Consider the following 230,686-nt stretch of genomic DNA (forward strand, 5'->3'; position numbering starts at 1 on the left):
CTGCCCAGGAACGGAGATGTAGCCGCGGGCGTGTCGCCCGCGTAGCGACGGACGGGATATCAGGCTGAGAGGCATAGGGGAGCGGCCGACACGGCCGCTGCTACACTCGGACGACGGCACAACCCGCATTCACACCACCACCACGGGTGGGCGGGGGAGGGAGGCGATGCGCGCCATGATGCGTTCGCTGGCGACTTGGTAACGTTCCTTGCCGGCCGCTTGGTCATCAAATTCGGCGAGAGGCATGAGCTGCCCAAAAACGATATCAACGGGCACGCCGGGGTGCATGCGTTTGCCGCGGCCCCACGCTTGGTGCGAGTTGAAGATGCGCACGGGCACGACGGGCACGCGGGCTTTGCAGGCGATCATGCCTACGCCGGATTTGGGCGTCTGCAACTCGCCGTCGGGGGAGCGGGTGCCTTCGGGGAAGAGGATGAGCGGGCGACCTTCCTTGAGGGTCTTCAACACGCGTTTGATGGCCGAGACATCGGAGCCGCCATCGCGGTCGACGGGGATGGCGTTGGCTTGATCCATCCACCAGCTGGCCATGCCGCCTTTCCAGAGAGTCTTGCGGGCAAAGAAGGCGATCTGGCGCGGCACCTGACTGCCGATGCCGGGCGGATCGAGGTGGCTGGCGTGGTTGGCGGCGAAGAGGAAACCGCCGGTGGCGGGGATGTTTTCCAAACCCGCGACCTCGCCGCGAAACATGATGCTGTAGAGCGTCTTGAAGGCGTAGTGGGAAATCCCATACACCGGCGACATGTTGACCTGGGGAAAGGCCTGGCTCATGCGACCGGGCCCAGGCGGGCGGAGAGGTGTTCGGAGAGCAGATCGACGACCTCGGGCAGGGTGAGGTGGGTGCTGTCGATATCGGTTGCGCCGTCGGGGCAGGCGAGCGGGGCGGTCTTGCGCGAGGCGTCGAGGCGATCGCGCTCGGTGATGGAATCGGTCTGGCCCTCGGCGGCGCGGCGGCGGGCGCGCTCGACCGGATCGGCGTGGAGGAAGAAGCGGAAATCGGCGTCGGGAAAGATGACCGAACCGATGTCGCGGCCTTCCATGACGAGTCCGCGGAAGCCGTGGTCGCGGGCGACCTGGGCCTGACCGCGTTGGTAGTCGAGCAGGGCCTGGCGCAGCTGCGGCACGGCGGCGAAGTGGGAGACGTTGGCGTTGACCTCGGGGGTGCGGATCTCGGCGTCGGGCACGACGCGGCCATTGATCTTCATCTGCGCGCGGCGGCCTTCCACGCTGGTCTCCAGCGGCAGGGCCTGGGCGGCGATGGCGATGCCGGCTTCGTCGCCGGCAGCGAGACCGGTGCGGAGTAACTCGGCGGTCATCGTGCGATAGAAGGAACCGGTATCGACGTGCAGCAGGTTGAAGCGCTCGCTGAGGGCGCGGGACGTCGAGGATTTGCCGGAAGCGGCGCCGCCATCGATGGCGACAATGATGAACGAGTCGTCGGTCACTTGGAGGAGGATTTTTCGCGCACGGATGCCAGCAACTCAAAAAAGTGCGGGAAGGTTTTGGCGCAGACGCCGGGTTGGGCGATGGAGAGCCAGGGGCGGCCGTCGCCGTGCAGGTCGTGGCAGCCGAGGATGGCAAAACTCATGGCGAAACGATGGTCGCCGTAGGTCTCGATGGTTTGGCCGGCTTTGAGCGGGCGCGGGGTGATGGTGAGGCTGTCTTCTTCCTCGATGACGTCCTGCCCGAGGCGGCGCAGTTCGGTGGCCATGCCGGCGACCCGATCGGTTTCCTGGTGACGGGTGTGGGCGAGGCCGGTGAGGCGGGTGGGGCCGTTGAGCAGCGGCGTGATGGCGGCGAGGCTGAGAAAGGTGTCGGAGATCTCGCGGAAGTCTTCGTCGAGCAAGGTGCCGGCGGGGCGGGCGATAACGCGTTGCAATACCTCGGCGTAAGCGGCGTCGCCCTGCAGGCCGGAGCCGGGCGGACGCAGGCCGGGAAGGGCGAGTTCACCGCCGACGACGAAGGGCAGGGTTTGCCAGTAGGAGGCGGCGGTGGCGTCGGGTTCGATGGCGTGTTCGGCGGGCGGAGCGTAGGCGGTCGGCGATACGGTGAAGTGACCGTCGACCGCGGGCGCGAGCTCGACGCCAAACTCGGCCATGAGGCGGCGGGTCATCTCAACAAAGGTCCAGCGGACCTGGCCGATGAGTTGGATGTCGATCGGGGCGGACGCGGTGGGTGCGACCATGAGCAGCGCGGAGAGGAGTTGGCTGCTGGCGGAGGCGTCGAGCTCGATGGCTCCACCGGAGAGGCCGCGGGCGTGGATCTCGAGCGGGAAGAAACCCTCCTCGCCCGGGCAACGCACGTCGGCGCCGAGGGTGCGGAGCGCATCGATGAGGCCGGCCATGGGGCGTTTGCGCATCTGCTCGACGCCATCGAGGCGGTAGATGCCGCGGGGCGCGGCGGCACAGAGGGCGGTGAGGAAGCGGGCGGCGGTGCCGGCGAGGCCGACGAAGAGGTCGACGGGGGCGGTCGATTGAAAGAGTTGGTCCTGATTGGAGACGCGCAGGGTGCAGGCGGCTTCGTCGGCTTCTACGGCGCAACCGAGGGCGCGCAGGGCGGCGGCCATGAGCCGGGTGTCTTCACTGAAGAGGGCGCCGCTGAGGGTGAGCGGAGTGCGGCCGAGGGCGGCGAGCAGCAGGGCGCGGTTGGTGAGGCTTTTGGAGCCGGGCAGGAGCACCTCACCGCGGGCCGGGGCGGTGAAGGGCGTGATCGGCAGCAGGTCGGGCAGCACCAAGGACGAGGTCGCGGGGGAGTTTGTCACGTAATACGTTACAAGTTGGGTTGGGTCAGGAGAGGGAGTCGCGCCAGGTTTTGCCGCGTTCGAGGCGGGCGCGGAGGTCGGTCCAGTCGCGGTTGGCGAGGGCGGCTTTGAAGTGATGCAACTCGTCTTCGCAGGCGGAGAGGGCGCGGAGGATCTCGTCGCGGTTCTGTTGGAGAATATCGATCCACATGGTGGCGTCGGAGGCGGCGATGCGGGTCGTGTCGCGCAGGCCGTTGCCCGCGAGGTGGGACCAGTTGGCGGGCTTGGAGCCGAGCACGTTGCCGAGGCTGGTGGCGACGACTTGGGGGAGGTGGCTGATGTGGGCGACGATCTCGTCGTGTTGGTCGGGGGCGACGGTGACGACTTCGCTGCCGAGGTCGCGCCAGAAGCGCACGAGGGCGGTGAGCCGGGCCTCGTCGGGGGCGTCGTGCGGGGTGACAAAACAGGTGCGGCCGGCGAAGAGTTCCGGGTCGCCGTTTTGCCAGCCGGTAAGGGCGCCGCCAGCCATGGGATGGGAGCCGATGAAGGTGGCGCCGGTGGCGCTGGCGGCGAGGGTGGTGGTGCCGTGGCGGCAGATCTCGGCTTTGACGCTGCCGACATCGGTGAGGGTGGCGGAGGCGGCAAGGTGCGGCGCGATGCGTTCGACGAGCTCGGCGATGCGGGTGACGGGCGGGGCGAGGACGACGAGGTCGGCGTCGGCCACGGCGGCCTCGGGCGTATCGGCGACGGCGTCGCACCACGGTTGTTCGGCGAGGGCGAGACGCACTTCGGGGCGACGGGCCCAGATCACGATGCGCTGAGCGGCACCGCGGGCCCGCGCCGCTTGGGCGACGGAACCGCCGAGGAGGCCGGGAGCGAGAATGGCGAGCGTGTTGACCACAAGAGGGGTGAAACGGACCGGGGGAGGGTTTGTCGAGCCCCCTTGCCGGGAGGGACAAATCGGGGCGGGTGGTCATTGATTTTTGGCATGGGCTTGGCTTGGGTCGGCGGCTCATGCCCTACGTGCAGCGAAAACGGATCCGCTACCGGGTGAAGGAGCGTCTTGGTCGACCCTTGGCGGTGCTGGCGGGCGGGCTGGTGCTGGCGGCGTTTTGGCTGTGGCTCAGCTCGCTGGGGCCACACATGCAGACGGATCAACCGAAGCCGTCGCGCTCGGAAAAGGCGATGATGGCGGCGCAGGAAAAATCGGTGGCGCAGGTGCTGGCGCGGGCGGCGGACTTGGCGGGGGATGGAGCGGTGCAAGCTTTGATGGAAGCCAAGGCGCTGCAGGAAGAAATTGTGGCGGGGCCGGCGACCACGCAGGCGGCGGTGCGACGACTGGCGGAGATTGAGAGGGAATTGGCCGAAGCCCAGGCGCAGGTCTGGGAAACCGCGGTGCTTCGAGCCGTGGCGGACGCGGAGGCGGCGGAGGAGGCGGGGCGCACGGCCGAGGCGGAGGAACGCTGGCAGGAAGCCCTGGCGGCGCAGGAGGAAATCAACCGGTCGGCGGCGAGTGCGGGGGCGAAGGATTTCGGCCGGGCTTCGCGGCTGGCCAAACGATTGGCGGAGCTCAAGGCGGGGCCCCTCGCCGCCGAAGTGACGGCGGCGATCGCGGCGGCGCGGCAGGCGGTCGCGGCAGAGGATTGGGCGCTCGCCTTGGCGGGCTACACTGCGGCGCGGGCGGGGCAGGCGCGGCTGAATGAGGAGTATTCAACCACACGATACGCCGACACTCTGCAGCTCGGTCGCATTGAGAAGGAAATAGCTTCGTTGGACGCGGCGGGAGTGGCGGCGGATGCGGAAGCGCTGGCGAGCGAGGGGGATGCCGCGATGGAGGCGGGTGACTACGTGGCGGCGGCGGCGGCTTACGCGCAGGCTCGGGCGGTGCAGGTGCGGTTGAACGAAGAGTTTGGGCGAAGCCGTTTTGTGTCCGCCGAGCGGGTGGAGCAGTTGGAGGTGCGGCGGCAAACAGCGGCCTCGATTCCGCGGGTAGCGCAGCTGCACGCATGGGAAGCGCAGATCGCGGCGAACCTGGCGCGGCGCGAAGTGGGCGCGGCCCGGGCGCTGATCGCCATGGCGGCGGTGGAGGTGGGACACCTGTTTGATGAGCTGTCGCGCAGTGAACGACTGGATCCGGAGTTGCGGTTGCGGCTCTCTTATTTGGAGGCGCAGCAGGAGCGATTGAGCGAAGTGCAGGATGCGGTGATGGAGCGGTTTCGGCCCTTGCCGGGGGTGGGGGAGTTGTGGTTGCTGCAGACGGAGGTGCCGCAGTCGCTCTACCTGCAGGTGATGCGCACCAATCCGAGCCGGCAGATGGGGCGCGAGTATGCGGTCGATTCGGTGAATTGGTTTGAGGCGCAGCAGTTTTGTCAGCGGCTCGGCTGGCTGCTTGGGCGGCGGGTGCGGCTGCCGACGGAGGATGAGTTTCGCATCGCGGTGGGGGGCGGGACCCAGGCGGCGGCACTGGCGGCGGCGTTGGAGTTCTCGGCGGACGCGAAGGGGAGTCGACCGATGGCAGCAGGGGAGCCAAACGCAGGTGGGTTTTTCGATCTGGTAGGCAATCTGGCCGAATGGATCGAGGCCCCGGAGGACGCGGGTGACGCGGAGCAGGGGGCGCTGATCGGCGGCAGTTACCTGGACCTGCCGGAGTCGTTGGCGCGATTGTCGAAAACGACGGTGCCCCGCTCGGAGCGAGCGAGGCACATCGGTTTCAGAGTGGTGGTGGAGATGACGGAGCGCGAGGAGCGCGGCGCGCCGGATCTGCGCTGAGAGGTTTCTAGACGCCGCCGAGTTTCAGGATGCGGTCGAATTCGGTTTTGCGCAGGGGCATGACTGAGAGGCGGCTCTGTTTGATGAGGGCGATCTCGGCGAGGCGGGAATCGTTTTTGATCTGCTCGAGGGTCACGGGTTGGGGCAGGGTGGTCTGCGCTTCCAATTCGACGGCCACCCAACGTTCGTCGTCGGTGGTGGGGTCGGGATAGGCTTCGCGGGAAACGGTGGCGATACCTTGGACTTCCTTGAGGCTCACGCTGGCGTAGAAGAGCACTTTGTCGCCGGCGCGCATGGTTTTGAGATTGTTGCGCGCTTGGTAGTTGCGCACGCCATCCCAGTCGGTGCGACGGTCCTTGAGAAGGTCCTGCCACGAATACTTTTCGGGTTCCTGTTTAACGAGCCAGTATTGGGTTGTCATGAGAAAGTGGGGACAGTGTTCTGAACCGCCCAGTAGGCACGGTTGGCCCGCTCAGGTCAAACTTGGGCGAGTGTTGGAGAATCCGCGCCAATTGGTTTCGCTCCTGACAACATGCATCGCACCCTACTGCCGATTCGGATCGTGTTTATCTCGCTGTGTGCCGCAGCGGGATGGCTGGTGTGTTACTCGGTGCGGGAATGGGATGAGTATCGGATCATCGGCATCTTCATCGGTATGCTCATCGGCGTGCTGGTGGTGTTGGTGGACCTGATGCTGAAGGGGTTTTCGCTGCGCGGTTTGTCGGCGTTGACCTTCGGTTTGGCGGTGGGATCGGTGATCTCATATCTGATCGGCACCTCACCGTTGTTTGTGCGGGGGGACGAACAGATCATCTACCTGTCGCGGCTGACGTTGTTTCTGGTCGTTACCTATGTGTGCACGGTGATCGCGCTGCGCGGTAAGGATGAGTTCAACCTGGTGATCCCGTATGTGCGGTTTGTGCCGCATGAAGTGGATGTCCCGCTGATCGTGGTGGACACCAGTGCGCTGATCGATGGCCGCATTGGTCGCATCTGCGAAACCGGTTTTTTGGGCGGTGGTCTGGTGATCCCGCGCTTCGTGCTGGAGGAGCTGCAGCGGGTGGCCGACTCGAGTGATCCGGGACGGCAGGCTCGCGGACGCCGCGGCTTGGAGGTGTTGGGCGCGCTGCGTCGGATCAAACAGCTCGACCTACGCATTCATGAGAGTGAGGCGCGCACCGAGGAGGTGGAGGCCAAGCTCGTGTTTTTGGCCCAGTCGATGAAAGCCAAGCTGCTCACGACTGACTACAACCTGGCCAAGATGGCGGAGTTTCACGGGGTGCCGTGGCTGAACCTCAACGCGCTGGCGAAGTCCATCCGCCGGGAGCTGCTGGTCGGCGAGACCGTTGAAATCGATTTGGTGAAAGGCGGCCGGGAGGAGCACCAAGGCGTCGGTTACATCGAGGACGGCTCGATGGTGGTGGTGGAGGAAGCGCGATCCCTGGTGGGCACGCGAGTGCTGGCGCGGGTCACGAGTATTTTGCCCTCGGCAGGCGGGAAATTGATTTTCGCTCGGCTGACGGGTCCGAGCGAAGGTTGAGATCCAGCGGCGGAGGGAAGGGCGACCGAATCCAGCGGCGCTCAGTGGTGACCGATCAGGCGAGAGAGTTCGCTGGCGGCCCCCATGACCTTGGCAGCGATTTCTGGAATGCGGTCGCTGCTGAAGCGCAGGGTGGCGGCGGTGATGCCCATGGCGGCCACGACTTCGCCTTGGGGACCGACGACCGGCGCCGCCAGGCAACGGACGCCGTGGTTAAACTCTTCGTCGTCGAGACCGAAGCCACGCATGGCAGTCTCGTCTGCCGCGGCTTCGAGTTCGGCCAGAGTGGTCAGCGATTTTGAGGTGCGCGGTTTGGGGGGGAAGCGGTTGATGATGTCGCCGATGCGATCGCGATGCAGGAACGCGAGGAAGACCTTGCCGGTGGCGGAGGCGTAGAGGTCGGTGAGGGTGCCCGGACTGGAAGCGGCGCGCAGGGGGTGGGGGCTGTCGCAGACGGCGGCAATGAGGGAGCGGTCGTCGCAGGGGAGGGCGAGGTGGGCGGTTTCGGCGGTGGTATGGCTGAGTTTCTCCAGCACGGGAAAAGCGAGATCGCGCAGTTCGGTGTCGGCAAGCGTGCGGCTACCGAGGTGGATCAGCACGGGGCCCAGAAAATAGAGGCCGTTCTCCCGGCGGAGCAGTCCCTCGGCTTGGAGGGTCGTGGTGATGCGCAGGGCCGTGGTGGACGGGATCCCGAGGGGCTTGGCGAGCTCGGTGATTTTGTAGCCGCGATTCTCTTGCCCTATAAGTTTTAAAACGCGACAAGCGTTCCGGAGATTAGGAATGATGTATTTATCGTCCACTATTGAACTTGAGATGCGAAAAAGAAGCTCGTTGTTCAAGTATGAACAGGATTCTCATTTTTGAATAAATCACGTTTGTCTCGGGGGACGGGTAAGTTCAAATATAGACAAAGTGTTCACGGGTGAAATTTCATGGCCTGCACTTTTCCTGTCCAGGTCGCTTTGAACGGTCCTAACAGGGGGCAAATCTGTCCCATTTGCGATGGGAACGAAGGTGTAGGCTGCGGACATTCCCTCGTATTCCCCTGACGATTCTGACCCCTTTCCATCATGCGACATCTCCACGACGTTCATCCTGACGACTTCAATTGCCTGAGCACGGACAAGCTGCGCGAGCGCTTCCTTCTCCAAGGCCTGTTTGTGCCTGGCGAACAGCACCTGAGCTATTGGGATGTGGATCGCACGGTGGTGGGGGGCATTACGCCGCTGGATGCGGTGATTACCTTGGAAACGCCGGCAAACCTGGCGGCAGGCAGCTTCTGCGAGCGGCGTGAATTGGGTATCATCAATCTGGGTGGAGCCGGCGCCGTGAGGGTGGGGGAGACGTCCTATGAACTGGCGGCAAAGGACGGGCTTTATCTCGGTCGTGGCTCGGCCACCCCGGAGTTTTCCTCGAGTGATGCTGCCCAGCCGGCGCGTTTTTATCTCCTGAGTTATCCGGCGCACGCGACTCACCCGTCGAAGGTCGTGCGCCACGCGGAGATCGAAGGTCTGCGTCTGGGTGATCAAAGCACCGGCAACGCGCGCACGCTCTACAAATACATCGTGCCCGGGAAAGTGGACAGCTGCCAATTGGTCATGGGTCTCACCACGTTGAGTGTGGGTAGTGTCTGGAACACGATGCCGCCGCACACGCACATGCGTCGCTCTGAAGTGTATTGCTACTGCGAATTGGATTCAGAGTCGGTGGTGATGCACTTCATGGGACCGCCCTCGGGCACCCGAAATCTTGTGCTGCGCGATGGCGAGGTGGTGTTGTCACCGTCATGGTCGATTCACGCTGGAGCCGGCACTGGCGCCTACTCGTTTGTCTGGGGGATGGGGGGCGAAAACCAGGATTTTGACGACATGGACAAGGCCCCGATGACAGCGCTCGCCTGAGGAACTCGCCACCGGCCCGCGGGCACGATCACCGGAGTGACTCGCGCGCTCACGTCGGAGCGTTGTTCAAATGTGAAATGGGTGTTCAAAAACGAAGACACTGGGGTTGACGACGATTCCGAGGCGTTCATTTGTTGGGCAACCTTCAAGCGAGAAGGTTCGTTGCCCCTGCTATTTGGCAGCCCCGGTAGCACCTATACCCTAACCCCTAGTCCCAACCTCCCATGTCGAACTACTCGTGTATGCGAGTGCGGTCCGCAGTGTCCGCCTGCATCTTCGGCTCGCGCGCTGTCTTTATGGCGCTTCTCACCCTCCTGGTGTTTATGCCTGCTTTGCAGGCGCAAGACGGCACGGCTGCCGTGAGCGGCCGTGTCAGCAATGCTGTGACAGGCAGCTATCTCAACAACGCCCGCGTAACCGCGGTGGGCACCGGCAAGACGGTGTTCACCAACTCCTACGGTGAATACCGTATTTCCGGCCTGCCGGCCGGCGAAGTCACCCTTGAGGTGTTTTACACCGGCTTGGATACCAAGACGATCACCGTGCAGGTCAGTTCCGGTCAACCGACGACCCAAAACGTCGCGCTGACGGATTCCGCCCTCACCGGCGACGTCGATGGCGATACGGTCGTGCTCGATGAGTTTATCGTGCAGGCGACCGAACAGGCCGCCGATGCCATCGCGATCAACGAGCAACGTTTCTCCACCAACCTGAAGAACGTCGTCTCGGCCGACGCTTTCGGTGATGTCACCGAAGGCAACCCTGGCGAGTTCCTCAAATACCTTCCTGGTGTTTCGGTGGATTACGTCGCCGCTGACGTGCGCTCTGTCTCCGTGCGCGGTTTCGGTTCGTCGTTCACCTCGGTGAACGTCGACGGCAACCGCATGGCCAGCGCCGCGTCCTCCGGCGCCAGCCGCTCCTTCGAACTCGAGCAGGTGTCGATGAATAACGTCGCCCGTCTCGAAGTCGTGAAGGTGCCGACGCCCTCCATGCCGGCCGATTCCCTCGGCGGTTCGGTGAACCTCGTTTCGAAGAACGCCTTCGAACGCGACAACGCCGAGTTCAAGTATCGCGTTTACACCAGCATCAGCGACGAGGACTTCACCCTCAGCAGCACGCCTGGTCCTTCCGTCGAACGTTCCCGCAAGATCCGTCCCGGTTTCGATTTCTCCTACTCGAACCCGCTCACGTCGACCTTCGGTTTCATCCTCAACGGTCTGCACTCCGACCAGTTCAATGAGCAGCATCGTTCCCGCACCACCTGGCAGACCAGTGGTGGCGGCGCCAGCGTCGAGACGCCCTACATGCGCACTTACACGGTGCAGGATGGTCCCAAGGAAACCCGTCGCGACTCCATCGGTGTCAACGCCGACTGGAAGGTCTCCGACCGCAGCGTGCTCAGCTTCGGGTATCAGTGGAACGACTACGATTCCTTCTTCGGCAATCGTAACTACAACGTCAACGCGGGCTCGAACGTTCCGACCGGCAGCTTCAGCGACACCTACACCCAAGGCCGTTCCGGCGCAGGTGAAGTCACTGGTGGCATGTCCTTCCGCAACAAGTTCGGCACCACCAACCACGCCAACCTGAACTGGAAGTTCTATGGCGACGATCTCGAGGTGAATGCCGGGGCCTACTACTCCTACGCCACCAACAAGTATCGCGACATCGAGAACGGTCACTTCTCCGGCGTGAACACCCGCGTGCGTTCCCTCACGGTGCGCCACGACAACATCAACGGCACCGACGCGCCCGACATGACGATCGTCGATAGCAGCGGTGCGGCGGTCGACTGGACCGACCTGTCCAACTACAAACTGCGATCGGTGCGTTCGCAGGAATTCGACTCCTGGGACGAGTTCACCGGCTTCAACCTCGACGTGACCAAGCGCATCGATCTGGCCGTGCCGTTCGAGCTCAAGGCCGGTCTCAACCTGCGCGAGCAGGAGCGCGACATCATCCGTCGTCAGGACGACTACAACTACGTCGGTCCCGACGGCAGTGCCGAGTCCAACGACGACTGGGCCGCGCCCTTCATGGACGAGATCTATGTGAATCAGGACCCGCACTGGGGCCTGCCCGCGCCGCAATACGTTGATCCCTACAAGGTCTATCAGCACTTCCTCGCGCACCCGGATTACTTCGTGGCCAACGTCAACAACTGGCAGAACCGCGCCCAGAATGACTACAACCTGACCGAGAAGATTTCCGCGGCTTACCTCCAGGGCGACTGGTCGCTGATGGATGGCAAGATGAAGTTCCTCACCGGCTTCCGTTACGAGAAGACCGAGATCGATGGCATCGGCTTCCTCTACAATCCGGACGGTCACCTCGATGCCAACGGCAACCCGCTGAGCAACGACGTCGCCACCCAGCGCCGCCTGCAGTATCAGCGTCGTGCCGCCTCGGTCTCCCGGTCCTACGACGGCGTCTACCCGAGCGCTCACCTGGTCTACAACATCAAGCAGAACCTCATCCTGCGTCTGGCCTTCGCCAAGACCATCGGCCGTCCCGACTTCGCCCAAATCCTCCCGGGCACGGTGATCGATCCGTATGACAACCCGATCGCGGGCGAGCCCGGCGGCCAAATCACGGTCCGCAACACCGGTCTGAAGCCCTACACCGGCGACAACTTCGACCTCTCGCTGGAGTATTACTTCGAGCCGGCCGGCGTGCTCTCCGTCGGCGTGTTCCAGAAGAACATCACCGACTTCTTCGGTGGCATCGCGAAGTTCGTCGATCAGCAGGACCTGAACGACTACAACCTCGATCCTGAATACCTCGGCTGGGACCTCACCACCACGGTCAACTCGGGTGATGCCAAGATCGCGGGTTGGGAGTTCAACTACTCCCAGCAGCTCACCATGCTGCCGAGCTTCTGGAAGAACTTCTCCGTCTTCGCCAACGGCACCTTCCTGGATCTCTCCGGTAACAACACGGCCGACTTCTCCGGCTTCATCGAGAAGACCGGCAACTGGGGCGTGTCCTACGGTGGCAAGCGTTTCAACGCCAAGATCAAGTGGAACCATCGCGGCGAGCAGTTCCGCTCCTTCCGCTCGGGCCTCGGCACCGACGGCGCGGAGTATTACGACTCCCGCACCTACCTGGATGTGAACTTTGATTACAAGATCACCGATCGCATCACCGCGTTCCTCAACGCCCGCAACATCCTCAACGAGCAACAGCTGCTGCAGCGCTACGGCGACGAACTGCCCAACTACGCTCGCGACTACCAAGCCGAGGAGTTCGGCGTGCAATACGCCATCGGCATCAAGGGCAAATTCTAAGCCCCTGACGTTCGACGGCTGTTCATTCCTTCATCACCCTTAACCCTCCGGCCCCGGTGCGCGTTTTAGCCGCCGGGGCCGGTTCCCCCTTTCTCTTTTCTTTCCTCCTTTCGCCATGCACCACCTGCACGACTCCCACCCGGCCGACTTGGATCGGCTGACCTCAGCCCAGCTGAGGGAGCGCTTCCTCTTGCCGCGCCTATTCCGCGCCGGGGAACAGCAGCTTCACTATTGGGATGTCGACCGCACGGTGGTGGGTGGGGTCGTTCCCACCGCGAGCGCCATCACGCTGGAGACGCCCGCGAATCTTGCCGCGGGCAGTTTCTGCGAACGACGTGAACTGGGCATCATCAACCTCGGCGGCGCCGGCTCCGTGACGGTGGGTGACACCACCCACGACCTCGCGCCCTCCGATGGTCTCTACCTCGGCCGTGGTTCGCCCACCCCCGTATTCGCCTCGGCCGACGCCGCCCATCCTGCGCAGTTTTACCTGCTCAGCTATCCGGCGCACGCCAGCCATCCGAGTCAGGTGGTGCGTTTTGCCGAGATCGCCGGCAACGCCCTCGGCAGTTCCGCCACCGCCAACGAGCGCACGATCTACAAATACTTCGCGCCGGGCCTCGTGACCACCTGCCAACTGGTGATGGGCCTCACCATCATCGCCCCCGGCAGTGTCTGGAACACCATGCCCCCGCACACCCACCTGCGCCGCTCCGAGGTGTATTGCTACTGCCGACTCGCGCCCGATGCGGTGGTCATGCACTTTATGGGCGCTCCCACCGCCACCCGCCACCTCGTCATGCGCGACGGCGACGCCGTGATCTCGCCTTCGTGGTCCATCCACGCCGGCGCAGGCACCGGCGCCTACGCCTTTGTCTGGGGCATGGGTGGCGAGAATCAGGAATTCAGTGACATGGACGCCGTCGCGATGAGCGACCTGACCTGAGTTCCGACCGACTCACCTCCCAGGAAAATGAACGGACTCGAAAGCTTTAGCCTCCAAAACCAAATTGCGGTTGTGACCGGCGCCTCCCGCGGCATCGGCGCGGCCCTCGCCCAAGGCCTCGCCGCCGCCGGTGCCGACGTTGCTCTGCTCGCCCGCGGCGACTGCAGCGAAGCCGCCGCCGCCATCCAGGCCGCCGGTCGCCGGGCCCTCGTGGTGCCGGCCGATCTCGGCACGGCCGGGGAGGGCGCCAAGGCCCTGCAACAGGTAGAGGCCGAGCTGGGAGCTCCGACCATCCTCATCAACAACGCCGGCATCATCCGCCGCGCCGACTTCCCGGAATACTCCAAGCAGGACTGGGACGAGGTCATGGCCGTCAACCTCGACGCTGTCTTCGAGCTCAGCCAGGCCTTTGCCCAGTCGTGCCTCGCCGGCAAACGCGGCGGGCGCATCATCAACATCGCTTCCATGTTGTCCTTCCAGGGCGGCATCCGGGTGGTCGCCTACACCGCCTCCAAAAGCGCCGTGCTTGGCATCACCCGCGCGCTCGCCAACGAACTCGCCTCGCAGGGCATCAACGTGAACGCCATCGCGCCCGGTTACATCGCCACCGACAACACCGCTGCGCTCCGCGCCGACACGGCCCGCAACCAAGCCATCCTCGAGCGCATCCCGGCCGGTCGTTGGGGCGACCCGTCCGACCTGGTGGGCGCCGCCGTATTTCTCTCCTCTCCCGCCGCTGCCTATGTGCACGGCACCGTGCTGGCCGTCGATGGCGGTTGGCTCGCTCGCTAACCCTCCAACTCTCGCCCCTCGCTCTGGTTCGCCGCTTTCGCCGCTCCGAGTGGCGGGGGCGGCGAACCGAAGCGAAGGGCGACCAAAGCCCGTTGCTTCCCATGTTCCGATTCCGCCCCCTGGCGCTGCTGCTGGCGGCCTTCCTCGCCGTTCCGCTGTCCGCCGAACATTTCCGCGTCACCGTTTCGCGTGACGACTCCGCCGCCCGGCCCGACGCGATCATCTCCGTGCCCTTCGCCGCCGTGCGCGAACGTCTGCCCGACGTGCGCTTCGATCACGTGCAGGTGCGCCGCGCCGATACCGGTGCGCTGCTGCCGTTTCAAATCACCAACTTCACACCCAACATCCGCCCGGCCCGTTACGACGATCTGTTGTGGCATTACGATTTTGCCGCCGGCGAAACGAGCGCGACCTTCCTCATCGAGACGACCGACGCCGTCGTGCCGCCGTTTCCGTCCCGCGTTTTTGCCCGTCATGTGCCGGAACGCCTCGACGACTTCGCTTGGGAAAACGACCGCATGGGTCATCGCGCCTACGGTCCGCGTCTCAACACCCCCGAAGCCGGCAAGAGCCAGTTGCGCAGTGCCGGTCTCGATTATTGGGCCAAACGTGTGCCTTACCTCATTGTTGACCGCTGGTATTTGAAAGGTCACGACGCCTACCACGTCGATAGCGGTGAAGGCCTCGACATGTATTCCGTCGGCACCAACGCCGGCGTCGGCGGCACCGCCGCGTGGCTCGAGGGCGCCGCCCACAGCGCCGGCAACTGGCAGGCCGCCCGCGTGCTGGCCAACGGCCCGCTGCGCGCTGTCTTTGAACTCGATTACGCGCCGATCGAACTAGGGGAGGGCGCCACCCTCACCGAAACCAAACGTTTCATCGTCGATGCCGGTCGCAACCTCGACCGCATTGAAAGCCGCTTCACTCTGACCGGGGCCGACAGCGCGGTGGTGGCCTTCGGCCTCACGCGCCGCGACGAGATGAACCCGGAAGTCCAGTCCGTCGCCGACGCGGCCGGTTTCATCAGCAACTGGTCGGTGTATCCCGACGATCATGGCGCGCTCGGCACCGCCGTCGTTCTCGCTCCCGGCACGACCGTCGCCGGCTCCGCTCGCGACGACGCCAATGACTACCTGCTCGTCACGGTGGCCGACGGCAGCGTGGTGACCTACTACGCCGGTGGTGGATGGTCGCTCTCCGGCCACTTTCCTTCGCACGACGCCTGGAAGGTTTATCTGACCCAATTCTTCAGCCGGCTCACGTCGCCGCTCACACTCACCTTCGACCCCGCTCAATGATCATGCAGCGCTCTGTTTCGCTCCTATCTCTCCTCGCTCTTTTGGTCAGCCCCCTGCTCGCGCAGGTGACGCAATTTGGTGGTGCCACTCCGCTCGAGTGGTCGCAACGCCTGGCCGAATCCGAACGCGCCCGTTACGGCGAGCGGCTCTACTTCGAGGGCGCGCCGCGGGCACGTTGGGATTACACCTCCGGGTTGCTGTCGCTCTTCATGCTCGATCTCGCCGAGACCATCGGTGACGACGATCTGCGCGACTACGCCGCCGGCATCGTGGGCAGTTTCGTGGCGCCCGACGGCACGATCCGCACCTACAAGATGTCGGACTACAACATCGACATGGTCACGCCCGGCAAGGTGACCCTGCGCCTCTACGAACGCACCGGCGACGAACGCTTCAAGATCGCTTCCGACACCGTGCGCGAGCAGCTCCGCCAGCATCCGCGCACCAGCGAGGGCGGCTTCTGGCACAAACAGCGTTATCCGCACCAGATGTGGCTCGACGGCCTCTACATGGCCGCGCCGTTTTACGCCGCGTATGGCAAGATGTTCGACGAGCCGGCCGCCTACGACGACGTCGCCAAACAGCTCATCATGATCGACCGGCACACCTACGTGCCCGAGGTCGGTCTGCATCGTCACGGTTGGGACGAAGCCCGCGCCCAGTCCTGGGCCGATCCCGAAACCGGCCTGTCGCCCAACTTCTGGGGGCGCGCCGAGGGATGGTATGCCATGGCGCTGGTTGACTCCCTCGATTTTATTCCGGGCATCCACCATGACGTGGAGTCCATCGTCGAAATCCTGCGACGCGTCGCCGCTGGCCTCGAGCGTCACCAGGATCCGGATACGGGCGTGTGGTGGCAGGTGCTCGATCAGCCGCACCGCGAGGGCAACTACCTCGAAGCCACCGCTTCCTCGCAGTTTGTCTACGCCCTGGCCAAGGCCGTCAACAAGGGCTACCTGCCGCGCGACCGCTATGAGCCGGTCATCCGCAAAGCCTACGCCGGTATCATCAAAGAGTTTGTCCGCGTGAATGACGAGGGCCTCACCGATCTCACCCGCTGCTGCGCGGTGGCCGGTCTGGGTTACACCAACAGCGCCGGGCGCGCCCGCGATGGTTCCTTCGACTACTACATCAGCGAGCCGATCATCAACAACGACCCCAAGGGCACCGGCCCGTTCATCGGCGCCGGCATGCAGGTGCAGCAACTGCTCACCACGCCCGCCTCCGCCACGCCGTTGCGCGTCACCGGTTGGGCCGACTACGAGCGGGTGCTCGCGCGCATCTCGGCGCCGACGTTCCCGGATCGCGATTTCCCCATCACCGATTTCGGCGCGCAGGAAGGTGCCACCGTCAAAGCGACCCAGGCCATCGCCGATGCCATTGCCGCCGCGCACGCCGCCGGGGGCGGGCGGGTGGTGGTGCCGCCGGGCGAATGGCTCACCGGCGCGGTCCACCTCAAGAGCAACGTCAACCTGCACATCAGCGCCGGTGCCGTGCTCAAGTTCTCCACCGATCCCGCCGACTACCCGCTGGTTTACACCCGTTGGGAAGGCATGGAGTGCATGAACTACTCGCCGTTCATCTACGCCTGGGAGCAGCAGAACATTGCCGTGACGGGCGAGGGCACCCTCGATGGTCAAGCCGACTGGGACAATTGGTGGGGCTGGAACAATAAGAGCGTGAAGAGCGCCGAGCGCCTGCAGGTGCCCGATCGCAACAAACTCTTCGCCATGGCCGAAGCCGGAGTGCCGGTGGAGGAGCGCGTTTTTGGTCCGGGCACCCACCTGCGGCCCAACTTCATCCAGCCTTACCGCTGCGAAAACATCCTCATCGAGGGCGTTACCATCCTGCGTTCGCCCATGTGGGAAGTGCACCCGGTGCTCTCGCGCAACATCACCGTGCGCGGCCTCACCATCACGACGCACGGGCCCAACAACGACGGTTGTAATCCCGAGTCGTCCCAGGACGTGCTCATCGAGGACTGCCTCTTCGACACCGGTGATGACTGCATCGCGATCAAGTCCGGCCGTAACAACGACGGCCGCCGCATCGATGTGCCGTCGCAGAACATCATCGTGCGCAATTCCATCATGAAGGACGGCCACGGCGGCGTTGTGCTCGGCAGCGAATGCTCGGGTCACATCCGCAACGTGTTTGTCGAAAACTGCGAGATGGACAGCCCCAATCTCGACCGCGCCCTGCGCTTCAAAAACAACGCCGTGCGCGGCGGCATTCTGGAGAACGTGTTCATGCGCAATGTCACAATCGGCACCGTCGCCGAGGCCGTGCTCACGATCGACCTGCTCTACGAGGAGGGCGCCAACGGCGACCACATGCCCATCGTGCGCAACGTCGAGATCGACAACGTCACCAGCACGGCCAGCCCGCGCGTGATGTTTGTGCAAGGCTTCGAGGGGGCGGTCATCGAAAACATCCGCATCAAGAACAGCACCTTCTCCGGTGTCACCTCCACGGAAGTGCTCTCGCACGCCGGCAAAGTCACCTTCGAGAACGTCACGATCACGCCGGAAGGCGGCGCTAAAGGGCGCAACTCCGTGCCGCCGCCGACCACCCGCCACGGGGTGGGGCACTGATGCCAAGCAGTGGCACGGCGCTGCGGATTTTGACAATCACCATGCGGATTAGCGCCTCCGGCGCTAAGCGGCATTGCGCTACGCTCTGACCGCACTTTTTCTCCCGTGCCATGCGCCCGTTTTTCGACGGTCGCATGGCACCCGGGTGACGCTTGCCGGTCATCCTTATCCCGTTCGTAACCCCCTCTTCCCCTTTCATGCGCAAGGAAACCTCCTTTCTCGCTGTCGGCCTCGTGCTCGGTGCCCTCGTCACCGCCACGTGCTTCGTCTTCATCCAGCGCTCCGCCAAGACCGATGGCGGCGCCGCCCGGGTCCTGAAACTGGGCCACGCGCTCGACCAGTCCCATCCGGTGCACGCCGGCATGGAATTTATGGCGCAGCGCCTCGCCGAGATTTCCGGCGGGCAGATGGAGATCCAGATTTTCCCCAACGGCCAGCTCGGCTCGGAACCGGAGACGGTGGAGCAGCTGCAACGCGGCGCCCTCGCCATGGTGAAGACCTCCGCCGCGGCCATGGAGGGCTTTGTGCCGGAGATGGCGGTCTTCGGCCTGCCGTATCTCTTCCGCGACGACGAGCACTACTGGACCGTGCTCAACGGCCCGATCGGCAAGGAACTGCTCGAGGCCGGTGCCCCGGTTGGCATTCACGGCCTGTGTTATTACGATTCCGGCAGCCGGAGCTTCTATACTATCGACGGGCCCATCCTTGATCCAGAGGCAGTGAAAGGACAGAAGATCCGCACCCTGCAGAGCCGCATGGCCATGGACCTCATCTCGACCATGGACGGCGCGCCCACGCCGATTCCGTGGGGCGAACTCTACACCGCTCTGCAGCAACGCATGGTGGACGGTGCGGAGAACAACCCGCCCAGTTTCCTCACCAGCCGCCACTACGAGGTGGCCAAATACTACTCGCTCGATGAGCACACCCGCATCCCCGACATGGTCATCTTCAGCCAGAAGATCTGGGACACCCTCAGCCCGCAGCAGCAGGCCTGGGTGGAACAGGCCGCGATGGAGTCGGTGGATTTCCAGCGCGCGCTCTGGACCGAGAAGACCGAGGAGGCGTTGGAGCAGGTCGAGGCCGCCGGCGTGACGGTTTACCGTCCCGACAAGACGCCCTTTGTCGAGGCGACCGCGCCGTTGTATGAACAATTTAAGGACACGCCCATCGGCCGCCTGGCCGCCCGCATCCGGGAGGTGCAGTGATGAGGCGGCAGAAGCGTCTTTTGGAAAGTGGCTACGAGCGTGAGCGAGTGGCTGCACCGTCCATCGTCTCCACTCGCTCACGCTCGTGGCTACAACCTGACGGCGAGGAGGTCCTCCAATGAGTTACCGTCTCGGCAACGAACCGACCCCGAGCAACCGGCTCTGGGCGACCGTGGTGGTCGGCCTGCAATGGCTCACCATCGTGCTCTTCGCGCTGCTCACGCTCGATGTGTTGTGGGGCGTGCTTTCGCGCTACGTGCTCGGCTCCCAGAGTCGCTGGACGGAGGAGTTTGCCATCTACGCCATCGTGTGGGTGTCACTGCTCGGAGCGGCGCTCATGTTCCGCGAGCGCGGGCATCTGGGCGTCGACTATTTTGTGGGTAAACTCGATCCGAGCGCGCGTCGTTTCACCGCCATCGTGGCGGAGCTCGCGGTCATGGCCTTTGCGGGCTTCGTGCTCATTTACGGCGGTTTCATGCTGGTGAGTGAGACCCTGCGCTCCGGTCAGGTGACACCGGCCATGGGCTGGAAGGTGGGTTACCTCTACAGCGTCGTGCCGCTCAGCGGCCTCTTCATTCTCGCCTTCTCCATTGAACACCTCGTCACCGGCCGCACCACGGCCTCGGCTGATCTGATCGGAAAGGAGATCGACTGACCATGAGCATCGAAGTCCTCATCCTGCTCGTCATCTTTGTCGGCCTGCTCGTGCTCAACGTGCCGGTGGCCGTCTGTATTGGTCTCGCCGCTACGGCGACGATTCTGAGTCTGGGCGACGGCTCGGCCGGCTACGTCATGGCGCAGCGCACCTCGGCCGGCATCGCGAGTTTCCCCTTGTTGGCCATTCCCTTCTTCGTGCTCGCCGGCGTCCTGATGGGCGAGGGTGGCATGTCGCGGCGATTAACCAACTTCGCGGCCGCCATGGTGGGCCGCCTGCCGGGTGGTCTCGCCTACGTGAACACGCTCACCTGCATGATGTTTGGCGCGGTGTCGGGATCGGCGGCCGCGGCGGTGTCGTCGATCGGTGGTTCGCTCATCCCCGAGATGGAGCGCAAGGGCTACAAGCGGGAGTTTGCCGTGGCGCTCACCGCGACCTCGGCCACGACCGGTCTGCTCATCCCGCCGAGCAACATCATGATCGTTTTTGCGGTGGTGGCCGGCAACGTCTCGGTCGCCGCGCTCTTCATGGCGGGTGTGATTCCGGGCATTGTGACCGGTCTGCTCATCATGGCGGTAAGCCTCATGCTCAGTATGCGCTCCGGCGCCTTGCAGGCTGATGCGGGTGAAATCGAGCTGCCGCCCTTCGGTCGCTCGCTCGGCGGGGCGCTGCCCAGCCTGTTGCTCATCATCATCGTGCTCGGCGGTATCCTGGGCGGCGTGTTTTCCGCCACCGAAGCCTCCGCCATTGCGGTGGCTTACGCCTTCATCCTCGGCGTGGTGATCTACCGGGAGATTCCGCTGTCGCACCTGCCGGAGATCCTGCTGCGCGCCGCCAAAACCACCGCGGTGGTCATGCTGCTGGTGGGCGCGAGTCAGGCCATGAGTTGGGTGCTCGCTTACGAGCGCGTGCCGGATCTGGTGAGCTCGGCGATGATCGGTTTGTCGGACAATCCCATCGTCATTCTGCTGCTCATCAACGTGCTGCTGCTGATCGTCGGCACCTTCATGGACATGACGCCGGCGGTGCTGATTTTTACGCCGATCTTCCTGCCCGTGGTAATGAAGCTCGGGATGGATCCGGTGCAGTTTGGCATCGTGCTCATCGCCAACCTCTGCATCGGCCTCTGCACGCCGCCGGTGGGCGCCTGCATGTTTGTGAGCTGTAGCGTGGGACGCACCAGCATCTCGCGGGTGATCGCGCCCATGATTCCGTTCTTTTTCGCAATGCTCGCCGCGTTGCTGCTCGTCACCTACTGGCCCGCTCTGTCCACCGCGCTGCCGCGTTGGCTGGGCCTGATGTAACCCCCCCCCAACGTCTCCCATTAACCATGCGGGCTTCTCTGACCGCGATCTTCGCCTGCGTTGCCTTGGCCTCCCTGAGCGCTGCGCCGTCGTGGCGCAGCATCCTCAAACAACCCGCCGACTGGTATGGCAGCGCGGAGGCCCTGGCCGTCGGTCAAGCCGTGATCGCCTACCAGAATGAGACGGGCGGTTGGCCTAAAAACACCGACATGACGGCACCGCCGTCGGCGGAGTTTTTGGCGCGGTCGGCGAAAGAGAAGGCCCCGACGATCGACAATGGTGGCACCACCACGCAGATCCGGCTGCTCGCGCGGATCGCCCAGGCCACCGGTGATGAGCACCTGACGGTGGCGGTGCGGCGTGGCCTGCGTTACCTGCTTGATGCCCAATACGACAATGGCGGCTGGCCCCAGTTTTATCCGCTGCGCAAGGGTTACTACAGCCACATCACCTACAACGACAACGCGATGGTGAATGTGCTGGAGATCCTGCGCGACGCTGCGGCCGGGGAAGAGGTTTGGGCCGGCCTCGTCGACGAGGCGATGCGCGCCGAGATGCGGCAGGCGGTGGAACGTGGGCTGGCCTGCATCCTCGCCACCCAAGTGCGGGTCGACGGTCGGTTGACGGTGTGGTGTGCCCAGCACGACGAGAACACGCTCGAGCCCGCCCCCGCGCGGAAGTTCGAACCCGCCTCGCTCTCGGGCGCCGAGTCGGTGGGTATCGTGCGATTTCTCATGAGCGTGGAGCAACCGAGCCCACAACTTGTGACTGCGGTGAAGGCGGCGGTGGCGTGGTTCGAGGCGACCGCGCTTCCCGGCAAACGCGCCGAACGCTCCAAGGAGGACCAGGTGTTGCTCGACGATCCCAAATCCGACACCTGGGCGCGGTTTTACGAGCTCGGCACTGATCGCCCCATCTTTCTGGGCCGCGACGCGGTGGTGCATTATGACCTGACGGAGGTCGAGCACGAGCGCCGCACCGGTTACGGTTACTACGGTTCCTGGGCGCAGGATCTGATCGGCAAGGAGTATCTGGCCTGGCTGCGGCAGCTCGCGCGTCAGTCCGAACATCCGGTGCTCTTCATCGCGGGCGATTCGACCGCCGCCGACAAACCGCGTCTCACCGATCCGGAACGTGGCTGGGGCCAGGCGCTGCGTGAGATCGTCAAACCCGGTTGGCATGTCGACAACCGCGCGCTCAACGGTCGCAGCACCAAGTCCTTCATCGACGAAGGCCGTTGGGACGAACTTTTGGCCGACCTGCGCGCCGGCGACTGGGTCATCATCCAGTTTGGCCACAACGATGAGAAGGTGAATTCGCCCGACCGCTACACCGATCCGGCCCCGGGGGGGACCTACCGCGCGAACCTCACCCGATTTGTGCATGAAGTGCGGGCGCGCGGGGCGCATCCCGTGCTCGCGCCCTCGGTGGCCCGTCGCAAATGGAACGACGCCGGCACCGATCTGGTGCCCACCCATGGCGACTACCCGGACGCGGTGCGCGCCGTGGCCGCGGCCGAAGGCGTGCCGCTGCTGGAGATGGAGGAGCGCACCACGGCGCTGGAGCGCAGCCTCGGGCTCGAGGACAGCAAAGCCCTGCATCTCTGGTATGACGAAGGCGCCTTGCCCACTCGACCAGCAGGCGTGCAGGACGACACGCACTATTCACCGATGGGCGCCCGCCGGGTCGCGATACTCGTGGCCGAAGAACTGCGTCGGTTGGAGCTGCCGATCGCAGAGATGGTGGATTGGACCGCGATAAGCGAAGCCCCGACACCCTGACTGCTCCGTCTCGCTCTCTGTTCGACCTCAAGACCTCTGCCCCCATTTCACCATGTTGCGATCCCTGCTCCTCTGTCTCCTCGGCTCGGCCGCGTCGCTGTTTGCCCTGCAACCCGATGCCATCGTCGCGCTGGACGGCAGCGGTGACTACATCTCGATCGAAAAGGCCATCTACGGTGCCGACCAGAAGCGCGCGGAACCGGGTGGCGGTGAGCGTTGGGTGATTTTGGTGAAACCGGGCACCTATCGCGAGCGGGTCATCGTCCAACGCGAACGCGGCAACATCGCGCTCATCGGCGAAGATCCGGAGACGACGATTCTGGTCGAGGGTATCCACGCCAACATGACAGGTCCGGACGGCAAGAAGATCGGCACCTTCCGCACCCCGACCCTGCAGGTCGACGGCGACGGGTTTGTGGTCGAGAACCTGACGATTGCCAACGACGCCGGTCCGGTCGGGCAAGCGCTCGCCCTCCGCGTTGACGGCGATCGGGTGGTGTTTCGCAACTGCCGCTTCCTCGGCTGGCAGGATACGATTCTGGTGAATCGCGGCCGCCACTACTTCGCCGACAGTTACATTGAGGGACACGTCGATTTCATCTTCGGCGGAGCCAACGCCGTCTTTGAGCGCACGCACATCCATTGTGTGGGCAAGGGTTACATCACCGCCGCGTCGACGCCGTGGGATCAGGCGCACGGGCTGACGTTCCTCGACTGCTCCATCACCGGCGTCGAAGACGTTGAAACCTTCCTCGGCCGCCCGTGGCGCGCCCACGCCCAGACTGCGTTTGTGCGCACTGAAATGAGCGCGGTGGTGAAGGCGGCAGGCTGGCACAACTGGGGCCAACCGGAGCGCGAGCTCACCTCCCGTTATGTCGAAATCGCCAGCCGCGGTGAGGGCGCGAACAACGCGGCTCGTGTCGGTTGGGCCAAAACCATCAGCGAGGCCGTGGGCGACTGGACGGCCGCGACGATCCTGGCCGGCGACGACAACTGGCAAATTCCGTTGCCGGTTTCGCGTTAAATGTCCCGTTTGGGGAGCGTGAAAACCCTGTTCGCTCTCCTCGGTGTCCTGAGTCTTTGCACGGCGGTGCTGGCCGATACGGCCGACCGGCTGAAGCTCTGGTATGACGAACCCGCTTCCAAGTGGGTGGAAGCGCTGCCGATCGGCAACGGTCGCCTCGGCGGCATGGTGTTTGGCGGGGTGGAGATGGAGCGTATCCAGCTCAACGAAGACACCCTGTGGGGCGGTGGACCGTTTCAGCCCACCCGCGAAGGCGCGCTGGAGGCGTTGCCCGAGATTCGCCGCCTGATTGCGGCGGGGGACTACGCCGCCGCCCAAGCCATGGCGCAGGCGCGGTTCATGGCCGATCCGATGACGGAGATGCCGTATCAGACTGTCGGCGACCTGCTCATCACCATGCCCAACAGCGAGAAGGTGCGTGGCTATCGGCGGGAACTCGACCTGAGCACGGCCATCGCGCACACCGAGTTTGGTTTCAACGGCGCGAGTTTCACCCGCGACATCTACGTGAGCCCGGTCGATCAGGTCATGGTCATCGAACTCACCGGCGCCAATCCGGACCACCCGGAGTGGGGCGGACAACTCAACGCCAGCCTCGCCTTTCAGTCGCCGCAGGTGACGACGGTGACGGTGGCCGACAACGGCGACCTCGTTTTGGCCGGGCGCAACACCGACTACGCCAGCATCAAAGGTGCGCTCACCTTCGAAGCGCGTCTGCGCGTCGTCGAGGCGGACGGCGAGATCGTGGCCGAGGGCGGGCAAATCCATTTTCGCGGCGCGACCCACGCGCGCCTGTTGTTGGCGGCGGCGACCAGTTACGTGAGCTACGACGACGTGTCCGGCGACCCGACTGCCCGCAATCTCGCGGTGCTCGACGCGGCGGCGGCGAAGTCGGCCACGGCGCTGCGCGAGGCGCACGTGGCGGAGCATCAGCGGCTCTTCGATCGCGTGTCCCTCGACCTCGGCACCTCGCCGGCGGCGGACCTGCCGACCGACGAGCGGGTGTTGCAATCGCGCGATCACGCCGATCCCGATCTGGCGGCTTTGTATTTTCAATACGGGCGTTACCTCCTCATCAGCAGCTCCCGTCCGGGCACGCAGCCGGCCAACCTTCAGGGCATCTGGAACGCCAGTCTCACGCCGCCGTGGAACGGCAACTACACGCTGAACATCAACGCGCAGATGAACTACTGGCCGGCCGAGACGACCAACCTCGCCGAGTGTGTCGAACCGCTCACCACCATGGTGCAGGAGCTCGCCCAGACCGGCCAGGTGATGGCGCGTGCGCACTACGACGCCGACGGTTGGGTGGCGCATCACAACACTGACCTGTGGCGCTCCACCGGGGCGGTCGACGGCGCGCTGTGGGGCATGTGGCCGACCGGCGGCGCTTGGCTCTGCACCCACCTCTGGGAGCACTACCTGTTCTCGGGCGATGAGGCTTACCTGGCGGAGGTTTACCCGGCCCTGAAGGGCTCGGCCCAATTCTTCCTCGATGCCATGGTGGAGCTGGAGCACGACGGTCAAACCTACCTCGTGACCAGTCCGTCGATGTCGCCGGAAAACTCGCACCACGACGGTGTGTCGATCGTGGCCGGACCGGCCATGGACAACCAGATCCTCCGGGACCTCTTCGCGGCGGTGATCGAATCGGCGAAGGTGTTGGGCACGGATGCAGACTTTGCCGCCAAGGTGGCCGCGGCGCGCGATCGCCTGCCGCCGGACCAGATCGGCAAGGGTGGTCAGTTGCAGGAGTGGATTGAAGACTGGGACCTCGAAGCGCCGGAGCGTCATCACCGTCACGTGTCGCATTTGTATGCGGTCTATCCCAGCAACCAAATCACGCCGCGCGGCACGCCGGAACTGGCGGCGGCGGTGCGACGTTCGCTGGAGTTGCGCGGTGACTTTGCGACCGGCTGGGGCATCGGCTGGCGCATGAATTTGGCGGCGCGTTTGGGCGACGGTGATTGGGCGCATTCCATCCTCGAGCTGTTGCTGAGCAGTGACCGCACGTATCCAAATCTCTTTGACGCGCACCCGCCGTTCCAGATCGACGGCAACTTCGGCGGCACCGCCGGCATCGCCGAAATGCTACTGCAATCGCACACCGGCGAGATCGTGTTGCTGCCCGCGCTGCCCAGTGCCTGGCCGAACGGCTCGGTGACGGGTCTGCGTGCGCGGGGCGGATTCGAAGTCGATCTGCAGTGGGCCGAGAGTCAGGTCGTGGAAGTCACCCTGCGCTCAGAGCAAGGCGGCACCGCCAAGCTGCGGGTGGGCGACGATGTGACGACGGTCGTAGTGCCAGCCGGCGGTGAAGTGGCGGTGCGACCGCCAACGGTGGAATGAACCGTGCCAACGGGCTGTAGCCGGCCTCGGTGAGGCCGGACCGGGGTCACCGACCCCGGCTACAACCTCGAGCCTCGAGATGCGCCTCACTCCACATGGCGTTCCAGCCAGCGGAAGGGGCGCTCGTCTCCCACCAGCGCGCTCTCGCTCAGGAAGGTGCCGCCGCCGTCGATGACGTAGAGGCCTTCGTGACCGGCCGAGAGACTTACCCGGAGTCGGTAAGGCGTTTGGGCATTCGGGACGGGCAAGCTGAGCTCGCCCCAGAGTGCATGGTGCGCCGGAGCCTGCACGAAGATCACGATCATGTAGTCGTCTACTGCGGCGAAGCCCGTGTCGTTGGCGCGCTCGGTTTGCCAAGTCGTTTCGATGGCGCGGGCGGTGCTCGGGCTTTCGATGGCGGCGGCCAAGCGGGCCTTCGGCACCAAGGCGTAGGTGACTTCGGCTGCAGGTGCGGCGGCCAGACCGCAGAGCGGCAGGAGCACGAGGAACAGGAGTTTGGTTTTCATCGGGCGAAGGCGGATTAGTGGGCGAAGGAGGCGTGGCGGTTGAGCGGGTTGTCCAAGTTGGGCGCTTGGGAGCCAAAGGCCACCGCGCAGCCGACGCCGAGCCCGATGAGGTGGGCGAGGGGCACGGGGGCGAAGGTGAGGCTGTCGGAGAAAACGGTTTCGGCGGTGAGCAGCTCGAAGCCGGTTTTCAGGACGAAGCCAATGAGCGCGAGGGCGGCGATGCTGATTGTGAAGTCGTGGCGTTCACGCCAGCCGTCGACGAGGAGACGGGCGGTGATCAGGCCGTAGAGCGCGGAGTCGAGTCCGGAGAGGCCGCGGTAGGTGTCGAAGTGCGGTTGGAAGAGCAGCACGCCGAGGCCGATGGCGGGCGCGGCCAGCAGTAGGGTGAGCGCGGTGGCGCGGCGGTCGGTGCGTTCGGCGAGGGTGCCGAGGAGCAGCAGCGCGAGCACATCCCAACGCAGGTGATCGGCCTCAAAATGGGTGAGGTGCGCGGTGAAGAGTCGGGACCATTGCACGCTGCCAAGCGCGGCGGAGCGGTCGAATTGGAAGAGTTCAGTGGCGCCGGGAATCAGCGCGATCGCGACCGCGAGGGCAGCGAGGCCGCAGGTGAGGAAAGGGAAGCGTTTCATGGCAGTGGAGGAGGAAGCGGGCCGAGGGGCAGGAGGGAGCGGCCGACACGGCCGCTGCTACATCAGGAGGGAAATGTAGCCGCGGGCGTGTCGCCCGCGTTCGGTTGGATGGAGGATTAGGTGGCTACGAGCGTGAGCGAGTGGCGGCCTTGGCGTTGGGGCGGCGCTTCGACGGCGCCGCCCCAACGCGGCTTGGTGTCACGGCCTCAACCCTGGCGCGGACGCGGTTTACGCTTCATCGCATCGCGGCTGACTTTGGTGCCCCAGAGCAGCAGGGCGATGAAGGTGAGCATGATCACGTCGTCGCGTTCGAGGGCGCCGCCGCCTCCACCACCGCTGCGGCTGATGTGCGGGGCCGGTTGGCTGTAGGTCGGCTGCTGGGCGTCGACGCGATAGCTTTTCACCGGCGCGGCGGCGCGGGCGCTCTGCGCGGCGTGTTCGAGCGCGGTGCGCTGCTGGTTGCGGCGTTCGATGCCGCGGCGGGCAAAGGTGTCGTCGTCGAGCACGACCATGGAGGTCTGATCGGTGACGAGCTGATACTGCACGCCGAGGTGTTCGATGGCGTCGTCGCTTTCGCTGGGCGGGAGTTCGCCGATGGAGGCTTTGACCTCGAGCTGGTCGATCAGGGCCATGGCCCAGAGGCGCTCGATTTCGGGGTTGTCGGTGTCGACCTCGGGGAAGTCGAAGGTCGTGGTGTAGACCTTGTCCTCGCCGGTGAGGCGGGCGTGGAGTTCGACGGTGGCGCGGCCGGCCTTTTCGTAGCGGCCGAAGATGACCTGCTGCTGGCCGCGATAGATCTTTTTCGGATGATCGCCGGTGGTGTCGAAGACCCGCGTGCCCTTGAACTTGAAGGACGCGTCGTGCATGGCCTCGAAGGTCACTTTTGATTTAGCCAGAAGGATCTGGCCGACGATGTCGTCGGCGTTGCTGACGCCGGCGTAGAAGCCACCGGTCGCGTCGGCGATGGTGCGCATGAGCGGCCAGTTGGCGCTGTTGCCCAGGAGGAATCCGAAGATGCGGATGTCGTATTGGCCGACCAGGCGGTGGAACTTGGCGGGGTCGACAATGCCTTGATTGGTAACACCGTCTGTAACGAGGACGACAGATGTTGCACGATCGGCGTCAAGATCTCGGAGGCCAAGTTCAAGCCCGTCGTATAGATTTGTGCCTCCAGAGGATTGGAGGGTTTTAACTCGCTCAACAGCTTGTCGGACAGCCTCGGGAGTAGCTGCGCTCCAGCCGACGATCTCGCGGGCGTGATTGTTGAACGTGATGATGCGAAATCGATCCTGGGCCGACATCTGGCCCAGTGCTTGGGAGACGCCCTCGGCGAGGGTGTGGAGTTTGCCCTGCATGGAGCCCGAGGTATCGAGCACGAAGGCGTAGTCGGCGCCCTGGTTGAGCGGCTGCAGGTCGACGCCCGGCGTGACCACCATCATGAAGCTGCCGGGTTGGTCGGCGGCGGCGCGGTAGGGGATGACTTCGACGCGGCCGGGCAGGTTGTCGGCGAGGCGGTAGTAGAAGACAAAGTCGCGGTTGAGGCGGGCGCCCGTCTGGGAGAGCGAGACCTGATAGTGGCCCGTATCCAGTTGTTGGATATTGGCGGCGTTTTCGAAACCGGGGATGCGCACGGCGTCGACCGGCACGGCGGACTTGAGCTCCACGTTGAAGAGCAACTCACCTTCGACGACGTCGTTGGCGGTCCAGAAACTCTGCGCGACCTCGTCGGTGCCGCCGTCTTCCTGCGGGTAGACGTAGCGGCCCATGCCGGTGTCGATGTCGAGCGGTTGGTAGTAGACAAAACGCAGGCGGGTTTCGGCGCCGGCGCGCACCGGGCTCACGCGGAACTCGTAGGTTTGGTAACCGTTCTTGGAGCCGAGACCGGCGTCGTTTCCGGCGGCCTTTTCCTCCTCGTAGACCTGCTCGGCCTGGGCCTTGGGCAGGACCTCGCCCTGGAGGGTCTTTTCACCGTTGTTGATGGTGATCTCGGAGAGGCTGGCGCCGCGCGGCACCGGGAAGGCATAGACGGCCTCGAGGTCGGCCGCATTGGGATTATAGAAGGTCTGCAACACCTCGGTTTGGGCGAAGCCGTTGTTGAGGGTCACGTTGACCTGATGGCTGCGGATCTGGATCGGCGCGTGGGCCGACCCGACCGGGGTGAGGGTGCCGCCGGCCTGAACCGGAGTGGCGGTGAACACGGCGGCCAAAGCGGCCAACGCGGAGCTGAACAGGATCGTTTTCAGTTTCATGACATGTTGGGGGTTGAAGGTTGCCAACAGGTCCTGCTCTTTGCTAAGCCGATGCCAAAGGGAGGGCGCGTAACGCTAAGGCGTTGAAAACGAGCTGGATAAAAAATTATCGGTTCTGAAAACGGATATTTAAAACTGCATAAAACGTATTTAAAAATACGGATAACGTATGAAAAAGGTCTTCAGCACGGCGGATCAGGCTCTGGCCGAGGCGATTGCCCGGCTCAACGGCACCAACCCCTTCCTGCCGGCGCGGGTGGACTGCGAGCGGGCGGCGCTTGGGGCGGAGTTTGTGGAGGCGGGGTGCGACTGGAACACGCGGCCGCCGTCCATCGAGATGCATCCCAATCACCGGCGTTTGGTGGAGCGTTGTGAAGCCGCGATCGCGCGGGCGCGGGCGGCGTGGCCGGAACGCGGCAAGGTGCCGACGGAGACAGTGCAGCTCTACGTCGAGTTGGTGGGGTTCTGGCTTTACCAGACCTACTCACTGCGCTTCGACGACGTGATCCGGCGGGCGCAGGCGGGGGAGCGAGATGCGCTGCGGCCGGGATTTTACCGGGTGTTTTGTGACGACGTCGCCCGCTACATGGAGGTGCCCGGGATCGCCGGGCGGCCGGGCTCGGAGGCGACGCACTTGTTTGCCTGCGCGTTTCAGATCCGCCGCGCCTTCCACCACGTGTTTCATTCGCTGGTCGGCGGTTCCAAACCCATGGCGCGGCTGCGCGCGGAGATTTGGCAATCGATCTTCACCCACGACCTCGGTCGCTACCGGCGTGTGCTCTTCGATCGGATGGGCGACTTCGCCACGCTCATCACCGGGCCGTCCGGCACCGGTAAGGAACTGGTGGCGCGGGCGATCTCGTTTTCGCGTTATGTGCCCTACGATCCGCGCGGCGGCGGATTCTCGGACAGTTTTGCGGAAGGCTTCTTTCCGCTGAATCTTTCCGCGCTGTCGCCGACGCTAATCGAGTCGGAGTTGTTTGGGCATCGGCGTGGCGCGTTCACCGGTGCGGTGGCTGATCGGGCAGGGTGGATGGAGCAATGTCCGGCAACCGGCAGCGTGTTTCTGGACGAAATTGGTGACGTGGACGCGGGCATTCAGGTGAAGCTGTTGCGGGTGCTGCAGTCGCGCACCTTTCAGCGGCTGGGCGACACCGATACGCGGCATTTTCGGGGCAAGGTCATCGCCGCAACCAACCGCGATTTGGCGACGGCGATGCGACAGGGGGCGTTCCGCGAGGACTTTTATTATCGGCTGTGTTCGGACCTGATCGAGACGCCGAGTCTGCGGGCGCAGCTGGATGATCGGCCGGAGGATTTGGCGGTGATGGTGGACTCCATCGCCCAGCGCTGGGTGGACGACGCCGAGGCCCCGGCGTTCGCGCGGGAGGCGCGCCGGTGGATCGAGCAAAACCTGGGTCCGCACTACCCGTGGCCGGGCAACTTCCGCGAGTTGGAGCAGTGCGTGCGCAACGTGCTCATCCGTGGCGAATACCGTCCGACCGCCGCAGTGGCCGGCGCGGCGGCCGAGGCGGATTGGCTGACGCAGGCGGCGGCGGGAGAGATGACCGCGGAAGCGCTGCTCACCGCCTACACCCAGCAGATTTTTGGGCAATGCGGCACCCTGGACGCGGCGGCGCTGAAGCTCGGCGTCGACCGCCGCACCGTGCGGGCGCGCCTGCCGGCAAAGCCGCTGAAACGCGGGCGGAGGTAAGCGCGGTTTTTTTTAACCACGGATGGACACGGATGGGCTCCACTACCGTTTCGCCAAGGCAGCCTGAGTTACGGACTCCAAAGCGGAGCCGGTAGGCGGAGCCATCCGTGTCCATCCGTGGTTCAAGCCCTTCGTTGGAGTGGAAAGGGCTGCGGAAAATGACAACCGACATGCGGAATAGTGCGTGACGAGTTGGGGGTGGGCTGCGCTATGGTTTCGGCCCGTTTTCGCCGCGAGCTTGGGCTCGTGGCAGACGATGTCCGTTGGACCCGTAACCCTACGTTTTCTCCATGCCCCGCGTTCTCATTACCACCACGTCCTTTCAAGACACCCCCGGCAAGCACCACGAGTTGTTGGCGCAGACCGGCTGGGAAATCATCACCGCCCGCGGTCCGCTCAATGAAGCCGACACGCTGGCGCTCATGGGCGACATCGACGCCTACATTTGCGGCGACGATTTGATCACCGAGGCCGTGCTCGACAAGGCCCTGCCGCGCCTGAAGGTGATCTCCAAATACGGCATCGGCGTCGACAAGATCGACGTGAAGGCCTGCACCGCGAAGGGCATTCCGCTGCTCTTCACTCCGGGGGTGAATCACACCACCGTCGCCGAGCACACTTTCCTGCTCCTGCTCTCGCTCGAGAAGAGCCTGCTGTTCCACTGCGACTCGACCCGCAACGGCGGTTGGAAACGCAAGACCGGCCATGAGCTGTTTGAGAAGACCATCGGCATCATCGGTCTCGGCCGCATCGGCAAGGAGGTCGCGATCCGCGCCCGTGCCTTCGGGATGAAGGTCGTCGCTTACGATCTGTATTGGGATGCTGAATTCGCCGCCACCCACGAGGTGACGCGCGTCGATTCGGTGGACGATATTTACGCGGTGGCGGACTACATTTCGCTGCACACCAACCTCACGCCGGAGACGCGCGACATGATCTGCGCCGAGTCCATTGCGAAGATGAAGCCGGGCGTGCTCCTGCTCAACTGCGCCCGCGGTGAGATCGTGCACACCGACGACCTCGTCGCCGCGCTGCAGGATGGTCGCGTTGGCGGCTACGGCACCGACGTGCTCGACGAAGAGCCGCCGCGCGCCGATCACCCGCTACTCAAGCTGCCCAACGTGGTCTGCACCCCGCACATCGGTTCGCGCACTCATGAGAGCGTGCAGCGTCAGGCCACCAAGGCCGTGCAGAACCTCATCAACGTGGCGAAGGGCGAAAAGCCCTTGGCCCAAGTCAACCCCGACGTCCCCTACACCAACGGCAAGTTGGACTGAGGGTTGGCCCACGGATCACACGGACGACACGGAACCACTCCGCCGCGGGTTTTTAACCACGAAACACACGAAATACACGAAAGCCTCCGCCACTTCGTTTTGCGCTGATGGCTGAGAGCTGAACGCCGATCACTTATCCCTTATGTCTGAGACTTTTTACGTTGTTGCTGAAGCCGACCATAATGCCCTCGTTGAGGCGGCTTACCGTCATCGCGGGTTTAATGCCGAGGAGGCTGCGGCTGGCGCCAAGCTGTGCGCCGAGGCTTCGCGCCATGGCATTCGCACCCACAACGCGCTGAAGGCGCTGCACCTCGATCACCTCTTCGGCACCGGCTCCAAGGGCTGCGTGGCCAACGTCGAGATCGAGGAGAAGCCCACCCGCTTTGCCGCCGCCAAGGTCTGGAACGCCAACCGCAAGCTCGGTCAGGCCACCGCTTACGCCGCGCTCGAAGAGGCCATCCGCCTCGCCGACGAATATGGCGTCGGCATGGTCTCGGTCGACAACGCCTTCCACTACCTGTGGGGCGGCGGTTATGTGATGGAAGCCGCCAAGCGCGGTTACGTCGCTTACACCAACTGCACCGCGGCGCTGGCCGAGGTCGTGCCCTTTGGCGGCAAGTATCCGACGCTCGGCACCAACCCGCACTCCTGGGGCCTGCCGACGACCGACGCGCTCGGTTACCCGATCGTGATCGACTGGGCGACCTCCGTCGTCGCGATGGGTCGCGTGCAACAGCTCGCCCGCGAGGGCAAATCGCTGCCGCCCAACGCGGCCGTCGACGAGAACGGTGAGATCACCACCGATCCCGCCAAGGTGAAGGCCCTCGTGCCCTTCGGTGCCCACAAGGGTTACGGCCTGTCGCTCATCAACGAATTGATCGGCGGTTTCATCGGCGGTTCGCTGCCGACCAACCGCAACCGTTGGGAGCAGGTCGGCGAAGGCGAGAAGGGCACCTGCTGCTTCTTCTTCCAAGTTTGGCACCCCGATGCCATGGCCGGCGACTTTGCCCTCGGCCGCACCCAGTCCGAAAACGTGAAGGCCGTTCTCGACGACCTGCTCGGTCACGGCAACGAGAACTGCATCCTGCCGGGGCAGTTTGAGGCGCAGGCCGCGCAGCGCAGCGCCGAAGCCGGTGGTCTGCTCTTCAGCGCCGCCGAAGTGAAGGCCTTCAACGAACTCGCCACCGAAATCGGAGCGTCCGCCTGGTCGCTCGATTCCCTCAAGCAGGTGGAGGTGTAACCTCCGCCCGCCGCTCTCAGCTTGCAGCGATCAGCTGTCAGCTTCCGAACCCTCTGTAACTGAAATTTTCCAACTCACTACCAGCTACTGGCTGATCGCTGATAGCTGACCGCTCCGTCCCCCTCTGTTATGTCGCTCCAACTCCGTCCCGCCTCTGAATGCCAATTTGATCAAGTCTCGCTCGGCGAGGTGATGCTTCGCCTCGATCCGGGTGAGGGCCGTATCCGCACCGCCCGTTCCTTCAAAGCCTGGGAGGGTGGTGGCGAATACAACACGTCCCGCGGTCTGCGGAAGTGCTTCGGTTACAAGACCGCCGTGGTCACCGCCTTCGTCGACAACGAGGTCGGTCACCTCGTTGAAGACTTCATCATGCAGGGTGGCGTCGCGACCGACTTCATCCAATGGCGCGCCGATGACGGCATCGGCCGCAGCGTGCGCAACGGGCTCAACTTCACCGAGCGTGGCTTCGGCATCCGCGGCGCGGTGGGCGTGCCCGATCGCGGCAATACCGCCGCTTCGCAACTCAAGGCCGGCGACATCGATTGGGAGCACATTTTTGGTGAACTCGGCGCGCGCTGGTTCCACACCGGTGGCATTTACGCCGCGCTCTCCGAGACGACGCCCGAAGTGGTGCTCGAGGCCGTGCAGGTCGCCCAGAAATACGGCACGATCGTGTCCTACGATCTCAACTACCGCCCGTCCCTCTGGAAGAGCATCGGCGGCCAGGCCAAAGCCCAGGAGGTTAACAAGGAGATCGCCAAGTATGTCGACGTGATGATTGGCAACGAAGAGGACTTCACCGCCTCGCTCGGCTTCGAGGTGGAGGGCGTCGATGAGAACATCAGCGAGATCGAAACCGACGCCTTCAAGCGCATGATCGAGACCGCGGTGAAGGCGTATCCAAATTTCAAAGCCGCCGCTACCACGCTGCGCCGCGTGATCACCGCGACCAAGAACGACTGGAGCGCGATCCTGTGGCACGACGGTGAGTTCTACGAGAGCCGCAAGTATCCTGAGCTCGAGATCATGGACCGCGTCGGCGGTGGTGACTCCTTCGCGTCGGGCGTGCAGTTCGGCTTCATGGAGTTCAATGATCCGCTGAAGGCGGTCGAGTATGGCGCCGCCCACGGCGCGCTCGCCTCGACCACTCCGGGCGACACATCGATGGCCACCCGCAAGGAAGTCGAAAAACAAATCTCCGGCGGTGGCGCCCGCGTCGTTCGCTGAGGACGACCTGTCCAACGCAGTTTTTTAACCACGGATGGACACGGATGGGCTTCACTACCGTTCCGCCTCAATCCCGATCAGGTGAAGAGGAAATCTGACAGTGCGTAGCCGTTAGGCGAAGCTATCCGTGTCCATCCGTGGTTTAACCCCTTTCATTATGTTCGCTGAAGAGACTCGCACTCGTTTGTCCGCTGCCGGGGTTGTCCCGGTGGTGGTGATCAATGATCCGACCAAGGCTGTGCCCTTGGCCAAGGCCCTGCTCGCCGGTGGGGTGGGCGTGATTGAACTCACGCTGCGCACCGCGGCCGGGCTCGAAGCCATCAAGGCCATCGCGTCCGAGGTGCCAGACATGTTGGTCGGTGCCGGCACGGTCCTGTCGACCGAGCAGGTGCGCGAGGTGAAAGCCGCGGGCGCCGCGTTTGCGGTCGCGCCGGGCACGTCACGCACGACGCTCGCCGCGGCGGCCGAAGTCGGCCTGCCGTTTGCGCCCGGCGTGATGACGCCGTCGGACATCGAAACGGCCCTCTCCATGGGCTGCCGCATGCTCAAGTTTTTCCCGGCCGAGAGCGCCGGTGGGGTGAAGCACCTCGCCGCGATGTCGGCGCCCTATGCGCACCTCGGTGTGAAGTTCATGCCGACGGGCGGCATCAAGGAAGCCCAGCTCGGCGATTACCTCGCGGTCAAAACGGTCGCGGCGGTGGGCGGCTCCTGGCTGGCGACGGCCAAGCAGATCGACGCCGGTGACTGGGACGCCATCACGGCGCAGTCGGCGGCGGCCATGGCGATCGTGAACGCCGCGCGCGGTTGAGGCGCGCAGTGTAGCGCAGCGTAAACACCCTTTTGGTTTCAGGTATGCAGCGGACCGGTGAGCTTCGGCTCCCGGTCCGTTTTTTTGTGGAGGGCAGGGGGGGGCGTAAGGGAACCGTGGATACGCTGTCGGGCGTAAAGCCCGACCCACAAACAGAGGGGGCGTTGAAGGTGGACGCGGACGTCCTCGGCCGCGTGGCGTTGGCTGGCTCGGTGGCCGAGAGGCAGCGTTAGCGCGAGCAAGCTCGCGGCCTACGGGTTGGGTCCGAGCACGGCACTGTAGGCCGCGAGTTTACTCGCGCTGCGTTGGATTTGCCGATTGGGCGGGGCCGAGAGGCAGGGGTAGCGTGAGCGAACTCGCGGGGACGGACGGCTGGGCCGAAGCTCTCCGATCAACGGAAATAGTCGGCCAGGTGGACAATGACGGTGCCGGCGACGGGTTGGCCTTCGGCGAGGGCGGGCAGGTAGGTGAGTTGGCCGAAAATCTCGCGCATGGACTCGGGCAGGATCTGGCCGTCGAGCGCGTGAATGGCGGTGGGTTCACCGCGTTCGTTGACCTCGACCTTCGCGGCGAAGTTGACCGAAGCAGCGTCGTTCGCGGCCCGCAGCGCGGCGGGCGCGAGCGACCAGGCGGCGCTCGGGGGCAGCGTGGCGTCGCGGTGCTGGGCGAGGTAGTCGAGCATCACATACTGCCGGGCTTCGGCGGCGGTGAGCGGCATGAGGCGCTCGGACTGGGTGGTGGCGAGCTCTTCGCCGTGGTTGAAGAGATGGATCTCGGCGTCGACGAATTCGAAGCCGGGCGGCAGACCGTCGAGTGTCAGCAGGATGGAGCGTTCGGAACGGTCAAGCGCGCCCAGATCACGTTGAAAACTGAAGTCCTTGTAGCCCTCATCGGGGGTTCGAACGCGCACGCGGGCGAGGGCGTGGGCGTCGGCGATGGGTTCGGGCGAGCGGACGTTGAAGCGCAGGTTGATCGCGTCGAACGGGACGGATTCGTCGCCTTCTTCGAGCGGGTCAAAATTGTCGGTGATGCTGGGGCTGTCGTTGAAGGCTTGGAGGCTCGACTGGACCTGTTGGTAGTCCGAGATCGCCTTGTTCATGGTGCTCTCGGCCGTGACGCTGGCTCCGGGCAGCGGCCCTCCATTGCCTTCCTCGACGCGTGAGATCATGTGGGCGGCGTTCATGCCGGCATTGAGCACGCGGGTGGCGTTGGTGGTCTGGTCGTCGTAGTGGCCGGAGAGGGCCATCTGACGGGACATCCATTGGCCCTTGGGATCGGTCCACGCGGAATACGTCTCCTCGCCGCGGATACGGTCGATCTTGATCACGATGGGGCTGACCTTGGGCGTCATCTTGAAGCGAAAACTGTGGTCGCGCTCGACGACGACCTCTTCGCCGGTCTCGGTTTCCAGCACGGACTCGGCGCCTTCGAAGCGGCGCACGGCGAGGAGTTCGCGTTCGTGCGGCAGGAAGGATTCCACGCCAACAAAGAGGTGATGGTCGCGCACGGGAGCGGCGGCGGAGGACACGACCCGCACGGGTTTGGCGGCGTGGAGGGGAGCGGGAGCCACCAAGCCGGTCAGCACAGTGAGCGTGGCTCCGATGGCGAGAAGTCGTGGGCGGGGCATAAGCGGCAGCATCGCGAACAGGTGTCCGCACGCTAACCGGCAATGCCTGTCGCGCAAGGGCGGGAGCGCAATGCGCTTGCTGACCGATTACAAACCGCCCGGGGACGTCAGCCGCTCGCTCAGGGAGCGGAGGGTGTTTTCGGTGACCAGGAGACGCCAGTCGCCTGCGCTTTGACGGCGCGCGGTGAGTTTCACGAGACGCACCTCAGGAGGACCGGCGGGCTGCGGCTCGGCGGCGGGGTTCAGTTGCACAATCAGCAGGTGGTCATTCTCGGCTTGGGGAAACTCGGCCATCAGTTTGGCGGAGCCCAAGGGGACGGCGCCCGTAGCCAGCAGCGTGGTAAGGGCAGTTGCGTCAGCATGGGAAAGGCGGATGTCGGGCGGGAGTCTCTGCCAAAGCTCTTCAGCGGCGGCCTGCGCTGCGGGGGTAAACTCCAGGAGCTCGGTCATGCGGGCAACGTCTCCGCCGGCGCCTGCCCACAACGCGGTCTCGACAAGTGCCTGTGGCGAGGTGGTGCCGGCATCGCGCCACTCCTCCGCGGGGATTGGGGCTTCGGTCAGAGATTTACGAGACTTGGGAGCAGCGAGTGCCGCGTTTTGGAGCTGCACCTGCCGTTCTCGCTGGGCCACACGTTGCCGCAGGGTGGCGAGCTCGCGCTGCAAGCGTTCGAAGGCGACGTTTTCGGCGATCGGAGCGGTGCGGGTTGGCGCGCTCGACGAGGAGGCATCCGGGAGCGTCGTGGGTAGGGGGACGACAGCTTCGGGAGGACGGGACGACAAAGCGGCGGCAGGTCTCCACAAGACAACCGTGAATCCGGCGGCGAGGGACAGCGGGACTGTCCAAGCGAACAGGCGCAGTTTAGAACCAGTCATGGAGCGGGGGGGAGTTGGGCGATAGGCTGAAGACGACGGGGACCTGCAGGCGGCTGTTGACGGGAGCACCGGCGACGCGACCGGGCTCGAATTGCCACTGGGACACCGCGGCGAGCGCGGCCTCGGCAAAGGGCTCGGCGGTGGTGCTGACGGTTTCCAGGTCGCGCACCGCGCCGTGGGCGTCGATCACCATGGAGATGACGGCACGGCCTTCGGTGCCCTGCTTGCGGAGCGCCGCGGGGTAATCGGGTGTCGCTTGGCGGGTGGGTCGGGGCGTGATGTCCAACTCGTCCACGTTGAAGATTTTTCCGGTCAGCGGGGGCTGTTGGAGGCGTGTAACGGCCGCGCGATCGAGCGTGGCGAGGCGGGCTTGCAGCGAGGTGACCTCTTCTTCCAAGGCGGCATAATCGGCGTCGGTCGGCTGGGGAGAGGGGGCCGCGTGGCGGGGCGATGGGGTGGAGGCTGACGGCTCGGAAGAGCGGGTGGGGGGGCGGTCAGTCCCGGTTGGTGCGGGCGTGGTAACGGAGCGTGGTTGATGCTGGTGGACGACCAACAGCGAACCGGTAGCGGCGACGATGGCCGTGGCGATGAGTGGGGCTTTGAGCATGGCGAAAAGGGAAGCCGAAGTGAGGGCGGAGGAGGCGGCGGTGGTGGCCACGGTGACGAGCGCGGCGGCGGAGGCGGTGGTGGCCAGGCCGGCCGGGGCGGCGCTGACGGCGTGGGCGCCGAGGAGGGTGCCGAGGGCCGCGGCGGTGGACGAGATGCCGCGCTGGGTGAGCAGGGTGTTGAGTTTGGTGAGCGCGCGGTCGACGCGCATGCGGGCGGCGTTGGCGCTGAGTTTGAGTTGAGCGCCGATGGTGGCGTAGTCGGCCTGTTCGAAGTAGCGCAGGATGATGGCGTCGCGCTCGGTGCGGGGCAGGGCGGCGAGGGCGTCGTCGATTTCAGGGCGGAGTTGGGACCAGTCCGGGCCCGGGGTAGGATTGAGGGTCGGATCCATGACGGCGGTCGTTTCGCGGCGGCGCCGGCGTTGTTCGGCCCGCACGTGTTTGGCGGCGGTATAGCGGGTGTGGGTGAAGAGCCAGCCGGCGACGGACGGATGGCGGGCCAGTTGAGCGGCGCGGGTGGCCGCGGTGGTGAATACGCGTTGAGCGACCTCCTCGGCCGGATGCCGGTCGCCATTCAGGCAGCGCAGGGCGACGGAGTAGACCAGGTCGACATGGAGTGCCACCCATTGACGAAAGGCGTCGGCATCGCCGTTTTCTGCGAAACGGGTGAGGAGTCCGGTTTCGGGTGTCATCAATTATTGGAGTCCCCGCGGAGCGTTGAAACCGCACAAAGGGGTGGGATTTAGGGTGAGGTGGTTTCTCCAGTTTGCGGATGGATTGAGACGTTTCGCAACATATGCGGCGGGGGCTGCATCTGCGATTTGACGGGGTTGTTTTCCCGCGCAGAAGATAGAGCCCTGTTCACGCAGCCCACCCCGATGCTTTTTCACCTATTTCAACCCCTCTGCCGGGGCTTCTGCCGGCCCGGTTTACGATGCCTGTTGTCGGCGCGTGGGTGGGTGGCCGCGGGCGCGTTGATGTGGCTCGGCGCAATCGGACTGCGGGCGCAGCCGCAGCCACAGCCGGAGCTGGCCGTGCCGGCGGGGCCGGTGGAGACGGCGTTGCGGGAGCTGACCGAGGCCACGGGGGTGCAGTTGATTTATCAGGTGGAGGATTTGCAGGCCTTGACCTCGCCGGGGGTGCGGGGCGCATTGACGACGGCGGATGCGCTGGCGGTGTTGCTGCAGGGAACCGGCTTGGAGGCGGTCCAAGACAGGCAGAGCGGCGCGTTTGTGATCCGGCGGCGGGTCGCCCGGGAAAGAGACGTTGCGCGATCGAAGCAAGCGCGGCGGGCGGCGGTGGACCGGGAGGCGGCGGGGGCGCGGACGGCGGGGCTGGAGGTCTTTGAACTGTCGCCGTTTGAGGTGCGCGATCGCAGCGATGTGGGTTACCGGGTGTCCAATACCATCTCGGCCACGCGCATGGCGGTGGCAGGCGAGGCGCTGCCGATGGCGGTGAACCTCTACAACGAGGAGTTTATCGCCGACCAGCACCCCTACGATTTGTATGACGTGGTGCGGTGGGCACCGGGGGTGCATCAGGACAACGTCTCGCCGCAGGGCTGGGCGCGTTACAACATGCGCGGTTACACGCGGGCGGCGGTGCAGCGCAATGGCTTCGTGGCCTATCGATTTATTGATACCAGCAACGTCGAACGCGTGGAGGTCGTGAAAGGCCCGGCGTCTTTGCTCTACGGGCAGATCAATCCGGGCGGCGTGATCAATTACATCACGAAACGGCCGGACGTCGTCGCCGCGGCGAGTCTCGATCTGTCGATCGGCTCCGATCATTTTTCGCGGGCGGTGTTGGATTTAACCCAACCGTTGTCCGAGGGAATCGGTCCGATGTATGGGCGGGTGGTGTTGATGACGGAGGACGTTCCCCGTTTCCAAGTGCTGTCTAGTGGCCGCAAATACCTCGTCGCACCGTCACTGACTTGGCAATGGGGTAATCGCGGGCATCTGACCTTGAGTTATGAGCACTTTGAGCGGGCGGACGACATGCCCACGAGCGGCGTGGTGATGCGTTATGAAAACCGCATCCCGACCGTGCCGTATGGGCCGCTGCCGCGGGACTTCAGTTATGCGGGCGAGGGGGACTATCAGGACTTCATTTCAGATGCGCTCATGGCGGAGCTGGAGTGGCGGCTGACAGATCAGGTGAGTGTGCAGGCAGCGTATTTGGATTCGTCGTGGGACATGGAATGGCGGGCTTCGGGGCAGGGCGGCACGGGGTTGTTGTATCAGTCAGTGATCGATGCTTTCTACCCGCCGGAAGTGGGGCTCACAGCGGCCGATGCGATGTATCGTCGCAACCGTTGGGAGCATCAGTGGGGCGGGGAGCGCTCGGGGCGAATCGATCTGGCGGGTGACTTCACGCTCGGGTCGGTGGATGTGCGGCTCTTGCTTGGCACCAAGCGCACCTTCAGCACGCACTACCGCGGGCAACAGGCCAACAATCCGACCGATCCGACCAGTCCGCTCTATCTGAAACCTTGGGACTTGAGGGATCCGAGCACCTGGGATCGCGAGGTGCCGTTCGGCGTCGAGGCGCTCAACCTGGTGGCCGATACCCGCAATGGCGGCAGCGGGGCGTCGTGGCACATGATGGGACTGGCGACCTTTAATCAGGACCGCACCCGCGTGCTGGGGGGCCTCTCGCGGCATGAACTGGAAAATAACCCGTCCTACAATCTGATCAACGGCTCGGTCTCGGCGGGATCCGTGCGGGCGGCCAATGTGCCGCAGATCGGGGTGACGCACGAACTGACCGAAGGCATCACGGCCTTTGCCTCCGCCAGCAAGTCCTTCCTGGCAAATGGCAGCTTGTTGCTGGTCGAAAACGTGCCCTCGATTCCGGCGCGAGCGTCGGTCGGGCGGGGCAGCGAAGCCGGCGTGAAGCTCGACCTGTGGGGCGGGCGCCTGAGTGGAACCGTATCGGTTTACCGGATACGAGCCAATCCCACCGATGTGGTGCGGGTGAACACTGGCACGGCGGAAGACGGCACGACTTTGTTTTCCGATCTGCAGGGAGGCTCGCAACGCAGCCAGGGAGCGGAGATCGACTTGCTGTATTCCCCGGTGGAAGGCTGGCAGCTGATGTTTTCGGCCAGCTGGTGTGATGCGATTTATGAGGAGCATCCGCGGAACCCGGCGTTTAACGGAGCGACCTTGGTGGCGACGCCGGATCAGACCCTAAGTCTGTGGACCAAATACGAACCGCGGCAAGGCCCGCTGCGCAACTGGCTGCTGGCCGGCGGCGTGAATCACGTGGGCAGCTACTCGCACGTGGCGCTGAATCCCTTTGAGCGCATGCCGGCGTATACGACGGCGGATCTAACGGTCGGGCGAAAGCTGAAGGTGTGGGGTCGCCCGATCGCCGCGTCGCTGGCGGTGAAAAATGTGACCAACGAGCGTTATTACGCGTCGGCTTCGAGTTGGGGCTTCCCAAGGCAATGGATATTTTCCCTGCGGACGGAGTTTTGAGGCGAAGGGGAGAGTGTGCCGACGGGGAGGGGGTGTAGGTAGGGCCGGACCGCCGGGCCGGCCGTTCGTGGAGCGAGGAGGAGGCGGAGAGGCAGGCGATGACGCCGCCCGGAGGTCGGCGTCCACCTTGGCGTGGATGCGGACTGTTGGGGAGGCCGTGAGGCAGGGTTAGCGCGAGCGAGCTCGAGGCCTACGGAGGGGAGGCGGGCGTCTTAGTGTAGGCTGCGAGTTTACTCGCGCTGCGGTGGATTGGGTCGATCACTCCCGGTCGGTGCGGAAGGGGGCGGCGGGGAGGTCGGCGGAGTTGCCGAGGTTGGCGAAATCGGGGTTGTCGGCCCAGGCGTAGCGCACGTAACGCGGCTCGGGGACTTCCTCGCTCGAGACCGTTACGGTATCCGGATCGGTGATACGCGCGTCGGCCCAGACCCACTGCTTGTCCTCTCCGGCGATGGCGAAGTGGGCGAGGGGTTCACCGTTGGTGATCTTGAGGCCGTCGCCCACGTGGTCGAAGTGCAGTTCGATCGCGCCGTCGGCGATCGTTTGCTCGCGGAAGATGGGGCCGGAGGAGATTTCGTCGGTCACGCCGTAGGCGAGCGGCAGGGCCTGGAGGGCGAGGCGTTCGCCGACGGTCTTTTTGCCGCCGGGGTGGATGTCGTTCCACTCGCCGAGCTCGATGTTGACGCCGATGCCGACGGTGGGATCGGCGAGGGCGGTGTCCATCTGCACCTCACGCATGAGCGCCCAGTTGCTCTGTTCGACCGGCAGGTAATCGACGTCCATGAAGTTGGGCAGTTGGGCAATGATGAAGGGCAGGTCGCCCATGCCCCAATGAGCGCGCCAATCGGCGATGAGGTTGGGCTGGAGCTCGCGGTAGGCGGTCGGGTTGCCGGCGTTGCTTTCGCCCTGATACCAGAGCATGCCGCGCACGGCGTAATTCGTGAACGGGGCGATCATGCCGTTATAGAGCGAGGCGGGCTGGGACTGGGCGTTGATGCCCTGCTTGTAGCTGCGGCTGGGCGGGCGACGGACGTCGCCGACCTTGTAGTGCCAATAACCGGTGAGGTCGATGGTCTGGCCGCGGGCGGAGAGGTGGTAGGGTTTGTCGGGGATGAAGCCGCCCTTGCCGCCGCCGTTTTCGACGCGCACGACGAGCAGGTTCTTGCCGGCGCGGAGCAGGCCGGCGGGCACGGTGTATTCACGCTGGGGATACTCGTAGCCGGTGCGGCCGATTTCCTGGCCGTTGAGGTAAACGGTGTCGGCGTTGCGGATGCGGCCGAGCTTCAGGTCGGCCTGGGCACCGGCGAGAGCGGCAGGCACGTCGATCTCGCGACGATACCAGACGACGCCGTCGAGGTTGCGCACGCCTTGGTCCTCCCAGTAGCCGGGGACGGCGATGCGTTTCCAGTTGAGCGGCTTGTAGGCGGGGTCGAACCAGGTGAGCTCGCCGATGAGGCCGCGGTCGGTTTCGGCACGGGGGCCGTCGGCGGCGCGATCGGCGGCGGCGGCGGCGTTGACCGATTCGACCCAAGCGGTGTCTTGGTTGCGGGTGATCGTTTCGAGCTGCTCGGGGAAGGTTTTGAAGCCTTCGGCGCTGGTCCAGGCCTCGATGCGGGTGCCGCCCACGGCGCTGAAGAGGATGCCCTGGGGGACGTCGAAGCGGTCGTGGAGTTGTTTGGCGAAGAAGTAGCCGATGACGGTGAACTCGAGGATGTTTTCCGGCGTGGCGGTCTTCCATTGGAGGCCGGGGAAGTCGTCCTGCGGTCCCTCGAGCACGGCGCGGGTGGGGACCTTAAACTGGCGGATGGTGGTGAAGTTGGCGGCGGCAATTTCGTCGGCGTAGGCCTCCTGCCAGCGGCCGAGGAAGTGGGTCATGTTGGACTGGCCGGAAGCGAGCCAGACGTCGCCGACGAGGATGTCGCGCAGGACGATTTCGTTGTCGCCCTTGATCTCCATGGTGTCGGGGCCGCCGGGAGTGAGCGGGGCGAGGTGCACGCTCCACTGGCCGTTGGCATCGGCGGTGGTGGCGAGTTGTTGTTTGCGGAAGGCGACGGAGACGGCTTCGCCGGGATCGGCCCAGCCCCAGACTTTGAGCTCCACGTCGCGCTGCAGGACCATGCCATCACTCACGATGGAGGGCAGGCGCACGTCGGCGGAGAGCGAAGCGCAGAGGAGGAGGTAGCCGAGAAGGCTGCGGAGCAAGGGGCGGCGGGGGAGCATGACGGAGGGGTTATTCGTGAAGATCGAGATAGGGGCCAGTGGCGGGAAGGGGGACGTTGACCGTGGTGCCGGAAGGCCAGCGGATCTGCAGGTGTGCATCGGCGGGGAGGTCGATGGGCAGCGCAAAAAACACGGTCGAGGTGGACTGAGAAATCTGGCCGCTGCCCGCGTGAATTTCGAAGCGTTGTTGGGTCTGACCTTTGACCACGAGGGAAACGGCGGCGCCGATGGCGTGAGGATTGCCGCCGCGACCGTGCAGGCGGACGGCGAGGGGGCGGGAATTGGCTGGGGAGGTGGCGCGAAAGGCGAGCGTGGTGGCGTCGTTGCGGGTCACGACGGCATCGGCAAACCCATCGCGGTTGAAGTCGGTGAGCGCGAGGGCGCGGGCGGCGCCGGGGATGCTGATGCCGCTGTCGAAAGATGGCATGAAGGTGAAGCCGCCTTGGCCGTCGCCGCGCAGCAGGCCGCCGAGGCTGCTGTCGAAACTGCCGACGGCGGGGATGGGGGCGTAGTCGTTGGCGGCGAAGAGCAGGTCGGTGTGGCCGTCGTGGTCGAAGTCGCCGGTGGCCATACCCTGGAGCGGGGCGAGTTGGGCGAGGGGCGGGAGCGGGGTGAAGGTGTAGCGACCGTCCGGCTGGCTGAGGAGCACGCCGCTGCGCAGTTCGGTGGCGCGGTAAACGGTGGCGGCGGCGAGGGCGTCGGCGCCGAGGATCTCGGTGAGGGAGGCGGCGGCGTAACGATCGTTGGAGGGGAAGCGGCGGCGCACCTCGGTGATGGCGCGGGCGAGTTCGTTGCGACTGAGCACGGGGACGAGTCGGTCCTGGTCCCAGATGGCGAGCACGAGTTGCGGGTCGCCGCGGCGGGCGAAGCGGCCGGAGAAGAGGTGCAGTGGTTGGGCGGGGCTGGCGCGCAGCAGGCTGTTGCGGCCGTGGTTGCCGAGCACGTAGTCGGGGCGGCCGTCGGCGTTGAAGTCGGCGCTGGCGAGGGAGGACCAGAGGCCGGTGCCGGCGCGGTCGAAACCCAATTCGCGGGTGGCATCGACAAGGCGTTGACCTTGCTCGTTACGGAAGCAGCGCACCTCGCCCCACTCGAGCGCGACGATGAGGTCGATCCAGCCATCGGCATCGATGTCGCTGGCGAGCGCGCTGGTGACGAGGCCGGGGGCGCGGAGGTCGGGCGCGAAGGTATCGGTTACGTCGGCGAGACGGTCATCGCGTTGGAGGAGCAGGGCGCTGGTGGGGGCTTCGGGGTAGTAACCGGGGAAGAGGCGGGCGCCGAGGAAGAGGTCGAGGCGGCCGTCGCGGTCGAAATCGGCGGCGACGGCGGCACCAACGCTCAGCGGCAGCGAAGGCAGGAAGCCGGCGGGGGCGGGATCGAGGCCGCCGTTGCCGCGGTTGAGCCAGAGTTGCGGTTCGTATTCCGGTTCTTCGGCGGGCAGAGCGGCACCGCCGGCGGTGAGGAGCAGGTCGTCGGCGCCGTCGCCGTTGGCATCGAAGACGAGCACCGGGCCGGCGTTGATGGGCGGGGGCGTGCCGAGGGGGCCGAGGTCGGGATATTGGTAGCGCTCGCCGGTGAGCCACGCGAGACGGAGGCCACGTTGGGTGGTGGCGCCGAAGAAGAGTTCGTCGGTGCCGTCGCCGTTGATATCGCCGACTGCGAGGGCGGGGCCGCGGCGGTTGAAGCGGAAGGGCAGCAGGGGTTGGTCGACGGTGCCCTCGCGGGACTCTTCGGGTTGGGTGATGGCTAGGTTGAGGCGGGCAGACGTCGTGGTGAAAAGAGGCTGGGGAGGGCCGACGGGGACGTCGGCGGTCCCAGGGGTGGTAGTCCCGGTGACGGTGTAGCGGTGGTTGGCCGAGAGGTCGTGGAACTCGTCCGGAGCGTTGGCTTGCCAGTAGACGCGGAGGGTTTCGATGCGCTCGTCGGCTCCGAGGCCGAAATGGAGGGCGGGTTCACTGGTGGAGAGGTAACCGCGGGCGGAGGTGAGTTGGCGGACTTGGGTGCCGGAGGCGGTGACGAGTTCGACGCGAACACCGAGGCCGTAGCGGTTTTGTCCGCCGCCGCGGAGGTCGATGATGACGGCGTTGCCGGTGGGGGCGTCGTTGCGCAGGACGGTGGGCGGCCCTTGGAAATTGACGTAGACGAGGTCGAGGTCGCCGTCGTTGTCGAAGTCGGCGAGGGCGGAGCCGAAGCTGACGCCGAGGTGATCGAGGCCCCACGCGGCGCCGACGTCTTCGAACTGCAGGTCGCCGTGGTTGGCGTAGACGAGATTGCGTTGGCGGAGGACGGGGCTGGCCTTGGTGAGGCGGATGCGGTCGTAGAGGTTGGCGGTGGTGAGCTTCCGCTCGATGAGATCGAGGTTGTTCTGCTCGCGGTCCATGCCGTTGGTGATGAACAGGTCGAGGTCACCGTCGTTATCGAGGTCGGCGAAGCGGGGGGACCAGGTCCAGTCGGTGCCTTCGAGGCCGGCGAGATGGGCGGCTTCCAAGACGCGGCGGCTGCCGGTGCCGAGGTAGAGCACGTTGCTGAGTTGTTGGGCAGCGGTGCTGCGGTCCTCGTTCTGGGCCGGGTCTTGTTGGGAACGGGTGTCGGCGAGACCGCGTTGGGTGAACTCGTAGGTGGTGCCGGCCATGTCGGCGACGAAGAGGTCGATGTGGCCGTCGTTGTTCACGTCACCGAGATCGGAGCCCATGGAGGAAAACGGGGTGTGCGGCACGGACTCGTCGATGACGTCGGTGAAGGTGCCGTCACCATTGTTTCGATACAGGTGGTCGGGCGGGGAAAAGTCGTTGGCGACGTAGAGGTCTAGGAAACCGTCCTCGTCGTAGTCCCACCACGTGGCGGAATGGCCTTGGGAGGGAGCGGTGCTGAGACCGGCGGCGGCAGTGACCTCGGTGAAGGTGCCGTCGCCGCGGTTGCGGAAGAGGCGGTCGGGCTGGCCGGCGATGCTCGTGCGGGCGTCGTAGAGGTTGGTCTGGAGGTAGAAGTCGATCCAGCCGTCGCGATCGTAGTCGGCGAAGTTGGCCATGCCGGAGGCGTCGACGACGGCGACGCCGCGGGCGGCGGCTTCCTCGCGGAAGGTGCCGTCGCGCTGGTTGATGAAGAGCTGGTTGGGCGCGCCGAAACGGCAGACGTAAAGGTCGAGCCAACCATCGTTGTCGACGTCGACAAAGGCCGCGCCCTGTTTCCACTCGCCGCTGTCGTCGCCGACGCCGGCGGCGGTGGTGACGTCCTCGAAGCGGAAGTCGCCGAGGTTGCGGTAGAGGCGACCGGATTCGAGTTTGCTGTTGATGAAGAGATCGGGGCGGCCGTCGTGGTCGAAGTCGCCCACGGCGATGCCGCTGCCCATGGCGCCGATGGCGTATTCGGTGTGGCGCTCGGCCCACATGCGCGGGTCGTCGTAGGCGTTGGTTTGGGCGATGCCGGTGTGCTCGGGGGGCAGGGCGGTGAAGGTGGGCGCGGAGGCGTCGCCGGAGCGTGGGGCGAAGGGTTGGGCGTGGGGCAGGGCGGCGTGCAGGCAGGCGCCACTCAAGATGCCGAGCAGCAGGCTGATGGGAGAGAAAATGGAGGGGCGGGGAGGGCGCTTCATGCTCGCGTGATTCCGAACGAACGGGGTAGTCGTAGGACGTCGTTTTTCGTCCGGGAAAGACGACTGAACCGCTGGCTTTTGACTGGGTCAAGGATGGCGGTTTTGCCCCGTGCCCAACCCCTGTTTTTGCCTGATGCCCGCTTCGGTTTCTCCTGCCTCAACTCCTGCCTCAATTGTCCGCCGCCATGCGTGGTGGATCGCGCTGATCGGGGCGCTGTTGGTGCAGTGGATGGGCACGCTGCGCGGTATTGCGCGGGTGGAGGCGTTGTCGGCGATGCCCACGTGGTCGGTGGATGCACCGGCGGTGGTGGAGGACTCGCCGACGGGTTATACGAAGGGGCAGCGACGGTTGATCGTGCCGGGGCATCATAATCCGAGTTTTTGGTGGATCACCGAAGCGCAGCAGGCGGCGGCTGAGGGCGTGTGGCGGCTGCGGTCGGTGGACTACGATGCGGCCCCGGACGGGCGCACGATTCAGCGCACCTCGCCGTATCGGTGGTGGCTGATCGTGGTCGGCTGGGGACGGAGTGTAGTGACGGGTGAACCGCTGGGCGCAGCGATCGAAGGCGGGGCTTTGGTGGCGGATCCCTTACTGCTGAGTCTGCTGTTGGTGGGTGGCGTGATTTATACGGTGCGGCGGGTGGGCAGCGTGGCGGGCGCGATGGTGGCGGTGGGCGGCGTGGCTCTGTTTCCGCTCGCGGCGGGATTTCAGGCCGGCGCGCCGGATGCCCATGCCTTGGGCTGGGTGTTGGCGGTGGGCAGCGTGTGGCCGTTGGTGCTCGGGCGTGGGCGGATGGATTTTGCGGTGGCGGGGGTGCTGGGCGGCATCGGGTTCTGGAATAACGCGGGCGTGCAGGCGCCGTTGCTGGTGGCGCTGGCGGTGGGGGCGTTGCTGCGGAGCTGGCTGCGGCCGGAGGACGTTGCGGCGAGTGCGTGGCGGAGCTGGGCGGCGAGTGGTGCGGTGGTGACGCTGGCGGCGAGTGTGTGCGAGTTTGGTTTAGGCGCTGAGGGCGGGAGCCTGGCGGCGGTGCATCCGGTGCATGCCGTGGCGTGGTGGGGGCTGGGCGAAGTGTTGGTGGGGTTGCAGGCCTGGCGGCGGGATGGTCGGGCGGCAGTCGGTGGACTGGGAGCGATGGTATTGGGCGGCGGCGTGGTGGCGGTGTTGGCGTGGCCGATCGTGGGCTGGTGGCTGGGCTCGGGGGGGCTGTGGGCAGGGGATTTTTATGCGCGGGAGTTGGCGAATCATCCGGCGGGTGGCGTAGCGCCGAGTCTGGGGGCGTGGTTGCAGCAGGCGGGTGGTGGCGCGGCGAAGGCGGCGACCTTGGTGCCGCTGGGTTTGGTGATTGCGGCGGTCGTGTTGGGATGGCGACGGGTGGAAGACGGCACGCGGGGACGTTTGTTGTTGGTGGGTGGGGCGACGGTGGTGGTGGCGGTGCTGGCGAGCATGCAGCTGCGGTGGTGGAATCTGCTCGACGGGCTGGCGCTGGTGAGTCTGGCGGTGTGGTTTGCCGGGGAGGGCGCCAAACGCTGGGTGATGCCGACGATGGTGGTGGTATTGTTGGTGCCAGGTTTGGTGGTGGGTTGGCCGCAGGGCGTGGGGCGTGATGGAGAAGTGGATACAACGCCCCGGGAGGCGGCGGCGTTGGTCGAACGGGATTTGGCGTATTGGTTGCGCGAGCGCGGCGGCGAGGAGGTGCCGGTGGTGTTCTCGACGCCGATTGTTTCCGGGGCTTTGGCTTATTATGGCGGCATGCGGGCGATCACGTCTGCCGATGAAAGCAATGAGGATGGTTTGCTCACGGCGGTGCGCTTGGCGGCGGCGAACACGGAGCAGGAGATTCAGCTGCTGATCGAGTCGCGTGGAGTGACCGACATCGTGCTGCCGTTGTGGGATCCGGCGCTGGATCAGTTGGTGCGACGGGGCTACGGCGTGCCGGAAGGAGACCCGCTGCCGCGGGATGCCTTTGCGGCGGCGCTGTTGGATTGGGATGTGCCGCTGTGGCTGCGGCCGTGGGATTATGTGATTCCGCGGGAGGCGCCGTATTTGGAGTTGGGGCTCACGGCGTTTGCGGTGGGCGAGCCGCAGGCGGAGGAGCTGGCGCTGAGTCGGTTGGCCGATTTTTTTGTGCAGCGCGGTCAGTTGGTCGAGGCGCAGGGCGTGCGTGGAGTCTTGGCCAATTATCCGCGTAGTGCCGTGGCCATGACAGCGATGGCGCGGGTGGATGTGGCGGTGCGGGACGTGGCGCGGCTGAATGAGGTGCTGACGAATCTGGTGCCGATGTTGTCGCGGCGTTCGGCGCGGGACTTGCCGCCGGATCGGCGGGTGAGTCTGGCCACGGTGTTTGCGCGCGTGCAGCGGATGGATTTGGCGCGACCGCAGATTGAGGCGGCGTTGGCGGAGCTGGACGCGGCGACTCTGCGGACGTGGAATCCCGGCGCGGTGGTGGATTTGTTGACGGTGAGCGAAGGGCTTGGGGTGGAGTGGCCCGATGCGGAAGTGAGAGACGTGGCGGTGAAGTTGTTGCCGGTGGGGGTGAGGTGAGGCGGCGGGGTGCGGGGTGCGGAATTCGGGATTCGAGATACGGGATTCGGGATGCGGGATGCGGGATGGGGGAGGGCGAGGAGGTTGAACTGCGAAAGGCGCGAAGAGGTGGAGTGGGGGGGGCCCACGGAACACACGGAAAGACACGGATGGAGGGGGTTGTTCGTTGGGGGGCTTGTCGGCTTTGCGACCTTGGCGGTCTTTGCTGCGGTAGCTTCGGAGCTCGGGGGTGACGATGTCGGGCGTGAAGCCCGACCCACAGGTGGGGGGGCGGAGGGGCAGGGGCTGACGCCGCCCGGAGGTCGGCGTCCACCTTGGGCATCTATGTGATGGCGTGGCGGTGGATCGGGCTGCGGCGGAGAGGTAGGGTTAGCGCAAGCAAGCTTGCGGCCTACGGGGGGGGATTGAGCGTCTCGCTGCCGTGCGGGGCAAAAAAATCGCCGCCCCGGAGTGGGGCGGCGATGCGTTGTTCGATTTCGTTAGGTGACCTGAACCGTTACCTTAGAACGAGAAGGTGTTGGTGAGGAACCAATCCTGCGACGGGGCGATACGCACACCGGCAATCGTGGAATTGTCCGGTTGGATCGAGACGGGGATCAGCTCCTTGCCGGCAAACGCGTTGCGAACGTTGAGCTGGATCTTCCAGTCGATCTTTTCGGTGAGCTTGCGGGAGTAGCTGGCCCACAGGTCGATGGCGTCCTCGGACGGGCCCATGATCGGGTTGTCGAGGTCGAAGCCGTAGGTGGCGGCGTCGATCGGCACCAGCGGATAGCCGATGGCGACCTCGTCCTGCCAACGGTAGCTGCCGCCGACGCTGACGTCCTTCAGGAAGCCTTCCTTGAAGGTGTAGTTGGTGACGAAGCGGAAGCTCCATTCACGCAGCTCGGGGACGGCGGTGCCTTCCTGGAGCTTCATGCGGACGTATTCCGCGCGCCACGGCGCGTAGATGCTCGGGCCGATGGCGCCACCGAGGCCACCCCAACGCGGCAGGTTGCCGGCCGGGCTGTAACCGTTGGAGGCGGTGGAATCGAGGAGCATGGAGTCCATGTATTCGACCCATTCGTTGATGGTCTCACCACCGACGTTGTTGCGGTAGGCTTTGGTCTGAGAAGCGTTGAACGCGACGCGCCAGTTGGGCGTGGGGTTCGCGGTGAGCTCAAACTCGTAACCCTTGGTGAGGGTGTCGGCGGTGACGGCGAAGTTGGCCGGAGCCGACGGGGAGTAGGTGGTCACACGGCTGGTGTCCGACGGAGTGTGGGCCGCGGGATCCGCTTCGTAGATGGAACGGAGGGTGAGGTCGGAGAGGGCGACCGGCTCGAAGTTCCAGGCCTCGAAGAAGCCCTTGGAGTCGAGCCAAGCTTGGATCTCATTCCAGCGACCGATCATCTGGTCTTCCAGTGCGAGCTCCTCGGGGGAGTATTCCTCCACGTGATACGGGAGGCTCGGATCGCCATCGATGGGGAAGGCGTTGGAAGCGTGGTTACGATAGCTGTATTGGTCGCGGGTGCTCCAGTCGTAGGCGCTCAGGTCGTAGAGGAAGATGTTCCGCCACATGAGGCCGTTGGAGACGGTGGAACCGATGTTCCACGAGCTGAGGTCGGTGCGATCCAGCTTCACGGAGGACTCATACTTCACAGCGCGGAGGCTGAAGCGGCCGTCCTTGGTGGAGAGGAGGATACCGTAGTCCTTGGTCTCGCCGCTCGGGTTATCGATCGGGTTGCCGTAGATGTCATTGCGCACGTTACCCACTTCGAAGTTGGAGGACTTGTTGTAGGTGAGGCTGACATTGAGGGGCAGAGGATCGCGGTCACCGAAGAGGCGGTTGACGTGGAGCACGATGCCACCGCTGATGGACTCATCCTCGAGGATGCGGTCCGGAGCGTAGTCGGTCGGCAGGCCGTAGTCGCTGCCCTGACCGGGGGTCAGGTTGAGGGTGGCACGGTAGCCGGAGGCGCGAGCGGTGTCGTCGCGGCTCTTCACTTCATCCGAGCGCCAGCCGAGGGTGGTGACGATGGCGTCGTTCCAGAGAAAGCCCTGCCAGGAGATGGCGGTGGACTCGGTCTCACGTTGGCCAAGACGGGCGGAGGTGACGAGGCGCGGGTCAGCACCGTTGTCGTAGCTCCACATGTAGAGGCCCTGTTGACGCCAGCCGACGTAGTTGGCCGGGTTGGAGTTCTGGTAGTAACTCGGTTGATCGGCCGGGAAGTCATCGCTGAACATCGGGTCGAGGTTGGCGGGGACGGTCCAAGGGCTGTCGAAGGCGACGTTGGAGTTCCAGGTGGTGTCGAAGACAAGCACGTTGCTGCTGTTCAGGTCGATGTTGCCGTTGATGCCGCCGATGTTGGCGGCGGAGGCCGAACCGACGTTGAGCAGGGAGTCGCCGATGTAGATGATGCCGGCCGGGACGCGGTCGGTGAAGGGCTGGGTGGAACCGTCGCCACCGTGGGCGAAGGCGGCCCAGGCCTGGTCATTGGCCTTGCGATTCCAGCTGCGGGACTCGGTCACAAAATCCTCGGAGCTGAACACGGCATTTACGCGGTGTTTGCCGAAGAGCTTGGCGAGGAAGCTGTCGCGCTCGAGGAAGTCGGAGCCGCGGAGTTCACCGAAGACCGAGGCGCGGTAGTATTCACGCTCGCTGGTGTATTTGGAGCCCGTCCCACCGGCGCCGGAGGTCACGAACGGACGACCGACGTTGGGGTTGGGAGAGAGGTCATCCCATGATTCCAACACGTCGACGGAGATGGTCGGGTTGTAGCCGAGGAAGGACTCACCACCGCGGGAGTATTCCTGCTTGTCGTAGCTGAGCTGGATACCGACGCGGTCGTTGAGGGCGGTCTGCGAGAGGTCGAGGTTGTAGGCGTCCCACTCCTGCCACTCACGCTTGTTATCGCCATCGATAAGGACGTTGTAGAAGTCGAAGAGGCCGGGGTCCTTGATATACTCCGCGCGATACTGACCATAGGAAGCGAGCGGGAGGTTCAGATTGTTGGCGGCGCCGTTGAGGGTGCCGACCGACACGAACGGAGCCGGGTAGAGGCGACCGATGATACCGTCGGCGCGACCGCGGGTGGTGCCATCGGCGTTACGAGCGCCGTTGTTGATGAAGCCGGAGCGAGCGTCGAGGACGGTGCCGCTGTCGCCATCAATCAGCCAGAAGGGCTGCTGGGCGTTGAGGTTGGCTCCACTGAACCACGGATTGTAGTAGTCGCCGCCGGAGTTGGAGTATTCGGCGAAGGAGGTGAAGGGATCCGGGACCGTGACCTTATCCATACCACCGAAGGGATTGGCGTCGGAAACGGTGGAGGAGCGGAACCACGGAGAGACCGAGTCCTGCGGGGTGACCACGCGGGGGCGGTTGGCCGTGATCTCACCATTCTCATACTTGAACTTGATGCTGGTATGAGCGGAGTCGCCGAAGAGCTTCGGGTCGAAACGCAGGGCCACGTAACCGCGTTCGTCGTCCTCGAAGGCCGGCTTTTGGCGGTATTTTTGGCTGTCCCAGACGCCGGCCACGCGAACGGCAAAGACGTCGTCGATGACCTCTTTGTTGACGTTGAAGCTGGCGCGGATGGAGGCGTTGGAGCCGACGCGGAAGTCGACTTGGCCGGCATCGCGGAAGCTGGCGTTGGCGAGCGAAGCGTTGATGATACCGGCGGGCTTACCGAGACCGAAGAGGATCGAGTTCGGACCGCGCTGGATGTCGACGCGATCGGTGTTGTAGGAATCCCAGGGGATGTCCGACACGAAGTAGTCGCGGGTGTTTTCGGCCGCACTCAGACCACGCACACGGTTGACCGTGTTGGGGGCGAGCAGGCGGCTGGTCTCGTTGAGGACGGCGCCGTTACCGAGACCGGTGTAGGTGCCGAGGGTGCCCGAGACCTCGGTATTGGTGGTGTATTGCAGCAGGGAGGCGTTGTCGGTGGCACCGACGTCCTGCAGGAATTCTTTGGTGACGACGGAAATGGCGGAGCCAACGTCGCGCAGGTCAGTGCGGATGCGGGTGCCAGCGAGAGTCTCGGTGGCGACGTAACCATTTTCATCGGAAGCGGTGACTTCGAACGGGGAGAGCACGATGGTCTCATCCATATCGAGTTCATCCGACGCAGCTGGCGCGGTTTGCGCCGATAGCGAGCAGGCCCCGGCAAGAGCCAGGGCGGCTAACAGGGTGTTGGATTTAGTAGGTTTCATTCCAGGTTAGGAAGCGAAACCCGACCGAAGCGGGGTAGGTGTAAGCGCAACAAGGCCACACGGAGCCGGTGGGGTAGGGTTTCATGGGGGTTAGGGGTGGGGCGGGCGCAGATGGACCCGCCCTACTAGCCGTTGAGACGGACTGCTGGATGAGTTCCGCCAAAAAAAACTTCGCCGATTGGGCGAAGTTTTTGGCGTGACGGGGGGCGAGTCGGGAGGGCTGCGCGTGGGGGCCGCTCCGGGTGGGCTCAGCGGCGGCTGAGCACGAGCGTGTCGCCTTCGTTGCGGGCTTGGATGTCGAAACCGAGATCCAGCAGGCGCACGAAAGCCTCGACGTTGTCGGCGCGGAAGGTGCCGCCGATCACCATGTTGCCGGTGGCGGCGTCGGCGAGGACGAGTTGCCGACGGTTGTAGCGGTTAAATTCGGCGATGACCTCGCGCAGCGGGGTGCCGGTGAATTCGAGACGCAGGGAATGCCAGGCCAGCCGGGCTTCCATTTCGGCGGGGGAGAGTTCGGCCACCTCGAAACCGGCCGGCAGCGTGGGCGAAAGGCGGGCTTCCTGGCCGACGCGCAGCGAAGGCACGAGGGGGGCGGTGGCCAGAGAGGCGGTTGTTTCCTTGAGCTGCACTTCGCCCTCGGTGACGAGCACGGACACGTCCTCGGGAGCGAGGGCGATGTTGAAGGCGGTGCCGACGGCGCGCACGCGGTAGTCGCCGACTTGGACGACGAAGGGACGGTGGGGGTTCTTGGCTACGATGAAGTGGGCTTCGCCTTGCACGAGACGCACGGCGCGGACGGACGGCGTGAAGTCGACTTCCACCCGGGCGGAGGTGTTCAGCTCGATGAGGGAACCGTCCTCGAGAGTGAGGCGGCGGGGCGCCGGGTGCATGATGACGCCGGATTCGTCGGAGACGGGGGCGGGGTCACGTAGGGAGAGCAGGCTGAGCACGACGGCCAGGGTGGCCGCGAGGGCGGAGCCAAAAACGATGCGCCGGCGCCAGCGGGAACGGCGGTGGCGCGGGAGGAGCAGGTCGGCGTTGGGTTTGGTGCTGTGGTTGGGGCTCCACTGGTGGAGGGCTTCCAATCGATCCCAAGCCCGGGAGAGGCGGGCGATCTCGGCTCCGTGGGTCGGGTCTTCACTGAGCCATTGCAAGTAGGCGTCCTGTTCCGCCGGGGTGAAACCACGATCGCGCGCGGCCATCCATCTGGCGGCGGCGGCTTCGGCCGAAGAGGAGTTGGACTCGGAGTCGGACATCGGGTCTAGGCGAGGCCCTCGTGAGCGAGGTATTTGGCGATGCGTCGCATGCCGTTGCCGATCTGCGATTCGACGGTGTTTTCCGAGATGCCGAGGTGCGCAGCGATCTCCTTTTGGGAGAGGCCGTAGATCTTGCGCAGGGTGAGAACCTGGCGGCACTTGTCGGGCAGCGATTGAATGGCGGCGGTGAGGAGTTCGAGTTCTTGATTGCGGGCGGCGGCTTCGGAAGGTGAAGGCTCCGTATCAAAGACGGGCAAGTCGGCGATTTCCGCCATATATTCCATCGGGGCAATGCGATGGCGGCGCAATTGGTCGATGGCGAGGTTGCGGGCAGTGGTGTAGAGCATCGCCTGAGGCGAGGTGACATGGCCAAACACGCGCTCGCGCCAGACACGGGTGATCGTCTCCTGCACGATGTTGTCCGCATCGATGATCGAGGGGTAGCGTCCTTGCAGCCAGCGACGCAGCGGCTCGGTGTGAGCCACCAGTTCTTCGCGAAACCAGCGGTCTTTATCGGGAGCAGAGGGCATGTGAAAGCTGCTTCGATGAGACGCGGGTGGACTGGGACCGTCGAGGGGATTCCCCGGGTGAAGCGCGGGGAATCAGTCAATCAATCGACCAGTGTTCTATCAGCGGGTGGAAGGCACGGTGGCTGCGACCAATGGCGGTATCGCGCTGGGGGCGGTCACGCGGCGCTGGCGCACCATGATGATGAACTCCTGCGGGGTATCGGCCTGGATGCGAACCGCCACGGTGTGATGGTGATCATCGTCGCGGCGGAAGGTGATGTTTTCGAAAAACCACGTGTTGCCGGTGTGAGCGAGCAGACGATGGCGTTCATAACCGTCGCGCGGTTCGACGCCGTGAAATTCCGGCGTGAAGTGTTTTACCCGATATTCGAGGGTGCCGTCGATTTCGACGAAGGTATTGGCTTCGCTGAAGAGGAATCCGCCGCTCGGAGTCCAGCCGCGGGCGAACCCCGGGAGTTGGCCGGCGGCGGCGGGAAAAACGTAGGCCTCCTGATGGTTGTCGTCCAAAGCCCCCTGCCAGGCGCCGACCAGCCAAGCGAGATCGGCGAGAGTGGCTGGAGGCGGGATCGCCGGGGCGTCGGCGGCGCGCAGCACTTCGGGGGATTCAAAGGCGCCGGCGTCGTGCGCGACGGGGTCGTCGGCGCGCACGCTAGCGACGGCGACCAGGAGGATTAACGGGAGGTGTTGAGTGAGGAGGCGGGTAAGTTTCATCGCCGCCATTTTAGGGGTGGAAACGGCACGGGTCGTCCGAGCCGTTCGGACCGAACGTCCGGCCCGGCCTATTGGGACTCAACATCCTGTCCGCGTCGCGAACGCGTCTCGGTCGCGATGGTTTCCCGAAACTCCGCCATGAAGCGATCGGCACAATCGGGGCAGATCCCGTGGGAGAACTCGGCCTCAGAGTGTTCGCTGATGTAGGCCTCCAGTTGAGTCCAATAACCTCCGTCGTCGCGGATTTTTTTACACGAGGCGCAGATGGGCAAAAAGCCGCTCAACGTTTTTACCTGGTTGAGGGCATCGCGCAGCTCCTCGAGGAGTTGGTCGCGCTCCGCTTCGACCAGTTTGCGATCGGTGATGTCCAGAATCACTCCGCTCCAGATTTCCTGGCCCTCAAGGAAGCGGGTGCCGGGTCGGGAGGTGAGTTGCATCCACTTGGTGCGGCCAGAGGGGAGAACTATTCTGATCTCGGATTGAAAGCCCCGGCCGGATCTGCGAGCGGCGAAATCCTCCGACTGCAGGCGGTTCAGGTCGTCTTCATGCACCAATGCCCACAGCCGTCGACTGTCGGCCATGATGCTCTCGGCGGAGAGTTCAAACATGTCGGCACATTGCGGGCTGATGTAGGTGAAACAACTGCGTCCATCGGGCCAAAGCACGTAGTCGTAGACTGCGCAGGGCAGGGTGCTGATCAGCTGCTCGTGGTGTCGGGTGTGTTCAGGCAGGGGAGAAAAAACAGGAGGCGAAACAGACATCACAATACTATGCGGAATAAGGGGCCCGACGGGGTCAGTCGGTTTGACGTCGGTAGGCGCTGGGAGTTTGGCCGGTATGGCGCTTGAACGCGGTATTGAAGGTGGATTTAGCGTTGAAACCGACGGCGAGAGCGATCTCCAGCACCGTGGTGTTGGGCTCTTCGCGGAGACGTTGGCGGGCGTCTTCGATACGGCGTAGATTGATCAGATCGTAGAACGTGGAGCCGAGTGCCTGGTTGATGGTTTGGGAAACATAGTGGGGCTTCTCACCGATGATACGACTGAGGGTGCGGAGGTTGAGCTGGCAGTCGTGATGGAGCCGTTGATCGGCGAAGGCGGAGTCGAGTTTGCGGCGAATGCGATCAACGTGGGCCGATTCCAGGGCAGATTTGGCGTATTTGCACGGCAGCGCAGTTGCTTCCGTCGGTGCCGTGGAGACGTCCGCGAGCGGGTGAAACTCGCGGCGGACGATCAGGTAGAGCGCCCCGACCGTCACGCTCACGTCGACCAACGCAAAAAGAGCCACCCACTCGACGGGAGCGTGGGTGGCGCATTGGGCGGTGCGGAGAATGGCCAGGCCCCAGGTGGTGGCGACGATGATCACGGGCAAATGCAGCCAGGCGCGGCCCGGGCTGGGCGTGGCGCGGCGGAGCAGCTCGCGGGTGCGGCGCAGGTAATACGGGGCCTGGAGGGTGAACAGACCGATGCAGATGAGCATGGCCTCGTGCAGGTAGGCATAGTGCCACGGGCGTGACGGGCTGGCGGGGTTGGCCCAAGTGGTGCCGGCGTGCGCATTGGCGATCACCGGCAGCGCGCACAGGACTCCGACCGCGATGACAGCGAAATGGGGCCACGCGAGGTCGCGCAGCCGCGGGGTTTCGCCGGTGACGGTCTCGCGCAGGGCCAACCATAGCAACGGGGCGGTGAGCAGCGATGTGACGAGCAGCAGGCCGAGCCAAAGTGATTTGTAAGGCGTGGCGGGATGAGCGGTGAGCAGCTCCAAGGCGAAGCCCAAGGCCTCAAAACCGAGGTAGAGGGTGAAGATCCGTAACGGTCGGCCGGTGCGCGTCAGGCGTTGGCTCAACAGGCCGGAGCAGAAAACGCAGAGGGCCAGCGCGATGGAATACAGCGAGGGTTGCAGGCCAGCCATGGCGCGAAGCGTGCGCTTCAATCGGGACTTGGCAATGCCACGGTGGCGAGTGCTGACAGGGCGGTCGCGGGTAGCGGGTGCTCGATGGTGAGGAACAAAAGCGCGGCGGGGGAGGGCGGCAGTGAAGGCGCAGGTGGGGGTTGGAGCTGGCGCCGAGTGGCAGTGGCGGAATGTGTCGCCATGCACGGTCGGTGCGGATGAGATGAGTCCCATGGCTTGGCGTATTCTGATCGTGGTGCTGGTGCTCTACGGCGTGTTGCTGGTGGGGGTGGCGATGGGGCAGCGATCGCTGCTGTATTACCCCACACATTACGACATCGAAGGTCCGTTGGGACCGTGGCGGGTGGGAGGGGAGGCAATCGGATTCGCCCGCGAAGTTGCCGCCCCGCGAGAGGTGTGGCTGATGTTGCACGGGAACGGCGGACAGGCGGCGCAGCGGGGTTACGTGCTGGAGCATGTGGCCGAGGAGGCAGCGGTGTTTGTGTTGGAGTATCCAGGTTATGGCGACCGAGCAGGAAAACCATCGCGCGAAAGCATCAATGCCGCAGCGCAGGCGGCGTGGTTGACCTTGCGGAAACGATTTCCGGGTGTGCCCATGGGCGTGATCGGCGAGTCCATCGGCACGGGGCCGGCCTGTGAATTGGCCGGCGTGGCGGAGCCGCCGGACAAAATCGTGTTGTGGACGCCGTATGACCGCTTGGTCGACGTGGCCAAGGAGCGCTTTCGCTGGTTGCCGGTAGGTCTGCTGTTGCGGGACAAGTGGGACAATGGCGCGGCGCTGCAGGCTTACGGCGGGGCGGTGGAAATTTACGCGGCGAAGCAGGATGAAGTGATACCGATCCAACACGCGCGGCGCCTGCATGAGCGGGTGCCGGCGGCACGCTGGATTGAAATGGAGGGCGGGCACAACTCCTGGCGGTGGGAAGGTGTCCTGAGGGTGGATGACTGAGCGCAAAAGGGTTGCGGGCGGCGACCGCATGGCCGTTTTAGGGGCGAGCGACCATGAACGAATCCCTGCACCTCGACCCTGATCAACTGGAAGCCGGCCTACCCAAAGTGGAAGCGGCGCCCTTGGATGGGGGCTTGCTGGAAATGATCGTGCGCCGGCCGGCGACCGATGAACGCGAGGTGCTGACGGAGGCGACGTTGAGTCCGGCGGTCGGGCTGGAGGGCGACAACTGGTCGTTGGGAAAGGCGAATCCCGAATGTCAGCTCACTTTGATGAACGCTCGGGCAGCACAACTGGTCGCGCGTTCGCGGGAGCGTTGGCCGTTGGCGGGGGATCAGCTCTACGTGGATCTCAATATCGGTGACGTGAATCTGCCGCCCGGCACGCGCCTTGCCATCGGGGCCGAGGCGGTCGTGGAGGTGACAGCCGAGCCGCACACGGGTTGTTCGAAGTTTGTGGCTCGTTTCGGCCTGCCCGCGATGGAGTTTGTCAATTCGCCGGAAGGGCGGGCGCTCAACCTGCGCGGGATCAACGCCAAGGTCATCACCGGTGGTGTGGTGCGCGTCGGCGATGTCGTGACGAAGATCAGTGCCACGTGATGGTGAGCTGGCCAATCATCACACCCAGCTCGCGGCGGTCGTGGGAATTCGGATCAAAGGTCGGACTGCGCAATTCGAGTGAAGCGACGTGATCGGCGATCGGGGCGGACGGCAGGGAGAGTTCCAGCTGGTCGGGCGCGTGATCGAGTTGGAACGTCTGGAGGCGATGACCCTCCCACCAGATTTCAAGCTCGGTGCCGTCGCGTGGCACGCCTGCTATCGGCACGGTGAGTTGGCGCGGAATCGCGTTCGGCGGAAGCTCGATTTCGAAGTGACCAAAACCATTGGTCCATCGTGCCGGCTCACCGTGAATCGGTTCGATGGGATGCAGGCCATAGCTTTTCACGTAAGGATTCCGACCGAACCCGAAGACCATGCGCGCCTGTGCGCCCGGCGGACGGAAGCTGAAAACGATTCCGCCCAATCGCACGCCGAGCTCCCGGTGATCCGTGGATTCCGGCGCGAAATCAGAGGGACGAAAGGTGCTGCTGTGCACGCTGATTTCGTGGTGCGACCGGGTCCAATCCACGTCGGTGAGGTCCAGCGGCAATACCCCGCCTTCGGCGGGGATCGCAGCCTCGAAAGCCGTGTGCTCGTCGATCGTGACCTTCACCGCAGCACCGTCGGGCGAAGTTGCCATGATATCGAGAAACGCCCGCTGCGGAGGTGAGGGGAAGGCCCACGGCACGTCCAGGCGGGCGGTGGGGCCGGTGGTCCAGCGGAAGGGGATCTCGTCCACGTATTCCTGGCCGGCGAACCCTGATTCAGGCACCCCGTAGATGGGATTGGCGCCAAGCCGCACTTCGGCGGCGTGGGGGTCGATGCCGACGCCGCCGGGGCCGAGCACGGAGAGGAAGGCGGTGCGTCGGCGGAGCTTAAGTTCGCGCGGCGGTGGCTCCGTGGTGCGCAGCAGGTTGGGATGCACCAGCTCGAAACGACGGGCATCGCGGAGTGGGTTCGCCACCATCGGCGTGGGACTCAGGAGCATTACCGTGCGACCGCGGCTTTGCTCCAAATTGATGAGTTGTTTCAGGCGCTCGGCTTGCACCGGGTCCTCCGGACGAGCACGCAGGGTTTGCACCTGTTCCACCAATTGGATCGGTCCCAAAATGGGTTTGCGCACCGTGGCCACGACGAGGGCGTGGCGCGGGATCTCGCGCTTGATCGATTGAATGAAGGCGACCGCCTCGCCGTTGAGCCGGGCAAAGCCGAGTGGATACATCGACCAGCCGACCCAGGCGAAGATCGCCACCCCGGCGAGGCTCGCGAGAATCGGGCGCCAACGCGGGCGCGGCACGGCAGCGACAGTGCCCTGCAGGCCGAGCGTGGCCAGCAACACCATGCCGGGAAGGATCACCGGCACGAAGCGGCGGATCTTCCAAATGTGGTCGGTGCTGATGTAGGGATTATACAAATACAACAGAGTGCAGGCGGCCCAGAGCGCGAGGAATGGGGCCCAGTTCCACTCCCGGTCCACAAAGGTCCGGCGCAGGGCGAGGCACAGGCCGACCAGCATGAACGCGATCGCCGGCGGCGAGAGGTAGGCGGCGAGATCGCGCAAGCTGTTCTCGCGGTAGTCCCGTCCCTCCCAACCGATGCTCTCAGCAAACTGGGCAAAGGGTTCGATGTGCGGGCGGATCCACCACGCGTAGAGGGCGAGCAACACCAGCACCGCGGAGAGGGCGGTGATGAGGCGGGGCGCGCGCAGCAGCGCATCCAGCGATTCGCGGAGTCGGCGCGGCAGGGGCAGCCAGGCAACGACGGTGAAAGCGGTCGCAATGCCGAGCATGGCAGCCAGACGGCCACTGAAGTCGTGGTAGTAGCCGGGCGAGGTGAGGAAACCGTAACCGAAAGCGAGGGCCCCGAGCACCACGCCGATCGTCGCGCCGGCGCGGGCGAGCTGGCGGCAGGTGGTGGCGCTGTGATCGCTGCGGGGTTGTTGCGCCGACCAGGCGTCGAAGGCGCAGAGACCGAGCAGCACCAGGTAAGCGTCGATGCGCACAAAGGTGCAGGTGGCGATGAGCGCGTGCGCGAGCACGCCGAGACCCACCTGACGACGAGTGAACGCCTGGTGCAGCAGGATGAGTCCGCCGAGCAGCCAGGTTTGCGTTATCACCTCACTGAGCGTGATGCGGGCGATCCAGATTTGCGCGAGATTCAGGCTGAAGAGCGCGGTGGCAAACCAGGCCCACCGGGACGCGAACAGGCGGCGCGCGAACTCGTAAAACAGGAGCGTATTGAGGGCGGCGAGCAGCGGATTGAAGAGGAACATTCCCAGAAAGCCGCCCCCGCCGAAGGCCTGGGCCAGCGTGATCGCAAAGGTGGGTGGGAATTGAAAGTAGATGTTCTCCTGCGTGGCATCGAAGAAGTAACCACCGGCCTGCGCCCCGGAGATCAACATGCTGTTTTCCGGGACGAACAGATCGGCATAGGGCGGCGCGGCGCGGAGGTCTCCTGTGCGGGCGATATGGGCGGCGTGGTTGGAGTAAACGCCCTGATCGCGTCCGCTGAAGATGCTCTCGTTGCGGTAGAGACCGTGCCAGGCGAAGATCAGCGCGGCGACGAGCAACAGGACGGTGTCGGTCCGGGCCCATACCGGACGTAGCTCGCGGTAAAGCCGCGGGAGGCAGGCAGCGGTGAGGGTCCAGCCCGCCACACCGAATAGCACCGGTTTGAAGGCGCCCACCCAGGCAGCAACGAAGAGCAGGGGCCAGGTGAGCACCAGCCCGACGGTAAATCCGAGCGTGGCGAGGACGATGACCGGCAGCGTGGTGGCGGTATCCAGTTTGGCACGACGCAGGAGCAGGAGGCCGAGCACGGCGATGCCAGGAAAATAACCAAAACCGAGTGAATGCTGGATGAGCGAACCCATGAACGAAGAAGACGGATGAAGCGAAAGGCAGATCACGACGTATGAGGCGGGAAGCGTCGAGCGGGCTTTTCGCGCAGGAGGCTTATTGCCATGCGCGTTGACGATGGTTTGGTGGCGCTTGTGAAGCTCATCATCCAGATCCCCTGCTACAATGAAGCGGAGTCGCTGCCGGCTACGCTGGCGGACCTGCCGCGCGAGGTTGAGGGAGTCGACGAGGTCGAGTGGTTGGTGATCGATGACGGCAGCAGCGATGACACGGCGGCGGTCGCGGCGTTGGAGGGCGTGGACCACGTGGTGAAGTTGCCGCGCAACATGGGATTGGCGCGGGCGTTTTCGGCCGGGCTGGCGGCGTGCGTGGAGCGCGGAGCCGACTTCATCGTGAACACGGATGCCGATAACCAATACAGCGCGGTCGATATCCCGAAGCTGGTGGCGCCGCTGCTGCGCGGTGAGGCCGACATCGTGATCGGGGCGCGCCCCATCGGCACGATCGAGCATTTTTCGCCGGTCAAGAAAGCCTTGCAGAAGTTCGGCAGCCAGGTGGCGCGCTCGCTCAGTCGCACGGAGGTGGCGGATGCGCCGAGCGGGTTCCGCGGTTTCACGCGGGAGTCGGCGCAGCGTCTCAACGTATTCAGCAGCTACACCTACACGCTGGAGACCATCATTCAGGCCGGGCAGAACGACATGGTGGTGTTGTCGGTGCCGGTGGGGGTGAATGGCAAGCAACGGCCCTCGCGGTTGGTAAAGAGCATTTTCTCCTACGTGAAGCGCTCGATGGTGACCATGGTGCGCATCTTTATGATCTACCGGCCGGTGACCTTCTTTTTCACCATCGGCGCGGTCGTAGGCGGCGCGGGTCTGATCGGTGGGCTGCGCTTTCTTTATTTTTTTGCGATCGGGCAGGGCAACGGCCACGTGCAGTCGGTCGTGCTGTCGGCGGTGCTGGTGGGCTCCGGGCTTTCGATGTGGGTGCTCGGGCTGTTGGCTGATTTGATTTCGGTGAACCGGCGTTTGTTGGAGAAGGCCAACTGGCGCATCGCGCGCCTGGAGGATCGATTGGCGGCCCGGGACGCGGCGGCCGCGGCGGAAGTGGCGAAATCCGAGGACTCGTGAGATGAACACTCCGGCGGCGCAGAGCTCGCGGGCGGAGGTGGGATGGCGCTGGGCCAAGCGTTTGGGTTCGGTCGTGGCGCTCGCCAGTGGGGGCTGGGTTTTGTGGCAGGGTGCGCAGGGACTGCGTTCTCAGGACGTGGTGCTGGACTGGGCGCGGTTGCTGCCGGTGGTGGTGATCGGAGTCGGCCTGTGGGTGGCTCTTAATGCGCTGCTTGGCGCGGCGTGGGCGGGCATGGTTCGCCTGCTGGGCGGCGAGGTGCGCACGGCCGATTCGGTGCGGCTCGCGTGGCGGGTGCAGGTGGCAAAATACCTGCCGGGAAATGTGTTTCACTATGCGGGTCGGGTGGCGCTGGCCGGGGAGGTGGGGGTGCGCAAGACCGTGGCGGTGGTCGCGACGGCGGCGGAGCCGGTGCTGCAGTTGGCGGTGGCCTGCGCGGCGGTGGCGGTTGTGGTGCCGGTGGGCCTGCGCGGTGATCTGCCATGGCCGGTCCTGGGGGTGGCGCTGGTGGGGTGTTTGGGCGTGGTGGCGCTGGCGGCGGTGATCCTGCGACGCCGCTTGGCGAAGGCCGGCGTGCAACCGCGCTGGCGGGTCGGATCGGCGTTGGCGGTGGTCGGCTCACACCTGGGGGTGATGGTGATCCAGACCCTGATGTTTCAACTGGTGGTGAGCCGAGTCGGCGGTGGTTGGGAGGCGGATGGGCTCACCTTGTTTGGCGTGGTGGTGGTCTCCTGGACGGCCGGGCTGGTGGTGATCGGGGCGCCGGGAGGCATCGGGGTGCGCGAGCTCACGCTGGCGGTGCTGGCCGAGCGTCTGGGCGCGCCGGGCGAGGTGGTGGCGGTGGCGGCGGTGCTCACGCGACTGGCGGCGGTGGCGGGCGACGTGAGCAGTGCGGCCCTGGCGCGGTGGTGGCCGAGTAAAGAATAGAGGATTGACCCCTTATTCCGGGGGGCGGATGGGGAGCTCGAGGGTGAAGGTGGCGCCGTGGCCGGGACCGTCGCTGGTGGCGGTGAGGCTGCCGCCCATTTCATTGGCAAAGTTTGCTCCGCTGTGCAGGCCGAAGCCGTGACCCTTGGCCCGGGTGGTGAAACCATGGGAGAAGATGCGGGTGAGGTTTTCCGGCGGGATGCCGACGCCGTTGTCGATGACCGAGATGCGCACGGTGTCGGGGTCGGGTTGCTCGACCCGGGCGATGATTTTACGGTCGCCGGCTTCGATTTCGGTGAGCGCATAACGCGCGTTTTGGAAGAGGTTGACCAGGATCTGCAGGACCTTGTGTTTGTCGACGACGACGATGGGGTCGGTGTGGAAGTCCCGAATGAGTTCGATCTGGTGGCGCTCGAAGGCGGCGGTGTGGATCTGCAGGGAGTCTTTGATGATCTCGGAAAGCTGCACCTGCTGGAGGAAGCCCGACACCTTGGCGTAGTTCTGCTGGGTGGCAACGATGTCGCGGATGTGTTCGATGTTGCGGGTGAGTTGCTCGTGTTCGTTGAGCACAAATTCGCGCTCGTTGGCGAGGTTGGCGGCGATTTGGATGATGAACTCCGGCAGGTGTTTGCCGCGGGGGTCGTTGGAGACGAAGTGTTCGAAGTCGTTTTGGTGTTCCTTGAGCAGGTCGGCGAGGCGGACGAGGGAGCGCAGTTTGGACTCACGCACCCGGTCGTTGACGAGCGAGGAGGAGACGTTGACGGAGTTGAGCACGTTGCCGACGTTGTGGAGCACGCCGGTGGCGATTTCGGCCATGCCGGCCTGGCGGGAGGCGTTGATGAGCTGCTGTTGGGCGGCAACGAGTTCCTGGGTGCGCTCGGTGACGCGTTGTTCGAGGGTGTTGTTGGCTTCGAGCAAGGCGTCCTGCGCGTGCTGGCGGGCGATGGTGGCACCCAGCATGTCGGCGGCGGAACGCAGGCTGTTTTGTTCGGCGACCTCCCACCTGCGGGCGACGCGGCAGTCATCGAGGTTCAGGGTGCCCCACACTTCGCCGCTCACCATGATGGGTAACAGAATCGTGGCTTTGACGTGAGTGGCCGTGAAGACGGCCCGTTTGTCTTCCGACACGTCTTCGGCCCGGGCGGCGATGCCTTCGCCGGTGAGCAGCGAGTCCATCCAGTCACCGAAGGGGGTCTCGCGCGGGTGGTAGACCGGGTGTTCGGGGTGGGCGGCATCGGATTCGGGGGGGATGTCGTCCCGCTGCCAGTGGTATTGGCGAACGGAGCGTTCGGCGCCGGGAGTGAGGTCAGTGAAGACGAAGACGGAGGCCCGGTCGACGCCGGTGGCTTCGGCAAGTTCGTGCAGCACGGCGGGAATGGTGCCTTCCCAGCTGTCGGCGCGCAGGAAGAGCTCGGCCGAACGGCGCACGCTGCCGACGATGCGGTCGCGCCGTTCGAGTGATGCGGTCATGTCATTGACCGAGCCAGAGAGGGAGCCGATTTCGTCGCTGCGGTGGATGGTGGCGCGGACGCGGAGTTCGCCATGGGCAACTCGGTCGACGACCTTGCGCAGGGCGAGAATGGGCTGCACGAGTCGCTTGGCATAGATGACCGAAGCGATGAGGCTGAGCACCAGACAGACCAAGGTGACGATAGCGGTGGTCTGGTAGAGGTTGTTGACGTTGCTTTTGTAGGTATCGAGTGAGAGGCCGACGTGGATCCAGCCCCACTCGATGGCGGAATAATCGAAGGGCTGGGAGTAGTGGTAAATGCGCTCGGGGGAGAGGGACACCTCACCGATATTACCGGAGGGCACGCGTCGTTCCGGGTGCCATTCCGGGCCGGAATCCATCTCGGCGCGCCAGCCCTCGCGATCGCTGATGAGGGAGAAGCCGTCGTTGCGGGTGATGACGATGTAAACGAGGGCGGGGTCGCCGCGAAGCATCTCCATGCTGTGGTCGACGACGCTGCTGTAGTCCTCGTTGATGGCGGCGCCGGCGGCGACATCGCGCAGGGAAACGGCGACACCATGGGCCTTGGATTCGAGGCTCTCCACAAAGGTGCGCTGCTGTTGCGGCACGATGAAGACGATGAAGACGCCCAAGGTCATGACAGTGACCAGCCAGGACAGCAGCGCGGTGCGCTGCATGATGCCGATGCTGGAGCGGGGGGCCGACGGTGAATTCATGACGAACGTTGGGCTTGGACCGCCTGCCAGCGCGCGAGCAGTTCGCGGCAGGTGTCGAGTTCTTCCGGATTGTAGGGCATGATTTTACGCACCTTGAAGAGCGTAAGAATCTGACGACCATCGCTGTCCTCGTCGAGGTGAAGCAGGGCGTCGAGGATGTCCTTTTTGAAGTCTTCGTTGGGCCAGTCGCTCTCGCGGGTGCAGATCACGGCGTCGGCCAAACGCTGCGACCAGACGAGCACCTGTAGTTGACTGGCGACCTGGGGGTTGAGTTCGCCCATGAGTTTGAAGCTTGGCTCGTCGATGACACAGGCGTCCTTGGTCCCAAAAAAGACCGGTAGCACGACGGTGCTGGGTTTGTCCCCGGTGGAGATGGAGGCGAAAAAGTCCGCGGCGGGTGGCAGGTTGGCTTCGCCGAGGCGAGTCTCGACCCAGTCGCTAATCACGCCGGTATCGGCCAGTTCCCACCAGATGAGTGATTTGCCCTGCAGGTCTTCGAGGCGAGACCAGCTGCGGTCGCGGCGGGCAAGAATGACGAAGTGGCGTCCAGGCAGGTCTTCTTCGGCGATGGTGAACGTGGGTCGCATGGCCTCCAGCGGCGGCATCTGCAGGTAGGACCAGTTCATGATGATGCCGAGGTGGATGGGATTGGAGCGGCGGTTGAGTGCCGTGGCGTAGCTTTGGCGGTCGGGGAAGACTTCGGTTTCGACCCGGATTTTGTAGCCTTGGCGCTCGGCGATGTTGGCGAGAAAGTGACGGTAGGCGGCGATAGCGTCGTTGATGTTGGTATCGCGGAAAGCGTTTTGGCTCAGGCCGACGCGCAGCACGATGGGCTCCGCGGACTGAGCCGAGGCGAACCAAGCGCTGCAAGCGAAGGCGAAGAGGAGTCCGCCGCGCCGCATCCAGCTATGAAGGCGATGACTGGAGGTTTTCATGGCGTGGAGCGCGGGCGATCGATCGCGGCGTGGCGGTCGAGCAGAGCGAGGGTTTCGGCCAAATCTTCCGGGGTCCCCTGGAAGAGCTCTTCTTGTTGGAAGAGGGTGAGAATCTGGCTTTTGCCGGGATTCTCGTTGGTGCTGGTGAACTCATCGATGATGAGTTGGCGAGAGGGCGAAACAAAGTTTCCGCGGAAGAAGAAAAACGAGGAGACAACCGGAGGTGACTCGAGCAGGACTTCGAGTTGTTTGCCAACCTGCGGGTTGAGCTCCTGCATAAGTTCGAAGCCCTGCCGGGTAACGATGCAGGCATCGCTTTGGCCGAAGAAGACGTTGAGCACGTTGCGCGAGAGTTTGGCTTCCTGACGGACGTCGCCGAAGTGGTCGGCCGGAGCCGGTAGGTCGGCGTCATACAGCTCGAGGTCGAGCCACTCCGGCATGATGCAGGAGCGGGCGGAGAGCAGCATGACGAGTTTCTTGCCGCGCAGTTGGGTAAGGCTGCTGATCTGATCGGCTTTTCGCACCAGCAGCACGTAGTGGTCAAACGCTTCGCCGTTGGTGCGGGAGAGGAGCAGCGGGCCGACGGAGACCCGGTCGCGCAATTCCCAATACTCGCCGGCGGTGAGGGTGATGGCTTCCAAGCGGCTTTCGTTGAGCGCTTTCACCACGTCGTCGACGCGGTCAAAGGAGACGATCTCCGGCGAAACCGGCAGGCCGCGGGTGGCGGCGACTTCCTGAGTCCATACGCGCATGGCGGCGCGGGCATCGTTGAGGTTGATGCCTTCGAACATGCGCGCGGTGAAGCCGAAGTGCATGAGCTCGTCGGTCGGGCTGGAGGGCGCTTGCGCTGCCGCCATGGAGGCGGACAGCGCAGAAGCCAGAGCTAGCATAACACGACGGGCCAGAAGCATGGGCTGAGAGCGACAGCGTCGCGGGCTGAGCTCAGCGGAGGGCTTGGAAGCGGCTGCTGAGTTCGGAGCCGACGACAAACTGGAGTTGGGACTGGAGGGCGATATGATCGTAGAGCGCTTTGTAGTGTTGGGCGATCATGATGGCCTCGGTGAGCTGAGCGCGAATCACTTTGTCGGTTTCCACGAGTTCGGCCTGGTAGGCGCGCACGTTGAGGTCGCGATTTTCGGTGGCGGACTCCATGGCGACGCGGGAGGACTCACGGGCTTTCTCGGCGGCGGTGATGCTCAGCACGATGTCGCGCACGCGCAGGCCGATGCCTTCCTGGAGGAGGAACTTCTGTTCTTTGAGTTGGCCGAGTTGGGCGCGGGCTTCGGCGACGCGACCGCGGGTGAGGAAACCGTCGAAGAGGGGCACTTCTAGGCCGACGCCAACGCCCCAGCCTTTCTTGTTGTTGTCGGAGGCGAGGCCCACGGTCTGGTCGTTCCAGAAGCGATGGAGGCGGCCGGTGAGGGCGACCTTGGGGTGGTAACCACTGCGGGCGGTGCGCACGCCACCCTCGGCGGCGCGCAGGGCGGCTTCAAGGCGGGACCAGTCAGGGCTGAATTCGTAGGCGGCGGAGACGAGGTTGTTCAGGTCGGGCGTGATGGGCAGCCAGGGCAGTTCCTTGTCGGCCGGGGTGACGGAGTCGCGCCAGCTGCGGCCCATGGTGAAGGCGAGGGCGGCACCGGCCATGGCTTCGTTTTTCTCCAGCTGGGCGACGAGGCCGCGGATGGTTTCGACCATGATCTTGTTGTCGAGGAAGTCGGTCTTTTTGACCGTGCCGGAGCCTTCCTGGTAGAGCGATTCGGTGAGGCTGAGGGTGGCCTCCATGCGGGCGAGGGTGTCGTTGCCAATCTCGTGGAGACGGCGGGCGAGGACGGCGCCGTAGTAGAGGCGCTTGACGCTGTCGACGATTTGCAGGTCGGTGCGGCGGGCTTCCTGCAGCATGATGTCGCGGTAGGCGCCGGCCTGCTCGCGGTAGCCGCGACGCATGCCGCCGTCGTAGACGAGCCAGGTGAGGTCGACGGAGGCGGCGAGGTAGTCGCGGTCCATCAGGGAAATTTCCTGTTCGGGCACGCCGAAGAGGCTGCCGTCGGTGGTGATGGTCTGCGCCGGGGTGCTGACCGGGAGCTGGACTGGGTTGGGGCCGAAGACGCCGGCGGGGACGTTGATGAGGGCGGTGCCGGCCGGGACCTGCACGGTCTGCGGCGGGATATACATCTGCGAGGCCGGGAAGATGTAGTTGGGGTTCTCGTCGAGGCGCTCGTAGCCGGCGGAGAGTTTCACCTGCGGCCAGTAACCGGCCATGGCCTGCTGGTGGCGGGCCTCGGCCATCGCCACGGCGAACTGGGAGGCGGGGCGCTCGTGGTTGTTGGCGAGGGCGGCTTCGACGCATTCGTCCAAGGTCATCACCGGGCCGGAATCGGCCGCCGCAGTGGGCAGCGCGGCAAGACAGAGACCGCCGAGAAATGCGGAGGAGAGGAGCGGTCGGAGCGACGGAAGATAGGAGCGGGACATGATAAGTTTCAAACGGCGGAAGTGGGGGCGCACTTTAGAACCAAAAGCACTGGAAAGGATAAGGATAGGTGGGGTCGGGTATTTCCTTCAAGCCGCCGCTGCTTCGGAACTTACGTAGAATTATTGCGCAGTTTCCGGGTGAATGGCGGTTGGAATCCGCGTTGTCCGAGCGAGCTAAACGCAAAAAGCTCCCGCCGACCGAGGTCAGAGGGAGCTGCGAATGGAGCGGAAAACGGGGTCAGGCGGGGGCGGCGGTGACGGCGGGTTTGAGCACGGCAGCGCCGAGGGTGAGGTGCGGGCGGGTGAGGCGCCACGTGCACCGGGCATTGAGTGGGCCGGCATCCAGCGCGAGCTCCTCTGTCCACTGGCGGCTCACTGCCGGCGATTGCACGCGCAGGTCAGGCGCGACGCTGTCGGTCAGCAACGGCGCGAAGGTGAGCATGACCTCCACCTTGCGCTCCGCGATGCCGTTGATGGCGATGAGCCGCGAGTAGCAGGGGATGCCGTCTTCACTCTGCTCAAAAACCAGCCAGGTCTCTTCACCGAGGTCTGCCGGGGGCAGGTCGGCTGGCAGCCACGCTTCGGGCGCAATGCGCCAAGGCACGTTGGCTTCGACGGGGTGTTGCCGGAACCAGAGGGCGACGAGACCGTGGGGGCCGGACAGGCGCACGGGCGTGCCGTGGGTGAGGGTCCAGCCGTTGGGGGTGGTCGGGTGGGCGCGGTAGGCTTTAAATCCCATAATTATCCTCCTTCGAGAGCAGTGGTGTGGCGGGCGAGGGTGAGCAGCTCGTCGGGCCGCAGGGCCCGCTGGAGTTTGCGGGCGGCGGTGCGGATGGCGGGCAAAAGTTGGCGGGCGGTGTCGGGCGAAACCTCGGTGCCGTGGTCGGCGAGCACGGCGCGCACGGAGCTGGAGCCGGATTTGGCCCCGACGGTGAAGGCGTCGCGCTGGCGGCCGAGGAGCGACGGGGCGAAGGGTTCGTAGCTGCGCTCGTCGCGCAGGAGGCCGGCGCAGTGCAGGCCGGTCTCATGGCGAAAGGCGGCGGCGCCCACGATGGGGGCGGCGGGCGGCACGTCGCGGGTCGAGGCCTGGGCGACGAGTTCGGAGAGGGCGGGCAAGTGGGCGGGGTTGACGCCACAGTCGTGATGGTGGGCGATGCGCAGGGCCATCACGACCTGTTCGAGGGCGGCGTTGCCGGTGCGCTCGCCGAGGCCGTTGACCGTGACGCTCGCGGCGGTGGCTCCGGCGGTGAGGGCGGCGAGGGTATTGGCGGTGGCGAGACCGAGATCGTTGTGGGCGTGGATCTCAATCTCCAACCCCGGAGCGGCAGTGGTGAGTCTCCGCACCAACTGCGCCGTCCGCTCCGGGTGGAGAATGCCTACCGTATCGGCGATACGAATACGCTGGGCGCCGGCGGTGGCGGCCGCGGCGGCAAACGTATCCAAAAACTCGGGATTGGCCCGCGAGGCGTCCTGGGCGCCGACGGTGACGCGGGCAAAATGTTGGCGGGCGCGGGCGACGAGGCTGGCGACGTTTTCCAACACCCAGGCCTCGTCGCGCCGCCAAACGCCGAGGTGAATGGCCGAAACCGGGAAGGAAAGGTGCACGGCGGTGGCGCGGCAGGTGCGGGCGGCGTCGAGGTCGAGGCGGTCGGCCCGGCACCAGGCGAGGACGCGGGCGGCGCCGACGGTATCGATGATGGCGCGCAGATCGTCCTGCGCGTCGCAGCCCATGATGGGGATGCCGGCCTCGAGCTCGGGCACGCCGGCGGCGACGAGGGCGCGGGCGATGGCGAGTTTATCGGCGCGACTGAAGAGCACTCCGGCGGCCTGTTCGCCGTCACGCAGGGTGGTGTCGACAATGCGGCAGGAGAGGGAGGACATGAGCGGACGCGGCCGGCGGCGATGGCAGGCGGGTTCAGGGTTGGGCGGCGATGGCGGCGGTGGCGCACTGGTCGGCGCAGATGCCGCAGTCCATGCACTCGTCGGCCTCGATGGTGAACACCATGCCGGCGGGTTTGATGGCGCCCTGGGGGCAGGCGTCGGCGCAGGACCCGCAGGCCATGCATGCTTCGGCGTTGATTTGGTAGGCCATGGTGAATCAGGCGGGGATGAGGTGAGCGGTGGCGACGCCGTCACCTTCTTCGATGGCGTCGAGGATTTCATCGGCGACGTCTTCGGTGACGCCGCGATACCAGTGACCGGAGGGATAATCGATGACGACGGGACCGTTGACGCAGCAGTTGAGGCAGCCGGTCATGGAGACGACGACGCCTTCGAGGCCGCGGTCGTCGACCTCCCCCTGGAGGTATTGCACGAGGGCGAGGGATTCCTTCTTGGCGCAGGCCCCGGCGGGGCTGCCATTGGCGCGGAAACTACCGCAGACGAAGAGATGATGGGCGGGCGTTTGCATGATGATGAATTGGGTGAGCGGGGAGGCGCGGCGGCGTTACTTCGCTTGGTCGCCGAGGACTTCGCGGACGACGTGGCGGTCGAGGTTGAAGAGGCCGCCGGCGCAGTTGGCCTGGCGGGTCTTGTCGAGGAGCTTGTCGGTCCAGGCTTCCTCTTCGACCTGTTCGAGCAGGAAGGGGTGGAGGAAGGCTTGCGCGGCGTAGTCCTTCTCGGCGAGGGCGAGTTCGTAGAGCGCGTGGATGGCCGCGGTGTTGGCGCGCTCCAGGTCAAAGGCCGCTTTGGCGACGGCGATGAGATCGGAGAACTTGCTGGTGGGGGCGGGCACGGAGCCGACCTCGGGCGAGACGTCACGATCGACGAGGAAGTGGAAGAACTGGTGGGCGTGTTCCTGCTCCTCTGAGGTCTGGACGGTGAAGAGTTTGGCGAAGCCGCTCCAGTTGCGGGCTTCGCACCAGCAGGCCATGGCGAAGTAGGCTTTGGCGGTGGCAAACTCGCGGTTGCCCTGGGTTTCGAAGGCGGCTTGGAGAGTCGGTGAAATAGCCATCGTGTGCAGATTGTGGATACGTTGAAGAGAAGGACGGGAGGCGGAGGGGCGGCGGTTCAGCCGCAGCCGGTGCCGGTGCCTTTGCAGCCGGTGCCACAGGCGGTGAAGCGGCGTTTGAGGGCGGCGGGCACGGGCTGGTCGGTGAAGACGGCGCGCAGGCCCTCTTCGATGAGGCCCTCCATTTCGAGGACCTCGATGCCGCGCTGTTCGAGGATGCGCTTGGGCTTGGGACCGGCGGCGGAGACGAGGATGGCGCGGCAGTCGTGGAGGATGTCGGCCATGTCGCCCCAGCGGCCGTCGGCCGAACCTGGTTCTGGCATGCGGCGCACCTCGTGGAATTTGTAGCCGGAGGGGGTCTCGGTGTCTTGGCGGAAGAGGATGACGCGGGCGGCTTCGCCGAGGTGCTGGTTGACGAGGGCGCCCTCTTCGCTGGCGACCGCGATGTAGGGGCGTTTGCGCCCGGCCATCACCTTGGCGTTGGCGAAGCGGTTGAGACGGGTCATGTCCTCGTTGTCGATGCTCTCGTGAATGAGGCCCACGGCATCGGCGCGGCAGCGGGCGCAGTGGGTCATCTGCGGCAGGTGTTTCTCGCACTGCAGGCGGGTGCGGATGACATCGAGGTTGGCCGGGGCGGGCAGGTCCTCGAACGCGGCGCCTTTCACCGGAATGAAGGACATGCAGTTCATGAGATCGGCGCCGAGGTCGGAGACGGTGCGGGCGATGTCGAGGAAGTGGTGGTCGTTGATGCCCGGCATGATGATCGAATTGATCTTCACGATGATGCCGTGCGCCTTGAGCCGCTGGATGGCATCGAGCTGGCGATCGAGCAGGAGCTTGGCGGCATCGAGTCCGCGCATGGGGCGGCGGCCGTCGCGGATCCAGGCGTAGATGCGGGCGCCGATCTCGGGATCGACGGCGTTGAGGGTGATGGTGACGTGGCTGACCTCGAGGGCGGCGAGGTTGTCGATGTGGGGGCCGATGCCGAGGCCGTTGCTGGCGAGGCAGAGGATCATGTCGGAGTAACGTTTCCGCACGGCGACGAGGGTGGCCATGGTCTCGACCGGATTGGCAAACGGGTCGCCGGGACCGGCGATGCCCACGACGGTGAGGTTCTCGTGTTTGGCACGGATCTCCTCGAGGTAGGGCACGGCCTGATCGGGCGGGAGCACGGCGCTGGTGACGCCGGGGCGGCTCTCGTTCATGCAGTCGAACTTCCGGTTACAGAAGTTGCACTGGAGGTTGCAGCGCGGGGCGACCGGCAGGTGGACGCGGGCGTGCTGATGGTGGGACTTTTTGTTAAAACAGGGGTGGCGGGAGAGGTCGACCTTGGGGCCGAGGGAGGCGGGGGCGTCGCAGGTGGTGGTGGCGGGCGTGTCCATGTTTAAAAATTCCTGGGTCAGAGATAGCTGTATCCGATTTCTGAATGCGCCTGCTTGGCTTCGAGCAGGGCGTTGACGATACGGTCGAAGAGTTGCTGGGTGCCGGCGTAGCCGAGCAGTTGGATGCGCTGGGCGCCGAGGCGGTCGTGGACCGGGAAGCCGCAGCGCACGAGCGGCACATCGAGCGCGCGGGCGAGTTTGTAGCCCTTGCTGCTGCCGATGAGCAGGTCGGGCTTAAGCGCGGTGATGCGTTCCTCGATGTCGGCGAAGTCGCTGCCCTCGCGCACCTCGATCCGGTTGGCGAGTTCGGGGGCGTTGGTGAGGATGGCCTTTTCGAGTCGACCGCTGCGACCGCCGGCGGCGCAGAGCACGGGCACGATGCCGATCTCGGCGAGGAAGATGGCGAGGGAGGCGACGAGATCCTCCTCGCCGTAGACGATGGCCTTGCGGCCGGAGAGGTATTTGTGGGCGTCGACGTAGGCGTCGACCAAGCGGGCGCGTTCGTGGGCGAGGCGCAGGGGCGTGGGGCGGCCGGTGAGGTCGGCGAAAACGTCGCTGAGCGCGTCGGTTTGGCGCAGGCCGATGGGCAGGCCGAGGCGGTGCAGGGGCACCTCGCAGCGGCGGGCCAGATGGGTGCCGGCGGTGGCTTTGGCCCCGGCGAGAACGAGACCGCATTCAATGGCGACGGCGGCGCGACCAAGGGCGCGGAGATCGGTCACGGTGGTGCCGCCGGTGGGCATGCGTTCGTAGTCGGACCAGGTGCCGCCGTCGAGGGTCTCGCTGTAGTCGGGCACGAGGGTGACCGGGGATTGCCACGCGGCGGCGAAGTCGCGCAGGTGACGCAGGTCGGCGGGGGAAACCATGCCGGGTAAGAGGGCCGGGGGCGTGGGGGCGTTCAGGCCGGCGCGGGGCGGCAGGGCGAGGGACTCGACGAGGGCGCGCACGGTGTCGTTAAAACCCTCGGCGTGGGTGCCCTTGTAGCTCGGGGTGGAGACGTGAACGGTGGGTGGACGGGCGAGGCCGTCGGCGGCGCTTTCGCGGTGATATTCACCGAGCAGCATGGGCATGTTTTCGCCCATGGTTTCAGAGAGGCAGGTGGTGGCGACGCCGACGAGGTCGGGGTGGTATTGGCGGCCCACGTTGTCGAGCGCGTGGTGGAGATTGCGGCGGCCACCGAAGACGGCGGAGTCTTCGGAAAAGTTGGAGGAGGCGATGTCGACCGGCTCGCGGAAGTGGGAGATGAGGTAGCGGCGGATGTAGGTCGCGCAGCCCTGGGAGCCGTGGAGGAGCGGCACGGTGCCGGCGATGCCCTTGAAGGCGAGGCAGGCGCCGAGGGGCGTGCAGAGTTTGCAGGGGTTGGTCGAGGCGGAGGGAAACTCGGGAGTGCCGCCGCGGGGAGTAGGGTGAGCGTGGTCGGGCGGCAGGGCTTTCATGACCGGGCCTCCTCCAGTTCGAGGTGAGCGGCGCCGGCGCGCCGGGGGACGTAGTTCCAAACCGGACTGGTGACGGTGGCGTGCACCTCGCGGGCGAAGTTGAGCATGCCGACGAAGCCGGCGAGGCACTCCTTGCGCTCGTGGTTGTGGTCACAGAAACCGATGCCGAGTTTGTAGGCGATGGGGCGTTCCTTCACGCCGCCGATGAAAAGGTCGACGTCCTGCGCGAGGCAGAACTTGGCGAGCTCGAGCGGGTTGGAGTCGTCGACGATGATGGTGCCGGGATCGCACATCTCGCGGAGCTGGTCGTAGTCCTCGGCGTCGCCGGTCTGGGTGCCCACCACGGCGGTGGTCATGCCGATGGTGCGCAGGGCGCGGACGAGGGAGAAGGCCTTGAAGGCGCCACCGACGTAGACGGCGGCCTTGCGGCCGTTGAGGTCGGCGCGCCAGGCGGAAAGTTGTGGCATGATCTTGGCGACCTCCTCGGCGACGAGGGCGCGGGCCTTGTCGAGGAGCTCGGGCGAGTCGAAGAAGCGGGCGGTCTCGTAGAGGGCGGCGGCCATGTCCTCGATGCCGAAGAAGGAGACGCGTTTGAAGGGCACGCCGTAGTCCTGCTCCATCGACTTGGCGAGGTGGGTCATGGAACCGGAGCATTGCACGAGGTTGAGCTTGGCCCCGTGGCAGCGGCGGATGGCGTCGACGCGGCCGTCGCCGGTAATTGTCGCCACAACCTGGATACCGATGCGTTCGAAGTAGTCGCGGATGACCCAGCTTTCTCCGGCGATGTTGAAGTCGCCCATGAGGTTGATGCTGTGCGGGCCGATGTCGGAGGTGTCGCCGGTGCCAACGAGGTGTTGCACGGCTTCGCAGGCGGCGCGGTAACCGTCCTTCTTGGTGCCCTTGAAGCCCTCGCTGGCGACGGAGAGCACGGGAATGTTCGTGGCGGCGGCGACGCGTTTGCAGATGGCTTTCACGTCGTCGCCGATGAGACCGACGATGCAGGTGGAGTAAACGAAGGCGGCTTTCGGGCCGTGCTGGGCGATGAGGTCGAGCAGGGCGTGCTCGAGTTTTTGTTCTCCGCCGTAGATAACATCCAGTTCCTGGAGGTCGGTGGAGAAGGCATTGCGGAAGAGCTGGGGACCAGAGGACTGGGCGCCGCGGATGTCCCAGGTGTAGGCGGCACAACCGATGGGGCCGTGCACGATATGGAGCGCGTCGGTGATGGGGTAGAGGACGACGCGGGAGCCACAAAAAACGCAGGCCCGCTGGCTCACCGATCCGGCGACACTGCCCTTGCCACACTTCACCGGACCGCCGGCCGAGCCGGCCTCAACGATGGAGGCGGCGCGGTCGGGCAGGATGGCGATGTCGGTGGACGCAGGCATGACGGGAGCGGATACGGTGAACCGGCGGGCGGATGGACGACCTCAGACGAAGGGATTACTGGACGAGCTCATACCAGGCCTCGGGGCAGTCCCGGTCCTTGCGGTCCAGGATGACATTGAGGATCTGGTTGATGAGATTGATGGCACCGGCGTAGCCCAGGGTCGGGTAGTAGCGGTGGGCGGCGCGATCGAGGATGGGGAAGCCGAAGCGGACGAAGGGCACGTCCTCGGTGCGGGCGATGTGTTTGCCGTAGGTGTTGGTGATGAGCAGATCGACCGGCTCGTTCTTCATCCACTGGTGGAGTTCGAAGAGGTCGGCGTTCTGCTTGATCTTGGCTTCCGGCACCGGGCCATCGAGCAGCTCATGCATGCGCTTTTCGAACTGGTTGCCTGTGGAGCCGGTGATGGCGTAGACGGGCTTCATCTCGAGCTCGAGCAGGAGCTGGGTGAGAGCGATGACGTGATCCGGATCACCCGAAACGGCGACGCGCTTGCCGTGGAAGTATTGGTGCAGGTCGCTCATGAGATCGACCAGGCGGCCGCGCTCGTTTTCGACCGCCTCGGGGACCTCAACATCGGCGTAGCTGCGGAGCGCGTCGACGAAGCGGTCGGTGGCGGTCACGCCGATGGGCAACTCGAGGAAGGCGGCGGGCACGTTGCACTTGGACTCGAGGGTGGCGGCGGCGATGTGGGAGGCGAAGTGACCGAGGCCGAGGGTGGCGATGTTGTCGCCGGAGGACTTGATCTGCTCCACCGTGGCGCCGCCGCGGGGGAAGAGTTCGTATTCGCCGGTGAGCGGACCGTCGAGAACGCCGGAGGTGTCGGGGAACATGACGATGTCGACCCCCACGGCGGCGGCGAGGCGCTTGAGTTCGCGCATGTCGGCCGGTTCGACGTAGCCCGGGAGCACGTTGATCTGGTTCTTGGTTTCGCCGGTCGACTCGCTGAGGTAGTTGACCATGGCGCTGACCATGTTGGCGAAGCCGGTGACGTGGGAGCCGACGAACGAAGGCGTGTTGGCGTGGATGACGATCTTGCCCTCGGGCACGGCGCCGGACTCGCGGGCCTTGGCGACGATGGAAGGGATGTCGTCGCCGATGACCTCGGAGAGGCAGGTGGTGTGCACGGCGACGATGTCGGGGTTGTAGATGGTGAAGATGTTCTTCAGGGCCTGGTTGAGGTTGGCCATGCCGCCGAACACCGAGGCGCCCTCGGTGAACGAACTGGTGGTGGCCATGACCGGTTCCTTGAAGTGGCGGGTGAGGTGACTGCGGTGGTAGGCGCAGCAGCCTTGGGAGCCGTGACTGTGCGGCATGCAACCTTGGATGCCGAGTGAGGCATACATGGCGCCGATGGGCTGACAGGTCTTGGCGGGATTGATGCGCAGGGCCGAGCGGTTGGCGACTTCGGCAGTGGTTCCGTCCAACATGATAATTTATCCTCCGATGAGTGGTGCGAGGTGAAGGGGGAGAGAGGCGGGTGAAGCGGGGCTTACTCGCCGCAAGGCGCGTCGGCAGCCGGAGCGGCCTTGGCGGGCTTTTTGACTTTGGCCTGGCCGGCGATGAGTTCGCGGATGGCTTTGTTGGCAGGGTTGTCGATGCCGCGACCGAAGGTGTGGGCCGGATCGGCGGGCTTCTTCCACGACGGGGTGACGAGTTGCCACACCTTCGTGTTAATCATGCGGTCGACTTCCTTGTAGAAGTTGGCCGCGCCGGTGAAGGCGGCGTAGGGGCCGCCGTAGTCGTAGCTGTGGAGCTGCTTGCAGGGGACGCCGAACTTCTCGATGACGAACTTGTCCTTGATGCCCGAGCCGATGATGTCGGGTTTGTAGAGTTCGATGAGTTTCTCGATCTCGTGGTGGGAGATGTCGTCGATGATGAGGGTCTCCTTGCGCATCTCACGCATCATGCCCTCGTAGTCCTTGAAGCTGAATCCGCCGGCTTCGAGCGCGGCGAGTTGCTCGGGGGTCTTGCGGGCCTGGAACTTCTCGGGATCGGCCTCGACTTCGAGCTCCTCAATGTTGCGCGAGTCGGCGTCGATCTTGATGGAGGGGAGCACGTCGCGGCCCTCGTAGTCGTCGCGGTGAGCGAACTCGTAGCCGGCGGCGACGGTGAGCATGCCGATGTCCTTGAAGAGGTGCTGGTAGTGGTGGGCGCGGGAGCCACCCACGAACATGGCGGCGGTCTTGCCCTCGCAGCGGGTCTTGACGTCGGCGATGACGGGGCGGAGTTCGGCCATCTCCTGGGCGATGACTTCCTCGACGCGATCGGTGAGCTGCTTGTCCTGGAAGTAGGCGGCGATCTTGCGCAGGGACTTGGCGGACTGCTCGGCGCCGATGAAGTTCACCTTGATCCACGGCACGCCGTATTTGGTCTCCATCATCTCGGCCATGTAGTTGATCGAGCGGTGGCACATGACGACGTTGAGGTCGGCGGTGTGGCACTTGCAGATCTGGTCGTAGGTGACGTCGCCGGAGAGCGTAGCGGTAACGTGGATACCGCACTTCTTCAGCAGGGTGTCGATGGCCCAGGCGTCGCCGCCGATGTTGTATTCACCGAGGACGTTGATGCGGAAGGGCTCGGGGTCGGGCTCGTCGAGCAGGCCGACCATGTGCTTAAACACGCCGTTGTTGGCGATGTGGTGACCGGCGGATTGGGAGACGCCCTTGTAGCCCTCGCAGGAGAAGCCGAAGACATTGATGCCGAGCTCCTTCTTGGCTTCGCGGCAAACGGAGTGAATGTCGTCGCCGATGAGTCCGACCGGGCAGGTGGCGTAGACCGCAATGGCCTTGGGTTTGAAGATCTCGTAGGCCTCGCGGATGGCGGCGGCCAGTTTCTTCTCTCCGCCGAAGATGATCTCACTCTCCATCATGTCGGTGGACATGGCGTATTGGAGGAAGTTGATCGGCTGGTCGGGGCGCTGCTGGGCGAGGTTGCGGCGGGTGAGCCAGGAGTAGTAGCCGCAGCCGATGGGGCCGTGGGTGATGTGGAGGATGTCGTGGATGGGGCCGATGACCACGCCGCGGCAGCCGGCGTAGGTGCAGCCGCGTTGGGTGATGATGCCCGGCACGGTGCGGGTGTTGGCGCCGATCTCGGGCGGCGCGCTGGGGTCGTTGACCAGCATCTGCTTGGAGCGCTTTTTGAGGGTCTTCGACGGATAGATTTTGAGCATCTCTTCGCGCACCGCCGCCGGATCGGGCAGGGTGGCGGTGGGGACGGGAAAACCGTCGGAGTCGCTGCCCGGAACGGGCTCTTCGTTGAAATCAGACATGGTGCAGTCCGTTGGTGTGGAGGTGTGGAAAGGGAGCACGCCCGGCGGGGGCGCGGAGGGAAGGATGCGGGAGCGAGGTGTCGCTCAGACGCCGAGGAGACCGTATTCCATCAGCAGGTTCTCGAGCTGCGGAATCGACATGGGCTTCGGGATGACGAAGTTTTTGTTCTCATCGATGGCCCGGGCGAGGGTGCGGTATTCGTCGGCCTGCGGGCACTGGGCGTTCCATTCGATGACGGTCTTGCGCTGAATCTCGGCGCGTTGGACATCGTTTTCGCGCGGGACGAAGTGGATCATCTGAGTGCCGAGTTGGGCGGCGAAGGCCTCGATCATCTGGCGTTCGTTGTCGACCTTGCGGCTGTTGCAGATGAGACCGCCGAGGCGCACGGCGCCGGTCTGGGCGTATTTCTGGATGCCCTTGCAGATGTTGTTGGCGGCATACATGGCCATCATCTCGCCGGAGCAGACGATGTAGATTTCCTCGGCCTTGCCCTCGCGGATCGGCATGGCGAAACCGCCGCAGACCACGTCGCCGAGGACGTCGTAGAACACGTAGTCGAGGTTCTCCTCCTCATCATACGCGCCGAGCTGCTCGAGCATATTGATCGAGGTGATGATGCCGCGGCCGGCGCAGCCGACGCCCGGCTCGGGGCCGCCGGATTCAACGCAGAGGCTGGAGCAGAAACCGGGGGAGCGGATGTCGGCGAGTTCAACGTCTTCACCCTCTTCTCGGAGGGTATCGAGCACGCTGCGTTGGGCGAGGCCGCCGAGCAGCAGGCGCGTGGAATCAGCCTTGGGGTCACAGCCAACGACCATGACCTTTTTGCCCATCTCCACCAAACCCGCCACTGTGTTTTGAGTGGTCGTCGACTTGCCGATGCCACCCTTGCCGTAGATTGCGATCTTTCTCATGGGAATGCCTTATTGGAAGCTGCGGTGCGGGTTCGGAAGTGACTCGCACTCGTGCTTTCTCTTTTAGCTTCGCCGGTGCCAGAGCGTTTTACGGCCGGGCGGGAGAGGTGTAAGTGGCGTGGGGGTAGTGGGATAAAAATTAGGATTTTGAAAAGGGGCTGATTTCGCGGCTGCGCGTTTCCTACATTTTGGTAGGAAACGGGTGGTAGGACCTACGTGAGGGTAGGATCGGGCGGGGAGTGCGGGTGGGGGAGTCGAGTGTATCCAGTAAATGGGCACGGGTAGGTCCGGAATGCATGGAATTGATGACGAAGCGGCGTGCCTTGTCCAAGGGGCGGCAGATGTTGGCATCGGCTTGCGCTGCGGTGTCGTGCGGACCTAGGCGGTGGGTGGTTTTTCCCACCGGTCCTCAACCCTCACCTGATATGACACCACACATTCACGGCCACGAAGTGATGCAGATGATGCTGGAAAATTCGCGCTCGTATACGCGGCAGACCTTGGAGGCGGCGATCATCGAACGCTTCGGCGTCGAGACGCGCTACCATACCTGCTCGGCGGAAAACATGACTGCGGCTGAGTTGGTGGATTTCCTCGAGAGCCGCGGGAAGTTTGTTGCTCAGGACGACGGGTTCACGACCAGTGCGGACAAGATCTGTCAGCACTAAGGGGCGAAGTTTTTAGCCACGGACAACACGGATGGGCACGGATAAGGCGGCGCGCGAGCGCCGGCCCAATGGGTTGGTCGGGCGCAACGCGGTTAGGGGGCGGAGAGGCAACGGAGCGCGAGCAAGCTCGCAGCCTACAATGATGGTGTCGGATGTCGCAGGTAGGCCGCGAGCTTGCTCCCGCTCACGTTGGAGAGCGGCGCGGCGCGAGCGCCGGTCCTACGCTTCGGCGGTGCGGAAGCGGCGGCTGTCGATCGCGTATTTTTTGAGGCGCAGGCCGAGGACGCGTTCGGTGAGGCCGAGGTGTCGGGCGGCTTGGGCGACGATGCCACGGTGGTTCTTCAGCGCCTCGACGATGAGCTCGCGCTCGAGGGCGTCGACGGCCTCCGCGAGAGTGGAGGCCGAAGCGGTGTTCGACGCTTCGCCGGTCTGGAGCGTGGGCGGCAGGTGGTAACTGTGAATGACGCCATCGGTGGAGAGCAGCACGGCGCGCTCGATGATGTTTTCGAGTTCCCGCACGTTGCCCGGCCAGTGGTATGCCATGAGCATGTCGATGGCGGGGGTGGAGATGCGGAGCACGGCCTTGCCGTTTTGGCGGGCGTATTTTTCGAGGAAGAAGTCGGCCAGCTCGAGGATGTCGCTGCGGCGCTCGCGCAGGGGCGGCACGTAGATGGGGAAGACGTTGATGCGGTAGTAGAGATCGAGGCGGAAGGATCCGTCCTCTATCATCTTTTCGAGGTTGCGGTTGGTGGCGGCGATGACGCGCACGTCGACGTGCAAGGTCTCGGTGCCACCGACACGTTCGTAGGTGCCTTCCTGGAGGACGCGCAAGAGTTTGGCCTGGGTGGCGGCGGAGATCTCGCCGATCTCGTCGAGGAAGATGGTGCCGCCCTGGGCGAGTTCGAAGCGGCCTTTGCGCAGAGAGAGCGCGCCGGTGAAGGCGCCCTTCTCGTGACCGAAGAGTTCACTCTCAATGATGCTCTCGGGGAGGGCGGCGCAGTTGACGCGCACGTAGGGGCGACGCTTGCGGCTGGAGGCTTCCCAGATGGTGGTGGCGACGCGCTCTTTGCCGGCGCCGGTTTCGCCGCGGATGAGCACGGTGGTTTTGGAAGACGCGACCTGGTCGACGTGAAAATAGACCATGCGCATGGCCGAGGAGCGGCCGATGAGGCCCTCGGGGATGAAGCTCTTTTGGATCTGCTCCATGAGCCGCACGTTCTCTTCCTTCAGGGCGTCGAATCGTTCCTTGGCGATCTGGCGGAAGCGCACGGCGAGACCGACCTGACCGGCGACGACCATGAGGAAACGTTCGTCGGCTTCGAGGTGGGCCTGGCCGGCGGGCGGGCGGGTGAAACTGAGGGTGCCGAGGATTTCCTGGGCGTGGCGAATCGGCACCATGATGAGGGACTCGCCGGCGTCGATGGCGGCGCGCAGGAGGTCGCGCTCGGCCGGCAGCCAGTCGGAGGTGACGGTGGCGCTGAGTTGCGGGATCACGGCGGGTTCACCGCTGGCAGCGACGGCGCCAAAGTAGCCGGACTCGAGTTGACCGAGGTGGAGCGATTTGGCGGGCACGCTGTCGTCTTCGAGTTCCTCGACCACGAGGTCGCCGGATTCGCGGGAGAGCACGGTGAGTATGCCGCGGCGCAAGCCGGACGCCTCGGTGACTTTGCGAAACATGGGGAGAATCGCTTCACGCAACTCGAAGCCCTGGGAGAGGGCCGTCGAGATGTCATGCAGCACGGTGAACTCCCGCATGAGGCGGCAACCGCCAAAGAGCGCGGGTGTCGGCGGCTTCTTGGCGCTGGCACAGCGATCACATTCTTCCATCTCGATACTGCAAACGAGCAACCGCGGTGCCAAGGAGGCGCCGGGTCAGCGTCCGCGAGGGAAATGGCTAGAGATGCGCGGTCGCATTCAAAGGGATTCATACTTTCCCTCTGAGCGCACCGGTTTGCGGCGGACGAAAAAATCAGCCGTGCGCGGTGTATTCCGGATCCACGTCGAGGCCGAAGTAGTTCACGGCATTACCAAAACAAATGTTTTTCACCATCGCGCCGATGAGCTCGAAGTCGGTCGGGAGTTCGCCGTTGGTGATCTCGTTGCCGAGCAGGTTGCAGAGGGTGCGGCGGAAATACTCGTGGCGCGGAAAGGACATGAAGCTGCGCGAATCGGTGAGCATGCCGACGAAACGCGAGAGCAGGCCGAGGTTGGAGAGGGCGTTGAGCTGCCACTCCATCGCTTCCTTTTGATCGAGGAACCACCAACCGGAGCCGAACTGAATCTTGCCCGGGATGGAGCCGTCCTGGAAGTTGCCGATCATGGTGCCGACCATGTAATTGTCGGCCGGGTTAAGGTTGTAGATGACGACCTTGGGCAACTCGTTGGTGTCGTCGAGCGAGGCGAGGTAGCGCGAGAGGTTGGAGGCTTGGGAGTAGTCGCCGATGGAGTCGAAGCCTGTGTCGGGTCCGAGGTTGCGCAGCATGCGGGGGTTGTTGTTCCGCATGGCGCCGAGGTGGAGCTGCTTGGTCCAGCCGCGTTTGGCGTCCCAGCGGCCAAACTCGAGCATGAGCAACGAACCGAAGCCGAGTTGTTCGTCGGCGGTGGGCACCGAACCGTCGCGCACCTTTTGGAAGATGGCGCGGGCCTCGGCGAGGGAGCAAGGCGAGGCGAGGGCGGTCTCGAGGCCGTGGTCGGAGATGCGACCGCCGACGGCGTGGAAGTCGGCGTGGCGTTTCTCGAGCGCGGTGAGCAGGTCGTCGAAGGACGTGATCTCCACGCCGGCGGCGGCGCCGAGTTTTTCGCAATAGGCGTTGAAGGCGGCCGGGTTGCCTAGGGCGTAGGCCTTGTCCGGGCGGAAGGTCGGATAGACGCGCGTGGTGTGACCGGAGGCGGCGATCTGCTCGTGGATGGCGAGGGAATCGGCGGGATCGTCGGTCGTGCAGGCGACGGCGACCTTTTGGTCACGCAGGATTTGTTGGACGGGTTGCTCGGGCAGCTGCGCGTGGGCGATGTCCCAGACGTAGCGGGCGTTGTCGGCGTCGAGCAGGGTTTCGAGGCCGAAGTAACGTTTCAGCTCGAGGTGCGTCCAGTGATAGAGCGGGTTGCGCAGGGTGTGCGGCACGGTGGCGGCCCAGGCCTCGAACTTTTCGTAGGGCTCCGCATCGCCGGTGCAGAAGCGCTCCGCCACGCCGTTGGAACGCATGGCGCGCCACTTGTAGTGATCGCCACCGAGCCAGATCTCGGCGAGGTCGGCGAAGGTGTGATTGTCGGCGATGGCCTGCGGCGGCAGGTGATTGTGATAATCGAAGAGCGGGCAGTTGGCGGCGTAGTCGTGGTAGAGGTGACTGGCCGCCTCGCTGTGCAGCAGGAAATCGTCGTGGATGAAGGGTCGCATGGGGCAGGGGGGGGCGAAGTAAGAAGTAGGAAGTAAGAAGGATGAAGTGGGGCCGTGAGCGGTGACGGCGTTCTTTATTCTTTCTCTTTATCTTTCTCGTTCTCCCCGATGGGCGGATGGGGGGCGGCCGGTGGGGATAAAGAGAAAGATAAAGAAGAAAGAGAAAGATGCGGTGGCTTTAGGCGGTCGGGGCGATGTCGGCGAGGAGGGCGGCGTAGGTGGGGAGGGTCTCGAGGCGCGCGTTGACGTTGGCGCAGGTTTCGGCGCTGGCCAGGCCGGTGGTCTCGGCGAGGAAGATCAGATACGCGGCGACGCGACGGGCGTAGGCGAGACGGGCTTCGTCGCTGATGGCGTAGAAGCGGGCACGCTGACGGTAGCCGGCGGGGGAGTGGTCGCCGAGGGCGTCCTTGGTGGCTTTGCCTTCGGCGGCGAGCACGTAGAGGAAGTTGTATTCAAAAAACAATACACGCTCCGGGCTCGGCGAAAGGGCGGCGACGGCGGTGCGGCAGGCTTCCGGGGAGGCGAAGAGCGCGTCGGCGGCGGGCGTCGACTCGTCGAAGCTGGCGAGAATGAAGCTGCGGGCGGCGTCGCGCTCGGTGGCGTCGTCGCTGAAGGCGCCGGCGATGGCGAGGTCGACGGTGAAGGCATACCAGTCCTTCCACAGCGCCTGGTCGGCGGCGTTGGTCGAGGCGTGCAGGGCGCGGCCCATTTCGTAGGTGTAGCGACCGCTGGTTTTGATCTCGAGGTGGCTGCCGGTGAGTTCACCCATGAGGCGGTAGTTCTCCGCGGATTTGCCGGAACCGGAGTGGAAGCCGATGCTCACGCCGAACTTTTGGCAGACCTGCCACTGGGCGGTGATGAGTTCGCGCAGGCGGTCCTGATCCGGGTAGGGAATGTTCTTTTGGAAACCAAAGGCCGGCGCGACGAAGTTGACCGGCATGTCCATGGCTTCGCAGAGCGCGAGCATGATGCCGGTGGTCTCCGGAGTGGTGAGGCCGGGCAGTTCGTCGATGGAGAGTTCGCGCAGGTAGGTGCGGCCCTCGGTGGTGGTGAAGGCGGCGGCGCGGGCGGCGGCGTAGAGGTCGTCGCGGCGCTTCATTTTCTGCATGGGCGTCCACACGGTCGCGAGCAGCTCGTTGAAGGCGGCGTCATCGACGCTGAGGCCGACCTCGGCCATGCGGGCTTTGACGCGGGCCTGTAGGTCGGCGTCGATGGTGGCGACGTCGGCCGGCTCCTTCTTCGCGAGTTCGGGCGAGAGGTCGAAGGTGATGTAGCTGGCGAGCAACGAGCCGCGCACGAGCGCTTCTTCGCGGGCGTCGAACTTGCCGCCGATGGGTTGGTGGTCGGCGTTGAAGGACCAAGCGATGCGGCGCTGGTGGAAGCCGTGTTTGAGTTTGGCGAGGACGGAGCCGTGGCTCATGCCCTCGACCGACTGACCCTGGTGACCCTCGGGCACGGAAGCGCCGATGAAGGGGAAGGGCACGGTGTCGAGGCGGTCGGCGAGCATCTCATCAACGTCGTAAACGAGTTCGCGCGGGATGGAGTTTTGGTTGGCGGTGAGGCCGATGCCGAGGTGGGCCATGGACCAATCGACGGCGGGCCAGTGCAGCGCAGTGAAGCGGGCGCCGACGCCGAGCGTGGAGGAGCCGAGTTTGGCTCCGGCGGTGGGGAAAACGGTGGCGTCGGGATCGTGCTCGAGGATGAGGTTCTTGAGCGTGAGCAGGTTGGCCCAGCTGGCCGGGAAGGCGACGGAGCCGGAGGGCAGGACGACGCCGTCGGCGAGGACGTTGGCGACGTCGGGCGTGCCGGCGGACGGGGTTAGCACCCAGGCGCAATCGCCGGTGCAGGTGTCCTCGCGAAGCTTCCAGCTACCGGCGGCGGTATCGAAGCCGCTTTGCGGCCAGATGTGCAGCGCCTCACCGGCGGAGAGCTTGGCGCTGAGGTTCGACCAATCGAGGCAGAAATCCGGCGAGACGCAGGGGTTGGTGGCGATGCGGAGATTGTTCTCCAGCAGGAAGGTGTTGATTGGGGACATGGTGGGAGCGGGAAAAGACAGGCAGGGTTTTTTTAACCACGGATGAACACGGATGGCTTCGGCTACCGCCTACGCACCGCAGCGTGGTGGAATGACGGAACGTTTAGATGGTCATGGCGTGGAAGCCGCCATCGACTTCGATTTCGGCGCCGGTGACGAAGGAGGAGGCGGCGTTGCTGGCGAGGAAAAGGGTGGCACCGATCAGTTCCTTGGCTTCGCCGAAACGCTTCATCGGGGTGTGGCCCATGATGGTTTCGACGCGGTCGGGGGTGAGCACCTTGCGGTTCTGTTCGGCGGGGAAGAAGCCCGGCACGAGCAGGTTCACGCGCACGCCCTTGGTGGCCCATTCGCGGGCGATGTTTTTGGTGAGATTGTGCACCGCGGCCTTGGAGGCGGAGTAGGTGAAAACGCGGGAAAGGGGGATGCGGGCGGAGGCGGAACCGATGTTGATGATGGAGCCGCCGTCGGTGGCCTGGAGCATGGTTTCGCCGAAGATCTGGCAGGCCATCAGCACGCCTTTGACGTTGGCGTTGATGATGCGGTCGAACTCCTCCTCGGGAATGTCCATGAGCGGGGTGGGCGAGTTGACGCCGGCGCCGTTGACGAGGACGTCGATGCGGCCGGTGCGTTCGAGGACGGCGTCGCGCAGGGCGACGAGTGATTCGCGGCTGGTGGCGTCGGCGGGATGGAACCAAGCCTTGCCGCCGGCGGCGGCGATTTTGGCGAGGCGGGCCTCGGCTTTTTGCTCGTTGCGGCCAACGAGCACGACCTCGGCTCCGGCCCCGGCCAGGCCCTCGGCCATGGCGCCACAGAGTTCGCCGGTGCCGCCAATGACGACGGCCACGCGACCGGAAAGAGAGAAGAGGGAATCGAGGTAAGGGTTGCTCATAAGGGGGGCTGAAAGCGTAGCAGTGGGCCGAAAAACGCCGCAGGCATTAAACCGCAAAAGGGTTTACAAAATGCGCAAGGTCGTTTGCCTCGGCGCATGGCTGAACTGCGGCGCAAACGAGTCGGAATCATGCTCTCGATCGAGACGGAGCATTGGCACGGCGTGCTGCAGGGTTTGGCGGAGGGATTCCGGGTGGAGCCGACGGTGCAGGTGGTGAAAATCGCGCGACCGGAACGGTTTGAAGCGGCGCGGTTGCGGCGGCTGCGGCTCGATGGTTTGATCACGCGGGTGAGTTCCAAGGCCGATGAGGCCGCACTGCTGGCGGCGGATTTTCCGGTGATCAATGTGTCGGGTCGGCGGCTGGGCACTAAGCTGGACAACGTGATCAATGACGACCGCCGGGTGGGGGAACTGGCGGCGCGGTTTTTCGCGCGGCGAGGGTATCGAAACTTCGGATACTGCGGGGCGGCGAAGCACCGGTCGTCGACGTTGCGGCAAGAGGGGTTTATGGCCGCGGCGCAGGCAGCGGGGGACGAGGCGCTGGCGCTGGTGTTGCCCGAGATGACGGAAGGCGACGCGCCATCACCGCAGGCGGTGGATCGCATCGCGGCGTGGTTGGCGAAACTGCCGCGACCGGCGGGCGTGTTCTGTTTTAATGATGCGGTGGCGCGAGCGGTGGCGGAGGCCTGTGTGGATATCGGCGCGTCCATTCCGAACGACGTGGCGGTGCTGGGGGTCGACAATGACGATATCCAGCTGGGCTTCGCGGCGGTGGCGCTTTCGAGTATCGAGCTGAATCGGCGTCGCATCGGCTACCTGGCGGCGCAGCGCATGCTGGAACTGATCACGACCAAGGAACCCGTGCCGGAGACCGTGTATGTGCCGCCGCTGAAGATCGTGGCACGCGGGTCGACCGACAAACTGGCGGTGAACGACGAAGTGGTGGCTGAGGCGATCGACTACGTGGCCGATCACTTGGGCAATACGATCTACGTGGAGGAGATCGCGCGCACGGTGGGCGTGTCGCGACGGTCGCTGGAAATGCGGTTCAAGGCGGCGCTGGGCACGACGGTTTACGCGGAGGTGCAGCGGCAGCAATTGGAGCGAGCGGAGGTGCTGCTGATGGAGAATCCGAAGATGACGATCGCCGAAGTGGCGTATGCGTGTGGCTTCCAGGATGCGCGGCACCTGAGTGTGGTGTGTCGGCGCAAGTTGAACTGCACCCCGGGCTCATTGCGGACGCCGCCGCGCGCGGCGGCGCCAGTGGATTGAGTGGGCGAGGAGGCGAGCCACTCGCTCACGCTCGTAGCCACGTGGTGGCGGGCGACTTACTTTGTTGAATGGGCGTGCCTGAAGCTGTAGCCGGGGGCATTGACCCCGGGGACCATGGCGGAGAGGCAAGGACCGGGCTCGCCGAGCCCGGCTACAGCTCGGGGTTTTTCAGTCGAGTTGGAAGGGCTCGAGGCGGTAGCGGTAGTGATATTCGGTTGAGCGGGGCTGGTAGGGGGCGTGAGCGATGGAGCCCCAGCTGTCGTCGCCCCCGACGCCGAGTTGGGTGAGGTCGACGTTGAGGTAGGTGGTGTGGCGAGGACCGAGTTGCCAAGAGTAGTCGACGTTCTCCAACTCATGGTCGGCGTAGGGGCGAATGCCGCAACTGAGCGGCGTATCGAGCGAGAGGATACGCAGGCCGACGCCGGTGGATGGGATGCTGAGCTCGAGCCAACGCACGTCGACTTTGTTGCCGTTTTCCTGCGGGCGGGAGTAGTCGACCCAGTTGCCCATGACGGTGTTGGCGTAGATGCCGAGCGGGGCGAAGGCGCGGTCGGCGTAGGTGGGCTCGGGGCCGCGGCCATACCAGCGCAGGTCGCTGAAGGCGGCGGGCAATTCCCATGCCATGCCGACGCGCGGGATGATGGGCAGGTCGTCCTGCTGGGCGGCGTAGGCGTAGTCGACGTCAACGGAGCCATCGGCATGCACGTCGTAGGTGAGCACGAGCTCGGCGGCGCCTTCGAGCACGGTGGTCGTGAAGCGGACCTGCGCGGAGGTGTCGGTGCTGCTGGTGGCGACGTCGGTGACGACGCGTTGGCGGGCGGCGTTTTGCCAGGTGCGGCTGGCGGTGAGTTTGAGCTCGCGGGAGGTGCGGCGTGGACCGAGGCCGGCGCCGCGATCGTTGTCGGTGGTGGCACGCCAGAAGTCGGGAGCGGCGCCGGTGGCGAGGGTGGTGCCAGCGTGTTGCCAATCGGTCAGCGCGCCGGTGCGGCGGTTGAAGGTGAGCGACCAGGAGGAATCGGCGGCGGTGACGGTGAGGTGGTCGTCGGATTCGGTGAGTTGCGGGGCGGCGGCGGTGCTGGCGGCGGCTGAGTTCGGGGCAATCCATTCACCGACGAGGGGGAATTGATCCCAGCCGAGCTCGTAGCCGGGTTTCCAGTAGGCGGAGCCGGTGGCGGTGCGGTAGGAGAGTTGGAGCAGGATTTCGCCGTCGAGTTGGAGCCAGTCCGGCGAAGGGTTGATGGTGACAACGGAGGTGCGGCGGGCGGGCACGGAGGCGAGAGCGGTGGTGCCGGAGTCGACCGGGGTGCCGTTTTGGAGGATCGTCCAATGCAAGGTGACGGCGTCGCTGAGATCGGTGAAATCGAGGCGATTGGTGAGGCGGACTTGCATGCCGTCGGTTGAGGCCGTGAGAAGCTCGGCGGAGGCGGGTTGGATGATGTGTTTGAGCGCGATGAGGCCGGGGTGGGGGTGGCCGTTGGCGTCGATGAGCCCGTTCATGCAGAAGTTGTTGTCGTTGCGCACGCGGGCGCGGTCTTCCCACCAGCCGCCGTAAGCGAAGAAGTCGGAGCGGCCCCACGGGTCGAGGCGACCGAAGGGGATGGGTTGACGGAGGCCTTGGTCCATCCAGTCCCAGACGAAAGCGCCGGCGATGCGGTCGTCGGCGAAGATGCGGTCCCAGTAGGCGTCGAGGTTGCCGTTACTGTTGCCCATGGCGTGGGTGTATTCGCAGAGCACGAGGGGCTTGCCGGCGAAACGCTCGAGTTCGGAGGCCATCTCGTCGGCCGGCAGATACATGTGGGACGTGATGTCGGTGCTGGAGCCATCGAAGCCCTCGACCTGGAGGTTGGAGTTCTCGTAGTGGAGGGGGCGGGACGGGTCGGCTTGGTTGGCCCAGACGCGGCAGGCGAGGAGGTTGGGACCCTCGCCGGATTCGTTGCCGGTGGACCACATGATGACGCTGGGGTGGTTGTAGTCGCGGGCGACGACGCGTTGGAGGCGATCGAGGATGGGCGCGGCCCAGGCCGGGTCGTTGGCGATGCGGTTGTGCAGGGTGTGGCGGCCGAAGCCGTGGGTCTCGAGGTTGGCCTCGTCGATCACGTAGATGCCGGCTTGATCGCAGAGGCGATACCACTCGGGCACGTTGGGGTAGTGGGAGGTGCGGACGGCGTTGAGGTTGTGGCGCTTCATGAGCGCGATGTCGCGCAGCATGCCTTCGCGGGTGACGGTGTGGCCGAGATCGGGGTCGTGTTCGTGACGGTTGACGCCCTTGAGTTTGACGGCGACGCCGTTGACGAGGAGTTGGCTGTCGCGGATCTCAACGCGACGGAAACCGACCTCGAAGGGAACGACTTCGAGGACGTCGCCGGAGGCGCGGTCACGCAGGGTGACCAGGACCGGGTAGAGGTGAGGGGCTTCGGCGCTCCACGGTGCCACGGCGAGTTGGGCGTGTTGAGCCTGCCAGGCGTTGTCGGCGGAGAGTTGCAGCGACTGCAGGGGTGCGCCGGAAGGTTGGAGGAGTTCAACGTCGGCGACGACAGCGGCTTCATCGCCGGTGAGGTCGAGGTTTACCTGCAGGGAGCCGGTGCGGGAGATCGGATCGAAGTCGGCGAGGAGTTTGACGTCGCGCACGTGGGTGGGGCCGGCCTGCCAAAGGTAAACGTCGCGGAAGATGCCGCTGAGGCGCCAGAAATCCTGGTCCTCGAGGATGGCGCCGTCGGACCAGCGGTAGACCTGCACGGCGAGGAGGTTTTCGCCGGCTTGGAGGTGTGGGGTGACATCAAACTCGGCGGGGGTGCGGCTACCCTCGTTGTAGCCGATGAGTTCGCCGTTCAGCCACACGTAGTAGGCGGAGTCGACGCCCTCGAAATGGAGGAAGACCTTTTCGCCAGCGTCGGGAGCGTAGTCCCAGGTGGCGGGCAGGGTGAAGGTGCGGCGGTAGGAGCCGACCGGGTTCCAGTCGTGAGGCGGGCGGGCCTCAGTGATGGGGAAAGGGTAAGTGGCGTTGGCGTAGATCGGGAGACCGTGGCCCTGGAGCTGCCAGTTGCCGGGCACGGTAATGGACGACCACGTGGAGGCGTCGAAATCGGGCTGCTGGAAGGTGGTGGGGCGGCTGGTGGGATTGGGCGACCAGTGGAATTGCCAATCGCCGGACAAGGACTGGTAGCGCGGCGTGGCTTTGGGGGCGCGGCGGTGGTCGAACGCGAGTTGTCGGGAGGGGAAGGCGAGGAAGGTGGTGCGGGGCTGCTCATGGCCCCAGCGAATGACCGCGGGGTTGTCCCACTCGGGACGTCCGTCGTCAATGGACGCGGGGGTGGTGGCAAACGAGGAGGACGTGCAGCCGAGCAGGGCGGCGAGGAGGGGGAGGAGGCGGGGTTTCATGGGAGGACGGGCCGAGGCAAGAGCTTAGGCGGGAGCCGGGGCTCTGCCACGGGATTGTGGCCAACAGTAGTCAGGCGAGGGTTGCGAAAGGGGAAGTCACTCTTCGCCGCTCGCTCGCGGAACACAGGCTTCGACCCGATTTGACAGTCCTCCTACGGGAGGCGAGCCCTCCTTCGCTCAGAGAGCTTCGGCGGGCAGCCTTCGCTTCCGCATCTGGCTGGCCTCGCCAGCCGAAGCTGCAGCGAAGGCTGGTGCCCGGGGTGGGACTCGAACCCACACGCCTTTAAAGGGCGGCGGATTTTGAGTCCGCTGCGTCTACCAATTCCGCCACCCGGGCGCTGGGAGGAGGGAGGCCACGGAACGTAGGCTTAGGTGGCGGCCTGTAAATCCAAATCTGTGGTGGTGAACGTTTGGCTCTATCAGTCCAGCTATCCGGCCTTGTAGGAGCTTTGCTGATAGGAAGTAAAACGTGGATTTGGAAGGTAGACCCAGAGGCCTTTTCCCTATTGATCGCGCCTCACAGACGTGCCAACAGTGTCTTTTACGGACCGATGTCATTACCCGAATCACCAGAAAAGCGCAGTCGAGCGGTCGTTTCTCAGCTCAAGGAGTCCAAGATTTTCAAGGACTACCAAGATGCATTTCGTGAAACGACGGGATTGCCGCTGAACTTGCGCCCGGTGGCGGGGTTTGACCTGCCTCACCATAAGGATCCGAACGAGAATCCGTTCTGTGCGCTGATGGCGAAATCCAACCATACCTGTGCGGCGTGTCTGCAGTTGCAGGAGAAGTTGGAAAAGGAAGCCTGCATGGAGCCCAAGACGCTGAAGTGTTTCGCGGGTTTGTGCGACGCGGCCGTGCCGGTGCGCGTGGGCGAAAACTTGGTGGCGTTTCTGCAAACGGGTCAGGTGCTCACGCATTCGCCTACCAAAAAGCAATTTACGACCGTTTCCCGTCAGATCCTGAAGTATGGCACCGAGGTGGATTTGAAGAAGCTGGAGGAGTCGTGGTTTCAGTCCCGTGTGGTCAACAAGCGGCAGTATGAGTCCATCATCCGCCTGCTCGCGATTTTTGCCCAGCACCTCTCCGCGCTCAGCAACCAGTTGATCGTGCGCGAGGAGACGGCAGAGTCCCCGGCCATCAGCCGGGCGCGCCAATATATCGCCGAGCATCATTCCGATGAGATGTCGTTGGAGGAGGTCGCGAAGGCGGTGAACATGAGCGCCTTCTACTTCTGCAAGATGTTCAAGAAGGCGACCGGGATGACCTTCACCGATTACCTCGCCCGCGTGCGGGTGGAGAAGGTGAAAAACCTGCTGCTTAATCCGCACAAGCGCATCAGCGAGGCGGCGTTCGAGGCCGGTTTTCAGTCCCTGTCGCAGTTCAATCGCGTCTTCCGCAAGATCGCGGGCGAAGCTCCGACGGCCTACCGTGAGCGCATCGAAGGCACCACGCCGGGCGTGCGTCGGGCCGGTTGATCGGCATTCTTGCGCTCCTGCACGGCGTCGGAGCAGCTGGTCCGACGTCGAGGGGCCGGCGTTTCAGCGGGCGGTCTTGAGAACCGCGGCCGTGTGTTCCTGCTCATGCCGCACGCGGCTCTGGCAGACGGCGCAAAAGGAATCGATTTCGCGACGGGCGACCGCGTGGAGCGCCGCCTTCAACTCATCGAGACTGGTGCTGCGATCTTCGCTCGAGACTTGGCGGAGGTCCGTGTCGTCGAGTAGGAGCGTTTCCACCACGGCCTGCTCGGCGGTGGAGAAATAGGTGAGCAGGGGGTTCTTACCGCACACGCAGCCCAACCCCGCGCTGCGGGGGGCACCGTGCTCGGAGTGGCGCCGGAAATGGGGCTGGCGCAATTCGTCGAGGAGACGATCGAGCGTCCAATCCATCAAATGCACCAGCGTATCGGGGTGAGCCATCGGGGAACTCACGCGCTCGGCACGCAGCAAAGCCTCCCAACGCTGACGCAGGTCGGGGCGTTGCGTCTGGAGCGCTCGCAGAAAGCCATCGTGCATGAAAGCATTAATGCCAGAAGTTAGCCGAATCAGCTCCGCGTGTGTTGCTCATGGGTGGGCACAAATTGACTGCGCAGATGATGCAGATTTTGCGGGAAAGTGCGGCCGCTCAGAGGGGAGGGGAGCATTTGGGGGTGTCACCACTTGTTCACTACGGACCAAGAAATGCGCAACGCTGCACAACCCCCGCGGAGTCGAATTCACAGCGTCCCGCTAGTATGCGTTCGAATCATAGGTCTTTTGTTTTCCGGATCCTGCCGCGTCCCAGTCCCAAACCTCACGGCAGAACGGAGTGAACAAAGGTCTCTACCCCTGTAACCACGCCTGACCAACCTGCCATGTCCGTCATTCCGCTTACACTCACGATCAGCCTCTGTCTGGTCTTTACCTTCGTGCTGTTTTTTCTGCGCGAACACAGTCGTCAGCGGTTCAGTTCGGCCGAAAGCGACGCCTTGTTGCCGCTGGCTGACGAGACGCCGCGCCCCGTGGGCGTGGCTCGTGACAAGGCAGGTCGCGATCAAGACACCACCGCCGCACAGCGGAACCGCCGGAGCGGTCAGTCTGGCGCGAACGGCACCTCCTCCTCCTGAGGCCCCGGTGGATCCCCTTTTGTTTGCTACCTCAACTGCTTCATAAGCCATGCCAGCCCGCAACCTAACGATCGAATACAACGATAAGATTGTCCGCCAGTTCATGATCGCGTCCGTCATTTGGGGCGCCGTCGGAATGTTGGTGGGCGTGCTTATCGCCTCTCAGCTGAACTTCTTTCAGCTCAACTTCAGCACGTCTTTCCTGACGTTTGGCCGCCTGCGCCCGCTGCACACCAACGCGGTGATCTTCGCGCTGGTGGGCAACATGATGTTCGCCGGCATCTACTACTCGACCCAGCGTCTGGTGAAGGCGCGGCTGGCGAGTGACTTCCTCTCCCGACTGCACTTCTGGGGCTGGCAGGCCATCATTGCGAGTGCGGCGGTGACGCTGCCCCTGGGTCTCACCCGCGGCAAGGAATACGCCGAGCTGATCTGGCCGATCAACATCGCCGTCGCCCTCATCTGGGTCGTCTTTGCGATCAACTTCTTCTGGACGCTGGCTCGACGCAATGAGCCCAGCCTCTACGTCGCGATCTGGTTCTACATCGCGACGATCATCACGGTCGCGATGCTCTACATCGTGAACCACTTGTCCTGGCCGACGAGCTGGACGCACAGCTACGGCGTCTTCGCCGGCGTGCAGGACGGTCTGGTGCAATGGTGGTATGGTCACAACGCGGTGGCGTTCTTCCTCACCACGCCGATTCTCGGTATCATGTATTACTTCCTGCCGAAAGCGGCGGGACGACCGGTCTACTCCTACCGTCTGTCGGTCATTCACTTCTGGTCGCTGGTCTTTGTCTACATCTGGGCCGGACCTCACCATCTCCTCAACACCGCGCTGCCCAACTGGCTGCAGATGCTCGGCATGACCTTCTCGCTGATGCTGTGGGCGCCGTCCTGGGGTGGCATGCTCAACGGCCTGTTCACGCTGCGTGGCGCGTGGAACAAGCTGCGCACCGATCCGGTGATCAAGTTCTTCGCCGCCGGTGTCACCTTCTACGGTATGTCGACCTTTGAGGGCCCGTTGCTCTCGATCAAGTCGGTCAACGCGCTCGGTCACTACTCCGACTGGATCATCGGTCACGTGCACGCCGGAGCGCTGGGCTGGAACGGCTTCATGGCCGCGGGTATGTTCTACTTCCTCGCGCCGAAACTCTGGAGCAAGAAGCTCCACTCCGAATCCCTCGCCAACCTCCACTTCTGGTTGGGTCTCACGGGCATTCTGCTCTACGTCGCCGCGATGTGGACCTCGGGCATCACCCAGGGTCTCATGCTCAACTCGACCACCGAGGGAGGCACGCTGCTCACGTATCCGAACTTCCTCGACACGCTCAACACCATCCGCCCTCTGATGCTCCTGCGTGTGGTCGGTGGCTTCCTCTACCTCACCGGTTGGTTCATCATGGCCTACAACCTGTGGCGCACGATTGCCGGTTCGCAGGCGGTCAACGGCACGGTCAACGTGGTGGTGGAAGACGACGCGCATGCGCACGAAGCCCGTCCGCTGGGTGCGGTTGTCACCTTCCTCAACCCGCCGGTGATCTTCTCCGGTCTCGGCACCGTCTTCGCCTGCGTGTGGATGTTTGGTGGTCCGGTGCTCCAGATTGTGGGCATCTTCGGCACCGCCGCTTCCGTCATCATGGCTTGGATACACTTCGAGTCGAAGGGCAAGCGCTGGGCCGTGTGGTATGATCGCCTGCTGGTGAGCGCCGCGCCGTTCACCGTGCTCACCCTCATCGCGGTGGCCATCGGTGGTCTGGTGCAGATCATCCCCGGCATCGTCGCCCACCAGGCGGCCAACGTCGAAGACCGTCTCCAAAAGGTCTATACGCCGCTCGAGCTGGCGGGTCGCGACATCTACGTCTCGGAAGGCTGCTACAACTGCCACTCCCAGATGATCCGCACCCTCGTGCCGGACGTCCTGCGCTACGGCGACTACAGCCGCCTCGGTGAATCGATTTACGACCGTCCCTACCAGTGGGGTTCCCGCCGCACCGGTCCGGATCTCGCTCGCGTCGGCAGCAAGTATCCCAACTCCTGGCACTACCGCCACATGGAGGATCCGCGCCAGATCTCCGCCGGCTCCAACATGCCGCCGTATCCGTGGTTGCTGGAGAACGACATCGATGTGGCGGCGCTGCCGTCGAAGATCGCCGTCCAGCGCAAGCTCGGCGTGCCCTTCGAGGAAATGACCGATGCAGAGATTCAGGCCAAGGTGGACGCCCAAGCGGCCGAGATCGTGGAGAACCTCAAGGGTGAGGGCATCTACGTCGCACCGGAGAAGCAGATCGTGGCCTTGATCTCCTACCTGCAAAAGCTGGGTGACTACCAAGAGGTCACCCCGCATACCGCGAGCCGCTGAACGGCGTCGAACGATCGTTAACCCTTAACCTGATGTTCTCATGTTCCGACGCCTCTTAATCGAAGACTGGACCGCGATCTTCACGATCATCGCGTTCATCACGGCCCTCTCGGTCTACGCGACAATCTTCTACCGCACGGTGCGCATGCGCCGTTCCCGGGCCGACGAGTTGGCCCACCTTCCCTTCGAAGACGAAACCACTGCTACCCCTTCCAGCCATGAGTGATTCCGAGAAATACATTCCGCCCGAAGAGGGCAGCATCCGCGAGCACGTCTACGACGGCATCGAGGAGTTCAACAAACGGCTGCCCAACTGGTGGCTGTTCACCCTCTACATCGCCATCGTGTTTTGGGTCGGTTATTGGTTCTACTACGCTCAGTCGGGCATTCCGATGAGCGATGGAGACAAGATCGATGCCGAGATCGCCCGCATCCAGGCGGCCAAGCTCTCGACGGATCTCACGATCGATGATCCGAGCCTGTGGGCCATGAGCCAGAACCCGACCTTCATCGCCAACGGCAAGGCAACCTACGACTCGCTCTGCGTGGCCTGCCACTTGCCGAGCCTCCGTGGCAAAGGTGAGAATCCCGCCGCCATCGGACCGGACCTCACCGATGATGAGTGGATTCACGGCAGTGCGCCGACCAACCTCTTCCACACGGTGGAGAACGGTGTCGCCACGGCCGGCATGCCCGCCTGGGGCCCGGTGCTGGGCACCGAAAAAACCGCCGAAGTGGTGGCTTACGTGCTGAGCCACCATCAGGCTCCCTGACCGTTTCCGAGTTAAAACCGCGGGCCGACCCAGCCCGCGGTTTTCTCCTTTTTTCCTTCCTCCCCGGACCATTTTACCCATGTCCACTGCACCCAAACCCAACATCGATTCGGTTACCACGATCCGTGACGACGGCTCGCGGTTCTTTTTGCATCCCGCGGATGTGAAAGGCTTCTTCACCCGCCACCGACGCTGGACGGGCTTGGTGCTCATCGCCATCTACCTGTCGCTGCCGTGGATCAACATCGGCGGACACCCGGCGGTGTTCCTCGATATCGCGGGGCGGCGCTTCCATCTCTTCGGCCTTGTTTTGGCCTTCCAAGATGCGTGGTTGCTTTTCTTTGCAATTACTGGACTGGGCTTCTCGCTCTTCTTCATCACCGCGCTGTTTGGGCGTTTGTGGTGTGGCTGGGCTTGTCCGCAGACGGTGTTCCTGGAGCACGTCTACCGCCGCATTGAGCGTTGGATCGAGGGCGACGCCGTGCAGCGCCGCAAGTTGGATGCCGCGCCGTGGGACAGCGCCAAGGCGACCAAACGCATCGGCAAGCAGGTCGCGTTCATCGTCGTTTCGTTGATCATCTCCCACCTCTTCCTCGCCTACTACGTGTCGATTCCGGAGCTGTGGAGCATGATGCACCAATCGCCGTGGGAGCATTGGAGCGCGTTCCTCTTCGTCTTCATTTTCTCCGGGATCATCTACTTCAACTTCGCGTGGTTCCGGGAGCAGCTCTGCATCGTGATCTGCCCCTACGGTCGCCTGCAGTCGGCCCTTACTGACGACAACACGATGGTGATCGGCTACGACGCCAAGCGCGGTGAACCGCGTGGCAAACCCGCCCAGTCCGGGGTGGGGGATTGTATCGATTGCAATCGCTGCGTGCAGGTCTGCCCGACGGGCATCGACATCCGCCAAGGCTTGCAGCTCGAGTGCATCGGCTGTGCGGCCTGTATCGACGCCTGTGACTCGGTGATGACCAAACTCAAGCGTCCCACCGGCCTCGTGCGTTACGACTCACTGGAGGGCTTGGAGGGCCGCAAGACCAAGTGGCTGCGTCCGCGCACGATTCTCTATTCGCTGCTCCTGCTGGCGGGCGCGAGTGTCGCCACCTACGCGATCTCGACGGTGCGTCCGGCCAGCTTCCTGGTCACCCGCATGACGGGCGCTCCCTACATCGTGAGCGACGAAGCGGTGCGCAACCAGTTCCTCGTGCGCGTGGTCAACAAGCAGGACGTATCGCAGACCTTCCGCATCGCGCTGCCGGATCTGCCGGAGACGGTGGACCGCTCGGGTTTCACCGGCTCTCTCGAACTGGGTCCGCTGGGCGAGCAAGTGGTGCCGCTGGTGCTGCAAGTGCCGCGCGACGAGTATAATGGGCGTTTCCACATCCAGGTCATCCTGTATGGCAACGGTGACGCCTACGAGTTGGAGCGACAGATTGAGTTTGTGGGCCCGGATCCGCGTCTTTTGAAAGACGACGCGCAATGAGTGCTACCTCTCCAGAAAAAGACTCCGGTTCAGCCAAATCGCTCTGGATCGGCGTGGGCCTGCTCTTCGGCCTCCTGGCGGTGGCGTGGGTGACGCTGTTCACCCTCGCTTCCAAAAATCCGGTCGAAACCGTCCCGTTGGAGAATCGCTCCGCACCCTGAGTTTTACCCGCTCCCGTCATGGATCTTGCCGCCATCAACACTCCGACCGCCGCGCTGCTGGCCGGGCTCGTCACCAGCCTGCACTGTGCCGGCATGTGTGGCCCGCTCGCCTGCATGCTGGGCCCGGCGCGGGGTGAGCGGGTGGACGCCACCACGGTGAACACGATCTATCACGTGTCACGACTCGCCGGATACACTACGCTCGGCATCGTGGCCGGCGGCATCGGCATGGTGCCGCGCGCCTTCTTCAACGAAGAGGTGGTGCGGTGGCTGCCGTGGCTGTTGGTGGTGTTTTTCCTCTTGGTGGCGCTGCGACTGGATCATCGCCTGCCGCGCCTGGTGTGGCTGTCACGCTGGTCGCTGAAGATTCAGGCCAAGCTGCGCACCAAACCGCGCACGCAGGTCGCGGCCGCGATGGGGTTGCTCACGCCGCTGCTGCCCTGCGGTCCCTTGTATTTCCTCGTCACGCTGGCGGCCATCTCCGGATCGGCGCTGCGCGGGGCGGAGTTCATGTTGGCCTTTGGCATCGGCACGGTGCCGATGCTCTGGCTCGCCCAAACCCAATTCAGCTGGCTGCGGCGCAAACTCTCTCCGGTCGCGTTGGCGCGTTTCCAGACGGTCCTCGCGATGGTCGCGGCGGCAGTCATCAGCTGGCGGCTGCGCACCACGCTCGGTTTCGACGGACCGTCGGTGGATAATTTCCTATGTCACTAAACGGCGAGGGTTCGGCGTCGCCGACCTCCCGACCCGTGGCTCGCAAAGCGGGCGCGGCGGAGGCGGCCTGCAAACACTGTGGTTCGCCTTCGCCGGCGGGCAGTGAGTTCTGCTGCTCGGGTTGCGCTTACGTGTATCGCATGATCCACGAGCAGGGGCTCGATGCGTATTACCAGATCAAGGACGACGTCACCGTCCCGGCCGATGCCGCGCTGGGGCAGTCGCGCGACTACAGCTGGCTCTCCAGTCTGCAGGCCGAAGCCGAGGCTCAGGTCGCGGAGAGTGGCCGCATGCCGCGGCTGCAGTTGTCGGTCCAGGGTCTTTCCTGCGCGGGCTGCGTGTGGTTGATCGAACGCGTCTTCAGCAAGCAGGCGGGCGCGGGGCGCATCGAGATCAACGCCCAGACCGGGCAGGTGCGGCTGAGTTGGCGCACCGACACGAATCCGGCTTTTGACGCGGCGGATTTCGCGGCGACCTTGCAGCGTTTTAACTACCTGCTCGGCCCGGCCGGCACCGATGGCGCGTCGAGCGGCGAGAGTCGGGATCTGGCCAAGCGCATCGGGTTGTGCGGCGCGTTCGCGATGAACGTGATGCTGTTCACCCTGCCGGCCTACTTCGGTATGGAGGCGAGCTTCACCTATGCCGGCCTGTTCAACACGCTTTCGCTCGGCTTCGGCACGCTCAGTCTATTGGCGGGGGGCGGTTACTTCCTCACCCGCGCGGTGCGGGCTTTGCGCGAGGGTGTGATGCACATCGATCTGCCCATCGCGGTGGGTATCTTGGGGGCGTATCTGGGCTCGTTCTACGGTTGGGTGACCGGGCAGGAAGCCTACACCTATTTCGACTTTGTGGCGGGGTTCATCCTGCTGATGTTGGTCGGCCGCTGGGCCCAGGTGGCGGCGGTGGAGCGTAATCAGCGCCGGCTGCTGCAACAGCAACCCACGCCGCCGCGGTTGCGGGTTTACGGCGATGATGGCGCGGTGAAGGAGCTGCGACCGGACGAACTGAAAACGGGCCAGACCTTTGGCGTCGGCATGGGGCAAACCGTGCCCGTCGAAGCCAAACTCGCGACGGCCGAAGCCGACCTCAATCTGGCCTGGATCAACGGCGAAGCCGAGCCGCGGGTCTTCCGGGCGGGGCAGACCGTGCCAGCCGGGGCGCAGAACGTTGGTCGCGGCGAAGTGCGCCTCACGGCCACGCAGGATTGGGCGCAGTCGATGCTGTCCGAGCTGCTGGAGCCGGTGGAGCGCAAGAACGAAGGCGAGCGCCTCATCGAGCGCGTGATCCAGGGTTACCTCATCGCGATCTTCGTCATCGCCACCCTTGCCGGCTTGGGCTGGTGGTGGGCGACCGGCGACGGTCTGCATGCCGGCGCCATCGTGACGGCGGTGCTGGTGGTGTCGTGTCCGTGCGCGCTGGGCTTGGCGTTCCCTTTGGCCGACGAGATGGCGACGGTCGCGCTGCGCAAACGCGGGATGTTTGTGCGCGCGGGTGACCTGTGGGGACGCCTGCAATACGTGCGCAAAGTGGTTTTCGACAAGACGGGCACGCTAACCCTAGAGAATCCGGTGCTGGTGGAGCGGGAGGCGCTGGATCGGCTCTCGCGGAATGCGCGGGCGGCCCTGCATGCGCTGGTGCGGGACAATCCGCACCCGGTGAGCCGTGCGCTCATGGAAGCGCTGGTGGCGGGCGATTTGCCGCCGGCGATGGAAGGACAAATCACCGAGACGGTGGGGCAGGGCGTGAGCCTCGGAGAGTGGTCGCTCGGTCGCGCGGGTTGGCGCGATAGCGGAGCGGCCGACGGCGCGACAGTGCTCACGCGCAACGGTGAGGTGATGGCGCGGCTGCATTTTCGGGACGAAGCGCGGCGCGACGCGACGGTGGAGATTCAGCGTCTGCGTGAGCGTGGTTTGGACACCTTTATTTTGTCGGGTGACGAGACGTCCAAGGTCGCAGCAATGGCACGTGAGTTGGGCCTGCCGCCCGACAACGCCTACGGCAACCAGAGCCCGCAGGCCAAGGCCGCCTGGTTGCTTGAACATGGCGCGCAGGACGCGCTCATGTTGGGCGACGGAGCCAACGATAGCCTCGCTTTTGACGCGGCGCGTTGCCGCGGCACACCGGTGATTCACCGCGGTGTGTTGGCCGAGAAGGCCGACTTTTATTATCTCGGTCAGGGACTCGGCGGTTTGCGTGCTTTGTTTGAAGTCAATGACGTGCGCCGCCGCACTCACTGGGTGCTGCTGGTCTTCATGATCGCCTACAACGTCACGGCGGTCGGCCTGGCGGTGACGGGGCACATGAACCCGCTGTTTGCGGCCGTGCTGATGCCACTCAGTTCGCTGGCTACGTTGGTGATCGTCGGCATCGGAATGCGGCGAGCGTGGCATTGAGGTCGTCTTCGACGTCGACACCGCCGCGTCGGTGCGGCAAACTCGGGGCACCCCCGAAGACGTCATGGAAACCCTCTACTCCGGCTGTGAAATATCATCGGCTTTTGCCGGCACGCGTTGGCTCGCGGTGATCGCCTGCGCGGTCTTGGCCGAGGAGGTCAAACAGCTCCTGGCCGAGCGACCGGAACACCTCACCGACCTCGTTGTATTGCCTCAACGACTACACGAGGAGCCTCGGCGTTTGCGGCGCGAACTGCAGGCGGCGATCGATCAGGTGGAGCGAAAACCGGCCACCAAAGTCATCGCGCTGGTCTATGGGTTGTGCAGCCGGGGCGTGGAGGATTTGCGGCATGAGCGGTGTCCGCTGGTGCTGGCCCGGGCGCATGATTGCGTGACGCTTTTTCTTGGCAGCAAGGAGCGCTACGCCCGCGAACAGAGCGATCAGCCGGGCACCTATTGGTATACGCCCGGCTGGATCGAAAGCGGGGCGCCGCCCGGGCCGGGGCGCACTGCACGGCTGCGGGCAGAGTATGCGGAGAAGTTTGATCCGGAGACGGTCGAAGACCTCATGGAAATGGAGGCGGCCGGCATGGCGCACTACGCGCGCGCCGCCTACGTCGATCTCGGCTTGCAGCCGGAGGCCACGGCGTGGGGCCCGGCCTATACCAAAAGTTGTGCCGCGTGTTTGGGCTGGAGTTTTGAGCGGTTGGAAGGGGATCCACAGCTGCTGCGTGACTTGTTGCACGGAGGGTGGGACGAAGAACGTTTTTTAATCGTGCCGCCGGGCTACAGCGTGCGCCTGTCGCCGGACGAGCGGGTGGTGCGGGCCGAACCGGCGACGGACGGAAAGGGTGGGGCGTGAGTTTCCAACCGGATCCGGGCGCTGCGACGGCCGTGTCGTTGTGGACGGGGTTGTTGCCGCCGGAGGAATGGCGACCGCTGTTGCGACGTTATCGCGCGGAAACCGGCTACGCGCTCGTCGCGGTCGCGGCGGATGGCACGCCTTGCCTCGGGGAGATGCAGGCGCCGGCCTGCGCCCGGCAACCGTCCTGCCGGGACTATCGTGTGCAGGCGGTGCAGGAGGCGTTGCGGTGGGGGGAACCCACGGTGTTGTGCTGTGGCTGCGGGCGACTGATGTGGGCGGTGCCGGTGATGGTGAATCAGCAAGTGCGAGGCGGTCTGCTGGTGGCCGGCGTGCCCCTGCGGGAACCCACGCGCGCCGGGGCGCTGGATCGGCGCGTGCGGGAGGCCGGACAACGTCTGTTGGACATGGCGGAGGAGGCCGGATTGACCAACGCCGCGTTGCTGGCGCAGCGGCGGGCCGACGCAAGACGCGAACGGGAGAAGGCAGAAGCGCTGCATGTGTTGAAGGACCGCCTTTACGACGACATTCGCAGCATCTACCTGCGCGAGGAACCGGCGTTGTTGGCGGCGATTCGCCGCGGTGAACGACGGGAGGCGCGCCACGTGATCAACCGGGTGCTCACGGTGATTTACAGCGTCGGTGGTTCGCAGGTCGAGTTGCTCAAGAGCATGGCCATGGAGCTGGTCGTGATGATGACCCGGGCCGCGGTGCAGGCGGGCGGCGATCCGACGCACATTCTCGGGATCAACTACCAGTCACTCACGGGTCTCGCCAAGGTGGCCGACAGCGAGGAACTGGCCACGTGGTTGTGCGCCATGTTGGAGCAGGTGATCGATGGCATCGAGGCGAGCGACCGCCATCCCAACGCGGTGCAACTGGCCCGCGCGCTCGATTACATGGAGGCGCATCTCGCGGAAGCGTTGCCGCGCGACGAAGTGGCGCGGGCGGCGGGGCTTTCACCAAGTCGTTTCTCGCACCTCATGCGCGCGAAGCTCGGCATGCCCTTCACCGAGCTGCTCACGCGCCTGCGTGTGGACCGGGCGTGCCACCTGCTCGCGCACTCCCAGCGGGAGCTCGCGCAGGTTGCCTTGGAATGTGGGTTTGGCGACCAGAGCTACTTCAGCCGGGTGTTTCGCAAGCAGACGGGTTGCTCGCCGAGCGACTACCGGCAGGGGCGACACCAAAGTCCCAAAGATTAGCACCGAAGTCCAAGCCGGGGGATGAAGGGGATTGCTAGAATAACGCCTGCAAACCCCACCATGACCTTACTCCAAAGCATTGCGGCCAGCGTGGCTGCCGGCCGGCGCAAGGACGCCGGCAAACTCACGTCCGAAGCCCTCGAAGCCGGTATCGCGCCGGCTGCGATTGTCGACGAAGCCCTTCTCCCGGCGATGGCCGCGGTTGGCGAAAAATTCCGGCGGGACGAGATCTTCATTCCCGAGATGCTGGTCGCATCGCTGGCGATGAAGGAAGCCATGCGGCTGCTCACGCCGCACCTGGTGGAAGCCGGCGTGGAGCCCAAATACACCGCGGTCATCGGCACGGTGCAGGGGGACCTGCATGACATCGGTAAAAACCTCGTGGCGGTGATGTGGCGCGGGGCCAATTTTAAGGTCATCGACCTCGGGACGAACGTGCCGCCGCAGGCCTTCGTCGATGCGATCAAGGAACACCGTCCACAAGTGGTGGGTTTGTCGGCGCTACTCACCACCACGATGCCCGCCATGGTGACGACCGTGAAGGCGATCCGCACAAGCGACGCGCCGCCGGTCAAGATCCTCGTCGGCGGTGCGCCGATCACGTCGCAGTTCGCTGATGAGATCGGAGCCGATGCCTACGCCAGCGACGCCGCCACGGCCGCCGATTTGGCGCAATCACTTGCCGCCGTTTGAGGGCGATCCGCGCGCTCCCTTTGTCATGATTACCGACACCTTTCTGAACCTCGCTCGCGAGGGGCATTGTATGCCGATCGGCACGCATTTGGTCCTGCATGAACAGCCCGATCCGGAAGCCATCCTGCTGGATGGAAAACGCCTTGGCTCCGTCGTTGCGCAGACGGCGGTGCGTTTCGCCACGCCGCTGGCGGTGCCGCTGATGGACCTGACGGTCGAGAAGGAAGCGCTGTTGCTGGCCTGCAAGGTCCCGGCGGAAGAGGTCGGAGCGTATCACTTTACCGAGCTGCCGGCGTTGCCCGCGGATATTCCGCCCACGCCGCGCATGCTCGCAACGTGCCAGGCGATTGAATACATCGCCCAGGAAACCGACCTGCTGCCGATGGGCATGTGCATCGGGCCGTATTCGCTGCTCACCAAATTGGTGCGCGATCCCATCACGCCGGTCTTCATGAGCGGCATGGGCATGACCGGTGAAGACGAGCCCGACATCGCCTTGATCGATGCGCTGTTGATTTGGTCCGAGCGGATGATTCTGGACTACGTCGATGCCCAGATCGCGGCCGGCGCGAAGGCCATGATCGTCTGCGAACCGGCGGCCAACATGGTGTATTTTTCGCCGAACCAGATGGAGGACAATCCGCGGCCGTTTGAGTTTTATGTGATGGAACCGATGCGGCGCCTGGCCGATCGCCTGACCGCCCGCGGCGTGGCGTTGGTGTTCCATGATTGCGGCGAGTTGACCGACGCGATGGTCGAGCGCTTCGCCACGCTCGAGGCCGACATGATCAGCCTGGGCAGCTCGCGGGACCTCGCCCACGACGCGAGCCTGTTGCCCAAGGAGACGGTGATTTTCGGCAACCTGCCATCGAAGAACTTTTACGCCACGCAACTCACGACGGCGGAGGTGGAGGAAATGGGGCGCGACCTCACGGCGCGCATGCAGGCCATCGGGCATCCCTTCATCCTCGGCACCGAATGCGACGTGCTCAGCGTGCCGGGCAAGGAGGCGGAGATTGTGAGCAAGGTGAACGCCCTGATGCGTTGCGCCTGCGAACAGCATGCCGCCGGCACGGGATCCCGCCGGGCGGAGCGGGTGCCCACGACCAACGCCACTGTATCTGAAAAACAATGACACCTAAGGAACGCATTCGCGCCACTTTGGACCGGCAGCCGGTGGATCGCCCGGCGGTGGACCTGTGGCACACGGCCGAAGTGGCCGCCTCGCTGCGGGCGCATCTGGGCGTGGAGGACAACCTCTCGCTCTATCGGGCGCTCGACATCGACAAGATCATCTGGGTGGCGATGGATTATCGCACCGAGACGGGGGACAAGGCCTTCACCCTGACCGGCGAAGCCGGCAAACGCACCGCGTGGGGCGTGTTGCTGAAGGATATTCAGGCGGGCGAGGCGCATTATGCCGAGTTTGGGGAAGCGCCATTGGCGGCCTACGATTCGCTGGAGGAAATCGCCGCCTATCCGCTGTGGCCGGATGTCGATCGCTTCGACTATGCCGATGCGACACGCCAGGCCGAGGCCGCGACCGCAGCCGGGTTTGCGGTGATCGGGCCGTGGGTGTCGCTCTTCGAGGTCTATTGCCAGTTGCGTGGGTTGGAGCAGTCGATGGTCGACCTGTTCGAAGATCCGGATCTGGTGGATGGCATCCTCGATCGTATTGAGGCGATCCAGACCGAGATGATGCGGCGCTATTTCGCCACCGCGGCCAAGTCACTGGATCTGGTTTTTGTGAGCGACGACATCGCCGGGCAGCAGTCGCTGCTGATGTCGCCCGCGAGCTGGCAACGGCACCTGCAGCCGCGCCTCAAGCGCTGGTGTGACCTGATTCACGAGCACGGCCTGCGGGTGCTTTATCACACCGACGGTGCGGCGCGAAAGCTCCTCGGACCGATCATCGATTGTGGCGTGGATGTGCTGAATCCGATCCAGCACGCGTGTCCGGGTATGGATATGGCGGAGCTGAAGGCGGAGTTTGGCGACCGGGTGATCTTTCACGGCGGCGTCGACAACCAAAGTGTATTGCCGCGCGGCACGCCGGAGGAGGTGCGGGCCGAAGTGCAACTCTGCCGTCGCACGTTGGGCGGCGGCGGGCAGGGTTACATCTGCTGTTCCTGTCACAACACCCAGGCCGGCACCCCGGTGGAGAACATCCTCGCCTTGATCGACGAAGCGAAGCGCGGCTGAGCGCGGCGCCGCGCGGTCAGGGCAGTTCGTAGAGTTCGATCAGCACGACGCCGGGGTCTCCCGACCAGTTCTCGACTTTCACGGAGTAGACCCCGGGTTCCAGAAACTCGAGCATGACGGAATCAGCACTGCCGGAACTAAGTGGGAAGGCGCCGACTCGGTTTTGTTCGGTAGTATATTGGGTGCCCCAGGAATTCACCTTTTGGGCTTTCCATTGGGTCTGCCCGTCGCGGTGTTGATAGAGGTAGATCGAAGGGTTGCTGGCATAGTTTTGGATACCGAACTGGCTCAGCCCGGGACCCACTGCGCGGATGAGCACGCCTTGGTGGGCTCCGCCCGAAATCACAAAACCCACGGTGACTGCCTGGCCGTCGGCCTCCCGTCCGGTGGTCGTGCGGCAGGAAAGGTTGATCAGACGAGGCGCGGTTGGGGTCCACGAAGGGTTGGCATCATAGATCTCGCTGAGGGCCGTTTTGGCTTCGCCGGCCGCATCGAGGGTGTGCACAGAAACGTTGCCCGGGCCTAAGTCTTCCAACACGGCGGCGGCATCGAGGGAGTCGGTCGAGGAGAAAGCAAACGCGCCCAGGCGGGTGAACTCCTCGACGAGAGCAGCCTCGCCGCCCCAGTTGTCGTGACGGGAGGAAGGCGCGCCAGCGGGGAGATAAATCTCGAGCACCGAATCGAGGGACGCATCGGCGACGTCGAAGTCGAGCAACGACGGACCGACGCCGCGCACGAGCATGCGGGTGAGGCCTTGGGTGTTCTCACCGCCGACGATGAATCCGGTGATGAAGGTCGCGTCGCCGTTGCCGGTTTGACTGCGGACCGACAGGTTCACGAGGCGGCTACGTTGATCGCTGGCGACGACCTCCAAGCGGGCGGAGTCGGTGGCGATGGTCAGACCGTTGCGGGTAACGAGGCAGGCGTAGCGACCTGCGTCGGCGGGAGAGGCATTGGGGATGATGAGGTCGGCCTGCGTGGCGCCGGGGATGGGACTGCCGTCATGCGTCCATTGGTAGCCGGCGATGGAGACACCGGGTTCGGTCTGGAAGGAAAACCCTGTCGAGGTGCCGGCAGCGGCCACGCGATCCTCCGGGTGAGTGAGCACCTTGGCCGGTTCGGGCGCGGACCATACCGCGATCAGAGCATGGCCCGGGCTGGGGGTGACGACGTAGCCGCCCACCGCCACGTATTTGCCATCTCCGTAGGCGACATCGTTAAATGCGCGTTGTTGGTCGGTGTAGACGGGTTGCGACCAGGTGGCGGCATCGAGAGACCAACCGAGGGTCGATGAGCCAAAGAAACGCCCGCCCGCGAAGAGGACGGAATGCCGTGCGCTTTGGGGTTTGGTGATTTGGGTATAGCTCTCGCCGCGGTCGGTGGAAATCGTCAGCTGCGAAGACGACGAAAGCACGAGGCGGCCGTTGCCATAGGTCACGCTGGACAGGTGGGGCATGGTGTCGCCCCACGGCGTGGCGACATTCGACCAATTGGTGCCGTCGGAGCTGCGCGAGAGGGCGCTCTGCTGAAGACTGTTGGTGGAATGGGCATGCCAGAAATAGCCGCCGCCGTTGGTGACCGTTTCGCCGAGGCCGGCGGCCCCGCCGTCGAGGGCGGGCAGGGGCTGCAGCGACCAATTATCGCCGTCGGTGCTAGTTTGGATGACGCGGTAGTTTCCGTTGCTGGAATTGGCCACGATGGCGTCCTCACTGGAGGCGATGTCGCGGATGTAGGGCATCGTGCCCGTATTGGTGACCAACTCCCACGTGCGTCCGTCGACGCTGCGGTAGACGGAGGACTGATCCAAAATGTAGAAGTAGCCGCTGAAAAAGTGCACCCGGGCGTTCTGGGAAAACACTTGATCCGCCGGCGTCCAAGTCAGTCCGTCGTCGCTGCGAGCGACGGCATTCGTGAGATCGCTGCCGCCACTCAGCGTCATGACCCAATAGCCGTAGCCATATGCGACGCTGGTGCCGGAGCGTGCGCCCGGGATGCCGGTGGATGAGACAGTCCAGTTGGGGTAGGAGAGCGTTTGCGCGAGACTGAGGAGGCTGAGCCCGAGGAAAGTGGCGCTCGTGACGAGGTGGCGGAGTGCAGAGGAAAGCATGCGAAGTGGGGCACCCGTCGGGGAAGACGAGCGCAGGGGCGGCCAGCAGGCTCTTTGATCACGCTGCTCCCGTCGGCACGCGAGATCCAAAACTACGTGCGTAGGGAGAATGTGGTTACGTGCCGCCGGTGTCGTCGGTGGCTGGAGGGCGATCGCGAGCGATCACGGGCGCCGCGAACGGCGGGCCGGAGGCCTTATTCGCCCTTGGCGGGCACGATTACGACCGGGCAGGGGGCCTTTTTAAGGACACCGTGCGTGGTCGAGCCCACGAGCAGGTCGTATAGGGCGGTGTGGCCGTGCGAGCCCATCACGATATAGGCGGCCTCGAGTTCCTTGGCCTTGCCCACGATCGCAGCGACGGCCGGGCCGTTGGCATTGGCGGTGGAGGCATCGACCCCGCGGTCGGACAGAGTCCGCAGCAGGTGCTCGAGCTGGCGGGCGGAAGCCTTCTCCGTGACGGAGATGATTTCCTGCACGTTTTCCATCGCGAGGCCGTAGTCGGCGGTGACGGTGGGTGGCTGGTTGGCGTGGAGAAGAACGACTCGACCGTCGACCGCGCTGGCCAGATTGATGGCGGCATCAATCACGTCGGCGGTGGCGGGGGAGAAGTCGACAGGGGTTAGGATCGTCTTCATGGCGTAAGTATAAACCTGCGACGGCAAAATGGCCACGCATGGATTGCTTTTAAATGGGGTGGGCGGAGTGGGGAATTGCCCCTCAAAAAAACCGCTTGCTTCGAGGCGTTTCGTGCGGCTTGGTCTTCCTTCCTTCCTCGGTTCGGGCCGTAGCGTAGCCTGGTAGCGCGCTTGCATGGGGTGCAAGAGGTCGGGAGTTCGAATCTCCCCGGCCCGACCATTTTAGGAAGGTTTCGCAACCATGGCGGGACTCGAAACGGATACCGATAAACGCGGGCATTGGGGGTGGCCGGTGGCCTTGGCGGTCATGGTGTTTTTCGCCTCGGGGCGTGGTTCGGTCGCGGCACCGGATATCGTAAACATCGATAAACTGACCCATTTTGCGGTTTTTGGGCTGCTTGCTACCTTGGTCGCGCGAACCCAGCCGCGGCGGCGGTGGTGGCTGGGGTTGGTGGTCGCGTCGCTCTACGGCATGGCCGACGAGTTTCGGCAGAGCTTCACGCCCGGCCGCTCGGTGGAGGTGGCGGATTGGGTGGCCGATACGCTGGGTGCGGCGGTTGCCGTGACGGTCTATGCGCGGTGGACGTTTTACCGCCAAGTGCTGGAGCGAAATCTTGGCGGTGGAGCGCGACTGCCGGTTGCCAAGCCGGAATCGGTGGTGCCAGATAGCGCGCAATGAACCCTGCGGACGCGGCCCAACGCATCGATGACCTGCGCGCTTCAATCGCGCACCATGACGAACTCTACTACCGGCAGGCGGAGCCGGAGATCACCGATCGTGATTACGATGCGCTGAAGCAGGAGTTGGCCGATTTGGAGGCGGAGTTTCCACTCTTCGCGTTGGCCGATTCGCCGACGCAGAAGGTGGGCGATGATCGCAGCGAGGGGTTTCAGAACTACACCCATCGCGAGCGCATGATGAGTCTCGACAACACCTACTCCGACGAGGAGATGCGCGAGTTTATCGCCCGGGTGCAGCGTGATCTGGAGCGGGAGGAGTTGAGCTTCGTGGTGGAGCCCAAGATCGACGGGTTGGCGGTGAGCGTGACCTACGAGCAGGGCAAACTGGTGCGCGCCGTCACGCGCGGCAACGGCGTGGAGGGCGACGACATCACCGCCAATGCGCGCACGATTGCGTCCTTGCCGAATGAGCTGAAGGCAACCGCCGGCGTGCCGGTGCCGGACGTGATCGAGATCCGCGGTGAGATCTACCTTACGCTCGAAGAGTTTCAGCGCATCAACGGTGAGCGCGAGGAGGCCGGGCTGCAGCTCTATGCGAATCCGCGCAACCTCGCCGCCGGCACGATCAAGCAACTCGACCCGGCGGTGGTCGCGCAGCGCAAGCTGGAGATCGTGCTCTACGGTCGCGGTTACACCGAGCCGGTCGAAGCGTTGCCGGCAACGCAGGAGGAGTTCTTCGCCTGGGTGAAGGCGTGGGGACTGCCGACGGTGGAGAAGCAGTGGATCGCGCACAGCGGCGACGAAGTGCTGGCGGCGATTCGCGAGCTCGACGCGATGCGCGGCAGCTTCGCCTACGCGACGGATGGGGCGGTGGTGAAACTCGATTCGATTCCGCTGCAACGCACCCTCGGCGCGACGAGCAAAGCGCCGCGTTGGGCGATGGCTTACAAATTTGAGGCGGAGCGGGCGGAGACGCTGCTGCGCGACATCACGATTCAGGTGGGCCGCACGGGCGTGCTCACGCCGGTGGCGGAACTGGAGCCGGTGCAACTCGCCGGCACGACGGTGTCACGGGCAACACTGCACAACGCGTCGGAAATTGCCCGCAAGGACATCCGCATCGGCGACACGGTGGCGGTGGAGAAGGCGGGTGAAATCATCCCCGCCGTTATCGGTGTGAATCTGGAAAAACGGAAACCGGAGTGTGTGCCCTATGCGTTCCCCGAGGCGTGTCCGGCCTGCGGCACGGCAGCGGTGCAACTCGAGGGAGAGGTGGCCGTGCGTTGTCCGAACCGGGAGTGTCCCGTGCAGGTGCGCCGTCGCGTGATTCACTTCGCCTCGCGGGCCTGTCTCGACATCGAGGGGCTGGGCACGGCGATGGTGGACCAGTTGGTCGACAAGGGGTGGGTCAAACGCCTGCCCGACCTGTATCACCTCAATCGCGACGATCTGCTCACGCTGGGCAAGAGTGTGGAGAAATCGACCGACAAGCTCCTGGCCGCGATCGAGGCGAGCAAGACGGCGGAGTTGTGGCGCTTCATCCACGGCCTCGGCATCACGCACGTGGGCGCGGCGGCGGCGAAGGATTTGGCGCGTGTCTTCGGCGGACTGCAGCCGCTGGCAGATGCGACGATGGACGCCTACATTCGCGAGAAGGAGTCGGTCATCAGCGGCATCGGCCAAACCATGGCGGAGGCGATCGTGGGCTTCTTTGCCGACGCCTACAATCGGGCGGTCGTCGACGATTTGATCGCGGCGGGCGTGCAACCCGAAGCGCCCTCGGCGGGCGGCGGGGGCACCTTGTTTGCGGGGCTCACCTTCGTGCTCACCGGCACCTTGCCGACGCTCACGCGCAACGAGGCGGCGGAGATGATCGAAGCGGCCGGCGGCAAAGTGAGTGGCAGCGTGAGCAAGAAGACCAGCTTTGTGGTCGCGGGCAGTGAAGCCGGTTCCAAGTTGGCCAAAGCCGAGAAGCTCGGCGTCGCAGTGATCGACGAAGCGAAGTTGCGCGAGATGCTGGCGGGGGCGTGAGGGGAGCTGCGCGCGGCCGCCGGTCGGACGAACCGGGCTCAGCGAGCCCGGCTACAGTGGCCGGAGGGTCAGGCGCGGAACTTCGACGGGTAGAAGGACGTGGGGTCGTCTTTGAAGCGCTGGATGAACTGGTGGTAGTTCTCGTAGCGCGGGTCGATTTCGTGGGCGAGAAGGTGGAGGAGCGGCTCGACGTCGGTCAGCTCGGCGAGGGGCGCGGCGTGGTCGCGCAGGAGTTCGGCGGCGTGATCGGGGGAGCCGAAGAGTTCGAAGAGGCAGGCCAGTTTGAGCAGGCGGATGGGGCTGAGCTCAACGCGCGCGCCCGGATTGCGGTCCCAGCCGCAGGGGTCACGCAGGTAGAGCGCGTCGCCCTGCAGCACGCGACCGTGATCGGTGTAGTGGGGCGCGTTGTCGTATTGGAAGGGCATGGGGAGCGCGGCGAGGGAGCAGCGGCGCACGGAGAGATCGAAGAGATCAAATCCCCAGGAGCGCATGAGGCGATCCATGTTGTGAAAGCTGTGATCGGTGGGATCGGCGGAGCCGGAGAAGTTGACCTCAAGGGCGCAGCCCAAGGCCGGGCCGTCGCGCAGGAGTTTTTCGCCGGAATGGAGGACCTCGAGGTCGGGGCCGTCGGTGTCGATCTTCACAAAGTCGACTTCGCGCAGGTTCAGTTCGGCGGCGAGTTCGTCGAGGGTGGAGGTGCGGGTGGGCTCCACTAGTTTTTCGGTCGGCCAGGCGTTGAGTTCGCTGAACTGTTTTTCCGGGGCGGTTTGAGCGGCGAGCTTTGCCATGGCGTGGGCCGAGCTGGTGCGTTCCCACGGATTGCCGGTCCAGGGCTCGCGGTCGCCGCGCTGTTGGCGAAAGGGATGCGACTCGGGCAGGCGCAAGAAGCGCGGCAGGTAGTGCACGGCGGGGTTGGTTTCGGCGGCCTGAAGGCGTTCGCATTCGGTGGTCTGCGGGTCGATGCCGACGGCCGTGAGGCTGGGCTCGAAGCGCCGCCAGAGCGGAGCGAGTCCGCCGCCGCAACCGACATCAATCAAGGAGAGCGGGGCATCGAGGAATTGACCTCGTTCCACCAGGCATTGGGTGAGGGTTGCGAAGCGCGGGGCAAAATCCATGGAGGTTTGCAGCGAACACGGTCAGCCGCGGAATGTGAAGCGCGGTTAGACCGTATCGGGAAAGGCTTTCATGGTAGTCGCACCTGGGACGACGGGCCACCCTTTCGCCATCGGCTCAAGCGCGGCTACTCAGGGGGAGACTGGGTCGCCTACTGGAAATCGTGGATGTGGAGACGTCGGCCCAATTCAGCTTTGACCCAATGCGCGTTGAGGAGGAGCACCCGCGGACCTCCGATCCTTATTTCCCCCGGTTCGAGGCACTCCGCGGTAAGATGAATGCGTGGGTATTGGGGCGGGGGAGGCGCCAGGTGCGCGGCGTGCGGCGGCAGGGTGGTCAGCGGGGGGCGGAGCGGCGGCGCGGTATCAAAGACTTCCGCGGTAACGTAGAAACGATCGAACCCTTTCTCGAGGGCGGTTTTGGCGGCGTAGTAGATCGCGTGGTCGCGCAGCGTCGCTTGGGTCATGGGGTCCTGCGCCGCTATACAAACCTCAACCCGATCCAGAGACGCACCGGTGCTCCATTGGTAAGAAGGGAGGGTGATCAGTGAACTGCGAGAACTGCTGGGACTGGCGGGGTGAGTCGTGACCGTGCAGCCGCTCAAGAGGGCGATGGCACCGAGGCCGACCAATTGTCGCATCCGCAGCGTCGCACGCATGGTCATAACACCGCTAAAGCGGGTGGGCTAAGACCCGTTCTTGGCGTCGGCCCAGGGGGCGGCGACGACTTTGTAGCCGTCGGGCGACTTGCGGAAGACGACGCCGTCGAAGCGGAAGTATTCGATGTCGTTGTGCCAGACAGCCTGGCTGCCTACTGGGAGCACGTCGGATACGGCGCCGACCGGCGTGGGCACCCAGACGAGGCCGTTGGCGGTAGGCTTGAAGAACTCGCCGTCCATGAGGCGCAGTTCCTGTTCGCCTTGCCAGACGGTGATGTAGTCGGGTTCGGGCGGCGGCACGCCGATTTCCTGGTTCGGATCGACGCCGTCATCGGTCACGGCGTAGGTGACGCGGCGCGGCGGCGGGGCTTCGCGCTCGATGACGACCGGGCGCTCCACGATCACGGGCCGGTCGACCACGACATAACCGTGGTTGTAGGGGCGGTAGTAGATGCCGTCGGCGACGAAATAGGCGGTGGAGTTGACGTAGACCCGGCGGTGGTAGCTGGGAATGCGCGGGAAGAAGCGACCCGGGCGGTAGTAGGGCGCCGGGTAGTGGCGGTGGTAGCTGCGATCGCGCGAAACGCCGAAGCTGAAGCCGTCGATGCCACGGGACGACACGCCGATGCCCACGGAATAGCTGGTGTCGTCGTGATGATGCCCACGTTTGGCGCTGGCGGTGGAGGGCAGGGCCAGCAGGGCGAGAGCGGCCACGCCCAGCAACGCCGGGCGAAGCGGACGGGAGCGACGGAGGAGGGAGTCGGGCCGGGCGTTCATAAAGGGGTTAGATGCGTTTTAGAGGCGTCTGTTCCTTCTTCGTGACGGGCCCGGAGGCAGACACGCCCTAGGCGAGGCCTTTTTTCTGCAGAGCCGCGGACAGCTCCTGCATGAAGGCTTGAGAGTCTTCGGGGGACGGACGGTAGCCGTCTTGGCTGATCTCGGTGAAGCCGGGGCGACCGTAGTTGTCGATGATCCACTTGCCGGTGACACCGTCGCTGAAGGTGACCGAACCACTGGCCATAGCGCCGGGAATGAGGGTGGCGGCGTCGACGTCGACGGTGACGTTGCCAGCGACGGGCAGATCCTCGAGGTCGTCGTCGACCGCAACGGCTTCGTCGCCTTCGGCGGGCGCCGCCGGGGCCGGCTTGGGCTTCGGCGGGGGAGCCTTGGTGACGTCGCTGGCGTCGGCCTTGGGGGCCTGATCGATCAAGGTGAGATCGAGGTCATCCACGAGGAAGCGCACATCCATGTAGGTCATGGAGATGGAGAACTCTTCCTGAATGCGCTTCTGCACGTCGGACAGCGAGGCGCCGTCCTTGACCCAATGGGCGACGGTCTGGGTTTGTTCGGGAGAAAGGGACATGGGATTTTCGAATTTCGATTTTGGATTTTCGAAGGCCTGACAGGCCGTAAACACGGATTTCCGGTTTGCGACGGGCGCAAATCGAAAATCGAGAATCAGAAATCCAAAATCAAGCCGCGCTTCAGCGCGACAGTTGGTTGCGCAGGAACTCGATGCTGCTGCGCATGGAGGGGTCCTGCTCCATCATGTTGTCCACGGCTTTGCAGGCGTGGATGACGGTGCCGTGGTCGCGGCCACCGAAGGCGTCGCCGATCTCCTGCAGGGAGTGCTTGGTGAGCGTGCGGGAGAGATACATCGCGATCTGGCGGGGGATGGCGATGTTGTTGGGGCGGCGCTTGCTGGTCATGTCGGCCAGCCGGATCTGGAAGTGGTCCACCACCTTACGCTGAATGGTGTCGATGGTGAGGATGTTCTGCGCCTGCTCCATGAGCACATCCTGCAGCAGGTCCTGAGTCACGGAGACGTCGAGGTGACGGCCGGTGAGGGAGGCGTAGCTGGCGACCTTGATGAGGGCGCCCTCCAGGCGGCGGATGTTTTTGGAGATGTTTTGGGCGATGAAGGTGAGGACGTCGGACGGCACGGAGAGGCCGAGGGTCTTGGCCTTGGTGCGCAGGATGGCGACGCGGGTCTCGAAGTCGGGCGCCTGGATGTCGGCCGGGAGGCCCCACTCGAAGCGGGAGACGAGGCGGGACTCGAGTTTGGCGATCTCGGAGGCGCGGCGATCGCTGGAGAGCACGATCTGTTTACCGGACTCGAAGAGGTCGTTGAAGGTGTGGAAGAACTCTTCCTGGATGCGCTCTTTGCCGCCGAGGAACTGCACGTCGTCGAGCAGGAGCACGTCGACGTTGCGGTAGCGTTGGCGGAACTTCACGAGGGCGTTTTCCTGCAGGCCCTGAATGAACTCGTTGGTGAACTTCTCGGTGGAGAGGTAAGCGACGCGGGCATCGGGCTTGTGCTGCAGGATGGCGTGGCCGATGGCGTGCATGAGGTGGGTCTTGCCGAGACCGGTGTCACCGTAGAGGAAAAGCGGGTTATAGGCCTGCGCGGGGGACTGGGCGACGGCGAGGGCGGCCGCCTGGGCCATCTGGTTGTTCGAGCCGACGACGAAGGTCTCGAAGGTATTGCGCGGGTTGAGATTGCCGGCGTGGGCGTTGGCCGTGGCGCGGGCCTGGCGGGTGAGGGGGGCGCGGCGGGGAGTCGGCGCGACGCGTGACGAGTGGCGGGACTCGGACAACTCGGGTTCGATCTGCACCGGGGCGGCGGCGGCCGGCACGGCGGCGTCGTTCTTGCGCAGACGCACGGAGATGTCGCGGCCGGAGCTGAGACGCAGGCGCTGGACGATTAGGTCCAAATAGTTGTCGTGGATCCAGATCGCGGCGAAGTCGTTGGGCACACCCAAGGTCATGGTGTCCTCGTCACCGGCGAGGCAGACGAGGGGCTGAAACCAGAGTTGGAAGACATCGTCCGGAAACAGGTCTTTGAAGTCCTGTTTGACGGTTTCCCAGAGCGATGACGACGACGATACGGCAGGCATTAATTCAGACGGCTAGACGGTTTTATTCACAAGGCGGGTGAAAACAGCCAAACTGCACGTCTGAGGCGAAGGAATTCCGGGACTCGGGTTCTGCGAAAGTGGTGAATGGGTTACCAGGGGAGGGGTAGGTCGCGGACACAAAATAAAATCGTAAGGCTATGGTAACCGGGGGGTAATGGCTGCAGAGACCTCGGTCGGGAGGAATTCAGTCGAACAAACGTGAGAAAGAGCGGTTCCCACGACACCGAAGGGGCGAAGTGGAGAGGGACGAATAAACGTGCAGAGAAAATGGGGTTTCAAGGCATACTTTCCAACAAGTTATTCACATCGGTGCGGGCATAACTTTTGGCCAAATTTTTGTTGCCAAATGGTTCGGAAAACGGAGCCGCCAAAGTCGCCAATTTCTCGTAAGGACTGAAGCACTACAAATGGCGCGTTTCCCCTAGGTAAGGGCGTGGATTTCGCGCGCCTCGCGCGTAGTGTTTCTTATGTTACGGGGTCGTCACGGTCTGGTGTCGTGGACCGGTTTCACGTGTCCGAATCGACCCATTTTCCGTGCTCGCGGATGAGATCAATTAATCGGTTATCCGCGTCTTTTTGGGGGATGTTGTATTGGACGCAGGTTTTACCGACGTAGAGGTTGATCTTGCCGGGGGCGCCGCCGACGTACCCGAAGTCGGCGTCGGCCATCTCCCCGGGGCCGTTTACGATGCAGCCCATGATGGCGATCTTCACGCCTTTGAGGTGGCCGGTCTTTTCGCGGATGCGCTGGGTGGTCGACTGGAGGTCAAAAAGGGTGCGGCCGCAGGACGGGCATGCGACAAACTCGGTTTTGGTGATGCGGGCGCCCGCGCCTTGGAGGACGTTGTAGGCGAGCTTCACGGCGCGCACGGCGTCGGGCTCGGTCTCAATGCTCATGAGGTCGCCGAGGCCGTCGCAGAGGAGCGAGCCAGTGAGGATGGAGGCGTCGAGCAGGCGGGAGAGGAAGTCCGGTTCGCCGGTGAGGCGGGCGGCGGTCGTGTTGCGGATCCAGAGCGGCAGCTTGAGACCATGCGTGCGCAGGGTGGCGGCCACGTCGCGGTAGGCGCCGATGGCGTGGCGGTCGTCGCTTGTCGCGGCGATGCTGACCGTGGCGATGACGCGTTGGGCCGCGTGCGTGGCGAGGTGCGGAGCGAGTTCGGCCCAGACTGCCGGCGTCGCGCTGAGAGCGAGCGTGGTGTCGGGTCGACTGGTCGCGAGCTGTTGCCAGGCGTCCACTGATGGCAGGTCGGCGGACGCGACCTCGCGGACGAGCAGGAGCGGACCACGGGCTTGGTCGAGCGTCGGACGCAGATCGTCGGGAGTGAGGGTGGCGCCTAGTTCGAGGCCGAGGAACGCAGAGGGCGTCTCCAACGTTTGGGCGCCGAGCTCCGCGAGGGCGGATGCGTCGGCGATGGGCACGAGCAGGCCCTCGGGCGGGTTGTCCTTGAGCGAGGGCGAGCGCAGGGCCGCGGCGAAGTCGGGCAGCTTCGCTACCGAGGGCGCGCGCACGATGACGCGGGGCGGTTGTTCGCGGCCGAGTTCGACGTCGGGAGCAAGGGCGAGATCGGTGATGTCGCGACGTTGGAAATGGAAGGGGTCGAGCGGGTCGGGCGCATCGATCGGGAAACGATCGGCGGCGATGTTTTGGCCGTCGCGCCACATGGCCTGGGCCTTGGCGGCGAGGGCGCGGGCGACCGGGATTTCGTAGACGGGGTCTTCGGTGAGAGAGACGCGGAGGGTGTCGCCGAGACCATCGAGCAGCAGGCTGCCGATGCCGATGGCACTCTTGATGCGACCGTCTTCGCCGTCGCCGGCTTCGGTCACGCCGAGGTGCAGCGGGTAGTGCATGTTTTCCTCGGCCATGCGCTGCACGAGCAGGCGGTAGGCCTCGATCATGACCTTCGGGTTGGAGGCCTTCATCGAGAGCATGATGGCGTGGTAATCGTGGCTCTCGGCGATGCGGAGAAACTCCAGGGCGCTCTCGACCATGCCGAGCGGGGAGTCCCCGTAGCGGTTCATGATGCGGTCGGAGAGGGAGCCGTGATTGGTGCCGATGCGCATGGCGCGGCCGAGCTCCTTGGCGCGTTTGACGAGGGGGCTGAAGGCCTCGTGCAGACGCTCGAGTTCCTCGTTGTAGGCGGCGTCGGAGTATTCGGTGACGGCGAACTTCTTCTTGTCGGCGTAGTTACCCGGGTTGACGCGGATCTTTTCCACGTGCTCGACCGCCTCCATGGCGGCGGAGGGCAGGAAGTGGATGTCGGCCACGAGTGGCACGTGGGCAAAACCAGCGGCGGAGAACTGGGCGCGGATGTCCTTGAGGGCGCGGGCGGCGGTTTTGTTGGGCGCGGTGACGCGGACGATTTCGCAGCCGACCTCGGCGAGGGCGATGGCCTGCTTGACGGTGGCGGCGACGTCCTGGGTGTTGGTCGTCGTCATCGACTGTACGCGCAGGGGATGGGAACCACCCACGCCGATGCCGCCGACAAAAACTTCGGTCGACGCGCGGCGCAGGGTGCGGAAGCGGGAAGCGCAGTAGCTGCTCATGTGCGGAAGCGGAGGGAAAATCGGGGAGGTCGGCCCACAGGCAGAGCGGTCGGCCCGGCGCTTGCCAGCCTCGGGCTGGGTCCGACCCTACCTTTTAGGGCGTCGGGGATTCAGCCGGTTCGGCGGCTTGCTGTTGTTGCTCCTGCATGGCCTCGCGGGCGGCGGCTTCGCGGGCGGCGTCGCGGCGCCAGCGGCCGACGTCGAAGAAGGAAACGTAGAGGATCATGCTGAAGAGCAGGATCATGAACACACTCTGGGTGGTCATCACGAAGTTCTCCGGGAGGTTGCGACCGCGGAGTTTGTTGATGGTGGCGAAGAGCATGTGGCCGCCGTCGAGCACGGGGATGGGCAGCAGGTTGAAGATGGCGAGGTTGATGTTCACGAGGATCGTGAACCAGAGCACGAGGCGGATGTCGGCCTGAGCGGCGAGGTGGAAGACGCGCACGATGCCGACGGGGCCGCTGAGCTTGGAAATGCCGATGTCGGACTGCGGATTGATGAGGCTGCCCAGCGTGCGGAAGGTCATGTGCACGTGGTTGGAGAACTGCTCAACGGGCGTCGGGTAAACCAGCTTGGAATCGGTGGTGAAGCCGACGACGCCGAGGTCGGCAGGTTGTTCCGCGTCTGGTTGCGGCGGGAGCGTCAGGGTGAGCGGCTGGTCGGCGCGCAGGATGTGAATGGCGACCTCACGATCTTGGTGGGCGGCGAGGTGATCGGCGTAAGTCTGGATGTTGAGGATGCGGGTGTCGTCGAGGCGCAGGATGCGGTCGCCGTCCTTCAGGCCGATGGAGGCGGCGATGGAATCGGCGTTCACGCCGCGCACGATCGGTTCGTAGGCGGCCATGATGCCGACCTTGCGGACCTCGTCGTCGCCGGCGATCTGCGGGTAGATGGTGATGTCCTGGGTCTGTCCGTCGCGCTCGATGGTGAAGACGTTGTAGCGGCGACCGTCCTCGGTGCGACCGGCGCTGGTGACGAGGGTTTGGAGCAACTCCTGCCAGTCGTCGATGCGCACGCCGTCGATGGCGGTGATGGTGTCACCCACCTGCAGGCCGGCTTCGCTGGCGGGGCTGGGCACAACCTCCTCTTTGGCGTTGGTCATTTCTGCGACGACGTAGCCGATCTGGGTGGTGGCTTGGTCGCTGGTGGTCGGTTGGCCGACAAGCCAGATGATGCTGGCGAGGGCGAAGGCGAAGATGAGGTTAAAGACGGCGCCGGCGGCGAAAACGATGATGCGGGTGCTGTAGCTGACGGGCGGCAGCGACTCGGTATCGATGTCGGATTCGCCCTCGATTGCGGCCATGTCGGCCAGCTGCGGCAGGAGCACGTAACCGCCGAGCGGCAGCCAGGAGACGCGGTATTCCACGCCGTCCTTGCCGGTCCAGCCGAACATGCGGGGGCCGAAGCCGATGGAGAAGCGGGCAACCTTCACGCCGCGGCGACGGGCGGCGAGGAAGTGGCCGAGTTCGTGGACGAAGATCGATCCACCGAAAAAGAGGACGATGAGAAAGACGGCCCAGATGTTGGAAAAGAGGGCGTTGAGAAGATCCGCGGGCATGGCGTGGGTCAGGAGACGGCGAAAGTGGTCAGGAGCGACTGGGCGAGACGTCGGGCAGCGGCGTCGGCCGCGATGACATCGGCCAGTTGATCCGGGTCTTGATGAGAGGTTTGGTCGAGAACCTGTTCGACGAGGCGGGGGATCGCAAGGAAGGGCATTTGTTCCGCGAGGAAGGCGGCGACGGCGATTTCGTTGGCGGCGTTGTAGACGGCCGGGGCGATGCCGCCGGCGCGCATGGCGGCAAGGGCGAGACGCAGCATGGGGAAGCGCGCCTCGTCGATGGGGCGAAAATCGAGGGAGAAGGGGCGGTTGAGGTCGAGCGACGGTTCCACGCTGGGCAGGCGGTGCGGATGCAGCAGCGCATGCTGGATGGGGAAGGTCATCGACGGCGGGCACAGGTGGGTGAGCATGGCGCCGTCGGTGAATTCGACGAGGCAGTGAGCTAGGCTCTGGGTGTGCAACACGGCCTGACATTGCTCGGGACGCAGGTCGAAGAGCCACTGCGCCTCGATGAGCTCCAGGCCCTTGTTGGCGAGGGTGGCGGAGTCGACGGTGATCTTGGGACCCATGTCCCAGTTGGGATGGCGCAGAGCGTCGGCCGGCGTGACGTGGGCCAAGTCAGCGAGATCGCGATCCCGGAAAGCGCCGCCGGAGGCGGTGAGCACGACGCGGGCAATGTCCTTGGTGGGGTTGTCGGCGAGGCACTGGAAGACGGCGTTATGTTCGCTGTCGACGGGCCGCAGGGTGATGCCGTGTTGGCGGGCGGCGGCCATGACGAACTTGCCGGCCATGACGAGGATTTCCTTGGAGGCGACGGCGAGGTCCTTGCCGGCGGCGATGGCGGCGAGGGAAGGCTCGAGCCCGGTGACGCCGACGATGGCGGTGAGCACGGTGTCGGCCTCGGGCAGGGTGGCGAGCGTGGTGAGACCCTCGAGTCCACCGTGGAGCGTGACGCCGGCGGGCATTTGGGCGGCGGCGCGGGCGGTTTCGTCGAACACGGCTACGTGGCGCACCGTCGGGTGGGCGCGGGCGATCTCGGCGAGGCGCGCGTGATTGGAGTGGGCGGCGATGCCGACGAGTTGGAGGTAGTCGGGATGGGCCGCGATGACGCGCAGGGCGTTTTCGCCGATGGAGCCGGTGGCGCCGAGCAGGACGACGCGTTGCGGAGAAGACGGCGGGGTTGCACTCACAACAACAGGCAGAAGACCACGTAGGCGACCGGCGAGGTGAGGATGAGGCTGTCCGAAAGATCGAACACGCCGCCGATGCCCGGGATGGTCGCGCCCGCGTCCTTGGCGTTGGTGCGACGTTTGATGATCGATTCCACCAAGTCGGACACGATGGCCAGACCGGCGATGGGCAGGGCTAGCAGTCCGGCGACGAGCGGAGTGAAACCAGCCGGCATCTGGTCGGCGAAACCGAGGTTCAAGCCGATGCCAACGCCCACCGAGGTGAGGATGCCGCCGACGGCGCCTTCCCAGGTTTTCTTGGGCGAGATCTCCGGCGCCATCTTGTGGCGACCAAAGGCGAGACCGGAGAGCAGGGCGCCGACGTCGCAGAATTTGGAAACCGCGATGACCCAGACGGCGAGGATGAGGCCGGTCTGGCCGGACGGGCTGTCGATCAGGATCGTGCGCGCCAGGAACGACAGCATGAACGGGATGTAAACCAGGCCGAAGAGCGACCACGCCAAGGTGTCGAGGCGTTGCTCGCTGGAGCGTTCGCCGAGGATGCGCACCGCAAACACGATGGCGGCGAGGGCGAGCAGCGGACCGCTGCCGAGGCCCAGTTCCTCGATGTAGAGCGGGCCGAGGCAGATCGCGCCGCCGAGCAGCATGCCGACCTTGTCAAAGGGCTCCACGCCGAGGCGACGGATGAGTTTGAAGAATTCCCATTGGGTGAGCACGGCGATGGCGCTCACTAGCCAGATGGCCCCGGTCGGACCGACGAAGATGACGGTGCCGGCGACGATGGCCCACAGGAGGATGGTGCTGAAGATGCGAGAACCCACGAAAGCTTAGAGGTTAAAAACCGGAAATGGTGCCCGCCTGACTTAGGAGGCGCTGCCAGCGGGCAGGGGCGGCGGTTGGGGAGAAGCTTGGCCGAGTTGATCGCCGGTGCGGCCGAAGCGACGCTGGCGACCTTGGTAGTCGGCGATGGCCTGATGAAAGGCGTCCTTGGAAAAATCGGGCCAGTAGAGGGACAGGAAAACGAATTCGGCGTAGGCGGCCTGGAGGAGCAGGAAGTTGCTCACGCGGGTTTCGCCCGAGGTGCGAATGATGAGATCGGGGTCGGGCAGGTCGCGGGTGTAGAGATGGCGGGCGAAGTCCTCCCAAGTGAGCTTGGCCGGGTCGACCTCGCCGGCGGCGACGGCGGCCGAGTAAGCCTGCACGGCGTCGAGCACCTCCGTGCGGGAGCCGTAGTTGAGTGCGAGCACGAGGGTGTGTTCGGTGAAGCCGGCGGTGGCTTCGATGGTTTGCTCGAGGCGGCGGCGGACGCCGGCGGGCAGATCGGCGGTGCGGCCGATGGTGAGCAAGCGCACCTTGTTTTTGATGAGGGTGGAGGTCTCCCGTTTGAGGAAGTATTCCAACAGGTTCATCAGGCCACCGACTTCCTCCTCGGGGCGGCGCCAGTTCTCGACCGAGAAGGCGTAGAGGGTGAGGTAGCGGATGCCGAGTTCGCGGGCGGTTTCGATGGTGCGACGCACCGTCTCGACGCCGCGACGATGGCCCTCGATACGCGGCAGACCCCGTTGTTTGGCCCAGCGTCCGTTCCCATCCATGATGATGGCAACGTGGTGCGGAATGCGTGCGGGATCGAGGTCGGCCATTTAGGGAAGGCGCAGACGGTAGGGAGGCGCGGCCAGCTTTGACAAGGCCGCAGGCGAGACGAGCGATCGGGCGGCGCTTTTGACGAGGGCGGGAGGCTGTGCGAACGTGGGGCATGTCCGATAAAGCCATGAGCACCGCCGATCTCACCAGTGTGTTGGCCGAGCTGCCCGGGTGGGCGCACGAGTCTGACGCGCTGCTCAAGACCTTCACCTTTGCCAACTTTCGCGAAGCCATGGCCTTCATGGTGCGCGTGGGCTTCGAAGCCGAGGCGATGGATCACCACCCGGAGTGGACCAATGTTTACGACGAGGTGAAGATCCGCCTCACCACGCACCACTCCGGCAACAAGGTCACGGCCAAGGACGTGGAGTTGGCCAAAGTGATCGAAAAGGTCCGCGACGTGCAGGAAGGCTAAGCGCTAGGCGCTCCGCAACGCTTGGCGGGCGGCGCGGAAGACGCGCACGGGGTCGGGCCACGAGTCGGGCGCGCCGTAGCGCAGGCGTTGGAGGTCGGCGAGCACGGGTTCCGGCCAGGCGAAGTCGGCGCGACGACGCGCTTTGTTGAGCCAACGTGAAGCCTGTTGGCGCACCGGGTCGACCCGCCGGCGACCGCGGCGGACGGAAGCGCGGTTGAGCCGATACCACCAGCGCTGGCCGTGTTGGCGCCAGAGCCAGACGAGCGCGGCGAGGCCAAACACGGTGCCGCCGATGAGGCCCCAACGGCGCACGTCCCACGGGCGACGCAGCCAGTCGCGCACGGCTTCGGCGCGGGCATCGGCCCATTTGACGGTGAGGTCGCGGGCTTCGGTAAAGAAGCGTTTGGTGGAGGAGAGGATTTGCTCCTGGGTATCGAGGTCGAAGTCGACGATGCGCCGATACCAGAAGACGCGCAGGCTCTCCATCCACGCGCGCCAATCGCGATCGCGGCGAGAGGCGGCGAGGGCGGCGGCGGTCTCCGGATCCTGTTCGGCCGCGGCGGTGAGCGCCTCGTGTCCGGGCGTGGGATCGAAGCGCAGCCATTTGCCGGAGGCGTCGTCGAAGATCTCACACCAAGCGTGAGCGTTGGCGTTGCGCACGGCGAAGCTGCCACTGAAGTCGTTCCACGAGCCGCCGCGAAAACCGGTGACGAGACGGGCTGGAAAACCCGCATCGCGGGCGAGTAGCACGAAGGCGCCGGCGAAGAACTCACAATGGCCGGGCGTTTCTGATTCCAGCCAACGCACCAACGGGTCGCCGTCGCCACCCGGGATGGCGCTGGAAAGCGCGTAGGCATGACGACCGCCGAGGAAGTTGACCACGGCTTGACCGAACGTGGCGGCATCAGCGTCGGCCGAGACGGGAATCTGGTTGAGCAAACGGCGAAGGCGGGACTGCGCGCCGGGCGTCTCCGGGCGACCGAGAAAACGTCCGCCGCGCGCGTCGCCGTTGCGGCGCTGGAGCGCAAAGGACGCGTCGAGCAGCTCGGCGCTGGTGTCCATGCTCCACACTTCGAAGGCGAACATCTTGGGCGGATCGCGCTGCAGGGCGACCACCCGCAGTTCTTCGCTGAGGCTGAAGGTCTGCGGCTCGGTGAAGCGCATCGAGTAGAAGTTGCCCAGCAGCGGCAGGAAACGGCTCACGCCGGTCTCCATGTAAACTGTCCAGGTGGGCGAACCGGGATTGGGTTTACCGCGGCCTTGGAGTTGGCGACTGAGCGGGCGGTAGCCGTTGAGGTCGCGACGCAGCTCGTCGGACATTTTGAACCCCTCGCCCGTGTATTCGTCCAACACCACCATACGCCAATAGGGCGCGACCGGCATGGTGCTCGGGTCGGAGACATCGACGGAGAAGGCGAGGCCGTTGTCCTGCGTGATTTCGGTGACCTCGCCAAAGCGGATGTTTTCGGAAAACCCGGTGCGGGTCGTGCGCGAGATCAGGCGGTCGATGAAGAGGCTGTTCTGCAGTTCGAAGCGCGGGATTGCGAGGAAGAGCAGGCCGGATATGACCACCATGGCGGCGAAGCCGGCGATGCCGAGGGCGGCGAGGCGCCAGTCGGTTGCCGCCCGCCATTTGCCGAAGTAGCTGCGCCAATCCCCGCGGGCCCACGCCGGCGTGACGCCGGGGGCGATGGGTTGGGGCGAGAGGCCGTCGGCGTGTTCGAGCGTGACGGCCAACAGCATGACGAGTGCGCAACCGGTGAAGGCGATCAACTGCACGGCGAACGACAGCGAGACCGTGATCACACCGGCGACGATGATGAGGAACAGCCCCAGCACCACCAACTGCAGGTCGTCGCGACGCTGGCGGTAGGTGATGAGCCGGTAAAAGATCAGCATGAGGTCCAACCGGATGAGCGCCGGCAGATAGTCGCGCGACAGGGTGAGGTCGGCCACGAAGGCGAGTAGGATGCCGGGGAAGGCGAGGCGGTGGATGAGCGCTGGCAGGCGAGCCGGCCATGTCGGCCAGACGATGGCGGCGAGGGCGGCGAGCGTGACCGCGGGCATCATCAGCCACGCATCGATCTCCATAAAAAACACCGTGACGACCGAGAGCAGGGCGAGGATCGCGCCCAGGCCCCAACGGAGTCGTCCGAGGTCTTCGGGATTAAGCTGTGGCCGCCTTTTGACCATTGACGAAAGCGGCGACGCCACGGGCGCCGTCGGGACTGAAGCTGAGGGTGAGCGGACCGCCGCCGGCAGCACCGCTGCCGGACGCGACCGAAGTGGAGGCGGAGGCAAATGGGGCCTGCGACGGGCGGCCGGTGGAGGGGCGCGGCTCGAGTTGGGCGAGCCGGTCGAAGAAGGCTTCGAGGTCGCGCACGCTGCGCACGGGAGCGGGCGGATCGAGATCGATGGCCACGGTGCCGAGGCGACCGGAGGCGAAGAGGTCGCTGGCGAGCGTAGCGACAAAACTGCAGAGCAGTTCAAACTGTTCCGGGCGCGGCCAAAGGTCGGCGGATGTGTCGACGCGAATCGAATAACCCTCCTGCTGTTCGCTGGAGAATTGGCGCACCATCAACTGGCGCAGGCGGGCGCTGGCCTTCCAGTGGATGAGTCGATGCGAGTCGCCGCTGGCGTATTTGCGCAGGGCGAGCAGGTCGCCGTTTTGGCCGAGCTTGGACACGGTGTGACCGGACTGGCGGCGACTCGGCGCGATCACGCCGAGGTTTTGGTATTCGACGGCGGCGGGCCAGACGAGGACCTCCGTGCGCAGTTCGCAGGCGAGGACCTTTTTGAGAAAACCGAAAGGGAAGAGCGATCCGACGCCGGCGAGTTCGATGACCTCGTGGCCGCGTTGGGTGGGTGTCCAGGCCCAGTCGAGTTGCACGGGTTCACCCTCGGGATCGAGGCGTTGGCGTTGCACGAGGCGGTGGCCCTCGGGGTCGGCTTTGGTGCGCAGGTCAAACCACAGGCCGTAGGTCGGCAGGAGGCGTTTGGCGTTGCGCAGCTCGATGGAGACCGCGCCGGTCTGGCCGACGCGGTAAGGCGGCGAGGACGTGACGCGCCATGAGACCTTGGCGAGGTTGAGAGCGGACATCACGCCGCTGCCGATCAGGCACGCGAGCAGCAGCGACAGCGTGATGAAGAGGATGTTGTTGGAGGTGTTGTAGGCGGCGCTGCCGATGCCGAGGGAGACTGCGATCATGAGCACCCCGGAGATGGTGGGCATGATGCGCTGACCGCGCGGCGGGTAGAGGTAGGACCACAGCATCCAACGCCAGGTGATCTTCCGCATCCGCTCGCGGATCGGGATACGATCGGCGCCAGGACCGTGCCAGCGCGGAGCGGCGTTTGTAGCGGAGGGCGTGGCGTTCATGAGCGCGCTGGCAAAATCCTAAACGGTTGGGCGGACGTTGGAGGAGGCTCGGAACGTTTCTAGGATTTAAGCACTAGGATTTAGGATTTCCCGTCGCCGCTACTGCGGCGACGGGAGCGATTCGATGATACGCTTGAGGGTGGCGGTGACGGCGCGGCGTTCTTCGAGGGCGTCACTGGACGGACGGGTGAGGCCGAGGCGGTGGCTCAGGACGGCGACGGCGATGTCGGTCACGTCATCGGGGATAACAAAATCGCGGCCGTGCAGGAGCGCGGTGGCCTGGGCGGCGGCTTTGAGGGCGAGGGCGCCGCGCACGGAAACGCCGGCTTTGAACTCAGCTTCAGTGCGGGTGGCGGCGACGAGGCGTTGAATGTAATCGAGCACGCTGTCCTCCACGTAGACCTGGGTGGTGGTCTCTTGCAGCGTGGCGACCTCGGTGCGGGTGAGCACGGGATCGAGGGTGATGTTGTCGTAGTTGTGCTGGGGCGCGCGCAGGATCTCGAGCTCGTGGGCGGCATCGGGATAACCCATGTGGATGCGCATGAGGAAACGGTCCATCTGGCTCTCGGGCAGCGGGAAGGTGCCCTCGTAGTCGACCGGGTTTTGGGTGGCGAAGACCATGAAAGGCGAGCCGACGGTGTGGGCTTCGCCGTCGACGGTGACCTTGCCGCGGTCCATGACTTCGAGCAGGGCGGACTGGGTTTTGGGCGTGGCGCGGTTGATTTCGTCGGCGAGCACGACGGACGCGAACACGGGACCTTTTTTGAAAATGAACTCGCGGGTGTTTTCGTCGTAGATGGCCACGCCGGTCACGTCGCTGGGCAGCAGGTCGCTGGTGAACTGGATGCGGGAAAACGCGCAGTCGAGCGAGCGGGCGAGGGAGTAGGCGAGGGTGGTTTTGCCGACGCCGGGCAGGTCCTCGATGAGCAGGTGACCGCGGGCGAGCAGGCACACGATGGTGCGGTCGATGACGTCGTCCTTGCCCTTGATGGTGCGTCGCATGTTGGCGCGCAGTTTGGAGACGGCCTGCTTGGCATCGGACATGGCCGGAGTGGAGACGAAGTCGCTCATGGTGCCGCCATGGAAATGCAAAACGCTCCGGGGTCAAACGACTCGACCGGAGCGTGCGAAAACGGGCGGAGTCGCCGCCCGGGGAGGTGGGGCGCTCAGGCCTTCATGAAGAGTTTCGCGAGGGCGGCGAAATCCTCGTCGCCGAAGCCGGCGTTTTCGGCGGCGGCGAGCTGGGTGCGGATGGTTTTGAGCAGCTCGAGATCGGCGGTGCTGTCCATGCTGGCGGCGAGGCGCATGTCCTTGTGCATGTGTTTCACCGAGAAGAGCGGGGCGAAGTCGGCGTGGCGCAGTTGCGGCTCTTTGAGTTTATCGAGGCCGGAGTAGGTGATGTTGGGTTTGAGGGCGCCGAAGTAGGTGTCGTCGTCGATGCCGGAGCGGCGGCACATCTCGAGAGATTCGGCGAGGACCTGCATCTGCACGGAGACGCGCAGGTTCATGGCGAGCTTGAGCGTGCAGGCCTGGCGGTTGTCGCCGATGCGAATGCGGTGGGCGGAGCCGAGGGCAAGGAGCGGATCGAGTTCGTCGCAAAGCTCGGTGGTGCCGCCGAGGTAATACACGCTCTGTTTGGCTTCGGCGGCGGGTTTGGAGCCGGTGAAGGGGGCCTCGAGGTAGCGGGCGCCGGTGGCGATGACGGCCACCTTAAATTTGTCGGAGCTGTCGGGATCGATGGTGCTCGATTGAATGACGGTTTTGCCGGGGCCGAGCTCGGGCAGGATGGCGTCGATGACGCTCTGCACGGCGGGCGGATCGGCGACGACGATCTGGACGACGTCGGCGGCGCGGGTGACGGCGGCGGGCTCATCCTGCCACTGCGGGAAATCGGGTTTGGCGGTGCGGTTCCAAGCGCCGGCGAGACGACCGGCGTCGTGGTAATGGCGGGCCCAAGTGCCGCCGATGATGCCAAGACCGAGCACGCCGATCGAAGGGGTGGTGTTGGAAGAAGAGCTCATGGTAGGGGCTCATCCAACACCGAGACCGGCGCGAATGCAAAGAGGGGATCGGGTTGTGCGCTGCCAAACGATCAGCAGCTGCACGGGTGACCTCCCGTCGGAGGCCAAGCGGACTCAGCCGAGGATCTCCAGGAAGCGGGTGAAGAGGCGGTTCACCTTGGCCTGGTTCTCCTTCACGAGGTCGTGGAACTTGGAGAAATCGATCTCTGTGCCTTCGAGGCCGTTGGCAAAATTGTCGACGAGGGCGAAGCTGTTGTAGTTGAGGCCGAGCTCGGTGCAGAGGTCGGCTTCGAACGCGGCGGTCATGCCGATGACGTCGCCCCAGTCTTTGATGATGCGGATCTCGGCCTTGGTTTCGAAGCGCGGGCCGCGCATCTGCACGTAGGTTTTGCCGGGCTTGATATCGAATTCCGGGGCGAGCTCGGCGAGGAGCTGCGGGATGAGGTTGTTGGCGATGCCGGGGGCGCCGCCTTTGAGCTCATCGTCGTGAAAGGTCTTCGGGCCTTCCTGCAGGCACACGTAGTCGGAGCAGGAAACGAAGGTGCCGGGCGGAAGGTCGGCATCGAGGGAACCGACGGAGTTGAGCGAAACGATATCGGTGTAGCCGAGGTCAGCGAGGGCGCGGATGTTGGCGCGGTAGTTGATCGAGTGCGGCGGCTTGGGGAACTCGTAACCATGACGGTTGATGAGCACGTGTTCGCCCTGGGTTTTGTAGGTGACCGGACCGTAAGGGGTTTCGATGGTCCGCACGTCCCACGCTGCGAAGAGGTCGGACTTAACGATGCTGGTGCCGCTGATGAAGGCTACTTTCATGGCGGGCGATGAACGAGGCCGAGCGGAGCGATGACAAACCAAAATCCGCGAGCTGCAAACCGGTTCAGAGGTCGGCCACGGGCGGTTCGTGATGCAGCCAATTCTGCTCGCTGTCGCGCAGGAACCAACGGCCCCAGGTGGGATCGTCGAAGGTGACGGGCGTGGTGGCTTTGACGGCGGTGAAGATCGCTTCCATCTCGTCGGCGGCGTGGGTGTCGAGGAGGCGATCCATGCGCGTCAGCAGATCGGCTGGGCGATCCGGGCAACGCTCGACCTCGCGCAGCATCCATTTGTGGAAGGGGTAGAGGCGCTGGTTGTGGGCGAGGATAACGCGGCAGGCAAAGAGGATGAAGTTATCGACGGCGCGCGAAATCAGGTAGCGGTTGCCATGTTTGCGACCTTCGCCGGCCATCCATTTCCAAGCGTTCATTTGGGCGAGGAAACGACGGATGTTGGCCTCTTGTTTTTCGACCGGGTAACGGGTGATTTGCGCCAGGAGGGCAGGGAGGTTGTCGTCGCGGCTGAAGACGATCTGCGCGTCCTTAAACGCAAAGCGGGCGGCTTCGCTGCCGCGTTCGGCGACCTGTTGGAGGAACGCGTGATCGAGGTATTTGCCGTCGACGTAACCGCCCTCGTAGGTGCTGAGCTCGAAGTTCAGGTAGAGCGTGGCGTCTTCGGCTTGGCGGCGCGCGTAGGCCTCGGACGAGATGACGATCATGATGTCGACGTCGGAGGTTTCGCGGGCGTAGCCGTGAGCGATGGAGCCGCCGAGGAGCAGGGCGATGACTTCAGGATCGTCAGCGAAGACTCGCTCGACGGCGGCGAGGGTGTCTTGGTGGTGGGGATACATGGGGAACAAAGCTGCATCATGCTGGGGCGCGCTGGCCGTGCTGACAATAGGACTCACCGGTTGTGCGACGCAGGGACCCACGCACCTGTATCTGGCGGGACCGGCGGGGGGCGCGATCGTCGACCGCGATCTGGAGGGCGGGCGGCACGACGTGCTGGAGGGATTTCTGCAGTCTGATGAGCGGGTGATCGGGCTCGGTTACGAATACAACACCGACTACATTTGGCTGCGTTTGGCCCCGGGGGATGAGCTGCTCACGATCAAACGATCGGAGCGCAAGGAGTGGTATCGTTACGAGCTGCCCGCGGCGTTCGGCACGGAGGGCGCGGCCTCGCTCGACCTCGCGGTGCGGGCGTTCAACCGCATGGTTTACGCGGCGATGCCAGAGCCGGGCCTGGTGGGCAAAGTGACCCGCTACGGCGACGTGCTCGACGGCGTGCGGCCCGGCGACACGACGCGCCCGATCGGTGGTCTGGCGTGGGATCAGGTGAACGACCGGCTGCTCGTGCTCTACGCCGACGACGGCAGTGTGGTGGCTTACGCCGACGAAGTGACGCCGGTGGCCACGGTGCGTTTTGATCGAGTGGTGACGGCGACCTCGTTGGCCTACGACAGCAACCGGCAACGGTATTACGTGCCCCTGCCGGCCGCGGCCGGAGCGGGCATCGGCGAATTTGATGCGGAGGGCCGTTTCCTCGGTCCGGTGGCTTTGCCGGCGGAAAGCACCGGCCGCGCGATCGATGCGGGCCAGCGCTCGGCGGTGCGGGTGTTCTAGCAACGGTTCCGCGCCGAAAAGTGCCGCAAAAGTTCGGATACGCTTTGCGGGCTTGCCGAACTCGCTCAAACTCGTCGACCCATTGCTTTGACGGGGCCGACTCCCCCTTGGTTCGGGCCCTTTTCGCTTCTACTGTAACCCACCAACTTACCCACACCTTTATGGATTCGCATCACCCAGAAACCGACGGCGGCGGCCAGTGCCCCTTCCACCACTTGCACGGCGGCGGCGCCAAACCCACCACGTCCGGCGGTCGCTCCAACCGCGACTGGTGGCCCAACCAACTCAACCTCAAGATGCTGCACCAGCAGTCGGCGCTTTCCGATCCGATGGATCCGGATTTCGACTACGCGGCGGCCTTCAAGACCCTCGATCTTAAGGCGGTGAAGGAAGACCTCTACGCGCTGATGACCGACTCGCAGGAGTGGTGGCCGGCCGACTTCGGGCACTACGGTCCGTTCTTCATCCGCATGGCCTGGCACAGCGCGGGCACCTACCGCACCGGTGACGGCCGCGGTGGCGCGGGCGCGGGTCAGCAACGTTTTGCCCCGCTCAACAGCTGGCCGGACAACGTCAACCTCGACAAGGCCCGCCGCCTCCTCTGGCCGATCAAGCAGAAGTATGGCAAGAAGCTCTCCTGGGCCGATCTGTTGATCCTCGCCGGCAATTGCGCGCTCGAGTCGATGGGCTTCAAGACCTTCGGTTTCGGCGGCGGTCGTGCCGACGTGTGGGAGCCGGAAGAGGACGTCTACTGGGGCGCCGAAGAGATCTGGCTCGCGACCAGCGACCAGCCCAACAGCCGCTACTCCGGCGATCGCGATCTCGAGAACCCGCTCGCCGCCGTGCAGATGGGCCTCATCTACGTGAACCCGGAAGGTCCGGACGGTAACCCCGATCCGTTGCTCGCCGCCAAGGACATCCGCGAGACCTTTGCCCGCATGGCCATGAACGACGAGGAAACCGTCGCGCTCATCGCCGGTGGTCACACCTTCGGCAAAACCCACGGCGCGGCTCCGGCCGACCACGTGGGCCTCGAGCCGGAGGCGGCCGACATCACCGAGCAGGGCCTCGGCTGGACCAACAGTTTTGGCAGCGGCAAAGGCGCGCACGCCATCACCAGCGGCCTCGAAGTCACCTGGACGACCACGCCGACCAAGTGGAGCAACAACTTCTTCGAAAACCTCTTCGGCTACGAATGGGAACTCGAGAAGAGCCCGGCTGGCGCCCACCAGTGGGTGGCCAAGGACGCCGCGGAGACCGTGCCGCACGCTTTTGATCCGGCCAAGAAACAGCGTCCGACCATGCTCACGACCGACCTGTCGCTGCGCTTCGATCCGGCCTACGAGAAGATCTCCCGCCGTTTCTTTGAGAACCCCGACGCGTTTGCCGACGCCTTTGCCCGCGCCTGGTTTAAGCTCACCCACCGCGACATGGGCCCGAAGAGCCTCTACCTCGGACCGGAAGTGCCGGCGGAAGACCTGCTCTGGCAGGATCCGATCCCGGCGGTCGACCATCCGCTGATTGACGCGTCCGACGTGACCGCGCTGAAGGCCAAGCTTCTCGATTCGGGTCTGTCGATTTCCGAGCTCGTTTCGGTCGCCTGGTCCTCTGCCTCGACCTTCCGTGGTTCAGACAAACGCGGTGGTGCCAACGGTGCCCGCATCCGTCTCGCCCCGCAGAAGGATTGGGAAGCCAACCAGCCGGCCCGTCTGGCCAAGGTGCTCAAAGTGCTCGAAGCCGTGCAGGCCGAGTTCAACGGCGCGCAGACCGACGGCAAGAAGGTCTCCATCGCCGACCTCATTGTGCTCGGTGGCAGTGCCGCAGTCGAAGCCGCCGCCAAGAAGGCCGGCGTCGAGATCGAGGTGCCGTTCGCGCCGGGTCGCACCGATTGCTCGCAGGAGCAGACCGACGTGGAGGCCTTTGAGGTCATGGAGCCGATCGCTGACGGTTTCCGCAACTACCTGAAGTCCCGCTACACGATTCCGGCCGAGCAACTGCTCGTCGACAAGGCCCAGCTCCTCGGCCTCACCGCGCCGGAGATGACGGTGCTGGTGGGCGGCATGCGCGCCCTCAACGCCAACCACGGCAAGTCCCAGCACGGCGTCTTCACCGATCGCCCGGAGACCCTCACCACCGACTTCTTCGTCAACCTGCTCGAGATGGCTCATGTGATGAAGCCGACCACCGGTGACGAGCAGATCTTCGAAGTGTGCGACCGTGAAACCGGCGACGTGAAGTGGACGGCCACCCGCGTCGATCTGGTCTTCGGTTCCAACTCGCAGCTGCGCGCCGTCGCCGAGGTTTACGCCGAGAGCGACTCCGGCGAGAAGTTCGTGAAGGACTTCGTGAAAGCCTGGACGAAGGTCATGAACGCCGACCGCTTCGACCTGCGCTAAACGATCGATCTATCAATAACTTAGAAACCGCCTTCCACTCCCGGGAGGCGGTTTTTGTTTAACCACAGATGGACACAGATGAACACAGATTCGATTGGGCCGATGGCTAAAAAATCTGTGTCTATCTGTGTTCATCTGTGGTTAACCCATTCCTGTCATGCCTGCTTTTGATTTTCCGCTCGATCGTCTGAAGACCTACCAAGGCACCAATCCGCGGCCGGCGGATTTTGAAGCGTATTGGGACACCGCCCTGGCGGAACTCGACGCGCATGATCCGCAGGTGGAGCTGACGCCCAACGGCACGCTGAATCATCCGCTGGTGGAGTGTTTCGACCTGTGGTTCACCGGGGTGGGCGGCTCGCGCATCTACGCCAAATACCTGCGGCCGCGGCAGCGCGACGGGGAGATTCCGGCGGTGCTGAAATTCCATGGCTATTCGCACTACAGCGGCGACTGGATGGAATTGGTGGGACTGGCCTCGGCCGGCTTTGCGGTCGCCGCGATGGATTGCCGTGGGCAGGGCGGCAAGTCCGAGGATCTGGGCGGCGCCAAAGGCATGACCCTGCGCGGTCAGTTTGTGCGCGGCCTCGATGATCCGGACCCGACCCGACTGCTCTTCCGTGCCATGTTTTTGGATACGGCACTGCTCGCCCGCATCGTGATGGGCTTTGCCGAAGTCGACGCCGCACGAGTGGGCGCGACCGGCGCGTCCCAGGGCGGCGGGCTGACGGTGGCCTGTGCGGCGCTCGAGCCTCGCATCAAACTGGCCGCGCCGGTGTATCCCTTCCTGGCCGACTACCGGCGGGTGTGGGACATGGATCTCGCCCAGGGGGCCTACGAGGAGCTGCGGTATTTCCTGCGCAAATTCGACCCGCGCCACGAACGCGCGGAAGCGATCTTCACGAAACTCGGCTACATTGACATCCAGCATTTGGCCCCGCGGGTGGAGGCCAAGGTGCTCATGTTTACCGGCATGATGGATCAAATCTGCCCGCCGAGTTCCCAGTTTGCGGTCTACAACAAGTTGGGCGGCGAGAAGGAAATCGTGCTGTATCCGGATTATGAGCACGAAGGTCTGCCGGATCTGGACGATCGGGTTTTTGGCTTCATGCAGGGGCTCTGAGCCCGATCGGACGGGGCAAGATATCTCAACACGAAGAAAAGATATTCCAGCAGAAGCGCTTTGACCCGGCCGGGGCGGGCGGGGGAGGCTGATCCTCTCCCATGGAACCCCAAACCCTCGCCTCCTACCGTCAGCGCATCGAAGCCGATCTGCGGCAAAATATCTTACCCTTCTGGATTGAGCACGTCGTCAACTGGGAGCAGGGCACGCTGCACGCGGAATTGGCGACGGACCTGACGGTTGACGATAGCAAGCCCCGGGGCGCGCTGCTGACCACGCGGGTGTTGTGGACGTATGCCGCGGCGCTGCGGGTCTACGACGAGGCTGCCTACCGGCAGGTGACGGACCTGGCGTATGCCGACTTGATTACCCGTTTTGCCGATGCTGAGCACGGCGGGTTTTACTGGTCGATCAAACCGGACGGGAGTCCGGAGCGCACGCGCAAGCAGGTGTATGGGCAGGCCTTCGCGATCTACGCGCTGGCGGAGTATCACCGTGCCACCGGATTGGCGGAGCCGTTGGAGCGGGCGCAGGCAGTGTTCGAGGTGATCGAGCAGCACGCCAAGGACCCGGAGCACGGCGGTTACTTTGAAGCCTTCGCGCGCGACTGGACGCCGATCGAGGACATGCGCTTGAGCGAGGTGGATCAGAACGATCCGAAGTCGCAGAACACGTTGCTGCACATCATGGAGGCCTACACCAACCTGTTGCGGGTGTGGCCGGACGAGCGGCTGCGCACGGCCTTGTTTACGCTGGTGGAGGTGATGTTGGACCGCGTGCTGAATCCGGCGACGCAGCACCTCAGTTTGTTTTTTACGGCGGACTGGCAGCCGACGACCGACCGCTTTTCCTACGGCCACGACATTGAAGCGGCGTGGCTGCTGTGGGACGCCGCCTGTGCGCTCGGCGACGATGGGCTGAGTGGACGCGTGCTGGCGGTGGTGCTGAAGATGGCCGACATCACGCAGGCGGAAGGCGTCGATGCCGACGGCGGCGTATTCAACGAAGGTGATCCACGCGGGCTCACCGACGACCGCAAGGAGTGGTGGCCGCAGGCCGAGGCGCTGGTGGGCTTTCTGGTCGCCGGGCAACTCTCGGGCGACGACCGTTACACGCAGGCGGCGCTGCGCTCGTGGGACTTTATTGAAAAACACCTCATCGATGCCGAGGGCGGTGAGTGGTTTCGCGGCGTGACGCGCGGCGGGGACGTGATTCCGGAATTCGAAAAAGCCGGCTTCTGGAAGTGTCCCTATCACAACGGCCGGGCCGCGCTTGAAGCGGTGGCGCGACTCAACGCCATGGCCGGACTCTGATTTTTCTCCACCATCAACCCCACCCTCCCGCAGTCATGAAAAAGACCAAAGATAGCTCGAAGAAGAACACGTTTGCCGCGCGCGTGAAAGCGGTGCGCGCCCAGCACAAGGCGTTTTTGAAGCGTCCCAATCCGGTGGATACGGAATGGGTCAACGGCGTGTTCGAGCGCTTCCAGAATCCGGTGCTCACGGCCCATCACGTGCCGCTGGAGTGGCGTTACGATTTTAACCCGGAAACCAATCCCTACTTCATGGAGCGCCTCGGCGTGGGTGGGGCCTACAATCCGGGTGCCTTCCTCTGGAAGGGCAAACCGCATATGGTGGCGCGCGTGGAGGGGGCCGACCGCAAGAGCTTCTTCGCCATCGCGGAGAGCAAGGACGGTGTTTCGAACTTCAAGTTCTGGGACGAGCCCTGCGACATCCCGGAGATCGCGGGTGAGACCAACCTCTACGACATGCGCGTTGTGTTTCACGAGGACGGCTGGATTTACGGCATCTTCTGCTCGGAATCGAAGGACCCGAATGCGGCGCCCGGCGATCTTTCGTCGGCGGTGGCGCAGGCCGGCATCGTGCGCACCAAGGACTTCAAAGTCTGGGAGCGTCTGCCAAATCTGAAGACCCCGTCGTCGCAGCAGCGCAACGTCGTGCTGCACCCCGAGTTCATCGACGGCAAGTATGCCTTCTACACGCGCCCGATGGACGGCTTCATCGATGTCGGTTCCGGTGGCGGCATCGGCTGGACCCTGATGAAGGACATCACCAAGGGCAAAACCGGGAAGGAGAAGATCATCGATTCCCGCACCTACCACACGATCAAGGAGGTCAAAAACGGCGCGGGTCCGGCCCCGATCAAAACCAAGCACGGCTGGCTGCACATCGCCCACGGCGTGCGCGGCTGTGCGGCGGGTCTGCGTTACGTGTGCTACATGTTCATGGCCGACCTCGATGACCCGTCCAAAATCATCGCGCGTCCGGGCGGTCACCTCATCGCGCCGCGCGGCACGGAACGGGTGGGTGACGTGTCGAACGTCGCCTTCTGCAACGGCTGGGTCGAGATGCCCGACGGCACGGTCTTCATCTATTACGGTGCTTCCGACACGCGTTGTTACGTGGTGCGCAGCACTGTCGACAAGTTGGTCGACTGGTGTCTCAACACGCCGGAAGACGGCCTCACCACGCGGGGTTGTGTGGATCAACGACTGGCCTTGATCCGCGCCAACCGCGAAGTGCTCGGCAAGTAAGTCAGCGTTGTTCTGTTGACGCTCACCGCGCCGCCACGCCGCTGCCATCGAGGACCGGCGTAGGCGGTGGCGGGATGAGCTCGGGGTGTTTTTCCGCCCACTTGGCGAGGATGTCGCGGGCGACCGGCGCGGAGTAGGTGCCGCCGCCGGTTTCTTCGCCGGGGCGGTCTCCTTCCACCATCACGGCGATGGCGACTTGGGGACGCTCGATCGGGGCGAAGCAGATGAACCACGCAAAGTTAACCGTGCCCTCGGGCGTGCGTTTTTGGGCGGTGCCGGTTTTGCCCGCGACGCGCAGACCCGGAATTTGCATCGATTTGATGGTGGTGAAGGAGGTGCGCGAGGTGCCGCTGATGGTGCACTCCTCCATGCCTTCCAAAATGGCGGCGTAGCTCGCCGGCGAGAGGCCGATTGGTTCAGTGGACTGCGTCGGGCGTTCCGGATCGTGCAGCATGTGCGGAGCGGTGCGGGTCTGGCCGCGGGCAACCGAGGCCATGAAGGTCGCCATCTGCAGGGGCGAGACGAGCATGTAGCCTTGGCCGATCGAAAGGTTGGCCGTGTCGCCGGGCACCCACGATTGGTTGTAGCGTTGGCGCTTCCATTGCGGGTCGGGGACGAGGGTGCCGCCGCTCTCGTGCGGCAGTTCGATGCCGGTGCGGTCGCCGAAACCGAAGCGGCGCGCCTCGGCGGCGATGGCGTCGGCGCCGGTCTCCAGGCCGTAGTGGTAATAGAACACGTTGCAGCTTTTGGAGATGGCGGTGCGCAGGCCGATCTCGCCGTGGGCGTGGCCATCGTGGCAGGGAAAGAGGCGGCGTCCGACGCGGTAGTAGCCGCCGCAATTGAACTCGGAGTCGGGCACGAGGGTGCCGGCGCGCATGCCGGCGAGTGAAACAAGAATCTTGAAGGAGGAGCCCGGCGGGTAGAGGCCCTGAATGGGCCGGTTGAGCCAGGCACCGCGAGCGTTGATGTCGTCGGCGACGGCTTGGGAAAGGCTGGGAGCGAAGTCGTTGAGATCGTAGGCTGGCAGGCTGGCCATGACGAGGACCTCGCCGGTGTTGACGTCGACGGCGACGGCTGAGGCGGCCATCTCGTATTCGAGCAGGCGTTTTTCGGCGGCGAGCTGGAGGTCGATGTCGAGGCTGGTGACGATGTTGTCGCCTTGGACGGGCAGGCGGCGCTCGAGGGATTCGACGCGGTAACCGAGCGGGTCGACGCGGTAGATGGTGCCGCCGGCTTCGCCGTGGAGTTTCTCTTCGTATTCGGATTCGAGGCCGCTGCGACCGACCGCGCCGACCATGTTGAAGGTCATGAGGTCGGCGCCGGGGAATTCCTCGTCGATCTGGATGTCGCGATTGGCGGAAACGTAGCCGAGCACGTGGGCGGCAGTTTGGCCGTAGGGGTAGTGGCGCTTGTTGGTGGTGTAGACCTGGAGCGGCGAGTTGACCGGCAACTGCTCCAGCAGGCGCGAGTATTCCTCGGGTTGGAGATCCTCGATGAGGGAGTAGGGCAGCATGCGCTGCGCGTTGAAGTGATTGCGCAGCTCCCGGGCGTTGAGCTCGTTGGTGCGGCCGAGGGCGCGGTTGACGATCTGCAGGTAGCGGTCGACGACGGTGAAGCGGGCGATCTCCTGCATCTGCCCGGCGGTGGGGGCCTCCACGTCGTTGGCCTCGCGGTAGGCGCGGCGGATGGTGAGATACTCGCGATAGATTTCGGTGCGCAGCTCTTCGAGGTAGAGCACGGCGGAGAAGCGCGGGCGGTTGCCGACGAGCAGGCGGCCTTCGCGATCGTAGATGTTGCCGCGCGGCCCGGGCACGAGGATGCGGCGCTGGCTTTGGACCTTCTCCTGCTCGTGGGCGAGATCGGAGCGCAGGGCCTGTTGGTAGATCAAACCGGCGGCGAGGTAGATGAAGCCGATGGCGAGGGGCAGGTAGAAAAACTGCAGCCGCGTGTCGCGACCCTTGTGGGTCTCAACCATGCCGCGAGGTCCGTCTGAAATGAAGTCCGCCATGCCTGCCTTTATATCGTGGCAGACGGCTCGTCACGCAAACCAACCCGCGCGATCAACAAGGCTTTTTCCTGCAGGGCGAAGAACCACGGCGCGAGGAGGGCGAGGAGCAGTTGGGAGAAGATCAGGTCGGTGAGAAAGCGCAGACCGGAGAAGGGCGCATCGGGCGATCCGGCCAGCACCGTGAAGGTCACGATGAGGTAGAGGATCAGGTTGGTGATCAACGCGACCACGATACCGATCAGGACCTCGCTGGCGGCCAGGCGGCTGCGCAGACGCACGATGACGAGGTGGCTTACGCTGAAAAGGAAAGCGAGCAGGCCGAAGGGCAGGGGATTGGTGGCGTCGAGCAGCAGGCCGAGTAGAAAGCAGGTGTTGAAACCCTGTTGCGGGGCGAGACGCAGCGCGGGAAACGCGACCAGCAGGCCGCCGAACCAAACGGAGAGTCCCCAGGCGCCGAGGCTGTGGTTGAGTTGCCGGGCGAGAGCGAAAAGGAGGAGTCCGCAGAGAAAAACGACCGCGGTGCGGCGATGGCTGGGACGAATTCTCACGGCGCGGTGATGGGCACCAGAATGGTGACGGCAGTGATCTCGTTGAGCCGGGGATCGAGGGTGACGCGACCTGTTTTGAACAGCCCGTCCGGGCTGGGATCGAGTTGCACGACGGAGCCGAGGCGAAGGCCGCGGGGGAACACGCCGCCGAGGCCGGACGTCACCAACGGGTGCGGATCGGCGGCGGTGGCGTAAAGATCGAGCGGGACAAATTCGACGACGGCGTGCGGCCGGGTGAAGGGCGGGTTGGCGCCACCTTGGAAACTGATTGGACGATCGTCGCCCTCGAAGGATGCGGCGAGGCGAACATTGGGGCTGCTGATCATATCGACCACCGCAGTGGTGGCGTGCACTTCGGAGACGCGGCCGACCACACCGCCGACGAAAATGACGGGCGCGCCGACGGGAATGTTGTAGTTCTCGCCCTTGCGCACCACGAGACGTTGCCACCAGCCGTTGAGGTCGCGACTGACGACCCGGGCCGGTTCGCTGCGGTAGCTGTCGAAGGAGGGCAGGCTCAACAAGGCCTCGAGGCGGGCGACCTCGCGGCGCAGCTCGGCGTTGCGCTCGGCGGCGTGGGCGTATTTGGAGACGACGCCGCCAAGGTCGTTGTAGGCCGCAATGATGTCGTGCTTCGAGCGGGTGCGCATCGCCCAATAATCCTGCAGTTCGCGCAGGTAGGAGGCGCTCACATCGATCGGCGCCTGCATCTCGTAGAAACCGTCGCGGGTGGAGCGCTTCAGGATGGTCGGCAGAACCAGCCACACCATGAGGAGCACCCCCAGGGTGATAAACGGTTTGGTCTGATCGAAGCGACGGTCGGGCACAGGTTACGGTAAACCCGTAAGTCGTGACGGGCGCTTGTCGCGCTGACAAGCCCGGGTGAACCGACGATGAAACTCAGCTGTGTTGCAGGACCCAGTTGAGGTCGCTGAGCACGGCGCCGGTGCCATTGGCCACGGCTGAGAGCGGGTCATCGGCGATCGTCACGGGCAGGCCGGTTTTTTCGCTGAGCAGACGGTCGATGCCGCGGATGAGGGCACCACCACCGGCCATGACAAAACCACGGTCAACGAGGTCGGCGGAAAGTTCGGGCGGGCAGCGTTCGAGCGCGCTGCGCACGGCGTCCACGATGGCGGACATGGTGTCGCTGAGTGCTTCGCGGATTTCCTGCGAAGTGATGTGGATCGTCTTGGGCAGACCGGCGACGGAATCGCGACCCTTCACCTCCATGGTGAGCTCGTCATCGAGCGGGTAGGCGGAACCGAGGCGCAGTTTGATTTCCTCCGCGGTGCGCTCACCGATGAGGAGATTGTAGGCCCGCTTCATGTAGTTGACGATGGCGCCGTCGATCTCGTCGCCAGCCACGCGGATGGACTTGGAGAACACGATGCCGGAAAGGGAAATGATGGCGATCTCGGTGGTGCCACCGCCGATGTCGACGATCATGTTGGCGGCGGGTTCATCGATCGGCAGACCGACACCGATGGCGGCGGCCATGGGTTCGGGAATGGTGATGACGTCGCGGGCACCGGCGTGCATGGCGCTGTCTTTGACGGCGCGTTTTTCCACCTCGGTGATGCCGGAAGGGATGGCGATGACGACGCGCGGGGAGACGCGGAAGCTGTTGCTGTTCACCTTGCGGATGAAGTAGCGCAGCATCGCCTCGGTCACATCGAAGTCGGCGATGACGCCGTCTTTCATCGGACGGATGGCGGTGATGTTGCCCGGCGTGCGTCCCAACATGCGCTTGGCGTCGGCACCGACGGCGCGGACTTTGCGGGTGCCAGCGTCGAGTGCGACCACGGACGGTTCTCGGAGGACGATGCCGCGGTCCTTCAAATAGACCAGCGTGTTGGCCGTGCCGAGGTCGATGCCGATGTCGTTGGAGAAGTGGGAGAGGAGCTTCAGGGCCATGTCGGTCGCGTTTCCGCCGTCGGAAAACAATCTCCGAGGGGCGGGGGTGTCAAAGTGTAAAACCGCTTATACCAAGGGCGTTGCGAGCAGAAAATACGTTAAACGGGTTGGTGGCGCGAATTTTGGGCAAAGAAAAACGCGCCGGGGGGCCGACGCGTTGGGAAAAGAGTAGGAAGAGCGGGGAAAACCGGACTCAGTTGTTGCCCGGAGGCGTGGTGGTCTGACGCGGGTTTTCGGCCGACTTTTTGGGCTCGTCCTGCACCGACTTGAGCTCGTTCTCGGCTTCCTGAGAGGCCTTCTGGAATTCGCTCTTGGCCTTACCGAGACCGCGGGCCAGCTCGGGGAGCTTTTTGGCTCCGAAGAGCAGGATCACAATCCCGAGAATGATGAGCATTTCGGGGCCGCCGAGAGGCATGGCGAGCATGGTGGAGTCGTTCATGGTGGGAAGGAGTTAACGCCGCAGGGGAGGCCGTAGCAAGGGAGGAAGGAGGACCGCGCTCAGTTCGGGCGACCGAGGTTTTGCACGGTGCCCGGCTTGACGGCCAACTTCATGAGGTTCTGCGCGTTGTCGAGCTGCTCGGCATCGAAGAAACCGTGGAGCTGACGGATGCGGGTCGGGTGACGCATCTTGCGCAGGGCCTTGGCTTCGATCTGGCGGATACGTTCGCGGGTGACCTTAAACTGTTTGCCGACTTCCTCGAGGGTGCGGCTGTAGCCGTCGACGAGGCCGAAGCGGAGCGAAAGCACGCGGCGCTCGCGCTCCGTGAGGGAGTCGAGCACGTCGATGATCTTTTCGCGCAGCAGCGAGTAGGCGGTCATGTCGTAGGGATTCTCTGCGGACTTATCCTCGATGAAGTCACCGAAGGAGGTGTCGTCGCCGTCACCGACGGGGGACTGCAGGGAGATGGGCTGCTGGGCCATCTTCATGATCTGCTGCACGCGCTCGACCGGGAGGTTCATCTCGTCGGCGACCTCTTCCGGAGTGGGCTCATGACCGTATTCCTGGAGGAGTTGCTTCTGCACCTGCATGACCTTGTTGAGGGTCTCGATCATGTGCACCGGAATGCGGATGGTGCGGGCCTGATCGGCGATGGAGCGGGTGATGGCCTGACGAATCCACCACGTGGCGTAGGTCGAGAACTTGTAGCCGCGGCGATACTCGAATTTTTCCACGGCCTTCATGAGGCCCATGTTGCCCTCCTGAATGAGGTCGAGGAAGGAGAGGCCGCGGTTGGTGTATTTCTTGGCGATGGAGATCACCAAACGCAGATTGGCTTCCACCATCTCGGTCTTGGCCTGATGGGCCTCACGGACGTGGACGAAGGTCTGTTCGACAATCTCGAGGAAACGTTCCGGCTCGAGGCGCAGCTCGTTTTCGAGTTCCGCGAGGCGCTCTTTAACCTTCTTCGGGTCGATGGCGGCGTCGCGCTTGGTTTTCGGCTTTTTGGCGCGCTCGAGTTTGTTGAGCAGCTGCTCGATCTCCGAGATCACGGGGCGCTTATTCTCCAGCCACTCCTCGTAAACCTTCAGCTTGAAGAAGAATTTCGGGAAGTTGTTCCGCAGGGTGGTCTCGCGCTTCTTGTGCTTGGTGCCGATCTTCTTGCGATCGGCTTCGTTCTTGGCGCCCTGGAGTTCTTCCCAGGACTGGCCGACCATGGTTTCGCTGCGCTGGGTCGTCTCAACCAGCTTGGGCAGGGCCTTGAAATAGGCGTCGCGGCTCTCGATCTTTTTGTCGATGACGATGCGATCGAAGCGTTCCTCGCGGGTGAGGAGCTTTTCGCCGAGGTCGCCGATGTAACCGCCCACGATCGCGGCCTGGAAGAGGGCGCTCTGGGCGTTGAGTTCGGCGGTTTCAATGCGCTTGGAAATCTCGACTTCCTGCTCGCGGGTCAGCAGCGGGACCTGGCCCATCTGCTTGAGATACATACGCACCGGGTCATCGAGGATGTCGTTTTGGGAGGTGCGGGTGGCTTCCTCCTCGGCCTCCTCCATGCGCTGCTTGTAGTCCTCAACCTGATCCGGCTCGAGGATCTCGATCTCCAAGTTTTGGAGAATGGAAATAATGTTATCAAATTCGTCTTGGTTCTCGACGGACTCGGGCAGCGCCTCGTTGATGTCGTCCCAAGTGAGGTAACCCTGCTCCTTGGAAAGGCGGATGAGCAGGCGGATGCGCTCGTTGACCCCGCTGGAGGCGGCGTCGACGGCAGCAGACGAGTTGCCCTTCGTTGCGTCGATGGCCTTTTCGACGGCTTCGGATTGGGCGGAGGAGGAGGCTGACTTTGCTTTGCGCGGCATGGATTGAAAATGAAACTAGACAGCCGGCGCCAACCGGATGGGCTGACGAAGCTGTCCTTGGAGCTCTCGACGTTCTTTCAGCAGAGAAAATGCGTCAGGCTGAATTTCCGTAGCGGGTTTCGACAAAGCAAGTTCTATTTGGCGTAGGCGCAACCGCAGGGCGCGTTCTCTGAGCTTTTGCAGGCCTTCTTCGGCCGCCTTGAACGGTTCGTCGATTTGCGGAGAGTCGAAAAGCAGGGAGGCGATGAGGGCTTTTTCGGCCTCACTTTCCAGAATATCGCTGTCGGCCAGGTTTTGGGCGCCAGGCCAAGCATCGTGCTCAAACTCGGCCAAGACACGGTTGAGCAGCGCGCCGGCGGGGTGGTTGGCGTCGACCCACTCCGGAGGGAGGGCGTGGCTTAAGGGGGGGCCGACCTGCTCAAAGTGTAAGCAGAGGAGAAGGAGGTGGTGCTCGGGAGAGATGGTCTGCGGGCCGGATGGTCGTGGCTCGGGTGGCGGCTCTTCGCGGGCGGGGCTGGAGTAGCGGGTGCCGCGTTGGCGGAAGCGCTCAAAGTCTCGGGTCAGTGCCACCGATGAGAGGCCGAGGTGGCGGGAGGCTTCCTGGATGAACTCGTCGCGGGCAACTTCCGACTCGGCGGCGAAGATGATCTCGGCCAACGGATTCACGACGGCCGCTTTGCGCTCGGCGTTGGCTTGGGAACCTTCGGGGAGCAGTGCGCGGGCGGCGAAGGCCATGGCCGATTCGGCGTCGGCGCGCACCGCGTCGTAGCCGGCGAGGCCGCGTTCAAGGAAGAGCAGGTCCGGATCGAGTTTTTCGGCGCCTTTAAGGGTGAGGAAGCGCACCTCCAGGCCGGCTTTGAGGGCCATGGGCAGGAAACGCAGGGCGGCTTTTTGGCCGGCCCCGTCGCTGTCGAAGAAGCATTCGACCTGATTGTGGTAGCGGCGCAGCAAGGCGAGCTGGGTGTCGGTGATGGCGGTGCCTTGCGGGGCGATGGCGGTTTTGAGGCCCACGCTCCAGCAGCGGAGGGCGTCGAGTTGCCCCTCCACCATAACGAAGGGATGCTCCTCCTTGGCGTGCGTGCGGGCGCGATCGAGATTAAAGAGCAGGTTGCCCTTGGTGAAGATGGGGGTCTCGGGGGAATTGACGTATTTGGCGTCCTTGGCCGGATCGTTTTCCGGCGTGAGCTCGGTCTGGCGGGCGGTGAAGGCCACCACGCGGCCTTGATGGTCGCGGATCGGGATCATCAATCGGCCGCGGAAGCGGGGGCGCAGCGAACGTAAGGTCACCGCGGCGTCGTCGTAGATGAAGAAGAGCCCACACTGGCGGAGCGCGGCCTCGGAAAAACCGCGTTTAAGGAGGAGGGCGCCCAAGTCGCTGCCGTGGGCATCGGCGGCGCCGATTTTAAAATCCTCGGCTAGCTCATTGGAGAAACGGCGTTGTTTGGCCCAATAATCCCGCATCCAATTGCCCGTGTCGTTTTTGGCGCGGAAGGCTTCGTGGTAGTGTTGGGCGGCGATGTCGTGCAGCTCGAAAAGCTCTTGGCGCAGGGAACGTTCCTCCCGGCTGGGGCCGGCGCCCTCCTCGTATTCGATGGGGATGTTGAAGCGCTGGCCGAGGGCTTCGACGGCTTCGATGAAGTTCAGGCCCTCCGTCTCGCGCACAAAGGTGATCAAGTCGCCGGATTTGCCGCAGCCGAAGCACTTGTAGACGCCCATGTCGGCGTTCACGTGAAACGACGGCGACTTCTCTTGGTGGAAGGGGCAGAGGCCTTTGAAGCGGGAGCCGGCTTTCTTCAGCGTGACGCTGCGCGAGATGACATCGACGATGTTCACCCGCGCGCGGAGATCGCGGACGCAAGACGGTTTAACAAGAGGCATGGTGGCAGGGCCGGCGCGGGCACCGGGGCAGGGACATTTGATTCGGCGTTTGCGCTGTCAAGGTGCTGTGCCTTCTTTAAACGGAAACAACCTTCCCGCTTTCGCGTCTATCTAAGCTCCATGCGTCGCTTCGCTGCCTTTGCTCTCTTCTCCGTCCTCCTTTCACCTGCCTCAGTTCTGAAGGCGCAGGATGCCGCGGCACCGGCGGCACCGCAGCTGCCGGGCACAGTCTGGGAGGCCAAGTTGAATGGTTTCACACTGGCGGATTACAAACCCGAGGTGGAGGCCCTGTTGCAGCAATTCGAAGAGGCGGTGGGTCATCGGTTAGTCCCGGGTGAGAAAGCCAAGGTGGGACTGAAAGTTTACACCGACTCCGGGCCAGGGTTGGCCACGCCGGTGCCGCTGGTGCAGGCGGTCATCGCGGCGCTGCGGGAACGGGGCTACGAACGGGAAAATATCTTTCTGGTCGGGATGAATCCGCTGCGCCTGCGATTCACCGGCTACCTGCCTTCGCTGATCACGGGGGAGTCTCCTTTCGCCGGCCACCCGATCTACGTGCTCGAGTCGGGTAGCTTCTATGATCCGCAGTGGTTCTACGACAGCCCGCTGCCGACCCGTTTTAATCCGGTGTTTTTGGCCGACAAGGGCGAGGACGCCCACCAGGCCCGACTCGAAGCCAACCGTCGCAGCTTCCTTGCCACGCCGCTGTTTTTGGATGCCGACTTCTGGATCAACCTGCCGGTTTACACCGATCATCCGACGATCGGCATCAATGGTGCGCTGGTGAATGCGACGCTGTGGAACGCCTCCAACACGGCCCGATTCTTCAGCAATCCGAACAATGCCCCGGCGGCCGTGGCCGAGATGAGCGCGATCCCGGAACTGCGGCAGACGTGGCTGTTCACGATTGCCAGCCTGCAGCACTACCAGTTCGTGGGTGGTCCGGCCTTCAACTCGCTCTACACCGTTTCCGATCGTGAGGTTTGGCTCAGTGCGGACCCAGTTGCGTTGGACACGCTCATGTTGGATCGGATCAACCAACACCGTCGTCAGGCCGGTTTCCCGATCGTTTCGGAGGAGATCCGCACCCTGGAGTTTGCAGAGGTGCTGTCGGTGGGGAGTTCGTCAAATTTGCCTCAAAGAATCGTGCCGGTTGATGGTTAGACAAGTCGGGGGCGAATTTCCCCTTGTCACCTTCCGGCGCCTGCGCCCTGTATTTGGTTAAGCATGACTTCTGCCGCTTATCTTCCGCTACTGGTCCAAGTGATCCTCGCCGTGGTGATTGGTATCGCGATTCTGTTCGCGAACCACGTGGCGGCGCAGCGGGTGCGCAGTAAGAGCCCGATCAAGGACACCCCCTACGAGTGTGGGGTGAAGGGCGAAGGGATCGTGCACACGCGCTTCTCGGTTAAGTTTTATGTGACTGCGATGCTCTTCCTGCTTTTCGACATCGAGGTGGTTTTTCTCATTCCGTGGACGTTCGTCTATCGCGACTTCCTGGCCAACAACGTCGCCATCCTGTCTCCGATGATGTTCTTCCTGTTCGTGCTGGTGCTCGGCCTCTTCTACGAGGTCAAGAAGGGCGCTCTGGAATGGGAGAAGTGATCTGCGCATAGGAGGGAGCTTGGTGCATGCGGCTGGAAAAACTCATCGCTCGAAGCCGAATCCTCGAACTGCAGAGCACCGACATGCGCGGTGCGTTGGCGGAGATGCTGGCGGTTTGCGCGCAGCGCTTTGAGGACCTGAAGACCGAACCGCTCCTGCGCGGCCTGATGGCGCGGGAAGCCACCATGACCACCTACTTGGGGCATGGCGTGTCGTTGCCGCACGTTCGGGCGCGCTTGGGCCGTCGCTACATTCTCGCCATCGGGCGCAGCAAGGACGGGGTGCTGAATGATGGCTCCGAGGAAGAACGCTCGAAGCTCGTGCTCATGCTCCTCGCCGATGAAAAGTCGCGAGACTATCTGCAGGTTCTGGCGGCCATCGCCCGCCTGGTGAAGGATCCGGAGCTGGTCGCATCCCTGATTTCTGCGGAAACGGGTGAACAGCTCTATGAGCGCCTCATGGCCGGTCTCGGTGGCATGCAGGTGCGGCGTCTGCCCAAGAAGCAGAACCGCATGAACCGCCTGATGATGCGGGAGGCGGAACGCGTGGCCAAAGGCGCGGATTGCGACGCGATCCTGGTCATGGGCGATACCTTTGTTGGTGGCATCGATGCCTCGATGTGGACGGCCAAAATCAAATCCATCCTGGTCACCAGCACGGGGTCCGATGGAAACAGTGTTTTCGATTCTTTCGCCGAGGTCGTGCAGGTGCGGTCGTTTTCGCCGCAACGCTTGGCGCAGGTGCGCAGTGCGATTCTGGTGTCCCTGACCCGCGGCATCGTCACTTTCACCGACCGGCTGTGCTGCATCGGTGGGGTGCAGGGCAGTAACCAATTTGATACGGTGGGTGTCGTGGAGGTTGAACGGGAATTCCAGACTCTCCTGACCGGCCAAAACGACCTTTTGCCCGACGACGTGAAACCCGAAGTCTTCGAGCGGGTCATCGCGGTCGCTTCGGAACTCGGCATCGAAGGTCGCGAAGGCAAACCCGTGGGCTGTCTCTTTGTGGTGGGCGGCACGAGTCAGGTGGAAAAATTCATCAAGCCCCTCGTGCTCAATCCGTTCTACGGCTACAAGGACGAGGACCGAAACATCCTCAATCCCTTCATGGATGAGACGGTGAAGGAGTTCTCCACCATCGATGGCGCCTTCGTGATTCGCGGGGATGGCACAGTGGTTTCGGCCGGCAGTCTGATTCAAGCCACCGACCGTGAGCACTTGCTGCCCAGTGGTTTGGGGAGTCGGCATGCGGCGGCAGCAGCGATTTCTCTGGCGACGCAGTGTATTGCGGTGGTGGTCTCGGCCAGCACGGGCCAAGTGACGCTCTTCCGTCGTGGTGTGATGCTGCCGCTGACCGAGAAGAAGGTCGTGCACGACAGCTGATCGCGACGTGAAGTTTGGTCTTGCGGTAGGGCAGGCCAAACCGTTGTTCTGACCGTTCACTCAATTTTCAGCCATGCAAGAACAAGTCATCATCGAATGCACCGAGGCCCGCAAGGAGGGTAAATACGCCTCTAAATACCTCACGACGCGTAACAAAAAGACCGTCACTGAGCGCATCGAGAAAAAGAAGTATAATCCTTCGCTGCGTCGCCACACGGTTCATCGCGAAATCAAATAAGCGCGGTTACGCTGCCAAAAACTTTCGACCGGAGTCCTTTCGAGGGCTCCGGTCTTTTTTTGCGCCGATTATTTTCAAGCGCTCCCTCCCGCCGAGGGCTCGGTGAAAAAGCCGACGGGGTCAGATGCCGCAGTCGGGCGAATCGGCCGCGGGATCTTTGCGGGGGCGGCGACTCTTGCGCCAGCCTTCGCGGTGTTTGCGAATCCAGTCCAAGAGCGCCCGTTCGAAACCGATGTCATAGCCGAGGCGTTCGGATTCGAGCCACTTGTGCCGGAGGATTTCTTCCCGTTCGGCCAGAAACTCTTGGTAAAGGGACGAGCGCTTCACGAAGTCCCGGCACTCCGGAGTTTCTGAAGTCTTTGAGCGTTGCGACATGGATACCACAGCAGTCGTTCTAAGCTAAGTTTGGCCGGCGAGCGGGCTGCCGAGGTTGATCGAGGCCGCTCGTTTGAACCCCAAGGTAGGGGAGGCGGAAGTCCGGTGGGGTATCATCGTGATCGCTCCGGGAGGGAGAGCGCCACGAAAAGGACAGCGCGAAAAACGAAATGCAGCAGGTTCGATCAACGTCGGGGTCTCGAAAAGGAGACGGAAGCGACGCGAGCCGTGTTTGATAAGTCGGGCGATGCTTAGGCGGCCGATGGGAGCTGTCAACGCCGGTCGCAGGGCACTCGGTGATTGTGGACCGAAGTGCCCGGTTGCTGCAGGCGGATTGCGGTCGGCTTATTCGGACGGCGTGGCCGCGGCGCGGCGCAGGCCCTCTTGCAAGGCATGGCCGATGACATCAAACGCGGCGGCGGCCGGGCCATCGGGTTCTGCGAGCACGACGGGTTTACCCGTATCGCCACCCTCGCGGATGGCGGGAATGAGCGGCACCTGGCCGAGCAGGGAGGTGCCGAGCGCATCGGCGGTCTGCTGGCCGCCGCCCTCGCCGAAGAGCTTATGTTTGAGGCCGGCGGGATCGACGAAGTAGCTCATGTTCTCGGCCACACCGAGCAGCGGCACGTTGACCTTTTGGAACATAAGGCCGCCCTTGCGGGCGATGTTGGTCGCGGCGGGTTGCGGGGTGGTGACGAGCACGGCGCCGTCGAGCGGAATGGTCTGCACCAGCGAGAGTTGGGCGTCACCGGTGCCCGGCGGCAGGTCGATGAGCAGGATGTCGAGCTCGCCCCATTTCACGTTTTGGACGAACTGCTGGATCGTCTTCATGATCATGGGGCCGCGCCACACCACGGGGGTGTTGTCATCGATGAGGAAGCCCATCGACATGACCTTTACGCCGTTGGCTTCCATGGGGATGAGCATATCGCCGTCGATCTGCGGGCGACCGGACAGGCCGATCATGAGCGGCACGCTGGGACCGTAGATGTCGCAGTCCATCAGGCCCACACGACCCGGGCGACCGGCGTCGGCGAGGGACTTGGCAAGGGAGCAGGCGAGGTTGACGGCGAAGGTGCTCTTGCCCACGCCGCCCTTGCCCGAGGCGATGGCGACGGCGTGTTTGATTTTGGAGTGGGCGGTATTGGTGGCGTTGCCGGCGAGGTTGCCGCCCTGGCGGGGCGGGGCGGCTTTGGGCGCGGACACGGCCACATCGATGATGGTGTCCTTCACTTCGGGCAAAGCCTGTAGGCAGGCTTCGACGTCACGCTTGAGTTGCAGGGGCGTTTTCGGGTCGTTGGTCGTGAGCGAGAGGGCGACCTTGACGGTGCCGTCGACGAACGCCGCGGATCGCACGATGCCGAACGACACGATGTCGCGGCTGAATCCGGGATATTTAACCTGCTTGAGCTGCTCTTTGATGGCTTCGGGAGTCACGGAATAAAAAGTAATGGGAACGATTGAGGATCGAAAGGGGTTTTACGTTGTTTAGTTGTATCACCCTGTAAATAGGAATGCCTCGAACCTCCCGCCCTTAGATTTCTCATGCGTCTTTTCTCCGTCTTCGTTCTTTTGCTCTCCAGTGTCCCCCTCTTTGCCCAAAATCGGGTGACCGAATTTGATGTCGACGTGCGCGTCGCCGTCTCGTCGGTGCCGGTGCGAGTGAGTGCGACGCCGGAAGCGTTGGATCGTTTGGCCAACCTCGCATTTGAGGCGCACGGGCACTACACCCGTGACAACAGCAACCCACTCTTCGACATCCGTTTCACGGCGGTGGCCGGAACCCGGGTGCAGGTGGATGTGACCCGGGGCGGCACGCGCGTGCTGAGTCGCACGGTGAATGGCACGTCGCTGCGCAACGCCCTACTGAAGGCGGCCGACGTGGCGGTGGAGAATACGGGCGGCGGCAAAGGTTTCTTCGCCTCGCAACTGGCTTTCATCTCCCAGCGCACCGGGCACACCGAGGTGTATGTGGGCGATTTGTTTTTTGGTGAGGTGCGCCAGTTGACCGCCGACCGGGCTTCGGCGATGTCGCCGCGTTGGTCGCCGGATGGGAGCAAGCTGCTTTACACCAGCTTCCACCGTTCCGTGGCATCCAATATTTTTGAGATCAACATGAACACGATGCAGCGCACGGAGTTTGTGCGCTTCAAAGGCACCAACCAGGGGGCGCGTTATAGCCCGGATGGCTCGATGGTCGCGATGGTCCTGAGTGGCGAGGGCAACCCCGAGATATACGTTTCCAACGCCCGCGGTCACCGGGTGGCCCGCCGCACCAATACCCGCAGTGTCGAGTCGTCGCCGGTGTTTTCGCCCGATGGCCGTCAGTTGCTTTTCACGTCTGACGCCATGGGCGGTCCGCAGCTTTTTGTGATGCCGGTGAACGGCGGGCGCATGAGTCGGTTGCCGACCCAGATCAGCCGCTACTGTGCGGAGCCGGACTGGAGTCGTGGTGACCCCAACAAAGTCGCCTTTACCATGCGGATCGGTAGGGGCTTCCAGATCGGCCTGTTCGACATGGCGACCCGTCAGCCGGCGGTGCAGGTTTCCAAGGCGCCGCAGGATGCGGTGGAACCGGCCTGGCTGGGAGACGGCCGGCACCTGCTTTACACGGCCCGCTCGGCGAATCAGCGCAGTATTTGGATCCTCGATACCGAAACCGGCAAATCGACCAAATTGAGCCCGAGTTCATTGGGGCAAGTTTCCCAAGCCTCGCCGATTATGCGCTAATTGCGGTGTCCGGCGCGTGAATGCGCCAACTGGCATGAACTAGGCTTATGGACGGTCGCTCGCCGTCACGCAGTTGAGACATTTGTTTTGCCTGTTTTTTTGGTCCGTCCATTTACGACGCGGACCAAACGCTGACGCGGGAAACTGACGAAACGATGGATCCAGAAGCAGAACAAGAACGGGCGGAAGCCGCGGCGGTTCCCGCCAAACCGATCGACCTCGACCGGCGGGCGATTCAAATCCTGCGCGAAAATGAGTGGGGCGACTACACGCTGCCGACCAAGGGGCTGTATCCCTACCAGTGGAATTGGGACTCGATGTTCGTCGCGCTGGGCTTCTCGGAGATCGACCTGGATCGCGCCTGGACAGAGGTGGAGTCGCTCTTTCAAGGCCAATGGGCCAACGGCATGGCGGCGCACATCGTTTTCCGTCGCGACGACCCGAGCTATTTTCCCGGTCCTTCGATTTGGAAATCCACCCACTCGGTGCCCACCTCGGGCTGTTCGCAGCCGCCAGTGGCGGCGACGGTGGTGCGCGACCTCTACGAGAAAGATCCGGAGGCGGGCTTGGAGCGGCTCCAGACCTTGTTCCCCAAACTCATGAGTTGGCACCGTTGGTTTCACACCAACCGGGTGGTGTCGGGCGGCGCGGCCATTGCGGTCACGCATCCGTGGGAATCGGGGCGGGACAATTCACCGGACTGGGACAAGGCCTTGGCCAACGTCGATCCCACCGGCATCGCGCCCTACCAGCGCAAGGACACCAGCCACGTCGACCCGACGATGCGGCCGACGAGTTTTGAATATGACCGCTACCTGAAGTTGGTGGAGTATGGCGCTGCCTGTGGTTGGGACCACACCCACATCACGCGCGAAGGTCCGTTCGCCGTGGCGGATCCGGGCATCACGTTCATCCTCATGCGGGCCGACCGCGACCTGCGCTACCTTGCGGAAGTGCTCAAGAAACACTCCGCGGTGCGCGAGATCGAGGGTTGGCTTTTCCACGCCCGCGAGGCGGCGCGCTACTTGTGGAATGACGAACTGGGCGCCTATACCGCGCGCGATCTGCGCACGGGTATCAAAGCCGATGGCGTGTCCAGTGTCTCCTTTCTGTCCTACTACGCGGGGCTCACCTCGTCGCGCCGGGATGCGAAGTTGCAGCGCACGCTGGACCGCATTCTGGAGTCGTCGCCGTATGGTATTCCGAGTTTCGACCCGGAGCACCCGAAGTTCGACTCGAAGCGTTATTGGCGCGGTCCGAGCTGGGCGATCGTCAACTACCTCATCGCCCGCGGCCTGGCCGAGTTTGGGTTCGAGCGAAAGGCCAACATGATTCGGTTGATGACTCGCGAGGCGATCGCGTTGTCGGGCTTCAGTGAATACTTCGACCCCATGACCGGGGCGGGGTATGGTGGCCAACATTTCACTTGGACAGCGGCCATTTGGCTGGCCTGGGCTTCGCCGCGAGCGGAATCGGCTGCGGAGGCCTGAACGCAGGCCCAAAAAAGCCGCACCCGAAAAAGGTGCGGCTTGCAGAGTGTTTCGCAGTGACCGGATCGATCAGGCGATGGCGGCGGCGTAGTTGGCCGCGGCGGCGTCCCAGTCGACGACGTTCCAGAACGCGGCGATGTAGTCGGGGCGCTTGTTCTGGTAGTTCAGGTAGTAGGCGTGCTCCCAGACATCGAGACCGATGACCGGCGTGCCACCGATACCGGCGACGGCCTCACCCATGAGGGGGCTGTCTTGGTTGGCGGTGGAGCCCACGGCGAGTTTCTTGTCGGCGGTGACGTAGAGCCAGGCCCAGCCGGAACCGAAGCGAGTCGCGCCGGCCTTGGCGAAGGCGGCCTTGAACTCGTCGAAAGAGCCGAACGTGGCGTCGATCGCCGCGGCGAGCTCACCGGTCGGAGTGCCGCCCTTGTTGGGGCCGAGGACCGTCCAGAAGAAAGAGTGGTTGGCGTGGCCACCGGCGTTGTTGCGGACGCCGCCACGGATGCCTTCGGGAACCTTGGAGAGGTCGGCGATCAGCTCATTGACCGGCAGGGCGGCGAGTTCCGCTTGGTCGGCCAGCAGGTTGTTGGCGTTGGTGATGTAGGTCTGGTGATGCTTGCCGTGATGGATCTCCATCGTGCGGGCGTCGAAGTGCGGTTCGAGCGCGTCTGGGGCGTAGGGGAGGGCAGGTAGTTCGTATGCCATAATGATTTATGCTTTTGTGGTTGGAAAACCGGATTAGGCCAAAACGTGCTCCCGCGGACCTGAATCGTCAACCGCCAGAGCCGGTTTCCGGCCCCTTCGTTGCGTTGGCGGCGGCGCGTTTTAATTTGAAGTAGGCTTGGATGAGTTGGCGGCACTCCTCCTCCAGCACGCCGCCGGCGGTGATGTCGCAGCGGTGGTTCACGCGCGGCAGCTCCGACAGATTGGTGGCGCCACCGAGGCACCCCATCTTGGGATCGGGCACCGCGTAGACCACGCGCGCGACGCGGGACATGATGGAGGCACCGGAGCACATGGGGCAGGGCTCCTTGGTCACGTAGAGGGTGCAGCGTTCCAGTCGCCAATCGCCGATGGCGCGGGCGGCCTGAGTCATGGCGAGAATCTCGGCGTGAGCGGTGGGGTCGTCGCCGTGTTCGACGGTATTGTGAGCCGCCGCGATGACCTCGCCGTCGCGCACGATGACGCAGCCGATGGGGACCTCGTCGGCCCGCCAGGCATCAATAGCCTGGTTGAAAGCGAGGCTCATAAAATGGGTGTCGTCGCGCACCAATTGGGACGGGAACCGCTTCTCGAACGGGCAGGGGGGCGGGTTGGGAGCGGCGGCAGACATGGTGAAACCGAGTAAAGCCTTGACTAAGCGGGGCCTTCCTTGGCTTACAAGTGGCTTTTGCGCACCTATCATATCTGCATGACCAAACACCTGACCATTGCCCAGACGGGCTCATTCTATGCCTGACGGAGATTCGATTGAAGTGGAGGGCAAGATTGTTGCCGTCCTCCCGGGCACAATGTTCAGAGTGGAGCTGGCGAACGGGCACCAAGTGCTCGCCCACATCTCCGGTAAACTGCGCAAGCACTTCATCAAGATCGCCGCTGGCGACACGGTGAAGATGGAGATGAGCCCTTACGACTTGGAGAAGGCGCGCATCACCTATCGCATGCGCACGCCGCCCCCCGGTGGATTCCGCCGTCGTGGTGGTGGTGGTGGCGGTCGCCGCCGCTGATCCCCAGGGGTGACGTTCGTCGCCCTCCCGGACCCTGCCGCATAGTTGTCCGTCCCTCGTCTTGCGCTGTGCGAGGCGACGTTCTCTGCTGGCTGTCATGGCCGCACCGTCCCGTCGCAAACTGCCCCCTCCGTCTGCGGCGGAGCTGGCTCCGGGATGGCTGGAATCGATCGAGGACTTTGCGGCGTCGCTGAGCTTGGAACGGGGACGCTCGGCCAAGACTGTCGAGGCCTACGAAAGTGACCTGCGCCAAGCGGCCCATTTTCTGGCGGAGCGCGGTCGGAGCGGTTGGACTCGTGTGACGGGCACCGATGCCACCGCGTGGTCCCAGGCTTTGAGTGATCAGGGAATGGCGGCGTCGAGCGCGGCCCGCAAACTCTCGGCGCTGCGGATGTTTGCCCGTTACTTGGTGCACAACGGCGACCGGGCAGATGATTTTACGGAGCTGTTGGAGGGCCCGAAGCTGCGCCGCAAACTCCCGGAGACGCTTACGACCGCGGAGGTCGAGCGCATCCTGGCGGCCCCGACAGGGGGGGATGCCTTTGGGCTGCGGGATCGGGCCATCCTCGAACTGTTTTATTCGAGCGGGCTGCGTGTCTCGGAGCTGTGCGGTTTGCTCCTCCAACAAGTCGACCTGGAGCATGGTTTTGTGCGGGTCTTTGGCAAAGGCTCCAAGGAGCGGGTGGTGCCGATGGGGGGCGCGGCGATCCAAGCCCTGGCAGCGTATCTGGAGGCGGGCAGGCCGCATTTTGTGAAGCCGAGCCGCACGGGAAGTCAGCTGTTTCTCAGCAAGCGCGGCACCGCGATTTCGCGGAAGACGGTTTGGGTGCTGGTCAAGGACTACACCCGGCGCGCTGGCGTGACCAAGCCGGTTAAGCCGCACTTGCTGCGGCATTCTTTTGCGACGCATCTTTTGGGCGGAGGGGCCGACCTACGCGCCATTCAGGAAATGCTCGGCCATGCCAGCATCGGCACCACGCAGATCTATACGGCGGTCGAGCAAAGCCGCCTCGTCGATCACCACGCCAAGTTTCACCCGCGCAACGCGGAGGACTAGAGAGGGCTGAGGGCGAGGGAAGGTTGGACGGTCAGACAGGTTATCTGTCGGGGCGATGCGCATTAGGCTGGTCTCCGTCGGTCTCCCAACGTGTGGTGGTAGGGTCTGATCGCGGTTCTGGCCTCACGTGATCGCACGTTCTCGTTCCACTCCATTCATCCAGAACCGCTATGTCATCTTTGCCGTTTCTGCGGACACCTTCGTGGTGCCGTGGGCTTCTTCTCGGGGTCATTTGCCTGCTCATCTCGACGGCCGGCGCGACCACCTTACGTGAACCTAGCTTCGCCGAACTGGCGCGCGGCGCCGAGCACATCGTGCGGGGGGAAGTGAAGGGCGTAAGATCGTATTGGGATCAGCATGACGGCCGGCCGGTGATCCGCACGGAGGTGGTGTTTGTGGTCAGCGATTCCGCGGCCGGTGCTCAGGTGGGGGAAACGCTGCGCTTGCGGCTGTTGGGCGGAGAGCTCGACGGCAAAGGCATGCGCGTGGCGGGCATGCCGCGGTTTAAGCGCGGGGAGGAAATGATCCTGTTCGTGCGTGGTAACGGCCAACGCGTGTGTCCGGTCATGGGCTGGCGCTATGGCCAGTTTCGCGTCGAGCAGGCGGACGGCGGGGGAAGCACCCGCGTCCTGCGGGCGGATAGCTCGCCGGTATTGCGCCAGGATATTGCGGAAGCGGCCGCGGTCGGCGTCACGGACGCCCGGCGCACGATGGCGGCGGATCAGGCCACGGCGCTCAGCGCGACCGATTTTCTCAATCTCGTCCGACGCGAGCGGGCCAAGGAGGTGGCCCAATGAACGTCGTCTTGCGACTTTGGGGTCGACGGTTGCGCTGGGCCGGCGCGGGAATCGGTTTGAGTGGGGCGTCGTTCGCCTTTGTGCCCAACCACGTGCCGTGGGCGGAAGGCAGCACGATTGTGATGCACCTGCAATTGGGGGCAGAGACGATTCGACTCAGTGACACCAACCAATCCTGGAATGCCGTCGCGCTGAGTGCGGTCGCGGCGTGGGACAACGCGACGGGTTTTGTGGAACTCACGGCGCAGGACAACTCCACCGTGCCGATCGCGGCGGATAACGGCCACAACAACGTCTTCTTCTCCGACACGGCCTACGACGACAGCCTGGGCGAGGCGTTGGCGGTCACCATCTGGTATTACGAGGTGGGCGGGTTGATGGACGAGTGTGATGTGATTGTGAATACAGCCTACGAGTGGGATTCCTATCGGGGCTTCCTGCGGGAAAAAGAGGATCTGCATCGGGTGCTCATCCACGAATTTGGCCATGTGCTGGGTTTGGATCATCCGGACGAAGCCTATCAGGACGTGGAGGCCATCATGAACTCCCGGGCCTCGCACACCGATGCACCCAAGGCCGACGATTTCTCCGGCCTCCTGTTCAACTACGCCAACTCCTGGAATCACGGCGGCATTGGCTCCAAGGACGACCATGGTGGTTTGTTTGCCACCGCCACGCCGCTGTCCCTCGGCGTGCCTCTCGCCGGTGAATTGACGGTGTGGGATTTCGACACGTTCAAGTTGGAGGTCAGCGAGGCGATGGCGCTCGACATCCGCAGCACGGGATCGACCGACACCTACGCCACACTTTGGAGCAGCGACGGCGAGTTCTGGGGAGTCGGCGACGATGGGCCGGAGGATCACAATTTCGATTTTGTGGCGGGCTTCGTGCAACCCGGCACCTACTACCTCGTGGTCGAGGGCTATGATGGCGAGACCAAGGGAGCGTATGGCCTGCAGGTGGACGCCATCGCCGATCAGGCTGCCGGCGACACGGAGGCCAACACCCGCGAAGACGCGGAGGCCATTGCTCTCAACAGCGAGTTGGATTTGGCGGTCAACTACAGCTTCGACATCGATTACTTCCGCATCGAGTTGACCGCGCCCGGCGTGTTCACGGCTTATACCGAAAGCGCCATCGATACGGTGGGGCGTCTGCTCGACGAGGCCGGTGAGATGGTCGAGATCGATGAAGACGGCGGGCCAGGCTACAACTTCCGCTTCCGCTCCGACCGCCTCGAGCCCGGCGTGTATTACCTCGAAGTGTCGGCCATCCTGTCGGGGGAAAGCGGACCCTACACGCTGCACACGGCCTTTCAGGATCTGTCCAACGTCACGATCGATGCCCGTCTTTCGAATCTCTCCGTGCGCACCGGCGCCAGTGGCCCCTACGGCTCGCTGATCCTGGGTTTTGTCACCGCCGACTCGACCAAATCGCTCATGGTCCGCGGCGTTGGGCCGAGCTTGGAGGACTTTGACATCGTCGACTTTTTGGGCGACCCGCAGCTCACCTTGTATGATAGCGAAGGCACCGAACTCGGCACGAATGACGACTGGCTTTACTCCGAGGATTACCTGGGCCTTGCCTTCATGGCGGAGGACCTCGGGGCCTTTCCGCTAACCAGCTACCTCGATGCCGCGATGATCGCGACGCCTGCTCCAGGCTCCTACACGGTGCACGTGGAGGACGTGAACGACGAAACGGGTCAGGTCCTGGTCGAGACCTACGACGCCGATGGCGACTACGGCGAGGGACGGCTCGTGAACCTCTCCACGCGCACGCAGATCGGGATCGATGGGACCTTCCTCACCGCCGGTTTTGTGGTGGCGGGGCAGGGCGAGCTGACGCTGCTCATTCGGGGTATCGGACCGGAGCTGAAAACCTACGGCATCACGGATGCGCTGACCGATCCACGTATCGAGATCTTCAACGCGGCGAGCAAGGTGATCGCCGCCAACGATAACTGGGGTGACGCCGAGGGAGACGTGGCGGCCAGTGCGGCCCAAGTCGGGGCGTTCGCGCTCGCGGAGGACTCCACCGATGCGGCCCTCGTCATTTCACTGCCACCCGGAGCTTACACCGTGCAGCTCAAGGGCTTGGACGGTGAAGTGGGTAACGGACTCATCGAAATCTACGATCTGCGCTGAGTCCGATTTGCAAATAGCGCCGGTGAGAAAGCCCGCAGTTTCGCTTTGAAACTCGGGCAACGTGGGCACGTTGTGGCATCGTGTCGCTTAATCGAATCGGACAACGCTGTGTGAGTGAACCTGAACCGGAGCTCGGTTTGGGTGTGGTTGTGAGCCTGGAATACGGGCGAATTGGGGTGTCGTTCCCGGCTGCCGGAGAGCAGCGCCTCTATGCGCAGGGCACGACGGTGCTCTCGCGGGTGCAGTTCCGCGAAGGCCAAAAGGTCGCGACGCGCGCCGGTCAGGTGTTTGAGGTCGAGTCGGTCGAAGAAACCGATGGGCTGCTGACCTACGTGGGCGGCGGTCAACGCGTGCCCGAGGACGAGGTGTCCGACGTGGCTGGGGCGACCGGACCTCTGGATCGGCTCATGTCGGGTCAGAGCGACGATGCCGAAGTGTTCGCACTGCGGCATCGGGCGCTGCAGGCGAAAGCGAAGTTTCTGGCTTCGCCGGTGCGTGGCTTCCTCGGCGGGCGGCTCGATCTGATTCCGCATCAGTATTACATTTTGCAAGAGGTCACGGCGCGCCAGATTCCGCGCGTGTTGCTGGCCGACGAGGTGGGTCTCGGCAAAACGATCGAGGCCTGTCTCATCCTCCAACGTCTGCTCACCGTGGGCAAAGTGAAGCGCGCCCTCATCCTCGTGCCGGAGTCGCTCACGCACCAGTGGTTCGTCGAACTGCTGCGCCGTTTTAACCTGTGGTTCACCATCTTCGACGAGGCGCGCTGCATCGATGAAGAGGGCGCCGATCCGGAGGCGAATCCGTTCCAGAGCAACCAGCTGGCGCTGTGCGCGGTGGAGTTCCCCGCCCACAACGAAAAGCGTCGCGAGCAAATCATCGCGGCCGGTTGGGACATGGTCGTTGTCGACGAAGCGCACCATCTCGGCTGGTCGACCGCCGCCGAAGAGGTGAGCGCCGAATACCGCTTGGTCGAGTCCCTGGCCAAGAAGAGCCGCGGCCTGCTGCTCCTCACCGCCACGCCGACGCAGCTCGGTCTCGAAGGCCACTTCGCGCGCCTGCGTCTGCTCGACCCCAATCGCTACAGTGACATCGATGATTTTCGCGACGAATCGGAGGGCTTCGGCGAGGTGGCCGAGATCGCCGAAAAGATCGTGGAGCAACGTCTGCTCACCGCGGCCGACCATAAGAAGCTGGTGAACATTTTCAATCGCGACCCCGAGGGGCTGGAGAGCCGCCTCGACGCGCTCGAGGCCGGTAAACCCGGGGCCCGCGAGGGGTTGTTGCGCACCTTGCTCGATCAGCATGGCACGGGTCGCGTGGTCTTCCGCAACACCCGCGCGGCGATGAAGGGCTTTCCGCAGCGGCAGTATTGTCCGGTGCCGTTGAAGACCGAGAACGCCGCGCTGCTCACCCGTGTCGCCCGTGAGTTGGAGGCCGAGGAAACCGGTCACGAGAGCGAGATTCGGCACAACTTCCGCGACGATCCGCGCATCGACTGGCTGGCCGATTTCCTCAAGGCCGAGCCGTCCCGCAAGGTCCTGCTCATCTGCCGCACCCGCCGCAAGGTAGTCGCGATCGACGCGGCGCTGCGCGAGAAGATGAGCGCCAAGGTGGGCGTCTTCCACGAGGGGCTCGAGTTGGTGCAACGCGACCGCAACGCGGCGTGGTTTGCCGAGGAAGATGGCGCGCAGCTGCTCATCTGTTCGGAGATCGGCAGTGAGGGGCGCAACTTCCAGTTTGCCCATCACCTCGTGCTCTTCGACCTGCCGCTCAACCCGGGGCTGGTGGAGCAGCGCATTGGTCGACTCGATCGCATCGGGCAGACCGAGACCATTCGCATTCATGTGCCCTTCATCGCCGGCAGCGCCGACGCCTTTGTGGCCGACTGGTATGAACGCGGTCTCGACGCCTTCTCCCAGCCGATGCACGGCGGCAACGAGTTTGCGCAGGCGTTCCGCGAACGTGTATTGGCCATGGCACTACGCGTGGGCGCCGGCGGCAAGAAGGCGCCCGCCGCGAAGGAAATCACCGCGCTCATCACCGAGACGGCCACCTTCCGCGAGGCCCTGCTGGAGAAGATGCACCGCGGTCGCGACCGCCTGCTGGAGCTCAATTCCTTCGATCCGCAAGTGGCCCACAAGGTGATCGGGCAGGTGCGCGAAGTGGATGCCGACCTGACCTTGCGTCGCATCCTGACCGACCTCTTCGACCACTTTGGTGTGCGGGTGAAGGAGCACGAGGAGGGCGACGTTTTCCTCGATGCGGATCACGCGTTTGTGGAGGGATTCCCGTCCATCCCGCGTGACGGCATGCTGGCGACCTATGACCGTGCCCGGGCGATTGCGCGCGAGGACATTCGTTTCCTCTCGCCCGATCATCCGCTCACGACCGACACGCTGGACCTGTTGATCAACTCTCCGACCGGCACGACGTCGTTCGGTCTCGTGGAGGCCGATTCCCCCAACATCCTGGTGGAAGCGATCTTCGTCCTGGAAACGGTGGCCGACTCCCGCTGGCACGTGGAGCAGTTCCTGCCGCCGCAACCGGTGCGCGTGGTGGTCGATTTGCGCGGCGGCAATCTGACCAGCAAATGGGACGCGCAGACCGTGGCCGACCTCATCAAGACGGTGCCGATTCAGCCGTTCCTCGAGCGACCGGAGTTTAATCCGGCCTTGCTGAAGAACCTCATCGATGGCGCGACCAGTGAAGCCGAGAAAGCGGTCGCCACCGTGAAGCAGCGTGCCGAAAAGACCGCTCAGACCGAGCTTGGCGCCGACCTGCAGCGCCTGTCCGACCTGCGCAAACTCAACGACCACGTGCGGCCCGAGGAGATCAAGTTGGCGCAAACGCAGCTCAAGAAAACCTGCGCCGCGATCCGCGAAGCGCGCCTCCGGCTCGATTCCATCCGCCTCATCGTGGCGGGGTTTGAAATGTAAGCGGAGGTCCGACTAGGGGCCGTAGACGCTGAACACGTCTGCGGCCCAGGCGTCGTGCAGGGCCTCGAGGCGTTGCACGACTTCCGGATGCTCGGCGGCGTGATTGGTTTCCTCCGGCTCGGAGTCGGCGAGGTTGGCGAGATGAGTTTCCGCGAGGGCGGGTTGGCCGATGCCGCGATTGCCCCGGCGGATGAGTTTCCACGGTCCCTCGCGCACGGCCCAACTGTCATTCCATTGCCAATACAGCTGCGGGTGCGTCTCGGGCGCGGTGGCGTCGCGCGCGGCTGGCACGACGGAGCGTCCGTCGAGGGCGAGTTCGGTGGGCGGCGTGACGCCCGTAAGTTCCAGCAGGGTGGGATACCAGTCCATCACCGTGATGGCCTGATCGCGCACGGCGCCCGCGGGAAGCGTGCCCGGGTAGCGGATCATGGCCGGCACGCGGATACCGCCTTCGAGGAAGCTGCCCTTGGCGCCGATCCAGGGACCGGTGTTGCCGCCGCCGCCATTGGCGCCGTAGTTGGTTCCCTGGGGCGTGCCGGCGCCGTAGTCGGCGGCTTTGATTTGGTAGTCCTCGGCGGAGTGCCCGTTGTCACTCATGAAAATGACGATGGTGTTTTCGGTGAGGCCGTAGCGATCGAGGGTGCCGAGCACGCGACCCAAGTAGTGATCGCAGGTGGAGACGGCGCGCGCGTAGGAACGGCGCGGTTCCGGGAGATCGTTGTAGGCGTCGGCGTAGGCCGGCGCAGGTTGTTCCGGGTAGTGGGGCAGGTTGAGACTGTAGAAAAGGAAGAAGGGCTCATCTTGGTGACGGGCGATAAAGGTCACGGCACGATCGGCAATGAGGTCGGGGAAATACGAGCCCCGCAGGAAGACCTCTTGGTTACCGTCCCACAGGTCGTGCAGAGCGCGCGCGTGGCCGCCGAAGTGGTGGTAGTTGTCGATGAAACCGACGAGGAGGCCGAAGAACTCATCAAACCCTTGCTGCAGCGGACGGTGATCGGGATGGCCGCCGAGGTGCCACTTGCCGAAGAGGGCGGTGGCATAACCGGCGGCGCGAAAGGTTTCGGCGAGGGTGGTTTCCTCCAGCGGCAGATTGCGGCCCTTGGGGCCAGGCACGGTGGACTGCGTCCAGGAATTCACGTTCACCCGCTGTGGGTGACGGCCGGTCAGGAGCGAGGCGCGCGAGGGGCAGCAAACCGAGTGCGCATAAGCCTGGGTGAAGCGCACGCCTTCGGCGGCGAGCCGGTCCATGTGCGGCGTGTGCAGATCGGTGGAACCGTAGCAGTTGGCGTCGAGCGTGCCTTGGTCGTCGGTGAAAAAGATCACCACGTTGGGCGGTCGTGCGGCGGCGCAGGTCAGGGCGGCACAACACAGGACGAACAGGCAAAGGAGCGATCGCAGTTTCATCGCGGGGTAGGGCAGGGATTACGGTAGGGGCAGAGCGGATACGGCAGCGCACCGCCGCCTCCGAGCAAAGCCGGAGTCTGATCAAGGGGAGTGCGGGGAAGCAAACTCGGAGGTGAAAAGAATGGGTGATTCCAGGGTGAAATTTCACCCCGTGCCCGTGGGCGGAGTTGTAGTGAAGAGAGCACTACGGCACGGATGAAGGCCTTGAATATTCATTCGTAACCCAACGAGCCCGGAGGACTTGTCGGCGCGGAAAAATTGCCGTAGGCAGGCCGCACCGTGCGGCTTTTTGACCGGCCGTCCTTCACCCCCCAAGCCCCCTGTATGTCATGACTTGTTTCCGCCTTTTAAGCCCGCTGTTGCTGTTGAGTGCTGTGATGATGGGCGCGAGCGAACCGCCCGAACGCGAGCCGGTTCACATCGGCGATCGACGTGAGTTATGGGTCGACCGGGCGCTGATCGCATCGATGGACGGACTGCGCCACGAACTGGGTCGACCGGTCGACGCCGGCGCGGTGCTGCACTTCGATGAACCGTGGGAGTATGCGGCGATTTATGTGACCGTGTTTCAGGACGGCGATCGCTACCGGATGTATTACCGCGGAGGTCTGCCGATCGAACCGGGCGGACCGCGGCAGTGGCTCACCTGCTATGCGGAGAGTGACGACGGCGTGGTCTGGACGAAGCCGGAGCTGGATGTATTCGAATTCCAAGGACGGAAGACCAACGCGGTGCTGGCGCCGGATCCGGTTTATGGTCCGTCGCATAACTTTGCGCCCATGTTGGATGATCGGCCGGGCGTGCCGGCGGAGGAGCGCTTCAAGGCGATCGGAGGGGTCTACCATGCCGACGAAACGGAGACGGTGGATGGGGTGAAACCGCTGGACGGGCTGCACCGCTACGTATCGGCCGACGGCATTCACTGGCGGCGGCTGGAGCTGCCGCCCTTGTTTCCCAATCATGCGCTGGATTCGCTGAATGTGTTGGTGTGGTTGCCGGAGGAGCAGTGCTACGCGATCTACCTGCGCACGTGGACGGGCGATGAAGGCGCGGACAAACCGACCTACAAGGGTTTCCGCTCGGTGAGTCGCACGACTTCGACGGATTTTGTGCATTGGACGGTGCCCGAGCCGATGCGCTTCGGCGACGCGCCCTTGGAGCACCTCTACACCAACGGCACCCAGCCGTATTTCCGGGCGCCGCACCTGCTGGTGGCGTTGCCGTTTCGGTATTGGCCGGATCGGCAGGCTTACCCGGCGGAGGAGCACGTGGCGCGAGGGGTGCCGGAGAGCCAGTCGCATGGCGTCGCCGACGCGGTGTTGATGACCTCGCGAGGCGGCACGACTTACGATCGCACGTTCCTGCAGTCTTTGGTGCGACCGGGGCGCGATCCGCTGGCGTGGTATGCGCGCAACAATGCGCCGAGCACGGGTATCGTTCCGACCGGTGAGCAGGAGATGTCGTTCTACACCGTCACCCACTACAACCACCCCACCGCGCAGCTCCGGCGCCAAGTGTTGCGGCGCGATGGTTTGGCGGCGGTGCATGCCGATTATGAACCCGGCACGCTGGTGACCCATCCGGTGGTGTTTGCCGGAAGCGAGTTGGCGCTGAACCTGTCGACCTCGGCGGCCGGCGGTGTGAAGGTGGAACTGCTGGATTTGGCGGGGGCCGTGTTGGCCACGAGTGAAACCTTGCTCGGCGACGACCTCGACTACCGGGTGCGTTGGGTCGACCGGGGCGATGTTGGTGACTTGGCCGGCCGACCGGTGCGGTTGCGCTTCACCTTACAGGATGCGGACCTCTATGCGTTTCGATTCCACCGCTGACGGCGGCCTGACGGCGACGGAATGCTATTCCGCGCGCAGCGCTTCGACCGGATTGATGCGGGCGGCTTTGCGCGCGGGCAGGTAGCAGGCGATCAAGGCGATCAGCAGCAGCGCGGCGGTTACACCGGCGATGACCCAGCCCGCGTCGAATTCCATGATTGGCACCATGGCACTGAGCGCGAGTGAGAGACCGTAGGCGCCAAGCAGGCCGAGCACCATGCCGATGCCGGCGAGGCGCAACCCGGTGCGAAGGACCAGGCGCACGATGGTGGAGACCTGCGCGCCGAGTGCCATGCGGATGCCGAACTCGCCGGTGCGTTGCGCGACGGTGCGCGCGATCACCCCATAGATGCCGAGCGAGGCCAGCGCGACGCCGAGCAGGGCGAAGGCGGTGAGCAGGGTGTTGATCAGTTTGAAGTCGGCACTGGCGCGCTCGATGAACGTGAGCGTCGGCATGAGGTTGGTGATCGGCAGGTCGGGGTTGAGACCGCTGACGGTCTGGCGCAGCGGCTCGACCAGGGTCACGGGATCCACGCCGCCGGTGCGCAACGCGAGCCAACTGTAGTGCCACGGCTCCTGTGCCATCGGGTGGTAAACCTGATAGGGCGTGGCGGGGCCTTCGGGGAAAATGGATTCGGTGTTGGCGGCGACGCCGACGATTTCGAGCCACTCCACCTCCTCGGTGCCGGCACGGGCAATGCGGCGACCGAGGGCGCTCTCGTTGCCGAAGAAGGCGCGGGCCATGGCTTCGTTGATCACGACGACCTTGGGCGAGTCGGGCGTATCGGTGGTATTAAAAGAACGACCGCTGAGGAGCGTGGTGCCGACGGTTTCGAAATACTCACCGGAGACCCCGTTGACCAGGGCGCTCGGTTCCTGACCGCGTGGCGGTGTATCACGACCTTCGACGACAAAGGCGTTGGGACCGTTGAGGCCGAAGGGCGGCAGCGAGTAGGACAGACTGGCGGAGGTGACGCCGGGCAGGGCGCTCACGCGTTCGAGCAACTCACGTTGGAAGGGCACCATTTCCTCGGCCTCCGGATAGGTGGCGGCGGGCAGCAGGATGGTGCCGCTCAACATGTTGTCCGCGTCCCAACCGTAGCGGCGATCGAGCATGCTGTCGGTGCCGCGCAGGAACATGCCGGCGCCGGCGAGCAACACGAGGGCGAGGGCGAATTGGCCGACGATGAGGAGCTGGCGCAGGCGTTGGGAACCACGGCCGCCGGTGCTGCCGCGGGCACCACTTTTGAGGGTGCCGTTGATGTTGAGGCGCAGCGCAAAGAGCGCGGGCGCGAGGCCGAAGGCGAGGGCGGTGACGAGCGAGGCGAGCGCGGCGAACCCGAGCACGCGCCAATCGAGTGCCATGACAAAGGTCGTGTCGCCGGCGTTGTGCACGAGGGACGCTATCCAATCGCCGGTCCAGCGTGCGACGAGCAGCGCGCCGGCGCCGCCGATGAGGGCGAGCAGGAGTGACTCGGCGATGAGCGGACGCAGCAGTTGGCGACGGGAGGCTCCGAGGGCGCCGCGCACGGCGAACTCGCGACCGCGGGCGATGGTGCGGGCGAGCAGCAGGTTGGCTAGGTTGGAGCAGGCGATGAGCAGGACGAAGCTGGAGAGACCCACGAGCATGGAGACGATGCCGCGGCCCGTGGCGTTGATAAAGGTATCGGCCAGTGGCACGACGCGCCACGAGGCGCCTTCATTGGCGGCGGGGTGGTCGGCGGCTTGTTGCGCGCCGATACGGGTGATGACGGCGTCACTTTGGGCGGCGGCGATACCCGCGGCACGGCGACCGATGAGAGCGATCCACTGGCTGTTGCGATCGGTCTGTTCATCGGCGTTGAGGCCGAGCGGGCGGAAGAGCCGGGAACGACCGTAGAAACGGCGATCGTTGAAGGACGCGGGCAACACGCCGACAACCTCGTGGAGTTCGCCATCGACGCGCAGATTACGACCGATGATGGCTGGATCGCCGCCGAATTTGTCCTGCCAATAGCCGTGGGTGAGGATGAGCACGCGGTGGTTGCCGTGGGTTTCCTCCTCCGGACGGAAATCGCGGCCGAGGGCCGGTGCGACCCGGGCGAGGGAGAAGAAGTTGGTCGAGACGCGGGTGCCATTGACCATGTCGGCGGGCTGGCCGGGCTCGGACACGCTCATGCCCCATTGGGCGGCAGCAGCGAGTTCGCCGAAACCAGATCGGTCGGCGGGCAGGTCGAGGTAGTCGGCGGGGGAAAAGCCACCCTCGGGGTTCTGGTTCGTGGCGCGGTAGAGGCGCACCATTTGGTCGGGTTGCTCGAGTGGCACCGGCCGCAACAGCAGGGTGTTGAGCAGGCTGAACATGGCGGTGTTGGCCCCGATGCCGAGGGCGAGGGTGAGCACGGCGATGAGCGTGAAACTCGGCGAAGTGAAGAGAGCGCGAAGGGCGTGTTTGAGCGTGGACATGGGCAGCGGGACGAAGGGCAAAGGCGAGGGGCGAGGGCGGGGGAAGTGGACCGCGGTTATGGCCAACACCCGGCAGGCCGGCGCCGGGTTTCAGCTTTTTTGCCGGCCGACCAAATAAGTAGCTGCGCTTGAGCCGAAGGCGAAAGCGTGGCCCGAGGGCGCCGCCCTGCGCCGGAGGCCGTTCTCCGACCCGCCTCTAAACAGTAAGCACGGCGGCGGAGGTTGAGTGGTTGCCACCGCGACGCAGATTCGCTTTTGAGCAGCCTGCGTTTTCGCAACCCCACTCAAACCCCACCCCATGGCTGCTACCCCTTCTGCTGCTGCGGCGAATCCCGCGGCGGACCCCACTTCGGAAAAACTGTCGGTGTTGGAAAAGACCGGCTTCGGCGTCGGAGACCTCGCGTCGAATCTACTCTTCCAAACCTTCAACATGTTCCTGCTCTTCTTCTACACCGACGTGGTCGGTTTGGGAGCGGGCGCGATCTTCTGGATCTTCGCGGTGGCGAAGATTTGGGACATGGTGAACGACCCGATGATGGGTGCCATCGCCGACCGCACGCGCACGCGCTGGGGCGCTTACCGACCCTACATTTTCCTGCTGGCGATTCCCTACGGCATCTCGGCCTACCTGCTCTTCACGGTGCCGGATCTGTCGGACACGGCGAAGATCTTCTACTGCGGGTTCACCTACATCCTCGCGACCATGATCTACACGGGCATCAACATCCCGTATTGCGCGCTCATGGGGGTCATGACGCCCAACATTCAGGAGCGCACGGCGGTGTCGCAGTATCGCTTCTTCCTGGCCTTCGCCGGGGGCTGGTTGATCAACACCTTCATGGTGCCGCTGGTGACGCTTTTCGGCGACAAACCCGACTCACCCACCTACAACGAAGAGATCGGTTACGATCCAGTGAGTGGATACCCGACGGCGATGATTGTCTTCGGCGTGCTGGCCACCTTGCTGTTCTTCATGACCTTCTTCACCACCAAGGAGCGGGTGAAGCCGGTGGTGGCGCAGAAGTCGCGTTTTCGCGATGACTGGAACGACCTGATGGGCAATCGCCCGTGGTTCATCCTCTTCATTTCCGCCGTGCTCAACCTCGGCAACGTGGCGGTGCGCAACGGCGCGATGATCTACTTCCTGAGCTACTGCATCGAGGGCGGAAGCACCCTGTTGTTCACGGTCAACTTCGGCTTCTTCGAACTCGAGGTCACCCGCACGGTGTTGTTCATGTCGCTCGGTCAGCTGGCGACGATGCTCGGCGTCTTGCCCACCAAGTATCTCACCAAACGCTTCGATAAACGCACCCTCTACATCTGGTTCATGGTGCTGCAGGGCGCGTCCTACGCGGCGATCTATTTTGTGCCGGCCGACAACTTTTCGCTCACGATGGTTTTCCATCTGCTCGGCATGTTCTGCGCCGGACCGGGTCCGGTGATCGTCTTCGCGATGTATGCCGATGTGGCCGACTACTCGGAGTGGAAAAACAACCGCCGCGCCACCGGTCTCATCATCGCGACCATTCTCTTCGCCATCAAAGGCGGCCTGTGGATCGGCGCGCAGTTCAACGCGCTGGTGCTGTGGCTGATCGGTTACACGAAGGAGACCGCCACCAATCCCGAGGTCGTGCACGGCCTCAAGCTGCTCTTCACCTGGGCGCCCGGTCTGCTGGCCGCCGGAGCCGGTATCCTGTTGCTCAAATACACCATCAGCGATGCACAGCTGAAGCAGATCGAGACCGACCTGCAGGCGCGCAAAGCCGCAGCCGACGCCTGACGTCGGGCGGGCGCGCCAGGCTCGCCGGGATCGCCGCCTCAGGAATGACCGGCGGCCGCGAGCGCGGGTCGGGCGGCTGTCGGGCGGGAGGGGCCGGCGGGGGCGGCAAACGTCGTCGTCGCGGCGCCGTCCCGGGCTCGGTCGACCAGGGCGAGCAGCTCGACGGTCTGGGTGTGGAGTTGCTGCGATTGCATGCTGAGTTCCTGGGCCGCGGCGGCCGACTCCTCGGCATTGGACGCGCTGGATTGGGTGACATGATCCATCTGCACGGCGGCGTCGCGGATTTGTTGGATGCCGATGTCCTGTTGCTCGGAGGCTTCAAAAATCCGATCCACGTGCGTGGTGATTTCGAGGACCACTTGGCCGATCTCATCGAAGCCTTCGCGGCATTCGGTGGTGAGGGTGGTGCCCGCGTGCACCTTGGTTTTGGCGCCTTCGATGAGGGCGGTGGTATCCACGGCGGCTTGGGTGGCGCGCATCGCGAGGTTGCGCACCTCGTCGGCGACCACGGCAAAACCGGCTCCGGCTTCGCCAGCGCGGGCGGCTTCGACGGCGGCATTGAGGGCCAGCAAGTTGGTTTGGAAGGCGATCTCGTCGATGGACTTGATGATCTTCGACATGGCTTCGCTGGTGTCGGCGACCTCGCGCATGGTGGTGGCGAGGGTGGTCATTTTGCGACCGGCGGTTTCCACCACGGCGCTGGAGCGGCGAGCGAGATCGCGGGCTTCACGGGCACCATCGACGTTGCTCCGGGTTTGGGCGGAGAGTTCTTCGAGGGTGGCGGTGGTTTCCTCGAGGGAGGCGGCTTGTTCGCTGGAGCCCTCGGCGAGGGTTTCGCTGCCGGAGGCGACCTGACCGGCGGCGGTGGCGACCTCGTTGGAGGAGGCCTGGAGCCGATGGGCGATCCGGCGGAGCAAGCGGGTGATGTGGTGGCTGGTGAAGACGAGCAGGATGACGATCACGGCGCCGACCGCGGCGCCGACGGCGACCAGCGTGAATCGCGTGGCGGTGGCTGCCTGCAGCATGGCGGTATCCGTGAGGATGAGACGTTGGCTGGCGGTGGAGAGGGCGTTGAGTTTCTCCCGCATGGCGGCGAGGGCCGGCAGGGTTTCGGCGTTGAACAGCGCCCGCGCGGCATCGAAGCCCGCGACTGCGCGGTTTTCGGCCGCGATGGCGCGATCGAGTTCTTCGCTGACGAGCGCGAGGGACGGCAGGGTGGTGGTCTCGTAAATCTCTAACGCTTGAGAGAGCGCGTTACCGCGCAGGGCGGACTCGATGCTGGCGGCGGACTGATGGAGTGCGCGGTGCGGGGCCTCGAGTTGGCGGAGCGCCCGATCGAGTTCGGGGAAAGACTGGCGCAGCGCGACAGTGGCCGGATCGGCCACGTAGTGACCGAGGGCGCAGCGGGTGGGGTCTTTCTCCAAGCGCGCGGCGACGTCGGCCGCAGCCACGGCATCGGCATCGGTGGCATCGCTGGAGGCGACGCGGACCGCGAAGGATTGGTTGAGTTGCTGGACCCATTGCAGATGAGCGACCTGCAGTTGTTTGAGCTGAAGCAACAGGCCGGGGTGGGGACGGCGGTAGTGCTCGGCGATGCCTTCGGCGGTGGCGTGGAGTTGATTGTGGACGGGTTCGATGTCGTCCAACAGCGGAGCCAGCCCGGGGGCCTGTTGCACGAGCTCCCCGCGGTCCGGGCCGTAGAACCACTGGCCGAATGCACACTTGTGTGGGTCGGTCTGCACCTTCACCGCGGTGGCGGCTTCGTTGGTAAAGACGTCGGCCAGTCGCTGCACCCACTCCAAGTGGTCGATCTCGCGATGAGCGACCAGGGATTGCACCTCGTTGCCAACGATGACCTCTTCGGCATCCGTCACGACGTGATCGAGCCCCCAGAAACTGACCCCGAGGATCGAGGCGAGAGAAACCACGGTTAAAACCGAACAGCGGGTGAGGAGCTGGGAAATGGTGAGTGATTTCAGCAAAGGCATGGCGATAAGGAAGGGCCGGTGTGATCCCAAACGGGCGCGGGGGACCAAAACTTGAGCGAATGACGCGCGTCCGGGTCTTGAATTAGGACGCCTAACCATGGCCTTAAGGAACCAGCGGCGGGTGACGATGTGGCGGCGGGACACGCCATTTCCCATGCGACGCTCTGGTGATGGGGGGGGGCGCAGTTACTGCTTGCAGCCGGAGTCGGGGGCAGCGGATGAGGATTGGCCGGCCGCCGAGAGCGAGCCGGTGCACGGTGATCAAGGTGAAACGCGGCGCCGTGATGCGGCAGTCGCTTCGCTGCACAACGAACACCCCAGGAATCGGCACCTGGGGCTGGTATCAGCCGGTGATTTCTGGGCTGTGACCGGCGCTAAAAGGGGGAGGAAATCGGGAATCCACGTGTATTGAAATTTCATATACATCGAGGGCGGATCGGGAAATGATTCAGGGGACGAATGAGAGGTTGATCCGACGGGAGTGACTTGTTGGACAAGGGGAATGCCCACATTCATTGCAAAGGAGTCCGGCCTGGAGGTCGCGTTTGGCGGAGGGCATCTGGCCCTGGGTCTGAGTGCGAGTGCGACGGAGGGCGACTGGCGGCCCGTGACCTTGGAACCGGAGGAGGAGGTGACGTTTCGGATCGCGGCGCCGGGGCTGATGGGGCGCCTCAGCTGGAGCCAGCACTCGGCCGAGCGTTGGGATTACACCTGCACCTTTTCCAGCGAGCGTCCGGTGCGCCTGCGCCTGGGCTTCGACCTGCGTAAAGGCACCGGCGCGTTTCATCTCATCCCGGCCTGCCTCTTTGGTGACAACAACCACGATCTGGTGCGACGGAACGAGTTTCCCACCCTGCATGAGGTGGTGGACGGAGATCAGGCGGCGGCGCCGTTGTGGGAGTTTCGCGCCGATCGCGCGGCCTGTCCGGTATCCCTCCTTTGCACGGAGGCCGGTGTGGTGGGCCTGTCGATCGATCCCTACTCCGAGGATGCGACGGCGCCGGAGGGCTTTGTGCGCAACGGGCTGTTCAGTGCGTTGCCGCAACAGGGCGGGGTGAGCCTCGGCTACGGCAACGATCCGCTGACGTATGAGAATAAAACGTTGTTCAGCGCGCCCACCGCTCATCGGAGCCGACAGCTCCAAGCGACGGGGTCGCTGTATTTGCTGCCCAAGGCCGAGCGGTCGGCAGCCCATCGGATTGTGCGCGATCTGCACGGGAGGCTACGCGAACCGGCGACGCCGCGGCGCACGGCCGCCGCAGCGACGCGGGCGCTGGCGGAGCGATTCATCGATACGAACTGGAGCGAGGAGTTCGGCAACTACAGCAACCTGGCTTGTAGGGTTCCGGTGGATACAGAGCTGAAGGCCTGGCGACCGGTTTCGGAGATCGGTTGGTCGGGTGGTGGCGTTTTCGCTTATCCTCTGATGGTGGCGGCGCAGCGCATGGGGGACCTGGTGTTTCCGAAAACCGGCGCACGGATCCTTGATGAGATCATCGCCGGGTGGGATGAAAAGGGTGGGCTGTTTGATGATGTGGCGGGGCCCAGCCTGGTGGGGGTGCCCGGTCAGGGGGGCAAGATTGTCGAGGGCGGCATCAACGGCTGGTGGTCGGGTTTCATGCCCCATACCCTGAACCGCCACACTGCCTACACCAACGGACATGCGGCCTACTACCTTCTTAAGTGCGCGCGTTGGGCCAAGGAGCAGGGGGCGGAGCGAGCGGATTGGGTGGAAGCCGCGGGGCGGGTGCTCGAGACGGTGATGACGCTGCAGCGGGACGATGGGGCCTTTGGTTATCTCTTCAGCGCCGAGCAGCGGGAGGTGGTTGACTGGGACGGCTTTGCCGGCTGTTGGTTCGCGGCGGCGCTGCCCTTGGCCTATGAGCTCACGGGGGAGACGCGCTATCTGGAATCTGCGCGGCGCGCACTGCGCTACTACGGACGCTTTGTGGCGGAGCTCAACTGCTACGGGTGTCCGATGGATACCTACAAGAGTGTGGATCAGGAAGGCATCCTGGGCTTTGTGCAGGCGGCGCGGAACTTACATGCCGCCACGGGCGAAGCGGAGTGGTTGGCCCAATTGCAAGCCGGAGCGGAATACGAGTTTCTCTGGCGTTATGCCTACCGGGCGCGGCCGGAGTATGCGCCGTTGAAGGACTCGAAGTGGAACTCCTGTGGTGGCTCGGTGACCTCGGTGTCCAATCCGCACATCCACCCTATGGGTTTGGTGATCACCGAACCTTTGCTCTATCTGGCCGAACAGACGGGTGATCCCTACTATCGACAACGGGCCGAGGAGGGCGTGGCGTGGGCCCTGCACACGCTGGAGCTCTACCCGGAGGTTTCTGGCTACGGAGCCTATGGTCTGCTGACCGAGCGGTATTGCCCCAGCGATGGATTGGTCATCGAGCGCTTTGCCGACTCCGGGGCACCCTCGAGTCTGTGGTGGAGCTACAACGCCTGGGCGGCGGCCAATGTGCTGGAGGGGCTGTTGGAGTATCAACGATGGGGCGAAGCGGTTGACTGAGGGAGCCGCGTCCGACGCCGGCGGGGAAGCTGAAGCGACTTCCCTTTGCCCTTGCGACCGGGCGGCGCGGGGCGCAGAAACGGCCCCCTTTTTCGCCATGCCGATCGAAACCCAACGCCAGAACCTTGCCCTCAATCTCATCGACATCTACGGCGGCACGCAGACCCGCGTGGCCACCAATGACGATGCCATCGAGAGCTACGCCGAGGAGATGGGGCGCGGCGCGGAATTTCCGCCCATCACGGTTTATTACGACGGCTCCCACTACTGGCTGGCCGACGGCTTCCACCGCTACCTCGCCACCAAGCGCAACGGCGGCACTCACATCGATGCCGAGGTCCAGCCGGGCAGCCGCACCGATGCGCTCAAGCACGCGCTCGGCGCCAATGCTACCAACGGTCTCTACCGCACCAATGCCGACAAGCGCAACGTGGCCGAGATCGCGCTGAAGGAGTGGCCCGACCTCTCCAACGCCTACCTCGCCGAGATCTGCCGCGTGTCCGACGAGTTTCTGCGCAAGGTCCGCAAGGAGCTCACCTCCAGCGGCCAGATCGCCAAGGCCGAGCGCGTCACTGGTCGCGACGGTAAGGAATACAACGTGGGCATCGATCGGCAGCCTCGCGGCAAACGCGAAAAGTCCTCCAGCGAAGGCAAGGCCGGCGAACGCGACGAAGAGCTCGCCGACGGTCCCGCCCTCAAGAATGCGCCCTCCGGTGGCGGCGCGGGCGGTGGCCGCGGTTTCACCAAGGGCAAGGGCGATCCCGGCGCGACCGGCGGTTCAACCAATGAGCTCGAGATCGAAGCCCGCTCCATGATTCGCAAAGGCGAGATGAACCCCTTTGAGCTGCCCAAGCTCATGAGCGCCACCGGTCACGACTACGCGGCCACGGTGATCAACCTGCTCGATACCATGAAGCCCGAGATCAAAGACCGCAGCGACGGCCTCATGCGCATCCGCCGCTGGATCGATAAACACATCGGCGACGTCGCCGAGCCGTCGGTGCCCGAGGTTTAAACCGCCGCGCCCAAGCGGGCAGGGAACGCAGAAGGGTGGGAAAACTGCCGCGTCAATGGGGCGCCGCGAGGCCGCGCATTATCATTTCAGCGGGAGCAGGACTGAGCCGAAAAACAGTTGCAGATGCCCGGAAATTGCTGGAATTAGGCAGGGCTAATACTGTTAACCACTCATTACTCTGCGCCCATGTTTTCCCCGTCTTTCCTCCGTCGGTTGTTGTTGGTGGGTGCTTTGGCGAGTGGTGCCGTGGTCCGTGCTCAGGACGACGAGGACGGCGCGGTGAGCTCCGAATTTCAAACTGGCGTGCTCAGCGCCTATGTGAGCGAAGGGCGGGAAAACTTCGACGGTTCGCCGGTCATCGAATCCTGTGCGGTAGTCGCCTGGCAGTCTGTTTGCCTGGAAGTGGGCAATGTCACCGCGTTCGACAACGATGGGGTGGAATGGACGGCAGGTGCGGCGGTGGAGGCGGAGTGGGCCGGCATGGCGTGGGCGGCGGGCTACACGCACATCTGGGAAGATTTTGACGGCGAGGCCTGCGAGGACGACGAGCTGTGGCTGGCGGTCGACATGTTTTCGAGCGAGTCCTGGAACGTCTGCCTCGAAAGCGTTTATTCCTTCGAGGCCGACGGCTTGTATTGGATCGCCGGCGTGAGCTGGACGGTGCCGACGCCCGACACCTTTGAGGTGGCGCTGTTTGGTGCCGTGTCGTGGGATGATGGATACGCGCTGGAGGATTTTTCCGGCAGCGACCACGTGGAATTGGGTGTGGAGGTGGTGCTGCCGCTAACGACCCATTCGCAACTGGCCGGTTTTGTGGCCGGGTCCTGGGGACTCGACGGCGTGCGCGCCGATACGAATCGCGACCTGTTCTTCGGCGGGGTGTCCTACGCGCTGGAGTTCTGAATCACTCCGCGCGGAGCGATTCCACGGGGTCGATGCGGGAGGCGCGGCGGGCCGGCAGGTAGCAGGCGAGCAGCGCGATGCCGATGAGGCCGAGCGCGGTGAAGGCCATGACGGCGGGGCGGGCGAGATCCATGTTGGGGAAGCCGATAGCCAGAAGCTTTGACAGGCCGACGCCGCCCACGAGTCCGATGATGGCGCCGGTGAGCGCGAGGCGCACGCCGGAGCCGAGGACCAGTCGGGTGATGTCGCTCACCTGCGCACCGAGCGCGAGGCGCACGCCAAACTCATGGCGGCGCTGCGCCATGGTGCGGGTGATGACGCCGAAGATGCCGATGGCGGCGAGCGCGGTGCCGAGAGTGGCGAAGGCAGTGAGCATGTCGCGCAGCACGCCGACCTGATAGTTGAAGCGGGCGATGCGTTGGTCGGCGCTCTTGAGATCGCGAATGGGCAGGTCGGGATCGAGTTCCGTGAAGATGCTGCGGATGGCCGGCACCATGGCGTCGGGGTTGCCGCTGGCGGTGCGCACGGCGATCTCGTGGTAAGCGGCGGGGCGTTGGGCCATGGGCAGGTAAACCTGGTGCGGAATGCTGGCGGCTTCGGCCTCGGAGTTGCGCACGTTGCCCACCACGCCCACGACCTCGATCCATTGCGGTGAACCGTCGGCGACGAAGGCGAGGCGTTGGCCGAGGGGATCGGCGTTGCCAAAGAGGACTTGGGCGAGGTCGGCGTTGATGAGCATGACCGGCGTCGAATCGGCGCGGTCGGTGAGGGCGAAATCACGTCCGCTGAGCAACGGCGTCTGCACCGTGGCGAGGTAGTCGGGGGTGGTCACGTTGACCACCGCGGCGGGTTCGCGGCCGGGGGCCGGGCGTTCCTGTCGGTCGACAATGAAGCGGCGCGTCTCGGACCAGCTGAAGAAGGGCGGATGGGTGGAAAAGGCGGCTTGGTTAACACCGGGCAGGGCACGCAGGCGTTCCAGCGCGCGGTCCTGAAAAGCGGTGATGGCATCCGGCGTGTCGTAGCGGGCTTCGGGCAGTAGAAAGGTGCCGGTGACGAGGCGCTCGGAGTCCCAGCCCTCGCGGCGTTCGTTGAGGTCGGAGAGGGCGGAGACGAAGACGGCCGACCCGGTGAGCAGCACCATGGCGAGGGCGAATTGACCGACGATGAGCAGGTGGCGCAGGCGGTTTTGGCGGCGGCTGCCGGTGGTGCCGCGTCCGCCGCTCTTGAGGGCGTTGTTGAGGTCGAGACGCAGGGTGAAGAGGGACGGCGCGAGGCCAAACGCGATGGCGGTGAGCAGCGAGCAGAGCAGGGCCCAGCCGAGCACGCTCCAATCGAGGGCAAAGATCACCTGCTCGCCATTGTCGCCGGTGCTGCGCACCCGCAGCCAGTCGCTGGCTCCGATGGCGCACACCACGGCGAGCGCCGAGCCGGCGAGAGCGAGCAACAGGGACTCGGCCAGCAGCGGGCGCAGCAATTGGGCACGGGAAGCGCCGAGGGCGGCGCGCACGGCGTGCTCGCGAGAGCGGGCCATGGTCCGGGCGAGGAGGAAGTTGGCGAGGTTGGAGCAGGCGATCAGCACCACGAAGCCGGACAGGCCGAGCAACATGCTTAGCGTGATCTTCGTATCGAAGCCCGTGACGGTGTCCGGTAGCGTCCGGGTGTAGAAGGCGCTCTCGGCGTGGAGTTCGGGGTAATCGCGGGCGAGTCGCTCGCCGAAATTGCTCACAAACGCATTGGCGGTGGCGGCATCGATGTCGGGAGCGCGGCGGGCGATCACGCCGACGGTCGGTTGCTCGCGCGCGGACTCAGCGGCGGTGGAGAAGGCGAGGGGGCGAAAGAGGTCCACCCAGCCCCAGTGCCGCCATTCGTTGAAGGTCGCGGGCATGACGCCGACGACCGTGTGGGCACGGCCATCGATGCGGATCTGCTGACCGAGGATGTCGGGGCGACTGCCAAAATTGTTTTGCCAGAGGCGATTGCTGAGGATGACCACGGCATCGTTGCCGCGCTGGGTTTCATCGAGCTGAAACGCACGTCCCTGCACGGGTGGCAGACCCAGTAGTTGGAAGAACTCCGCCGACACACGCATGCCGGAGGCGAACTGGGCGGGCTGGCCTTCATCGGCGAGGCTCACGTCGCCGAAGCTGAAGCCGGCGATCTCGGAGTAGATCGACGAGGCCGCGGCGCGGAACTCACGGTAGTCGGGCACCGACAGCGCGCCGGTGGGTTCGGCGCTGGTGCGACGGTAGATGCGGTCGACCTGATCGGCGTCACGATAGGGCAGCGGCTTGAGCGCGACGCCGTTGACCACGCTGAACATGGCGGTGTTGACGCCGACACCGAGGCCGAGGGTGAGGATGGCGAGCAACGCAAACCCGGGCGTGCGCAGGAGAGAGCGGGCGGCGAAGCGCAGGTCGCGCCACAGGTCGGCGAGGGCCGGCCAACGCCAAGTGTCGCGCATCTCTTCGCGGTAGGCATCCGTGGTGCCAAACTCGCGGAGGGCTGCGCGATGGGCGGCGGCTTCGCTCAGGCCCGAAGCGCGAAACTCGGCGACCAGTTGATCAAAATGGAACTGCATCTCGGCATCCATGGCCGCCTCTTGCTGGCCCCGGCGGAAGAGGCGGCGGAGCTTGGTGCGCACCCAGCGAAAACGTTCAGTGGTGGTCACGACGCGGCCTCCATGTTGAGCACGCTGGTCATGGCTTGGGCGAAGGATTCCCAGTGGCTGATCTCCTCTTCCAACTGACTGCGGCCGGCGGTGGTGAGGCGGTAAAACTTCGCGCTGCGGCCGGCCTCAGACACGCCCCACTCAGCTTCCACCCAACCGCGCCCCTCGAGGCGGTGCAGCGCAGGATAGAGCGAACCCTGTTTCAGCGAAAGGCGATCCTTGGAGACGACGGCGATGCGTTTGGAGATGTCCCAGCCGTGCAGCTGGCCGGTGGAGAGGGCCTTGAGAATGAGCAGGTCGAGCGTGCCTTGCAGGAGCTCTTTGCGAACTTTTTCCATGATGGCGGAGGCTTAGTGTCACGCATCTACAACAAGCAAGGCTTTTATTGTAGGCGTGTGACAACAAGGCCGGAGCCAGCGGAAATCAGGCGAGGGTGGGGACGCGGTCGGTGTGGGCCTCGGTGGGCTCAAGCAAGGGGATCACGATGTCGTGCACCGCCTGCACGGAAACGCGCAGCTGCAGGACGCGGCGACTGAAGTGGCGGTTGGCGGAGTCGCGGCGGAAGTCGCTCGTCTCGACTTTGAGTTGCTGCCGTGAACGCACGCGTCCCACGCAATCGAGAAACAGAAGATCGGGCGTGAAGTGCTCGGGGGAGAAACGCTGCAGCAGCGGCCGCAACCAGCGGGCCGGGCCGTGGAGCGTGCGCGCGAGCAAGTGGTGGGTGAACGCGGCGGACTCGATGCCGAAGTGGGCGCAGTAGGTTTCGATAACGGGAGAGGCCATCTGGTGTATCGTGCGCAAGGGATGCACAAAAGGTGCCGCGCGATTTCCGTGAGATGCGCTATCTTTATAATCGAGGGCTTTCCCTGATCGAAACCTGGCTCAAATGGACGGTGTTGGGCCTAGAGATTCTCCGCGCGTGACTCCAATTGCTCTGCTTCGGTCACCTGACCGGCTTGGCGCAGCTGCTGGGCGCGTGCGCGCAGGAGCTTGGCGGCGACGGCGCGTTGGGCGTGGGCGGCGGTCGTGTCGCCGCGGCGTTGCGCCAGTTGGGCCAGGCTGAGGTGGGCCTCGACGTGGAGGCGGACGGTGTTGGGTCCATCGATCTGGCCGTCGACCTGGATCGGCGCGGCGAGGGTCGCGGTGAACTGTTCCTCTGCGCTGCGCGTGCGGCCGACGGCGAGCAGGGTTTGGCCGAGCTGGAAGCGGTAGCGCGGATCGGTGCCATGCCAAGCGAGGCCGGCTTCGAGGGTATCGACGGCGCGGCGGGCCTGGCGTTGCTGCAACTGCAGCGAGGCGAGTTGCACGCGCGGATCGAGGGCGGCGGGCAGGTGCTCGAGGGCGGCGGAAAGTGTCGCGATCGCGGCGGCGGGATCGTCGGACCGGACCTGTAGGCGGGCGAGGTTCAGGTGCGGTTCAAGCAGCGTGGGATCGATCTCACGGACTTGGGCGTAGAGCGCGCGGGCGGCGTCGAGCTCGCCGCGGCGTTCGCGCAGGCTGGCCAGGTTGTTGAGCGCGAAGGGATGCTCGGGCGCGACGGCGAGGACGTTCTGGTAAGCGGCGATGGCGTCGGCGACGCGGCCCTGTTGATCGATGGCGACGGCGAGGTTGAAGAGGGCGTCGGGGGAGGTGTCGCCGGAAGCGATTTGGTAGCGCGACTGGGTTTCGTGGAACTTGGGCAGGTCGGTAGCGCTATCGAGCAGGAACTGAATCGCGATGGAGCCCATCTCGTCGAAGGAACTGTTGCCGGCGTGCACGTCGATGGGAGGGTGGTGCGGGTTCCGGGGATTGGCGGCGCTGTTGTCGTAGGTGTAGCGCATGTCGATGCGCGTGCCGGCGGGCAGGGGCAGCGGTTCCTCGTAGCGGTAGTCGCTCTGCCAGTTAAAATCCCAATCGGGGATGTGCAGCAGCCAGCGCTGCTCACCGTCGGGCAGCGTGGCGGTGATGCGCATGTCCTGGCCGAGGTAGTGGGCGTGTGGATACATGCCCAGCACGGCGGCGTCGGCCGGGAGGATGATCGATTCGGCCACCACGATGCCGCGTGAGCCGGCGGGCAGATAGATATCGTCTTCGCGCAGGAGCAGACTGAAGCCGGTGTGGGTCGGCGGCTCTGTGGCGAAGTGAAGTCCGATGCGCGGGGCCAGTGGCTCTGGGCGACCGGAGGGGAGCAGGTGCAGTTGCAGGACGAGGTCGGTGCCGGGCTCGACGGCAAAGGCGGTGCCGGGATGGACCTCGTAGGGATGTTGGCCGGGCGTCCAGCCAATGATGTGACCGTTAGGGTGAACGCCGCCGCCGGTGTCCATGGAGGCAAAACCGGGACCAGGATCGGCGGCGTCGAGCATGCGACTTTCGTCGGTCGAATCGAAGGCGATGATGGCGTGGTGCACGACCAGCGCGGACTCGGGCAGGAACTCAACGGCGCGGATGTAGCGGCGTTCGTCGAGCGGCAGGCGAATGACGAAGTTGCGAAAAATGTCGGTGCCTTCGGCGGGCACAACAAAGGGGTCGTCGAAGGTGACCTCGAGGTCGGGTTCGCCGAGGGTCCAGTCGCCGGTGGGCAGCGGCGGGGGCGTAAAGGCATCGAGGTCGCCGGACGGCGCACCGGCTTCGTGCCAGGCTTGGAGCGTGGCGATGGCGGCAGGGGAGAGGCGGCGTTCGCCTTGGAGGGCGGGGCCGTGGTTGGGATCGGGTTTCCACGGCGGCATGTAGCCGGAGGCGGTGACCTCGGCGATCTGACGCGCACGGCGGCGCGCCTCGCGGTAGGTGACGAGCGGGAACGGACCGATGCCGTCGGCGCGGTGACACTCGACGCAGTTGGCCGCAAGAATGGGTGCAACATCGGCGACGAAGGTCGGCGGGTTCTCGGCGAGCGCGGCGAGAGGGAAGGTGAAGGCGGCGAACAGATGTCGGAGTCGGGCGTAAAGCCCGACCCACAAGGGAGCGGGCGAGCAACTCGACCATGTGGGTCGGGCTTTATGCCCGACAGCGTGGGAGCGGCGAAAGCGGCGAATCACGGCCGGGGCAGGTAACAACCGATGGCTTTGGTGCGGGTCAGCGACGGCAGATGGCCGGCGATGATGGTGTCGAGCGTTTCGCGCAACTCGGAGGCCGTGGGGGCGGGGCGGTATTTGTTGTAGCCCTGATACTGGTCATCGATGCGGCCGCGATAGACGAGTAGCGGGGCGGATTCCGGCGCGGGGCGCATGAACACGGCGGCTTCGGGCGTGACGTCAGCTCCGGCGAAGTCGGCGATGGCGAAGTCGCGGTCGATGACGGTCGGCAGGCCCGAGAGTTTAAACTCGGTCTGGTTAGTGCGGATCGCGGCGGCATCGGCCAGGTTGTCGGCGTAGACTAGCCACAGCGCGATGTTGTGATCGGCGCAGTCGGCGGCGAGGCGACGAATCGTCGGCGCGTAGCGATTGGAGATCGGGCAGTCGGGCGCGACGAAGATGAACACGATGGCGTCGGCCTCGGCGGACTCAGTCCACGGCGAGAGAGGTTCGTTGGCCAACGATGTGCCGATGGGCAATTCGGCGGCTGGGCACAGCGCAGCACAGAGGGCAAACAGGAGAACGGGGTAGTTTCTCATGATGGGGTGGCGGCACGCTAGAGCCGCGAGGGTGGGCGGGACAAGCGCGGGAATGAGCGGGGAGATGGCCTTAGGCGCGGGTCACCGGCAGTTGCAGGCGCAATTCAAAGTGCTCCATGCCGTGGGCGAAGGGCCGACCGATCCACGCCTCGAAGCAGGGCTCGTCCGTCGGCACGCACCCGCTGCTCGGTAGCCAGGTGCCGTAGAGCCAGTCGAGGGCGCGCATCTCGAGATCGATGCCACCGCGCAGTTCGAGCTCGGCCACGGTCATGGCGGGGAAGGTGAGGCGGCTCACCTCGCCATCGGGTAATGCGGTGATGGGCGGCACTTCGAGGCCGACGTCGTAGCGGCATTTTTCCGGCGGCACGACTTCGGGGTCGTCCCACGTGTAGCCCAGCCATTGACCGTCGGCGAGGCCGCGGGATTCCGCCCACGCGAGGAGTTCGGCGGCGGCAGTGGTGACGGCACCTTCGCGGTAGGAGTTGTGAATGCGCCGGTAGGCGACGGTGCGCGGCGGCAGGTCGCGGAAAGTGACGGCGAAGTGGTCGGGGTTTTCGCCGGGCGGCAGGCCGTCGAGCAAGTGGCGGTGGTCCGAGTCGGCCACGTAGTCCTGCCAGCGCTCGCGTTGGTGGCGACGGAATCCGGCGACGTCAAACTGACTGGGGGGCACGCCGTAGTGTTGTTTAAAACTGCGCGAGAAATCGGTGGAGGAACCGAAGCCGCAAGCGAGGGCGATCTCGGTGAGCGACGCGGCATTGCGGGGGCCGGCGGGACGGCGCTGCGTCATGAGCGTGACCGCGCGCTCCAGGCGCAGGCGCTTGATGCAGGCGTTGAGCGGCTCGCCGGTTTGGAAACGAAAGATGCGGTGGAAATGAAACGGCGAAAAGCACGCCACGCGGGCGACGTCCTCCAGCGACAAAGGTTGGTCGAGGTGCTGCTGGATGTAGTCCAGGGCGCGGTTGATGCGCTCGGGGTAGGTCGTCGCGGCCACGGGGCTGATCCGAGCGCTTTAGCAAGATTTGTAAAGCGTATGGTCCGGCTCCTGCGCTAGGATGGTGTCGTTCCCAAACAACCCGTCCCTCTCAACCCAGATCCCTATCATGCAACTTGGTGCTTTCTCCGTTTCCCTCGCCGTCAAGGACATCGCCGCCTCGCTGGCCTTTTATGAAAAACTCGGATTCGCCCAAGTGGGCGGTGAGCTGGAGCAGAACTGGCTCATCCTGCGCAACGGCGACACCACGCTCGGCCTGTTTCAGGGCATGTTCGAAAAGAACTGCCTCACCTTTAACCCCGGCTGGGACAGTAAGTGTGAAGCGCTGGCGCAATTCGACGATGTGCGCGCGATTCAAAAGCACCTGCAGGATGCCGGGGTGGAGCTCATCGAAACGGCCGACGCCGACGGCAGCGGTCCCGCCCACATCACGCTGGTCGACCCCGACGGCAACCCCGTCCTTATCGATCAGCACGTTGGCTGAAGGTGGGCCGTTGCGCGGGGATCGCGGGGGCGGTAGCGTGGCGATTCAGTCATGCGAATTCCCCTGAAACCCCTCGCTCGGGCCGGCGCGTTGCTTGCCGTGATTCCCGCTATGCTTGTCGCGCAATTCCGCGACGACTTTAACCACGGTCCGATTGAGGGCTGGTTTGGTGTGACCGGTGATGGTGACGCCAAACTGGAGCTGGTGCCGATGGACGGGTTTCTGCGCATGAAGATCGATGCCACCGCCGCGCCCGAGGTGGTGTGGTATAGCTTCATCAAGCGCGACGTGACCGATTCACTCGATCTGGCGAAGTTGGCCAATCCCGCCTACGAACTGCGTGTCGAGGCGCGGGTGCGCACACACGTGGCTCCGCGTCGCGTAAACTTCATGCTCAATACCTCGCGCACCACCAACTACCACGAACACCTGCGCGAGTATGACATCGGCACGGCGAACGAGTGGCAGGTGATCAGCTTCCTCACCGATAGCTTCGACGCCAAACCCGGCGACCAGGTGTTTGTGCAGTTCTGCGCGACGGACTTCGGGCCCGACACTTACGAAGTCGATGTCGACTACTACCGCGCTGACGTCGTGAAGAAAGCATCGTCCGGGCGCGACTTGGGCGAGCCGTTGATCCATCATCCGCCAGTGCTGCCGATCGATGCGTTTACGCATCACGTGCCGGTTACTCACGACAGTGTGGTCAGCACGAGTTTCCCCACCGTGAACTATGCCGACTGGCAGGTGGGGTTGCCGGGCGGTGAGCGCGCTGCGGTGCTCAACATCGCCAACGACCTATGGCCGGTGCTGCGTTGGGACTTTGGGGACCTGGCGAAGGCCAAGGCGACCAGCCAAGGCATGGTGGAACTCACGACGGCGTCGCTGGCGTCGGGTGGTGATTACCGCGCTGCCTTGGGCCGCGATTTCGGCGAGGAATTTGGCAAGGTGCGGCTTATCGAGATCCTGCGCGGCGATGCCGCGTGGGATGAAGCGGCAGTGACCTATGCGAACCTCACGGGCGGCGCACCGTATGCCGAGGTGTTCAACACCCAGATGGTCATCGACCTGCCGCTGGCGGCCGAGCCGGGTGGCAAAACCTATTTCATGCTGCCGCGACCCGTGATGCAGCGTCTCCTCGACGGAACCACCAAGGGTCTGGTGCTACGTCCGCTGGGGGCAGTGGCCGCGGCGGTGTTTGCGTCGGAGCAGACCGACGGCAGCGGGCCGGTGCTGCACTTCAGCACGCAGGAATGAGCAGGGCGTTTCCGATCCGTTGAAACGACGCCGTCCGGAGGCCGGCGTCCACCTTTCTCAGCATCAGCTCAGGATGTGGGTCGGTTTGCCGTCGAGGCTGACCTGGTTTTTCTCTGTCCAATAATTTTGGATACCGTCGGGGCCCTTGGTCGTGGCCCAGTTGCTGAGTTGTTCGCGCTCCTCCTGATAATCGAAGAAAGGCACGGCCATGCCGCAGGACGTTTGGACGAGTTCGATTGAGACGTCGAAAATTTGGCGGGCGCCGGGCAGGGGTGTGAAGCGGCTGTAGTGCTCGACCCATGACGCATCGCGCGGATGGATGGCCGTGGCGGTCCCGTAGAGGCGGAGGATGAGCGGTTTGCCCTCGAAGGCGCAGAACATGATCGTCATGCGCTGGTTTTCGAGGAGGTGGGCGGCGGTCTCGTTGCCGCTGCCGGTGGTGTTGAGCCACATGACGCGGTGGGGCGACAGGACGCGAAACGAGTCCATGCCCTTCGGCGAAATGTTGACCCGCGTGTCGGGACCGCCGGCGGTGCCCACGAAGAAGATTTTCTGGCGACCGATGAACTCGATCTGCGGAGCGGGGATGTGGTCGAAGCGTTGGCCCATGGGGCCATGCAATTCGCCTGCGCCGGCTGGTCAATCGCCCCGGCAGCGCAATGGCGCAACCGGGCGGACGTTACAGTTTTAGTTTTCGTCCGTGGGAACGCCGATGCGCCGCACGTCGTGGGTGCGTCCACAGTCGCGGCAGTGCACGCGCACTTTGGCACTGGGCAGGGGCAGTTGAGCGATGAGCAGAGCGAGCGCGCTGACTGGGCGCAGGGGGGCCACGGCGAGGTCATGGGAGCCGCAGTGTGGGCAGACGAGCACGCCGTCTTCGCTGGGCTCGCTATCGAGTAGAGCGCGGGCGACATCGGCCTGATCGTCGGGCACGTCGATCTTTACGCCGCCGAGGGCATTGGACCACATCCAGTTGAGTTGCAGGGTGGCGTCGTCGCGAGCCACGGCGTCGATGCCCGCGTCGTGCAAACGCGAGAGCGGCACGTGGGTCTCGGCCGGCATGGAGTAAGTGGCGACCGTCTTCATAGCGGGATCGTTTCTATCCCAGAAGGTGGTGACGGACAAACAAAACAGCCCGCGGCGGAAAGGCGCGCGGGCTGGTGCTGTTTTGGGACTTAGGTCCGCCTCAGAAGGAGTAGCGGACGGTGGCGCCGAGTTGGCGGGGGTCGGCGGGGGACTCGTAGCGTTTGTCGAGCCAGTCGGGGCCTTCGTTGGCGAAGTAGAAGATGCGTTTTTCGTAACGCTCATCCAGGAGGTTGCGCGCCCAGAGCGTGATGGCCCAGGGACCCGTGCGGTAGCCGATAGAGGCGTTTACGACGTTGAAGCCGCTGCGGGTTTCGTTGTGCGTGTTGGACTCGTAGTAGCTGTCGCGGCCGTTGAGTTCGGCGCTGGCCCAGAAGCCGTTGCCGGCGTCGTAGCGGCCGCCGAGCGAGTAGGTCGTGCTGGGCACGTTGGCGAGCTCGCGGCCGCCGGCGGGGGACTGCGCGGTGTTGGTGAGCGTGAAGGGATCGAGGTGCGAATCCATCAGACCCACGCTGCCGTAGGCGGTGAAACCGTCGGCCAGCAGGGCGGTGAAGCTGGCTTCGGCGCCGGTGATGTAGGCGCTCTCGCCGTTGTCGACGAAGTAGGTGAAGGTGCCGCCGAAGCCGGCCGAGTCGCGCACCTGCGGCGTGTCGCGGTCGAGGTAGAAAGCCACCACTTCGCCGGAGAAACGTCCGTCGGCGCTGCGGGTGCGCAAGCCGAGTTCGTAGTTCCACATGATCTCGGTGACGTAGGTGTCGGGGCCTTCGTCGGGCACGACGAGGTAGTTGTAGATGTTGACGCCGCCCGCCTTGTAGCCGCGGGTGATGGAGGCGAAGCCGAGGGTGCGTTCGCCGAGGTCCTGCTCGAGCACGAGCTTGCCGCCGACGAGGGTGTCGGAGAAATCGAAGGCGCCGCGGAATTCGACGTCGGTTTCCAGATCGTAATCCTCCACACGCAGACCGGCGATGAGGCGGGTGGTGTCGGTGAGCTGTTGTCCCCACTGACCGAATACAGCGGCGGTGGTGGCGTCGTAACTGGTGTTGGCGTCACCGAAACCTTCGGTGAGGAAGGTGTCCTCGTTGAGGGTTTCGTAGTAGGCGCCGACCGTCCATCTGCTCGATTCATCGGCCGAGGCACCATCGAGCCGGAGTTCTTGGTTGAAGGTGTCGCGGTCGCGGTGGAACTCGAGGAAGAGGTCGTAGCCGCGCGGATCGGCGGCGTCGGTCCAGTCGGAGTCGTAGCTGTAGAGCGAGTCGGCCAGACCGAAGCTGGTCTTGGTGGTGAAGGTGAAGGTTTCGCCGAAGTAGCTGCCGCGGAGGGCGGCGGCGAAGGCTTCCTGGGTGTCGTAGCCGGGCTGGTCGGAGTAGGTGGTGAACTCGGTGTTATCGAGGGTGAACTCGTCGTAGCCGTTGTCCTGTTGGGCGTAGAAGGTAGTGAGGTCCCAGCGCCAAGCGTCGGTCGGATTCACGCGCAGTTTGAAACGCAGGAAGGTCTCATCGATGCGGTTGGTGTCGTCGCGATTGAGGAAGGCGTTGTGACGCCAGCCGTCGGCGGTGACGCGTTGGGCGGCGAGACGGAACATGGCTTTGTCGGGCTCGTCGCTGTTGATGGGTCCGCCGAAGGCGACACCGCCGCTGAGGTGGTTATCGTCGGCGACGGTGGTTTCGACGTAGCCGGTGTAGTGCGGCGTGGGCTCGGCGGTGACGATCTTGATCACGCCGCCGGCGGCGTTGGCGCCGAAGGCACCGGCCTGCGGACCGCGCAGCACTTCGACCTGTTGCGCGTCGAAGAGGGTGGCGGCGCTGCCGAGCCCGGTGAAGTCGAGGTCGTCGATGAGGAAACGCACGGAGGAGTCGGGCGATTCACCTTCGAATTGGGAGTTCTCGCCGACGCCGCGAATCTGGAAAAAGCGTGGGCGGGAGGTGCCGGCCGCCCAAGTGAGATTGGGGGTGGCGTTGATGAGGTCGCCGAAGTTGGCGGTGCCATTGGCGGCGAGATCGGCCGGTCCGAAGACGGTGGCCGATGCGCTGGTGCGGGCGAGTTCGGAGGACCACAGATCGGCGGTCACGATGAGCTCGTCGAGTTGCTGCACGGGCGTGGCCGGTGCGATTTGGGCGACCGCGGACGTGGCCGCGGTGGCGAGGGCGAGCAAGCTGCCGAAGGCAGGGTTGCGGAGGGAGGGTTTCATGTTGGATCTCAATTTTGGTGGATTTGAGATCCGGCGTCTGGGCGCTGAAACGGAGGTGCTATGGTTCCTTTTCCTACGCCGGTATCAACCGGATCAGGTTCAAAGGGACCGCCACGCTGCCGAAGCGTTGTGGACATCTCAGACCCATGCGGGTCGCCCCTAAGGACGTCGCCACCAGACGCGCGCCGGGTCGGCGCTGTCAACGTGGTTTTCGATTTTATGTCGCCGAGGACCAGCTAGGCGAGTCGAGCGGGATGGCGAGAATGGCCTGAAGTAGAGTTACGCAAAGCGCTATACATCAGGGGGAAACAAACCAATGTTCGTATTGCGAACATTGGTGAGCGGGCCGAGTGGCGGGGGGAGGTTAGTTGCCGCCGCCGGAGTCCGAGTTGGTGGTCTCGTCGGATTTTTTGCCGCCGAGGAGGCCACCGAGGCCGTTGAGCAGGCCACCGGCTTTGTCGCCGAGTTTGTCGCCGACCTTGTCGCGCAGCAGCTGGGTGCCGGCTTGTTTGGCGATGCGGGTGACGAGGTCGGGGTCGACGCGGATGGCGGGGTTTTCCAAGGACCCGCGCAGGCCGACCGGCAGGCTGAAATTGTTGAGCGGGACGTCCTTGCCGACGAGGTGGGCGGTGGTGTCGTGCAGGGTGAGTTCCATGGGCACATCGATGGTGCCGTCGGTCGCGTCGTAAGAGCCGCTGAGGTTGATGTCGACGGTGCCGCCTTCGAGGAGAGGCGTGCCGCTGCGGGAGGACTTGAGCGCGCCGGCGAGTTTCTCGGTGGGCAGGCCGCGGTAGCGGGCGGTGAGTTCATTGCTCACGCCAGCGGCGACGGAGAGGGCGAGGGTTTGGCCGGAGGAGGTGATTTCGATGCGAGACGGGGTGTCGAGCAACCACGGTTGGGTGGCGAGGTTGTGACCCTGAATGGATAGGGTTTCGCCGTTGGGCAGCCAATCGGCGCGCACGCCGGTGGCGTCGAGTTCACGCACGACGAAGAGAGGCGTGTCGGCGACGAGGTGGCCGGCGTCGACGCGGGCGTAGCCGCGCTCGGCGGCGATGCGTTCGAGGCGGTCGGACCAGGTCTCGCCGTCGTCCGTGGTGGTGGGGGCTTCGGCGGGATCGCCGGGGGTGATGCGGTCGAGCCACTTTTTGACTTGGGCGAGGCGTTCGCGCCAGACCTGCGCGTTGGTGATGTAGTCGTCGATCGATTCGGCGTCGGGCAACTTCACCCACGGCTCGTCGGTTTCGGGGGCGGGCACGGTGCGTTGACCTGGCACGCGGCGCGGTGTCTGCAGGCGGGCTTCGTGGAGGACGAGGCGGTCGAGGCTGATGCGTTTGCGCAGCAGGTCGCTGGCGCTGATATCGGCTTCGACGCGCGCGGCGGTGAGCAGGTTGGAATCGAGCTGATTGGGATCGGCCATGGCGAGGCCGGTGACGGTTAGGCGGCCGGCGGCGAGATCGAGATCGGCCGTTTCGATGTCGACGGTGGCGCCGTTGGCGCGGGCGAGGCCGTCGCGCAGCGAAGTGGTCACGATGGCGGGAGCGAAGAACTTGGCGCCGACGACGATGAGCACGACGGAGAAGATGACGAGCGCGGCGCCGAGTGGGCGAATGGGATTGCCGATGCGTTTCTGGGCGAGGGCGGCGTAGTCGGGATCTTTGAGTCCACCGCCGGCGAGCAGGAAGACGCTCCAGCGCACCCAACCGCGGTCGGCCCACTTACGGTATTTTTCGGAGTTTTCCCGCGAGTTGGCCATGCGTAGTCGAAATCTGGTGACAGCGCGACTGACGCCGAGTCCGGCGAGTCCACCGAGGAGGAAGCCGAGCAGCAGACCGCCGGTGGTCGCGTAGTTTTCAACGCCGAGGAGGGCGAGCACCGGGGCGTTGACGATGGCGCGGAAGAGACCCTCCAGCGGACCGTCGATGAGAAAACGGCCGAGGTGGAAACTCAGCGGCAGCAGGGCGAGGGAAAGGAGCTTGGCGAGTGCGCCGACGACGGCGGCAAGAAAGAGATTGGCGTTGAGCAACACCAAGGTGAGCGCCAGCAGGACGGTGAGACCGGGGGCGGTGCCGAAGCCGGGCAGGAAGCCGAGCATGGCGCCGAGCACGCAGCCGGCGATGAGTTGGAAGGGCGTGGCTTTGCCGCGAAGAATCGCGCCGATTTTGCGGGTAATGAGCATGGGTCAGGGAGGATGGACTCCCTCGTAGACCGGCGTGCGGCGGATCGGCTCCCGCGCAGGCGGAATTTCCCGGCGGCGGGCGGTCAGTCGATGTTGGCCATCAGCCAGGCGAAGGCGACGTAGGCGGCGACGTTTTGGCGGAGTTTGACCGGGTCGATTTTGTCGAGGGTGTCGTTGGGGGTGTGATGGTAATCGAAGTAGTCCCAGCCGTTTTGGCGCAGAGCAAAGGGCGTCGCGCCGCCGGGCACGAGGGGACCGATGTCGGGGCCGCCGGTGGTCTCGTTGGTGCCGCGACCGACACCGAGCGGCTTGAGCAGGGTGTAAAGGTGTTCGCCCCAGTAGGTGCGCTCGGGCGGCAGGTTGGTGTCGAGCCGCCAGATGATGTCGGCGCCAAAATCGGATTCGGCGGCGGCCACGTGTTGCGGCAGGGTTGCGGCGTGAGCGGCGGCGTAAGCGCGGCCACCGCGCAGGCCGACTTCCTCGGCGCCGAAGAGCACGATGCGGACGGTGCGGCGGGGTTGGAGATCGTGCTCCAGCAGGAGGCGGGCGGCGGCGGTGACGATGGCCACGCCGGCGCCGTCGTCGATGGCACCGGGGGCGAGGTCCCAGCTGTCGAGGTGGGCGCCGAGGAGCACGATTTCTTCGGGGTGGGTGCGGCCGGGGATTTCGGCGATCACGTTGCCCGAGGGCATGGGGCCGAGGATTTCGGTGTGAAGTTTGAGGCGCACGGAAACGTCGCCGCGTTGGAGGGCGCGGGTGAGTTGATCGGCATCGGGCGCGGCGAGGGCGGCGGTGGGGATGCTGTGGCCGACGTCGCCGTAACCCATGGAGCCGGTATGGGCGAAGCGGTGGTGGCTGGTGCCGACGGAACGGATGAGCGCAGCGATCGCGCCGCGGGCCTGGCCGGCGGTGGCGGCTTGGTAGCGTTTGCGCACGGCGTTGCCGTAGCCGGAACCGTCCTGGGTGCGGGTCATGGTTTCGTCGACGAAGACAATGCGGCCGGCGAGGGCTTCGGGCGCGTCGTCACTGGCGAGCAAGGCGTCGAGGGAATCGAAGCGGGCGACGGTTCCGGTGAGCCCTTCGGCGGGCGTGGGCACGGAGTTGCCGAGGGCGGTGACGGTGAGGGCCTGGGGGAAGGGCGCGGTGATGGCGGCCGACTCAGCGTGGCGTTCCCAACCCTCGATCTCGAAAGGTTCCACGCGCACGTGGCTGAAGCCGAGGTCGGTGAGTTTGGCGGTGGCCCAGTCGCGGGCGCGGGCTTCGGCAGCGCTGCCGGCGAGACGGGGGCCGACCTCGGTGGTGAGGCTTTCGACGAGGTTGTAGGCGAGCTCGGATTCGAGGGCGGCGGCGATCAGGGTCTCGGCCTGTTGGCGGAGTTGCGGATCGAGTTCGGGTGGGTCGGCGGCGACGGTTTGGTTCGCGAAGGCGAGGGCGAGCAGGGCGGTGGGAACGGCGAGGAGGCGACGGTCGAAGCGCATGATGTGGTGGGTCGCAGCGACCATGTTGATCGGGGCCGAGATGGCGAGAAGGACCGGACGCGGGATCGGGGCGTTTCATCGCGATGGGACGGTGATTGATCGCGGAGGACTCGCGGGGCAGGCGAGGGCGGGTGAAGTGTCGTGTTGATGCAGCGATCGAAACAACGGGCACGCGGGCGCAGGCGAAGCGTGCGGGCGATGCGGGTCATGTTGCTGACGGGGTTCGTGGTGGGCTCGGGCTGTGTGCGCTCGAATCTTACGCCGGAAGGCAAAGCGTTGCGCAGCGAGCATTACGAGACGGTCTACAGCCTCGGCAGTCACATCCCGAAGCGAGTGGCGCGCGGGGCAGAGGTCGAGCGCAACGACGGGGCCAGTCCTGTGGCTGTACTGGAGGGGGAGGCAGCTCGAGATGCGGTGCGCACGATGCAGCGGAAGAATTGAGCGAAGCGTGCAACGTGCACGGAGGTGAGGGTGAGGGCCGTGCAGGATGCATGGCTGGGGTGGGCGAGGTAGGTGGGGGCCAGTTTGTAAGATGATGGAAGATAGAGCGATAAGGTTTTCCTAGAGGGGAGTGGCACCGGCCAAGCTGTTTCGCGGATCACTTAACCAAAGTCATGGTCGCTCTATCCTCTTCCTCCTCAAAAATCCGCCACGCGATCGGCAGCTGTTACAACAGTGTCGATGCCTTGATTGCCGCTACCCGTGCTGCCGAAGCGCAGGGGCTCGCTTATGATGCTCGCCGCATCTCCTCGAAAATTTGGTTGCTGGCACTGGAGCTGGAGAGCTTCCTGCGCCGCCGCGGTTTGAAGCGTGGGCACGTGTCGCGCGACGGTTCGTATCAGCCCAGTCCGAGCGATTTCGACGGCAGTGATCCAGAGACCTTGATGCGTCGCTGTGAGGAGTATGTCGCGGCGATCGAGGACGAATGCACCGGCATCCTGGCCGAGGTGGATAACCCGCAGGTGTATGCCTTCATCCAACGCCAGATTCAGGATATCCGTCGCCTGCGTCGCGCGATCTTGCCGACCAGCGTGCGGGTCAAATTTGGCAACGAAGTGCCGGCCGCGCAGTCAGCCTGAGGTCGGGAGGGCGCGCTCGACCATGTGCAGCACATCGGCCGGACGCAGGTGGGGGTGTTCGGCGATGAGGTTGCGCACGAAGCGCAGGTGGTAAGCGCGATCGTCGACCGCCCACGGGGCCCGTGAACCGGGGGCGAGGGCGTCGATGCCGCGGTTTTCGCGCTGGCGAATTTTCAGCAGGCTCTCGTGCAGGCTGGTGGCGGTGGTGGGCTGATCGTTGCCGTCCATGCGCAGCAGCACACGTCCGTCGGTTTGGGCGCGGAGGCGGACGATTTGGGCGTAGGGATTGGTGGCTTCGGTGTGTTTGCGCTGATCGAGCGGGTTGAGGATCTTGGCGTCGATCAGGTGGCGGCGCAGGCCGGAGGCGGCGGTCTGACGGTTGAGCAGAAAGGGGTCTTGGGACACGTTGCCCGAGGTGAGCTCGTTAATGATGTCGAGGTCGTCCTGGGTGAGGACTCGGTAGAGTTCGAGCAGGTCGATGAGGTGATTCTCGAGCAGCAGGAGGAGGGCGGAGAGGAAGGTGGGTTCCTGACGGTGGAGGCGATCGAGCAAGGCCCGGACATCGGCAGAGGTGCGGGCGAGAGCGGGGGGCAACTCTCCCTGCTGGGCGGCGACGACCAGACCGCGGGCGACGCGGTGCGGCATCGGCGAATCGTAGAGGCTGCGCAGTTCGGCGAGGTGGGCGGGAGAGGGCTCGGGCGGGCGACCGTCGAGCCAACGGAGCAAGTGATCCAGCCAGTGACGGGCGGTGGCCTGCTCGGCCGATCGCACGTAGAAAATGATCCAAGCATCATCGTCGGAACAACCCGCCGTCCACGGGAAGGAGGCGGTTTCGAGCACCGCGCGCGCGAGCAGGTCGGCGTCGCTGTCGTGGCGCTCAAAAGCCATGAGCGCCCAGCAACCGGGGGCGATTTCCATCTCGGCGCCGTAGTCGGCCAGTTGCTCGGCGAGAAAGGTCTTCAGGTGGGTTTCGCCCACCGCCAAGGCGTGGTCGGAGAGGGGACAGGACGGCAGCGGCGGAAACGGGGAAGTGGTCGACACGGGGCAGGGCGGGCTGGAGACGTGGCGACATATAGTAGGTAGAAGACCCTACTGTAAAGACCCCAAATAGTGCCTGGATGCGCCGCGTGGGGCGCGAGAGGCGAGGGGATCCACCTCAACAAGCGAGTTTGCCGCTTCTAGACGACGTGAGCCTTCCAGTGGCCGGCGCGGAAGAGGAACCAGCTCCAGATCGTCAGTGCGCTGAACGCGATCGGCACGGCGATGTAAACGCCAGTGGGACCGAGCCCGAGCGGACTAGAGAGCAGCCACGCCAGTGGCACCTGCCCGAGCCACATGGTGAAGAAGTTGAGGCGGGTGGGTGTCCAGGTGTCGCCGGCGCCGTTAAAGGTGCCTTCAAGGCACATGCCGGCGGCGTAAAGCGGGAAGGCGAGGCTCACGATCCAGAGGGAGCGCACGCCCTCGGCGAAGACGGCCGGGTCGGTGGTGAAAGCGCCGATGATGATGGGGCTGAGTGCGATGAAAACGACGCCGACGAGGCTGAGGAAAATCACGTTGTAGCGGGTGGCGATGCGCACGGCGCGCTCGGCGCGATCGGGTTGGCGGGCGCCGAGGTTTTGGCCGACGAGGGTGGCGCCGGCGTTGGACAGTCCCCATGCGGGCATGAGCGCGAACATGATCAGGCGGATGGCGATGGTGTAGCCGGCGAGGGCGGCGCTGCCAAAGACGGCGAGGATTTTGAACAAGCCGACCCAGCTGGTGGTGCTGATGAGGAGCTGGGCGATGCCGTTGCCGGAGGTGCGTAGGATGGTGGCGGCCTCGGCGCGCGGGCGCAGGTCGGACCAGTGCAGTGTGATGCGGCCCTGTCCGCGGGTCAGATGCCAGACCTGGTAAACGATGCCGATGCCGCGGCCGAGGTTGGTGGCGACGGCGGCGCCGGTGAGGCCGAGTTCGGGGAAGGGTCCCCAGCCGAAGATGAAGCACGGGTCGAGGATGAGGTTGAGACCGTTGGCCAGGATGAGCGTGCGCATGGCCAGCGCCGGATCGCCCGCGCCGCGAAAGATGGCGTTGATGAGAAAGATGAGGAAGACGGTCGCGTTGCCGCCATACATGACGGTGGCGAAGGGCCGGCCCAGTTCCACGACCTCGGGCGTCGCGCCCATGAAGGCGAGCAGGCGACCGGCGTTGAGGCCCATGATGACGCCGAGCAGGGCGGAGAGTCCCACGCCGAGCAGAATGATCTGGCCGGCGGCCTGGGCGGCGCGCGCCGTATCCTTTTCACCGATACGCCGGGAAACGATGGCGCCGGCGGCGAAGCAAATGCCGATGGCGACCGCGTAGATGAGCGACATGACCGACTCGGTGAGGCCGACCACGGCGATGGCCTCGCGGCCGAGACGGGACACCCAGAACACGTCGGCCAACGCGAAGAGCGATTCCATGATCATCTCCATCACCATGGGCACGGCGAGGAAGAGCACGGCGCGTTTGAGCGGCAGCGTGGTGTAGTCATGCGCCACGCCGCGCAATGCATCCACAATGGCGCGACCGACCGAGACGGGTTGGTCGTCGGATTCGGGCGAAGGAGGAACAGGCGTGGGTTCGGGCGCGGACATGGAGGGTGCGAAAAGGGAGACGGTCGAGGCGGTGCGATTGTCAAATCGTTGGCGGCGACGAAGGGAGGGGCGGATTCGTCGAGTGCGCGGGAAATGATCCCGGTTCTTGGTCGCGACTTCCCGCGTTCGGCGGGCGGCGCCGCGCTAGGCTACGGAAGCTCCCGGGCGGCGGCTCCGCCCGTCCCACCTCACTGAACTGGAAGAACCCATGAAAACCAAATATCTGATTCTGCGCAGCGATCCGCTTTCGAGTAACTTTCCCCATCTGGCGGGGATGAACCCCAATCTCGCCGATATCGGCCATGTGCCACTTTTCGGCGCATTCGGCACCCCTGGTGGCCGTGCCGGTGGCGACCGCGACGACGATGCTCCGTTTGAGCGCGAGCCTAAGTTGGAACTCGACGAGTTTGACGTGAGTCGGGCGGAGAATGTCCGCCGAATGAACGACGTGGTGGGGTTGGCCCCGGTCATGCCCACGCGGTTGATTGCTCCATTGCAAAACCTGCCAGCGAGCACCTTGCCGTCGGCGGCTACGCACACCTGGGGGGTCGAAGCGGTGAATGCCTTGAGTTCGCCCTGTGACGGTGCCGGACTCACGGCGGCGGTGCTGGACACCGGTATCGATCGGGCGCATCCCGCGTTTGTCGGCGTAAATATCGTGGAGGAGGACTTCACCGGACAGGGGAACGGCGACAGCCACGGCCATGGCACGCACTGCGCGGGCACTGTTCTCGGCCGGGCGGTCGGGGGCAAACGGATCGGGGTGGCTACGGGCACCACCCGTTTGCTCGCAGGCAAGGTTCTCGGGGCGCAGGGCGGCGACACCGCGTGGTCGATCGACGGCATCCTGTGGGCAGCCCGCAACGGTGCCAGCGTGATCTCCATGTCGCTCGGAATCGATTTCCCCGGCTACGTGGACTACCTCCAGCAACAGGGCCTGCCCGTGAATCTGGCGACCTCCTTCGCGCTCGAAGGCTACCGGAAGACCATTCTGATTTATGAGAAGCTCGCGGGCTTCCTGAAAAACCAAGCGTTCTTTGGCCAGACTTGTCTGATCGTGGCGGCGGCGGGCAACGAAAACCAACGCTTCCAGAATCCGACGTGGAATATCTCGGTCGCGCCGCCGGCGGTCTCGGAAGGCATCCTTTCCGTCGGCGCGCTCGGTCAGGGGCAGCACGGTTTGCAGGCGGCGGACTTCTCGAACTCCGGGCCCAATTTCGCGGCCCCCGGTGTGGCGGTCGAATCGGCGGCAGCCGGCACCCCCGGATTGGTTTCGTGGGCCGGAACCAGCATGGCGACGCCGCACGTGGCCGGCGTGGCGCTGTTGTGGGCGCAGTGGCTGCAGGCCCGTAATCAACTCACGCCGCAAAACCTGGAAGCACGGCTGTTGGCTTCGGCAGTGCTTTCGCCGCTCGCATCGGGTTACGAGCCGGCAGATGTGGGACTGGGGCTGGTGCAGGCTCCGCAGACGGTGTGAGTGTCGTCTGAAGTGCGACCCCGCGGTGCGTTGAGAGCGCGCCGCGGGTTTAAAGGCAGGGTGGTTTTTCCCACTGCGACGAGTTGGCAGCGCTGAGGTCAATGGCTGGTTGGCCCAACCTCGTCGCGCAGGCGGGCGGCCCAGGCCTGCAGGATGGCGGTGAAGGCGGGCGTGTGTGCCTCGAGCTCGGCCAGGCTGCGAAAGACGGCGATGGCGCGATCGGTGGACTTCCATTGCAGCATTCCGGTGGGATCGTCGACGTAGGGTTGGGACGGAGCCGACCGAACTTTTGCGCCGCGGTGCAGGACGAGTTGCACCTCTCGGGGGCGGCGCAGGTGGAAGGTGGCGAACCACTCCCCGCAATGGAAACTCGGGGCATTCCATTTGATGCCCTCGGTGGCGACCGGCACGGCGGTGAGTAGGGTGGTGCGCACGGCGCGGACGACGGGCAGAAGCGGATGCGGGCAACTCGCCAGAAACGCGCTGACGGCGGCCGGGTCGTTGGGTTCGGAGGATGGGGTGGCGCGGGCGGGCATGGGCGGCGGACGGACCTCAGTCGGAGCACGCTTCGAGGCGTTCTATTTCCCGGGAAAGGTGGAGTTGTTCCGGAGCGACGCGGGCGAGGGCCAGGGCGCGGCGGAAACTCGTGGTGGCGGCGGCGTGCTGACCGAGGCGGGCGTGCAGTTCTCCGCGCACGGCGTGCAGGAGGTGCTGGGTGGCGAGTCGGTCGACGTCGGGGATGGCGTCGATGGCATCGAGGCCGGCCTGCGGTCCGTGGCAATTGGCGACGGCCACGGCGCGGTTGAGGGCAACGACCGGCGAGGGTTTGAGCTCCAGCAAGGCGTCGTAGTGCGCGAGGATGCGGGCCCAGTCGGTCCCGGCGGAATCGGTGGCGATGCAGTGGCTGGCGGCGATGCCGGCGTGCAGATGGTATTCGGTGAGTTGGTTCCCGGCGGCGGCGCGGGCGAGGTGTTGCAGGCCGGCATCGATGGCAGCTTGGTCCCACGTGCTGCGGTCCTGATCACCGAGGCGGAGAAGCGTGCCGTCGGCGCCGAGGCGGGCCGGAAAGCGCGCGCTGTGCAGCAGCATGAGGGCGAGCAGGGCATGGGCCGCGGGACGGTCGCCGATGGGGTGAGCGAGCAGCATGCGGGTGAGGCGAATGGCCTCGGCGCACAGGTCTTCCCGGAGCAACTCGTCGCCGAGGGAGGCTTTGTAACCCTCGTTGAAAAGTAGGTAGAGGGTGGCCAACACGCCATCGAGGCGGGCGTCGAGTTCGCGCTCGGCGGGCAGGGCGAACTCGGCTTGGGAGTCGCGCAGGCGCTGCTTGGTGCGGGTGAGCTGCTTTTCGATGGCGGCTTCGCTGGCGAGGAAGGCGCGGGCGATCTCCGTGAGGTTAAATCCGCACAGGGTTTTGAGGGCGAGCGCGGCCTGGGCGTCGAGCGGCAGGGTGGGGTGGCAACAGGTGAAGAGCAGGCGCAGGGTGTCGTCGGCGATGACGTTATCCGGATCGGGGGCTGCGAGGTCGGCGGCGCGCTCGGTTTCCGTGAAGGTGAGCGCGTCTTGTTTCGCGGCGGAGGTGTGGTCGCGGCGCAAGGCGTCCAACACGTGATTGATAGCGACGCGGCTAATCCACGCGGACGGATTGGGCGGCACGCCGCCCATCGACCAGTGGCGGAGGGCGCGCAGCATGGCCTCCTGCACGGCATCTTCGACGAGGGTGAGGTGATGGACGCCGAAACGGCGGAGCAGGGCGCCGTGGAGTCTGCCGGATTCCTCGCGGAAAAAATGCTCCACCAAGGCACCGGGTTGCGCGGTGTCCTCGGCGACGGGCGCGGTATGGCGAAGGGGCGGCGGCACCGAACTCAGGTTTTGGGATTTAGGATTTAGAATTTAGGATTTCCGTCGCGGAGCGGCGGTCATGCAGGGCCGGTGACCACGCCGAGGTGGCAAGTCGGGGGCATCGGGCGCACCTCGATGATGAGACCGTGTTCGAGTCCGGGATGCTGTTGGGCGATGGCGGTGGCTTCGTCCAGGTCGGCGACGTTGAGCAGCACGTAGCCACCGACGGCTTCGTTGCTTTCGGCGAAAGGACCGTCGGTGACGCGTTTGCCGCCGGGGCCGGATACGAGGCGACCGCTGAGCTCGAGGGGACGGCCGTCGAGGGCTTTGCCGGCGTCGCGCAGACCGACGAACCAGGCGTTCCAGCGTTCGATCAGATCCTGGCGTTCGTCGGCACTCAGGTGGGCGTGGGTTTCAGGACCAGTGTTGCGGAAGAGGAGGAGGTGGGGATGGGACATGAGGTGAGGGGGCGATGGGGAGGAGGAGGGCTCGGTGGGTCTACTGCATCACAACGGGCGGAGGAAAGCGGAGCGGACATTTTGCGAAAAATATGTCCAAAGGTGTCCGGATTCACGGTGCCCCGCCGTTGAAGTTGCAACACCGCGGTGTTTTGCCGCCCACCCGTTCCCCGCCATGAGCCTTGCCCCTGATCCAAACTACCGCGTGCCGCAAGCCGCCTCGCCCGATCACGAAATCCTGACGGTTCACTCCCTGCCGTATCCGCGTGCCCGGGTGTTTGCGGCCTGGACGCATCCCGATCTGCACGCCCAGTGGTGGGGGCCGGCGGGGTTTACCAACACGTTTTACAATTACGATGTGCGGCCGGGGGGCGAGTGGCGTTTCACCATGCACGGTCCCGACGGCACGGACTTCGAGAACCACAGCGAGTTTGCCCACGTGGTGGAGGGGGAGTGCCTGGTCTTCGACCATGTGACCAATCCGCAGTTCACCGTGGTGGTGCATTTTAGCGATGACGGCGACGGCACCCGGCTGGAGTGGCACATGATCTTTGAGGATGCCAAAACCTGCGCGGCTATCCGGTCATTTGTGGGCGACAAAAATCAGGAGAACCTCGCGCGTCTGGAAGCGTTGTTGCGGGACACGCCGGCGGACGCGGCCTGTTGGCGGGAGCTGGTGGTGCTGCGAGAGTTTCCGGTGGCGCCGCAAGCGGTGTGGCGCGCGCTCACGCAACGCACGGCGGAGTGGTGGTGCCCCCGGCCCTGGACCACGCCGGTGGTGGACTGGGATCTGCGGGCTGGCGGTCGTTGCCGCACCGTGATGCGTGGACCCGGTGGTGAGGAGGTCGACCTGATGGGCACGATTCTGGAGGTGACGGAAAACGAACGCCTTGTCTTTACCGACTCGATCAAGCCGGGGTGGCAGCCCGCGAGCGAAACGTTCATGATCGGAGTCTTTGAACTCTCGCCGTTGGGCGAGGGCGGCACGTCGTATCGCGCCAGCTCCCGGCACTGGACGGATGAGGCGACGGCGCGTCACGCGACCATGGGCTTTCGTGCGGGTTGGGGCGCGGTGGCGGATCAATTGCTCGAAGTGAGCCGCGACGAAGCGGGGCGCGCCTGAGTTTTCCTGGTTAATCCAAACGTATTCAAAATATTATGACGGATACTCCTCCTGCGCCCAAGTGGCTCCGCGTGCTCACCCACATCGTGCGCGTTTTGCTCGGAATCGGTTGCACGATTTTTGGTCTCAACGGTTGGTTCAACTTCATCCAGCCGCCGCCGGATCTGGTGCTGCCGGAGAAGGCGATGGCCTTCTCGATGGCGTTGATGGAGACCGGCTACATGATGCCGCTCATCGGTGTCACCCTGTTCCTGCCGGGTCTCCTGTTGCTGGCCAATCGTTTTGTGCCGCTCGCGCTGGTGGTGCTGGCGCCGTTCTTCGTGAACTCGGTGGCCTTCCACGTGGCGCTGGAGCGCACGGGTCTGCCCAACGCGTTGGTGTTTGTGGCGATGTTGCTATTTCTCGCCTGGCGCCACCGTGCGGCTTACCGCCCGCTGTGGGTCGCGAAAGGGGCCCTGAACTGAGGCCCGTGACTGTTTTTCCCCATGAGTAATACAATGATCCTGTTGGTGATCGCCGTGGTGTTGGTGGTCGTGTTTGTGGTGTTGGTCTGGCGGCAACCGCAATGGATTCGGTGCACGCGATCCGCGACGGTGGGCGGCACGCCGGAGCAGACCTTCGCCCTGATCAACTCCCTGCCGGAGTGGCAGAAGTGGTCGCCGTGGGAAGGCTTGGACCCAAACATGCAGCGCACTTTCAGCGGACCGCCGTCCGGGGTGGGCGCGGTCTATGCCTGGAATGGCAACGCCAAGGTCGGTGCAGGGTCGATGGAGGTGGTGGAGAGCATGCCGAGTGAGCGCGTGAAGCTGGAGCTGGTGTTCCTGAAGCCGTTTGCGGCGACCATGATGGTCACCTTTGAGCTGGCGGCGACGACCGGCGGAACGCTGGTCACCTGGACCTCGGAAGGGCCGAACAGCACGCCCGGACGGATCATGGGCGTGTTCTGCAACATGGATAAAATGATGGGCGACTCCTACGAAAAAGGCCTGGCCCAACTTGATGCGGCCTTACGCGGGTGAGCCGTCGCCTCGGTTGGAATTTTTCTCTCAACCCTAACCTGAACCTCAACAACGTAACCAATGCCTGAATACGTAGATGGATTTGTCGTCGTGGTGCCCGCCAACCGCATCGCGGACTATACAAAAATGTCGAAGCAAGCAGCCAAGGTCTGGATGGAATATGGCGCGCTCGATTACCGCGAAAACGTGAGTGATGATCTCGAAGTGGATTTCGGAAAGACGTTCACCAAACTCACGAAGCGGCAGGACGGTGAGGTGGTCGTGTTTGCGTGGATCACCTATAAGTCGAAGGCGCAGCGGAACGCGGTGAACAAAAAAGTCATGGCCGACCCGCGCATTGCGGCCATGTGCAATCCGGAGTCGTCGCCCTTTGATCCGAAGCGCATGAGTTATGGTGGCTTCAAGACGATCGTAAAAGTCTGAGCCGGTCCGCCAAAACCGCACGGATGATCAAGTCACGGGCTGAGCGAACATGTTAGGGTGACGCCGTGATTCAAACCACTCCGGCTCTCGACCAAATTCGCCGCGCGCTCGCCGCGATCGAGGCCCATCTGGATCGTCCGCTGGCGATGGCGGAGCTCGCCCGTCGGGCGGGTTACTCGACGTGGCATTTCCAACGGGTGTTTCTGGCCCTGGTGGACGAACCGGTGGCGAGTTATGTGCGGCGGCGGCGTTTGACGGAAGCCGCGCGGATGCTGCGTCACGAGCCCGAGCAACGGTTGCTCGAGGTCGCGTTGGCGGTGGGGTTTGAGTCACACGAAGCCTTCACGCGGGCCTTCCGACGCGAGTCGGGGCACACGCCGAGTGGCTTTCGCGATCACCCTCAACCCAACCTCTCGTGGATGCGTCTGCCGGTGGCGGCGGAGCATCTGCAGCTTTTGCCCACCAATATGAGCTTCGAACCCACGCTTCTCGACCTGCCGGCGCTTACGCTGGTGGGCCTCTCCGACCGGTTCATCGCGGCCATGTCGCCGGACGCGACGAACATGGACGTCATTCCGCCGTTGTGGCGGTCGTTTCAGCAACGATGCGGCGAAATCCACCGAGCCTACGTCGTTCGTGAGCCGAATCAGGCGTGGGGCGTGTGTCGTTGTCTGCCGCCGACGGATCGCACGCGGGAGGACGAACTCGAGTATCTGGCCGGCGTGCAGATCGATCCGGAGGCGCACGGCGACCTGCCCGAAGGCATGGTGCGGTGGGACGTGCCGGCGCGGCGTTATGCGCGCTTCACGCACCGCGGTCCGATCGAGACCTTTCCTGAGACGCTGAGCTACGTGTGGGGGGCGTGGTTTCCGCGCTCGGAGTATGAACCCGCGATGGAGGCGGAGCTGGAGCTCTACGATGAACGTTTTAAGCCCGGTGCGGAAGACAGTGTTCTCGATTATTATGTCGCCCTGCGAAACAAAGCCTGAAATCGCGACCGAACTGGCGCGCTTGCGGCTCGAGTTGATCGAACTCGCCTTCACGCTCGACCAGCGGGGGCAGTGCGAGGCCGCCGACGTGGCGACGATGGTCGCGGCGGAATTGTCCGAGCTATTGCCATTGAAAACGGAAGCGCCGCTGTAACGCTGCGCATCCATGAAGAAGACGTTCAAACTCACCGACCCCCGCCTGGCGGCTGCCCGCGTGCGCGACAAGATTCGCCACGAGGTGAACAAATACGTGAAGCGGGAGCGCCGGAAGGAGTTGCCGGAGGGCCACGACCGCTGGGAGTTCAACTGCCGCCTCGGCGTGACCGAAGCGACAGCGGAACCGCTGCCGCTCGGCGACGTGCCCGCGGCGATCGATCGGCTGGGCGAGCAGGACGGTGCCGAGACGGTGTTTATCGAAGTGCTCGCGAAGGCCCGGCCGGGGCGCGCCGCCAAGGCGGACGCCTGAGGCGCGCGGAGTCAGTCGACGGTCGTGTTGCGATCGTCGACGGCGGCGAGGATGAGTTCGGCGAGGCCGGCGGGCGTTTCGAGCATGGCGACGTGACTGCCGCGGTAGGGGCGGATGGTCCAGCCGCGGGCTTTGGCGCGTTTCCAACCGGGGAGCATGCCGGAGTTTTCGTCGGCGGTGGCCGGGTCCTGCACGAAGGGCACGTAGGTGACGTTGAGGGCGAGGGCGGCGGGGTCTTTGTAGGAAACGGGTTCGGTGAGCGTGCCGATGGGGTGGCCGACGTTGTGCGGGTAGGTGGTCGGGTTTTCATTGAGCCACGGCGGGATCCAGCGGCCGTTCTTCACCACGCGGTCGGGCTGCTCGGCGTTGCCGAACATGTCGAACATCGACTTGCCGTCGTCGGGCACGACGGCGTCGAAATAAAACACGTGGCGGATGCGCTCGGGGATGCGGTCCATCACGCCGGTGATGACCATGCCGCCGTAGGAGTGGCCGGTGAGCACGACGTCGTGGAGGTCTTCGAAGAGGATGGTGTTCACCACGTCGTTGATGTGGGTGGTGAGGTTCACGTTTTCGGCGCTGAGGTGGGAACGTTCGCCGAGGGCGGTGAGGGTGACGCGATAGACGGTGTGACCGGCTTCCTCGAGGTGGCGGCCGGTTTTCTTCCATTCGTAACCACCGGCGGTGGCGCCGTGGACGAGGACGAAGGTGAGTTTTTGTGGAGCGGCGGCGGATCGGGACGCGGCGTGGTCGTCGGCGTGGACGGCGATGCTGCCGGCGAGGAGCACGGCCGCGACGAATGAGAGCAGGCGGGGGAGGGTTTTCATCGGCTGGGGTGGTTGGAACCGGCGAGCGCCGGAGGGGTGTATCCAGTCAACCCTGACGCGACCGGCGGTCGAGCCGACTTTGGCGCCGACCTAACAGTAGCGCCACAACCAGTAGCCGTGGCAGATGGCGATCTGGACGAGCATCATAGGCAGGGCGTGTTTGGTGTAGGTGAGGAAGCGGAAGGACACGCCGTTGCGCTCGGCGATGCCGGCGACGGTGAGGTTGGCGCTGGCACCGACGAGGGTGCCGTTGCCGCCGAGACAGGCGCCCAGGGAGAGTGCCCACCAGAGTGGATCGAGTCCCTCGGCGCCGCCGAAGGCCGGGCCCATGGCTTTGATCATGGGGATCATGGTCGCGACGAAGGGAATGTTGTCCAACGCGCTGGAGAGCAGGGCGGAGGACCAGAGGATGCCGAGGCCGGTGGGTTCGAGTTGGCCGCCGGTGGCGGCGACGAGTTTCTGGGCGAGCATATCGAGCACCCCGGTGTGTTCGACGCCTTTGACGACGACAAAGAGGCCCATGAAGAAGAAGAGGGTGATCCACTCGACCTCGTTGAACACTTCGGTGACGTGTTCGGTTTGCTTCTCGGCGGAGCGGCCGAGGTTGTCGAGGAGCAGGAGCAGGGCGGCGCCGCCGAGGCCGATGGCGCCGGATTCCATGCCGATCTGATGGGCGAAGGAGAACGAGACCAGGACGAGGGCGAGGACTGACAGCGACTTGATGAGCAGGGCGCGGTCGGTGATGGCACGGCGGGCGTCCATGGCCATGATGTGTGCGCGGGCCTCGGCGGTGCTGCGCAGGTGGCGACCCCAGAACAGGTGCATGGCGAGGGTGTGGCAGGCGAGGATGACGACAATGACCGGCGCGAGGTTGGTCACGAAGGCGTTGAAGCTGAGCCCGACCTGAGCGCTGATGATGATGTTGGGCGGGTCACCGATCATGGTGGCGGTGCCGCCGATGTTGGAGGCGAGGACCTGCGAGAGCAGGAAGGGGTAGGGCGGGACCTTGAGCTGAGAGCAGATGACCAGCGAGACCGGCACGATGAGCAGCACGGTGGTGACGTTGTCCAAGAGCGAGGACAGCACGGCGGTGATCAGACTGAGCAGGACGAGGATGCCGGCGGGATGGCCGCGGGCGACTTGGGCGGTCCAGATGGCGAGGTATTCGAAGACGCCACTGCGACGGGCCACCGCGACGATGATCATCATGCCGGCGAGCAGGCCGACCGTATTAAAATCGATGCCGGCGATGGCCTCTTCCTGCGACAGGATGCCGCTGCCGATCATGACGATGGCGCCGATGAGCGCGACCACGGCACGGTTGATCTTTTCGGACATGATGACCGCATAGGTCACCAACAGGATGCCGACCGCCACCCAGGCGGGGTTGAGTCCGCCCAAGAGGGCGATGTGTGCTGGAAGCATGGATAATCAGGCGCGACCCAAAACCGATTCCAGGACGTCCCAGGTGGAGATGATGCCACAGAGCCGATGGTCGGTCGGGTCCACCACGGGCAGGAAATTCCGTCCGCGGTAGAGATAGTGGAGAGCGGTCACCAGGGGTTGATCGGGCCGCAGCACGGGAGTATCCAAGCAAGCGAATTGGGCGACAGGGAGGTCGGCGAGGGTCGCAAACCGTTCCTGCACCTGGCGCAGGTCGTCGCGGAGCAAACCGGCGTCGACCATGCGAGTGATTTGATGAAAGTGGTCGTCGTAGACCGCGACCTGGGGGAGCACGCCGGCGATGACGCGGTTTTTGCGAAACACCCCGAGGTAGTGGCCCGCGGCGTCGACGACGGGCATGGCCAACAGCCGATGTTGCAAGAGGGCGGCGATCGAATCGCGAAACGACGTGTCGGCCTGCAGGACGGCGGGCGAGGCGTCCATCACGGAGCGGCAGGTGACATCGGGAACATCGGTGGGACTCATGGCGAAAAACCCCGCACAGTGGCGGGGTAAATCGCAGCCTAGTCCCGTGCGGGCCGGACTGTCAGGCCCGCGCAGCGAGCGCGCGCACGGTATCAGCGAATCCGCAGCGCCGCATAAGCGGATGAAAAATCATGTGGGAGCGCCCGGAGGGGGAGGGAGATGGGGCGACTTACTTCAGCGCGCCTTGAGTCGCGGGTTGCAGGAGGTCCCAGTGGTTTCCGAACGGGTCGCTGAAGACGGCGACTTTCCCGTAGGGCTCGTCGCGAGGGGCTTCGAGAAAGCGGACGCCGCGGGCGGTGAACGCGGCGTGGTCGCGGTCGAAATCGTCGGTATGCAAAAAGAGAAAGACACGACCGCCGGTCTGATGACCGATCGCGGCGCGCTGGGGAGCGTTCGCTGCGCGGGCGAGGAGCAGGCGGCAACCGGTCGGGCCGGAGCCGGGCGGTGCGACGAGCACCCAGCGTTTGCCGTCGCCGAGGTCGGTGTCTTCGACCAACTCGAAGCCTAATTGGCCGGTGTAGTAGCGGATCGCCTCGTCGTAGTCCGGCACGACAAGGGTAAGGGCGGCGAGATGCTGATGCGGCGCGGTCATGACTGCTATAACGACCGATGATATGGGAATACTTCCACGATAGACTGGCGTTGCTCGCGGGGAAATTTACAGTCCACCTTTCTGGTCCGACTGGCCGCGGTATCCGGAGTAACCCCCACTTCCTGATGATAAGTCCCTCCAGTCGTTGCCGGTCGCTTGCGCCTCACGCTTTCCTGTCGCAGCAATGGCTGCATTGCTCCGAGCAACGGAATCGCTCCCTGGCGTGGAGACCGTTCGCAGGCATGGTTCTCTTCCTTATCGTGGCGTTTGGGCCTCTGCGCGCGGTCGCTGAGCCGCAAGGGTGGAGCCGGGTCGATCCTGTTTTGCCAGGGGATACGCCGAAAGTGGTGACTGGACCGGACGGGATGTTTTGGGCGTTGGGATCAAGCGGAGCTCTGTCGCAATCCGTCGACGGATTGTCCTGGAACCGGGTCGAGACCGGCACCGCCGGTGCGCTGCAGGGGATGGCGTGGGGCAATGATGTCGCCATCTTGGCAGGAAACGAGGGACTGATTCTGCGTTCTGAAGACGGCCGGAACTGGACGACCGTTCGCGAGCCTGACGAAGGCAGTTACCGGCGTTTAGTCGGGCTTGTTTTTGGTGACGGCCGGTTTCTCGCGATGATGCAAGATGGGTTGGTGTTGGAGTCTGTCGATGGGAGTAATTGGACTGAACGATCGATTTTGACGGTGGAAGAACCGTTGTCGTTGAGGCAGTTGATCCATGCCGCGGGGCGTTACGTCGCGGTGGGCAGCAAGGGAATATCCAAAGCCGATATACTGTTCTCTAGTGATGGCTTGGTTTGGGAACGCCTCGAGGACACCATTGAAGCCTATGGCGGCAACGGATACACCAGCCTCCGTTCAGTCACCTACGGAAATGGACTCTTTGTGGCGGGCGGAGTCGGTCCCGTTTTCACGTCATCCAATGGCCGGGACTGGGTGCCCTCCGACGGGCCGTTGAGCAACGCGTTGGCGTTTCATCGCGGTCGGTTTTACGCGGGGTTCGAGGGGGCGCAGCGGTTCGAAAATGACCCCTCGACCGGCTGGGGGTTCTCAAAGGATTTCACCACCTTTGCCGTCTCGATCGATGGCCTGAACTGGGAGATGATCAACATCCCTTTCCAACTTTCGGTCAGTGGTATGGTCAGCAACGACAGCGTGCTTTTGGCGGTGGCGCAGGGAGGACTTGCTTGTCTTACCCCAGCTGGGGAATGGCAGCAGATCCGCGGCGTTCGGAGGGTGGTTAGAAACGGGATCGTAATGACAGAAGGCGCGCGCGCTTTTCTGCCGGAGAGCACCGATGGGGAAGAGGCGCGATACACTGGACTGGTATGGACCGTAGGATTGTCTTCGGCGGAACCGATTGCCCGGCCTGTTTGGGGAGGCGGACGATTCGTGCTCGGTGATGGGGGTCGAGATGCGGTCTACTGGTCGGACGATGGAATCACTTGGCAAGCGGGGTCATTACCGGATGAGGCCACACTTTTCGATGTCGTCCATGGAAACGGAAAATGGGTAGGCGTCGGTTATGGGACGCTGGCGGAGTCGGTCGATGGCATCACGTGGACCGCCCAACGTTTGGAGGGGATCGAGACCTTGCGATCCGTCGCTTATGGCAATGAGAGATTCGTGGCAGTCGGTTCCCGCGGGGCGGTGCGTTGGTCGGTCGATGGCACCGACTGGACGTTTGTGCAGGCACCGACGGACAAGACTTTGCACGCCGTCGCGTTTGGCGCCGGGCGCTTCATCGCGGTGGGTGACCAGAGCAACGGCAACAACGGTTGGACCTCAGTCGACGGCGCGGGCTGGACGCCCATCAGCTGGCCCGTTGCTCCGGAGGGCGGCTATGATGCAACGTGGTTTCGGGATGTTCATTTCGAGAACGGGTGGTTCCTGGCGAGTCGTGGACGCGACCTACTGTTGTCGCAAGATGGGCTGAACTGGACGGTTCAGCCGCGCGCCTTCGGCCCGGAGGCGGAAAACGGTTGTCACTTTGCGTATGGGAACGGGCAGTTCTTGGCCATTTCGACGGGGGCCGTTTATACTTCGGAGTCGGATGGGACCGGCAGGAAGCTTGTGCTGCCAGTGCCCTCGCTGGCGCAGATAGGCTCAGGTGGCTCGGTTACTCTATCGATGGAAGCCACGGGAGCCGGTTTGGTGTATCAATGGTATCGCGGATCGAGCGGTGATTTTAGTGACCCCATTGAAGGTGCGAACGGTGCGAGCCTCACCTTGGATAGCGTCGAAGCGAACTCCCGGTTCTGGGTGCAGGTAGCCAATGACCGTGACCGAGCAAACAGCTGGACGTATGCTGTAGATGTGCTGGTTCCTCCGGAGGTGGGTGACCCCGGCCCGATGCGCGAGGTGGTGGCTGGCAACCGGGTCGTGATGACGGCCAGTTTGGTGGGGGAGCCGCTGCCTACGGTGCAATGGTATGCGGGAGATCCAGGTGATTTGTCCGTTCCACTGCAGGGCGAAACACGGGCATCTCTGTCGCTGGTAGCCGGTGAGGAAATGGGCCGTTACTGGCTGCGAGCCAGCAATGAGGTAGGGGCGTTTGACAGTGGCGCGTTTCAATTTGTGCCGTGGGTGCAAAGTAATCGGGCACCAAACTTGACCGGCGTGCGGGAGGACGCGGGAACCTTGCTGGGGGTGCTAGGCGAGTCGGTTTTTTCATCCGAAGACGGGGTGCGGTGGCAACCGCGCGCGAACATCTTCAATTCCTACCTGAAGGATATCATCAAGTTCAACGAGAGCTACGTCGCCGTCGGAGATCGTGGGTTCTTCGTTTCGGACGACTTGGCCACTTGGACCCATGTCAACCTCCCCGCCGAATCGTGGCAGTATCACGGGGCTAACGCGCTGGCGGTGGGGGCGGACCGGGTGGTTGCGGCAAGGGGCCGAACCATAGAGTCGTCTCTGGACGGAGTTGCTTGGACGACCTCAACCCTTCCGGAGGGAGTCGTGTTGACCGACGTCGAGTATGCCTTTTCAGGGTTTTATGCGGTCGGTCACGCCAGTGTCGCCGGCGATCCGACGCGGGCGGAAATCGGAGCCTTGTTCACTTCCCCGGATGGCGTGACGTGGTCACGTGTGGGACAGGATGCGATGCCGGAGGAGGTGGGGAATGCTCACACCAAACTTGATCGAATCGAGTATTTGGATGGCCGCTTGGTGGCGCTGAGCGAGCGTGGTTACCGGGTTCTCGTGTCCACTGACGGGCTAAATTGGGTTTCGAGCGACATTGGTCGTTTTGTGGCAGGAGGAGTGGGTGGAATGTCGAGTTTGAACGGTCAAATCCTCATCAGTTGCGGCAGCGGTGTTCTGGTGTCCGAAGACGGCGAAGCGTGGGATCTGGTCGACGGTCCTTTCGCATCAACAGCCAGCCATTTGGTTCATTACGGAGACCGCATCATTGCGTTTGGCTCGGATGGTCTGAGGTCGGTATCGAACGATGGGCGCAGCTGGAGACTGTTAAGCGGACAGCAAGTCTTGATCTCTCAAAGTGCGTATGGAGGTGGGCGCTTTTTGGGATTTGGCATCAGCGAGACCTATGAGGCGAACGATGACCGCTTTTGGCGGCCCCATGCTTCAGATATTTCGAATGAGGGGTTCGGTCTGGTCTACTCCGGCGGGTCCTTTGCGGTTAGTCATGACTCCTCCGGTCGGTCGTTGTGGATGAAATCATCCGTGGACGATCGGTGGCAGTATCTGCATGCGATGCCCGGCGATCCGGCGGGCAAATACTTGGGGGCCGACGAAGATAATCTGTTCACGCTGCCGACCGGAGCTACCGAGCTCGCGCACGCGGACGGAGTCTATGTGGCGGTTGGTCAGGGAATTTGGACGACATCCGACGTTGGCTCATGGCAACTGGTAGATGATTTGGACGGAGGTCGTCTCGATGGCATCGCCTATGGGCACGGCTTGTTTGTCGCCGGTGGATCGCCGCTACTCACCTCTCCGGATGGCATCACCTGGACGGAGCGGGAAGTTCCGGAACTAAGCGGTAGGGTTCGGGGCATTGTTTTCCTTGGTGGCCGCTTTTTTATGGCGAGTGCTAATTCGGGTCTGCTCGTTTCCGATGACGGGATCGATTGGATGCCGACCGAAGATGCTCCCTCGTCAGGCGAAATGGTGTCGGCGAACGGTCAAATACACGTGGCTCCCACTTGGACGCGAGCGCACGACGGGATTGCCACTCGAATTTCGGCGATCTCGGAATCGATGTTTCTGCCTGCCGGAACGACGTTCGATTTGCAGGTCGAGGCCTTGGGTCGAAACCTGCAGTATCAGTGGTATCGCGGTAGAACCGGCGATTTGTCCGCCCCGCTTTCTGGTGCGAACGAATCGTCATTGTCGGTCACCGTGGACGAGGAGGTGTCGTATTGGGTAAGGGTCGTAGGCACCTTTGGAACGGTCGACAGCGCGACCGTAGACCTTGCGCTGGAAGGCCCTCCGTCCATTTCGTTGCAACCGTTCCCAGTCAGCAATTACGCGTCGACCGGAGGGGGATACCTCGAAGTAAGCGCGAAGGGGCAAGGCCCCTTGGCGTTTCAATGGTATGAAGGCCTGGCGGGCGATGAGCGTTTTCCGATTCCCGGTCAGCGCTCCAGCCGCCTCTTCGTCGCTACAGGCGAATTCACGCGGCGATACTGGGTGAAGGTGAGCAACGCGTTCGGTTCAACCGCGAGCGCCAGCGTTCCGGTGGAGGCGTGGGCTGAAAGTGACTACGATATAGAGGGATACACTTTCAATGGTCGTGCCATCGCTTTCGGCAATGGCCGATTTGTGGTGAGTGGCGACCTGTTCAACCATGCTCCGCCGTATGAGGTGAGTCGAAGCCTCCGGATTTCCAGCGACGGAATGGGGTGGGAAACGATCGAAAGTCCCGCAAGGTTTAGCGCAATGGCGGGGAGCGCCGACGGATTCGTGGCGGTAGCTGGCACCTCAGTATGGTCTTCGGTGGATGGTCGAGTCTGGCAGGAGCATCCCATTGCATCCGAGAGCACGACTCTGACGGCGGTGCATTCTCTCGGCGGACGAATTATCGCCTACAATCCTGCGCAAGCCGCGCTCACGTTTTCGAGCGACGGAGAGACGTGGCGGCAGCAGTCGGTCTGGGACGGGAATGTGGTGGGCATCGCGTTCGGGAACGACCGTTATGTTATCGGTTCAGAAGACGGACGGATTGGATTATCGACGGACCTGCAAGGCTGGGAGATCACGACCTTGCAACCGACCTTGCTCGAAGGAGAAGTCATGCTCTCGCTCGCGTTTTCCGACGGGGTTTTCCTCACAATGACATCGGCCGGTCGCCTGTTTGTTTCCGAAGATAGCATGGCTTGGACCGAACGCATCGCGGAACGACCGGATGGACGGTTGGGATTCCGGGAGGGATTTAAGATCATCCTAAGCGGCGGGCAGCTTTCCGCGGTAGGTGCTGGTCGCTGGAGTTCTCTCGACGGACTGCAATGGTTCGAACGACCCTTTCCCACCGGCTTCCTGGCTACCGGAAACGGTGTCAGCGTCGCGCTGCTCGGGTCCAAGGCGCGGGTGCTCCAGCGGGAAGTCGTGTCATCACCGATCTTCGAAAACGTGACGGGGGCCCAAAGCGTTCAACCGGGATCATCTCTGACCTTGGAGGTCGAGTTGGCCAACCCCGCAGGATCGACGCTCCAATGGCGACGCAACGGAGTGGCGATCGACGGCGAGAACGAAGCCATGTTGCACTTGTCGAATGTTACGATTCGGGACGCTGGAGTCTATGATGTGGTGGCACGCAATCATCTCGGAACGGCCACCAGCTCGCCTGTGGCCGTGGTGGTGGCCAACGGGGACCTCGACCTCTCCGGTCTCCATGAAACTGCGCAGGGGTATCGGCGCGGTGAAACGATCACGGTGTCGAATACGGTGTCCTACGCGGGAGAACTCGATTCGTTGAGCTATTTGGTATTGTTGCCCGACCGATGGAGTTTCGCCGGCGACGACATTTCCGACCCAGTCGTCCGGCCCGAGGAGAACGCTGAATCGGTCGCGGAATGGACGTGGAGCGTGGTGCCGTCCTCGCCGTTCGTGTTTTCCTATCAGCTTAATGTGCCTGCGGACCAACTTGGCATGCAGGAGCTGGTGGCCCTGCTGGAAGCCAGCAGCGGAGGTGAGGTAGCTCAGGCCCTTGTTGATCCGGATCCTCTTGAACTCGGCATGGCTCCCCACAGTGCCGATTTCGATGGGAATCACCGGATCGATCTGTCGGAGCTGCTTCGTGTCATCGAGCTCTATAATTCCCGGACCGGCACCACCCGAACTGGAAAGTATGCGCTGCGGCCTGAATCCGTTGATGGTTTTGGTCCCGATGATTCGGCCGACGACTTGGCAGCGCCGGCGAGATACCATTCCGCCGATGTCGATCGCGACCGTCGTTTGAGCCTTTCAGAGTTGTTGCGCGTGATCGAACTCTACAACCAACGGGAGGGAACCACTCGCACGGGCGCATATCGACCGGCTTCGGGGGCGACGAACGACGGTTTTGAGCCAGGCCCGCGTTAGCCGCCCCTATAGGAACAGACTGGGTCGCAAAGTCGGTATTCGTCTATCCGACCCAGTTGCGGGCGTTTCTAAAGAGTTTCATCCACGGGGAATCTTCGCCCCATTCCTTGGGCGACCAGCTCATGCAGCGGCTGCGGAAGACACGCTCGGGGTGGGGCATCATGATGGTGACGCGGCCGGTGGTGGTGGTGAGCGCGGTCATGCCGAGGGGGCTGCCGTTGGGGTTGAGCGGATACTTTTCCGTCGGCGTGTGGTGGTTGTCGCAGAAGCGAGCGGCGACTTGACCGCTGGCACTGAACGCTTCGGCGGCGGTGCGGTCTGCGAACTCGGCGTAACCTTCGCCGTGGGCGACGGCGATCGGCAGCACGCTGCCAGCCATGTCTTTAAACAGGATGGACGGAGACTCCTCGATCTTGAGGGAGACGTAGCGGCCTTCGTAGCGCTCGCTTTGATTCTGCACGAAGTGCGGCCAGGCCTCGGCGCCGGGGATGATCGACTTGAGGTTGCTGAGCATCTGGCAGCCGTTGCAGACGCCGAGGGCAAAGGTGTCCTCGCGGGCGAAGAAGGCTTCAAACTCGGCGCGGGCGCGCGGGTTAAAGAGGATGCTCTTGGCCCAGCCTTCGCCGGCGCCCAGCACGTCGCCGTAGGAGAAACCACCGCAGGCGGCGAGACCACGGAAGTCGGCGAGCGAGACGCGACCTTCGAGGATGTCGGTCATATGCACATCGACGGCGCGGAAACCAGCGCGGTCGAAGGCGGCAGCCATCTCGACTTCGCCGTTCACGCCCTGTTCGCGCAATATCGCCATCGGGGGGCGCTGATCCGTTGGGATTTGGGATTTAGGATTTGGGATTTCCGAAAGTGAGAACGTCACTTTCGGCGAGATGCCGGGGTCGGTGGCGTCGAGTTTGTGTTTGTATTCTTGCTCGGCGCAGGCGGGGTTGTCGCGGAGGGCCGCGATGCGACGGGTGACGTCGGACCAGATGGCGCGCAGGTCGCTGAGGTTTTCCTCGAGCAGGGTCTGGTCGCCGGCGGTGACGCGGAAGGTGTAGTCGGTATTGAGTTTGCCGATACGGTGGGTGCAGTCGGCCAGGCCGGCGGTTGCGAGGGCGGCTTCGACGGCGGCCAGGTCGGTGTCGGCGACTTGGATGACGGCGCCGAGTTCTTCGTTGAAGAGGGCTGCGAAGGGGATGTCGGGCGTAAAGCCCGACCCACATAGAGGTGCAAGGTCGAGGTCGACGCCGACGTGGCCGGCGAAGGCCATTTCGACGGCGGTGGCGAGCAGGCCACCGTCGGAGCGGTCGTGGTAGGCGAGCAGTTTGCCGTCGGCGCCGAGTTGCTGGATGACGTTCCAGAAAGCTTTGAGGTCGGCGGCGGAATCGACGTCGGGGGTGGCTTCGCCCATCTGTGAAACGACTTGGGCGAGGATGGAGCCGCCGAGGCGGTTTTGACCGCGACCGAGGTCGATGAGGAGGAGGGTCGAGTCGGCGTTCTGCGCGAGCTGCGGAGTGAGGGATTTACGAATGTCGGTGACCGGGGCGAAGGCGGAGACGATGAGCGAGACGGGGGCGGTCATGCGCTTGGTCTCGTCGCCGTCGGACCAGACGGTGCTCATGGACATGGAGTCCTTGCCGACCGGGATGGTGATGCCGAGCTCGGGGCAGAGTTCCATGCCGACGGCTTGGACGGCGGCGTAGAGGTCGGCGGCGTCGCCGGGCACGGCCGGGGCGGCCATCCAATTGGCGGAGAGGTTGACCTTGCCGATAGGGCCGATCTGAGCGGCGGCGAGATTGGTGAGGGCTTCACCGACCGCGAGGCGGGCAGAGGCGGCGGCGGCGTTGACCGCGACGGGCGTGCGTTCACCCATGGCCATGGCTTCGCCGGTGTTGACGTCGAAGGTGGTGGCAGTGACGGCGCAGTCGGCGACGGGGACCTGCCAGGGGCCGACCATTTGATCACGGCAGATGAGGCCGGTCACGGTGCGGTCGCCGATGGAAATGAGGAAGGTCTTGTCGGCCACGGTCGGGTGCACGAGGACGCGACGAACCGCCTCCTTGAGATCGATGTCGAGGGACAGAGGCAGCAGAGGGCGTTGCAGGCGGGTTTCGCTGCGGTGCATGCGGGGCGGTTTGCCGAGCAGGACCTCGAGTGGCATGTCGATGGGGGTATTGCCGAAGTGCGGGTCGGTGAGGACGAGGCGCTTTTCTTCGGTGGCTTCACCGACGACGGCGTAGGGGGCGCGCTCGCGGGCGCAGATGGCGGCAAAGGTGTCGAGGCGGTCGGCGGGGACGGCCATGACGTAGCGCTCCTGGGACTCGTTGCACCAGATCTCGAGCGGGGACATGCCCGGCTCGTCGTTGGGGAGCTTGCGCAGGTCGAAGCGACCACCGCGGCCGCCGTCGTTGATGAGTTCGGGCAGGGCGTTGGAGACACCACCGGCGCCGACGTCGTGGATGAAGGAAATGGGGTTGGCGTCGTCCATTGCCCAACAGGCGTCGATGACCTCCTGGCAGCGGCGTTCCATTTCGGGGTTCTCGCGTTGGACGGAGGCGAAATCGAGGTCCTCACTGCCGGTGCCGCTGGCCATGGAGGAGGCGGCACCACCGCCGAGGCCGATGAGCATGCAGGGGCCGCCGAGCACGATGAGTTTGTCGCCCGGGTTGATGGCGCCCTTCTCGACGTGGCCGGCTTTGATGTTGCCGAGGCCGCCGGCGAGCATGATCGGCTTGTGGTAGCCGCGCAGCTCCGCTGCGGGGGGCGGTAGGCTGTCAGCTTTCAGCGATAAGCTCTCTTCTGACTGAGGCTGATCGCTGAGGGCTGACTGCTGATCGCTCTTCGAAGCGGCGGGCACGGCGGCTTCGAAAGTGCGGAAGTAGCCGTTGATGGCGGGGCGGCCGAATTCGTTGTTGAAGGCGGCGCCGCCGAGGGGGCCTTCGATCATGATGTCGAGGGCGGAGACGATGCGGCTGGGTTTGCCGAAGTCGGTTTCCCAGGGCTGCTCGGCACCGGGCAGGCGGAGGTTGGACACGGTGAAGCCGGTGAGGCCGGCTTTGGGTTTGGAGCCGCGGCCGGTGGCGCCCTCGTCGCGGATCTCGCCGCCGGAGCCGGTGGCGGCGCCGGGGAAGGGGGAGATGGCGGTGGGGTGGTTGTGGGTCTCAACCTTGCAGAGGAGGTGGATGTCCTCGTCGTGGGCGGCGTAGTCGTGGGTGGCCGGATCGGCGTAGAAGCGGCCGCCGCGGGAGCCGACGAGCACGGCGGCGTTGTCCTTGTAGGCGGAGAGGATGCCTTCGCTGTGCAACTGGTGGGTGTTGCGGATCATGGCGAAGAGCGACTTGGCCTGCGCCTCGCCATCGATGTCCCAAGAGGCGTTGAAGATCTTGTGGCGGCAGTGCTCGGAGTTGGCCTGGGCGAACATCATGAGCTCGATGTCGTTGGGGTCGCGGCCGAGTTTGCGGAAGGCTTGGGCGAGGTATTCGATCTCGTCGTCGGCGAGGGCGAGTCCGAGTTCGGTGTTGGCGCGCACGAGAGCGGCGCGGCCCTCGGCGAGGACCGGCACGCTGGTGAGGGGCTTGGGCGATTCGTGGCGGAAGAGGGCGTCGCAGTCCTCCACGCGGTTGAACACCGCCTGGGTCATGCGGTCGTGCAGGGCGCCGCGGAGGGCACTGAGCTGGCAGGCGGAGAGGTTCGAGAGCGGCTTCGGCAGGGCGGCGTTGTCGAAGGCGATGGTGTAGGCGATGACGCGCTCGATGCGTTTGACGGCGGTGAGGCCGCAAATGTGAGCGATGTCGGTGGCCTTGGACGACCAGGGGGAAATTGTGCCGGGGCGCGGGGCGACCACCTGGGTGAGGCCGTCGAGGCGGGCGGGGGCGCGCTTGGGGCCGTAGGTGAGGAGTTTTTCGAGCACGCCCTGCTGGTCGGGCGAGAGTTCTCCTTCGGCTTCAACCACATGCACAAAATCGGCCGTGATGGCGCGAGCCGGGATGCCGACGGCCGTCAGGCCATCGAGGAGTTTTTGAAGCCGAAAGGGCGAGAGAGCAGGGGAGCCGCGCAGGATCAACATGGTCAGGAAAGGCGCGACCGTCCCAAACCAGACCGGCCCGGTCAAGCGGGGGGCGAGCCGGGGGGCGATTTCGTGGCATGGCCGGAAAAAGCCGTTGACCGGTCCGGGCATCCTCCCGTGATTGTCCCCTTTTGACGCCCGTGAGAACTTCATCCGCTGAACCGGCCGCCCCCTTCGGCCTCGTCCCAACCCGCGGCGCTGCGCCGCGATCTCACCGCGCCCGCTCCCAATGAGCGACAAGATCACCCACGAGTGCGGTATCGCGATGGTGCGGCTGAAGAAGCCGCTCCAATATTATCAGGAGAAATACGGCACGCCGCTGTGGGGCTTCACCAAGCTCTTCCTCCTGATGGAGAAGCAGCACAACCGTGGCCAGGATGGCGCGGGCGTGGCTTGCGTGAAATTTGATGTGCCGGCGGGCGACCCGTTCATGTTCCGCGAGCGCTGCGTGAAGGCCAATCCGCTGGACCGCATCTTCAAGCGCCTGCTGGGCGACTACAACAAGCTGGTCTCGCACGGCGACGCTCACCCGGAGTTCGCCAAGACGGTGAAGGAGCAGTTCGACTTCGGTGGTGAGCTCCTCCTCGGCCATTTGCGCTACGGCACCAGCGGCGGCTACAGCCAGAGTTCCTGTCACCCGTTTTTCCGCCGCAGTCCGTGGCCGACGCGCAATCTGGCGCTGTGCGGCAATTTTAACCTCACCAATACGGATGAGCTGAATCGCAACCTGATCGCGATGGGGCAGCACCCGATCTTCGCCACCGACACGCAGGCGCTGTTGGAGAAGGTGGGATTCTACCTCGATGAGGAGCACGACGATCTCTACCGCCAGTTGCGTGAGCAGAAGATGCCGGGCAAAGAGATTTCGGCGCAGATCTGCCGCGACCTCGACGTGCACCGCGTGATTCAGCGCGCCGGCGAGAAGTGGGACGGCGGTTACGTGCTGGCCGGCGCGGTCGGCAACGGCGACGCCTTCATCGTGCGCGACCCGTCGGGCATCCGCCCGTGTTTCTATTTTGAGAACGACGAAGTCATCGCGGTCGCTTCCGAGCGCGCGCCGCTCATGACGGTCTTTGATCTCGAACTCGCCGATGTGGAAGAGATGCCGCCCGCCAGCGTGATGGTGATCAAGAAGGACGGCACCCGCACCATCAAAGCCTTCCGCGAGGAGCTGCCGCGCACGTCCTGCTCGTTCGAGCGGATCTATTTCTCGCGCGGCAACGACATCGATATCTACCGCGAGCGAAAGACGCTGGGCGCCAAATTGGCGGATCAGGTGCTGGCTTCCGTCGACCACGACTGGGGCAACACGGTGTTCAGCTTCATTCCCAACACCGCCGAAGTCGCCTACTACGGTCTGGTCTCGGCGCTGCGCGAACGTCGTCGCACGGAGGTGAAGGATGAAATCCTGCGCCGCTCGCAGGACGGCACGCTCACGCCGGAGAAGCTCGACGATCTCATCCTGCGCAATTGGCCGCGCAGCGAGAAGGTGGTGAGCAAGGACATCAAGCTGCGCACCTTCATCGGCCAGGAAGGCATGCGCAACCACCTCGCCAGCCACGTTTACGACATCACCTACGGCTCGGTCGATCCCGGGAAGGACAACCTCGTGTGCGTCGACGATTCGATCGTGCGCGGCACCACCTTGCGCAAATCCATCCTGCGCATCCTCACCCGCCTCAACCCGAAGAAGATCGTGATCGTGTCGACGGCGCCGCAGATCCGTTACCCGGATTGTTACGGCATCGACATGTCGGAGATCGGCAAATTCATCGCCTTCGAAGCGGCGGTCGAGTTGCTCAAGGAAAACGGCAAGGAAGAGCTGCTGGGCGAAGTGTATCGCCACTGCCGCCGGGCGGTGGAGACCGAGGAAGCGGTCAACCACGTCAAAAAGATCTACGAGCCCTTCACGCCGGAGGAGATCTCGGCGCGCATCGCCCGCATCGTGTATCCGCAAAACGTCGATTGGGCGGGCGACGTCGAAGTGATTTTCCAGAGCGTCGAGAACCTGCACTCCGCGGTGCCGAATCACTCGGGCGACTGGTTCTTCACCGGCGACTTCCCCACCGCGGGCGGCTTCCGCGTGGTGAATCAGGCCTACATCAACTTCTTCGAAAACTCCGACCGCCGCAGTTATTGAACGTTTTGGTTTTAAACCACGGATGGACACGGATGCGCTCCGCTACCGCTTCGCGAATTTTGTTTCTTAATTAACTTATCCAACCCCGGCTTGGTCGGCGGAACGTTAGTGAAGCCTATCCGTGTCCATCCGTGGTTTAGAAATATTTCCCATGAGCCTTTCCTACGAATCTTCCGGTGTCCGTTATGACGAACTCGATGCCTTCAAGCGGGCCTGTCAAAAGGCGGCGCGGGGCACGGCCGATCTGCTCGACGGTCATGGCTACCGTGAGCCGGCGGAGACGCGCGGCGAGAGCTGCTATCTGATGGAGGCCGACGACCACTTCCTCGCGCACGTCGAGGAGGGACTGGGCACCAAGAATCTGGTGGCTGACGCGGTCTACAAGCAGTCGGGCAAGTGTTTCTACCGCGAGGTGGCGATCGATACGGTCGCGACGATCGTCAACGATCTGATCACCTGCGGCGCGCTGCCGACTTCGCTGGCGATGCACGCGGCGGTGGGCGACTCGGGCTGGTTTGGTGACGCGCAACGCACGCAGGCGCTGGTCGACGGCTGGGCCGAGGCCTGCCGCATGTCGGGCGCGGTGTGGGGCGGCGGCGAAACGCCGACGCTCAAAGGTATCATCGAACCGGATACAATTTGCCTCGCGGGCTCGGCCGTGGGCCGACTTGCGCCTAAGTCTCTGCGCATCATGGGCGATGCCAAGGACGGCGACGTGCTGGTGTTTCTGGCGTCCTCGGGCGTGCAGACCAACGGCCTCACGCTCTGCCGCAAGATCGCCGACCAGTTGCCGGAAGGATACGCCACGCCGCTCGGTTTCGGTGATGAGCGCACCTACGGCGAGGCGCTGCTGGCACCGTCGGTGATCTACGTGAAGTTTGTGCGGGAGTGCCAGGTGCGCGGCATCAAGTTGAACTACGTGTCGCACGTCACCGGTCACGGCTGGCGCAAGCTGATGCGCCTCGATGAGCCCTTCGTGTATGAGATCACGGAGACGCGCGACGAGCCGGCGCTGTTCAAGTTCATGATGGAGAAGGGGCCGATCGAGCTGAAGGAAGCTTACGCCACCTACAACATGGGCGTGGGCTTCGCGGCCTACGTCGACCCCAAGGATGCCGAGGCCACGGTCGCCGCGGCGCAGGCCACGGGTTACGACGCCTGGATCGCGGGTCGCATGCACAAGGACGGCGATCGCAAGGCGGTCGAGATCCCGAGCAAAGGCATCACCTTCGGCGGCGACACCCTGCAGGTGCGCTGAGCAGTGTCGGGCGACCTGGACGGGTGTCGGGCGTAAAGCCCGACCCACAGCAAAGCACTAAGATCTCCTCCTCTGTGGGTCGGGCTTTACGCCCGACTCGGATTGCGGATGGCGTATCCGTTTTATTGATATCGACTCAAATACGGGAGCGAGAATGACCCCGGACCGGCCTCACCGCGGCCGGCTACAGCGGACAGAGCGGCGGCTCACTCCAGCCTCGTGCCGGGCGGGATGGCGAGGATGCGGATGAATTGGCGGGTGGAGAGGACTTCGCGGGCGAGGCGTTCGACCTCCTTTTCGCTGATCGACTGGAGGTCGCTCAGGCGGGTGTGCGGGAGTTGGAGGGCCTCCGGGTTGGTCTGGGCGGCGGAGACGACGTGGCGGATCCAATAGCCGTTGGAGTTGAGCTGAGCGTCGACGCCGTCGATGAGCGGGGCTTTGGCGCGTTCCAGCTCCTCCCGTTTGATGCCGCGTTTGGCCAGGCGTTGGGCGATCTTGGTGAGATGTTTCTGGGCTTCGGCGACATCGGCGGGGGCCACGGTGATGCTGGCCTGCAGGTATCCCTGTTCCGGATACACCTCACTGGTCCAATAACTCACGGAGGGCGCGTAGGTGGCACCGAGGTTTTCACGGATGTCCTCCAACACCCGATTGCCGAGGACGTGGGAGAGGATCTCGAGCGTGCGGCGGCGGCGGGCTTCGCCGACGGCGTCGACGGGCCAGGCGAAGAGCAGGGAGGCCTGGGGTTCGCCGGACTGCACGGGCAGAAAGCGCAGGGCGGCGCCGCGTTCGAGGTTGAAGGGCGGCAGACGGTCGAGGGCGGCGGGCTCCTTGGCCGGCGGCAGCGTGCCGAGGGTCGAGGCGACGGCGGCGATGGCGGTCTCGAGGTCGAAGTCGCCGACCAGACCGATTTCCATGGGCGCGCGGTCGAGGCGGTTGCTGATCCATGCGCGCACCATCTGGGCGTTGAGCTGATCGAGCTGTTCGGGAGGGATGAGGGTGAAACGGTCATCCTCCTGGTAAAAGACGTCGGCGCTGAAGGATCCGACGGCGCGCTGGGCGTCGAGCAAGGCGGTGGCGGACCAGCTGCGAATTCCTTCGCGCGCGGTGGCGAAGGATTCGTCGTCCATGGCGGCATCGGTCAGGTAGGCGGTGAGGAGTTGGAGCAGGAGGTTGAGCTCCTCGACGTCGGCGCTGCCGTTGAAGGACATGGTCGAGGCGTTGATATCGAAGGACAGGCGCACGAAGTGGCCGGCGAGGGCGCCGGCGAGTTGTTCGGCGGGCAGTTGGTTGAGTCCACCGGAGGGCAGGACCGATTGAGCGAGGGCGGCGACGCCGTGCATCCCGCGGGGTTCGGCGAGTTGACCGCCGTTGTCGAGGCGGACGGTGAGGAACACAGAATCGGCGGTGAAGGTGGTGCGCTTGAGGTTGAGTTTCAGGCCGTTGGCAAACTCCAGCATGTGCACGTCGAGGGACTCGTCATGGCGCCGGGTCACGACCTCGCCGGGCGGGCCGAAATCCGTATACGGAAAGTCGATACGCTCGGTGGCGGTGGGTGGAGAGAGTTCGCGGGTGATGACGGCGTTGATGTGGGTCGCAACCTCGTCGGCCGTGAGCATGGCGGCGGAGGCGGAGGTGAGCTGCATGCCGGGGAAACCTTCGGCGAAGAAGGGGCGCAGGGCGTCGAGACATTCCTCCGGGGTGATGGCGGGGAGGTGCTCGGAGGCGAAGGCGTAGTTAAAGGCTGGGGCGGTGGGCTGGTTGCCCCAGAGGAGCGTGGAGGCGAGGCGCGCGGCGAAATTGACGGCAGGTTCGGTGTCGCCGTGGCGCGTGGCGTATTCGTTTCCTCGCAGGAGATTGTCGCGGGGGGCGGCGAGTTCCTCGGTGGTGAAGCCGTAGATGCGGAGGCGGCGGTATTCGTCGAGCAGGGTGCTGGCGAGTAGCGGCCAGTTGTCGGGCTTGCTCTCGGCGTAGAACACGAGCTCCTCGTTGAAGGGCGTGGGGCTGTTGAGGTTGACGCCGAGGTTGCCGAAGGTGCCGGGCTGGGCGCGGGCGATGAGCTCGAAACGGCGTTGGAGGGCGGCGAGGGCGAGTTGCAGGGCGAGGCCGCGGCGGCGGGTGGTGAGGGTATCGGCGGTGGCCGGGTCGCGGGAGGCGACGAGGGCAAGCTCGGCCACGAAGGACTTCACCTCTTCGTTGACGACCAGTTTAGCTTGGGTGCTCGGTTGATTGCGGATCGTGCCGAGTTCGAGGGAGGGGAGCGGGTCGGCGGGGCGTTCCCAATCGGCAAAGTGAGCTGCGATGCGAGCGGCGATATCGGCCGGTGCAAAGTCGCCGGCGGCCACGAGGATGACGTTATCGGGGCGATACCAACGTTGGTAGAAGGCGATGAGGTGATCGCGGGGCGTCTTCTCGATCTCCTCGGGCGTGCCGGAGACGATGCGGCGGGAGAGCAGCGACTCGGGGTAGAGGAAGTTGAGGCGGTTCTGGTAGAGGGCGTGGGCGTTCTGGCCGCGGGTGCGAAACTCGGAGATGAGGACGCCGCGTTCGCGTTCCACCTCGCGGCGTTGGAAGAGCAGCTCGCTGCCCCATTCGCGCAGGACGCTGAAGGCGAGGTCGAGTTTCTCGGGAGCGGCTGACGGCAGGTCGAGATGGTAGATGGTATGGGACGGCCAGGTGAAGGCGGTGACGTCGGGGCCGAAGCGGATGCCGGCTTTTTCGAGTTCGGCGCTGAGGGATTCGCCGCGAAACTTCCGCGTGCCGTTGAAAGCCATGTGCTCGACAAAGTGGGCCACGCCGCGTTCGTCGTCGTTTTCGTGGAGGGAGCCGGCGAGCACGAGCATGCGCAGGCTGGCGGTGCCGACAGGGTGCGGTTGACGCTTGATCGCGTAACGCAGCCCGTTGGGCAGGGTGCCCCACGTGATGGTTGGGTCGGTGAGGATGCCCTCCGCTTCACGGGGCCAGGCGGAAGCGGTGGGGGAGGAAATCTCGGCGGCGGGCAGGTGAGTCGCGGAAAGCCATAGCGCCGAAACCAACAGAAGAACGGTCCGCATGGGGGGCGATTAGAGTGATGCGAGGCGGCGAAGCAAGCGGGGTTGGTGCGGGCGGTGAATTTGGCGACGTGAGGAAGGGGGCGTGAGGATGTGGACGTGAGGACGGGGCGAGGCCGATCGTGACGCAGACGCGGCCCGGAGGGGGCGGCGCGGGAACTGCCTTACTGTGGCCGTAGTGCTTTGGTTACGATGGAAGGGAGCGCGCCCTCATGTGAGAGAAAGGGTAGATTGTGGAAGCGCCAGGTTCCGTCCTCGCGGGACCAAAACATCACACCCGTTAATTGAGACCAGCGACCGTCAGTCGTCAGCTCGGCTCTATATACGACCATTCCGACGTCTTCATTATCGATGGCGGTGAGCAAGGTCCGCTCCGATTCGATATGCAGGCGCTCGAGAGCTGGTTTCAAAAATTGGACGGGGTTCTGACGCTGAAATTCTTCGGATCCCATGGTGTGGAGGCCCTCGGCGTCTCGCGCATTGATGAGTTGAATGATGCGACCCAAAGAGGGCCAGCCATGCGAGGGGGGCTCGCTCGGCAAATCCGGGATGAGCGATTCAGCTGAGGATGGTTCGACTTGCTCAGTGGATGGGCGCCGTGCCTCACGCACCGCCGGAAGGTCCGGCACGTGGGTCACCACGATCAAGGTTTCCGAGGAGCCATCGCGGAGGATGTTGATCTGCATGAACTGATCCTCGTCGGAGGAAAGACCGCTCATGCCGCCGGAGTGGATCCCATTGCGGGAGATTCGGTTGGTCTGGAGGTTGTTGAGTTGCCAATCCGGCCCCGCGAACTGACGCAGGTAGTAATCTTGAACCACCTCGGGGTCGTCAGTTGTTTGGTAGCTCGTCCGCGTGGCACCCGGCGTTGAGTCGATGGTCTCGCTGTCCACGAGTTTTGCACCGGGATAGTTCCATCCTTGGGACTCCGTGGCGACGTGGCGGTTGCAGCCGGATACGAACATAGCGACGAGGCTGATGCCGAAGAAGCAGAGAGAACGTGAGGTGGCTATTTTCATCAAGGGGCGGGCTGCGAAACGCGGACCATGAGGTGGATGGTTGAACGATGGGCGCGGAGGGGCAGCGTAGCGCGACCAAGGTCGCGGCCTACATGGCCGGATTTGCGACCTTACACAAAGTCATCCGATGTCGGGGTATTGTTCGGACCAGGGGACCCAGCGGTCGTTGGTCGCGTCGGGGTCGTTGGTGCGGGCGATGTTGAGGGTGATTTGGAGCTGCTTGAGCGCGGTCTCGAAACGGCTCTTCGTGCAGCGGGTGCGTTCGATGGCGAGGGTGCGGAGTTCGGCGGTTTCGGTCGGGTCGACGCGGATGATGTCGTAGAGTTTTTGGGCGAGTTCGCTGCAGGCGCTCACGGGCTGGTGGGCGGCCGGGTAGTGCACGTCGCGGAGGTGGTCCATCGACATGAGCACGGCGTGGCCGCCTTTGATTTTGCCGTAGAAGACGTCGTCGGGGTAGGCCGCGGGCAGCTCGTTTTTCCACGCCCAGATGGCTTCGACGCGAGCGCCCCACTTGGTGCGACCACCACCTTCGGCGGGGAGGGCGACGACATCCCAGAGCGCGGGCAAGCCGGAGCCTTTGCTGCTGAAGAGGGTGCACACGCCGATGCGCTGCACGTAGGCGAGCGCGTCTTCGCGGGTTTTGACGGTGGGGCGGGGCGGCTTGGACGGCATGACCCGACGATGGTCAGGTGGCGTGCGTGCGCAAGTTGCGCAGTGAGCGTGATTGTCGGCTCTGTGCAGGAAGGCGGGGACGAAGCTTTAAACCACAGATGGCACAGAGGTGCACAGATCGGAGGGGCAGGAGGGAGCGGCCGACACGGCCGCTGCTACATTTTATTGTGCTGGCGAAAGCGCGGCCCGCGGGAGGCGAGCCCCGGCGCTCAGAACATGCTTTTGCCTTTTTCGCCGGTGCCGGCGTAGAGCTCGATGGCTTGGTTTTTGTCGAGGTATTGGCGGGCGAGTTCGCTTAGGCGCTGGGCGCTGATCGACTCCAGATCGGTGCGACGACTGTCGGCGTAAGTGAGTTGTTCGGGGTGTTCCGACAATCCGTCGAGCACGCTGTGCAGCCAATAGCGGTTGCTGCGCAGTTGGGCGTCGAGGCTGTTGAGCGCGGGGTTGAGGGCTTGCAGCAGGAGGTCATCGTCGATGCCGCGGCTCGCGAGTTGGTCGCCCACCTTGCGGATTTCGCGGGCGGCGCGTTCGACGTAGCGCAGTTGGGTGATGAGCGAGAAACGGAGGTAGCCCACCGAGTCGTCCGTCTCCGGGAAGAAGGTTTCGATGCGCGGCGAGTAGGTGAGGCCGGTGTCTTCGCGGAGGCGCTCGACGACCCGTTCGCCGACGCACTTGGAGAGCAGTTCCAACTCGCGACGTTGGCGCACGGAGCCGTCGACCGGGATGGGCCAAAGCACGGCGGTGGCGGCGCGTTGGCTGTAGGACGAGGCGTGGAAAGTCTGGTCCTCGCGCAGCCAGTTGAACGGGGGGGGCGCGGGCAGGGGCTGGCGTGGCGGCAGGGAACCGAAGGTCGCGGCGACGGCATCGCGGGCGAGGTCGGAGTTGATGTCGCCGACGATGGAAACCTCG

General features: G+C 64.4%; 178 protein-coding genes, 2 tRNA genes and 1 riboswitch (1 of these 181 only partly in view). Of the genes, 80 read left to right on the forward strand and 100 right to left on the reverse strand.

All coding sequences use genetic code 11. The annotated features are described in order from the left end of the window. Positions 1-129: 129 nt before the first annotated feature. Genes K1X11_RS20965 through K1X11_RS20980 form a run of 4 tightly spaced genes read right to left on the reverse strand, consistent with a single transcriptional unit; the run spans position 130 to position 3,659 of the window. Positions 130-789 (reverse strand): lysophospholipid acyltransferase family protein, encoded by a 660-nt coding sequence (locus tag K1X11_RS20965; RefSeq protein WP_225919258.1) that lies wholly within the window; start codon positions 787-789, stop codon positions 130-132. Next, a complete protein-coding gene (cmk, locus tag K1X11_RS20970; RefSeq protein ID WP_221029292.1) occupies positions 786-1,463 on the reverse strand; it encodes a (d)CMP kinase in 678 nt (225 codons plus the stop codon). Before cmk ends, K1X11_RS20965 begins: the two co-directional genes overlap by 4 nt. Then, a complete protein-coding gene (gene aroA, locus K1X11_RS20975) occupies positions 1,460-2,779 on the reverse strand; it encodes a 3-phosphoshikimate 1-carboxyvinyltransferase (protein WP_221029291.1) in 1,320 nt (439 codons plus the stop codon). The genes cmk and aroA overlap by 4 nt, the downstream gene beginning before the upstream one ends. Positions 2,780-2,804: 25 nt before the next feature. Beyond that, positions 2,805-3,659, reverse strand: a complete 855-nt coding sequence (locus K1X11_RS20980; RefSeq protein WP_324726036.1) for a prephenate dehydrogenase — start codon at positions 3,657-3,659, stop codon at positions 2,805-2,807. 113 nt (positions 3,660-3,772) lie between these two features. Here K1X11_RS20980 and K1X11_RS20985 point away from each other — a divergent pair, with 113 nt between their 5' ends. After that, positions 3,773-5,527: a formylglycine-generating enzyme family protein gene (locus tag K1X11_RS20985; protein WP_221029290.1), complete on the forward strand. Its 1,755-nt coding sequence runs from the start codon at positions 3,773-3,775 to the stop codon at positions 5,525-5,527. Between the two features lie 7 nt (positions 5,528-5,534). Here K1X11_RS20985 and K1X11_RS20990 read toward each other — a convergent pair whose 3' ends face one another. Further along, positions 5,535-5,948, reverse strand: coding sequence for an EVE domain-containing protein (locus K1X11_RS20990; protein WP_221029289.1), 414 nt, complete (start codon positions 5,946-5,948; stop codon positions 5,535-5,537). A gap of 111 nt (positions 5,949-6,059) precedes the next feature. Here K1X11_RS20990 and K1X11_RS20995 point away from each other — a divergent pair, with 111 nt between their 5' ends. Next, positions 6,060-7,067: a PIN/TRAM domain-containing protein gene (locus K1X11_RS20995; RefSeq protein ID WP_221029288.1), complete on the forward strand. Its 1,008-nt coding sequence runs from the start codon at positions 6,060-6,062 to the stop codon at positions 7,065-7,067. A 41-nt stretch (positions 7,068-7,108) separates the two neighbouring features. Here K1X11_RS20995 and K1X11_RS21000 read toward each other — a convergent pair whose 3' ends face one another. Further along, on the reverse strand, positions 7,109-7,867 hold the full coding sequence (locus tag K1X11_RS21000; RefSeq protein WP_221029287.1) for an IclR family transcriptional regulator: 759 nt from the start codon (positions 7,865-7,867) through the stop codon (positions 7,109-7,111). 270 nt (positions 7,868-8,137) lie between these two features. On the opposite strand from K1X11_RS21000, the gene kduI (K1X11_RS21005) reads away from it, so the two are divergent. The 12 genes from kduI (K1X11_RS21005) to K1X11_RS21060 all read left to right on the forward strand — a co-directional run bounded on the left by kduI (K1X11_RS21005) (position 8,138) and on the right by K1X11_RS21060 (position 26,203). Further along, a complete protein-coding gene (kduI, locus tag K1X11_RS21005; RefSeq protein ID WP_221029286.1) occupies positions 8,138-8,968 on the forward strand; it encodes a 5-dehydro-4-deoxy-D-glucuronate isomerase in 831 nt (276 codons plus the stop codon). 323 nt (positions 8,969-9,291) lie between these two features. Then, positions 9,292-12,255 (forward strand): TonB-dependent receptor, encoded by a 2,964-nt coding sequence (locus K1X11_RS21010; RefSeq protein ID WP_221029285.1) that lies wholly within the window; start codon positions 9,292-9,294, stop codon positions 12,253-12,255. 115 nt (positions 12,256-12,370) lie between these two features. Then, positions 12,371-13,201, forward strand: a complete 831-nt coding sequence (gene kduI, locus K1X11_RS21015) for a 5-dehydro-4-deoxy-D-glucuronate isomerase (RefSeq protein WP_221029284.1) — start codon at positions 12,371-12,373, stop codon at positions 13,199-13,201. A 27-nt stretch (positions 13,202-13,228) separates the two neighbouring features. Continuing rightward, positions 13,229-13,993 carry a 2-dehydro-3-deoxy-D-gluconate 5-dehydrogenase KduD gene (gene kduD, locus K1X11_RS21020; protein ID WP_221029283.1) on the forward strand — a complete coding sequence of 255 codons (765 nt, stop codon included), beginning with the start codon at positions 13,229-13,231 and terminating at the stop codon, positions 13,991-13,993. A gap of 101 nt (positions 13,994-14,094) precedes the next feature. After that, the gene (locus K1X11_RS21025) at positions 14,095-15,291 is read left to right on the forward strand and encodes a DUF4861 family protein (RefSeq protein WP_221029282.1); all 1,197 of its coding nucleotides are present in this window, start codon (positions 14,095-14,097) and stop codon (positions 15,289-15,291) included. 2 nt (positions 15,292-15,293) lie between these two features. Then, entirely contained in the window at positions 15,294-17,885 is a 2,592-nt protein-coding gene (locus tag K1X11_RS21030) for a glycoside hydrolase family 88 protein (protein WP_221029281.1), read from the forward strand. Between the two features lie 197 nt (positions 17,886-18,082). Continuing rightward, entirely contained in the window at positions 18,083-19,093 is a 1,011-nt protein-coding gene (locus tag K1X11_RS21035) for a TRAP transporter substrate-binding protein (RefSeq protein WP_221029280.1), read from the forward strand. A 118-nt stretch (positions 19,094-19,211) separates the two neighbouring features. Next, on the forward strand, positions 19,212-19,748 hold the full coding sequence (locus K1X11_RS21040; RefSeq protein ID WP_221029279.1) for a TRAP transporter small permease: 537 nt from the start codon (positions 19,212-19,214) through the stop codon (positions 19,746-19,748). A gap of 2 nt (positions 19,749-19,750) precedes the next feature. After that, positions 19,751-21,052, forward strand: coding sequence for a TRAP transporter large permease (locus K1X11_RS21045; protein WP_221029278.1), 1,302 nt, complete (start codon positions 19,751-19,753; stop codon positions 21,050-21,052). Between the two features lie 26 nt (positions 21,053-21,078). Continuing rightward, on the forward strand, positions 21,079-22,833 hold the full coding sequence (pelA, locus tag K1X11_RS21050) for a pectate lyase (RefSeq protein ID WP_221029277.1): 1,755 nt from the start codon (positions 21,079-21,081) through the stop codon (positions 22,831-22,833). Between the two features lie 52 nt (positions 22,834-22,885). Further along, the gene (locus K1X11_RS21055; RefSeq protein ID WP_221029276.1) at positions 22,886-23,857 is read left to right on the forward strand and encodes a pectinesterase family protein; all 972 of its coding nucleotides are present in this window, start codon (positions 22,886-22,888) and stop codon (positions 23,855-23,857) included. Next, a complete protein-coding gene (locus tag K1X11_RS21060) occupies positions 23,858-26,203 on the forward strand; it encodes a glycoside hydrolase family 95 protein (protein ID WP_425503787.1) in 2,346 nt (781 codons plus the stop codon). 86 nt (positions 26,204-26,289) lie between these two features. Here the strand turns inward: K1X11_RS21060 and K1X11_RS21065 are convergent, their stop codons facing one another. From K1X11_RS21065 to K1X11_RS21075, 3 genes are all read right to left on the reverse strand, one after another. Beyond that, positions 26,290-26,709, reverse strand: a complete 420-nt coding sequence (locus tag K1X11_RS21065) for a hypothetical protein (protein ID WP_221029274.1) — start codon at positions 26,707-26,709, stop codon at positions 26,290-26,292. A gap of 14 nt (positions 26,710-26,723) precedes the next feature. Beyond that, complete coding sequence (gene rrtA, locus K1X11_RS21070; RefSeq protein ID WP_221029273.1) at positions 26,724-27,338, reverse strand: rhombosortase; 615 nt, start codon at positions 27,336-27,338, stop codon at positions 26,724-26,726. Between the two features lie 206 nt (positions 27,339-27,544). Continuing rightward, on the reverse strand, positions 27,545-29,587 hold the full coding sequence (locus K1X11_RS21075; protein WP_221029272.1) for a VIT and vWA domain-containing protein: 2,043 nt from the start codon (positions 29,585-29,587) through the stop codon (positions 27,545-27,547). Between the two features lie 169 nt (positions 29,588-29,756). Between K1X11_RS21075 and K1X11_RS21080 the strand changes: the two genes are divergently transcribed. From K1X11_RS21080 to eda, 5 genes are all read left to right on the forward strand, one after another. Continuing rightward, positions 29,757-31,301: a sigma 54-interacting transcriptional regulator gene (locus tag K1X11_RS21080; RefSeq protein ID WP_221029271.1), complete on the forward strand. Its 1,545-nt coding sequence runs from the start codon at positions 29,757-29,759 to the stop codon at positions 31,299-31,301. 290 nt (positions 31,302-31,591) lie between these two features. Further along, positions 31,592-32,578, forward strand: coding sequence for a phosphoglycerate dehydrogenase (locus K1X11_RS21085; protein WP_221029270.1), 987 nt, complete (start codon positions 31,592-31,594; stop codon positions 32,576-32,578). A 142-nt stretch (positions 32,579-32,720) separates the two neighbouring features. Then, a complete protein-coding gene (locus tag K1X11_RS21090; protein WP_221029269.1) occupies positions 32,721-33,818 on the forward strand; it encodes an Ldh family oxidoreductase in 1,098 nt (365 codons plus the stop codon). A 129-nt stretch (positions 33,819-33,947) separates the two neighbouring features. Continuing rightward, positions 33,948-35,045: a sugar kinase gene (locus K1X11_RS21095; RefSeq protein ID WP_221029268.1), complete on the forward strand. Its 1,098-nt coding sequence runs from the start codon at positions 33,948-33,950 to the stop codon at positions 35,043-35,045. A 157-nt stretch (positions 35,046-35,202) separates the two neighbouring features. Then, positions 35,203-35,853, forward strand: coding sequence for a bifunctional 4-hydroxy-2-oxoglutarate aldolase/2-dehydro-3-deoxy-phosphogluconate aldolase (gene eda / locus K1X11_RS21100; RefSeq protein ID WP_221029267.1), 651 nt, complete (start codon positions 35,203-35,205; stop codon positions 35,851-35,853). 391 nt (positions 35,854-36,244) lie between these two features. Here the strand turns inward: eda and K1X11_RS21105 are convergent, their stop codons facing one another. The 3 genes from K1X11_RS21105 to K1X11_RS21115 form a co-directional block, all read right to left on the reverse strand. Next, positions 36,245-37,480, reverse strand: a complete 1,236-nt coding sequence (locus K1X11_RS21105; protein WP_221029266.1) for a hypothetical protein — start codon at positions 37,478-37,480, stop codon at positions 36,245-36,247. 87 nt (positions 37,481-37,567) lie between these two features. Next, the gene (locus K1X11_RS21110) at positions 37,568-38,353 is read right to left on the reverse strand and encodes a hypothetical protein (RefSeq protein ID WP_221029265.1); all 786 of its coding nucleotides are present in this window, start codon (positions 38,351-38,353) and stop codon (positions 37,568-37,570) included. Continuing rightward, a complete protein-coding gene (locus tag K1X11_RS21115) occupies positions 38,340-39,650 on the reverse strand; it encodes a TonB family protein (protein ID WP_221029264.1) in 1,311 nt (436 codons plus the stop codon). Before K1X11_RS21115 ends, K1X11_RS21110 begins: the two co-directional genes overlap by 14 nt. A 249-nt stretch (positions 39,651-39,899) precedes the next feature. On the opposite strand from K1X11_RS21115, the gene K1X11_RS21120 reads away from it, so the two are divergent. After that, positions 39,900-42,443, forward strand: coding sequence for a TonB-dependent siderophore receptor (locus tag K1X11_RS21120; protein WP_324726037.1), 2,544 nt, complete (start codon positions 39,900-39,902; stop codon positions 42,441-42,443). Between the two features lie 258 nt (positions 42,444-42,701). Here K1X11_RS21120 and K1X11_RS21125 read toward each other — a convergent pair whose 3' ends face one another. Next, the gene (locus K1X11_RS21125) at positions 42,702-44,642 is read right to left on the reverse strand and encodes a sialate O-acetylesterase (RefSeq protein WP_221029262.1); all 1,941 of its coding nucleotides are present in this window, start codon (positions 44,640-44,642) and stop codon (positions 42,702-42,704) included. 28 nt (positions 44,643-44,670) lie between these two features. After that, positions 44,671-48,246, reverse strand: coding sequence for a CRTAC1 family protein (locus tag K1X11_RS21130; protein ID WP_221029261.1), 3,576 nt, complete (start codon positions 48,244-48,246; stop codon positions 44,671-44,673). 133 nt (positions 48,247-48,379) lie between these two features. On the opposite strand from K1X11_RS21130, the gene K1X11_RS21135 reads away from it, so the two are divergent. Then, positions 48,380-50,788 carry a hypothetical protein gene (locus K1X11_RS21135; protein ID WP_221029260.1) on the forward strand — a complete coding sequence of 803 codons (2,409 nt, stop codon included), beginning with the start codon at positions 48,380-48,382 and terminating at the stop codon, positions 50,786-50,788. A 501-nt stretch (positions 50,789-51,289) separates the two neighbouring features. Here the strand turns inward: K1X11_RS21135 and K1X11_RS21140 are convergent. The 6 genes from K1X11_RS21140 to K1X11_RS21165 form a co-directional block, all read right to left on the reverse strand. Then, entirely contained in the window at positions 51,290-54,976 is a 3,687-nt protein-coding gene (locus K1X11_RS21140) for a TonB-dependent receptor plug domain-containing protein (RefSeq protein ID WP_221029259.1), read from the reverse strand. Between the two features lie 248 nt (positions 54,977-55,224). After that, positions 55,225-56,232 (reverse strand): FecR family protein, encoded by a 1,008-nt coding sequence (locus tag K1X11_RS21145; protein ID WP_221029258.1) that lies wholly within the window; start codon positions 56,230-56,232, stop codon positions 55,225-55,227. A 5-nt stretch (positions 56,233-56,237) separates the two neighbouring features. Beyond that, positions 56,238-56,762, reverse strand: coding sequence for an RNA polymerase sigma factor (locus K1X11_RS21150; RefSeq protein ID WP_221029257.1), 525 nt, complete (start codon positions 56,760-56,762; stop codon positions 56,238-56,240). 99 nt (positions 56,763-56,861) lie between these two features. After that, a complete protein-coding gene (locus K1X11_RS21155; RefSeq protein WP_221029256.1) occupies positions 56,862-57,473 on the reverse strand; it encodes a DUF6265 family protein in 612 nt (203 codons plus the stop codon). A 68-nt stretch (positions 57,474-57,541) separates the two neighbouring features. Next, positions 57,542-58,234: a PAS domain-containing protein gene (locus tag K1X11_RS21160; protein WP_221029255.1), complete on the reverse strand. Its 693-nt coding sequence runs from the start codon at positions 58,232-58,234 to the stop codon at positions 57,542-57,544. A 34-nt stretch (positions 58,235-58,268) separates the two neighbouring features. After that, positions 58,269-59,384, reverse strand: coding sequence for an AraC family transcriptional regulator (locus K1X11_RS21165; RefSeq protein WP_221029254.1), 1,116 nt, complete (start codon positions 59,382-59,384; stop codon positions 58,269-58,271). Positions 59,385-59,595: 211 nt separating this feature from the next. On the opposite strand from K1X11_RS21165, the gene K1X11_RS21170 reads away from it, so the two are divergent. After that, positions 59,596-60,333, forward strand: coding sequence for an alpha/beta hydrolase (locus tag K1X11_RS21170; RefSeq protein ID WP_221029253.1), 738 nt, complete (start codon positions 59,596-59,598; stop codon positions 60,331-60,333). Positions 60,334-60,386: 53 nt separating this feature from the next. After that, positions 60,387-60,932, forward strand: coding sequence for an MOSC domain-containing protein (locus tag K1X11_RS21175; protein ID WP_221029252.1), 546 nt, complete (start codon positions 60,387-60,389; stop codon positions 60,930-60,932). Here the strand turns inward: K1X11_RS21175 and K1X11_RS21180 are convergent. Then, a complete protein-coding gene (locus K1X11_RS21180) occupies positions 60,919-63,804 on the reverse strand; it encodes an ArnT family glycosyltransferase (protein ID WP_221029251.1) in 2,886 nt (961 codons plus the stop codon). The genes K1X11_RS21175 and K1X11_RS21180 overlap by 14 nt on opposite strands. Positions 63,805-63,924: 120 nt before the next feature. On the opposite strand from K1X11_RS21180, the gene K1X11_RS21185 reads away from it, so the two are divergent. Beyond that, the gene (locus K1X11_RS21185; protein WP_343212938.1) at positions 63,925-64,917 is read left to right on the forward strand and encodes a glycosyltransferase family 2 protein; all 993 of its coding nucleotides are present in this window, start codon (positions 63,925-63,927) and stop codon (positions 64,915-64,917) included. 1 nt (position 64,918) lies between these two features. After that, positions 64,919-65,842 (forward strand): lysylphosphatidylglycerol synthase domain-containing protein, encoded by a 924-nt coding sequence (locus K1X11_RS21190; protein WP_221029249.1) that lies wholly within the window; start codon positions 64,919-64,921, stop codon positions 65,840-65,842. 12 nt (positions 65,843-65,854) lie between these two features. Here the strand turns inward: K1X11_RS21190 and K1X11_RS21195 are convergent, their stop codons facing one another. The 15 genes from K1X11_RS21195 to nifH all read right to left on the reverse strand — a co-directional run bounded on the left by K1X11_RS21195 (position 65,855) and on the right by nifH (position 82,765). Continuing rightward, on the reverse strand, positions 65,855-68,029 hold the full coding sequence (locus K1X11_RS21195) for an ATP-binding protein (RefSeq protein WP_221029248.1): 2,175 nt from the start codon (positions 68,027-68,029) through the stop codon (positions 65,855-65,857). After that, the gene (locus tag K1X11_RS21200) at positions 68,026-68,964 is read right to left on the reverse strand and encodes a phosphate/phosphite/phosphonate ABC transporter substrate-binding protein (protein ID WP_221029247.1); all 939 of its coding nucleotides are present in this window, start codon (positions 68,962-68,964) and stop codon (positions 68,026-68,028) included. Before K1X11_RS21200 ends, K1X11_RS21195 begins: the two co-directional genes overlap by 4 nt. Then, entirely contained in the window at positions 68,961-69,854 is an 894-nt protein-coding gene (locus K1X11_RS21205) for a phosphate/phosphite/phosphonate ABC transporter substrate-binding protein (protein WP_221029246.1), read from the reverse strand. Before K1X11_RS21205 ends, K1X11_RS21200 begins: the two co-directional genes overlap by 4 nt. A gap of 52 nt (positions 69,855-69,906) precedes the next feature. After that, positions 69,907-71,433, reverse strand: coding sequence for a TolC family protein (locus K1X11_RS21210; protein WP_221029245.1), 1,527 nt, complete (start codon positions 71,431-71,433; stop codon positions 69,907-69,909). A 238-nt stretch (positions 71,434-71,671) separates the two neighbouring features. After that, a complete protein-coding gene (locus K1X11_RS21215) occupies positions 71,672-72,172 on the reverse strand; it encodes a hypothetical protein (RefSeq protein WP_221029244.1) in 501 nt (166 codons plus the stop codon). Between the two features lie 2 nt (positions 72,173-72,174). After that, entirely contained in the window at positions 72,175-73,314 is a 1,140-nt protein-coding gene (locus tag K1X11_RS21220; protein WP_221029243.1) for a homocitrate synthase/isopropylmalate synthase family protein, read from the reverse strand. A gap of 34 nt (positions 73,315-73,348) precedes the next feature. Continuing rightward, positions 73,349-73,525, reverse strand: a complete 177-nt coding sequence (locus tag K1X11_RS21225; protein WP_221029242.1) for a 4Fe-4S binding protein — start codon at positions 73,523-73,525, stop codon at positions 73,349-73,351. A 6-nt stretch (positions 73,526-73,531) separates the two neighbouring features. After that, positions 73,532-73,843: a (2Fe-2S) ferredoxin domain-containing protein gene (locus K1X11_RS21230; protein ID WP_221029241.1), complete on the reverse strand. Its 312-nt coding sequence runs from the start codon at positions 73,841-73,843 to the stop codon at positions 73,532-73,534. A 36-nt stretch (positions 73,844-73,879) separates the two neighbouring features. Then, the gene (locus K1X11_RS21235; protein WP_221029240.1) at positions 73,880-74,386 is read right to left on the reverse strand and encodes a ferritin; all 507 of its coding nucleotides are present in this window, start codon (positions 74,384-74,386) and stop codon (positions 73,880-73,882) included. 56 nt (positions 74,387-74,442) lie between these two features. Then, positions 74,443-75,765: a radical SAM protein gene (locus K1X11_RS21240; protein WP_221029239.1), complete on the reverse strand. Its 1,323-nt coding sequence runs from the start codon at positions 75,763-75,765 to the stop codon at positions 74,443-74,445. A gap of 17 nt (positions 75,766-75,782) precedes the next feature. Beyond that, positions 75,783-77,198 (reverse strand): nitrogenase component 1, encoded by a 1,416-nt coding sequence (locus K1X11_RS21245; protein WP_221029238.1) that lies wholly within the window; start codon positions 77,196-77,198, stop codon positions 75,783-75,785. Beyond that, positions 77,195-78,583, reverse strand: coding sequence for a nitrogenase iron-molybdenum cofactor biosynthesis protein NifE (gene nifE / locus K1X11_RS21250; RefSeq protein WP_221029237.1), 1,389 nt, complete (start codon positions 78,581-78,583; stop codon positions 77,195-77,197). Before nifE ends, K1X11_RS21245 begins: the two co-directional genes overlap by 4 nt. 55 nt (positions 78,584-78,638) lie before the next feature. Beyond that, positions 78,639-80,015: a nitrogenase molybdenum-iron protein subunit beta gene (gene nifK / locus K1X11_RS21255; RefSeq protein ID WP_343212939.1), complete on the reverse strand. Its 1,377-nt coding sequence runs from the start codon at positions 80,013-80,015 to the stop codon at positions 78,639-78,641. Between the two features lie 59 nt (positions 80,016-80,074). Beyond that, positions 80,075-81,754, reverse strand: a complete 1,680-nt coding sequence (gene nifD, locus K1X11_RS21260; protein ID WP_343212940.1) for a nitrogenase molybdenum-iron protein alpha chain — start codon at positions 81,752-81,754, stop codon at positions 80,075-80,077. Positions 81,755-81,937: 183 nt separating this feature from the next. Continuing rightward, the gene (gene nifH, locus K1X11_RS21265; RefSeq protein ID WP_221029234.1) at positions 81,938-82,765 is read right to left on the reverse strand and encodes a nitrogenase iron protein; all 828 of its coding nucleotides are present in this window, start codon (positions 82,763-82,765) and stop codon (positions 81,938-81,940) included. A 425-nt stretch (positions 82,766-83,190) separates the two neighbouring features. Here nifH and K1X11_RS21270 point away from each other — a divergent pair, with 425 nt between their 5' ends. Next, positions 83,191-83,433: a YecH family metal-binding protein gene (locus K1X11_RS21270; RefSeq protein WP_221029233.1), complete on the forward strand. Its 243-nt coding sequence runs from the start codon at positions 83,191-83,193 to the stop codon at positions 83,431-83,433. Positions 83,434-83,652: 219 nt separating this feature from the next. On the opposite strand, the gene K1X11_RS21275 is transcribed toward K1X11_RS21270, so the two are convergent. From K1X11_RS21275 to K1X11_RS21290, 4 genes are all read right to left on the reverse strand, one after another. Beyond that, the gene (locus K1X11_RS21275; protein ID WP_221029232.1) at positions 83,653-85,260 is read right to left on the reverse strand and encodes a sigma 54-interacting transcriptional regulator; all 1,608 of its coding nucleotides are present in this window, start codon (positions 85,258-85,260) and stop codon (positions 83,653-83,655) included. A 142-nt stretch (positions 85,261-85,402) separates the two neighbouring features. After that, positions 85,403-86,827, reverse strand: coding sequence for a glucuronate isomerase (gene uxaC / locus K1X11_RS21280; RefSeq protein ID WP_221029231.1), 1,425 nt, complete (start codon positions 86,825-86,827; stop codon positions 85,403-85,405). A 178-nt stretch (positions 86,828-87,005) separates the two neighbouring features. Then, positions 87,006-88,862, reverse strand: a complete 1,857-nt coding sequence (locus K1X11_RS21285; RefSeq protein WP_221029230.1) for a tagaturonate epimerase family protein — start codon at positions 88,860-88,862, stop codon at positions 87,006-87,008. A 103-nt stretch (positions 88,863-88,965) separates the two neighbouring features. After that, positions 88,966-89,751: an SDR family oxidoreductase gene (locus tag K1X11_RS21290; protein WP_221029229.1), complete on the reverse strand. Its 786-nt coding sequence runs from the start codon at positions 89,749-89,751 to the stop codon at positions 88,966-88,968. 96 nt (positions 89,752-89,847) lie between these two features. Here K1X11_RS21290 and K1X11_RS21295 point away from each other — a divergent pair, with 96 nt between their 5' ends. Then, on the forward strand, positions 89,848-91,023 hold the full coding sequence (locus tag K1X11_RS21295; protein ID WP_221029228.1) for a substrate-binding domain-containing protein: 1,176 nt from the start codon (positions 89,848-89,850) through the stop codon (positions 91,021-91,023). Between the two features lie 168 nt (positions 91,024-91,191). Here the strand turns inward: K1X11_RS21295 and K1X11_RS21300 are convergent, their stop codons facing one another. Further along, complete coding sequence (locus K1X11_RS21300) at positions 91,192-94,401, reverse strand: glycoside hydrolase family 2 TIM barrel-domain containing protein (RefSeq protein ID WP_221029227.1); 3,210 nt, start codon at positions 94,399-94,401, stop codon at positions 91,192-91,194. A gap of 249 nt (positions 94,402-94,650) precedes the next feature. After that, positions 94,651-94,738: transfer RNA gene (locus K1X11_RS21305), tRNA-Leu, on the reverse strand. A 214-nt stretch (positions 94,739-94,952) separates the two neighbouring features. Between K1X11_RS21305 and K1X11_RS21310 the strand changes: the two genes are divergently transcribed. After that, positions 94,953-95,879 (forward strand): PocR ligand-binding domain-containing protein, encoded by a 927-nt coding sequence (locus K1X11_RS21310; RefSeq protein ID WP_221029226.1) that lies wholly within the window; start codon positions 94,953-94,955, stop codon positions 95,877-95,879. Between the two features lie 63 nt (positions 95,880-95,942). Here K1X11_RS21310 and K1X11_RS21315 read toward each other — a convergent pair whose 3' ends face one another. Then, on the reverse strand, positions 95,943-96,416 hold the full coding sequence (locus tag K1X11_RS21315; protein WP_221029225.1) for a hypothetical protein: 474 nt from the start codon (positions 96,414-96,416) through the stop codon (positions 95,943-95,945). A gap of 338 nt (positions 96,417-96,754) precedes the next feature. Between K1X11_RS21315 and K1X11_RS21320 the strand changes: the two genes are divergently transcribed. The 13 genes from K1X11_RS21320 to K1X11_RS21380 all read left to right on the forward strand — a co-directional run bounded on the left by K1X11_RS21320 (position 96,755) and on the right by K1X11_RS21380 (position 109,857). Further along, positions 96,755-97,006, forward strand: coding sequence for a hypothetical protein (locus K1X11_RS21320; RefSeq protein WP_221029224.1), 252 nt, complete (start codon positions 96,755-96,757; stop codon positions 97,004-97,006). Between the two features lie 49 nt (positions 97,007-97,055). Next, a complete protein-coding gene (ccoN, locus tag K1X11_RS21325) occupies positions 97,056-99,371 on the forward strand; it encodes a cytochrome-c oxidase, cbb3-type subunit I (protein ID WP_221029223.1) in 2,316 nt (771 codons plus the stop codon). Positions 99,372-99,411: 40 nt separating this feature from the next. Next, entirely contained in the window at positions 99,412-99,597 is a 186-nt protein-coding gene (locus K1X11_RS21330) for a hypothetical protein (RefSeq protein ID WP_221029222.1), read from the forward strand. Beyond that, a complete protein-coding gene (locus tag K1X11_RS21335; protein WP_221029221.1) occupies positions 99,590-100,144 on the forward strand; it encodes a cbb3-type cytochrome c oxidase N-terminal domain-containing protein in 555 nt (184 codons plus the stop codon). The genes K1X11_RS21330 and K1X11_RS21335 overlap by 8 nt, the downstream gene beginning before the upstream one ends. 79 nt (positions 100,145-100,223) lie before the next feature. Then, complete coding sequence (gene ccoG / locus K1X11_RS21340; protein WP_221029220.1) at positions 100,224-101,630, forward strand: cytochrome c oxidase accessory protein CcoG; 1,407 nt, start codon at positions 100,224-100,226, stop codon at positions 101,628-101,630. Next, on the forward strand, positions 101,627-101,791 hold the full coding sequence (locus tag K1X11_RS21345; protein ID WP_221029219.1) for a hypothetical protein: 165 nt from the start codon (positions 101,627-101,629) through the stop codon (positions 101,789-101,791). The genes ccoG and K1X11_RS21345 overlap by 4 nt, the downstream gene beginning before the upstream one ends. 18 nt (positions 101,792-101,809) lie before the next feature. Then, positions 101,810-102,505: a sulfite exporter TauE/SafE family protein gene (locus tag K1X11_RS21350; protein ID WP_221029218.1), complete on the forward strand. Its 696-nt coding sequence runs from the start codon at positions 101,810-101,812 to the stop codon at positions 102,503-102,505. A 35-nt stretch (positions 102,506-102,540) separates the two neighbouring features. Beyond that, positions 102,541-104,898 carry a heavy metal translocating P-type ATPase gene (locus K1X11_RS21355; protein WP_324726038.1) on the forward strand — a complete coding sequence of 786 codons (2,358 nt, stop codon included), beginning with the start codon at positions 102,541-102,543 and terminating at the stop codon, positions 104,896-104,898. A 64-nt stretch (positions 104,899-104,962) separates the two neighbouring features. Further along, on the forward strand, positions 104,963-105,760 hold the full coding sequence (locus K1X11_RS21360) for a DUF1638 domain-containing protein (RefSeq protein ID WP_221029216.1): 798 nt from the start codon (positions 104,963-104,965) through the stop codon (positions 105,758-105,760). After that, positions 105,757-106,962 carry a helix-turn-helix domain-containing protein gene (locus K1X11_RS21365; RefSeq protein ID WP_221029215.1) on the forward strand — a complete coding sequence of 402 codons (1,206 nt, stop codon included), beginning with the start codon at positions 105,757-105,759 and terminating at the stop codon, positions 106,960-106,962. Before K1X11_RS21360 ends, K1X11_RS21365 begins: the two co-directional genes overlap by 4 nt. Positions 106,963-107,022: 60 nt before the next feature. After that, positions 107,023-107,655, forward strand: coding sequence for a cobalamin B12-binding domain-containing protein (locus tag K1X11_RS21370; protein WP_221029214.1), 633 nt, complete (start codon positions 107,023-107,025; stop codon positions 107,653-107,655). A 25-nt stretch (positions 107,656-107,680) separates the two neighbouring features. Continuing rightward, the gene (locus tag K1X11_RS21375; protein WP_221029213.1) at positions 107,681-108,790 is read left to right on the forward strand and encodes a uroporphyrinogen decarboxylase family protein; all 1,110 of its coding nucleotides are present in this window, start codon (positions 107,681-107,683) and stop codon (positions 108,788-108,790) included. Next, complete coding sequence (locus K1X11_RS21380) at positions 108,787-109,857, forward strand: uroporphyrinogen decarboxylase family protein (RefSeq protein WP_221029212.1); 1,071 nt, start codon at positions 108,787-108,789, stop codon at positions 109,855-109,857. Before K1X11_RS21375 ends, K1X11_RS21380 begins: the two co-directional genes overlap by 4 nt. 16 nt (positions 109,858-109,873) lie before the next feature. On the opposite strand, the gene K1X11_RS21385 is transcribed toward K1X11_RS21380, so the two are convergent. Together K1X11_RS21385 and K1X11_RS21390 are read right to left on the reverse strand one after the other, a co-directional pair. Beyond that, entirely contained in the window at positions 109,874-111,964 is a 2,091-nt protein-coding gene (locus tag K1X11_RS21385) for an immunoglobulin domain-containing protein (protein WP_221029211.1), read from the reverse strand. Between the two features lie 194 nt (positions 111,965-112,158). Continuing rightward, positions 112,159-112,599 (reverse strand): universal stress protein, encoded by a 441-nt coding sequence (locus K1X11_RS21390; RefSeq protein ID WP_221029210.1) that lies wholly within the window; start codon positions 112,597-112,599, stop codon positions 112,159-112,161. A gap of 143 nt (positions 112,600-112,742) precedes the next feature. Here K1X11_RS21390 and K1X11_RS21395 point away from each other — a divergent pair. The 3 genes from K1X11_RS21395 (at position 112,743) to ligA (ending at position 115,311) form a co-directional block, all read left to right on the forward strand. Then, positions 112,743-112,819: transfer RNA gene (locus K1X11_RS21395), tRNA-Pro, on the forward strand. A 21-nt stretch (positions 112,820-112,840) separates the two neighbouring features. Then, positions 112,841-113,278, forward strand: a complete 438-nt coding sequence (locus K1X11_RS21400; protein WP_221029209.1) for a VanZ family protein — start codon at positions 112,841-112,843, stop codon at positions 113,276-113,278. Next, positions 113,275-115,311 (forward strand): NAD-dependent DNA ligase LigA, encoded by a 2,037-nt coding sequence (ligA, locus tag K1X11_RS21405; RefSeq protein ID WP_221029208.1) that lies wholly within the window; start codon positions 113,275-113,277, stop codon positions 115,309-115,311. Before K1X11_RS21400 ends, ligA begins: the two co-directional genes overlap by 4 nt. Before the next feature lie 68 nt (positions 115,312-115,379). Here ligA and K1X11_RS21410 read toward each other — a convergent pair whose 3' ends face one another. The 10 genes from K1X11_RS21410 to uppS all read right to left on the reverse strand — a co-directional run bounded on the left by K1X11_RS21410 (position 115,380) and on the right by uppS (position 126,932). Beyond that, positions 115,380-116,426 (reverse strand): FkbM family methyltransferase, encoded by a 1,047-nt coding sequence (locus K1X11_RS21410; RefSeq protein ID WP_221029207.1) that lies wholly within the window; start codon positions 116,424-116,426, stop codon positions 115,380-115,382. 149 nt (positions 116,427-116,575) lie between these two features. Beyond that, positions 116,576-117,082, reverse strand: a complete 507-nt coding sequence (locus K1X11_RS21415) for a hypothetical protein (protein WP_221029206.1) — start codon at positions 117,080-117,082, stop codon at positions 116,576-116,578. A gap of 27 nt (positions 117,083-117,109) precedes the next feature. Further along, the gene (locus tag K1X11_RS21420; protein ID WP_221029205.1) at positions 117,110-117,859 is read right to left on the reverse strand and encodes a DUF6515 family protein; all 750 of its coding nucleotides are present in this window, start codon (positions 117,857-117,859) and stop codon (positions 117,110-117,112) included. A 67-nt stretch (positions 117,860-117,926) separates the two neighbouring features. Further along, positions 117,927-118,445 carry a hypothetical protein gene (locus K1X11_RS21425; protein ID WP_221029204.1) on the reverse strand — a complete coding sequence of 173 codons (519 nt, stop codon included), beginning with the start codon at positions 118,443-118,445 and terminating at the stop codon, positions 117,927-117,929. 121 nt (positions 118,446-118,566) lie between these two features. Further along, positions 118,567-119,979 carry a chromosomal replication initiator protein DnaA gene (dnaA, locus tag K1X11_RS21430; RefSeq protein ID WP_221029203.1) on the reverse strand — a complete coding sequence of 471 codons (1,413 nt, stop codon included), beginning with the start codon at positions 119,977-119,979 and terminating at the stop codon, positions 118,567-118,569. Between the two features lie 528 nt (positions 119,980-120,507). Beyond that, positions 120,508-122,544 (reverse strand): (E)-4-hydroxy-3-methylbut-2-enyl-diphosphate synthase, encoded by a 2,037-nt coding sequence (gene ispG / locus K1X11_RS21435; protein ID WP_324726039.1) that lies wholly within the window; start codon positions 122,542-122,544, stop codon positions 120,508-120,510. 94 nt (positions 122,545-122,638) lie between these two features. Beyond that, a complete protein-coding gene (gene rseP, locus K1X11_RS21440) occupies positions 122,639-124,102 on the reverse strand; it encodes an RIP metalloprotease RseP (RefSeq protein ID WP_221030449.1) in 1,464 nt (487 codons plus the stop codon). An 8-nt stretch (positions 124,103-124,110) separates the two neighbouring features. Continuing rightward, entirely contained in the window at positions 124,111-125,292 is a 1,182-nt protein-coding gene (gene dxr / locus K1X11_RS21445) for a 1-deoxy-D-xylulose-5-phosphate reductoisomerase (RefSeq protein WP_221030448.1), read from the reverse strand. After that, on the reverse strand, positions 125,289-126,113 hold the full coding sequence (locus K1X11_RS21450) for a phosphatidate cytidylyltransferase (RefSeq protein WP_221030447.1): 825 nt from the start codon (positions 126,111-126,113) through the stop codon (positions 125,289-125,291). The genes dxr and K1X11_RS21450 overlap by 4 nt, the downstream gene beginning before the upstream one ends. Before the next feature lie 42 nt (positions 126,114-126,155). Next, positions 126,156-126,932 (reverse strand): undecaprenyl pyrophosphate synthase, encoded by a 777-nt coding sequence (gene uppS / locus K1X11_RS21455; RefSeq protein ID WP_221030446.1) that lies wholly within the window; start codon positions 126,930-126,932, stop codon positions 126,156-126,158. Between the two features lie 113 nt (positions 126,933-127,045). Here uppS and K1X11_RS21460 point away from each other — a divergent pair, with 113 nt between their 5' ends. Further along, positions 127,046-127,348, forward strand: a complete 303-nt coding sequence (locus tag K1X11_RS21460; protein ID WP_225919354.1) for a 4a-hydroxytetrahydrobiopterin dehydratase — start codon at positions 127,046-127,048, stop codon at positions 127,346-127,348. 3 nt (positions 127,349-127,351) lie between these two features. Here K1X11_RS21460 and K1X11_RS21465 read toward each other — a convergent pair whose 3' ends face one another. From K1X11_RS21465 to K1X11_RS21490, 6 genes are all read right to left on the reverse strand, one after another. After that, the gene (locus K1X11_RS21465) at positions 127,352-129,541 is read right to left on the reverse strand and encodes a transglutaminase TgpA family protein (RefSeq protein ID WP_221030445.1); all 2,190 of its coding nucleotides are present in this window, start codon (positions 129,539-129,541) and stop codon (positions 127,352-127,354) included. Beyond that, positions 129,516-130,727: a DUF58 domain-containing protein gene (locus K1X11_RS21470; protein WP_221030444.1), complete on the reverse strand. Its 1,212-nt coding sequence runs from the start codon at positions 130,725-130,727 to the stop codon at positions 129,516-129,518. Before K1X11_RS21470 ends, K1X11_RS21465 begins: the two co-directional genes overlap by 26 nt. Positions 130,728-130,826: 99 nt before the next feature. Then, complete coding sequence (locus K1X11_RS21475) at positions 130,827-131,798, reverse strand: AAA family ATPase (protein ID WP_221030443.1); 972 nt, start codon at positions 131,796-131,798, stop codon at positions 130,827-130,829. A 95-nt stretch (positions 131,799-131,893) separates the two neighbouring features. After that, on the reverse strand, positions 131,894-132,748 hold the full coding sequence (locus K1X11_RS21480) for an NAD(P)-dependent oxidoreductase (RefSeq protein ID WP_221030442.1): 855 nt from the start codon (positions 132,746-132,748) through the stop codon (positions 131,894-131,896). Between the two features lie 114 nt (positions 132,749-132,862). Further along, positions 132,863-133,561, reverse strand: coding sequence for an MTAP family purine nucleoside phosphorylase (locus K1X11_RS21485; protein ID WP_221030441.1), 699 nt, complete (start codon positions 133,559-133,561; stop codon positions 132,863-132,865). Between the two features lie 64 nt (positions 133,562-133,625). Next, a complete protein-coding gene (locus K1X11_RS21490; RefSeq protein ID WP_221030440.1) occupies positions 133,626-134,411 on the reverse strand; it encodes a nucleotidyltransferase domain-containing protein in 786 nt (261 codons plus the stop codon). Between K1X11_RS21490 and K1X11_RS21495 the strand changes: the two genes are divergently transcribed. The 5 genes from K1X11_RS21495 (at position 134,410) to K1X11_RS21515 (ending at position 141,259) form a co-directional block, all read left to right on the forward strand. Next, the gene (locus K1X11_RS21495; RefSeq protein WP_221030439.1) at positions 134,410-135,186 is read left to right on the forward strand and encodes a hypothetical protein; all 777 of its coding nucleotides are present in this window, start codon (positions 134,410-134,412) and stop codon (positions 135,184-135,186) included. The two genes, K1X11_RS21490 and K1X11_RS21495, sit on opposite strands and share 2 nt — an antisense overlap. A 161-nt stretch (positions 135,187-135,347) precedes the next feature. Beyond that, a complete protein-coding gene (gene katG, locus K1X11_RS21500) occupies positions 135,348-137,582 on the forward strand; it encodes a catalase/peroxidase HPI (RefSeq protein ID WP_221030438.1) in 2,235 nt (744 codons plus the stop codon). Positions 137,583-137,739: 157 nt separating this feature from the next. Then, positions 137,740-138,705, forward strand: a complete 966-nt coding sequence (locus tag K1X11_RS21505; protein ID WP_221030437.1) for an acetylxylan esterase — start codon at positions 137,740-137,742, stop codon at positions 138,703-138,705. A gap of 101 nt (positions 138,706-138,806) precedes the next feature. Next, a complete protein-coding gene (locus K1X11_RS21510; protein WP_221030436.1) occupies positions 138,807-140,018 on the forward strand; it encodes an AGE family epimerase/isomerase in 1,212 nt (403 codons plus the stop codon). Between the two features lie 35 nt (positions 140,019-140,053). Continuing rightward, positions 140,054-141,259, forward strand: a complete 1,206-nt coding sequence (locus K1X11_RS21515) for a glycoside hydrolase family 130 protein (protein WP_221030435.1) — start codon at positions 140,054-140,056, stop codon at positions 141,257-141,259. A gap of 22 nt (positions 141,260-141,281) precedes the next feature. Here the strand turns inward: K1X11_RS21515 and mrdA are convergent, their stop codons facing one another. From mrdA to dnaG, 7 genes are all read right to left on the reverse strand, one after another. Then, positions 141,282-143,234 carry a penicillin-binding protein 2 gene (gene mrdA / locus K1X11_RS21520; protein WP_225919353.1) on the reverse strand — a complete coding sequence of 651 codons (1,953 nt, stop codon included), beginning with the start codon at positions 143,232-143,234 and terminating at the stop codon, positions 141,282-141,284. Positions 143,235-143,275: 41 nt separating this feature from the next. Then, positions 143,276-143,815, reverse strand: coding sequence for a rod shape-determining protein MreD (gene mreD, locus K1X11_RS21525; RefSeq protein ID WP_221030433.1), 540 nt, complete (start codon positions 143,813-143,815; stop codon positions 143,276-143,278). After that, entirely contained in the window at positions 143,812-144,642 is an 831-nt protein-coding gene (gene mreC, locus K1X11_RS21530; RefSeq protein ID WP_221030432.1) for a rod shape-determining protein MreC, read from the reverse strand. The genes mreD and mreC overlap by 4 nt, the downstream gene beginning before the upstream one ends. Positions 144,643-144,715: 73 nt before the next feature. Next, on the reverse strand, positions 144,716-145,732 hold the full coding sequence (locus tag K1X11_RS21535; RefSeq protein WP_221030431.1) for a rod shape-determining protein: 1,017 nt from the start codon (positions 145,730-145,732) through the stop codon (positions 144,716-144,718). A gap of 193 nt (positions 145,733-145,925) precedes the next feature. Then, positions 145,926-146,171 (reverse strand): twin-arginine translocase TatA/TatE family subunit, encoded by a 246-nt coding sequence (gene tatA, locus K1X11_RS21540; protein ID WP_221030430.1) that lies wholly within the window; start codon positions 146,169-146,171, stop codon positions 145,926-145,928. A 59-nt stretch (positions 146,172-146,230) separates the two neighbouring features. After that, positions 146,231-148,027, reverse strand: coding sequence for an RNA polymerase sigma factor RpoD (gene rpoD, locus K1X11_RS21545; RefSeq protein WP_221030429.1), 1,797 nt, complete (start codon positions 148,025-148,027; stop codon positions 146,231-146,233). A gap of 15 nt (positions 148,028-148,042) precedes the next feature. Continuing rightward, on the reverse strand, positions 148,043-149,905 hold the full coding sequence (gene dnaG / locus K1X11_RS21550) for a DNA primase (protein ID WP_221030428.1): 1,863 nt from the start codon (positions 149,903-149,905) through the stop codon (positions 148,043-148,045). Positions 149,906-150,025: 120 nt separating this feature from the next. On the opposite strand from dnaG, the gene K1X11_RS21555 reads away from it, so the two are divergent. The 4 genes from K1X11_RS21555 (at position 150,026) to rpmG (ending at position 153,130) form a co-directional block, all read left to right on the forward strand. Continuing rightward, on the forward strand, positions 150,026-151,069 hold the full coding sequence (locus K1X11_RS21555) for a DUF362 domain-containing protein (RefSeq protein ID WP_221030427.1): 1,044 nt from the start codon (positions 150,026-150,028) through the stop codon (positions 151,067-151,069). Positions 151,070-151,132: 63 nt separating this feature from the next. Beyond that, positions 151,133-151,510, forward strand: a complete 378-nt coding sequence (locus tag K1X11_RS21560) for an NADH-quinone oxidoreductase subunit A (RefSeq protein WP_221030426.1) — start codon at positions 151,133-151,135, stop codon at positions 151,508-151,510. A 26-nt stretch (positions 151,511-151,536) separates the two neighbouring features. Then, complete coding sequence (locus tag K1X11_RS21565) at positions 151,537-152,892, forward strand: diadenylate cyclase (protein ID WP_221030425.1); 1,356 nt, start codon at positions 151,537-151,539, stop codon at positions 152,890-152,892. A 73-nt stretch (positions 152,893-152,965) separates the two neighbouring features. Further along, entirely contained in the window at positions 152,966-153,130 is a 165-nt protein-coding gene (rpmG, locus tag K1X11_RS21570; RefSeq protein ID WP_221030424.1) for a 50S ribosomal protein L33, read from the forward strand. Positions 153,131-153,250: 120 nt separating this feature from the next. Here rpmG and K1X11_RS21575 read toward each other — a convergent pair whose 3' ends face one another. Further along, complete coding sequence (locus tag K1X11_RS21575) at positions 153,251-153,505, reverse strand: DUF4032 domain-containing protein (protein WP_221030423.1); 255 nt, start codon at positions 153,503-153,505, stop codon at positions 153,251-153,253. Between the two features lie 345 nt (positions 153,506-153,850). Then, entirely contained in the window at positions 153,851-154,942 is a 1,092-nt protein-coding gene (locus K1X11_RS21580; protein WP_221030422.1) for an Mrp/NBP35 family ATP-binding protein, read from the reverse strand. 108 nt (positions 154,943-155,050) lie between these two features. On the opposite strand from K1X11_RS21580, the gene K1X11_RS21585 reads away from it, so the two are divergent. Both K1X11_RS21585 and K1X11_RS21590 read left to right on the forward strand, forming a co-directional pair. Beyond that, on the forward strand, positions 155,051-156,235 hold the full coding sequence (locus K1X11_RS21585; protein WP_221030421.1) for a biopolymer transporter Tol: 1,185 nt from the start codon (positions 155,051-155,053) through the stop codon (positions 156,233-156,235). A gap of 155 nt (positions 156,236-156,390) precedes the next feature. Beyond that, the gene (locus K1X11_RS21590; protein WP_221030420.1) at positions 156,391-157,725 is read left to right on the forward strand and encodes an MGH1-like glycoside hydrolase domain-containing protein; all 1,335 of its coding nucleotides are present in this window, start codon (positions 156,391-156,393) and stop codon (positions 157,723-157,725) included. 69 nt (positions 157,726-157,794) lie between these two features. Here K1X11_RS21590 and K1X11_RS21595 read toward each other — a convergent pair whose 3' ends face one another. Both K1X11_RS21595 and K1X11_RS21600 read right to left on the reverse strand, forming a co-directional pair. Next, positions 157,795-158,427, reverse strand: a complete 633-nt coding sequence (locus tag K1X11_RS21595) for a superoxide dismutase (RefSeq protein ID WP_221030419.1) — start codon at positions 158,425-158,427, stop codon at positions 157,795-157,797. A 67-nt stretch (positions 158,428-158,494) separates the two neighbouring features. Next, entirely contained in the window at positions 158,495-159,055 is a 561-nt protein-coding gene (locus K1X11_RS21600; protein ID WP_221030418.1) for a nucleoside deaminase, read from the reverse strand. A 118-nt stretch (positions 159,056-159,173) separates the two neighbouring features. On the opposite strand from K1X11_RS21600, the gene infA reads away from it, so the two are divergent. The 5 genes from infA to rapA all read left to right on the forward strand — a co-directional run bounded on the left by infA (position 159,174) and on the right by rapA (position 166,386). Further along, complete coding sequence (gene infA / locus K1X11_RS21605; RefSeq protein WP_221030417.1) at positions 159,174-159,449, forward strand: translation initiation factor IF-1; 276 nt, start codon at positions 159,174-159,176, stop codon at positions 159,447-159,449. A 97-nt stretch (positions 159,450-159,546) separates the two neighbouring features. Next, on the forward strand, positions 159,547-160,506 hold the full coding sequence (gene xerD, locus K1X11_RS21610) for a site-specific tyrosine recombinase XerD (RefSeq protein WP_221030416.1): 960 nt from the start codon (positions 159,547-159,549) through the stop codon (positions 160,504-160,506). A gap of 170 nt (positions 160,507-160,676) precedes the next feature. Next, positions 160,677-161,303: a hypothetical protein gene (locus tag K1X11_RS21615; RefSeq protein ID WP_221030415.1), complete on the forward strand. Its 627-nt coding sequence runs from the start codon at positions 160,677-160,679 to the stop codon at positions 161,301-161,303. Next, positions 161,300-163,450: a matrixin family metalloprotease gene (locus tag K1X11_RS21620; protein ID WP_221030414.1), complete on the forward strand. Its 2,151-nt coding sequence runs from the start codon at positions 161,300-161,302 to the stop codon at positions 163,448-163,450. The genes K1X11_RS21615 and K1X11_RS21620 overlap by 4 nt, the downstream gene beginning before the upstream one ends. Positions 163,451-163,530: 80 nt before the next feature. Beyond that, positions 163,531-166,386, forward strand: a complete 2,856-nt coding sequence (gene rapA / locus K1X11_RS21625) for an RNA polymerase-associated protein RapA (RefSeq protein ID WP_221030413.1) — start codon at positions 163,531-163,533, stop codon at positions 166,384-166,386. A gap of 12 nt (positions 166,387-166,398) precedes the next feature. On the opposite strand, the gene K1X11_RS21630 is transcribed toward rapA, so the two are convergent. Further along, complete coding sequence (locus K1X11_RS21630) at positions 166,399-167,793, reverse strand: sulfatase-like hydrolase/transferase (RefSeq protein ID WP_221030412.1); 1,395 nt, start codon at positions 167,791-167,793, stop codon at positions 166,399-166,401. A gap of 329 nt (positions 167,794-168,122) precedes the next feature. On the opposite strand from K1X11_RS21630, the gene K1X11_RS21635 reads away from it, so the two are divergent. Further along, positions 168,123-169,622, forward strand: coding sequence for a glycoside hydrolase family protein (locus K1X11_RS21635; protein ID WP_221030411.1), 1,500 nt, complete (start codon positions 168,123-168,125; stop codon positions 169,620-169,622). Positions 169,623-169,646: 24 nt separating this feature from the next. On the opposite strand, the gene K1X11_RS21640 is transcribed toward K1X11_RS21635, so the two are convergent. Beyond that, a complete protein-coding gene (locus tag K1X11_RS21640; protein ID WP_221030410.1) occupies positions 169,647-172,064 on the reverse strand; it encodes an ABC transporter permease in 2,418 nt (805 codons plus the stop codon). 298 nt (positions 172,065-172,362) lie between these two features. Here K1X11_RS21640 and K1X11_RS21645 point away from each other — a divergent pair, with 298 nt between their 5' ends. After that, positions 172,363-173,844, forward strand: coding sequence for an MFS transporter (locus tag K1X11_RS21645; RefSeq protein ID WP_221030409.1), 1,482 nt, complete (start codon positions 172,363-172,365; stop codon positions 173,842-173,844). A 38-nt stretch (positions 173,845-173,882) separates the two neighbouring features. On the opposite strand, the gene K1X11_RS21650 is transcribed toward K1X11_RS21645, so the two are convergent. Next, positions 173,883-175,832: a methyl-accepting chemotaxis protein gene (locus K1X11_RS21650; protein WP_221030408.1), complete on the reverse strand. Its 1,950-nt coding sequence runs from the start codon at positions 175,830-175,832 to the stop codon at positions 173,883-173,885. 502 nt (positions 175,833-176,334) lie between these two features. Here K1X11_RS21650 and K1X11_RS21655 point away from each other — a divergent pair. From K1X11_RS21655 to K1X11_RS21665, 3 genes are all read left to right on the forward strand, one after another. Continuing rightward, positions 176,335-178,359 (forward strand): AGE family epimerase/isomerase, encoded by a 2,025-nt coding sequence (locus K1X11_RS21655; RefSeq protein ID WP_221030407.1) that lies wholly within the window; start codon positions 176,335-176,337, stop codon positions 178,357-178,359. A 97-nt stretch (positions 178,360-178,456) separates the two neighbouring features. Further along, positions 178,457-179,374, forward strand: a complete 918-nt coding sequence (locus K1X11_RS21660; protein ID WP_221030406.1) for a hypothetical protein — start codon at positions 178,457-178,459, stop codon at positions 179,372-179,374. Positions 179,375-179,560: 186 nt separating this feature from the next. Beyond that, entirely contained in the window at positions 179,561-180,277 is a 717-nt protein-coding gene (locus K1X11_RS21665) for a hypothetical protein (protein WP_221030405.1), read from the forward strand. A 1-nt stretch (position 180,278) separates the two neighbouring features. On the opposite strand, the gene K1X11_RS21670 is transcribed toward K1X11_RS21665, so the two are convergent. The 6 genes from K1X11_RS21670 to K1X11_RS21695 form a co-directional block, all read right to left on the reverse strand. Next, a complete protein-coding gene (locus K1X11_RS21670; protein WP_221030404.1) occupies positions 180,279-182,945 on the reverse strand; it encodes an ABC transporter permease in 2,667 nt (888 codons plus the stop codon). Next, the gene (locus tag K1X11_RS21675; RefSeq protein ID WP_221030403.1) at positions 182,942-183,283 is read right to left on the reverse strand and encodes a PadR family transcriptional regulator; all 342 of its coding nucleotides are present in this window, start codon (positions 183,281-183,283) and stop codon (positions 182,942-182,944) included. Before K1X11_RS21675 ends, K1X11_RS21670 begins: the two co-directional genes overlap by 4 nt. 85 nt (positions 183,284-183,368) lie before the next feature. Continuing rightward, positions 183,369-183,728: a hypothetical protein gene (locus K1X11_RS21680; protein WP_221030402.1), complete on the reverse strand. Its 360-nt coding sequence runs from the start codon at positions 183,726-183,728 to the stop codon at positions 183,369-183,371. A 119-nt stretch (positions 183,729-183,847) separates the two neighbouring features. Then, a complete protein-coding gene (locus K1X11_RS21685; protein WP_221030401.1) occupies positions 183,848-185,881 on the reverse strand; it encodes a tetratricopeptide repeat protein in 2,034 nt (677 codons plus the stop codon). A 74-nt stretch (positions 185,882-185,955) separates the two neighbouring features. Beyond that, on the reverse strand, positions 185,956-186,534 hold the full coding sequence (locus tag K1X11_RS21690) for a thioredoxin domain-containing protein (RefSeq protein ID WP_221030400.1): 579 nt from the start codon (positions 186,532-186,534) through the stop codon (positions 185,956-185,958). A 70-nt stretch (positions 186,535-186,604) separates the two neighbouring features. Then, complete coding sequence (locus tag K1X11_RS21695; RefSeq protein ID WP_221030399.1) at positions 186,605-187,525, reverse strand: AraC family transcriptional regulator; 921 nt, start codon at positions 187,523-187,525, stop codon at positions 186,605-186,607. 109 nt (positions 187,526-187,634) lie between these two features. On the opposite strand from K1X11_RS21695, the gene K1X11_RS21700 reads away from it, so the two are divergent. Together K1X11_RS21700 and K1X11_RS21705 are read left to right on the forward strand one after the other, a co-directional pair. After that, positions 187,635-188,009 carry a VOC family protein gene (locus tag K1X11_RS21700; protein ID WP_221030398.1) on the forward strand — a complete coding sequence of 125 codons (375 nt, stop codon included), beginning with the start codon at positions 187,635-187,637 and terminating at the stop codon, positions 188,007-188,009. Positions 188,010-188,120: 111 nt separating this feature from the next. Beyond that, positions 188,121-189,266 carry a hypothetical protein gene (locus tag K1X11_RS21705; RefSeq protein WP_221030397.1) on the forward strand — a complete coding sequence of 382 codons (1,146 nt, stop codon included), beginning with the start codon at positions 188,121-188,123 and terminating at the stop codon, positions 189,264-189,266. Positions 189,267-189,329: 63 nt separating this feature from the next. Here K1X11_RS21705 and K1X11_RS21710 read toward each other — a convergent pair whose 3' ends face one another. The 5 genes from K1X11_RS21710 to K1X11_RS21730 form a co-directional block, all read right to left on the reverse strand. After that, on the reverse strand, positions 189,330-189,875 hold the full coding sequence (locus tag K1X11_RS21710; protein ID WP_221030396.1) for a pyridoxamine 5'-phosphate oxidase family protein: 546 nt from the start codon (positions 189,873-189,875) through the stop codon (positions 189,330-189,332). Between the two features lie 78 nt (positions 189,876-189,953). Further along, positions 189,954-190,352, reverse strand: coding sequence for a DUF2007 domain-containing protein (locus K1X11_RS21715; RefSeq protein WP_221030395.1), 399 nt, complete (start codon positions 190,350-190,352; stop codon positions 189,954-189,956). A gap of 100 nt (positions 190,353-190,452) precedes the next feature. Then, positions 190,453-192,537, reverse strand: coding sequence for a TonB-dependent receptor (locus K1X11_RS21720; protein WP_221030394.1), 2,085 nt, complete (start codon positions 192,535-192,537; stop codon positions 190,453-190,455). A 53-nt stretch (positions 192,538-192,590) separates the two neighbouring features. Then, positions 192,591-192,708, reverse strand: a riboswitch (TPP riboswitch). A 193-nt stretch (positions 192,709-192,901) separates the two neighbouring features. After that, positions 192,902-194,713 (reverse strand): hypothetical protein, encoded by a 1,812-nt coding sequence (locus K1X11_RS21725; RefSeq protein ID WP_221030393.1) that lies wholly within the window; start codon positions 194,711-194,713, stop codon positions 192,902-192,904. 83 nt (positions 194,714-194,796) lie between these two features. Continuing rightward, complete coding sequence (locus K1X11_RS21730; protein ID WP_221030392.1) at positions 194,797-196,215, reverse strand: M20/M25/M40 family metallo-hydrolase; 1,419 nt, start codon at positions 196,213-196,215, stop codon at positions 194,797-194,799. Positions 196,216-196,805: 590 nt separating this feature from the next. On the opposite strand from K1X11_RS21730, the gene K1X11_RS21735 reads away from it, so the two are divergent. Further along, complete coding sequence (locus tag K1X11_RS21735; protein ID WP_221030390.1) at positions 196,806-197,270, forward strand: hypothetical protein; 465 nt, start codon at positions 196,806-196,808, stop codon at positions 197,268-197,270. Here K1X11_RS21735 and K1X11_RS21740 read toward each other — a convergent pair. Continuing rightward, positions 197,262-198,311: a hypothetical protein gene (locus K1X11_RS21740; protein WP_221030389.1), complete on the reverse strand. Its 1,050-nt coding sequence runs from the start codon at positions 198,309-198,311 to the stop codon at positions 197,262-197,264. The two genes, K1X11_RS21735 and K1X11_RS21740, sit on opposite strands and share 9 nt — an antisense overlap. A 137-nt stretch (positions 198,312-198,448) precedes the next feature. Further along, positions 198,449-199,885 carry an MATE family efflux transporter gene (locus K1X11_RS21745; RefSeq protein WP_221030388.1) on the reverse strand — a complete coding sequence of 479 codons (1,437 nt, stop codon included), beginning with the start codon at positions 199,883-199,885 and terminating at the stop codon, positions 198,449-198,451. A 208-nt stretch (positions 199,886-200,093) separates the two neighbouring features. On the opposite strand from K1X11_RS21745, the gene K1X11_RS21750 reads away from it, so the two are divergent. Then, positions 200,094-201,362 carry a S8 family peptidase gene (locus K1X11_RS21750; protein ID WP_221030387.1) on the forward strand — a complete coding sequence of 423 codons (1,269 nt, stop codon included), beginning with the start codon at positions 200,094-200,096 and terminating at the stop codon, positions 201,360-201,362. A 98-nt stretch (positions 201,363-201,460) separates the two neighbouring features. Here the strand turns inward: K1X11_RS21750 and K1X11_RS21755 are convergent, their stop codons facing one another. From K1X11_RS21755 to K1X11_RS21765, 3 genes are read right to left on the reverse strand one after another with little or no spacing between them, the layout of a single operon-like run. Further along, positions 201,461-201,898, reverse strand: a complete 438-nt coding sequence (locus K1X11_RS21755; protein ID WP_221030386.1) for a DUF1801 domain-containing protein — start codon at positions 201,896-201,898, stop codon at positions 201,461-201,463. A gap of 16 nt (positions 201,899-201,914) precedes the next feature. Continuing rightward, positions 201,915-203,219 (reverse strand): RNA polymerase sigma factor, encoded by a 1,305-nt coding sequence (locus tag K1X11_RS21760; protein WP_324726040.1) that lies wholly within the window; start codon positions 203,217-203,219, stop codon positions 201,915-201,917. A gap of 59 nt (positions 203,220-203,278) precedes the next feature. Continuing rightward, entirely contained in the window at positions 203,279-203,659 is a 381-nt protein-coding gene (locus tag K1X11_RS21765; RefSeq protein WP_221030385.1) for a YciI family protein, read from the reverse strand. A gap of 175 nt (positions 203,660-203,834) precedes the next feature. On the opposite strand from K1X11_RS21765, the gene K1X11_RS21770 reads away from it, so the two are divergent. The 7 genes from K1X11_RS21770 (at position 203,835) to K1X11_RS21800 (ending at position 207,679) form a co-directional block, all read left to right on the forward strand. Next, on the forward strand, positions 203,835-204,782 hold the full coding sequence (locus K1X11_RS21770) for an SRPBCC domain-containing protein (protein ID WP_221030384.1): 948 nt from the start codon (positions 203,835-203,837) through the stop codon (positions 204,780-204,782). Positions 204,783-204,817: 35 nt separating this feature from the next. Then, on the forward strand, positions 204,818-205,246 hold the full coding sequence (locus K1X11_RS21775; RefSeq protein ID WP_221030383.1) for a DoxX family protein: 429 nt from the start codon (positions 204,818-204,820) through the stop codon (positions 205,244-205,246). A gap of 21 nt (positions 205,247-205,267) precedes the next feature. Then, complete coding sequence (locus K1X11_RS21780) at positions 205,268-205,801, forward strand: SRPBCC family protein (protein WP_221030382.1); 534 nt, start codon at positions 205,268-205,270, stop codon at positions 205,799-205,801. A 60-nt stretch (positions 205,802-205,861) separates the two neighbouring features. Beyond that, a complete protein-coding gene (locus K1X11_RS21785) occupies positions 205,862-206,224 on the forward strand; it encodes a DUF1428 domain-containing protein (RefSeq protein ID WP_221030381.1) in 363 nt (120 codons plus the stop codon). Positions 206,225-206,289: 65 nt separating this feature from the next. After that, complete coding sequence (locus tag K1X11_RS21790; protein WP_221030380.1) at positions 206,290-207,213, forward strand: AraC family transcriptional regulator; 924 nt, start codon at positions 206,290-206,292, stop codon at positions 207,211-207,213. Beyond that, positions 207,188-207,367: a hypothetical protein gene (locus tag K1X11_RS21795; protein WP_221030379.1), complete on the forward strand. Its 180-nt coding sequence runs from the start codon at positions 207,188-207,190 to the stop codon at positions 207,365-207,367. The genes K1X11_RS21790 and K1X11_RS21795 overlap by 26 nt, the downstream gene beginning before the upstream one ends. A 12-nt stretch (positions 207,368-207,379) precedes the next feature. Further along, positions 207,380-207,679: a DUF6172 family protein gene (locus tag K1X11_RS21800; RefSeq protein ID WP_221030378.1), complete on the forward strand. Its 300-nt coding sequence runs from the start codon at positions 207,380-207,382 to the stop codon at positions 207,677-207,679. Positions 207,680-207,690: 11 nt separating this feature from the next. Here the strand turns inward: K1X11_RS21800 and K1X11_RS21805 are convergent, their stop codons facing one another. The 4 genes from K1X11_RS21805 to K1X11_RS21820 form a co-directional block, all read right to left on the reverse strand. Beyond that, positions 207,691-208,506 carry an alpha/beta fold hydrolase gene (locus K1X11_RS21805; protein ID WP_221030377.1) on the reverse strand — a complete coding sequence of 272 codons (816 nt, stop codon included), beginning with the start codon at positions 208,504-208,506 and terminating at the stop codon, positions 207,691-207,693. Positions 208,507-208,596: 90 nt separating this feature from the next. Next, on the reverse strand, positions 208,597-209,931 hold the full coding sequence (locus K1X11_RS21810) for an ArsB/NhaD family transporter (protein ID WP_221030376.1): 1,335 nt from the start codon (positions 209,929-209,931) through the stop codon (positions 208,597-208,599). Between the two features lie 6 nt (positions 209,932-209,937). Beyond that, entirely contained in the window at positions 209,938-210,435 is a 498-nt protein-coding gene (locus K1X11_RS21815) for a CBS domain-containing protein (protein WP_221030375.1), read from the reverse strand. A 169-nt stretch (positions 210,436-210,604) separates the two neighbouring features. Beyond that, positions 210,605-211,027, reverse strand: coding sequence for a VOC family protein (locus tag K1X11_RS21820; protein WP_221030374.1), 423 nt, complete (start codon positions 211,025-211,027; stop codon positions 210,605-210,607). A 242-nt stretch (positions 211,028-211,269) separates the two neighbouring features. Here K1X11_RS21820 and K1X11_RS21825 point away from each other — a divergent pair, with 242 nt between their 5' ends. Next, positions 211,270-217,578 carry an immunoglobulin domain-containing protein gene (locus K1X11_RS21825; RefSeq protein ID WP_221030373.1) on the forward strand — a complete coding sequence of 2,103 codons (6,309 nt, stop codon included), beginning with the start codon at positions 211,270-211,272 and terminating at the stop codon, positions 217,576-217,578. 43 nt (positions 217,579-217,621) lie between these two features. On the opposite strand, the gene purL is transcribed toward K1X11_RS21825, so the two are convergent. Then, positions 217,622-221,638: a phosphoribosylformylglycinamidine synthase gene (gene purL / locus K1X11_RS21830; RefSeq protein WP_221030372.1), complete on the reverse strand. Its 4,017-nt coding sequence runs from the start codon at positions 221,636-221,638 to the stop codon at positions 217,622-217,624. A gap of 229 nt (positions 221,639-221,867) precedes the next feature. On the opposite strand from purL, the gene K1X11_RS21835 reads away from it, so the two are divergent. Together K1X11_RS21835 and K1X11_RS21840 are read left to right on the forward strand one after the other, a co-directional pair. Continuing rightward, positions 221,868-223,778, forward strand: coding sequence for an amidophosphoribosyltransferase (locus K1X11_RS21835; protein ID WP_221030371.1), 1,911 nt, complete (start codon positions 221,868-221,870; stop codon positions 223,776-223,778). A 151-nt stretch (positions 223,779-223,929) separates the two neighbouring features. Then, positions 223,930-225,036 (forward strand): AIR synthase-related protein, encoded by a 1,107-nt coding sequence (locus K1X11_RS21840; RefSeq protein ID WP_221030370.1) that lies wholly within the window; start codon positions 223,930-223,932, stop codon positions 225,034-225,036. A gap of 206 nt (positions 225,037-225,242) precedes the next feature. Here K1X11_RS21840 and K1X11_RS21845 read toward each other — a convergent pair whose 3' ends face one another. The 4 genes from K1X11_RS21845 to K1X11_RS21860 form a co-directional block, all read right to left on the reverse strand. After that, on the reverse strand, positions 225,243-228,089 hold the full coding sequence (locus tag K1X11_RS21845) for a M16 family metallopeptidase (protein WP_221030369.1): 2,847 nt from the start codon (positions 228,087-228,089) through the stop codon (positions 225,243-225,245). 161 nt (positions 228,090-228,250) lie between these two features. Next, entirely contained in the window at positions 228,251-229,105 is an 855-nt protein-coding gene (locus K1X11_RS21850) for a hypothetical protein (RefSeq protein ID WP_221030368.1), read from the reverse strand. 120 nt (positions 229,106-229,225) lie between these two features. Next, positions 229,226-229,777 (reverse strand): AlkZ-related protein, encoded by a 552-nt coding sequence (locus K1X11_RS21855; RefSeq protein WP_221030367.1) that lies wholly within the window; start codon positions 229,775-229,777, stop codon positions 229,226-229,228. A 209-nt stretch (positions 229,778-229,986) separates the two neighbouring features. After that, a protein-coding gene (locus tag K1X11_RS21860; protein ID WP_221030366.1) for a M16 family metallopeptidase crosses the window boundary here: on the reverse strand, positions 229,987-230,686 show its end. 2,120 nt of this gene lie beyond the right edge of the window; the window shows 700 of its 2,820 coding nt (coding positions 2,121-2,820); its start codon lies off the right edge, out of view — the gene reads right to left on this strand; the stop codon is at positions 229,987-229,989.

It is taken from the genome of Actomonas aquatica, assembly GCF_019679435.2.
Taxonomy (GTDB): Bacteria; Verrucomicrobiota; Verrucomicrobiia; order Opitutales; family Opitutaceae; genus Actomonas; species Actomonas aquatica.

What these genes read in the sequence shown, in the direction of transcription:
- K1X11_RS20965 (WP_225919258.1), bottom strand. Translation starts at nt 789, where the DNA reads ATGAGCCAGGCCTTTCCCCAGGTCAACATGTCGCCGGTGTATGGGATT.
- K1X11_RS20985 (WP_221029290.1), top strand. Translation starts at nt 3,773, where the DNA reads ATGCCCTACGTGCAGCGAAAACGGATCCGCTACCGGGTGAAGGAGCGT.
- K1X11_RS20990 (WP_221029289.1), bottom strand. Translation starts at nt 5,948, where the DNA reads ATGACAACCCAATACTGGCTCGTTAAACAGGAACCCGAAAAGTATTCG.
- K1X11_RS20995 (WP_221029288.1), top strand. Translation starts at nt 6,060, where the DNA reads ATGCATCGCACCCTACTGCCGATTCGGATCGTGTTTATCTCGCTGTGT.
- kduI (WP_221029286.1), top strand. Translation starts at nt 8,138, where the DNA reads ATGCGACATCTCCACGACGTTCATCCTGACGACTTCAATTGCCTGAGC.
- K1X11_RS21010 (WP_221029285.1), top strand. Translation starts at nt 9,292, where the DNA reads ATGCCTGCTTTGCAGGCGCAAGACGGCACGGCTGCCGTGAGCGGCCGT.
- kduI (WP_221029284.1), top strand. Translation starts at nt 12,371, where the DNA reads ATGCACCACCTGCACGACTCCCACCCGGCCGACTTGGATCGGCTGACC.
- kduD (WP_221029283.1), top strand. Translation starts at nt 13,229, where the DNA reads ATGAACGGACTCGAAAGCTTTAGCCTCCAAAACCAAATTGCGGTTGTG.
- K1X11_RS21025 (WP_221029282.1), top strand. Translation starts at nt 14,095, where the DNA reads ATGTTCCGATTCCGCCCCCTGGCGCTGCTGCTGGCGGCCTTCCTCGCC.
- K1X11_RS21030 (WP_221029281.1), top strand. Translation starts at nt 15,294, where the DNA reads ATGCAGCGCTCTGTTTCGCTCCTATCTCTCCTCGCTCTTTTGGTCAGC.
- K1X11_RS21035 (WP_221029280.1), top strand. Translation starts at nt 18,083, where the DNA reads ATGCGCAAGGAAACCTCCTTTCTCGCTGTCGGCCTCGTGCTCGGTGCC.
- K1X11_RS21040 (WP_221029279.1), top strand. Translation starts at nt 19,212, where the DNA reads ATGAGTTACCGTCTCGGCAACGAACCGACCCCGAGCAACCGGCTCTGG.
- K1X11_RS21045 (WP_221029278.1), top strand. Translation starts at nt 19,751, where the DNA reads ATGAGCATCGAAGTCCTCATCCTGCTCGTCATCTTTGTCGGCCTGCTC.
- pelA (WP_221029277.1), top strand. Translation starts at nt 21,079, where the DNA reads ATGCGGGCTTCTCTGACCGCGATCTTCGCCTGCGTTGCCTTGGCCTCC.
- K1X11_RS21055 (WP_221029276.1), top strand. Translation starts at nt 22,886, where the DNA reads ATGTTGCGATCCCTGCTCCTCTGTCTCCTCGGCTCGGCCGCGTCGCTG.
- K1X11_RS21060 (WP_425503787.1), top strand. Translation starts at nt 23,858, where the DNA reads ATGTCCCGTTTGGGGAGCGTGAAAACCCTGTTCGCTCTCCTCGGTGTC.
- K1X11_RS21065 (WP_221029274.1), bottom strand. Translation starts at nt 26,709, where the DNA reads ATGAAAACCAAACTCCTGTTCCTCGTGCTCCTGCCGCTCTGCGGTCTG.
- rrtA (WP_221029273.1), bottom strand. Translation starts at nt 27,338, where the DNA reads ATGAAACGCTTCCCTTTCCTCACCTGCGGCCTCGCTGCCCTCGCGGTC.
- K1X11_RS21075 (WP_221029272.1), bottom strand. Translation starts at nt 29,587, where the DNA reads ATGAAACTGAAAACGATCCTGTTCAGCTCCGCGTTGGCCGCTTTGGCC.
- K1X11_RS21080 (WP_221029271.1), top strand. Translation starts at nt 29,757, where the DNA reads ATGAAAAAGGTCTTCAGCACGGCGGATCAGGCTCTGGCCGAGGCGATT.
- K1X11_RS21085 (WP_221029270.1), top strand. Translation starts at nt 31,592, where the DNA reads ATGCCCCGCGTTCTCATTACCACCACGTCCTTTCAAGACACCCCCGGC.
- K1X11_RS21090 (WP_221029269.1), top strand. Translation starts at nt 32,721, where the DNA reads ATGTCTGAGACTTTTTACGTTGTTGCTGAAGCCGACCATAATGCCCTC.
- K1X11_RS21095 (WP_221029268.1), top strand. Translation starts at nt 33,948, where the DNA reads ATGTCGCTCCAACTCCGTCCCGCCTCTGAATGCCAATTTGATCAAGTC.
- eda (WP_221029267.1), top strand. Translation starts at nt 35,203, where the DNA reads ATGTTCGCTGAAGAGACTCGCACTCGTTTGTCCGCTGCCGGGGTTGTC.
- K1X11_RS21105 (WP_221029266.1), bottom strand. Translation starts at nt 37,480, where the DNA reads ATGCCCCGCCCACGACTTCTCGCCATCGGAGCCACGCTCACTGTGCTG.
- K1X11_RS21110 (WP_221029265.1), bottom strand. Translation starts at nt 38,353, where the DNA reads ATGACTGGTTCTAAACTGCGCCTGTTCGCTTGGACAGTCCCGCTGTCC.
- K1X11_RS21115 (WP_221029264.1), bottom strand. Translation starts at nt 39,650, where the DNA reads ATGACACCCGAAACCGGACTCCTCACCCGTTTCGCAGAAAACGGCGAT.
- K1X11_RS21130 (WP_221029261.1), bottom strand. Translation starts at nt 48,246, where the DNA reads ATGAAGCGCCCTCCCCGCCCCTCCATTTTCTCTCCCATCAGCCTGCTG.
- K1X11_RS21135 (WP_221029260.1), top strand. Translation starts at nt 48,380, where the DNA reads ATGCCCGCTTCGGTTTCTCCTGCCTCAACTCCTGCCTCAATTGTCCGC.
- K1X11_RS21140 (WP_221029259.1), bottom strand. Translation starts at nt 54,976, where the DNA reads ATGAAACCTACTAAATCCAACACCCTGTTAGCCGCCCTGGCTCTTGCC.
- K1X11_RS21145 (WP_221029258.1), bottom strand. Translation starts at nt 56,232, where the DNA reads ATGTCCGACTCCGAGTCCAACTCCTCTTCGGCCGAAGCCGCCGCCGCC.
- K1X11_RS21150 (WP_221029257.1), bottom strand. Translation starts at nt 56,762, where the DNA reads ATGCCCTCTGCTCCCGATAAAGACCGCTGGTTTCGCGAAGAACTGGTG.
- K1X11_RS21155 (WP_221029256.1), bottom strand. Translation starts at nt 57,473, where the DNA reads ATGAAACTTACCCGCCTCCTCACTCAACACCTCCCGTTAATCCTCCTG.
- K1X11_RS21160 (WP_221029255.1), bottom strand. Translation starts at nt 58,234, where the DNA reads ATGTCTGTTTCGCCTCCTGTTTTTTCTCCCCTGCCTGAACACACCCGA.
- K1X11_RS21165 (WP_221029254.1), bottom strand. Translation starts at nt 59,384, where the DNA reads ATGGCTGGCCTGCAACCCTCGCTGTATTCCATCGCGCTGGCCCTCTGC.
- K1X11_RS21170 (WP_221029253.1), top strand. Translation starts at nt 59,596, where the DNA reads ATGGCTTGGCGTATTCTGATCGTGGTGCTGGTGCTCTACGGCGTGTTG.
- K1X11_RS21175 (WP_221029252.1), top strand. Translation starts at nt 60,387, where the DNA reads ATGAACGAATCCCTGCACCTCGACCCTGATCAACTGGAAGCCGGCCTA.
- K1X11_RS21180 (WP_221029251.1), bottom strand. Translation starts at nt 63,804, where the DNA reads ATGGGTTCGCTCATCCAGCATTCACTCGGTTTTGGTTATTTTCCTGGC.
- K1X11_RS21190 (WP_221029249.1), top strand. Translation starts at nt 64,919, where the DNA reads ATGAACACTCCGGCGGCGCAGAGCTCGCGGGCGGAGGTGGGATGGCGC.
- K1X11_RS21195 (WP_221029248.1), bottom strand. Translation starts at nt 68,029, where the DNA reads ATGAATTCACCGTCGGCCCCCCGCTCCAGCATCGGCATCATGCAGCGC.
- K1X11_RS21200 (WP_221029247.1), bottom strand. Translation starts at nt 68,964, where the DNA reads ATGAAAACCTCCAGTCATCGCCTTCATAGCTGGATGCGGCGCGGCGGA.
- K1X11_RS21205 (WP_221029246.1), bottom strand. Translation starts at nt 69,854, where the DNA reads ATGCTAGCTCTGGCTTCTGCGCTGTCCGCCTCCATGGCGGCAGCGCAA.
- K1X11_RS21210 (WP_221029245.1), bottom strand. Translation starts at nt 71,433, where the DNA reads ATGTCCCGCTCCTATCTTCCGTCGCTCCGACCGCTCCTCTCCTCCGCA.
- K1X11_RS21215 (WP_221029244.1), bottom strand. Translation starts at nt 72,172, where the DNA reads ATGGGATTTAAAGCCTACCGCGCCCACCCGACCACCCCCAACGGCTGG.
- K1X11_RS21220 (WP_221029243.1), bottom strand. Translation starts at nt 73,314, where the DNA reads ATGTCCTCCCTCTCCTGCCGCATTGTCGACACCACCCTGCGTGACGGC.
- K1X11_RS21225 (WP_221029242.1), bottom strand. Translation starts at nt 73,525, where the DNA reads ATGGCCTACCAAATCAACGCCGAAGCATGCATGGCCTGCGGGTCCTGC.
- K1X11_RS21230 (WP_221029241.1), bottom strand. Translation starts at nt 73,843, where the DNA reads ATGCAAACGCCCGCCCATCATCTCTTCGTCTGCGGTAGTTTCCGCGCC.
- K1X11_RS21235 (WP_221029240.1), bottom strand. Translation starts at nt 74,386, where the DNA reads ATGGCTATTTCACCGACTCTCCAAGCCGCCTTCGAAACCCAGGGCAAC.
- K1X11_RS21240 (WP_221029239.1), bottom strand. Translation starts at nt 75,765, where the DNA reads ATGGACACGCCCGCCACCACCACCTGCGACGCCCCCGCCTCCCTCGGC.
- K1X11_RS21245 (WP_221029238.1), bottom strand. Translation starts at nt 77,198, where the DNA reads ATGAAAGCCCTGCCGCCCGACCACGCTCACCCTACTCCCCGCGGCGGC.
- nifE (WP_221029237.1), bottom strand. Translation starts at nt 78,583, where the DNA reads ATGCCTGCGTCCACCGACATCGCCATCCTGCCCGACCGCGCCGCCTCC.
- nifD (WP_343212940.1), bottom strand. Translation starts at nt 81,754, where the DNA reads ATGCTCAAAATCTATCCGTCGAAGACCCTCAAAAAGCGCTCCAAGCAG.
- nifH (WP_221029234.1), bottom strand. Translation starts at nt 82,765, where the DNA reads ATGAGAAAGATCGCAATCTACGGCAAGGGTGGCATCGGCAAGTCGACG.
- K1X11_RS21270 (WP_221029233.1), top strand. Translation starts at nt 83,191, where the DNA reads ATGACACCACACATTCACGGCCACGAAGTGATGCAGATGATGCTGGAA.
- K1X11_RS21275 (WP_221029232.1), bottom strand. Translation starts at nt 85,260, where the DNA reads ATGGAAGAATGTGATCGCTGTGCCAGCGCCAAGAAGCCGCCGACACCC.
- uxaC (WP_221029231.1), bottom strand. Translation starts at nt 86,827, where the DNA reads ATGCGACCCTTCATCCACGACGATTTCCTGCTGCACAGCGAGGCGGCC.
- K1X11_RS21285 (WP_221029230.1), bottom strand. Translation starts at nt 88,862, where the DNA reads ATGTCCCCAATCAACACCTTCCTGCTGGAGAACAATCTCCGCATCGCC.
- K1X11_RS21290 (WP_221029229.1), bottom strand. Translation starts at nt 89,751, where the DNA reads ATGAGCAACCCTTACCTCGATTCCCTCTTCTCTCTTTCCGGTCGCGTG.
- K1X11_RS21295 (WP_221029228.1), top strand. Translation starts at nt 89,848, where the DNA reads ATGGCTGAACTGCGGCGCAAACGAGTCGGAATCATGCTCTCGATCGAG.
- K1X11_RS21300 (WP_221029227.1), bottom strand. Translation starts at nt 94,401, where the DNA reads ATGAAACCCCGCCTCCTCCCCCTCCTCGCCGCCCTGCTCGGCTGCACG.
- K1X11_RS21310 (WP_221029226.1), top strand. Translation starts at nt 94,953, where the DNA reads ATGTCATTACCCGAATCACCAGAAAAGCGCAGTCGAGCGGTCGTTTCT.
- K1X11_RS21315 (WP_221029225.1), bottom strand. Translation starts at nt 96,416, where the DNA reads ATGCACGATGGCTTTCTGCGAGCGCTCCAGACGCAACGCCCCGACCTG.
- K1X11_RS21320 (WP_221029224.1), top strand. Translation starts at nt 96,755, where the DNA reads ATGTCCGTCATTCCGCTTACACTCACGATCAGCCTCTGTCTGGTCTTT.
- ccoN (WP_221029223.1), top strand. Translation starts at nt 97,056, where the DNA reads ATGCCAGCCCGCAACCTAACGATCGAATACAACGATAAGATTGTCCGC.
- K1X11_RS21330 (WP_221029222.1), top strand. Translation starts at nt 99,412, where the DNA reads ATGTTCCGACGCCTCTTAATCGAAGACTGGACCGCGATCTTCACGATC.
- K1X11_RS21335 (WP_221029221.1), top strand. Translation starts at nt 99,590, where the DNA reads ATGAGTGATTCCGAGAAATACATTCCGCCCGAAGAGGGCAGCATCCGC.
- ccoG (WP_221029220.1), top strand. Translation starts at nt 100,224, where the DNA reads ATGTCCACTGCACCCAAACCCAACATCGATTCGGTTACCACGATCCGT.
- K1X11_RS21345 (WP_221029219.1), top strand. Translation starts at nt 101,627, where the DNA reads ATGAGTGCTACCTCTCCAGAAAAAGACTCCGGTTCAGCCAAATCGCTC.
- K1X11_RS21350 (WP_221029218.1), top strand. Translation starts at nt 101,810, where the DNA reads ATGGATCTTGCCGCCATCAACACTCCGACCGCCGCGCTGCTGGCCGGG.
- K1X11_RS21360 (WP_221029216.1), top strand. Translation starts at nt 104,963, where the DNA reads ATGGAAACCCTCTACTCCGGCTGTGAAATATCATCGGCTTTTGCCGGC.
- K1X11_RS21370 (WP_221029214.1), top strand. Translation starts at nt 107,023, where the DNA reads ATGACCTTACTCCAAAGCATTGCGGCCAGCGTGGCTGCCGGCCGGCGC.
- K1X11_RS21375 (WP_221029213.1), top strand. Translation starts at nt 107,681, where the DNA reads ATGATTACCGACACCTTTCTGAACCTCGCTCGCGAGGGGCATTGTATG.
- K1X11_RS21380 (WP_221029212.1), top strand. Translation starts at nt 108,787, where the DNA reads ATGACACCTAAGGAACGCATTCGCGCCACTTTGGACCGGCAGCCGGTG.
- K1X11_RS21385 (WP_221029211.1), bottom strand. Translation starts at nt 111,964, where the DNA reads ATGCTTTCCTCTGCACTCCGCCACCTCGTCACGAGCGCCACTTTCCTC.
- K1X11_RS21390 (WP_221029210.1), bottom strand. Translation starts at nt 112,599, where the DNA reads ATGAAGACGATCCTAACCCCTGTCGACTTCTCCCCCGCCACCGCCGAC.
- K1X11_RS21400 (WP_221029209.1), top strand. Translation starts at nt 112,841, where the DNA reads ATGGCGGGACTCGAAACGGATACCGATAAACGCGGGCATTGGGGGTGG.
- ligA (WP_221029208.1), top strand. Translation starts at nt 113,275, where the DNA reads ATGAACCCTGCGGACGCGGCCCAACGCATCGATGACCTGCGCGCTTCA.
- K1X11_RS21410 (WP_221029207.1), bottom strand. Translation starts at nt 116,426, where the DNA reads ATGGATTTTGCCCCGCGCTTCGCAACCCTCACCCAATGCCTGGTGGAA.
- K1X11_RS21415 (WP_221029206.1), bottom strand. Translation starts at nt 117,082, where the DNA reads ATGCGTGCGACGCTGCGGATGCGACAATTGGTCGGCCTCGGTGCCATC.
- K1X11_RS21420 (WP_221029205.1), bottom strand. Translation starts at nt 117,859, where the DNA reads ATGAACGCCCGGCCCGACTCCCTCCTCCGTCGCTCCCGTCCGCTTCGC.
- K1X11_RS21425 (WP_221029204.1), bottom strand. Translation starts at nt 118,445, where the DNA reads ATGTCCCTTTCTCCCGAACAAACCCAGACCGTCGCCCATTGGGTCAAG.
- dnaA (WP_221029203.1), bottom strand. Translation starts at nt 119,979, where the DNA reads ATGCCTGCCGTATCGTCGTCGTCATCGCTCTGGGAAACCGTCAAACAG.
- ispG (WP_324726039.1), bottom strand. Translation starts at nt 122,544, where the DNA reads ATGAGCAGCTACTGCGCTTCCCGCTTCCGCACCCTGCGCCGCGCGTCG.
- rseP (WP_221030449.1), bottom strand. Translation starts at nt 124,102, where the DNA reads ATGCCCGCGGATCTTCTCAACGCCCTCTTTTCCAACATCTGGGCCGTC.
- uppS (WP_221030446.1), bottom strand. Translation starts at nt 126,932, where the DNA reads ATGGCCGACCTCGATCCCGCACGCATTCCGCACCACGTTGCCATCATC.
- K1X11_RS21460 (WP_225919354.1), top strand. Translation starts at nt 127,046, where the DNA reads ATGTCCGATAAAGCCATGAGCACCGCCGATCTCACCAGTGTGTTGGCC.
- K1X11_RS21465 (WP_221030445.1), bottom strand. Translation starts at nt 129,541, where the DNA reads ATGGTCAAAAGGCGGCCACAGCTTAATCCCGAAGACCTCGGACGACTC.
- K1X11_RS21470 (WP_221030444.1), bottom strand. Translation starts at nt 130,727, where the DNA reads ATGAACGCCACGCCCTCCGCTACAAACGCCGCTCCGCGCTGGCACGGT.
- K1X11_RS21475 (WP_221030443.1), bottom strand. Translation starts at nt 131,798, where the DNA reads ATGAGCGACTTCGTCTCCACTCCGGCCATGTCCGATGCCAAGCAGGCC.
- K1X11_RS21480 (WP_221030442.1), bottom strand. Translation starts at nt 132,748, where the DNA reads ATGAGCTCTTCTTCCAACACCACCCCTTCGATCGGCGTGCTCGGTCTT.
- K1X11_RS21485 (WP_221030441.1), bottom strand. Translation starts at nt 133,561, where the DNA reads ATGAAAGTAGCCTTCATCAGCGGCACCAGCATCGTTAAGTCCGACCTC.
- K1X11_RS21495 (WP_221030439.1), top strand. Translation starts at nt 134,410, where the DNA reads ATGGGGAACAAAGCTGCATCATGCTGGGGCGCGCTGGCCGTGCTGACA.
- K1X11_RS21490 (WP_221030440.1), bottom strand. Translation starts at nt 134,411, where the DNA reads ATGTATCCCCACCACCAAGACACCCTCGCCGCCGTCGAGCGAGTCTTC.
- katG (WP_221030438.1), top strand. Translation starts at nt 135,348, where the DNA reads ATGGATTCGCATCACCCAGAAACCGACGGCGGCGGCCAGTGCCCCTTC.
- K1X11_RS21505 (WP_221030437.1), top strand. Translation starts at nt 137,740, where the DNA reads ATGCCTGCTTTTGATTTTCCGCTCGATCGTCTGAAGACCTACCAAGGC.
- K1X11_RS21510 (WP_221030436.1), top strand. Translation starts at nt 138,807, where the DNA reads ATGGAACCCCAAACCCTCGCCTCCTACCGTCAGCGCATCGAAGCCGAT.
- K1X11_RS21515 (WP_221030435.1), top strand. Translation starts at nt 140,054, where the DNA reads ATGAAAAAGACCAAAGATAGCTCGAAGAAGAACACGTTTGCCGCGCGC.
- mrdA (WP_225919353.1), bottom strand. Translation starts at nt 143,234, where the DNA reads ATGGTTGAGACCCACAAGGGTCGCGACACGCGGCTGCAGTTTTTCTAC.
- K1X11_RS21535 (WP_221030431.1), bottom strand. Translation starts at nt 145,732, where the DNA reads ATGGCCCTGAAGCTCCTCTCCCACTTCTCCAACGACATCGGCATCGAC.
- tatA (WP_221030430.1), bottom strand. Translation starts at nt 146,171, where the DNA reads ATGAACGACTCCACCATGCTCGCCATGCCTCTCGGCGGCCCCGAAATG.
- rpoD (WP_221030429.1), bottom strand. Translation starts at nt 148,027, where the DNA reads ATGCCGCGCAAAGCAAAGTCAGCCTCCTCCTCCGCCCAATCCGAAGCC.
- dnaG (WP_221030428.1), bottom strand. Translation starts at nt 149,905, where the DNA reads ATGCCTCTTGTTAAACCGTCTTGCGTCCGCGATCTCCGCGCGCGGGTG.
- K1X11_RS21555 (WP_221030427.1), top strand. Translation starts at nt 150,026, where the DNA reads ATGCGTCGCTTCGCTGCCTTTGCTCTCTTCTCCGTCCTCCTTTCACCT.
- K1X11_RS21560 (WP_221030426.1), top strand. Translation starts at nt 151,133, where the DNA reads ATGACTTCTGCCGCTTATCTTCCGCTACTGGTCCAAGTGATCCTCGCC.
- K1X11_RS21565 (WP_221030425.1), top strand. Translation starts at nt 151,537, where the DNA reads ATGCGGCTGGAAAAACTCATCGCTCGAAGCCGAATCCTCGAACTGCAG.
- rpmG (WP_221030424.1), top strand. Translation starts at nt 152,966, where the DNA reads ATGCAAGAACAAGTCATCATCGAATGCACCGAGGCCCGCAAGGAGGGT.
- K1X11_RS21575 (WP_221030423.1), bottom strand. Translation starts at nt 153,505, where the DNA reads ATGTCGCAACGCTCAAAGACTTCAGAAACTCCGGAGTGCCGGGACTTC.
- K1X11_RS21585 (WP_221030421.1), top strand. Translation starts at nt 155,051, where the DNA reads ATGCGTCTTTTCTCCGTCTTCGTTCTTTTGCTCTCCAGTGTCCCCCTC.
- K1X11_RS21590 (WP_221030420.1), top strand. Translation starts at nt 156,391, where the DNA reads ATGGATCCAGAAGCAGAACAAGAACGGGCGGAAGCCGCGGCGGTTCCC.
- K1X11_RS21595 (WP_221030419.1), bottom strand. Translation starts at nt 158,427, where the DNA reads ATGGCATACGAACTACCTGCCCTCCCCTACGCCCCAGACGCGCTCGAA.
- K1X11_RS21600 (WP_221030418.1), bottom strand. Translation starts at nt 159,055, where the DNA reads ATGTCTGCCGCCGCTCCCAACCCGCCCCCCTGCCCGTTCGAGAAGCGG.
- infA (WP_221030417.1), top strand. Translation starts at nt 159,174, where the DNA reads ATGCCTGACGGAGATTCGATTGAAGTGGAGGGCAAGATTGTTGCCGTC.
- xerD (WP_221030416.1), top strand. Translation starts at nt 159,547, where the DNA reads ATGGCCGCACCGTCCCGTCGCAAACTGCCCCCTCCGTCTGCGGCGGAG.
- K1X11_RS21615 (WP_221030415.1), top strand. Translation starts at nt 160,677, where the DNA reads ATGTCATCTTTGCCGTTTCTGCGGACACCTTCGTGGTGCCGTGGGCTT.
- K1X11_RS21620 (WP_221030414.1), top strand. Translation starts at nt 161,300, where the DNA reads ATGAACGTCGTCTTGCGACTTTGGGGTCGACGGTTGCGCTGGGCCGGC.
- K1X11_RS21630 (WP_221030412.1), bottom strand. Translation starts at nt 167,793, where the DNA reads ATGAAACTGCGATCGCTCCTTTGCCTGTTCGTCCTGTGTTGTGCCGCC.
- K1X11_RS21635 (WP_221030411.1), top strand. Translation starts at nt 168,123, where the DNA reads ATGACTTGTTTCCGCCTTTTAAGCCCGCTGTTGCTGTTGAGTGCTGTG.
- K1X11_RS21640 (WP_221030410.1), bottom strand. Translation starts at nt 172,064, where the DNA reads ATGTCCACGCTCAAACACGCCCTTCGCGCTCTCTTCACTTCGCCGAGT.
- K1X11_RS21645 (WP_221030409.1), top strand. Translation starts at nt 172,363, where the DNA reads ATGGCTGCTACCCCTTCTGCTGCTGCGGCGAATCCCGCGGCGGACCCC.
- K1X11_RS21650 (WP_221030408.1), bottom strand. Translation starts at nt 175,832, where the DNA reads ATGCCTTTGCTGAAATCACTCACCATTTCCCAGCTCCTCACCCGCTGT.
- K1X11_RS21655 (WP_221030407.1), top strand. Translation starts at nt 176,335, where the DNA reads ATGCCCACATTCATTGCAAAGGAGTCCGGCCTGGAGGTCGCGTTTGGC.
- K1X11_RS21660 (WP_221030406.1), top strand. Translation starts at nt 178,457, where the DNA reads ATGCCGATCGAAACCCAACGCCAGAACCTTGCCCTCAATCTCATCGAC.
- K1X11_RS21665 (WP_221030405.1), top strand. Translation starts at nt 179,561, where the DNA reads ATGTTTTCCCCGTCTTTCCTCCGTCGGTTGTTGTTGGTGGGTGCTTTG.
- K1X11_RS21675 (WP_221030403.1), bottom strand. Translation starts at nt 183,283, where the DNA reads ATGGAAAAAGTTCGCAAAGAGCTCCTGCAAGGCACGCTCGACCTGCTC.
- K1X11_RS21680 (WP_221030402.1), bottom strand. Translation starts at nt 183,728, where the DNA reads ATGGCCTCTCCCGTTATCGAAACCTACTGCGCCCACTTCGGCATCGAG.
- K1X11_RS21690 (WP_221030400.1), bottom strand. Translation starts at nt 186,534, where the DNA reads ATGAGAAACTACCCCGTTCTCCTGTTTGCCCTCTGTGCTGCGCTGTGC.
- K1X11_RS21700 (WP_221030398.1), top strand. Translation starts at nt 187,635, where the DNA reads ATGCAACTTGGTGCTTTCTCCGTTTCCCTCGCCGTCAAGGACATCGCC.
- K1X11_RS21705 (WP_221030397.1), top strand. Translation starts at nt 188,121, where the DNA reads ATGCTTGTCGCGCAATTCCGCGACGACTTTAACCACGGTCCGATTGAG.
- K1X11_RS21710 (WP_221030396.1), bottom strand. Translation starts at nt 189,875, where the DNA reads ATGGGCCAACGCTTCGACCACATCCCCGCTCCGCAGATCGAGTTCATC.
- K1X11_RS21715 (WP_221030395.1), bottom strand. Translation starts at nt 190,352, where the DNA reads ATGAAGACGGTCGCCACTTACTCCATGCCGGCCGAGACCCACGTGCCG.
- K1X11_RS21720 (WP_221030394.1), bottom strand. Translation starts at nt 192,537, where the DNA reads ATGAAACCCTCCCTCCGCAACCCTGCCTTCGGCAGCTTGCTCGCCCTC.
- K1X11_RS21725 (WP_221030393.1), bottom strand. Translation starts at nt 194,713, where the DNA reads ATGCTCATTACCCGCAAAATCGGCGCGATTCTTCGCGGCAAAGCCACG.
- K1X11_RS21730 (WP_221030392.1), bottom strand. Translation starts at nt 196,215, where the DNA reads ATGGTCGCTGCGACCCACCACATCATGCGCTTCGACCGTCGCCTCCTC.
- K1X11_RS21735 (WP_221030390.1), top strand. Translation starts at nt 196,806, where the DNA reads ATGGTCGCTCTATCCTCTTCCTCCTCAAAAATCCGCCACGCGATCGGC.
- K1X11_RS21745 (WP_221030388.1), bottom strand. Translation starts at nt 199,885, where the DNA reads ATGTCCGCGCCCGAACCCACGCCTGTTCCTCCTTCGCCCGAATCCGAC.
- K1X11_RS21750 (WP_221030387.1), top strand. Translation starts at nt 200,094, where the DNA reads ATGAAAACCAAATATCTGATTCTGCGCAGCGATCCGCTTTCGAGTAAC.
- K1X11_RS21755 (WP_221030386.1), bottom strand. Translation starts at nt 201,898, where the DNA reads ATGCCCGCCCGCGCCACCCCATCCTCCGAACCCAACGACCCGGCCGCC.
- K1X11_RS21765 (WP_221030385.1), bottom strand. Translation starts at nt 203,659, where the DNA reads ATGTCCCATCCCCACCTCCTCCTCTTCCGCAACACTGGTCCTGAAACC.
- K1X11_RS21770 (WP_221030384.1), top strand. Translation starts at nt 203,835, where the DNA reads ATGAGCCTTGCCCCTGATCCAAACTACCGCGTGCCGCAAGCCGCCTCG.
- K1X11_RS21775 (WP_221030383.1), top strand. Translation starts at nt 204,818, where the DNA reads ATGACGGATACTCCTCCTGCGCCCAAGTGGCTCCGCGTGCTCACCCAC.
- K1X11_RS21780 (WP_221030382.1), top strand. Translation starts at nt 205,268, where the DNA reads ATGAGTAATACAATGATCCTGTTGGTGATCGCCGTGGTGTTGGTGGTC.
- K1X11_RS21785 (WP_221030381.1), top strand. Translation starts at nt 205,862, where the DNA reads ATGCCTGAATACGTAGATGGATTTGTCGTCGTGGTGCCCGCCAACCGC.
- K1X11_RS21795 (WP_221030379.1), top strand. Translation starts at nt 207,188, where the DNA reads ATGTCGCCCTGCGAAACAAAGCCTGAAATCGCGACCGAACTGGCGCGC.
- K1X11_RS21800 (WP_221030378.1), top strand. Translation starts at nt 207,380, where the DNA reads ATGAAGAAGACGTTCAAACTCACCGACCCCCGCCTGGCGGCTGCCCGC.
- K1X11_RS21805 (WP_221030377.1), bottom strand. Translation starts at nt 208,506, where the DNA reads ATGAAAACCCTCCCCCGCCTGCTCTCATTCGTCGCGGCCGTGCTCCTC.
- K1X11_RS21810 (WP_221030376.1), bottom strand. Translation starts at nt 209,931, where the DNA reads ATGCTTCCAGCACACATCGCCCTCTTGGGCGGACTCAACCCCGCCTGG.
- K1X11_RS21815 (WP_221030375.1), bottom strand. Translation starts at nt 210,435, where the DNA reads ATGAGTCCCACCGATGTTCCCGATGTCACCTGCCGCTCCGTGATGGAC.
- K1X11_RS21820 (WP_221030374.1), bottom strand. Translation starts at nt 211,027, where the DNA reads ATGACCGCGCCGCATCAGCATCTCGCCGCCCTTACCCTTGTCGTGCCG.
- K1X11_RS21825 (WP_221030373.1), top strand. Translation starts at nt 211,270, where the DNA reads ATGGTTCTCTTCCTTATCGTGGCGTTTGGGCCTCTGCGCGCGGTCGCT.
- purL (WP_221030372.1), bottom strand. Translation starts at nt 221,638, where the DNA reads ATGTTGATCCTGCGCGGCTCCCCTGCTCTCTCGCCCTTTCGGCTTCAA.
- K1X11_RS21835 (WP_221030371.1), top strand. Translation starts at nt 221,868, where the DNA reads ATGAGCGACAAGATCACCCACGAGTGCGGTATCGCGATGGTGCGGCTG.
- K1X11_RS21840 (WP_221030370.1), top strand. Translation starts at nt 223,930, where the DNA reads ATGAGCCTTTCCTACGAATCTTCCGGTGTCCGTTATGACGAACTCGAT.
- K1X11_RS21845 (WP_221030369.1), bottom strand. Translation starts at nt 228,089, where the DNA reads ATGCGGACCGTTCTTCTGTTGGTTTCGGCGCTATGGCTTTCCGCGACT.
- K1X11_RS21850 (WP_221030368.1), bottom strand. Translation starts at nt 229,105, where the DNA reads ATGAAAATAGCCACCTCACGTTCTCTCTGCTTCTTCGGCATCAGCCTC.
- K1X11_RS21855 (WP_221030367.1), bottom strand. Translation starts at nt 229,777, where the DNA reads ATGCCGTCCAAGCCGCCCCGCCCCACCGTCAAAACCCGCGAAGACGCG.